Raw genomic sequence first — 225819 nt, 5'->3', positions numbered from 1 at the left:
ACACCCGCACACCGCTGGGCTGCCTCATGCTGACCGAGCCGCGGCTCGCACCGCAGCGAGAGGCTCTGCGCGACCGGCTCGCGCGGCGCATCGCCCGCGGGGTCGCCGAGGGCGACCTGCCGTCCAGCGTCCGGCCCGACGAGCTGGCCGCCTTCCTCGTGGCCGTCATGCGCGGCATGTCCGGATGCGCTCGCGACGGAGGCACCACCGCCGAGGTGCTCGCCATCGCCGACACCGCGCTGGCAGCCGTCCCGCGCCCATGACCCAGGGCGACCTGCGAACGCATCGAGATAGTGTGATGTGACCGGCGACCGAGGAGAGCACCACGTGACGACCGAGCGAGACCTGTCGGAGGTGCTCAAGGCGCTCGCCAACCCCGCGCGGCTGCAGCTCATGCAGTGGCTGCGCGAGCCGGTGACGAGCTTCGCCGAGTTCGAGCCCATCGCGGACCGGGAGACGGTCGGGGTGTGCGTGACCCACCTCCAGGCCAAGTCGGGCCTCGCCCAGTCCACGGTCTCGAGCTACATGACCACCCTCGAGCGGGCCGGGCTCGTCACCTCGACGCGCGTGGGCAAGTGGACCCACTACCGCCGCGACGAGGCGCGCATCGCCGAGGCGATGGACCTGCTCCACGCGACCATCTGATCGACATATCGCGATAGTTCGATATGATTTGGCCGTGACCACGACCGTCCTCCTCGTCCACGCCCACCCCGAGACCGACTCGTTCAGCACCGCGCAGTCCGCCGCCGCAGCGCGAGCGCTCGCCGCGGCGGGTCACGAGGTCGACGTCATCGACCTGTACGCCGATGCCTGGCAGCCCGTGCTGCGGCGCGACGACTTTCCCGGCATCGACGGAGCCTTCAAGCCGCAGGCCGAGCAGATGCGGGCCGTCGCGGACGGGACGGTCGACGACGTCGTGCAGGACCAGCTCGATCGCCTGCTCGCGGCCGACCTGCTGGTGCTGTCGTTCCCGATGTGGTGGTTCTCGGTGCCGGCCATCCTGAAGGGATGGATCGACCGGGTCTTCGTGATGGGCGCGACGTTCGGCGGCGAGCACGGGCTGTTCGACGAAGCCGCCCTGGCGGGCAAGGACGCCGTGCTGCTGATGACCACCGGCGGACCCCAGGACGCCTTCGGCCCGGACGGGGCGTTCGGCCCCATGGACGACTTCGTCTTCCACATCCGCCGAGGGATGCTCGAGTTCGTCGGCTACCGCGTCCTCGACCCCGTCGTCACGTACGGGCCGGCTCGTCTCGACCCGGACGAGCGCGAGGCCGCCCTGCGATCGGTGCACGACACGTTCGTCGAGATCGGCGAGGGCCTCACGAGCGGGAGTCGTCGCCGGTCCCGACGGCCTGAGCCGCACGGTGGGCGCGGAGCATCGCCAGCACGAGCAGGCCAGTGAACGCCACGTAGCCGACGACCACCAGCACGACCGCGCCGCGGAGGCCGACGACGGCGAGGATGCTGCCGGCCAGACCCGCGAACCCGCACGCCCACGCCGCGACGCGGAGAACCGGTGCCGCCGAGCGGTGCCCAGCACGCCACGCCTCGTCGGAGGCCATGGTCGCCTTGATGCGGATGCCGATGAGGCCGTTGCGCGCGAGCTCGTCGTGCGCTGCGACGTGGGCCGTCCACCCCAGCAGGAGGCTGAGCCCGACGAGCGAGGCGGCCGGGAGGATCGACGCGTCCATGCCCCGAGGCTATCGACGCGAGCAACCGGTCACGGGGCCCCGACGGCGTTCCTGGAGTCACCCCTGAAGCGTCAGGGCGATCAGCCTGTCCTCGAGGCGCTGCCGGTGCGCCTGGTCGGTGCCGGCCCACCACAGCGGCTGCATCGATGCGCCGTCGGCGGCCGCCACGACCAGCTCGACCACCTCGGCAGGCAGCCCGTCGTCACGCAGGCGGGCGTCGAGGTCGACGGTGAACCTCTCGACGATTGCGGCGACGCGCTCGTCGTCGACCACGATCGCCATGACGATCGGGCTCACGGCGTCGAGGTCGTCGGGTGTCCACGGGACGAACGACGCACGGACGTAGGCGCGGCAGAGGCGTCCGGGCTCGTGGTCGTCCGGCTCGACCATCGACAGCAGCAGCTCGTCGAACGAGCGCAGGAGGTCGTCGGCCAGCGCCGCGAAGAGATCTTCCTTGGTGCCGAAGTGGTACAGCAGGCCGCCCTTGGTGACCTGCGCCTGGCGGGCGATGTCGGCCAGGCTCGCCGAGCGTCCCTTCTGCACCAGCGCCGCGCGCGCCGCGTCGAGGATGTCGCGTCGGGTGTCGTCCGGCGACCGTCCGGCCTTGCGCCCCATCCGCCAGACCCTACTCGCCGGCCGCGTCGTGAGCGCCGACGACGGACACGTCGCGGCCGTGCGGGATCATCCGCCACGCCACGACCGCGGCGACCACGGCGGCGACGGCGGCCACGAGGGCGGTCGTCTGCACCGCCCCGACGAAGGCCTCGCGGGCGGCCGCGAAGACGGGCGACCCCGGGTCGAGCACCGTCACGGCGGACGCGAACGAGTCCTCGACGGCCGACCTCTCGGTGCCGCCGAGCGAGTCGGGCAGCGACAGCGACCCGCGGTACGTCAACGACAGCAGCGAGCCGAGCACCGAGATGCCGAGGACGACCCCGAGCTCGTTGGCGGTCTCGGTGATCGCCGACGCGGCACCGGCCTTGGTCGGCGGGACGGCGGCGAGGACGACGTCGGCCGACAGCGTCATCGCGATGCCGACGCCCAGGCCGATCAGCACCATGGCGATCGCGAGCCAGGCGTAGTGGGCGTTGCCGGCCGCGAGCGAGACGCCGGCGAGCCCCGCGGCGGCCATCCCCAGCCCGGTCGCGACCGAGCGACCGTATCCGAGCCGCCGCACCATCGCCGCGATCACCACGACCACGACGACCGAGGCGAGCGTGGCCGGCAGCTCGGCGACGCCGGCCTGCAGCGGGCTCATGCCGCGGCCGAGCTGCAGGTACTGCGAGAAGAAGAACATGAGCCCCACGAGCGCGAAGATCGCGATGACGCTCGACAGCACCGCCCCCGAGAACGACCGGTAGCCGAAGAGCGTCAGGTCGAGCAGCGGGTCGTCGAGCCGGCGCTGACGACGGGCGAAGACGGTCGACGCGACGACGGCGACCACGATCGTCACGGCGGTCTGCGCGTCGAGGCCCGCGGCGACGACGTGCTTGATCGCGTACACCGCCCCGGTCAGGGCGACGATCGACAGCACCGCCGACGGCACGTCGAACCGTCCCGGCTCGGGGTTCTTCGACTCGGGCAGCAGCAGGGCTCCGCCGATCAGCACGACGACCATCACCGGGACGTTGATCAAGAACACCGAGCCCCACCAGAAGTGCTCGAGGAGGGCCCCGCCGACCAGGGGACCGATGGCCGACCCGGCACCGAACGACGTCGCCCATAGCGCGATGGCCCGGGTGCGCTCGGCGTCGTCGGTGAAGATGTTGCGGATCAGCGACAGCGTCGACGGCATCAGGGTCGCCCCGGCCACGCCCAGCATCAGCCGGGCCGCGATGAGCATCTCGGGCGACGTCGAGAACGCGGCGAGCACCGACGCCGCTCCGAACGCCGCGCTGCCCAGCAGGAGCACCCGCCGGCGACCGAAGCGGTCGGACAGGTTGCCCATCAGCACGAGCAGCCCGGCCAGCGCCAGCGAGTAGACGTCGCCGATCCAGAGCACCTGCTCGGCGGTCGGCGACAGGCTCGTGGTCAGGGCGGGGACGGCCAGCGCCAGCACCGTCCCGTCGATCGCCAGCAGCAGCGAGGCGAGCATCAGGATGCCGAGCGCCACCCAGCGTCGACGGGACGACATCGTGACCTCGGTGGTGACCATGCGTCAAACTGTACCAGTCGGTCAGTAGCGCTGGTTGCTCAGATCGTGCCGCGGGCGCGCGGCGCCGACCACCCGCGGAACATCGCCGCGAGCCGCCACGCCAGGCACGTGCCGGAGGCGACGACGAACAGGAAAGACGGCCACTCCTGCGTCGCGACGACGGCCGCCCCGACCGAGCCCACCAGCGCCGGGACGGCGTAGAGATCGCCCTCGAAGATGATCGGCACCCGGTTCGACAGCACGTCGCGCATGATGCCGCCGCCGACCGCCGTCACCAGCCCCAGCAGCGACGACGGCAGGACGCCGAGGCCCGCGTCGACCCCGATGATCGCGCCGGTCACGCAGAACAGCGACAGACCGATGGCATCGAGCACGAGGATCGGTCGCTCGCGGCGTCCGATGCGCCCCGACGACGTGAACACCACGGCCGCGGCGGCGAGCGCCGACAGCAGGTACCCCCAGCTCTCGAACGCGACCGGCGGGTTGTCGCCGATGAGGACGTCCCGCGCCACGCCCCCGCCCAGGCCCGTGATGAGCGCCAGCACCGCGATGCCGAAGACGTCCAGCCCCAGCCGGACGGCGACGAGCGCGCCCGACATGGCGAAGATGAAGATCCCGACGTGCTCGAGCGTCGAGATCGCGGCCTGCGTCATCGGATCGTCAGCACACGGACGAAGGGGACGGACATGACGCCATCATGTCCGCCCCCCGCCCGCCGCGTCATCCCGGGATCGCGGCCCGCTCCCGCAGACGTGTCGCGACCTCGGCAGCCACCGCGCGCCCGAACGACTCGGGATCGTCGTCGTCGGGCTCGGCCACGAGGTGGTGCACCGAGCCGGCCTCGAACATGTCGATCGCGCTGACCTTCTGACGCTCGGCCATCTCGGCCGCGTGGTCGACGTCGCCGTGCACGATCGCGCTGGCACCCTCGGGAGGCAGCGGCGACAACCACGAGTTCTCCGTCGCGACCACGACGTCGGCCGGCAGCAGCGCCAACGCGCCGCCACCGCACCCCTGACCGAGCAGCACCGAGACCGTCGGCACCTTCATGGTCGACATCAGGCTGATGCAACGGGCGATCTCGCCGGCGATCGCGCCCTCCTCGGCCTTGGCCGACAGCTCCGCGCCGGGGGTGTCGATGAACGACACGAGCGGCAGGCCGAGCTCGTTGGCCAGGCGCATGCCGCGCCGCGCCTCTCGCAGCGCGGCCGGGCCCATGGGCGACGCAGGCGTCTGCTTGGTGCGGTCCTGCCCGATCACGATGCACGGCTGGCCGTCGAGCCGGGCGAGCGCGACGATCATCGCCGAGTCGCGCTCGCCCTTCTCGGTGCCCTGCAGACGGACCGTGACGTCGCTGCCGTGCCGCAGCACGTCCCTCACGCCGCCGCGACCCGGCTGGCGCGTCAGCTCGATCGACTCCCACGTCGACCGGCGCCGCACCACGGGGTCGGTGCGCCGCTCGCGCGTCGACCCGGTCGCCGGGTCGACCAGGATGCTCAGCGCCTGGTCGACCAGCTCGGGCAGCAGGCCCGGCTCGACCACGGCGTCGATGATGCCGCGCTGCGCCAGGTTGTCGGACGTCTGCACGCCCGGCGGGAACGGCCGACCCTCGAGCATCTCGTAGACCTTCGGCCCGAGGAAGCCGATGAGGGCGTCGGGCTCGGCGATCGTGATGTGCGCGAGCGATCCCCACGACGCGAAGACGCCGCCGGTGGTGGGGTGCCGCAGGTAGATCAGGTACGGCAGGCCGGCGGCCCGGTGGTCCATGATCGCCCGCGAGATGTCGATCATGTGGACGAAGGCCGGCGTCCCCTCCTGCATGCGGGTGCCGCCCGACGCCGTGCTGGCCAGGATCGGCAGGCCCTCGGCCGTCGCGCGGCGGACCGCCTCGACGATGCGGCGGGCCGCCGCCTGGCCGATCGACCCGGCGAGGAAGCGGAACTCGTTGACCAGCACCGCGACCGGACGGCCGCGCATGAGCCCGCGGCCCGTGAGCACCGACTCGTCGGTACCCGCGCGCTCGGCCGCCGACTCGAGGTCGCGCTGGTACCGCTCGTCCTCGCCCGTGTGGTCGACGGGCCCGTCCCACGACGTGAACGAGCCCTCGTCGAGCACGAGGTCGAGCAGCTCCTGACCCGTCAGGCGCTTCGCGCTCACGCCTCGTCCGCCAGCCACGTGCGGATCGAGTCGCCGTGCTCGCCGAGCGTCGGCGGCGCGAGGTGCTCGGTGACCGTGTGCTCGCCGCCGGCGCTGTCGAAGAACCGCAGCGGCGGCCCGGGCAGGGTCAGCGCGCCCAAGGTGCTGTGCTCGACGTCGATCAGCAGGCCCTGGCTCTTGGTCTGGTCCCAGTCGTAGACCTCGTCGATCGAGCGCACCTTGCCGGCAGGGATGCCGACCTCGGCCAGCCGGGCCAGCAGCGGCTCGGCCTGCCAGTCGGCGAACACCTCCTCGACCAGCGCGATGACCCGCTCGCGGTCACCGGCCCGCTCGGGGTTGGTGGCGATGCCCTCGGTGTCGGGGTCGAGCCCGAAGCCCTCGCAGAAGTCGTGCCACAGGCCCTCGCTGCCCACCGCGATCTGCACCGCGCCGTCGGCGCAGCGGAACAGGCCGTACGGCGAGATGGACGGGTGGTGGTTGCCGATGGCCTTGCCGACCTGGCCGGCGATCGTCCACTTGGTGCCCTGGAAGCCGTGGACGCCGACCGTCGCGGCCAGCAGCGACGTGCGGACGACCGTGCCGACGCCCGTCGACTCCCGCTCGTGCAGCGCGGCCAGCACGCCGTACGCGCCGTACATGCCGGCGAGGATGTCGGAGATCGGCGTGCCGACCTTCTGCGGGTCGTCGGGGCCGGAGCCCGTGATCGACATCAGCCCCGCCTCGCCCTGCGCGATCTGGTCGTAGCCGGCGCGCCCACCCTCGGGCCCGTCGTGGCCGAAGCCCGTGATCGACAGGACGACGAGGCGCGGGTTGAGCTCGTGCAGCGTCTCGATGCCGAGACCCAGCCGCTCGAGCACCCCGGTGCGGAAGTTCTCGACGAGCACGTCCGCCCGGGCCACGAGGTCCAGGAAGGTCGCCCGGTCGTCGTCGCCGCGCAGGTCGAGGGCGATCGACTCCTTGTTGCGGTTGGCCGACAGGAAGTACGTCGACTCACGCCCCTCGTCGGCCGGCTCGCCGGTGTGCCCGTCGTCTGCCGGCCAGCGGAACGGCGGCCCCCACCCGCGGGTGTCGTCGCCTCCCCGCGGCGTCTCGACCTTGACGATGCGAGCACCGAGGTCACCCATCATCATCGTGGCGTGCGGGCCCGCGAGGGCGCGGGACAGGTCGACCACGAGGACGTCGTGCAGCGGTCCGTTGCGTGTCATGCCGATCACCAGCCCGGGAGGATGAAGGCGGCCCAGACGAGCAGCGGGCCGACGGCGACGACGATCATGCTGTACGTCAGGATCTGCTTGTAGAACGTCTGCTCGCTGACGGTGTCGGGACGGTTGGCCAGCATCAGCGCGCCGTTGGTCGAGAACGGGCTGACGTCCACGATCGTCGAGGCGATTGCCAGGGCGGCCACCAGCGCGATGGCGCTGATGCCGTGCTCGGCGATGATCGGCAGCGCGATCGGGATGATGATCGGCAGCAGCGCGGTCGACGACGCGAACGCCGAGACGACGCCTCCGACGTAGCAGAGGATCAGCGCGCCGATGGCGGCCGCGCCGAGGCCCGCGGCCCACCTGCCGACGAACTCGGGCGATCCGGCCTGCGTCAGGATCGCGGCATAGGTGCTGACGCCGGCGACCAGCAGGACCGTCGGCCACGCGATGGCGCGGACGGCGTCGGTGTGCGCCTTGGGCGCCAGCATGTTGAGGATCACCGCGGCGGTGATCGACACGAAGCCGATGTTCTTGTCGAACGCGAGCGCCACGACGGCGACGCCGACGAAGGCGATGAGCGTCAGGACCTGGTCCATGCGGACGCCGGTGGCCTGCGTGCCGGTGGGGGCGTTGGTGCCGTACCCGCGGGCGGGCACCTGGGCTCCGCCGGCGTGGAGGTTGTCGACGAGGTCGTCGTTGTCGGGCTCGATGCGCTGCGACATCAGCTGACGTCCGCCCAGCAGCATGAACAGGATCGCGGCCATGACCAGGTTGACGCCGAGGCTCGCGAGGAACAGCGTCATCTCGCCGACCGGGAGGCCGTTGTCGCGCATGACCGAGTTGGTGATCGTGCCGTAGATGCTGATCGGCGAGAAGCCGCCGCCCTGTGCGCCGTGCACGACGAACATGCCCATCATCAGCGGGTTGATCTTGTACTTGCCGGCGAAGCCGAGGGCGACGGGGCCAATGATTGCGCAGGCGGCCGGGCTGGCCGCGCCGATGCCGGTCAGCAGCGCCGTGACGCCGAACATGACCCAGGGGATCAGCGCGACACGGCCGCCGACCATCTGCACGGCCTTGGTCACGATCAGGTCGACCGTCCCGTTGTTCTTGGCGATCGCGAAGAGGTACGTGACGCCGATCAACGTCAGGATCAGGTCGCCGCTCACCCCCGCGAGGATCTCCTTTTCGTCGAGCTTCAGCGAGTACATGCCGACGAGCCACGCGGCGACGTACGCCAGAGCGCCCATGTTGATCGGCAACGCCGTCCCGATGGCGAACAACGCCACCAGGGCGATGATGGCCACCCATTCCGGTCCCATGAGGACTCCTTCTCGTGCGGACGCCGCGGCCCGGGCGGGCTCGTGTGATCGGCATCACGTTGTCTGGACTAGTGGCCTAGCCAATAGGTCTGTGAGCCTTTTGTCAATACGCTGACCTCATGAGCGATCCCCGCCCGGGCCTCAAGCCGCTGGCCCGCACCCGCCTGTACGAGCAGGTGGCGCAGCAGATCATGGAATGGGTCCGCGAGAACGGCCTCACCACCGGCGACCGGCTGCTGCCCGAGCGCGAGCTGGCGACGCGCCTCGGCGTCAGCCGTGCGACCGTCAGCCAGGCGCTCGTGGCGCTCGAGGTGATCGGCGTGGTGGCCGTGCGTCACGGCGACGGCGCGGTGCTGACCGATGCGAGCGGCGCGGCCAAGGTGCTCGAGGCGCTGCGCGCGCACGCCAAGCGCCTGCCCGACATCATCGACGCCCGCGACGCGCTCGAGACCAAGATCGCCGCCCTCGCCGCCACGCGGCGCACCGACGACGACCTCGCCGCGATCGACGGTGCGCTCGACGTCATGGAGGCCGACATCGACGCCGGTGGTCGCGGCGTCGCCGGCGACGAGCAGTTCCACGCGGCCATCACGGAGGCGGCGCACTCCTCGCTGCTCGAGAAGATGATGCAGCAGATCAGCGAGCTGATCCTCGAGACCCGCATCGAGTCGCTCTCACAGCCCGGCCGTCCCCGCGACTCCCTCGCCGCTCACCGCCGCATCGCCGACGCCGTCCGGCTCGGCGACCCCGAGCTGGCCGCCGCGGCGATGCACCACCACGTCGCCCAGGTCAGCGACGTCGCGATCCTGCGCGACTGACGGGCCCTCCCGTGGACCTGTCGACCCTCGACCATCTCGTCGTCATCGCCGCCGGCTTCGGAGCCGGCGTCGTCGCGGCGTCCGTCGGCGTGGCCTCGCTCGTGAGCTTCCCGGTGCTCGTCGCCCTGGGCCTCCCGCCCGTCACCGCCAACGCCTCCAACACCGTCGGCCTGGTACCGGGAGGGCTCAGCGGATCGTTCGGCTACCGCCACGAGCTACGACGGCACCCGAAGGTGACGGCTGCGGTCGTCGCCACCAGCGCGTTCGGGGCGATCGCGGGGGCCGTGCTGCTGCTGGCGCTCTCGCCGGACGTCTTCGAGGCGCTCGTGCCGTGGCTGATCCTGTTCGCCTGCGTGCTCGTCGGGTTCCAGCCGATGGTCGCGCGGTGGCTGCGCGAGCGGCGCACCGACGACCAGGCCGACCGCCTGCTCCCCTCGCCGCCGACGACCGCAGCCCTCGGCGCGGCCGGCATCTACGGCGGCTACTTCGGCGCTGGGCAGGGCGTCATGGTCGTCGCCGTGCTGGGGCTCGGGCTCGACATCGACCTCAAGGTCGTCAACGGCCTGAAGACCGTCGCCTGCTTCGCGGCCAACGTCGTCGCCACCGTCGTGTTCGTGGTCGCCGCCGACCTCGACTGGGTCGTCATCGGCCTGCTCGGCATCGGATCGGTCGTCGGCGGCTACGTCGGCTCGCGCATCGGCCGACGCCTGCCCGACGCGCTGTTCCGCGGCCTGGTCGTCGTGGGCGGCTCGACCGCCGCGATCGTCCTGATGCTGGGCTGAGCCGCGCGACCGAGCTGCTCGCCAGGGAGCGGAGCGACCGTGAGGGCGAAGCCCGAGGCGAGCCCACCGAGTCCTCCTCGCTCCGCTCACGGTCGGCCGCAGGCGGCCTCCCTGGGGGACGAACGTGCCGACCCCGTCGGCCGCAAGCGGCCTCCCTGGGGGACGAAGGGGCCCACCCGCCGGCCGCAAGCGGCCTCCCTGGGGGACGAAGGGGCCGACCCCGCCGGCCGCAAGCGGCCTCCCTGGGGGACGAACGGACAACCCCACCGGCCGCAAGCGGCCTCCCCGGCGAGCAAGCCGGAGAGTCACTGCGCGTGCGGGTCACCCTCGACGACGTCGACGACCTCGACCGTGATGTCGCGCTCGGCGTCGAAGGCGAGATCGGCGCCCAGCACCTCGCGCACGACGGCCGCGACAGCGGCGCGCGCGTCGCGTCCCTCGGCGTTGAGGTCCACCCCGTAGCGGCACACCAGCGAGAGGTGGATCGACGAGCAGCGCTCGTCGGCGACCTCGATGTCGATCGAGTCGGCCGCCCTGTCCGGGGTGTCGACGGCGGCACGCAGCAGAGGCGTCAGCACGCGCCCCGAGACCCGGACGACCGAGCCGCGCTCGCCTCGCTGCGAGCTGCCGGTGGCGTCGAACGTGACGACCGCGGACGCGGGCGTGACGAGCGTCCGGACGCGGCTCATGACCGACTGCGAGACCTCGACCCATCCGGCCTCGGGCTCGTCGCGCAGCGCGGTGGTGGCCCGCTCGAGCGGGTCGGTGGTGCGCTCTACCGCCATTGCGCCATCCTCTCCGCCAGGTTCTTGCGACCTCGGTGCAGCTGGCCCCTGACGCTGTCGGGCGTCATGACCAGGGTAGTCGCGATGTCGTCATAGCTCATCTGCTCCACCTCGCGCAGCAGCCAGACGGCACGCTGCTGGTGCGGCAGCTCGGCCAGCGCCGCTTGGAGCGCCGCGACCAGCTCCTTGTCCATGACCTCCTGCAGGGGGTCGTGGCGGGCCGCCGGGGCGATGACCGTCAGCAGGTCGTCGGAGACCGGCGTCGGGCGCCGCTTGCGCTGCAGGTCGGCGGCCCGGCGCGACACCAGGCTGAACAGCCACGTGCGCAACGTCGAGCGCGCCTCGAAGGTCGTGATGTTCTTCCAGGCCGAGATGAAGGCCTCCTGCACGACCTCGCCCGCGTCGGTGCGGTCGCCGCCGACCATCCGCAGCGCGAAGCGGTACATGCCCGGACCATGACGCTCGATGATCGCGTCGAAGGCCGAGCGCTCGCCCAGGCGCACCCGCCGCACCAGCACGTGGTCCGGCGGAGCGGTGTCCGACACGTCGTCGGCTGCATCGTCCAGCACGCACACATCGTGGAGCCGGCTCGCGCGCCCCGCCACTCGAAACGACCACGTCGCAACGCCGCGTCGCACTGTGACCCACCTCACGACATCGGTGCGTGACGATCCGCGACGTCGCGACGACCAACAGATGTTCGTACACACCGAAAGGCACAGACATGGCCGACAGCACCACCGCCTCGAAGACCACCTCCTCGACCGCGGTTTCCCCCACGCCCTCCACCGAGGTCGTCAAGGCCGCCGGCAACGGCCCCCTCGTCACCACGCAGGGTCGCACCTCGATCGCCGACGCCGTCGTCTCGAAGATCGCCGGCATCGCGACCCGCGAGGTCAGCGGGGTCCACGACCTCGGCGGCAACACCGCCCGCGCCGTCGGCGCCCTGCGCGAGCGCATCCCCGGGTCGCGCACCAACCTGAGCCAGGGCGTCAACGTCGAGGTGGGCGAGCGTCAGGCCGCCGTCGACGTCGACCTGATCGCGGAGTACGGCGTCGCGATCGCCGATCTCGCCTCCGGCGTCCGGCGCAACGTCATCGACTCGGTCGAGCGGATGACGGGCCTGGAGGTCACCGAGGTCAACATCACCGTGCTCGACGTGCACCTCGACGGCGACGACACCGAGAACGGCGAGTCGCGTGTCGAGTGATGCCCCCACCGATGCGGCCGAGGCCGTCGCGGCGGCTGCACTCGCCGTGCCGGGCGTCAACGCGCTCCACGCGGGCGTCCTCGGCGAGGTCGCCACGTACCTGCCAGGGCGCCGCATCAACGGCGTGCGGCTGCGCGACGACTCCTGCGAGGTGCACATCGTCCTCGACTGGGGCAGCCCCGTGGTGGCGACGGCCGACGACGTCCGTGCCGCGATCGAGACGCTCGTAGACGGCCCGGTCGACGTGACCGTCGAGGACGTCGCGGGGCCCGCGTGACCACCCCCCGTCAGGCCCCCGAAGGACTCGACGCCCTGCGGGCGGCCCGACGGGAGGCCGTGAAGCGGCACCACCCCGACCGAGGCGGCAGCAGCGACGACCTGCGCGAGGCGCTGGACCACGTCGAGCACGAGCACCGCGCTGCGCGCCACGTCACACCCATCCCACCGCCCATCCACCCCGAAGTACCAGCGACTTTCCGAGCCGCCACCACACCGAACGGGGTGCTGATCACCGCGATCCGCCGCCTGCAGCGCCACCTCCCGAGGCGCGTGCCCGGCTCCCGCCGCTACATCCGACTCTGACCACTAGGACTCCCGCATGAAGCTCTCCACCATCGGCCTGTTCGTCGGCCTGCTCCTGGCCATCGCCATCGCGATCGGGGGGTTCAGCGCCTTCCTCGGTGCCGTCGTCCTCGGCGCGATCGGCCTGGCGGCCGGCGCCCACCTCGACGGCGACATCGACCTCACGACCGTCCTGCGAGGCCGACGTGACTGACACCCTCGCCCCCGCCGACGACCGCGGCTCCCTCGACGTCCGCACCAAGGCCGTCGAGCACATCGTCGCGAACGCCAGCCTCGAGGTGCCTGGGTGCGTGGCACGCCCCGCCGGCATCCAGAAGCTCGCCCGCAGCCTGCCCTCCGCGTCGGTCACGTTCCGCGGGTCCGTCGCGATCGCCGAGCTGCACGCCGCCGCCACCTGGCCGTGCCGCGCGCAGGAGCTGGCGTCCACGATCCGCGACACGGTCCGCGCCGAGGCCTCGCGCCAGTCGGGCATCGAGATCAGTCGCCTCGACGTGACGCTGCACGTCGTGTCCGCCGACGAGGCCGACGGTCCGGGCCACGGCACGAGGAGGGTCCTGTGACCACCACCGTCTCGCCCCCGAAGGGCAGGCCCGCCGCCTCCGGCGTGGCTCTCGTGCTCGGCGTGGCCCTCGTCGGCGTCGCCGTCGTGGCGGTCCACGACCTCGCGGTCGACCAGGACTGGGCCACCGGCTCGTCCTGGACCGGCTCGCTCGTCGACCGCCTCGACGGGCTCACCGCGGGTGCCGGCGTCGTCGCCGTGGGAGTCGTGCTGACGCTGGTCGGTCTGCTCGTGCTCGTCGCGGCCGTCAAGCCGGCGCCCCGCACCCACCAGGCCACCCCTGGCGAGGCCGACCTCTGGGTCACACCCGGCGCGGTCCGCGCCGTCGCGGTCGGTGCCGCCGAGGACACCGCCGGCGTCGAGTCGGCCCGGGCCCGCCTGCGCCGAGGACGTCTCAGCGTCACGGCACAGTCGGACGATCCCGGCGCCGACCGCCTCGTCGAGGCCGCCGTGCGCGAGTCGCTCGCCGGTCTGACCGCCCACGACATCGTCGTCACGACCGAGAAGGTGAAGCATGACTCGTAGGCTCGCAGCGATCGACCGGATCGCCTCGATCGTCGTCGGCCTCGGCCTGGTCGCAGCCGGCGCCGCCCTGCTCGACTGGCGCTACCGATGGGTCGGCACGTGGGACGACACGCTGACGACCGTACGCCTCGACGACGTCGAGTCGAGCGCCTGGTGGCCATGGGCCTTCGCCGCCGCGGCCATCCTGCTCGGCGCGATCGGCCTGCTCTGGATCCTGTCGCACGCACCCCGTCGTGGCGAGCGCGCCGTGCGTCAGGCGGCCGCATCCGACCGGACGGGCACCGTCCACGTCGACCTGCACGACGTCGCCAAGGCCGTGGCCGCCGACTTCGAGGCCCGCACCGCCGTGACCCACGTCAGGGGCACCGCCCACCGGCAGGGTCGCACCCACGTCATCGAGCTGCGCGGACAGCTCGACCCCCACGTCACCGGCGGCGACATCGCGTCCGTCGCCAGCCGGTGCGCCCAAGACGTCTCGGACGCCTTCCCCGACGGCCACACGGTCTGCCGAGTCCTTCTCGGCCACGACCGTCGCCGACCCGGACGGATCCGGGCGAGCGCGCTCCGCGCGCGCTGAACCACCCCACCCCCACCACAGAGAGGCACCATCATGGGCATCGCAGACAAGGCCAAGAACGCCGCCGAGGACCTGGCCGGAAAGGCCAAGGAGGTCGTCGGAGACGTCACCAACAACGACGAGCTCAAGGCCGAGGGCAAGAAGGACCAGGCCACGTCGTCCGTCAAGGACGCCGGCGAGAACGTCAAGGACGCCTTCAAGAAGTAGGCGCGGCTTGCACCACTCAGCCGCACCAGCACGACCACGTGGCGGGGACGGAGCACCGTCCCCGCCACGTCTGTCCCAGCACCCACCCACGCAGCACTCATCCACGCAGCACCGACAGATCGCGAGCAGACCATGGCACACCCCAAGCGCAACCTCTTCACCGTCCTCGGCTGGGTCGTCTGGAAGGCGCTCTCGCTGGTCGGGCTCCCCCTGGCCAACAAGAAGCTCGACGAGCGTCGCAGCACCCGGCGCAGCCTGCGCTGACCCTCCCTGACGAGACGAGACGTGCGGCCCGCCGCCGGCCACGGGCCGTCGTGCGGGCCACGTCACGCCCCTTTCCTAGCGTGTCCTCAGGTTCTGCTCGTATTCTGGAAGTTCTGCCGACACCAGGAGACCAGCACGTGACGACTGCCGACACCGCGCCGAAGCGCCGACGCGAGCCTTCGCGACGACGCACCATCGCGCGTCGCGCCGCACTGAGCATCGGCGTGCTCGTCCTCGTGCTGGGCGTCGGCGCCGCCGCCGCGATCTGGAAGCTGCAGGGCAACATCGACACCGCGGGCCTCGGTCCGTCGGTGGTCAAGGACGACACCCCCAAGGGCGCCATGAACATCCTGTTCATCGGCTCGGACTCCCGCGACCTCAAGACCAAGCAGTACGGCAAGGGCACCGGGTCGCAGCGCAGCGACGCCCTCATGCTCGTGCACTTCTCGCGCGGCAACTCGCGCATCGACGCCGTGCAGATCCCCCGCGACACGCTGCTCGACCTGCCGGCCTGCAAGGACACCGGCAGCGGGGCCTTCGCCGGGGGCGCCGACCAGATGATCAACTCGGCCCTCGACGGCGGGCCGTCGTGCTCGGTCAAGGCGGTCGAGACCCTGAGCGACGTCCGCATCGACCACTTCGTGCAGCTCGACTTCGACGGCTTCGCCTCGATGGTCAACGCCCTCGGCGGCGTCAACGTCTGCCTCGACAAGCCCCTCGTCGATCCGCTGGCCAAGCTCGACCTGCCGGCCGGCAAGCAGAAGATCAAGGGCCGCGACGCGCTCGCGCTGGCGCGCACCCGTCACGCCGTCGGCGACGGCAGCGACATCGGGCGCCTCGGCCACCAGCAGGTCGTGATGTCGTCGATCATCGACCAGGCACGCAGCACCAACGTGCTCACCCAGCCGGTCAAGCTGCTCAAGTTCGTCAACGCGCTCACCAGCTCGATCACCGTCGACGAGGGCATCTCCTCGATCCCCGATCTGACGGGCCTGGCCAAGCGGGCCCGTGCCGTCCCCGACTCCGGCATCACCTTCGTGACGATGCCCAACGGCGCAGCACCGCCGCCCAACGACCAGCGGGTCGTCAAGACCGCCGACGCCGACACCATCTTCAAGGCCATCAAGAAGGACCAGGAGATGCCCGTCGAGGGCGACGAGTCGAGCGAGCAGACGCCGGCGAGCGGTGGCGGCACCCCGGCCAGCAACCCCCGCGCGACGCCGGTCAAGGTGCTCAACGCGGCGCAGACCCCGGGTCTCGGCACCGCGATGCGTGCCTCGATGGTCGGCCTCGGCTACACCGTCAGCGGCGTCGAGACCGCGCAGAAGCCGGCCACCGCGACGCGCATCTTCGTCGACGGCACCCCCGAGGCCAAGGCTGCGGCCGAGTCCCTGAACGCCGACTTCGGTCTCGACGCGCAGATCGTCGAGCAGAAGATCTCGGGCGTCTGGCTGATCATCGGCTCCGATCGCGTCAAGGCCGGCACCGATCCGGTCAAGCCCAAGCCCGTCAAGGCCACGACCCGCAAGGCCGACGCCTCGATCTGCGCCTGAGCGCGACGCGGGGTTGCGTCGCCGCAGAGCGGGTACGGCCTCGCCATGACCGAGACTCCCGTGAACCCGACCGAGCCCGACACCGTCCCCGAGCCCGACGAGGCACCCGCGCCGCCCCTCGAGCCCAGCGTCACCAACCCGGACGCCGACGGGACGGACGCTGTCCCGTCGTGACCGCGATCGCCACGATCCGCTCGATCGTCCTCGAGTGCGCCGATCCCGCGCCCCTGGCCCGGTTCTGGTCCGAGGTGCTCGACCGGACGATCACGCAGCGTGACGACGACTGGTGGGCGCTCGAGCGCCACGGCCGCGAGGCGCGGATGTGCTTCCAGGTCGTGGCCGACCACGTGCCGCCCCCGTGGCCGGGCGAGCGCGGCGAGCAGCAGGTGCACCTCGATCTCGAGGTCGACGACCTCGAGACCGCCCGCGCCACCGTGCTCGGCCTCGGAGCGCGTCAGCTGAGCGACGTCATCGACGAGGACGACGACATGGGCGCGTGGCAGGTCTTCGCCGATCCGGCCGGTCACCCGTTCTGCCTCGTCACCTGAGGCCGGTCACCTGCGGCTCACCGGATGTCGTGGTCCGGGTGCGTCTGGTCGTAGAGGTGGCGTGACGCGGCGATCGCCTCGCGGTGCCGCAGCGACCAGTCGGCGAGCGCCTTGACCAGGTGGGTGAGGCTCGCCCCCGTGTCGGTCAGGCGGTAGTCGACCTGAGCGGGGACCGTCGGGTAGACCGTGCGGGTGACGAGACCGTCGCGCTCCAGGCGGCGCACCGTCAGGGTCAGCATCCGCTGCGAGATGCCGTCGACCGCCCGCTGCAGCTCGCCGAAGCGGCGTGGTCCGCTCGCGAGCTCGACGACCACCAGCACCGACCACTTGTCGCCCACGCGGTCGAGCACGTCGCGGATGCCGCAGTCGGGGTGGTCCGGCATGCCGCACGGGTCGAGCTCGGCCGGGGCCATGGGCACATCGGTGTGCGTGGGTGACATCGAAGTGCCTCCTTGTGGACGTCGTCAGGGCCGTGAAGACTCCCAGGGTAGTTACTGATCAGAACCGCCTGATCAGAACCACCCCTCAGGAGACCACCCCATGATCCTCGTGACCGGAGCCAGCGGACACCTCGCCTCTCGCGTCCTCGACCAGCTGCTCGACCAGGGCGTGCCCGCCGCCGGTGCCAGCCGCTCGCCGTCCGAGGGCGAGCGGAGGCTCGACTTCGATTACCCCGACAGCATCGACCTGCGTGGCATCTCGACGCTCCTGCTGGTCTCCGCCGGGTACGCCGAGGACGACGTCGTCGTCGCCCGTCACGAGCGCGTGATAGAGGCCGCCGTGCGCGACGGCGTGGGCCACGTCGTCTACACGAGCCTCGCCGGCGCCGGCGACCACCTGGCGTTCGCCCTGGCACACCGCGTCACCGAGCGCATGATCCGCGCCAGCGGGCTGCCCTGGACGATCCTGCGCAACGGGCTCTACGCCGAGCTCGTCGGATCGCTGCTGACCTGGGACGACGACCACCTGTCGTCGGCCTTCGGCGACGGCGCGGTGGCGGCGGTCGCGCGCGACGACCTCGCCGCGGTCGCGGCAACCGTGGCGGCCGACCCCGCGCAGCACCGCGGCCGCACGTACGAGCTGGTCGGAGCGCCCTTCACCGCTGCCGACGTCGCGGCACGCCTCGGCGTCGAGCACCGCTCCGTCTCGCTGTCCACCGACCGGCAGCGACTGCTCGCCGCGCCCGGCCTGTTCCCGTTCCAGCCGCCCATGCTGTCGTCGATCGCGTCCTCGATCCGGCACGGCCTCCTGGACGGGAGGCACCCCGATCTCGAGTCGCTGCTGGGCCGACCCACGACCGATCCGGTCGGCGCAGCAGCGACGAGCGCGCCGGTGCCGGCCGCACCGGCGACCACGAAGGCCTGACCTGAGGGTTCGGCGGCGCGGCTGTGAACACCCAGGCACACTGGGACTGTGAGCACGCCGGAGATCGAGGACGGAGCGGACACCTTCAGCAGGTCCGCGGAGCGGGTCATCGCCTACCTGAAGAGTCATACGCCGATCCCGGAGTGGTCGGTGTCGCGCGTGGCCGGGGGCGAGCAGGTGCACGTGCACACCGGCGACAACGAGATGTTGACCCTCGGGCGGCGGGTGCCGTGGGACGACACGTTCTGCATCCGCATGTCCAACGGCGCCGACCGGGTCGTGGCCGATGCCAGCCGGCACCCCGACTACCGCGATCTTCCTGACGCCGGGGTCGTGCGCGCCTACGCCGGCATCCCGATCACCGACGACGACGGCCGGACGTTCGGCACCCTGTGCGGCGTCGGCACCCAGCCGCTGTCGACGCCCGACGACGTCGACACCGACCTCATCGCGCTGATGGCCGACCTGCTGTCGTCGCAGCTGCACCTGGCCCGCGTCGCCGACCGTGCGCGCCGCTCCGCCGACCTGGCGAGCGCCCTGGCGCAGACCGATGCCCTCACCGGTCTGGTCAACCGTCGCGGTTGGGACCTGCTCGTCGATGACGCCGACCGCCGCATCTCCGCCTACGGCGACCCCGTGGCGATCGCCGTCATCGACCTTGACGGGCTCAAGTCGCTCAACGACCAGCAGGGCCACGACGCCGGCGACGAGCTGCTGCGACGGGCCGGCTCGGCCCTCGCCGCGGCGGCCGGGCCGAGCGATCGCGTGGCTCGCTACGGCGGCGACGAGTTCGCGATCCTGTCGAACAACGTCGCGGTCAAGAACCTGTCGGCGCACTTCGCGACCTTCGCCGACGCCTTGGCCGAGCAGGGCATCGCGGCCTCGATCGGGTACGCACCCACGGCTGCCGGCGTCGTCGACGTGGCGGCCGCCTTCGCGCAGGCCGATGCCGACATGTACGCGACCAAGCAGACCCGCCGCTCGATCGACCGCGGCGCGACCGCCTGACGCGTTCGGGTCCAGCGGGCCCGCCGACCGGTACGGTGACGGGCATGACCGCCACCAGGAGCCCCTGGCTCATCGCCTTCGGGGCGGTCTCGGTCGTGCACCTCGTGCTCAACGGCACCGGCGCCGAGCCGTGGGACAGCGTGACGAAGTGCCTGATCGCGCCCCTGCTCGCGGGCTGGGCCGTCCAGGCCGGCGCACCCCGTCTGCTGGTGGTGGCCCTGGCGCTGTGCTTCCTGGGTGACCTGTTCCTCGAGATCGATGGCCTGTTCATCGCCGGCATGGCGGCGTTCGCCGGAGCCCACATCGCGTTCATCACCCTGTTCGCCCGGGGCGGAGCCGTCGCCCGGCTGAGGGCCCGGCCGCTGATCGGCGTGGTCTACGTCGTCGCTGCCATCGCCATGGTCGCGTGGTGCTGGGGCGGGCTCGAGCCCGGGCTCAAGCCCGCGATCCCGGTCTACGCCGCCCTGCTGGTGTCCACCGCGTCGCTGTCGCTGGCCGCCGACGCGCGCGCCGGTCTCGGTGGCGCGCTGTTCCTGGTCTCCGACGGCATCATCGCCCTGTCGGAGGCCGGACGCGTCGACGGCGACGCCGCCGTCACGGGTCTGGCGATCATGACGCTGTACATCCTCGCCATCCTGCTGCTCGCCACGGCGGTCGTGCGCCTCGAGCACCGGCCAGGCCCCGGCGACGTCTCGACGTAGGCTGGTCGACGTGCCCGGCCGCGACAGGACGTACCGCTTCGTCATCTCCGTCTTCGGCCTCCTGTTCCGGCTCATGGGCTACCGGTTCGACGTCCGCGGCGTCGAGCACCTCCCGCAGGACGGACGCACCGTGGTCGCGGGCAACCACATCGGCTTCCTCGACTTCACGTTCATCGGCTACGCCGCGCGGGTGCGTGGCCGCCGCATCCGGTTCATGGCCAAGACGTCGGTGTTCGCGCTGCCGGTCGTCGGACGCCTGATGCGCGCGATGCACCACGTACCGGTCGACCGGTCGCACGGTGCCAGCGCGTACCGGCGCGGTCTCGACCTGCTCGACGCCGACCAGGTCGTCGGTGTCTTCCCCGAGGCGACGATCAGCCGCGCCTGGCTGCTGAAGCCGTTCAAGCCCGGGGCCGCAGGGCTCGCGATCGCCCGGCGTGCACCGCTCGTCCCCGTGGTCGTCTGGGGCGGCCACCGCATCTACACCGTCGACGGGCACCGGTCGCTGCGGCGACGCGTGCCGATCACGATCATCGTCGGCCAGCCCCTGCACGCGCAGGCCGGCGAGACGGTCGACGGCCTCACGGCACGACTGCACGCCAGCATGGGGCTGCTGCTGGCCGAGGCGATCGACACCTACCCCGAGGCACCCCGCGACGACACCGACCGGTGGTGGCTCCCGCACGACCGCGGGGGCACCGCGCCCGATCCCGAGACGGCTGCGGTGCTCGACCGCCAGGCCGTCGCCCGCATCGGCGAGACCTTCGAATGACCCCTGCCGGACGACACCAGGAGACCGCATGACCTTCGACACCACCACCCCCGTGACCGTCGGCGACCTGACCTTCGACGTCCGGTTCGCCGGCCCCGACGACGGCGCCCCGGTCTTCTTGCTGCACGGATTCCCCGAGACGTCGCTGTCGTGGACGCAGGTCGCTGCGCAGCTGGCCGAGGCCGGCCTGCGGGTCGTCGCGCCCGACCAGCGGGGCTACTCCCCCGGCGCCCGGCCCGAGGGCGTCGCCGCCTACACGACCGACCTGCTGGTCGCCGACGTCATCGGCCTGGCCGACGCGCTCGGCATCGGGTCGTTCGACGTCGTCGGCCACGACTGGGGATCGGTCGTCGCCTGGCTCGTCGCCGCCGCGCACCCCGAGCGGGTCCGATCGCTGACCGCGGTGTCGGTGCCCCACCTGCGCGCCTACAACGACGCCCTGCGCAACGACCCCGACCAGCGCGAGAAGGGCGCCTACATGCAGGTGTTCCGCCAGGAGGGCACGGCCGAGGAGCTGCTGCTCGCCGACAGCGCCCGGCGGCTGGTCGCGATCTACGGCGACGCGGTGCCCACCGCGCTCGCGGTGCGCTACGTCGCCCACCTCGCCGAGCCGGGAGCGCTCACCGCGGCCCTGAGCTGGTACCGGGCCATGACGGCCGAGCTGGCGTCCGCCCCGCGTACCGTCGTGCCGACGACCTTCGTGTGGGGCGCGCACGACCAGGCCATCGGACGCGTGCCGGCCGAGGCGTGCGGCGACTTCGTCGACGCCGACTACCGCTTCGTCGAGCTGTCCGACATCGGTCACTGGGTGCCCGAGCAGGCCCCGGACGCGCTGGCCGAGGCCGTCCTCGACCGCATCCGGGCGTGACCACCGGCGGCCACGCGGCCCAGCGCTGGCAGTCCTGGATCCTCGAGGGCGTCGCGGCCTGTGGCGGGTCCGCCTCGCCCATCGACGTGTCCCGGCAGGTCTGGTCGCGCCATCGCGCCGAGATCGAGGCGCTGGGCGACCTGCTCTATGTCTGGCAGCTCGAGCTGCGCGACGCGGCCGACGCCATGATCGCCACGGGGCTGCTCGCGTCCGACGACGACGGGTGGACGGTCGCCGACGGCGAGGCGGCGCGAGCCGTCGCCGCGCGACCCGCCGGCTGGAGCGACGACGAGATCGCGGTGGCGGTCGAGGCCTACGTCTCGCTGCTGCGCGACCGCGACGCGGCCCGCCCGCTGCGACGTCAGGAGGCCGCAGCCCGGGTGCGCGAGCACACCGGGCGAACGAGCGTCGCGGTCGACGCGATGTTCGCCAACATCTCTGCGGTCGTGCAGGAGATGGGCGTCGAGTTCTTGACCGCGTACGCGCCGCGCTCGAACGTGCCCCGTGGCGTGCGGCCCGCCGTCGAGGACGCGCTCAGGCCATGACGGCCGGCGCCGCGACAGCGGCCAGGGGCCAGCCGGCCGGGTCGTCGAGGGTTCGCCCGACCCGGCGGGCGTAGGCGTTCCAGTCGTCGGCGCGGTCGGCGAACCAGCTGCGCTGACGGATCATCAGGTCGGCGAGCGTGCCGGCGGCGACGGCGGGGTGCCGCATGCCGATCTCGTCGGCGATGTCGCGCGCCGCCCGGGCGTCGGCCGACGCGTCGTGGGCGTTGTCGAGCGCGACGCCGTAGTAGGCCGCCACGTCGGTGAGCCGGCGCGGGCCGAGCTCGCCCCGCTGGATGCCCCAGTCGATGACGAACGGGTCGACGACGAGCAGCCGGTTCCAGTCGGGCTGCTCGACGCCCCACCGCTCGGCCTCGGCGCGCAGCATCGTCAGGTCGTAGGCGGCGTTGTAGACGACCAGGCCGATCTCGCGGTCGATCAGGTCCTGCACCCACGCGACGATGCCGGCGATGGCCTCGGGCGGCTTCGGGGCGCCCACCAGCGCCTCGGCGGTCAGGCCGTGGACGGCCGCCGAGGCCGCGGGGATCTCGACACCGGCGTCGATCAGCCCGCACAGGTCGGTGCCGCGGTCGCCCAGCAGCGCGTAGCTGAGCACACGGTCGGTCGCGGGGTCGATGCCGGTGGTCTCGAAGTCGAGCGAGGCCAGCGGGGCCACGTGCCAGCCCGGGTGGTCGCCACGCGGCGGCGGGGTGGGCGTGCAGCCCGCGCAGACCGTCTGCCACCGGCCCGGGAGGCCGATGAGACGGCCGGCAGCGATCGCGACCGCGATGCCGCACGCCGCGCAGAGTCCTGGGTACTTGTTGAGCCTCACGCGTACCTCCTGCCGACCACGCTAGCCGCGCACCCCGACACGTCCGGCCCGCGACACGCGACCGGCACGACGGACCCGCGGCGTCCGAGGTGACGCATGTACGGTCACGAGATGCGCCGCGTCCTCGTCCTCCTCGTGACCTGTGTGGTGCTGGCAGGGTGCGCCAACGAGGGTAAGCCGACGATCGGCGCCGCGGAGCTGTCGCAGCAGCGCGATCGCGTCGACTCCGTCGCGCAGCGCGTGGTCGCCGCGCTCGCCACCGGGGTCGGCGCCCAGCCGCCGAGCCCCGACAGCCTCGGGCGCGGCCTCTACACGGGCTGCGACAACGGCGACCCCGACGAGGCCGCGTACTTCATCGACACCTTCGTGACGTACGACGTCCGGCCGCCCGCGCAGGCGGCCGACGACGTGGCGCGGGCACTCGACAACGGCGAGCTGAGCAGGAGCGGCCTGGAGACGACGGGTGGCGGCATGTTCACGGTCGACGGATTCCAGGTCGTCCTCTCGTCGCAGGAGAAGCGCGGCGGATCAGCCGGACAGAACATCTTCGTCAGCACCGACTGCCTCCGGATCGGCAAGAAGGTCATCGCCGCCTTCAACGCCCGCAACGGCCGCGACGTCGCCGTCAGCCCCTGACTCGGGCGGTGACCTGGCGACCCATCAAGGGCCCGGACAGGTCGCTAGGTCACCGCCTCCAGCCGGGACAGGTCGCTCAGTCACCGCCCTCGGAGGCCGCCGCCGCGACCAGCGCCCGGAACAGCCCCGCGTCGTCGCGTGTCTCGGGGTGCCACTGCACCGCGAGCCGGAACCGGTGGCCCGGGTGCTCGATGGCCTCGAGCGTCCCGTCGGCGGCGCAGGCCGCAGCGACGAAGCCCGGGTGGTCGCGCACCGCCTGGTGGTGGTGGCAGCGCACGGAGCCCTTGTCACCGATCGCCGCGGCCAGCCGCGTGCCCGGCAGCACGTCGACGTCGACGTCGCCGAACTCGGCGCCGCCCGGCGAGTGACGCTCGGAGCCGACGACGTCGGGCACGTGCTGCACGAGCGTCCCGCCGGCGTGGACGGCCATGACCTGCATGCCGCGGCAGATGCCGAGCACCGGCAGGTCAACCGGGGCCGCGTCGAGCAGGGCGAGCTCCCACGCGTCGCGGTCCTCGCGCCACGACGCCGTCCGGGCGTGGGGCTCGGCGTCGTAGCGGGACGGGTCGACGTCCGCTCCACCCGCGATCAGCAGCCCGTCGAGTCGTGCGACCACGGCGGACGCCGCATCGTCCGCGCCCGGCGGGAGCAGCACCGGCACCCCGCCGGCCCGCTCGACCGACTGCGCGTAGGCAGCCGGCAGGACGTCCGCGAGCTGGTCCCACACCCCCCACCGGGCCTGCTCCCGGTAGGTGGAGACGCCGATCAGCGGCTTCACGTCACGCTCCTCACGGCACCGTCGCTCACAGCGGGGTGACGTAGGCTCCGGAAATGCCGCCGTCGACCAGGAACGTCGACGCCGTGATGAACGACGACTCGTCCGAGGCGAGGAACAGCACGGCGTTGGCCATCTCGACGGGCTCGGCGAAGCGTCCGACCGGCACGTGCACGAGCCGGCGGGCCGCCCGTTCGGGATCGGATGCGAACAGCTCCTGCAGCAGCGGCGTGTTGACCGGGCCGGGGCACAACGCGTTGACGCGGACGCCCTCGCGCGCGAACTGCACCCCCAGCTCGCGCGACATCGACAGCACCCCGCCCTTCGATGCCGAGTACGAGATCTGCGACGTGGCAGCACCCATCACCGCGACGAACGAGGCGGTGTTGATGATCGACCCCGACTTCTGCTCGAGCATGTAGGGCAGCGCGGCCTTGCAGCACAGGTAGACGCTGGTCAGGTTGACGTCCTGCACGCGCTTCCAGGCCTCGAGGTCGGTGTCGAGGATCGAGTCGTCCTCGGGCGGGCTGATGCCGGCGTTGTTGAACGCGATGTCGACCGAGCCGTAGGTGTCCTTCGCGGTCTGGAACAGCGCGTCGACCTGCTCCTTGTCGGTGACGTCGACGTGCACGTAGGTGCCGCCGACCTCCTTCGCGATCTCGGTGCCCTTGGCGTCGTCGAGGTCGCCGATGACGACCTTGCCGCCCTCCTCGGCGAACCGGCGCACGGTCGCCAGACCGATGCCCGATGCGCCGCCCGTGACGACGGCGGTCTTGCCTGCGATGCGTCCTGCCATGTGTGGTCGTTCCGTTCTGCTGGGTGGTGGGGGGATCAGTCGTGGGAGAAGAAGACGTTCTTGACGTCGGTGAAGGACTGCGGGGCGTCGGGACCCAGCTCGCGACCCAGACCCGACTGCTTGAAGCCGCCGAACGGCGTCCAGTACCGCACGGACGAGTGCGAGTTGACGCTCAGCGCCCCCGCCTCGACGGCCCGTGAGACCCGCAGCGCGCGACCGAGGTCGCGCGTGAAGATCGACCCCGAGAGCCCGAGGTCGGAGTCGTTGGCGAGCTCGACGGCGTGCGCCTCGTCGTCGAACGGCATGACGGCGACGACGGGTCCGAAGACCTCCTCGCGCCAGATGCGCTCGCCGGGGTCGTCGGACAGGACGACCGTCGGCGGGCACCAGTAGCCGGGGCCGTCGGGCGCCGAGCCGGTGAACGCAACCTCGGCCTCGTCGACGTAGCCGCGGACGGTCGACAGCTGACGTGCCGAGATCAGCGGCCCCATCTCGCTCGAGCGGTCGGTGGGGTCGAGCACGCGGACGGCCTTCACGGCGGGCTCGAGCAGCGAGACGAACTCGTCGTACGCCGACCGCTCGACCAGGATGCGCGACCGGGCGCAGCAGTCCTGGCCCGCGTTGTCGAACACCGCGGACGGCGCGGAGGCCGCGGCCCTGGCCAGGTCGGAGTCGGCGAAGACGATGTTGGCGCTCTTGCCGCCGAGCTCGAGCGTCACCCGCTTCACCTGGTCGGCGGCGCCGCGCATGATCTGCTGGCCGACCTTGGTCGACCCCGTGAAGCACACCTTGCGCACCGCGGGGTGGGTCACGAACCGCTCGCCCACGACGGGCCCTCGCCCTGGGATGATCGTCAGGACGCCTTCGGGCAGCCCCGCCTCGCGCCCGAGCTCGCCGAGCCGGATCGCGGTCAGCGGCGTCAGCTCGGCGGGCTTCAGGACGACGGTGTTGCCGGCGGCCAGTGCGGGCGCGAAGCCCCAGCCCGCGATCGGCATCGGGAAGTTCCAGGGCACGATGATGCCGACGACGCCGAGCGGCTCGTGGAACGTGACGTCGATGCCTCCCGCGACGGGGATCTGGTGGCCCGTCAGCCGCTCGGGCGCGGCGGAGTAGTAGTTGAGCACGTCGCGGACGTTGCCCGCCTCCCACGTCGCGTTGCCCCACGTGTGACCAGCGTTGCGGACCTCGAGGGCCGCGAGCTCGTCGACGTGCTCGTCGACCAGGGCCGCGAACCGGCGCAGGATCCGGGCCTTCTCGCCCGGCGCGACGTCGCGCCACGCCGGGAAGGCCGCGGCGGCGCGCTCGATCGCCGCATCGGTGGCCGCGAGGTCGGCCATCTCGACCTCCGCCACGACCTCCTCGGTCGCCGGATTCACCACGGAGTACATGTCAGTCACTAGTTCCCTTTCATCGATACGTCAGCCCGTGTCCCGACCACGGGACCGGAGCCCGCCCGCGGGCGGAGGTCAGGCGCCCACGCGGAGCGTGGTGGCGACGGAGTCGCCTGCGGGCGAAGCCCGTGCGCCTCAAAGCCGCTCGAACCCGCGCTTCAGCTCCCAGTCGGTCACGGCGGCGTCGAAGGCCTTGAGCTCGACGTCGGCCATGTTGGTGTAGTGGTCGACGACCTCGTCGCCGAGGACGGCGCGGGCGATCGCCGAGCCGTGGAAGGCCTCGCGGGCCTCGCGCAGCGTGGTCGGCACCTTGGGCTTGCCCGAGGTGTACGCGTTGCCGGTCTGCTCGGGCTCGAGCTCCAGACCGTGCTCGATGCCGTACAACCCGCCGCCGAGCATCGCGGCGAGCGCGAGGTACGGGTTGGCGTCGCCGCCGGGCACCCGGTTCTCGAGCCGGGCGCTCGGGCCGTGCCCCACGAGGCGGACGGCGCACGTGCGGTTGTCGAGCCCCCACGCGATCGCCGTCGGGGCGAACGAGCCGTCGGCGAAGCGCTTGTACGAGTTGATGTTGGGCGCGTAGAGCAGCGTGAAGTCGCGCATCGTCGCGAGGATGCCGGCGATGAAGTGGTCGTACACGGCGCTGCGTCCGTCGCCGTCCCAGAACGCGAGCCCACCGTCGGTCGCGCGCAGCGACAGGTGGATGTGGCACGAGTTGCCCTCGCGCTCGTCGTACTTGGCCATGAACGTCAGCGCCTTGCCGTGCTGCGAGGCGATCTCCTTGGCGACGGTCTTGTAGACCGCGTGGTTGTCGGCGGTCACCACGACGTCGTCGTAGAGGAAGCCGATCTCGTGCTGACCGAAGTTGCACTCGCCCTTCGCGCCCTCGACGTTCATGCCGGCGGCGTACATCGTGTTGCGGATGTCGCGCAGCAGCGGCTCGACCCGAGTCGTCCCAACGATCGAGTAGTCGACGTTGTACTGGTTGGCGGCGGGCAGGCCGCGGTACTCGTCGCGCCACGCCTGCTCGTACGTCGTGTCGAACAGGATGAACTCGAGCTCGGTGCCGGCCAGGGCGACGTAGCCGGCCTCGGCGGCCTTGGCGACCTGTGCCTGCAGGATCGTCCGCGGCGACTGCACGACCGGGCTGTGGTCGAGCCACACCAGGTCGCACTGGATCATCACGGTCGACGGCAGGTGCTCAAGACGGCGGATCGTGTCGAAGTCCATCGCGAACTCCATGTCGCCGTAGCCCTTCTCCCACGAGCTCATGGCGTAGCCGTCGACCGTGTTCATGTCGACGTCGACGCTGAGCAGGTAGTTGCAGCCCTCGGTGCCCTGCTCGACCACGACGTCGAGGAAGTACGCGGCGTGCAGCCGCTTGCCCTGCAGACGTCCCTGCATGTCGGTGAAGGCCACCACGACGGTGTCGACGTGCCCCTCGGTGATCTGCACGCGGAGCTGCTCGAGGGTGAGGAGGTTCTTGTGCCTGGTCATGCCACGTCCTTGGTCAGCTGGGTCTTGGTGGGCTGGGTCCTGAGGGGATGGGTGGTGAGGGAAGCGGTCACAGCAGGCCTCGCAGCAGCGCAGCGGTGTCGTCGCAGTGGCGCTCCATCGTCAGGCGCGCCTCGTCGCCGTCGCCGCCGAGGATCGCCCGGACGATCGCGCCGTGCTGCTCGCGGGAGTGCTCGATGTTGCGGTCGAGCACCGGGATCGCGTCGAGCATGTCGTGCAGGCACATCTGCACGGTCGTGACGGCGTCGAGCAGCATCGGCGAGCCGGTGAGCGACGCGATCGCGAGGTGCAGCTGCGAGTCGGCCTGACGGTGCAGCGCCTTGCTGGTGGCGTGGTCGACCTTGGCCAGGGCACTCCGCAGCATCGCCACCTGCTCGTCGCCGAGGTCGATCGCCGCGGCCGCCTGCGCCGCGCCGGGCTCGACGATGCGCCGGAACTCGAGGGCGTCGAGCAGCTCGGCCAGCGGCCGCTGCAGCGAGCGCGAGCCGGGCTCTCCGGGGTGGTAGTCGACGACCGTGCCCCCTCCGCGTCCGCGGCGGGTCACGACCAGACCTGCCTCACGCAGAGCTGCGATCGCCTCGCGCAGGGTCGCCCGCGAGACGCCCATGTGCTCGGCGAGCTCACGCTCGGGCGGCAACGTGCTGCCCTGCTCGTAGACCCCGAGACGGATGGACGTCGCGAGCCGCTCGACGCAGGCCTCGAAGGCGTGGTGCCCGCGCACGGGGCGTAGCACGGCCGCCGCGAGGTGCTCGTCCAGCAGGATGTCGCTCACGACGTCCTCCCTCTCGAGTGAAAGATATGGTCTGTTATCGAACCTTATCTCAGTCCTTGAAGGCGTCGGTGACGGCCGTGTCGATCGTCATCTTGGGCCCGGTGAACCACTTCTTGGCCGACAGCTGCCACCAGATCGCCAGGACGATCAGCGTGCCGCCGGTCAGGATCGGCGCGTAGTTGACCGCGCTCCACGTGAAGTCGTCCGAGAAGATCCAGCCGGCCGGGACGAACGGCAGGATGAAGTAGACCGAGATGATCGCGATCTCGGCGACCGCCAGCAGGTTCATCCACTTGTACTTCTGGCCGTTGTTCCAGCTGCCGGGCACGAAGTCGTCGCCCATCTTCCAGCGCAGGAAGATCGGGATCGCGAACGCCAGGTACAGGCCGATGACGGCGACCGACGTCACGGCGTAGAACGCGATCGGGACGCCGCCGATGCTCTTGAGCGCCGGCAGCGTGATGATGACGCCCACGACCGCCACGAACGTCACGGCGTTGGCCGGCACCTTGGTGCGGGGGTTGACCTTGGCCCACAGCTTCGAACCGGGGATCGCGCCGTCGCGGCTGAACGCGAAGGTCATCCGCGAGGCGCTCGTCAGGCAGGCGACGGCGCAGAAGAACTGCCCGGCCGTCGAGATCGCGAGGATGGCGAAGTGCCAGCCCTCGGGCAGCGCCTGGCCGAAGATGACGTCGACCGCGCCGAAGCCGTCCGTGACGCCCTGCGGGTCCTGCACCGCGAACACGAAGGCGAGCAGCAGCAGGTAGCCGCCGATCGCGGAGTACGCGATCGAGCGCCAGATGCCCTTGGCGGCTCCCTCGGCAGCACCCTGCGTCTCCTCGGCGAGGTGGGCGGACGCGTCGAAGCCCGTGATCGTGTACTGCGTCAGCAGGAAGCCGAGCGGCAGCACGAGGAACCAGTACTTGCCGTCGAGGTAGCCCGAGTTGTTGATGCGCTCGGTGAAGACGAAGTCGATGCTCTGGTGCGAGTCGGGGATGACGACGAGGATCAGGATGACCGCGGCGGCACCTGCGACGTGCCACCAGACCGAGATGTTGTTGAGCACCGCCAGCAGGTGGCCTCCGTAGATGTTGAGCAGGGCGCCCAGGGCGAAGATCACGATGAAGGTGATGAACACACGGGTCAGCGAGTAGCCGTCGGCGTAGCTGCTGCTGATCGTGCTGAGCGTCAGGTCGAAGAACGTCGCGCACCCGTAGGCCACGGATGCCGTGACGGCCAGCAGGCCGATCAGGTTGAGCCAGCCCGTGAAGAAGCCCGTGGCAGGTCCGCCCATCTTGGCGGCCCACCAGTAGATGCCGCCGGAGGTCGGGTAGGCCGACACCAGCTCGGACATCGTGAAGCCGATGATGAGGATGAAGATCGAGATGATCGGCCAGCCCCAGGAGATGGCGACGGGACCGCCGTTGTTCCACGCCTGGCCGAAGGTCGTGAAGCAGCCCGCGAGGATCGAGATGATCGAGAACGAGATCGCGAAGTTCGAGAAGCTCGACCAGCTGCGGTTGAGCTCCTGCTTGTAGCCGAGCGATGCGAGCAGCTGCTCGTCGTCGTTGAGTTGATCCGCCATGAGTGCACCCAGCTCTCTGAAGAAGTTGGTGCACGCTACTGCGGTACGACTTCAGACCACAAGGCCTGAAAGGTGCGGATCGGGTCCTGAATCAGCATTTAACGCCACGGAAACCGCGGTCGTCGAGGTGCTGGGCGACCGATCGACGACTCAGTGGTCGTCGTCGCGGGCGCGACGCAGGTCGTCGCGCTCGTGCTTGAGACGCTTGACCTCGTTGCGCCGGTTCTTGAGGCGCATCGTGACGACGGTGAAGCCGATCACCAGCACCGCACCCACGAGCGCTCCGACGAGGGTGGCGGCGCGGAAGCCCGGCGCGTCGACGTCCATGATGCGCTCGCCCGCGTGGGCGGCGTTGCTGTTGCCCGCGACGACCGACAGCGTCAACCAGTTCGGGGCGGCCAGGGCGATCGCGACGAGCGCCACGATGCCCCGCCAGGCCCAGCTGAAGAAGCCGCGTCGCACCTGCGCCAGCAGCAGCAGGGGCACCGCGGTGAAGACGACGCCGTAGAAGAGGCCCCACGTGGTGCCGCGCGTGACGCTGCCGTCGACCTGGTCGGCGACCCGCTGCGCCCACCACCGCGGGAAGAAGGCGGCCGACATCAGGTAGACGACGTAGGCGACGCCGATCAGGACGATGATCAGCACGATGCGCCTGACCCACCGGTTCGGGGTGACGTCGGGCTGCTCACGGATGCGTCGCTCGAGGTGGTCGTCCTCGCGCTCGGGGTTGTACGCCGCCGAGTTCTGGTCGTTCATGGATTCATGATGGCAGTCCGCGGCGGTTCCGCCCGGTCAAACGAGTGACGACCGGATCGCCCGCCACTCCTCGCCCGCGACGGCGCCGTCCGCTGCGATCCCGGCCTTCTTCTGCAGACTGACGACGGCCGCCCGCGTGCGGGGCCCGAAGTAGCCGTTGCGGTCGACGAGCGACATCCCCAGCGCCTTCTGGAGGATCGCCACCGCACGCCCGGCCGCACCCTCCGACAGCCTCGTCGACGAGTACCGGTCCACGCCGTACGTCGCGGCCCTCGCACGGCTGAAGCCCGTCACGGTGCGTCGCCTGACGCTCGACCGGTCGAGCGAGGCCCACGTGGGGTGGTCGAGCGCGCCGGTGACCGGCAGGTCGTGGGCCCGCTGGTACGCCCGCACGGCGTCCCAGGTCGTCCGGTCGAACCGGGACGTCGCCGGCACGCGCAGCAGACTCTGGGCCCGCCGGACCGTGCTGCCGCTGCTGCCATACGCGCGGCTTCCGCGCGACGTCCGCACCAGGGCGGCGCTCGGCGTGCCGCACGGGACGGTCCGGGGCGCGGCGGTCGGAGGGGCGTACGAGCCCGTGAACCGCACGCACGGGCCCAGGTCGAGGGCGCCCACCCGGCCCGTCCAGAACGACGTGCTGGCCCGCGCCCCGTTCCAGCTGAACGAGACGTGCAGGTGGTCGACGTGTCCCCGACTCGCCCGCCAGCCCGCGCGGACGTTGTAGACCGACCAGATCCGCTCGTCGTAGATGACGTACATGACGCCCAGCCGCCGCGCGTTCAGCCCGTCGTCGCGGGTCAGCCAGGCGAGGAAGTCGGCCGCGGCGGCGCGCTCCGCCGGCTTGCGGGAGTCGACCATCCAGTCCATCGCCCGGCCCTCGCTGTGCTCGGAAAGCCCCTCGGTGCAGCCGCGCGAGATCGATCCCGGACGTCCGATGCCGTACGTCCGCAGCAGCAGCTCGCGCAGCATCAGCGGGCCCGGCATGTCGACGGGGTGGCACGTGACCTGCGGCAGGTACGGAGAGACCGGGTCGACGTCCGCGGGCAGCGTCACCGGAGACGTCAGACCGGTCGGGGCGGACGGCAGCGTCACGGGCGGCGGGCCCGCGGCCTCGGCCGGTGCGGCCGTCAGACCCGCAGCGACCAGCAGCACGACGACGGTCCAGACGATGCGCACGAGGTCTCCCCTCCCGAGAACGAGCGGACTCCATGGTGTGCCCCACGGGCCCCGCCTGTCTCGCCAACGGGGGAACTGACGACACGTCAGCACCCTCCGTTAGGATGGGACGACGCCATGATCGCCCTCTTGACGCTCCACTTTCTTGCTGCAGCGGGGGCGCCTGTCCTCGTCCGGGCCGTCGGACGACGAGCCTTCCTCGTCCTCGCCCTCGCGCCGGCCGCGTCGTTCGCCTGGCTGCTGCCTCACGTCGGGCGCATCACCGACGGTGGCGCGCCGCACGAGCAGCACGTCGCGTGGATCCCGACGATCGGGCTCGACCTCGACTTCGTCATCACCCCGCTCAGCGGCGTGCTGGCCCTGGTCGTCACGGGCGTCGGAGCCCTCGTCCTGGTCTACTGCACGTGGTACTTCCGACCCGGAGACACCGAGATCTGGCGCTTCTCGGGCGTGCTGACCGCCTTCGCCGGCTCGATGCTCGGGCTGGTGCTGTCCGACAACGTCTACGTGCTCTACATCTTCTGGGAGCTCACGACGGTGCTCTCGTTCCTGCTGATCGGGCACAACCCCGAGCGCCGCGCCAACCGACGGGCCGCGCTCAACGCCCTGCTGGTCACGACCTTCGGCGGTCTGGCGATGCTCGTCGGGCTCGTGATGCTCGCCGACGCGGCCGGCAGCCCCCGCCTGCAGGAGATCGTCGCCGCCCGCCCGTCCGGCACCACGGTCACGGTCGCGATCATGCTGATCCTCGTCGGCGCGATCTCCAAGTCGGCCCTCGCCCCGTTCCACTTCTGGCTGCCGGGGGCGATGGCCGCGCCCACCCCGGTCAGCGCCTACCTGCACGCCGCCGCGATGGTCAAGGCCGGCATCTTCCTCGTCGCCCTGCTGGCGCCGGCCTTCGCCGACGTGCCGGGGTGGCGGGCGATGCTGGTCGTCCTCGGCATCGTCACGATGATCCTGGGTGGCCTGCGGGCGCTGCGGCAGTACGACGTCAAGCTGCTGCTGGCGTACGGCACGGTCAGCCAGCTCGGCTTCCTCATCGCGATGGTCGGCGCGGGCACGCGATCGGCCGCGTTCGCCGGCCTCGCCCTGGTCTGCGCCCACGGGCTCTTCAAGTCGACGCTGTTCCTCGTCGTGGGCATCGTCGACCGCTCGGTCGGCACCCGCGACCTGCGCGAGCTGTCGGGCATGCGGCAGGCCATGCCGGTCCTCTTCGTCGTCACGGTCGTCGCGGCCGGCTCGATGGCCGGCCTCCCGCCGCTGTTCGGGTTCACGGCCAAGGAGAGCGGCTTCGCGGCGTTCGCCGACCTCGGGGACGACCTGGGGTGGGGCGGCTGGTCCGTGCTCGCCCTCGCCGGCATCGTCGTCGGCAGCATCCTCACCGTCGCCTACAGCGCCCGGTTCGTGTGGGGCATCTTCGCGGTCAAGCCCGGCGCCGCGATCTGCATGCCCAAGCAGTTCTCCCCCGGCTTCCAGGCGTCTCCGGTCGTCCTGGCCGTCCTGACGGTCGCGGCCGGCCTGGCCGGCCCGTGGCTCACGCCGCGCCTGATGTCGTACGCCGAGGCGATGCCCGGCGGCGCGCACGAGCCCGAGCTGACCCTGTGGCACGGCTTCAGCCTGGCGTTGGCGCTGTCGGTCGTGTGCGTCGTCGTCGGTCTGGCCCTCTTCTGGTGGCGCAAGCCCGTCGCCTCGTTCCAGCACTCCGTCGCCGACCGCGTGCGGGTGCCCGACGCCGAGCGCATCTACTACGTCCTCATGCGCGGCATCGACCGGCTGTCGGTCGAGGTCACCGGCCTGACCCAGCGAGGATCGCTGCCGATCTACCTCGGCGTCATCCTGGTCGTCCTCATCCTGGTGCCCGGAACGGCCCTGATCACGGCCTGGGACGACGTCACGGTGCGCGGCGCCGACAGCCGCATCCAGCTGGCCGCGGCGGTGCTCATGGGCGGTGCGGCGATCCTGACGGTCCGGTCGCGCCGGCGCCTGCGGGCCGTGCTGCTGGTCGGTATCACGGGCTACGGCACCGCGCTGCTGTTCGTCGCGCACGGCGCACCCGACCTCGCGCTGACGCAGATCCTGGTCGAGACCTTCCTGCTGGTCACGTTCGTGCTGGTGCTGCGGCGCCTGCCCCCGTTCTTCTCCGACCGGCCGTTCAACATCGCCCGGTGGGTGCGGGTGGCCATCGGCGTCGCCACCGGCACGGCCGTGGCGGGCTTCGCGCTGGTCGCGGCCAACGCTCGCACCGCACGTCCGGTCTCCGACGGCTTCGCCGAACCGGCCGTCGAGTACGGCGGCGGCGACAACATCGTCAACGTGACGCTCGTCGACATCCGCGCCTGGGACACCCTCGGCGAGCTGTCGGTGCTGGTCGTGGCGGCCACCGGCGTCGCGAGCCTGATCTTCCTCATCACCGACCGCTCCGGGCGTCCTCGCCGCGCCGAGCCCACCATCGGGTCCGATCCCGGCGGCAACGGGCGCTGGCTGCGCTCGGGCCGTCCGTCCACCGATGCGCGCCGGTCCGTCGTGTTCGAGGTCGTCACCCGGCTGATCTTCCACACCGTGATGCTGTTCTCGATCTACCTGATGCTGGTGGGCCACAACCTGCCCGGCGGCGGGTTCGCCGGTGGGCTCGTGGCGGGCCTCGCCCTGATGATCCGCTACCTCGCCGGAGGCCGCGCCGAGCTCGACGAGGCCGCGCCCATCGACGCCGGCATGGTGCTCGGCACCGGGCTCGCGACCGCGGCGCTCTCCGGGCTCATCCCGACCCTGCTCGGCGGCGGCGTGCTGCAGAGCGCGATCGTCGACGTCCACGTCCCCGTGCTCGGCACTCTGCACCTGGTCACGTCGGTGTTCTTCGACATCGGCGTCTACCTCGTGGTCATCGGCCTGGCGCTCGACGTGCTGCGCAGCCTCGGCGGCGGCATCGACCACCAGATCGAGGACGAGTCCGATCGCGCGACGGTCGAGGGGGCCACCGCATGACCCCGAACCTGCCCTTGGTGATCCTGGTCGGCGTGATGGTCGCCGCCGGCGTCACGCTGGTGCTCGAGCGCAGCCTCACCCGCATCCTGATCGGCTTCGTTCTCATCGGCAACGGCGTCAGCGTGCTGTTCCTCGTCGTCTCCGGGCCGGCCGGCACCGCGCCCATCGTGGGCCTGTCCGACGAGCCCATGAGCGACCCCCTGCCGCAGGCCATGGTGCTGACGGCGATCGTCATCACGCTGGGCGTCACGGCGTTCGGCCTCGCGCTGGCCTACCGGGCCTGGCAGCTCACGGGCCACGACGACGTCCAGGACGACGTCGAGGACGACCTCATCCGGCGCCGCGCCGAGCAGGACGAGACGTCCGTGACGTTCGACGAGGCCGATGCCGCCCTGCCCGACGAAGAAGGGTCCGACGCTCCGATCGAGCACCGTGAGGTCCACGAGGTTCCTGCCACGACGGTGCCCGAGGCTCTCGACGCCGACCACGAGGATGAGCTGCCGTGAACCAGATCGTGCTGCTGCCCGTCATCCTGCCGCTGCTGGGTGCCGGGCTGTGCCTGGCCTTCGGGCGCTCGGCGCGCGCCCAGCGCATCATCAGCGTGGCGATCCTGGCGCTCGTCGTCACGGTGTCGGCGGTGCTGCTCTACCGCGCCGACCACTACGGACCGCAGACCGTCAACGTCGGCGGCTGGCCGGCCGACATCGGCATTAGTCTGGTCGCCGACCGCCTGTCGGCTCTCATGCTGCTGGTGTCGACCATCGTGACGCTGTGCGTGCTGCTGTACTCCTTCGGCCAGGGCATCGTCGAGTTCGGCCGCGACGCTCCCCTGTCGGTGTTCCACCCGACGTTCCTGGTGCTGAGCGCCGGCGTCTCCAACGCCTTCCTGTCCGCCGACCTGTTCAACCTCTTCGTCGGCTTCGAGATCCTGCTCGTGTCGTCGTACGTGCTCATCACGCTGGGCGGCACCGGTGCCCGCGTGCGGTCGGGCACGATCTACATCGTCGTCAGCATGATCTCGTCGGTCGTGTTCCTCGTGGCGATCGCCTGCGTCTACGCGGCCACCGGCACGGTCAACTTCGCGGCGCTGTCGGGGCGCATCGCCGACCTGCCGCCCCAGGTGTCCAACCTGCTGCAGCTTCTGCTGCTCACGACGTTCTGCATCAAGGCGGCCGTGTTCCCGCTGTCGGCGTGGCTTCCCGACTCGTACCCCACGGCCCCCGCACCGGTCACCGCGGTGTTCGCGGGCCTGCTCACCAAGGTCGGCATCTACGCGATCATCCGCACCCAGACGCTGCTGTTCCCCGACAACGACCTGCGCACGCTGCTGCTGTGGGCCGCCGCGTTCACGATGGTCGTGGGCATCCTCGGCGCCGTCGCCCAGTCCGACATCAAGCGCATCTTGTCGTTCACCCTGGTCAGCCACATCGGCTACATGCTCTTCGGCGTGGCCCTCGGCAGCACGGCAGGGCTGTCGGGCGCGATCTTCTACATCGCCCACCACATCACCGTGCAGACGACGCTGTTCCTCGTCGCGGGCCTCGTCGAGTACCGCAGCAGCACCACCAACCTCGACAAGCTCGGCGGCCTGGCCCGCGCCGCGCCGATGCTGTCGGTGATGTTCTTCATCCCCGCCATGAACCTGGCCGGCATCCCACCCTTCTCGGGCTTCCTCGGCAAGCTCGCCCTGGTGCAGGCCGGCGTCGATGACCACCGCTGGCTCTCGTACGTCACGGTCGCGGCGGCGATCGTCACGAGCCTGCTGACGCTCTACGCGATCGCCAAGGTCTGGAACCGCGCCTTCTGGCAGCCCGCCGAGGCAGAGCACGAGGCGGGCGACGACCTCGGGGCCGACTCGCACGGCGGCTCGATGCACGGACGGTCGGGCGTGTCGACCAAGACCGAGCGCACCAGCACCTGGAAGGTCGACGACGAGCAGCAGCAGCGGCTGCCGCTCGGCATGGTCGTGCCGACGCTCATGCTCGTCGGCTGCTCGATCGCGCTCACCGTCGTGGCGGGCCCGCTGCTCGACTTCACGACCCGCGCCGCCGACGAGCTGCAGGGTCGCAGCAGCTACATCGTCGCCGTGCTGGGCGGTGGTGGCTGATGACTGAGCGCCAGCGAAGGAACGTCGAGCACATCATGGCGACGCCCCGGTACCGTCACTTCTTCTCCGGGGGGACGTCATGATGACTCGTCTCGGCCGCGGGGTCCTCACCCGCCTGCCCGTCGTCGTCGCCCTCACGATCGTGTGGGTGCTGCTGTGGGGCAACGTCGGACCGATCACCGTGCTCGGCGGCGCACTGGCCGCCCTGCTGGTCATGATCGTGTTCCCGTTCCCGTCCGTCTCCTGGGATGGCCGCTTCAGGCCCGTCGCGGCCGCGCGGCTGGTCGCGACGTTCTTCGCCGACCTGGTCGTCGCCAGCGTGCAGGTCGCCTGGATCGCCGTCCGGCCGACCGCTCCCCCGCGCAGCGCCGTCATCCGTGTGCAGCTGGCCACCCGCAGCGAGCTGCTGCTCACCATCACCGCCGAGCTGATCTCGCTCGTCCCCGGCTCGCTGCTGATCGAGCTCGACAGCCGCCGCGGCATCATCTGGCTGCACCTGCTCGACGGCAGCACGGCCGCCAAGGTCGAGCGCGGCCGCGCCAAGGCACTCGCGCAGGAGGCACGCGTCATCGCCGCGCTGGGCTCCGACTCCGAGATGACGGCCTGCCGCCAGAGCGTGGGAGGACGTCCATGACCGTCGTCGGCACCATCTGCGTCATCCTGCTGTCCATCACCGGCGTGCTGTGCATCGTGCGCATCGTCCGGGGCCCCACGATGCTCGACCGCACCGTGGCCGCCGACGTCTTCGTCGCCGCCAGTGCCGGTGCCATCGGCATCGAGGCGGCGGTCGAGCGGCACGCGACGACCCTGGCGATCCTGGTGGTCCTGTCGCTGGTCGGCTTCCTCAGCTCGGTCAGCATCGCGCGGTTCGCGGCGCCCGACACCGACCGGCGCGCCTACGACGCCGAGCCCACCGACCCCGACGACTCGACCGACACCACGCAGCGGAGGGACGCCTCATGATCGACGTCGTCGCCGGCACCCTGCTGGTCTCCGGCTCGCTGATGGCCACGATCGCCGCGATCGGCATCGTCCGGTTCCCCGACGTGCTCAGCCGCATGCACGCCGCGACCAAGCCGCAGACCGTCGGCCTGCTGCTGATCCTCACGGGCCTGGCCCTGCGCCTGCGCGACCTGTCCGACGTCACGATCATCGTGCTGATCGGGCTGTTCCAGCTGCTCACCGCGCCCGTGTCGGCCCACATGGTCGGGCGGGCCGCCTTCCGCACGGGCTTCGCCCGCCGCGACCGTCTCACGGTCTGCGAGTTCGACGCCGACGGCACCTGGGACACCGAGGACGATGGCGCCCCCGAGGGGCCGACGCGATAGGTTCGTGACGTGCGCATCGCGACCTGGAACGTCAACTCCGTCCGCAGCCGCATCGACCGCGTGACCGCGTTCCTCGAGCGTCACGACATCGATGTCCTGGCCATCCAGGAGACCAAGTGCCGCGAGGACCAGTTCCCCGGGCTCGAGCTCTCGGCGATGGGCTACGAGTTCGCCCACCGCGGCCTCAGCCAGTGGAACGGCGTCGCGATCATCTCGCGCGTGGGCCTCGACGACGTCGCGACGCAGTTCGCCGACGACCAGCCGATGTTCGGCGACCCCGAGATCGTCGAGGCGCGCTCGATCGGCGCGACGTGCGGCGGCGTGCGGGTCTGGAGCCTCTACGTGCCCAACGGCCGCGAGCTCGGCCACCCGCACTACGACTACAAGCTGCAGTGGCTCGAGCGGCTGCGCCAGGCCTCGGCGCAGTGGCTCGCCGACGACCCCACGGCGCAGATCGCGCTGACGGGCGACTGGAACGTCATCCCCACCGACGACGACGTCTGGGACGTGACGGCGTTCGAGGGCAAGACCCACGTCTCGCAGCCGGAGCGCGACGCGTTCCACGCCGTGGTCGACGCGGGCTACGCCGACGTGGTGCGGCCGTTCACGCCGGGGCCGGGCGTCTACACGTACTGGGACTACCAGCAGCTCGCGTTCCCGAAGAAGCGCGGCCTCCGCATCGACTTCGTCCTGGCGTCGCAGGCGCTCGCCTCCCGCGTCGAGACCGCCTGGATCGACCGCGAGGAGCGCAAGGGCAAGGGCGCCAGCGATCACGCTCCCGTCATCGTCGAGCTCTCCGAGATGTGACGCCCACGGCGTCTTGAGCCGCCCGTGACGCCGTGGGCGTCACGGATCGCGGGGAGAGGCCGCGTATCCTGACCACGTCGTCGACCCGGAAGCGAGCAGTCCCACCGGTGAACACCCCGATCCACGGCCTGCCCCCGCACCTCGCCGACCTCGCCGACTCCAGCGCGATGTCGAGCGCACGGCTCGCCGCGACGCTGCTGCGCTACGAGTACGAGGGCGGCGAGGAGATGCTGGCGCGCAAGGCGTCGCGCGGCCACTACGGCGTCGACGAGCTCGCCGGCATGGCGGCCGAGGCGACCGCCGGACGCCCGCCCAGCGCCGAGACGCTGGCGCCGCTGCACAGCCCGTCGCTGTACGGCTTCGCCTACCTGATGCTGGGCCGCGCCTTCGGCACCGACGGCAACTTCCGCACGGCGGCCGACCTGTTCGCCCTCGCGCGCACGATCGCCGACCGCGACGGCAACCCGCACGAGTACGACCGCCAGGACGTCCAGGCCCACCTGGCCGTCGGCCGGGCCGACTACGTGCGCCGGCACACCTCGCAGGCGACCCCCGACGTCACCACCAACAGCGCCGAGTCGTGGTACCACTGGGCCGTCAACCTCGACCTGGTCAGCCCGTTCCGCGGCGTCGAGCCGGCCTCGCTCGAGACGTGGCAGGAGCGGTTCAACGCCCCGTTCGTCGAGCGCGGCCTCGACCCCATGCGCTTCGAGGCCACCGACAGCCCCTTCGACACCGTCCGCACCGACGCCCCCGCCGGCTCGGTCGACGGACCGCTCATCAGCATCGTGATGCCGGTCTGGTCGCCCACCGAGAGCCTGCTCACCGCGACCCGGTCGATCCTCGAGCAGACGTGGGCCAACCTCGAGGTCATCCTCGTCGACGACCACAGCCCCGCCGGCTTCGAGGACGTCTTCGCGCGGGCCACGGCCCTCGACGACCGCGTCAGCTATCACCGCATGCCGGTCAACGGCGGGGCCTACCGCGCGCGCAACCACGGGCTCTCGATCGCCCGCGGCGAGTACCTCGGCATCCAGGACGGCGACGACTGGTCGCACCCCCGCCGGCTCGAGCGCCAGATGGCCGAGTTCGCCGACCCCAAGGTCGTGGCGACGCTGTCGAAGGCCATCCGCCTGCACACCGATCTCTACATCACGCGGGTCGGCTCGCTGGCGTTCGCGCACAGCGCTCCGTCGCTGCTGATGAAGCGCGACGTCTTCGACGCGCTGGGGCCGTTCGACCTGATGCGCAAGGGCGCCGACACCGAGTACATCGAGCGCATCGCGACGGTCTACGGCCTGAGGAGCATCGTCAACCTCAAGGTGCCGCTGTCGCTGTACCAGCTCACCGGCGGCTCGCTGTCGCGCGAGGACTTCCGGCCCAGCTGGCACCGGCCGGCCCGCGCGACCTACCACTCCGCGTTCCGCCACTGGCACGCCAAGATCGCGGCGGGTCTCACCCCGCCGCGCTCGTCGTTGCCCGACGGCAGCCGCGCCTTCCCGGCCCCGCCCGACATGGAGGGCACCGAGTACGCCGATCTCGCCCCCGACGTCGTGGTGCTCACCGACCCGCGTCCGGGTCCCTTGGCCCACGCGGGTGCCGCCGACGAGGTCGCCGCGCTGGCCGGTGCCGGTCTCACGGTGGGGGTCGCCCGTATGGACGCGCTGCGCTTCTCGTCGCGCCAGCGCCACTATCCGCGCGCCGACCTCCTCGAGCTGATGTACCGCCGTGTCACCGACTGGGCGCTCTTGGGTGCACCGATGACACCGCGGGTGCTCCTCGTCCGCGACGTCGACCTGCTGGCCCTGCCCCGCTCGGCCGACGCGGTCGCGATGCGTCCAGCATCGGTGGCGGTGGTCGCCGACCGCCTGCCCGTCGGGTGGGACCCGGTGCACGTCGAGTCGGTCGTGCGCACGATGTTCGCCGTCGATGTCCAGTGGCTGCCCGCGACCGCCGACGTCGCCGAGGCGATCACGGCGTCGGGGGCCACCGGCACCGTCCACGCCCCACGTCCCATGCAGGTCGTGCGACCCGCCCGCTTCCCGCGGCGCCTGCTGCCGGGCGCCCCCGTCGTCGGCGTCGTCGATGCCGCCACCGAGGCGATCGAGGTCGCCGACCGCCGAGGCCTCGCCGACGCGCTGCCCGTCGGCGCCGACGTCCGCGTGCTCGAGGCCGAGCCGCGGGGCCTGCCCCGGCCGGACGCCCTGCGACTCGCCGCCGGCACGATCGACACCACCGCCTTCTACGACATGTGCGACGTCGTGGTCGTGCCGCGCACCAAGACCGCGGGGGCCACCCTGCTGCGTCCGGCGCTCGAGGCCATGGCGCGCGGGTGCGTCGTGGTGGTCGAGCCGGCGCTGCGACCCCTGCTGGGCGACGCCGCCCTCTACCTCGACGACCCGGACGTCGCGGGCGCCGTGCAGCGCCTGACCGCCGACCCCGCGCTGCACGCCGAGCAGCAGCAGCGCTCGCTGCAATTCTGCGAGACTGAGCTGGCCCCGGCGGCCTTCGCCGACTCCGTCGCGGCCCTCGCGACCACCACGCCCACCAGCACCCGAGGAGTCCGATGAGCACCTGGCAGCGCACCGCACGATCGCTCGTGCGTCGACTGATCGCCGAGCGCACCCTCGTGCTGGTGATCGCCACGGCGGTGCTCGTCGTGATCGGCGTCATCGCCACGATCGCCGACGAGTACGACCTCAGCCTGCTGTGCATCCTGGCCCTGCAGGCGACGATCGTCGGCTACCTGCTGACGTCGCCCGGCGAGGAGGCCGGCGCGGCCGGCACCAAGACCGGCACCGTCGACGAGCTGCGCGACGCCGTCGACCGCTCGTCGGCCCGCACGCTCACCGATCTCGCGCACGCCCGGCAGTCGATCCTCGACGCGATCGCCGAGCTGGAGGCCAAGCGCCAGTGATCGACGAGCCGGTCCAGCTCATCGCGGCCAGCCTGCACGGCGTCGACGTCGTCGACGCGGGTCGCACCCTCCGCCTGGTCGGAACGTGCCGCAGGCCCGGCACCGACGGCGAGCAGCCCCCCGACCAGACCCTGCTGCTGCACTGGCTGCGTCCCGACGGCACCCGTGAGCTCAGCGTCGTCACCGAGCCGCGCCTGCGCCACGAGGACGGAGCCGACCGCTGGACGGGCTTCGTCGCCGACGTGCCGATCGAGCAGGTGCCGATCGGCACCACCGGCATGGAGATCTCGCTCGACGCGTCCGTCGTGCCGGTCGGCGCGGCACCGGGCTCGCTGGCCTCGTCGCGGCCCCTCGCGGTCGACGGCCGGCGGGTGCAGCTGTTCCCCTCGCCCTCCGAGCACGCGGAGTTCGTGGCGCAGGCGTACCCGCGTCCGTTCGCCGGACTGCGCTGGAAGGCCGCCCTGGCGCTCCGCACCGTCAAGGACGTGCTGCGCCGCCGCCCCTTCGCCTTCGTGCAGCCGCTGCGCGTCGCGACGTGGCCCCTGTTCGCGGGTCGCGAGATCTGGCTGGTCGGCGAGCGGGCCGACACCGCGCGCGACAACGGCTACCACCTGTTCACCTACCTGCGCCGCGAGCGGCCCGACGTCCGCGCCTACTACGTGCTCGACCGCTCGAGCGACCGGTTCGACGAGCTGAGCGAGCTCGGCAACGTCGTGGCCCACTCGTCGCTGCGGCACCGGCTGCTGATGGTGCACGCCACGGTGCTGGCCAACGCCTACTCGATCAAGCACATGGTGCCGTCGCAGTGGCCCAAGCAGCACTACATGCGCCAGCTCGGGTGGCGCACCGGCGCCTACCGCGTCTACCTCAAGCACGGCATCAACGACAAGGCCACCGACGTGCGACGCCGCACCGGTGGCTACGACCTCTACCTCACGGCGAGCAGCCGCGAGACCGCCGCGATCAGGCACACGTCCGGCTACGACCGGCAGGTCGTCGAGACCGGTCTGCCGCGCTTCGACGCCCTCGTGCCCACGCCGCCGAGCCGCACGATCCTGTTCATGCCCACGTGGCGGCGCTACCTGGCCCCCGAGCTCTACACCTCCGAGCTGCTGACGAAGGGCGCGACGGGCGAGGTGCCGTTCGAGGGCTCGACCTACCAGCGGTTCGTCGACGGCCTGCTGCGAAGCCCCCGCCTGCACGCCCTCCTCGAGCAGCACGACCACCGGTTCGAGCTCATGCCGCACTACAACCTGGTGGCCCAGTACGCCGGTGCCGCACCGGTCGGCGACCGCGTCGAGATCCTCGACGCCGCCGCGTCCGACATCCAGGACGTCATGCGCCGCTGCGACCTGTTCCTGACCGACTACTCGTCGGTGCACTTCGACCTGGCCTACCTCGGCACACCGTTGATCTACACGCACTTCGACCGCGAGGAGTTCGCCGCCGGTCACGCCGAGCCGTCGTGGTTCGACCACGAGCGCGACGGCTTCGGCCCGGTGACGCACGACGTCGAGGCCACGATCGACGCCATCGAGGCGTACCTGCTCGGCGACCGGCGCCGCGCCCCCGTCTACGACCAGCGCGCCCACGAGGCCTTCACGTTCCACGACCGCGACAACTCGCGCCGGGCGGTCGAGGCCATCGAGACCCTCGTGGCGCAGGGCACCCGGAAGACGGTCTAGGGCGTCACGAGCCTCGTGCCGAAGGAGCCGTCGGACGCCTCGTAGAGCGCGGCCGCCACCTGCCGCTCGGCGCTGGCCACGAAGGTCTTGGTCAGGTGCGTGCGCTGGCGGTAGACCAGCACGTTGCCGATCACGGCGGCGCAGCGGTCACCGTCGGGGCAGATCGTCGACGTCATGTCCATGATGCCCACGCCCGGCACCTCGGCAGCGGCCTTGCGCTGCGCGGGGGCGGCGGACTTCGCGACGGCCGGCTCGAGCGGGAACGCGCATTGCGAGAGGTCCTTGGGGTGCTGGGCGACGCACTCGTACACGGCCTTGACCGGCGGCGACGGGTTGTCGAGCAGCGTCACGAGCGGGATGCCCGCATCGGTGATGGTGCGCCAGTAGCTGGCCAGGCCGTCGACCATCGCGTCCTGGGTGGCGTCCTCGTCGTCGGTGCGGCCCGGCGGCAGCGCATCGATGAAGCGGTGCGACTCGATGACCAGGTCGGGCTTGAGCTCGAGCACCTGCCGCAGCACGGCCCGCCCCCAGGCCCGGCAGTCGGTCTTGTTGGGACGGTCGAACGACACGTCGGCGAACGTGCAGGCCGACTTGGTGATCTGGACGAGCTTGAAGTCCTCGCTCTCGGCCATCGCGGCGAAGGTCGGCTGCCACTGCGCCATCTTGGAGTCGCCGATGATCACGACCGTCCGGCTCGACGACGCGTCGCCGTAGGTGCAGAGCTTGGGCTCGGCCACGCCGTTGTCGACCTGGCAGCCCGAGCCGTCGTCGTAGAAGGCGGGACGGTCGTCGACGGCGCGCGTCGCCAAGGGCCGCATCTTCTCGACCGACCGGATCGCGGACCAGTCGACGTCCTTGTTGGCCGGGTCGAGCAGCGCGGCCGCGCCGGGGCTGGCCGACCTCGTCGCCTGCCCCACGCCCGCGTCGGCCGTCGACCCCAGCCCGTAGCCCACGCCGACGCCGATGGCCGTGAGCGCCAGGCCCATGCCGATCGCGCGACCGTTGGGCTTGAAGAACCGGCCGAAGCGGATCGGGTTCTCGATGAGCCGGAAGCTCAGGTAGGCCGGGACGATCGAGCCGGCGGCCAGCAGCACCATCCACCGCAGCTGCAGGTCGGGGTACTTCGCCTGGGCGGCGACCAGGATCGGCCAGTGCCACAGGTAGATCGAGTACGACAGGCCACCGATGAAGACCATGGGACGCAGGCTCAGCAGCCGTTGCGGCGAGCCGGGGGTCTCGCGCAGACCGCTGGCGATCATCAGCGCCGCGCCGATCGTCGGCACCAGGGCGACCGCTCCCGGGAAGGCCGGGGTGGACTTCTCGAAGACGAGCACGCCGTACGCGATCAGCGCGATGCCGGCCCACCCGCCGACAGCGCGCAGCACGCCCGGCAACCGGGCCACCCGCTCGGCCGACAGGGCCAGCAGCGCGCCGATGCCGAGCTCCCAGACACGCGTGGTCGAGATGAAGTACGCCGTCTGGGGGCTGCTGTCGGTGTGGGCGACGGACCACACGAACGACGCGGTCGTGACGAGCCCGAGGACGACGAACGACACCTGCTTCCAGCGGCGCGCAGCGAGCACCGCGACGACCAGCATCAGGATGGGCCAGACCAGGTAGAACTGCTCCTCGACCGCCAGCGACCAGTAGTGCTGCACGGGCGACTCGCCGATGTCCTCGGCCTGGTAGTCGACGCCACGCGCCGCCAGGCGCCAGTTGACGACGTACAGCGCCGCCGAGACGATGTCGCCGCCGAAGTCCTTGCGCTGCGTGATCGGCAGGTACAGGTACGTGACGAGCGCCGAGAACACCAGCACCGTCGCGCTGGCCGGCAGCAGACGCTTGGCCCGCCGGGCCCAGAACGTGGCCAGGCTGACACGTCCCGACCGGGCGATCTCGCGCGCGAGCAGCCCCGTGATCAAGAATCCCGACAGCACGAAGAACACGTCGACGCCGATGAAGCCGCCGGCGAGGAACGGGATGCCGGCGTGCGCGGCCAGCACCGAGCCCACGGCGATCGTGCGCATGCCCTCGATGTCGAGCCGGATCGTGCGGCCGTGGTCGGGTTTGGTCAGCTCGGCCATGCGAGGCTCCGGACGTACGCGGCGAAGGCGGCCGGGTCGAGCTGCGAGCGCACGAAGGCGTCGCCGCGCTCGCGCTGGGCCGCGAACGAGGCGGGGTCGGACGTCAGCGCGTCGAGCGTCGCGCGGGCCTCGTCGGGCGTCGCGTACACCGCGGCATCGCCGAGCACGGGGCGGTGGCGCGGGTCGACGATCAGCACCGCACCGGCGGCCAGGGCGCTCGCCATGGGCCACGTGACGCCGTCGCCCCAGGCGTCGGGCGCGTAGCCGGCGAACACGTCGGCATCCGCAGCGAACACGTCGAGCGGGACGCCGGTGACGATCGTCCAGCTGGGCGGCACGGGGTTCTTGCGGAACAGCTTGGGGACGACCTCGTCGTCGTCGAGCACCCGCACCGCGTAGGCCCCGTCGACCGGCAGGTACCGCACCAGCTGGGCGCCGGGCAGCCGGTTCTTGCCGATCTTCTCGAGGCGCGCCGCCCCGACCACGGGCGGACGCGAGACGACCGACGGCCGGGCCAGACCGTGGTCGGCGACCGCGACCGACCGGGGCGGCAGCACGGTCGTCGTCGCACCCGCCGCCCGCAGGGCATCGGCCACCCCGGCGTGGGCCGGCCACCACTCGACGTCGACGCCGAACAGCTCGCGGCCGTTGCGCTCGACCGTCGCCGGGTCGTAGAGCGTCCAGCCCCGCGCGGGGACCCGCGGCGAGCTGCCCGCGACCACCACGAGCCGCTCGGTCGTGAGCCGCACGTCGGCGGCGCTGCGCGGGAACATCAGCAGCTCGGCGGAGTCGACCACCGTCAGTCGCGCGTGCACCGGCTCGGTCCAGACCAGCCAACCGAGCCCCCGATCGGCCCGGAGGTCACGGATCTCCGGCACCGTCTCGCGCCGGGTGCGGTAGGCGTGGCGCAGGTTGACCGCCTGCCCGGCGTGGACGTCGAGACCGGCGTCGAGCAGCGCCCGCACGCGGCGGGGTGCCGCGTCGTAGCGGTTGATGCCGACCCGCCAGTCGGACAGGTAGGCGACGTCGCACGTGACGGGCTCGGGCACCCGGTCGACGAACGTCGCCGGAGCCGGGAACGGCCGGGCCGCGGAAGGGTCGAGCACCGGCGACGCCACGCCGCGGCGGATGCGGTCGTGCCAGTGGCCGTAGGCGGCGCCGTAGGCCTCGCGGGTGGGAGCCCACCAGCCGAAGGCGAAGTCGTCGCGCGACAGCGAGTCGGCGGTGAGCTGGGCGACGGCCAGCACGTCGGGCAGCACGACGAGCGCCTCCTCGCCGTACGTCGCGGCCAGGCGGTCGCGGAACTCGGAGTCGGCGTCCTTGCGGACGGTGTCGAAGCCGCCCAGCCGGGCCACGACCGGCTCGCGGCGGAACATCATCGACGAGGCGTTGACGCGGGTCGCGGCGTAGCCCACGCGGTTGAGCACGAGGTCGGGCGTCATGCGCACCCACGAGCTGAGCGACGCGACGGCACCGGGTCGCGCCTGCAGCGCCGCGACCTGGCGGGCGAGGCGTTCGGGGTGCGACCAGTCGTCGGAGTCCTGGAACGTCACGAGCTCGCCGCGCGCCTGGGCGAGCGCGTGGTTGCGCACGCGGTAGGTGCCGCCGTTCTCGGGCATCCGCAGCACCCTGATGCGCGGGTCGAGGTCGGCGACGGCATCGATCGCGGCGGTGTGCTCGGCGGGCGAGCAGTCGTCGACGACCAGCAGCTCGAGGTGGGGGTACGTCTGCTCGACGATCGAGCGCACCGCGGTCAGCAGGCTCTCGTCGGCCCCGTACACCGACATCACGACGGTGACGAGGGGGTCGTGCACCCCCGAGGAGAGCCTCACGGCTTCCGTGGCCTCGAGCCGGTCGAACGGACGACCCTCGCCGGCACCGATCCGCACCGGCGCCTGGCCCTCCGCGAAGATCTCGCCGAACGAGGCGCTCCACGCCTCTAGGTCGTCCCGCAGCCGGTCGGTGCGGACGATCCAGGCGAGGTGCTCGTCGACGAGCCCCGGCGTGGCGACCAGCAGGGCGTCGAGCTCGGCGTGCGCGCCGGCCGCGAGCTGCGTCTGCACGAGCAGCTTCGCGAAGCCCGTCGGCTGGTCGTCGAGCGAGCCGATCGCGTGGGCGAGGCGATGCATGCGTGCCGAGGCGTCGTACGACCCGCCGGGCCGGTGGTGCTTGCCGATGAGGGCCTGCGCCAGGGCACCCACGGCGCGTGCGTCGAGACCGGACGGCAGCGCGCCCGTGGTCGCGAACGCGTCGGCCGCCGCCTGCACGGGCGCGTAGCCGTCGCGCCCGTCCGTGGCCATCAGCGCCAGCAGGTCGAGCGCTCCCGGCGTCCCGTACCGCAGGGCGTGCGCCGCCACCGCGTACGGATCGACGTCGATGTATCCGACCTGCTCACGCAGGACGTCGAGGTCGAAGGTCACGCACCGAGCCTAGCCGGGGGTCAGCTGCCCCAGGTCGGACGCAGGGGCCAGCTGGCGTCGCCGTGCGGATCGGGCTTGACCGCCAGGACGTGGTGCAGCTCGATCTCGTTGCGCTCGAAGGCCAGGCGCGACCCGGCCATGTAGATGCCCCACACCTTGGCGCGACCGATCGTGACCTCGCCCAGCGCCTCGTCCCAGTGCTCGACGAGGTTGTCGCACCAGCCCTTGAGCGTCATGGCGTAGTGCTCGCGCAGGTTCTCGACGTGCCGCACCTCGAGGCCGACGTCCTGGGCCGCGACCTGGATGCGTCCGACGCCCGTGAGCTCGCCGTCGGGGAAGACGTAGCGGTCGATGAACGCACCGGTGGTCGTGGTCTTGTTGTTCGGCCGGGTGATGCAGTGGTTGAGCAGGCGCCCGCCGACCCGCAGCTTGCTGCGCAGGAAGCCGAAGTAGTCGCCGTACTGCTTGACGCCGATGTGCTCGGTCAGGCCGATCGAGCTGATCGCGTCGAACTCGCCCTCCGGCACGTCGCGGTAGTCCGAGAACCGCACCTCGGCGAGGTCGTCCAGGCCTTGGCGCTTGATCTCGTCCTGGGCCCAGGTGGCCTGCTCGCGCGACAACGTCACACCCAGCACCGTGACGCCGTAGTGCTTGGCGGCGTGGCGCACCATGCCGCCCCAGCCGCAGCCGATGTCGAGCAGGCGGTCGCCGGGCTTGAGGTCGAGCTTGCGGCAGATGAGGTCGTACTTCTCGTACTGCGCTTGCTCGAGCGTCGAGTCGAGCGTCGGGTAGACCGCACAGGTGTACGTCATCGACGGGCCGAGGACGAGCTCGTAGAAGCGGTTGGAGACGTCGTAGTGGTGGTGGATCGCCTCGGCGTCGCGCTTCTTGTTGTGCCGCATGCCCTCGAGCGCACGGCGCCACTTGGGCAGGTGCTCCTCGGCGGGCGGCGGCGGGGGCTTGAGGTTGCCGAAGCCGAGGCTGCGGACGATCTGCACCATCTCGGCGGCCGAGGGCACCTTGAAGCGCAGCTGGCTCATGATGAGCACCATCGCGTCGTACGGATTGCCCGGGTGGATGCCCTCGAGCTCGAGGTCGCCCGCGACGTACGCCCGCGCGAAGCCGAGGTCGCCGGGGGCCGTCATCAGGTACGAGAGGCCGCGCTCGTTGAGCAGGCGCAGCGTGAACGGGGCGTCGGTCGGTCCGGCCGAGCTGCCGTCGAAGGCCTCGAACCGGAACGGCAGGCCCTCCTTCATCAGCTTGCCCAGCGCGTCGGCGATCGACAGCTTTACTGCGGCGTCGGTGGTCATGAGTTCCTCACTGCCTTCTCGTACAGGGTGCTCAGCCTGCTGTCGGGGTCGTACCTGCGGCGAACGGCGGCGAGCACCTCTCCGCCGTACATCTGGTCGAACATCGCCTGGTCGTAGAAAGCTTCCGAGTAGAGCGACTTGTGGCCGCCCATCGCGTGCACGGCGTCCTCGATGCGCCGGTTGACCATGCCGGCCGGCGCGTCGGCGGGCACCTCGACGGTGCCCCAGAAGCCCGCGTTGACGTAGATCGCGCCGGGCTCGAGGGGGTAGACCGGCCACGCCCGCGTGGTGCGCAGCGGGCACAGCCACACCGGACGCATGCCGACCTCGGCGTCGAACCACTCGAGGAACTCGGGCACCTTGTCGAGCGGCACCTCGATGTCCTGGATGACGCGCTCGCGTCCCGGGATCTTCTTGAGGCGGTCGAGCGTCTTGATGATGCCGAAGCGCTCGTCGAGCCCCACGATCTTGTGGAAGACGTCGCTGCGCCGGTAGCGGGCCGGCCACAGCCGGCGGATCCACGGCGTCTGCGCGCCGAAGGCTCCCGAGCACCAGAACCAGTCGGTGTCCCAGCGCCAGATGTAGTCGTTCATCGTCAGGGTGTCGGTCTCGCGCTGCTGGATCGAGCGGTAGTAGACCTGCATGCCCGTGTAGTCGCTGACCGCGTCTCGTCCGCCGGACGGCAGGTCGTCGGTGAAGGTCGCGAGCGTCAGGTAGATCTCGTCGGGCGTGAACGCGGTGCCGTCGAGCCCGTCGACCCGCTCGCCGTGCCACTGACCGGTCTCGCTGATCGACGCGATCGCCTCGACGGCCTGCTGCCCGCCGTGCATGCGGACGTGGCGCAACGAGACGTAGCGGGGGACGCGCTCGAGCTTGATCTTGAGCCGCGTGGCGTAGCCGAGGCTGCCGTACGAGTTGGGGAAGGCGTCGAACAGCTCGGCGTGCTCGTTGTCGGGCGTCGCGGTGACCAGCTCGCCGGAGCCCGTGAGGATGTCCATCTCGAGCACCGACTCGTGCGGCAGGCCGTTGCGGAACGACGTCGACTCGATGCCGAGGCCCGTCACGGCGCCGCCCAGCGTGATGGTGCGCAGCTGCGGCACGACGAAGGGGATGAAGCCGAACGTCAGCGTCGCCTCGACGAGGTCCTCGTAGGTGCAGACGCCCTGGACGTCGGCGGTGGCCGCCTCGGGATCGATCGCGATGACGCCGTCGAGGTCGCTGACGTCGAGACCCGGGGCGTCGCTGGCCGACCGGGGCCTGAACAGGTTGGACGTCTTCTTCGCGAGACGGATCCTGGAGCCCTGCGGGATCGCCGCGTAGGACGTCAGGAGCTGTTCGACCGCCTGGGCGTGCGCATGCCAACCTTTCACCGGCCCAGCCTAGGCCTACCGGATCACGACCCGGATGCTGGGTTCGGTTGCATCGTGCAACGAGACCCGTTCAGCGTCCGAGCTGCCAGACCAGGGCGCTCGCCGGGACGTCGGCCGCCAGCTCGTAGCCTGCGGCCCCGGTGAACCTGGCCTCGTCGCCGAGGTCGAGCCGCTCGCCCGCCACCTCCACTGCTCCGCCCGTGACGATCACGAGGCTGCGGGGCGATGGCGGCACGGCGACCCGCTGCCCCGCCTCGAGGCGGACGGCGAGCAGCTCGGCCGGCGCGTGCACCGTCACCGTGGGCACGAGCACGCCGGGCGCCTGCTCGACCTCGGTCTGCGCATACTCGGGCGGCCCGTCGTGGTCGGACCTCAGCATCATCTGCACGAACACCAGCGGCTCGTCGGCCGAGCCGTTCCTCTCGGAGTGCCGCACCCCCGTGCCGGCGCTGAGCCGCTGCGCCGAGCCGGGGCGGATGTCGCCCGACTGCCCGGTCGAGTCCTCGTGCCGCAGGACGCCCTCGAGCACCCACGTGACGATCTCGACGTCGGCGTGGTCGTGCACGTCGTAGCCGCCACCCGGCTCGACGTGCTCGGTGTTGATCGCCATGACCGGGCCGAAACCGATCTGGTCGGGGTCGTAGTGCGCGCCGTAGGAGAAGCTGTGCCACGTCTGCACGCCGTCGCCGACGGTGTGGAAGCGCTGGCCCGCCCGCCGGATCTCAGGCATAGCCCAGCTCGTGCAGCCGGTCGTCCTCGATGCCGAAGTGGTGGGCGATCTCGTGCACCACGGTGATGCCGACCTCCTCGACGACGTCGTCCTCGGTGTCGCAGATCGCGAGCGTCGGGTTGCGGAAGACGAAGATGCGGTCGGGCATCACGCCGGCGTACGTCCCGTCGCGCTCGGTCAGCGGGATGCCGTCGTAGAGCCCCAGCAGGGTGGGGTCGTCGGCCGGCGCGTCGTCCTCGACGAACAGCACCACGTTGTCGAGCAGCGCGGCCAGCTCGGACGGCACCGCGGCGAAGGCGGCCTCGACCAGCTCGGCGAACCGCTCCTCGCTGACGTCGATCATGACTCCATCCTGCCCGATGCGGTGTCGCACCGGCCCCCGTCACCCTCTATGCTGAACGGGTTTCAGGCCCCCATCGTCTAGCGGCCTAGGACGCCGCCCTTTCACGGCGGTAGCACGGGTTCGAATCCCGTTGGGGGTGCTTCTCGGTCCGGGTGCCGTCCTCTCCGGCCGAAGGCCGCTCCGTGCGGCACTCGGAGCGAGAATCGTGTGCTCCGCGATTCGAGGAGGAGCGAGGCACGAGCGACGGAGTCCCGTTGGGGGTGCTTCTCGGTCCGGGTGTCGTCCTCTCCGGCCGAAGGCCGGCCAGGCGTGTCGTCGAGGGCGGCACCTGTCCGTCTCAGATGTGCGGCCAATCCGTCGTCAGGTACGCCTCGATCGCGCGGTGACGGAACGAGTACGGCTTGCCGCGGTTGATGATGCCCCGCATCGTGTCGAGACGGGACGCGAACGGCCCGATCTGCGTTGCCGAGTCGAACCCCATGTGCGCTGCGATGGCCGACGCGGTGCGCTCTTGCGGGTCGAGAGCCGACATGGCCTGGATCAGCTGGTGCTCCCGCTCGGGAAGACGCCCGAGGATGCGCTCCACGTGGGTCACAGCCTCAGGCGTGGCTTCCCGCCATCCTTGCTGCACATCCTCGAGGGTGATCAGCGGCGAGCCCGGCGAGGCGTACCAGGCTTCCTGTCCTGCCAGCTGGAAGAGGAACGGCTCCCCGCAGCAGCACGCCACGATCGCGTCCCGCGCCTCCTGCGTCATCCGAACCGCCGCCGGCAGCCCGTCGACCTCGACCGGCCACCCAGGGTCCAGGAACGGGGCCAACGCCAGCTTGAAGTCGTCGTCGGAGATCGGTGCCAGCGTGATGGTCTTGAACCGCCGCGTGAAAGTGGCGCCCTTGCGCGCCCCGGCCATGTCGTCGAAGTCCGGCAGGCCTGTCAGGTAGACCACGATGGGCAGCACCCGGTCGATCTGCGCCCCGCCCGGAACGACGACGGTGTGCTCGAACGTCAGTGCGTCACCGAGGCAGACCAGCAGCTGCGACAACGCTGCCTGGTCGGTGATGTTCTGCACCTCGTCGACGTGGACCATCACCAGCCTGCCCTGCTCGTGCGCGGCCAGCCCGATCTCGATCAGCAGGTCCGTCAGCGCGACGAACGGTTGGGGCCCGGCGTCGGGCTCGAGCGTGAGCCCCCACCCGGCGACCGAGACCGCCTTGACGCGGTCGATCAGCGTGCGCAGGCGCTTCTCCGTCGCCGCCGCCAGTCCGGCGTCCGCGGCCAGGCCCAGCAGCGCCGTCGCGACGATCTGCAGCGGATCGGCACCGAGAGGCATCCGCAGCTGCGCGGTCGTCCAGTCGTCGTGGTGGCGGCGAGCACGCTCGGCCAACCGGCGGACCAACGTCGACTTGCCCAGTCCCGGTTCTCCCAGGATCGTGCGTCCCCGCTCGGACAGACCCGCCATCCGCCGTGGCCGGACGACGCTCTCGAAGTCGCTGACCTGGCTCGTGCGTCCGGCCCACACCTCGGGGATCGTGTCCGACCCGGGCACGAAGGGGTTCTCGACAGCCGTACGCACGTTGTTAAATTTAACACGACACGTCGGAAGCGGGTAAAACTTAACAACGCCTGTCACACCTCGACGTGCGACCCCAGCAGGACGACGCGGTCGCGCGGCAGGTGGAAGTGGTCGGCGGCATCGGCCGTCACGTGCGAGGTCGCGACGAACAGGCGCTTGCGCCAGGTGGCCATCGTGGGGCGCGAGCCGACCCGCAGCTCGATGCGCGACAAGAAGTAGGTCGCGTCGTCGAGGTCGATCTGACCCTCGGTCTGCTCGGGCGTCAGCAGGGCCAGGGCGGCCGGGACGTCCGTGGTCTCGGCGTAGCCGAAGCGGACCGTCACGTACGTGATGCCGTCCTCGGGGCGGCCCAGCGAGTCGACCTGCACGCGCTCGTCGTGCGACACCCGCGGCGACGACTCGATCTGGACGGTCACGATGACGACGCACGCGTGCCGCACCCGGTTGCGCTCGACGTTGGCCCGCAGCGCGAGCGGGGTCGTGGTGCCGCGGTTGAGGAAGATCGCCGTGCCCGGGACGACGGCCGGCACGTGGTCGCCGGTGTCGAGCTCGTCGACGAACTCCTGCAGCGATCCCTCCATCTCCTCGCGGCGCGCGGTGACGACCTCGCGTCCCCGCTGCCACGTCATCATCACCGTGAAGAACGTGATGGCGATCGCCAGCGGCAGCCACGCACCGTGCACGAGCTTGGTCAGGTTCGCGCCGATCAACAGCAGGTCGAGCGCCAGCAGGGGCGCGGCCATCAGCACCAGCACCCACGTCGGCGTGGTCCAGCGACGGTGGGCGACGTAGAAGAACAGGATCGTCGTGATCGTGATCGTGCCGGTGACGGCCATGCCGAAGGCGAACGCGAGCGATGCCGACGACCGGAACGCGAACACCAGGGTCAGCACCGACACGAGCAGCAGCCAGTTGACCCACGGCACGTAGATCTGGCCACGCTCGTGCTGCGAGGTGTGCACGATGCGCAGGCGCGGCAGGTAGCCCAGCTGGGCGGCCTGCGACGCCACCGAGAACGCGCCGGTGATGACGGCCTGCGAGGCGATGACCGTCGCGGCGCAGGCGAGCACGATGAGGGGGATGCGCGCCCAGTGCGGCGCGAGCAGGAAGAACGGTGCACTGATGTTGGCCTTGTCCTCCAGCACGAGCGCGCCTTGACCGAGGTAGCTCAGCGCGCAGGCCGGGAAGACCAGGAAGATCCAGCCGACCGCGATCGGCTTGCGCCCGAAGTGCCCCATGTCGGCGTAGAGGGCCTCCGCACCGGTGACCGCCAGCACGATCGCCGCCAGCGCGAAGAAGGCGTAGTGGAAGTTGCCGGCCAGGAAGTCGATCGCGTACGTCGGCGACACGGCCTTCAGGATCGCGGCGTCCTTCGTCACACCCCAGGCCCCGCACGCACCGATCGTCACGAACCACGTGATCATCACGGGTCCGAAGAACCGTCCGACCACGGCCGTGCCGTGCCGCTGCACCGAGAACAGCGTCACGATGATGACCGCCGTCACGGGCACGACCCACGGCGCGAAGCCCGAGTCGATGGTCTTGAAGCCCTCGACCGCCGACAGCACCGAGATCGCGGGGGTGATCATGCTGTCGCCGAGGAACAGCGCGGCGCCGAACAGACCCAGACCGGCCAGCACGGCTGCCGCCCCGGCGCGCTTGTCGCCGGCCCATCGACGCAGCAGCGAGATGAGCGCCATGATGCCGCCCTCGCCGTCGTGGTCGATCCGCATCGCGAGCGACACGTACGTGATGGTCACGATCGCGGTGACGGACCACAGGATCAGCGACACCACCCCGAGCACGTGGGCGTCCGTGACCGGCACGGGGTGCGGGTCGCCCGGGTCGAACACCGTCTGGATCGTGTAGATCGGGCTCGTGCCGATGTCGCCGAACACGACGCCGAGGGCTCCGACGACGACGGCCAGGCGCAGGACGTCGCCGTGGGCGGGGCGCGGGGAGTTCACCCGGCCAACCTAGGCCGACTCCACGTCCGATGCCGGGATCTTGACGCGTCCTTGACGCCTTCTCAGGTCGGCTCGCGACGGATCACGAGCAGCGCGACGTCGTCGACCGTGCCGTGCTCGGGGATGAGATCGGCCAGCACCGCGACACAGCTCGCCTCGGCCGTCCTGCTCGCTGCGAGGCTCGCGGCCACAGCGGCAAGACCCGCGTCGGGGTCGACCGCCTGCTCGGCGCCGAAGCGCTGCTCGATCAAGCCGTCCGTGAACAGGCACAGCGAGCCGCCCTCAGGCACCGGCACCACGGTGTCGGTGCGCGTCCTGTCGGGCAGGAGCCCGAGCATCGTGTCGGTCCGCAGAGCGACCGCGGTCGCGGGGGAACGACCGTCGGCCACCAGCGGCGGCCAGTGCCCGGCGCTGCTGACGACGAAGGAGTCGAACGGGGGTCGCGCCACGGCGAACAGCACCGTCGCGAGCGTCCCTGCCTCGAAGTGGCTGATCTTGCGGTCGAGCATCTGCAGCACGCGGGCCGGGCTCGGCTCGATCAGCGCGTACGAGCGCAGGGCGCTGCGGATGCGTCCCATCACGACCGCCGGCTGCAGGCCGTGGCCCAGGACGTCGCCCATGACGAAGCCGACGCGGCCGTCGGGGAGGGCGAAGACGTCGTACCAGTCGCCACCCAGGTCGCCCTCGGCCGGCACGTAGCGTCCTGCGACGTCGAGCCCCGGGATCGACGGTGGCAGCGTGGGGATCAGGCTGCGCTGCAGCACCCGCGCGGCCGTGTGGTGCTCGGCGAGCGACTGGTCGGCGAACCACGACGCGACCTCGTCGGCGAGGTCCGTCAGCCGCTGCACGTCGTCGGCCGTGAAGTGTCGCTGCGACAGCGTGCCGACGTGCAGGACGCCGAACACCGCTCCGTCGCGCACCAGCGGCACGCCGAGCAGCGACCGGATGCCGCGCCGCCGCAGCACGGGGTTGACCACCTCGCCGGCGTCGATGTCGTCCAGCACCACCGGGCGCCCCGTCCCGGCGACCGCTCCCGCGAATCCTCGGCCGATCGGCACCCGCGCACCCGTCCGCAGCGTCACGTCGAGCCCCGACGACGCGAACGGCTCGAGCACGGCGCCGGTCGCGTCGACCAGCAGCATGACGGCGGTGTCGGCCGCGAGCGTCTCGCGGACGCTCGTCAGCAGCTGTCGCAGGTCCGCACCCGGATCGAGGGTCAGCGGCGTGGGTGAGGGCATCGGCGTCCGTCTGGATGGGTCGGCACGACACCCTCGTGGCTGAAGGCGGTCTCGCCAGTGTGGCACGACCTGACGGTTGGGCGACTTCGTGGGACGCTAACGGGGTGACCGTCATCCGCGCAGAGCTGGCCGACGTCCTCGAGGCAGCCCAGCTGTTCGCGGCGTACCGCGAGTTCTACGGAGCGCCCTACGACGTCTCGGCGGCCGGCGCCTTCCTGGCCTCGCGCATCGTGCGCGACGAGTCGATCGTGCTGCTCGGGCTGGACGACGACGAGGTGGTCGGCTTCGCGCAGATCTACCCCTCGTTCTCGTCCACCCGGTTGAGCCGCATCTGGGTGCTCAACGACCTGTACGTCGTCGAGCACGCGCGCGGCACCGGCGCCGTCGACGAGCTGCTCAACACCGTCGCCAGCATGGCCGCGGCCGCCGGGGCCGACGCGGTCGAGCTCAGCACGGCTCACACCAACACCCGGGCCCAAGCCGTCTACGAGCGGCACGGCTACCGCCTCGACGAGGAGTACCGGTCGTACGAGAAGTCGGTCGCCACGCTGCGGTTCGTCTGGGAGGGCCAGGTCGACGAGCGCTCCCGCCGCGGCATCGAGTGACGTCGTGAGCTCGGGCCGCTTCGCCCCGTCGCCGTCGGGCGACCTGCACGTGGGCAACCTCCGCACCGCCCTGCTGGCGTGGCTGTGCGCGCGCACCACCGGACGCGACGTCGTCCTGCGGATCGAGGACCTCGACCGCGTCCGCGAGGGCGCCGAGCAGCGACAGCTCGCCGATCTCGCCGCCCTGGGCCTCGACTGGGACGGTCCGGTCGTCCACCAGTCGCAGCGCGCCAGGTTCTACGACGCGGCGCTCGCCTCGCTGGCCGGTCGAGGCCTGGTGTTCGAGTGCTTCTGCACCCGCCGCGAGGTGCTGGAGGCACCGTCCGCGCCGCACGGCCCGCCAGGCTCCTACCCCGGCACGTGCCGCGACCTGACTGCGTCCGAGCGCGACGAGCGGCGGCGCGAACGTCCCGTGGCGCTGCGGCTGCGAGCAGCCGTGGCCGACTTCACCGTCGAGGACGTCCTGCACGGCACGGTCACCGGGGTGGTCGACGACGTCGTGCTGCGCCGCGGAGACGGGGCCGTGGCGTACAACCTCGCGGTGGTCGTCGACGACGCACAGCAGGGTGTCGACCAGGTCGTCCGCGGCGACGACCTGCTCAGCTCGGCACCGCGACAGGCCTATCTCGCGACGCTGCTGGGAGCCACCCCGCCGACGTACGTCCACGTGCCGCTCGCGCTCAACGTCGACGGGCGCCGTCTCGCCAAGCGCGACGGAGCCGTGACCCGGGCCGAGCTGGTCGACCGCGGCGTCGACGTGCTGGCGCTCATCGCCGACTCGCTCGGGCTCGAGGGTGCTACGCCCCACGACATGCTGCGGACGTTCGACGTCGCCGCGATCCCCCGCGAGCCCTGGATCGTCACGCCGCCCGCCTGAACGTCAGGTCTGCTGCGCGAGGTTGCCGAGCGAGCCCAGCACGACGAAGGCCAGCACGAGCGCTCCGAGCACGACCCTGACGGTGCCCTTGGCCCCGCCGGTGGCGCCCCGTCGGCGCAGGCCCGACACGAGCAGCCACGTGCCGAGGGCGATCATGCCCACCAGGGCGCTCACCCGGCCCAGGGCCTCGGCGACGCCGCCGCTCCCACCGGTGGTGTCGGTCATGAAGGTCCGCACGGCGATCTCCTCGAGTAGTAGTCGGCGATCAGGCTAGTGACCGCGGTCAAGCCAGGCCTGCTGCGGCTTCACGACTGCAGGTAGGCGATGACGGCCATGACACGCCGGTTGCTGCTGTCGTCGTCCGGGTCGAGGTCGAGCTTCATGAAGATGTTGCTGGTGTGCTTGCTGATGGCCTTCTCGGTCACGAACAGGGCCGCGGCGATCGCAGCGTTCGACCGTCCCTGCGCCATGAGGCCCAGCACCTCCCGCTCCCGCGAGGTCAGCCGCGAGACCGGTCCGTCGTCGGGGGCGCGGGCGATGAGCGCCGACACCACCTCGGGGTCGAGCACCGTCCCGCCGGCGGCCACGGTGCGCACCGCCTCGACGAAGGTCGCGACGTCGGCGACACGGTCCTTCAGCAGGTAGCCGATCGCGCCGTCGCCGCTGCCCAGCAGCTCGCGGGCGTACAGCTGCTCGACGTACTGCGACAGCACCAATACCGGCAGGCCCGGACGCCGCGTGCGTGCCGTGATCGCGGCGCGGAGCCCCTCGTCGGTGAACGTCGGCGGCATCCGCACGTCGACGACGGCGACGTCGGGCTCCAGCCGGGTCAGCGCCTCGGCGAGGGCCTCGGCATTCTCGACGGCGGCGACGACCTCGCAGCCGTACGCCTCGAGCAGGCGGGTCAGTCCGTCGCGGAGGAGGGCGAGGTCCTCGGCGATGACAACGCGCACGGGACCTCCAGGGTGATCGTCGTGGGTCCCCCGGCGGGGCTGACGACGTCCATCGTGCCGTCGAAGGCGGTCAGCCGGCGAGCCACCCCCGACAACCCCGTCCCGGACGGCGATGCGCCGCCGACTCCGTCGTCCTCGACGACGACCACGAGGGCGCGCCCGTCGTGGCTCACGTCGATCGAGACCCGGTCGGCCGCTGCGTGCTTGCCGACGTTGGCCAGCAGCTCGCTGACGGCGAAGTACACGGCCGACTCGACCGGCGCCGGTGCCCGTCCGGCCAGCACGATCGTGGTCGACACCGGCACCGCCATGTCGAGCGCCAACGCCTGGACCGCTCCCGCGAGTCCGCGATCGGCGAGCACCGGCGGGTGGATGCCGCGCACGACCGATCGCAGGTCGCCGAGGGCCGATGTCGTCACGTCCCGCGCCTCGGTGAGCAGACGGGCGGCGGCCTCCGGGTCGTTCTCGAGCAGCTCGGCCGCCAGCCCGAGGTTCATGCCCAGCGCGACGAGCCGCGCCTGCGCCCCGTCGTGCAGGTCGCGCTCGATGCGCCGCAGCTCGGCGGCCGAGTGGTCGATCGACTCGGCCCGCGACTGCGACACCTCGGCCACCCGCCGCTCGAGGGCCGCGCGGGACGGTGCCAGCATCGCGCGGTCGAGCTGCGCGATGCAGCGGACGAGGACGGGCTCGAGCCACCACCACAGCGCGAACACCACCGGCAGCAGCACCCAGTTGAGGTAGGCCTCCGGCTGGGTGTCGAGGTTGACGAAGCCGTAGTCGTTGGCGAGCGTCCCCTCGGGCACCAGCGCGTACACCCCCGGGAAGATCGCGTACCAGACCACGGCGAGCCCCAGGCCGACGCCGAGCCACGCCAGCGCCCATCCGAGCGTCACCGCCACGTACGTCCACGCGAGGTCGCGCCAGCGTGCTGGATCGGCGGCCCAGCCACGCAGGCGGGCCCACCACGATCCCCGTGCCGTGGGGGCGTACGGCGCATCGATCGTGACGCCCAGCAGGCGTCCGGCCAGGCGCCGGTGCAGGCCGGCCAGCTGCGCCGCCAGCGGCACCAGGACCAGGAGGAGCAGCAGACCGACACCAGTGACCGCGACGCCCAGGGACACCGTCAGGGTGCACAGCAGGACCAGGGCGAGCGGAGCCAGCAGGACGTACACGAGCGAGACGCCGGTGAGCGCGACGCGGCGGCGCATGCCGGCGACGAAGCGCTCGCTGCGCGGCACGGCGAGGGCAGTGGCGGCGGTCATGGCTCGAGCCTCCCAGATGCGCGGCGCGACCACAGGGGGCCTAGGCCCACCCCGGCCGCGGGTCCCAGCACCATCGTGCGTCACGCGCCGGATCACGAGGCTGGAGCCATCACCATCCACGCCTCGCAGAGGAGACCTCGATGTCTCGCAGAAACCCCACCGTCCGTGTCGCCCGTTGGAGCGCGATGCACCCCTGGCGCGCGATCGGCGCATGGTTCGCACTCGTCGCCATCGCCGTCGCGCTGTCGACACTCGTGCCCGGGCGCAGCCTCGCCGACGACAGCTTCCGCGTCGGCGAGTCGGGCCGTGCCGCCGCGATGCTCGACGACGCCGGGCTCGTCGCCAGCCCGGCCGAGTCCGTCCTCATCACGGCGCCGAAGGGGACGCTCGACCTCGACCGGGCCTCCGCCGTGGCCGCCCAGGTCAGCAAGGCCGCCAAGGACGTGAAGGGCGTCTCGGACGTCGGGCCGCCCGTCGTGTCGCCGAAGAAGGACGCCGTCCTCGTGCCGATCGAGATGACCGGTGACGCCGAGGAGGCCGCCGACCACGTCGGCGCGCTCATCCGCTCCACCGCGCGCGTGCAGCAGGACCACCCCGAGCTGGACGTCCAGCAGGCCGGTGAGGCATCGCTCGAGGACGGCATCAACGACAAGGTCGCCGGCGACCTGACGACGGCAGAGACGTCGAGCCTGCCGATCACGTTCCTGATCATGCTGGTCGCGTTCGGCGCCTTCGTCGCCGCCGGTATCCCCGTGCTGCTCGCGATCACCTCGGTCGTCACCGCGCTCGGGCTCTACGCCCCGCTGTCGTACCTGGCTCCCGACTCGGGATCGGTCGCCAACATCGTGCTGCTCATCGGCATGGCCGTCGGCGTCGACTACTCGCTGTTCTACCTCAAGCGCGAGCGCGAGGAACGTCGGCGAGGCCGCTCGACGATCGACGCGGTCGAGATCGCCGCGGCCACCGCAGGCCGGGCCGTCGTCGTGTCGGGCCTCGCCGTCACGGTGGCGATGTCGGGGCTGTTCCTGTCGGGCGAGCCCGTCTTCACCTCCATCGCCACCGGCGCGATCGTCGTCGTCCTCGTTGCGATCATCGGCTCGCTCACCGTGCTGCCCGCGATGCTCGTGGCATTCGGTCGCTTCGTCGACCGTCCCCGCATCCCCCTGCTCTGGCGGCTCAACCGGCGCATCGGCACCGGAGGCATCAGCACCCGCCTGGTCGGTCCGGTCGTCCGCAGGCCGTTGCTGTCCGCCGTGCTCGCCGTCGGTGCGCTGCTCGCGCTGGCCGTGCCCGCGCTGGGCATGTCGACCCACCAGTCGACCGTCGACTCGCTGCCGCAGGACATCCCCGCCGTGCAGGCCTTCCAGCGCGTCCAGCAGAGCTTCCCGTCCGAGCACCCGACGTTCGAGGTCGTGCTCACGACCACTCCGGCCGGCACGGACGCAGCCCGGTCGGCGCTGCGCGACATCGAGGCGGACGCCGTCTCGTCGGGCATCACCGAGGCCGGCGACCAGGACGTCCAGGTGTCGAAGGACGGGCAGACGCTGGCCCTCACGATGTCGGCCGCCCACCGCGAGGGCGACCCCCGCAACGACCGGGCCGTCGAGCGGCTGCGCGACACGACCGTCCCCGGGGCTGTCAGAGACCTGCCCGGCACCACCTCGGCGGTCGGTGGCGGCGTCGCCGAGACGTACGACTACGAGCACCAGACGTCGCGGCTGCCGCTCGTCATCGGTTTCGTGCTGCTGCTGACGGCCCTGATGATGGTGTGGACGTTCCGCAACCTGACGCTGGCGCTCATCACGACGGCGCTCAACCTGCTGTCGGTCGGCGCCGCGTTCGGCGTCCTGACCCTGGTGTTCCAACACTCGTGGGCCGACGGGCTGCTGGGCTACACCTCGTCGGGGTTCATCGTCGACTGGATCCCGCTGTTCTGCTTCGTGGTGCTGGTCGGGCTGTCGATGGACTACCACGTGTTCGTGCTGAGCCGGGTGCGCGAGGGCCTGCGGCGCGGGCTCCCGTACGAGACCGCGGTCGAGCACGGGGTCCGCGACACGGCGAGCGTCGTCACCAGCGCAGCGGCCGTGATGGTGTCGGTGTTCGCGGTGTTCGCGACGCTCGACCTGCTGGAGATGAAGCAGATGGGCGTCGGCCTGTCCGTCGCGATCCTGCTCGACGCCACCGTGGTGCGGCTCGTGCTGCTGCCGGCGCTGCTGCTGGGCTTCAAGGGACGGCTGCAGGGCCTGGCGGACGTCCGCAGCGCGGAGGACGACCACGCGCACGACCCCCGCGAGCTGCAGCCCGTCTGACGGGAGGATCGGGGTTCGTCCGCCCCGGTGCGGACGAACCCCGATCCCCCGATCCCCCGGGCCCCCGGGCCCGGCCGGCGCTAGGGCACCATGGCACCTGGCGCGGGGCCGTCCCGCGGTCTCGTCGCGAGTGGAGACACCATGATCGAGCTGGGTGCGATCTTCGCCGCAGGCATCTGGGCCGGCATGATCAACACCGTCGTCGGCTCCGGCACCCTCGTGACGTTCCCGGTCCTGCTGCTGTTCGGATACCCGCCGCTGACGGCCAACGTCTCGAACAACATCGGGCTGCTGGCCGGCAGCGCCTCGGGCGTCTACGGCTACCGCGCCGAGGCCCGCCAGCACCTCGGGCTCGTGCTCAGGCTGGTGCCGGCGTCCGCCGCCGGTGGGCTGGCCGGCGCGCTCCTGCTGTTCGTCCTGCCCGCCGAGGCGTTCGGGGCCATCGTGCCGGTGCTGATCGCGATCGGGCTGCTGATGGTCGTCGTGGGGCCGTCGCTGCAGCGCCGGGCGGCGGCGCGGCGCGACTCGGACGATGCCGGCACCGCACCCGCCACTCGACCCCGGGCATCGCTCGTGGCCCTGGTGTTCGTGCTCGGCGTCTACGGGGGCTACTTCGGTGCGGCCCAGGGGATCCTGCTCGTCGGGCTGTTCGGCGTGATGCTCACGATCGGCATGCAGGGCATCAACGCCCTCAAGAACGTCCTCGCGGGAGTCGTCAACGGTGTCGCCGCCATCGTCTTCGTGCTGGTGGCCCGCGACCACATCGACGGGAAGGTCGTCGGCCTCATCGCCGGCGGGAGCCTGATCGGCGGCTACCTGGGCGCCCGCATCGGCCGCCGGCTTCCGCCCAACGCGCTGCGCGCCGTCATCCTCGCGGTCGGCGTCGTCGCGCTCGTGCGCATTGTGTTCTTCGACTGACTGCGATCCACGGGGCCGCTCGAGACGCGCGACGCCCCTCGAGCTTGTCGAAAGGGCCTTTCGACAAGCTCAAGGGGCGAAGGCCAGGCTCGAGCGGCGAGCGCCGAGGCTAGATCAGGCCCTTGGACGTCAGCCACTCCTTGGCGAGGACGTCCGGGGCGGTCTTGTCGTCGCCCTGGTTCTTCGCGTTGAGGTCGAGCAGGTCCTCGGTGGTGAGCGCCGCCGAGATCTTGTCGAGGATGTCCTCGACCTTGTCGGACGCCTTCTTCTCGTTGATGATCGGGATGACGTTCTGGGCCGCGATCAGGTTCTCGGGGTCTTCCAGCGTCACCAGCTTGTTGGCCGTGATCGACGGGGTCGTCGAGTAGATGTCGGCCACGTTGATGTCGCCGTCGAGCAGCGACTTCAGCGTCTTGGGACCGCCGCCGTCGCTGATCGGGACGAAGTCGATGCCGGTGATGCCGTAGACCTTCTCGAGCCCGGGGATGCCGTAGTCGCGCTCCTTGAACTCGGGGTTGGCGCCCAGCTTGAGCCCCTTGACGTTCTTGAGATCGGCGATCGTCGTGAGCTTGTTCGCTGCGGCGAACTCGGCCGTCACGTTGAGCGAGTCCTTGTCCTCGGCCGGAGCGGCGTCCAGCACCTCGAGGTTCTTGGGCAGCGCGTCGTCCAGCGCCTCGTCGATCTGGTCGGCCGAGGTCGCCGTCGTGTTCTTGTCGAGGTACGACAGCAGGTTGCCGGAGTACTCGGGCAGCAGGTCGATCTCGCCCTTCTCGAGCGCAGGGATGTAGACCTCGCGGGCACCGATGTTGAGCTTCTTCTTGACCTTGACGCCGCCGGCCTCGAGACCTTGGGCGTAGATCTCGGCGATGATCTCGTTCTCGGGGAAGGCAGCCGAGCCGACCGTGATGGTGTCGGACGCGGAGGATGACGAGTCGTCCGAGGTGGGGTCGCCGCCGCAGGCAGCGAGGCTGACACTCAGGGCGACGGCCGCGAGGCCGCCGGTGAGCTTGGTGAGGGACATGGTTCTCCTAGGTGTGTGCGTTCAGGCGGTGGTGCGGACGGCGGCGGGACGGTTGCGAAGTGCCAACCGTTGGAGCAGGACGAACATTCCGTCGAGGGCGAGGGCGAGCACGATGACGACGACCGATCCGGCCACCACGCGCGGGTAGTCGCTGAGCGCGAGCCCGTCGATCAGGTAGCGGCCGAGGCCGCCGGGGCCGGGCACGTAGGCCGCGACCGTGGCCGTGGCGACCACCTGCAGGGTCGCCGAGCGGACGCCGCCGATGATCAGCGGCAGGGCGAGCGGTACTTCGACCTTGGTCAGGATCTGCCACTCGGTCATGCCGACCGCGCGGGCCGCGTCGATCGTCTGGCGGTCGACGGACTCGAGCCCTGCGTAGGCGCCCGCCAGCAGCGGCGGGATGGCCAGCAGGACGAGCGTGAAGATCGCGGCCTTGATGCCGATGCCGGTGAACAGCGAGGCGTACGTGAGCACGCCCAGCGTCGGCAGGGCTCTCAGCGCTCCGGAGCTGACGACCGCCAGCCCGCGGAGCCGGCCCGTGTGGCCGATCCACAGCCCGATCGGGATGGCGATCGCGGCGGCGATCAGCACCGTCAGCGACGTGTAGCCGAGGTGCTGGACGAGACGGTGGGGCACGCCGTCGTCGCCCGACCAGTGCGACGAGTCGGCGAACCAGTCGACGGTGTCGTTCACGACGCTCATACCCGACCACCCCGCAGGTGCTGCGCGAAGGACATGATCGGTGAGACCGGGCTGCGGGTGGTCGACCGCGATGACCTCGACCACGGCAGCAGGAGCCGTCCGGCCAGCACGATCAGGCCGTCGAAGACGAGGGCGAGCGCGACGATGCCGATGACACCGACCAGGATCTCCGCGTCGTTGTCGGTGCGGTAGCCCTCCGTGAACAGCGAGCCGAGGTTGTTCACACCCGTCAGCGCGCCGACGCTGACCAGGCTGACGGTGCTGACGGCCACGACGCGCAGCCCGGCGACGAGCACCGGTCCGGCCAGCGGCAGCTCGACCTGGAAGGCGCGGCCCGCCGGCGCGAAACCTGCCGCCGTGGCCGCATCGAGCACACCGGGCGACACCGACCCGAAGGCGTCGCTGGCCGAGCGGGCCATGATCGCAACGGCGTACATCGTCAGGGCGACGACCACGTTCAGCGGGTCGAGGAATCCCGTGCCGATGATGCTCGGCAGGATGAGGAACAACGCCAGCGACGGCACGGTGTAGAGCACGCCCGCCATGGTCAGCAGCACGCCGCGCACGCGGGGGTGCCGGTTGGCGTACCAGCCGATCGGCACCGCGATGACGAAGCCCAGCACGATCGGCACGACGCTGAGCCACACGTGGCTGAGCAGCAGGTCGACGACCTTGTCGGTGTTGTTCTCGAACCACCTCATGACGACTCGAGCACCCCGGTGGCCTTGCCGGTGCCGTCGACGACGACGCGCACGCCGTCGCGCTCCTCGACGTGCAACGTGCGGCTGCCCTTGTCGATGCCGACGAAGCTGCGCACGAAGTCGTCCGCCGGGGCGGCCAGGATGTCGGCGGGAGAGCCGACCTGCGCCACCTCGCCCCCCTTCTTGAGGATGACGACCTGGTCGCCGAGCAGGAAGGCCTCGTCGATGTCGTGGGTGACGAACACGATGGTCTTGTCGAGGTCGCGCTGCAGCCGCAGCAGCTCGGTCTGCAGCTCCTCGCGCACGATGGGGTCGACGGCGCCGAACGGCTCGTCCATCAGCAGGATGTTGGGGTCGGACACCAGGCCGCGCGCCACGCCGACCCGCTGCTGCTGGCCGCCCGAGAGCTGGCTGGGGTACTTCGTGGCCAGCGAGGTGTCGAGGCCCACGGTCTCGAGCACGGCGTACGAGCGGTCGCGCGCCTCCTTCTTGCCGACACCGTTGAGGCGCAGCACGGTCGCGACGTTGTCGATGACCTTGCGGTGCGGCAGCAGTCCGGCGTTCTGCATGACGTAGCCGATGCTGCGCCGCAGCTCGACCCGGTTGCGCGTCGCGATGTCGACGTCGTCGATCAGCACCTGGCCCCGGGACGGGTCGACCATGCGGTTGACCATGCGCAGCAGCGTGGTCTTGCCACATCCGGACGAGCCGACGAACACCGTCGTGGTGCGTGACGGCAGCACCAGGCTGAAGTCGCCGACGGCCTCCGTCCCGTCGGCGAAGGTCTTGCCGATGGAGCGGTACTCGATCATGCGGTCCTCCGCGCTCGACGCCAGCGCGTCGGGACAGTAGGTAGGCAAGGAAGGGTCGTGCGGGTGATGCGGGTGCACCAGTCTTGCGCGGTCACCGGCTCGCGGCAATCGGAAGCACGGTCCGTGTCGCTGGGGTCACGTCGCGCCGCCCACCCGGTGCTCGACCGGGGTGGGGCCGTCGACGACGGGCAGTCCCTCGGCGCGCCACGCGTGGATGCCGCCCACGACGTCGCTGGCGGGCAGCCCGAGCGAGACGAGCGCGGCTGCGGCGAGCGACGAGGTGTAGCCCTCGGTGCACACCACGATCCACTCCTGGCCCTCGGCCGCCCAGGGCAGGCTCGCGCCCGAGCGCGGGTGCAGGCGCCACTCGAGGTGGTTGCGCTCGACCACCACCGAGCCGGGGATCTCGCCGTCCAGCTCGCGCTGCCACGCCGGACGGATGTCGACGATGAGCGCACCCCTGGCGACCCGCGCGAAGGCCTCGCGCGGCGAGATGCGGTCGAGGCCCCCGCGCGCCGCGTCGAGCAGCTCGTCGACGGACGCGAACGTGGCCGTCACGACGCGGCCCGCAGGTCGGGGGCGGGCGCCTCGGGGTCGTCGGTCCACACCGAGGCCAGCCGGACGAGCTGGTGTCCGTCGACGTCGTAGTAGTTCATCTGCGACAGGGGCGGCGAGTAGGCGTGGACGCTGACGGCCGTCTCGGCGTGCACGTTGCGCACGTCGTGCACGTAGTGCTCGCCGAACAGCACCGAGTCGCCCTCGGCGCGGGCGGTCTCGGTCAGCGACTCGGCACCGGGGGCCCACACGGCCTCCGACAACGTCCCGCTGACGACCGTGAACGCGCCGGACGACCCGCCGTGGTCGTGCAGCTGCGTGCCCTGCTCCTGCGTCCAGCTGATGAGCCACACGTCGACCTCGTCGTCGCATCGCAGCCGCACGTGCCACCGGTTCTCGGCGTCGGCGTGCACCTCGTGCAGACCCGCGCGGACGTCGTCGGCGACGTCCCGGGTGAGTGCGGCGAGATCGGCCAACGACAGGGGTGCGACGGTGGTGGGGCGAGCGGTCATGACCCCATGCAAGCCGAGATCGCAGGCGTTCCGGCTGCTGTTCACCAGTCGGACACGCGCCGCGAGCTCGCCGGGATGCGGTAGGGCGGCGGCTTCGTCCGGACGGTCGGGAGACCCGTTTTGGTGACCGCCGGACGCATGCGATAGAGTCACGTTCGCGGTTCGCCGCACAGCATGGCCCCGTGGCGCAGTTGGTTAGCGCGCCGCCCTGTCACGGCGGAGGTCGCCGGTTCGAGTCCGGTCGGGGTCGCCATGTGAGAGAGCCCACGTCCCTCTTCGGAGGGGCGTGGGATTTTTCTTGCCTCCGAAATGATTGAATGTTCTATGACTTCTTCACTGACGACCGACCCGTTCGTGCTCGACGACGCCGCCCTCGACGTGCTCTTCCGCGAGGCCCGCTCGCTCAACACCTTCAGCGACGAGCCCGTCTCCGCCGCCCAGGTCCGCGAGGTGTTCGACCTGGTCAAGCTGGGCCCCACGATGATGAACATCCAGCCGATGCGCCTGCTGCTGGTCGAGCAGGGCGAGGGCCGCGACCGGCTCGTGCCCCACATGGCCGACGGCAACAAGGCGAAGGCCGAGTCGGCACCCTTGGTGGCCGTCATCGCGTCCGACGTCGACTTCCACACGTCGATGGACCAGCACTTCCCGCACAAGCCGGGCATCGGCGACATGTTCGCCGGCGACGAGGCCAAGCGTGCCGACATCGCGCGCTACAACACGGCCCTGCAGACGGGCTACTTCATCATCGGCCTGCGCGCGGCCGGCCTGCACGCCGGGCCCGTCGGCGGATTCGACGCAGCCGGCATCGACGAGGAGTTCTTCGCCGGCACCTCGTGGCGCACGCAGCTCGTCGTCAACATCGGCCACCCGGGCGAGAACGCGTGGTTCGACCGCCTGCCGCGCATCTCGGCCGACGACGCCGTCCGCACCGTCTGACGCCCGTCCGGGGCAGGTGACAGGCTGGGGGTCATGACCGACCTCACCGCGCGCGTCCACGACGTGCTCCTCTCCGTCCTGGACGATCTCGAGTCGCTCGTCCGCATCCCGTCCATCTGGGCCCAGCCCGAGCACCACGCCGACGTGCATCGCAGCGCCGCCGAGGTGCAGCGGCTGCTGACCGAGGCGGGGTTCGCCGACGCCCGCATCGTCGAGGCCGGCGGGGCGCCCGCCGTCATCGCGCACCATCCCGCGCCGGCCGGCGCCCCGACCGTGCTGCTGTACGCGCACCACGACGTCCAGCCCACGGGCGACCCGGCCCTGTGGACGTCACCGCCGTTCGAGCCGACCCGCCGGGGCGACCGGCTCTACGCCCGAGGCGCCGCCGACGACAAGGCCGGGCTGGCGGCTCACCTCGCGGCGTTCCGCGCCCACGGCGGCAACCCGCCGGTCGGCGTGACGGTGTTCGTCGAGGGCGAGGAGGAGTCGGGCTCGCCCAGCCTGGTGGCCCTGCTCGAGCAGCACCGCGACGAGCTGACCGCCGACGCCATCGTGATCGCCGACTCGGCCAACTGGGCCATCGGCGTGCCGGCCCTGACCGTCTCGCTGCGCGGCATGGTCGACTGCGTGGTGACGGTCGAGACGCTGGGCCACGCCGTGCACTCCGGCATCTGGGGCGGCGTCGTGCCCGATGCACTGACCACGCTGAGCCGCCTGCTCGCGACACTGCACGACGACGAGGGATCGGTCGCGATCGAGGGCCTGCACCACGGGGTCGCCGCCGATCTCGAGTACCCCGTGGACCGTTTCCGCGAGGAGTCGTCCGTCCTTCCCGGCGTCGAGCAGATCGGGCGCGGCTCGATCGTCCAGCGACTGTGGGCCGAGCCCGCCGTCAGCGTGCTGGGCATCGACGCCACCCCCGTCGCGACCGCCTCCAACACGCTGTCGCCCCGCGCCCGCGCCAAGATCGGCATGCGCGTCGCGCCGGGCGGAGACGCCGCGACCCACCTCGACGCCCTCGTCGCACACCTCGAGAAGCACGCACCGTTCGGAGCCCGGGTGACGGTCGAGCGCGGCGATCTCGGCGAGCCGTTCACCGTCGATGCCGACGGTCCTGCGTACGACGCGGCCCGCTCGGCGTTCCGCGACGCCTGGGACGGCACCGAGCCGGTCGACATGGGCATGGGCGGATCGATCCCGTTCATCGCCGAGTTCGCCCGCCTGTTCCCCCACGCGGCCGTGCTGGTGACGGGCGTCGAAGACCCCGACACGCGCGCCCACGGCATCGACGAAGGCCTGCACCTGGGCGAGTTCGCCCGCGTCTGCGTCGCCGAGGCCCTGCTGCTCCAGCGCCTGGCCGACCCGACCTGAGCAGCACTGTCGCAGGCGTCCGGCGCCGTGCGATATGGTGATCGTCGCTCGTTCGCGAGCGGTGGCCAGGTAGCTCAGTTGGTACGAGCATCCGCCTGAAAAGCGGAGGGTCGCCGGTTCGACCCCGGCCCTGGCCACAGCACGAGAAAGGCCCCCGCGCTCTTTGCGGGGGCCTTTCTCGTGCTGTGGCCAGGGTCAGCGGTCGGACCCAGGCTGCCTGGGCAGATTCGACCCCGGCCCTGGGACCGGGCGGTGGCTGGGTCGCCCGTCAGCACGTCCGATGGGCGACCGACACACCGCCAGGTGAGGGAGAGGCGAGCATGCCTCCATGCTGCCCAGCAGCCGTCCGTCTCCTGGGGCCGCGACCGCGGACGCCCCGACCACGAGGCCCTGACCTGCACCGTTCAGCTGCTGCGCCTAGCATCGGTCGGATGGTGACACTGCTGAACGGACGCTACGAGCTCGGCGACGCGATCGGCTCCGGGGGCATGGGCCGCGTGGTCCGCGCCACGGACACCCGCCTGGGCCGACCGGTCGCGATCAAGATCCTGCGCGTGGGTGGCGGCGAGGACGATGCCACGTCGCGCGCCCGCTTCAAGGCCGAGGCGACGCTGGCCGGTTCGCTGCACCATCCCGGCATCGCGCAGGTCTACGACGTGGGTGAGGACGAGTCGTCGCCCGAGCGCGAGCCGTTCATCGTCATGCAGCTCATCGAGGGCACGCCGCTCAGCCGCCTGCTGGCCGAGCGGGGCGCGATCCGCCCCGACGGCGTCGCCAAGATCGTCACGCAGGTCGCCGACGCGCTCGAGACCGCGCACCTGGCCGGCATCGTGCATCGCGACCTCAAGCCGTCCAACATCGTCGTGACGCCGGACGGTCGCGCCGTGCTGGTCGACTTCGGCATCGCGTGGTCGGCCGGCAGCGAACCGCTGACGGCGGCCGGCTCGATCATCGGCACCGCCGAGTACTGCAGCCCCGAGCAGGCCGCGGGCCGTCCGGCGACGGGCCGCTCCGACCTCTACTCGCTCGGCATCGTGGCCTACCACTGCCTGACCGGGGTCTCTCCGTTCCGGCGCGACACCGCTGTGGCCACCGCGATGGCACAGCTGCGCGAGGACCTTCCGCCGCTGCCCGACTCGGTGCCCCCCGCGTTGCGCACGCTCATCGCCTCGCTGACGCAGAAGGACCCCGACGACCGCCCGTCCAGCGCCGCCGTCGTGGCCTCGCTCGCGAGCAACGAGACGTCGCCGTCGACCGAGATCATCACGCCCGCCACGAGCGCCATGCCCATGACCGCGCCGGTGCCGCCTCCTGCGGCCCCCACGAGCGTCCAGCCGGCAGCGGCCGCCGCTCCTCCCCCGCCGCCCCCGGTGCTGCCGCCCCCGTCGTCGAGCGACGAGGACGAGCGACGCTCGTCGCGATGGCCCTGGATCATCGTGATCGCCGTGCTGGTGCTGCTGGTGGGCCTGCTCGCCGCCCAGGCGCTGAACAAGGACGACGAGCCTGCCGACCCCTCGTCGACGACGCAGACGAGCGATGCCCCCACCGACGACGAGACCCCGACGTCGGAGCCCACCCCGACGCCGTCGGAGACCGAGCCCTCAGAGGATGACAGCGACTCGGACGAGGTGACGGTCGATCGCGACGCCCTGCTGGGCCGGTCCTACGACGACGCTGCAGACAAGCTCGACGAGCTCGACCTGAAGGCGCGGCGCGTCGACCAGGTCTCGTCGCAGCCCGAGGGGACCGTCATCGGGGTGTCGCCCTCCGGCACCGTCGGCCGGGGCAGCACGATCACGCTGACCGTCGCCCGAGAGGCGCCCGAGACCAGCGCGCCGACGTCCGAGGAGCCCCCCGGGCCCGGCGACAAGCCGTCCGGCGGCCCGGGCAACGGCCCGAAGGACGACAAGACCCCCAACAAGCCCTAGCCGCGCGGCGGCACGTCGTTCTGACGCTTGAGGGCGGCGTTGCGCTGCCCCTGGGCGACGAACGACAGCACGATGCCGATGACGCCGGCCGCCATGAGGATGTAGCCGACCGTCACGAGGTCGACCTCGTTGATGTTGTCACGGACAGCGAACGACAGGATCGCGCCGATGGCGATGAGTGCGATGGATCCACCGAAGTACATGACAGAACCCCTTTCGAAGGTGTGCCCCGAAGGTAGTGGGCCGAGCAGGCACCCGCATGTTCTACGCATCTACGCTGGAGCCATGGACCTCGGCCTCGCAGATCGCACGTACATCGTCACCGGCGGCACCGGAGGCCTCGGCCTGGCCACGGCTCAGCAGCTGGTCGCCGACGGCGCGAACGTCGTCATCTCGTCGCGCAGCCAGGAGTCGGTCGACCGCGTCACGTCCGAGCTCGGCACCCGGGCCGTCGGCGTCGCGGTCGACAACGCCGACGCGACCGCTCCCGCCCAGCTGATCGCCGCGGCGCAGGAGGCCTTCGGCGGCGTCGACGGCGTGCTGATCAGCGTCGGCGGGCCCCCGGCGGGGGCGATCCTCGACCGCACCGAGGACGAGTGGCGCACCTCGTTCGAGTCGGTCTTCCTCGGAGCGATCCGGCTCGCGACCGAGGTCGCCGAGGTGCTCGACGACGGCGGCTCGATCGCCTTCGTGCTGTCGACGTCGGTCAAGGCGCCCATCGCGGGCCTCGGCATCTCCAACGCCCTGCGTCCCGGGCTCGCCATGGCGGCCAAGAACCTCGCGGACGAGCTCGGGCCCCGCGGCATCCGGGTCAACGCCCTGCTGCCGGGACGCATCTCGACCGACCGCGTCCGCTCGCTCGATGCCGCCACCGGCGACGCCGACCTGGCCCGGGCGGCCAACGAGCGCACGATCCCGCTCGGACGCTACGGCGAGCCGGCCGAGTTCGGTCGCGCCGCAGCCTTCGTGCTCTCGCCGGCGGCGAGCTTCGTGTCCGGCGTCATGCTGCCGGTCGACGGCGGCCTCACCCGCGCGCTCTGACCGCCGCCGGCTCACGCGGCTGCTCGGCCTCGGCGCGGTGCTCGCCCGGCTTCCAGCCCGGCGGCATCACGACGTAGCCGACCTTGTCGCGCCAGCGCCGGGCCGAGCGGACGTCACGCGCCAGCGCCACGAACGGGCCGTACTGCAGCTTCAGCACGTTGTACGTGCCGACGGGCACCGTGAGCCCGTACGTCGGCCGGTGCAGCTCGCGCTGGAAGGTGCCGAACATCCGGTCCCACACGATGAAGATGCCGGCGTAGTTCTTGTCGAGGTACTCGGGGTCGCTGCCGTGGTGGACGCGGTGGTGCGAGGGCGTGTTGAAGACCAGCTCGATCGGACGCCACATCGTCCCGATGCGCTCGGTGTGCTGGAAGAACTGGAAGACCAGGTTGAAGCCGAACGCGACGTAGAGCATCCACGGCTCGAAGCCGAGCAGTGGGAACGGCGCCCAGAAGATCGCCTCGGCCCAGGGGTTCCACTTCTGGCGCAGGGCCGTCGAGAAGTTGAAGTACTCGCTGGAGTGGTGCGCCTGGTGCGCGGCCCACCCGATGCGCACGCGGTGGACGAAGCGGTGCTGCAGGTAGAAGGCGAGGTCGAGCCCGACGACGAGCAGCGCCCACGACCACCAGGTGTCGGTCGGCAGGTGCCAGGGGGCGAGATAGACGCTCATCGCCACGAACACCACGAGCGTCGCGACCTTGAAGACCGCGCTCGACGCGATCGAGCCGATCCCCATGAGCAGGCTGGTGCGCGCATCCTTCGTCTCGTAGCCTCGCAGGTCGCCGTCCGACTCCAACCACTTGAAGGCGGCGAGCTCGATCAGCAGGGTCAGCACGAAGAACGGCGCCGCCGCGAGGGTGGGGTTCTTCAGCGGGTCGAGCAGCTCCATGACGCCTCCAGCGATGGTCCGAGTTATATGACTCTTGGGTAAGTTACCATCGGATCACATCACGTGACTAGACTTCCGGCATGGCCCGACCCAATGCCGGCACCAAGGGCGTCCCCCGCCTCGACCGGGAGACGCAGATCCTCGACATCGCGTCGGAGCACTTCGGCACCCACGGCTTCGCGGCCACGTCGGTGGCCGCCGTCGCCGCCGGCGCCGGCATCTCCAAGCCGCTGGTCTACAGCTACTTCGGCTCCAAGGAGGGTCTGTACGAGGCGTGCCTCGAGCGCGGAGGCGCCCTGCTCGCCGACGAGATGGAGCGCATCGCGGCGGGTGAAGCGGTCGGCATCGAGCGCGGCATGCAGACGCTCGCCGCGCTCTTCTCGCTGCTCGAGGAGCGGCGCTACCTGTGGCGGCTCTTCTTCGACACGACCGCCCCGACCGACGGCCCCGCCCGCGACTCGATCGCCCGGCACGCCGACCGCATCGGCCGGCTCGCCGACGAGGGCGTCACCGAGCTGATGGCCCTCGCCGGCAACACCGACGCCCTCGACGTCTCGGCCATGACGTCGGTGTGGCTGGGCATCGTCGACTCGCTCATGAACTGGTGGGTCGAGCACCCCGACCAGACCGCCGACCAGATGATGCAGCGGTGCCTGCGCCTGCTGGCCGCCCTGTTCGGCGACACCCCGTGAGGGCCTTCGTGCTCACCGGCCCGGGTCGCTGGACGGTCGCGGACGTCGAGCCACCCCGCGCCGAGCCCGGTCACGTCGTGGTCGACATCGCCCGGGTCGGCGTGTGCGGCACCGACAGCGAGCTGTTCTCCGGCGAGATGGAGTACCTGCGCGAGGGCCTGGCGTCCTACCCCCTGCGTCCCGGCCACGAGTGGTGCGGGACCGTCAGCGTCGTCGGTGAGGGCGTCGACCCCTCCTGGGTGGGACGCCGGACGACCGGCGACACCATGATCGGCTGCGGCCGCTGTCATCGCTGCCGGAACAGCCGGCAGCACGTGTGCGAGCACCGGCACGAGATCGGCCTGCGCCGCGGGTTCGACGGCGCCCTGGCCGAGCAGATGGCCGTGCCGGCGTCGGCGCTGCTCGCCCTGCCCGACTCCGTGGACGACACGGCGGGCGCGATGGTCGAGCCAGGTGGCAACGCCCTGCGGGCCGTCCTGGCGGCCGAACTGTCGCCCGGTGAGCGGCTGCTCGTCATCGGGCCCGGCACGATCGGGCTGCTCGCGACGCTGTTCGCCCTGGCCCGGGGGTGCGAGGTCCACGTGCTCGGCACGACGTCCGCCTCGCTCGAGGTCGCCAGCAGCCACGGCGCCCACGGGGCGTGGACCGCCGACGACCTGCCCGACCTGCGGTGGGACGCCGTCATCGACGCCTCCACCGGTGCGGGCTCACCCGCGCTGGCCGCCGAGCTGGTCGACGCCGGACGCCGCATCGTCCTGATCGGGCTGTCCGACACCGCCAGCCGCCTCGACACCCGCGCCCTGGTGATGAAGGACGTCCAGGCCGTCGGCGTCCTCAGCGCGTCACCCGGCCTGGCCGGCACGATCGAGCTGTACGCCTCGGGCGCGGTCGACCCCCGCGGGCTGGTGGCTGCGACGCTGACGCTCGACGACGTCGGCGACGTGCTGGGCGGGACCAGGCCGGCCGGCCCAGGCCCCGGACCCAAGATCCACGTCGACCCCGCGCGTCACTCGAAGTGACGGCGCGGGTTGCCCACCAGGATCGTGTCGATGTCACCCTCGGTCAGCCCGCCCTTCAGCAGGGCGGGGATGACGTCCTCGCTGATGTGGCGGAAGTGCCAGTTGGGCGCGGCCTGGTGCTTGGCCTCGGGGCTGAAGTAGTCGATGTAGCAGTTGGCGTCGTGCGCCAGCGTGATGCTCTCGACGTAGCCGCGACGCACCAGCTCGATGATCGTGCCGACGCGCTCCTCCAGCGGGTTGAACAGGTCGAGGCCGAACCGGTCCATGCCGAGCATCGAGCCCGCGTCGGCGACCTTGCACAGGTAGTCGATGTCGTTGGTGTCGCCCGAGTGGCCGATGATCACCTTCGACAGGTCGACGCCCTCCTCCTTGAGCACCTTCTGGGCCACGAGGCCCGACTCGGTCGCCGGGTTGGTGTGCACCGTGATGGGGGTGCCGGTCTGGACGTGCGCCTGACCGACGGCTCGCATGACGCGCTCGACGCCAGGCGTCAGGCCCTGGTGCTCGATCGCGCACTTCAGCAGTCCCGCCTTGACGCCGGTGTCGGCGATGCCCTCGGTGATGTCCTTGACGAACATCGCGGTGAGCGGCTCGGGGATGTCGACCAGCAGGCCGGGTCCTTGGTGCTCGAACTGGTGCGGCACCTCGTCGTACGTGTAGAGGCCCGTGCCGACCACGATGTTGACGTCGACCCGCGCGGCGATCTTCTGGATGCGCGGGATGTAGCGCCCGAGCCCGAGGACCGTGGGGTCCATGATCGAGTCGATCCCGACCTCCTTGAGATCGGTGAGCTTCTGCACCGCGTCGTCGATGCGCTCCTGCTCGTCCCACTCCGTCAGGTAGTTCTCCTTGTACTCGGTGTTGAGCACGAAGACGTGCTCGTGCACCAGCGTGCGGCCGAGCTCGCTCGAGTCGATCGGGCCGGTGACGGTCTGGACGGAGGCCATCGGGACCACCCTTCTGTTCGGTGTTGATATTGAGGTCGGATTCAAGTTCGGGATCAGTGTGGCTCAGGTCACAACTCGGGTCAAGAGAGCAATCACTTGAACTCGGGTTCAGGTTCAAGTAACGTCCGAGCATCGAACCCCGACCGGAGGACCCATGCCCGACACCACCGCCCCGATCCGTCCGACCTCCATCCAGGACCTCAAGCACCTCGTCGGCACGACGCTCGGGCCGACCGAGTGGCACGACATCACCCAGGAGCGCATCGACGCCTTCGCCGAGCTGACCGGCGACCACCAGTGGATCCACGTCGACCCCGAGCGCGCGGCCACCAGCGTGTTCGGCTCGACGATCGCGCACGGCCTCTACAGCCTCTCGATCGGCCCGCGGTTCATGGAGGACCTCATGGCCTTCGACGGATTCGCCCACAGCCTCAACTACGGCTACGAGAAGGTGCGCTTCCCCTCGCCCAACCCGGTCGGGTCGCGCATCCGCATGCACGCCGAGATCGTCTCGGTCGACGACGTCGGCGGTGGCTCGGCCCGCATCGTCACCAAGCAGACCTTCGAGCGCGAGGGCTCCGACAAGCCGATCTGCGTGGCCCAGTCGGTCGGCCAGTTCACCGAGCACCCCGCGCAGGCCTGACATGACGATCGCGCGACGGGTCCACCTGGCGGCCCGACCGTTCGGCCTGCCCGACACCTCGACCTGGGAGGTCCGCGACACCGAGCTGGCCGAGCCCGGCGACGGCGAGGTGCTGGTCCGGGTCACGCACCTGTCGCTCGACCCCGCGATGCGCGGCTGGCTCAACGACGTCCGGTCGTACGTGCCCCCCGTCGGCATCGGCGAGGTCATGCGCGCCTTCGGGGCCGCCGTCGTGGTCGAGTCGCGCGATCCTGCCTTCTCCCCCGGTGACGCCGTCGCCGGCATCCTCGGCGTCACCGACCACGCCGTCGTGCGGGGCGACCAGCTCACGCCCATCGACCTCGACGTCGCTCCGGCGACCACCTGGCTCGGCGCGCTCGGGATGCCCGGCATGACCGCCTGGTTCGGCCTGTTCGACGTGGCGAAGGCCCAGCCCGGCGACACCGTCGTCGTCTCCGGCGCCGCCGGTGCGGTCGGCAGCGTCGTCGGACAGCTCGCCAAGGCCCACGGCTGCCGCGTGATCGGCATCGCGGGCGGCGCCGAGAAGTGCGCCTGGCTGACCGACGAGCTCGGCTTCGACGCGGCGATCGACTACCGCGAGGGTCCCGTCCACCGGGCCCTGCGCGCCGTGGCGCCCGACGGGGTCGACGTCTACTTCGACAACGTGGGCGGCGAGATGCTCGACTCCGTCCTGCGCACGCTCCGGCTCCGCGCGCGCATCGCGATCTGCGGTGCCATCTCGACGTACAACGCGACCGAGCCGCCTCCAGGCCCGGCGCACTACATGTCGCTGCTCGTCAACCGGGCGTCGATGGCCGGCTTCCTGGTCTTCGACTTCGAGGACCGCTACCCCGAGGCCGTCGCGGACATCTCCGCGCGGATCGCCGACGGATCGCTCGTCGCGCGAGAGCACGTGGTCGACGGCGGCGTCGACGCGTTCGCCGACGCCCTGCTGATGCTGTTCTCGGGAGCGAACACCGGCAAGCTGGTGCTGGCGGTGTAGGGCTGGACGCTCAGGCGTCGTCGCGGTAGCGCAGGCCCAGGGCGTTGGCCCACAGCCGGGTGCTGGTCTCGACGAGGTCGTCGACCGACCACTGCATGCCCAGCGCGAAGCTCGAGTACGCGAGCCGCCCGACCATGCCCGACAGGGCACGCGAGGTCATGATCGGGTCGAGGGCGGCATCGACCAGGCCGTCGTCCTGCATGCGCGAGATGGCCTTGGCGTTGCGGCGCGCGAAGGCCTCGCCACGCTCGAGACGGCGCTGCCGGAAGTCGGCGTCGATCGTGGCCACCTGCTCCTGCAGCATCATGAGCTTGGCGTTGCGGGCGTAGGCCTCGAAGTAGCCGCGGTTGCTGGCCTCGATGACCGAGACGGGGTCGTCCGACGCCTCGACGTGCGGCACGCCGGGATGGAGCATCTCGTCCTTGGCCGCCTCCATGACGGCCAGGAAGATCTCTTCCTTGCTCACGAAGTAGGTGTAGAACGTGCCCGTGGAGCAGCTGGCCTCGGCCGTGATGTCCGTCAGGCGGGAGGCGAGGAATCCGTCACGCTCGAACACCGTGCGGGCGGCCGCGACCAGCGCTGCCCGGGTGCGCACGCCTCGTGCGGTGGTGGGTGCGCCCTTGGGCGACGGGGCGTCGGTCACCGCCACGTCGGGTCCTCGGTCGCCATCGGTCATCCATTCTTTCTACTGAAGTCGGTTTCAGGTTGCAAACCGAACGGCGGGCTCGAGCACCCTCACGACGGGCGCCGCCGCCAGCTCGCCGGCCAGCTGCGCCGACATCGCGCGGAAGTGGTCGGCCTCCCCGTGGGCCCGCAACGCATCCTTCGTGGCCCACTGCTCGACCATCACGAGGGTGTCGTCGTCGCGTCGGACACGGTAGAGGTCGTAGCGCAGGCACCCCTCCTCCGCACGGATGGTCTCGAGGTGCTGAGTCACGATCTCGACGACCGCGTCGGCACGTCCGGGCCTCACCTCAATCGTCGCGACGACGTCGAGCGGCGCGCTCACCGGCCCGCTCATCGGATGGCGACCGGGTTGACGGGGGCGCCCGTGCCGCCGACGACCTTCAGCGGCGCGGCCGTGTAGAGGAACGTCCACCGCCGGTCGGCCGCGCACGCGTCGGCGAGGTCCTCGAGCCAGGCGATCTCGGTGAACGTCACCCCGAGGTTGCGCATCAAGGCGTTGTGCAGCGGGAGGGTGACTCCGCTCCCGGGCTCGAAGGTCACCTCGTTGGCGATCGTGTCGGTCACGAGATTCGGGATCTCCATGTCCTGGAACCACTGCACCAGCTCGGGGCTGTACGTCAGGCCGGGCTCGAGGAAGCCGTCGTAGAACTGCTCGGGCGTGGTGCGGTAGTACGAGCCGATGAAGCCCGTGCGGATGATCAGGATGTCGTGCTTCTCGATCGTGACGCCCTGCGCCTCGGCCACCGCGAGGAGGTCGTCGTGCGTGAACGTCTCGCCCTTGCCGAGCACCTCCTTGCCACGATGGCGGGCCACGTCGAGCAGGACGCCACGTCCCACGACACCTCGCTCGGCGATCGGCAGCACCGAGGCCTTCGACATGTCGCCGGCCGTCGTGGAGGCGTCGAAGCCGTTCCAGATCTGCCCGTCGTACCAGACGTGCCCGAGCGCGTCGTACTGCGTGGACGCCTGCAGGAACAGGGTCGCGACGTCGTCGGCGTAGTGCGCGCCACCCGGCGTCTCGTCGCCCTCGCCCCGCTCGAAGAACGACTCGTCCATCACGTTCCTGCGTTGGATGCTCTCGCGTCCGGGCCACACGGGATCGCCGCCGGGGCTGCCCATCTTGACCTGGAGCGTGAAGACCTCGCCCGACCGGACGCTCGCGACGCCGCGCAGCACCTCGGCGGGCGTCAGGTAGTTCAGCGAGCCGACCTCGTCGTCCGGGCCCCACTTGCCCCAGTTCTTGGGCGAGTCCTTCAGGAAGTCGCCCACATACGGTGTCTCGGTCATGGTGCTCTCCTTCATCGGGTGGATCGGCAGCTCAGGTGTCGGGTGTCAGGTGTCGAGGCCTGCGGCGCGCGCCGTCGTCCAGGCGCGCTCGACGAGGCTGTCGACGAAGGCGGGCTCGGGCGGTCCGCCGTCCGCGGCGTTGCGCGGGTCGTCGAGGGCTCGCCGCAGCACGCCCTCGGAGATCACGGCGATCTTCCACAGCCCCAGCACGTGCCAGTACTCGAGGTCGGTGCTGCTGCGGCCCGACGCCGAGAGGTAGGTCTCGGCCATCGCTCGCCGGTCGGCGAAGCCCGGCAGGGTGGATGCCGCGAACAGTCCCGTCGGCGGGTCGCCGGGCTCGGGCCAGTACGCCAGCAGGCTGCCGATGTCGGCCAGCGGATCGCCCAGCGTGCTGAGCTCCCAGTCGAGGACGGCCCGCATCGCGCCGGTCTCCGGGTCGGCGATGACGTTGCGGATGTGGAAGTCACCGTGCACCAGCGTCAGCTCGTGCTGCTCGGGCATCGTGCTGCGCAGCAGGTCGGTCAGCCGGTCGAGGGCCGGCAGCTCCCTGGTGCGGCTGGCCTCCCACTGGCGCGACCAGCGCTTGAGCTGACGGGCGGCGTACGGCGCGTGGCTCGCGAGGTCGGACAGGCCGACGGCCTCGATGTCGACGTCGTGGACCGTCGCGAGCGTCGTCGCCAGCGCCGGTCCCAGCGCGGCCCGGAGCGCCACCCCCGTGCCCTCGGCCACCTTCGGGCGGTCGACGACGAGGCCGTCGACGTGCTCCATCACGACGACCGGCGTCTCGGCCAGAGCCGCGTCGACGTAGCGCGCGACGACCGCGGGCACCGGCACCCCCGTGCCCTGGAGTGCAGAGAGGATGCGGTGCTCGCGCAACACGTCGTGGGCGGAGTCGAGCAGGTGCCCGCGCGGCGGACGGCGGACGATCCAGCGCGAACCGGCGGCGTCCTCGACGAGGTAGGTCAGGTTCGACTGGCCCCGTCCGACCCGCACGGCCGAGAACGGCGCGACCGCCTCGACACCGTCGGCGCGCAGCAGCGCACCGAGGGCGTCGAGGTCGAGCGCCACGTCGTGGGTGCTCCCGGTGACGGCCACGGCTCAGCCGGCCCCGACGGCGATCGTGGCCGAGTCGGCAGCGGCGGTCGCACCGATCATCTGACCACCGTCGATCACGATGGTCTCCCCCGTGATCCACGACGAGTCGTCCGAGGCCAGGAAGGCGATCGCCGATCCGACGTCCGCCGGCTCGCCGATGCGCCCCAGCGGGGTGCGCTGGGCGACGGCCTCCTCGTGGTCCTTCCAGAGCGCCTCGGCCAGGCGCGTGCGGACGACCCCCGGCGCGACGGCGTTGACCCGGATGCCCGGGCCCACCTCGATCGCGAGCTGCTTCGTCAGGTGGATCAGGGCCGCCTTCGAGACGTGGTAGATGCCGAGGTCGGGGGCCACCACGATCCCGCCGAGCGAGGCGGTGTTGACGATCGACCCGCCGTGCTCGCCCATCCACGCCTCGACCGCGAGCTGCGTCCACAGCAGTGGCGCCCACAGGTTGACATCCATGGTCTTGGCGAACCGGCCGTGGTCCTGCGACAGCAACGGCCCGTAGGCCGGGTTGGTGCCGGCGTTGTTGACCAGGATGTCGACGCTGCCGAAGGTCTCCATCGTCCGTGCGACGCAGGCCCGCGCCGCGTCGTCGTCGGTCGCGTGCGCCTGCACGCCGAGGGCGCGCTCGCCCACCGAGGCTGCGGCCGAGGTGGCCGCCTCCTCGGTGCGCGAGGTCAGCACGACGTTGGCACCGGCGTCGTGCAGCGCCACGGCCGCCGCCAGGCCGATGCCGCGTGAGGCGCCCGTGACGATCGCGGTCCGCCCCGCGAGGCGTCCCTCCCGGCTCACTTCTTCTTGTTCCACTCGGGCGAGATGCGGCGCAGCTCGACCTGGGCGATGGTGCGCTTGTGCACCTCGTCCGGCCCGTCGGCCAGCCGCAACGTGCGCTGGTGGGCGTAGAAGCTCGCGAGCGGGAAGTCGTCCGTGATGCCGCCGCCGCCGTGCACCTGGATGGCACGGTCGATGATCTTCAGCGCCACCGACGGACCGGCGACCTTGATCGCGGCGATCTCGATGCGAGCCTTCTGGTTGCCCACGGTGTCCATGAGCCACGCGGTCTTGAACGTCAGCAGGCGGATCATCTCGATCTCGATGCGCGCCTCGGCGATCCAGTCCTGGATGTTCGAGCGGTTCGCGACCGGCTCGCCGAACGTCACGCGGTTCTGGGCCCGCCCGATCATGAGGTCGAGCGCACGCTCGGCCATGCCGATCGAGCGCATGCAGTGGTGGATGCGGCCGGGACCCAGGCGGGCCTGGCTGATCATGAAGCCGTCGCCCTCCTCGGCCAGCAGGGCCGTCTTGGGCACGCGGACGTCCTCGAACAGGATCTCGGCGTGGCCCTCGCGGTCCATGTAGCCGAAGACCGGCAGACCGCGGACGATCGTGACGCCGGGGGTGTCGATCGGGACGACCATCATCGACTGCTGACGGTGCTTGGCCGCGTCGACGTTGGTCTTGCCCATCACGATGAGCACCTTGCAGTTGGCGTGCAGCGCGTTGGACGCGAACCACTTGCGCCCGTTGAGCACGTACTCGTCACCGTCGGCGTCCATGCGCAGCTGGACGTTGGTGGCGTCCGAGCTCGCGACGTCGGGCTCGGTCATGCAGAACGCCGAGTTGATCTCGCCGGCCAGCAGCGGCTTGAGCCACTTCTCCTTGTGCTCGTCGGTGCCGAACAGCTGCAGCACCTCCATGTTGCCGGTGTCGGGGGCGTTGCAGTTCATGGCCTCGGGGGCGATGTAGGGGCTGCGGCCCATGATCTCGGCCAGCGGCGCGTAGTCGAGGTTGCTGAGTCCCGGCGAGCCCCAGGCCTCGTCCTCGTGCGGGTGGAAGAGGTTCCACAGACCGCGCTTCTTGGCCTCGGTCTTGAGCTCCTCGAGGATCGGCGGGTGGAAGTTCGGGTTGCCGGACTCGGCCATCTGCGCGGCGTAGATCGGCTCGGCGGGGTAGATGTAGCTGTCCATGAAGTCCAGGAGCTTCTCCTGGTACTCGAGGGCTCGGGGGCTGGGTGCGAACTCCATCAGATCTCCTTGTAAGACGTGCTTGGCATGGTCAGGGGTGCGAAAACAGGGGTGCGAACGCCGGGGGACGGCGCTGGGTGAAGCTGGCGACGCCCTCGGCGATGTCGACGCCGCGGAACGAGGCGCGCATCAGGGTGTCGGCGTCGGCCACGGAGGCGTCGAAGCCGCGCTCGCCGTCGAGGGCGACCTGGCGCTTGATCGTGGCCATCGACCACGGCGAGCAGCCCTCGGCGAGGTCAGCGGCGTAGGCGACCGCGTCGTCGACCAGGGTCTCGGCGGGGACGAGGTGGTCGACCAGGCCCATCCGATAGGCCTCCTCGCCCCCCACGCGGCGGCCCGACAGCAGCAGGTCGAGGGCGCGGCTGTGGCCGACGATGCGTGGCAGCAGCCACGAGACGCCGTACTCGGCGGCCAGCCCACGGCGGACGAACGCCGTGAGGAACACCGCCTCGGCCGACGCGAACCGGACGTCGCAGTAGAGCGCCTCGACGAAGCCCAGCCCGGCCGCCGCGCCGTTGACGGCCGCGATGAGGGGCTTGCGGACGGTCATCGGCAGGTGCCGCGGACGCGGTCGGTCGATCTCGGCGTCCGAGGCCGAGGAGGCGCCCGCGAGGTCGTCCATGTCGGCACCCGCGCAGAATCCGCGTCCCGCGCCGGTGACGACGATCGCGCGGACGTCGGCGTCGCGGTCGGCGGACTCGAGGACGTCGAAGTACTGGTCCTCCAGCGCGTCGGTCCAGGCGTTGAGCCTCGCGGGACGGTTCATCGTGAGGAGCAGGACGGCTCCGCGCCGCTCGGTGAGCACCAGCTGCTCGGCCTGGTCGGTCGTCATGGAACGACCCTACATGAATCTGAGTTCAAGTTCATGTAAATCATGCAGCAGCCGCGCGGCGACGGGCCAGCGAGCCGACGCCCACGCCGAGGATGAGCAGCAGCCCCTGGAACAGGTACTGGTAGTACGTCTCCAGGCCGATGAGGGCGATCGAGTTGAATCCGACCGAGACCGTGATGACACCGACGACCGTCCCGATGATGTGGAACTGGCCGTCGCGGAGCACGGCCGAGCCGAAGAACGCCGCAGCGAAGGCGCTGAGCAGATAGGAGTCACCCGCCGCCACCGCGGCGCTGCCCGTGCGGCTCGCCAGCAGGAAGCCCGTCAGCGCGGCACACGCGCTGCACACCGCGAAGGCGATGACGCGGATGCGGTCGACCCTGATGCCGGACAGCTCGGCCGCGACGGGATTGCCGCCGACCGCCTGCATGGCCTGACCGAGAACCGTCCGGTTGAGCAGGAGCCACAGCAAGATGCCGAGCGCGACCATGGCGTAGACCGGGTACGGGATGCCCAGGAAGCGGTTGAACGACAGGTTGATGAACGCGTCCGGGTCGTCGAGCGAGATCGGCGACCCGTCCGAGATCGCGTAGTTGAGGCCGATCACCACGGTGCCGACGCCGAGCGTCGCCACGAGCGCCTGCACGTTCAGGTACGTGACCACGAAGCCGTTGACCAGCCCGATCACGAAGCCCATGACCAGCACGGCCGCCAGCGCCATGGGGATGGAGAAGTCCGACTTGAGCATCAAGGTGCACGCGACGACGCCCGACAGGCTGGCCACGTTGCCGATGCTGAGGTCGAACTCGCCCGTCACCAGGGCGAAGGTCAGGCCCATCGCGATGATGGCCGCGAGCGCACTCTGGTTGAGGATGTTGATGGCGTTGTCGGTCGTGGCGAAGGTCTCCGGCTCCAGGATCGAGGTCACGGCGATGAGCAGGCCCAGCACCAGCAGTGCGCCGTAGCGACCCAGCCAGCGCATGGAGGAGCCGCTGCGCGTGACGGTCGGCTGGGCGGGCTCGGCGGGCGAGACGGGCGGCTCGATGGTTGCGGTCATGCGATCTGCTCCTGTTCGGTGGTGCCGAGGCACGGTGGGGTGAGGTGGTGCGGCAACGACGTCATGACTGCGCGTCGAGGAAGTCGAGGATCCGGGGGATCACGGTGTCCGGGGCCTCGAGCAGCGGGCTGTGGCCCACCCGGGGCAGCATCACGAGCTCGCCTCGCGGCAGGCCGTCGGCCAGCTCGTAGGCCCACTCCGGCGGGCGCACCGGACACTCCTCGCCCGAGATCACGAGCGCCGGGACGTCGATCTCGCCCAAGGCGTCGACGGCGCTGCGGCGACGCATCACGCCGATCATCGCCGGCCTGATCGACGTCGGCAGGGCCGCCATACGCCCGCGCCACCGATCCAGCACGTCCGCCTTCGCCGGATCGCTCCGGGTCGACGCGCCGAACATGATCTGCTCGACCATCGTGAGCCGGTCGCCCGTGAAGCCGTGCTCGCCGACGTCGTCGCTCCAGGCGACGTACTCGGCGACCTTGTCGGCGGGCTCGGGCCGCACCGACGAGCCGAGGAAGATCAGCGAGCCGACGAGATCGGGCCGGTACACCGCCAGCCGCGCGGCGACGTCCCCGCCCATCGACGAGGCGATCACCGGGGCACCGGCGATCTGCAGCTCGTCCAGCACCGCGGCGATGTCGCCCGCGCACTGCTCGATCGTGACGACCGCGCCGTCCGCCGGGCCGCTGCGCCCCTGACCGCGGTACTCGGGCCGGACGAACCGGTAGCGCCCGGCACCCGCCTCGACGAGGTCGTCGAACATCCGGTTGTCGAAGAACAGCGAGTGGAGGCACACCACCGGGGTCAGGTCGCTCTCGGCGGTGTCGTCGACGTGGAGCGCCGTGCCCGCGACGGACACGCTCGTGGACCGGGTCATGCGATCTGCTCCTGCTCCGACGTGCCGAAGCACAGCGAGGTGAGGTGGTCCTTGTGGGCCAGGTGGGCCGGGACGTCGTCGACCAGTCGGCCCGACCGCATCACGAGCACGCGGTCGCAGATGGCGAACTCCTCGAAGTCGCTGGAGATGACGAGCACGGACATGCCCTCGTCGGCGAGCGACCGGATCAGGCCGTAGATCTCGGCCCTGGCGCCGACGTCGACCCCCACCGTCGGCTCGTCGAGGATCAGCAGCTTGGGACCCGTGACCACGTACTTGCCGACCACGACCTTCTGCTGGTTGCCGCCGCTGAGGTCGATGACGTTCTGCTTCTCCGATCGCACCTTGATGCCGAAGCGCTCGATCATCCGCTGGGCGCTGACCGTCGAGGCCCGCGGACGGAACGGACGGAGCAGGCGACGCTCGGCGCCGATCGCCGCCATGTTCAGGTTGGCGACCACGGTGTCGGCGAGCACCAGTCCCTGCGAACGACGCTCCTCCGGGACGAGCGCGACGCCGTCGACCAGCGCCTCGTGCGGCGACGACGGGGCGAAGGGCTCGCCGTCCATCGTCATGGCTCCCGCCTGCGGTGCGTCGGCACCGACGATGAGCCGCGCGAGCTCGGTCCGCCCGGCACCCACCAGCCCGGCCAGTCCCACGATCTCGCCGCGGCCGATGTCGAAGCTCACGTCGAGCACCTTCGGCGCCCTCGTGAGTCCCTGCACCGACAGGCGGCCCTCCGTCGGTTCGGTCTCCTGGTCGGCGACGGCCGCCGTGAAGTCGGCCACCTCGCGGCCGACGATGTGCTGGGTGAGCACGCGTCGCGACGTGGAGGACGCCGGGACCGTCGTGACGAAGCGTCCGTTGCGCAGGACCGTGACGTCGTCGGACACCTGGAGCACCTCCTCCAGCCGGTGCGAGATGTACAGGATGCCGACGCCGTCGCGCTGGAGCTCGTCGATGACGCCGTACAGCCGCTGCGCCTCCTCGTCGGTGAAGGACGCCGTCGGCTCGTCCATCGCGACCACACGGCCCGACCGCATGAGCGACCGTCCCAGCGAGACCATCCACCGGTCGGACAGCGACAGGTCCTCGACCCGCGTGTCGAGCGGGACGCGGTAGCCCAGGCGCTCCTGCACCTCCATCGCCTGCCGCCGGACGCGGCGCGTCGTCAGCACGCCCCACGTGCCCTGCTCGTCCGACCCCATCGCCATGTTCTGCAGGGCGGTGAACTTCGGGACGAGGTTGAGCTCCTGGTGCACGAAGCTGAGCCGCAGGGCGGCGGAGTCGCGAGGCGAGGATATCTCGGCCCTCTCGCCGTCGACGAAGATCTCGCCCTCGTCGGCCGACTCGAGGCCGGCGAGGATCTTGACGAGCGTCGACTTGCCCGCCCCGTTCGCCCCGCAGAGCGCCAGGACCTGCCCCGCCCGCAGGGAGATCGAGACCTGATCCAGTGCGTGGCTCCCGCCGAAGCTCTTGGAGATGTTCTTCATCTCGAGCAGCGGTGCGGCAGAGGCTGCGCCTCGTGCGGTCCGGTGCTCCGGTGAGATGTCGTTCATGTCGTCGCTCCTGACATGTGTCGTCGTGGCGGTGTCCAGCACCGGATCAGGTCCCATGTCGATCAGCCCTGGTTCGCGCCGGGGTGGGACTTCAGGTAGTCCGCGACGTTGTCGGCCGTGACCATCTCGTACGGGACCGGCTTCATGCTCTGCTTCGCGTCCGGGCCGTCGGCGACGATCCGCGGGGTCTCCTCGAACAGGGTCTTCGCGGCAGCGACCGGCTGGGCAGCGGCCGTGGCGCGCAGCGTGCCGTCCTCGACCGCCTTGATGCCGGCGGGGGTGCCGTCGATGCCGTAGATCTTCACGTCGGTGCGGTTGGCCTGCTTGGTGGCCACGAGCGCGCCCATCGCCGGGTCGTCGAAGCAGGCCCAGATGGCCAGCGGGGTGTCACCCTTGGGGTGCTTGGCGAGCCAGGCCTGCGTGAATCGCGTGCCGGCGTCGAGCTGGCCGGGGATCGTCACCTCTTCGCGCGTGACCTTGGTGCTGCTGCCCTTGAGCGCCTCGTCGAGCGTCTTCTCGCGACCGACGCAGGGTGCACCGGCCTTGTACCCCAGCTTGAGCAGCTCTCCGCCACCGCCGAGGTCCTTCACGACGAGGTCGGCGATGTCCTTGCCCGACGTCTGGATGACGTCCAGGCCGAAGGGCACGCCGTCCGTGGTGCCGCCGGCGATCGACGCGACCGGGATGCCGGCAGCCTGTGCCGACTTGACGCCTGCGGTCAGCTGGTCGCTCGGGAAGACCGAGACGATGATGAGGTCGACCTTCTTCTGCACGAAGTCCTGCATCGCGCCGATGGCCTTGTCCACGGCACCGTCGGGGTTGGCGGTCGTGACCTCCCAGCCGGCTCCCTCGGCGAGCTTCTTGTAGCTGTTGATCGCGGTCTCGGTCGTGACCTCGCTGGGGGCGAAGCGCACGATGCCGACGCTGTACTTCTCGTCGCCGCCCGCGCCGCCTCCGCCGCCCTCGGAACCGCCCCCGCTGCCGCACGCTGCCGTGATCACCAGGGTCAGGCCGGCGATGATGCCGATCCCGATCTGTCGAACCTTCATGGTGTCTCCTGTTTCTGGCGCCGCCCCGGTGTGGGGCAGCCGTGTTCGGGACGCGACCGGACGGTCGTGCCGGTGGTGCAGATGGATCCCCCGATCACCGCGCGGCCGAGCCGGCGACACGGCCGAGCCCGAGGAGCTCGGCGAGCTCTCGAGCCGTGTCCGATGCTCTGCGGTGCACGACGCCACCCATCCCGAGACGTGCGGCGGCGACGATGTTCTGGGAGAGGTCGTCGACCATGACGACCTCGGACGGGGCGGCACCGAGGCGCTCGCACCCGATCTCGTAGAGGCGGCGCGACGGCTTGCGCACACCCTCCTGGCCGGAGATCGTGACGGCGTCGAACATGGCCGCGAGGTCGAAGCCTGCGTAGCAGTCACGGCCCAGCGAGTTCGACAGCAGGCCGACCGGCACACCGTCGGCGCGCAGCGACGCGACGAGCGCCACGGTCTCGTCGTCGCGGACGAGCCGCGACTGCATGCGGGCGATCAGCCCGACCGGCTCGACGTCGCAGCCGTGATCCCGCAGGCGCTGCGCGAAGCCCGCCTCGAAGCCCTCGTCGTCGAGCCGCCCCTCCTCGTGCTCGGTGAGCAGCCGCTGGGACTCCAAATCGGAGCCCAGCAGGCGCAGCGGCAGGTCGCGGTCGCCGCACTCGGCGGCACCGAAGCCGGCGAAGGCGTCCATGACGCTGGACGTCAGCACGCCGCCGAAGTCGAACAGCACGGCACGGCGCGTCATGCGAGTGAGTCCTGGTACCGGCGCATGCCCGCGAGCCAGCGGTCGTAGTCCGATCCCTTGCGCCGGTAGAACTCCAGCACCTCCTCGTGCGGGAGGATCAGGAACTGCTCGGTGCCGATCGCCTCGATGACGACGTCGGCCACCTCGAGCGGCTCGAGTACCCCGCCGGCGTCGGTGACGGCCCTGGCTCCCATGCGGGCCAGCTCGTCGTCGGACTCCGAGCCGCCGTTGAGCATCGCGGTGTTGACGCCCATGGGGCACAGGCAGCTCACGGCGATGCCGCGCGATCCGTACGTCACCGACATCCACTCGGCGAAGGCCACCGCGGCGTGCTTGGTCACCGAGTAGGTCGGCGAGCCGATCTGGGTCAGCAGCCCGGCGGCCGAGGCCGTGCTCAAGAAGTAGCCACGACCGCGCTCCAGCCACCCGGGGGTCAGCAGACGCGCGGCGCGCACGTGCGCGAGGACGTTGACGTCGATCGACGTCTCCCAGTCCTGCTCGGACGACTCGAGGCCTTGACCGAGACCCACGCCGGCATTGGCCGCGTAGAGGTCGACGGGCCCGAACCGGTCCTCGGCGAGATCGATGAGGGCCCGCACGTCGGCCTCGACGGAGCAGTCGGCCGCGAGCCCGACGACCCGGCCACGTCCGGCCAGCTCGAGGTCGGCCGTGGTCCGCGCCACGCGCTCGCCGTCGAGGTCGGTCACCACGACGCTGGCCCCGTGCTCGAGCAGGCGCTGGGCCAGGGCCGAGCCGATCCCTCCCGCGGCGCCGGTGACGATGGCCACGGATCCGTCGATGATCATGCACCGGCTCCGATCGAGGCGTGGCGGATCGCGTCGCGATCGATCTCGCGCTTGAGGATCTTGCCCGTCGCGCCCTTCGGCAGCGCCTCGACGAACTGGTAGAGCCGCGGCACCTTGTACGCCGACAGCTGGACCTTCGCCCACGTCCGCAGCTGCTCGCCGGTCAGCTCGGCATCGGGGCGCAGGGCCACCACGGCGGCGACCTCCTCGCCGAAGTGATCGTCGGGCACGCCGACGACGGCGACCTCGACGATGTCGGGGTGCTCGTAGAGCACTTCCTCGACCTCGCGCGGGTAGACGTTGTAGCCACCGCGGATGATGAGGTCCTTGGCGCGGTCGACGATGCTCAGGTAGCCGTCCTCGTCGAGCATGCCGAGGTCACCGGTCTTGAGCCAGCCGTCCCGCAGGTCCTCGGCCGTCGCCTCGGGACGGTTGCGGTAGCCCTTCATGATCGTGGGGCCCTTGATGAACACCTCGCCGACGACGCCGGCCTCGACGGGGTCGCCCATCGTGTCGCGCACCTCGATGAGGCTGCCGGGCAGGGCGGGACCCACCGTGCCGGCCTTCTGCTCGCGGTTGATGTCGTTGAACGTCGCGGCGCCGGTCGACTCGGTGAGGCCGTAGCCCTCGAGGATCGCGCAGTCGAACCGCTCGTTGAACGCTCGCATGACCTCGACGGGCAGCGAGGCGCCGCCGGACGTCGCAAGCCGCAGGTGCTCGAAGTCGCTGGGTCCGTAGTCGGCGGCGGCGTGCAGCATCGCGTTCCACATCGTCGGCACCCCCGCCATCGCGGTGAGGCGGTCGCGGCGCAGCATCTCGAGCATCGCGGCCGGCTCGAAGGGCGACAGCACCGACAGGGACGCGCCGGTGACGAGCACCGTGTTCATGACGACGGCCTGGCCGTAGACGTGGAAGAGCGGCAGCGCCGTGCCGAACCGGTCGTCCTCGGTCAGGGCGAGGACGGGCAGGAACGACGAGGTGGTGTCGAGCAGGTTGGCGGCCGTCAGCTCGACCCCCTTGGGCCGGCCGGTCGTTCCCGACGTGTAGAGGATGATCGCCGTGTCGTCCGGCGCGTGGTCGTGGGCGGACGCGAGCGGCTCGGCGTCGAGGTCGGCACCCTCGCCGATGATCCAGAGGTCGAGGCCCCGGTCGGCCGCGGCGGTGCGGGCGGCGTCGGCGTTCTCGTGCCAGACGAGCACGAGCGAGGCCTGCGAGTCGTCGAGGACGTAGCCGATCTCGGGCGCGGTGGCCATGGTGTTCATGGTGATGACGCTGACGCCGGCGGCGTGCAGCCCGAAGTAGACGACCGGGAACTCGATCACGCTGGGGGCGATGAACACGACCCGGTCGAGCGGCTGGAGCCCCGCGGCGACGACGGCGCCACCTGCTCGGGCGCTGAGCTCGCGCAGCCGGCCGTAGCTCAGGTCACCACGGGGCGAGCGAAGTGCCACCCGATCGGGATCGGCCTCGGCATGGGACCAGACGTTCGCCGCCACGTTCACCATCTGCAGTCGCTCTCTCTCGTTCGACGGAGTGTGACCTGTCTCACGTGACCGGCCTCACGTTGAGGACCGTAGTTGAATCCGGGTTCATGTTCAAGTAGGTTTCCGGAAAATCTTCCGAACCCCTCCTGAAGGAGCCGTCGTGCCCAGAGCCGCGATCGTCGCCACCGCCCGCACCCCTATCGGCAAGGCCTATCGAGGGGCGTTCAACACCACCTCGAGCCCCGAGCTGGCGGGCCACGCGATCGCCGCGGCCCTCGCGAAGGTCGGCATCGACCCCGCCACCGTCGAGGACGTCGTGATGGGCGCGGCAGCCCAGCAGGGCACGTCCGGCTTCAACGTCGCGCGCCAAGGCGCGTTGCGCGCCGGCCTGCCCGTCACGGTTCCCGGGCAGACCATCGACCGCCAGTGCTCGTCGGGACTGATGGCGGTCGCGATCGCCGCGAAGCAGATCCTGCACGACGGCATGGCCGTGGCGATCGGGGGCGGCGTCGAGTCGATCTCGCTGGTGCAGAACGAGCACATGAACGCCTACCGCGCCACCGACGCCTGGCTCGAGCAGCACCACCCCGGCCTCTACGCGCCGATGCTGCACACCGCCGAGAACGTCGCGGCCCGCTACGGCGTGAGCCGCGAGCGCCAGGACGCGATGGGGCTGCAGTCGGTCCAGCGCGCCGCCGCGGCCCAGGCCAGCGGCGTCCTCGACGACGAGATCGTGCCGATCACGGTCACGACGCTCGTGCACGACAAGGCCACCGGCGAGACGTCCGAGGTCGAGCAGACCGTCTCGGCCGACGAGGGCGTGCGTGCCGGCACGACCGCGGAGGGGCTCGCCGCGCTGCGGACCGTCCTGCAGCCGGGTGATGTGACCGCGCACCCCACCGTGACCGCAGGCAACGCGTCCCAGCTCAGCGACGGCGCATCGGCCAACGTCCTGATGAGCTCCGAGCACGCTGCCGCCCTCGGCATCGCGCCGCTGGGGTACTACGTCGGCATGACCGTCACGGGGTGCGAGCCCGACGAGATGGGCATCGGGCCCGTGGCCGCGATCCCGAAGCTCCTGGCCCTGCACGGGCTCGCGGTCGACGACATCGGCGTCTGGGAGCTCAACGAGGCCTTCGCCGCGCAGGCCGTCCACTGCCGCGACGTGCTGGGGATCGACCCCGAGCGGATGAACGTCAACGGCGGCGCCATCGCGATGGGCCACCCGTACGGGATGACGGGCTCCCGCGCCGTCGGGCACGCGCTGCTCGAGGCCCGCCGCCGCGACCAGCAGTTCGCCGTCGTCTCGATGTGCGTCGGTGGCGGCATGGGCGCCGCCGGCCTCTTCGAGGTGGCCCGATGAAGGCCTGGCAGGTCACCCGGCTCGGCGAGCCGCGTGACGTGCTGACGCTCGCCGACCTGCCCGATCCGTCACCAGGGCCCGCCCAGGTCACGGTGCGCGTGCTCGCGGCTGCGGCGAACTTCCCTGACGTGCTGATGTGCCGCGGGCTCTACCAGGTGCGGCCCGAGCTGCCGTTCACCCCGGGCGTCGAGCTGTGCGGCGAGGTGGTCGAGGTCGGCAGCGACGTGACCGGCATCGCGGTGGGCGATCGCGTCCTCGGCGCACCCGCCGGCCCCGGCGGTGCCTTCGCAGAGATGGCCGTGATGGACGCCGCCACGACGTTCCCCGCGCCGGACTCGCTCGACGACGCCCAGGCGGCCTCGCTGTTCGTGGGCTACCAGACCAGCTGGTTCGCCCTGCACCGACGCACGCAGATCGCGCCCGGCGACGTCCTGCTGGTGCACGCCGCCGCCGGAGGGGTCGGCAGCTCGGCGGTGCAGCTGGGCAAGGCTGCCGGCGCGACCGTCATCGGCGTCGTCGGCGGCGGTGTCGATGGGAGTGGCGCCAAGGCCGAGGTCGCCCGCGCCCTGGGGGCCGACGTCGTCGTCGACCGCCACGCGCAGGACTTCGTCGAGGTGGTCAAGCAGGTCACCGGCGGCCGCGGCGCCGACATTGTCTACGACCCCGTCGGCGGCGAGACCTATCAGCGCTCGACCAAGTGCATCGCCTTCGAGGGACGCATCCTCGTCATCGGCTTCGCCGGCGGCGAGATCCAGTCGGCCCCGCTCAACCACGCCCTGATCAAGAACTACTCGATCGTCGGCCTCCACTGGGGCCTGTACAACCAGCGCGACCCCGCGCTCGTCCGGCACTGCCACGACGAGCTGACCCGCCTCGCCGACACCGGCGCCGTCTCGCCGATCGTCAGCGAGCGGATCGCCCTCGACGACGTGCCGGCTGCGCTCCAGCGGCTCGCGGACGGCGTCACGACCGGACGCGTGGTGATGGTCGCATGAGCGCCGCCGACCTCGAGCACCTCGCAGCCCGCCTGCTCGCCGCGCATCCCCCGGCCTCGACGGACCGGCTCGACTTCCTGCGGGCCCAGTACGACGCCGGGCTCGCATGGGTCGGCAAGCCCGTGGGGCGTGGCGGGCTGGGGCTCACGGTCTCCGACCAGGTCGTCGTCGACGCGGCCCTTCGCGCCGCCGGCGCGCCCGACAACGACCCGGCCGCGAACAGCATCGGGCTCGGCATGGCCGCCCCCACGCTGCTGCGCTACGGCACGCCCGACCAGGTCGACCGCTTCCTGCCGCCGCTGTGGACGGGTGAGGAGATCTGGTGCCAGCTCTTCAGCGAGCCGGGCGCCGGCTCGGACCTCGCCAACGTCTCGACGTCCGCGACGCTCGACGGCGACACGTGGGTCGTCAACGGCCAGAAGGTCTGGACGTCGGGAGCGCAGAACGCCCGGTTCGCGATCCTGGTGGCGCGCACCGATCCGAGCGCGTTCAAGCACGCGGGGCTCACGTACTTCGTGTGCCCGATGGACGATCCCGGCGTCGACGTGCGACCCCTGCGGCAGATCACCGGCGAGGCCGAGTTCAACGAGGTCTTCCTGACCGACGTGCGCATCCCCGACAGCCTGCGCATCGGCGCGGTCGGCCAGGGCTGGGAGGTCGCGACCGCGACCCTCAACAACGAGCGGGTGGCGATCGGGGGCGGCGGCGCGCCTCGCGAGAGCGGGATGATCGGTGTCGTCGCCCAGGCCTGGCGCTCACACCCCGAGCGTCGTCGTCCCGTGCTGCACGACCGCCTGATGAGGTTGTGGATCGACGCCGAGGTCGCCCGCCTCGCGGCCGAGCGCGTGCGTCGACGTCCGGCGCACGTGACACCCGGGCCGGGCGACTCGGCGGCCAAGGTCACCTTCGCCCGCATCGCCCAGCAGCTGACGGCGCTCGAGGTCGAGCTGCTCGGCGACGACGGCATGCGCTACGACGACTGGACGATGCGCCGGCCCGAGCGCGTCTCGTTCACGGGCCGGGGCCCGGGCTACCGCTACCTGCGGGCCAAGGGCAACTCGATCGAGGGCGGCACCAGCGAGGTGCTGCTCAACCTGATCGCCGAGCGGGTCCTCGGGCTGCCCGCCGAGCACCGACCCGACAAGGGGATCCCATGGAACGAGAGCGCACGATGACCGCCACCGCCGAGTCCACCGCTCTCGCCGAGACCGTCCGCCGGATGCTCGAGCGCGTCGCGCCGGCCACGTCCCTCGTCCACGAGGACGGCCTCGACGCACTGCTGCGACGGGTCGACGCGGCCCTCGACGACGAGATCGGGCTCGCAGGCCTGCTCGTGCCCGAGTCGCAGGGGGGTCTGGGCGGCGAGCTGTCCGACGCCGCGACCGTCGCGACCGAGCTGGGACGCGCCTGCGCCCCCTCCCGCTTCGTCACCGCCACGGTGCTCGCGGGCCCGCTCCTCGCGGACGTGGGTCACGCGGGGCCCTTCGGCGCCGCCTGCCTGGTCGTCCCGTGGGGCACCGCGCCCGGTGAGCTGCTCCCCCGGCTCGTCGTCGTCGATGGACTCGTGAGCGGATCGGTCCGCTCGGTCGCCGGCGTCGGGGACGGCCCGCTGGTGCTGCCCGTGACGGTGGACGGGGAGACGGCCGTCGCGATCGTGTCCGCCGACGCTCCCGGTGTGGGGCTCGCCCCGGTCACGTCGCTCGACACGACCCGACCCCTGACCGACGTGACCCTCGACGGCGTCGCCGTGCAGGTCCTCGCGACCGGCCGACGGGCGGTCGACGCCCTGGACGCCGGCCTCGAGCGAGCCGCCGTCGCCCTGGCCGCAGAGCAGGTGGGACTGGCCTCGTGGTGCCTGTCCACCACGGTCGACCACGTGCAGCAGCGCCGCCAGTTCGGACGCCTCCTGGGCAGCTTCCAGGCCCTCAAGCACCGCCTCGCCACCCTCTGGATCGAGGTCGACTCGGCCTCGGTGGCCGCCGAGGCCGCCGCGACGACCACGTCCGACCGGGCCGTGCTGGCGTCCGCGGCGCAGTCGATGTGCTCGGAGGTGGCGTTGCACGCGGCCGAGGAGTGCATCCAGATGCTGGGTGGCATCGGGATGACGTGGGAGCACCCGGCGCACCTCTACCTCAAGCGCGCCCTCGTCGACCTGAACGCGCTCGGCACCCCCGAGCAGCATCGCCGGCGGCTCGCGACCCTCGTGGACCTGCCGCCCGCCGGGTGACAGCATGTGGATCGGCCGGCGTCCCGGCCGATCCACCGAGGCGAGGAGCACACCATGAGCGACCGCGAGCTGCTGGACGAGCTGGAGGCACAGGAGGCGCGCCTGGTGCTCGAGTCCTTCGACGAGACCGATGCGTGGGAGCTCGGGTCGGCCCTGCGCGAGGCCGCGCTCGCCGGCGACCTGCCCGTCGCCATCTCGGTGCGGCGCAACGGCCAGCGGCTGTTCCACACCGCCCTGCCGGGAGCCTCCGCCGACAACGACGGCTGGCTCGACCGCAAGTGCGCCGTCGTCGACCGCTACGGACGCTCGTCGTTGCGGGTCGGCGAGCAGTTCCGCGTCGCAGGCAGGACGTTCGAGTCCGACTCCCGCCTCGACCCGTCCCGGTACGCGGCGCACGGCGGGGCCTTCCCGCTGATCGTGCGCGGCACCGGGTGCGTCGGCACCGTCGCGGTGTCGGGTCTGCCCCAGCGCGACGACCACCGCCTCGTGGTCGAGACGCTGACCGCGTTCATCGCGCGACGCAGCTCACAGTAGTTGGTGCACCAATCATTGGTACACTCATAGCATGACCGACCGAGATCCCCTCGCCCTCGAAGAGCAGGTGTGCTTCGCGCTGGCCGTCGCGTCGCGCGAGGTCGTGGCGTCCTACCGGTCGGTGCTCGAGCCGCTGGGCCTGACCCACCCGCAGTACCTCGTCATGCTGGCCCTGTGGCAGCACGACGCCGCAGGCGCCGACGGTCTGTCGGTCAAGGCGCTCAGCGCGATGCTGCACCTCGACCCCGGCACCGCCTCGCCGCTGCTGAAGCGCCTCGAGGCCGCGGGACTGGTCTCGCGCCGACGCTCGCCCAGCGACGAGCGCGTCCTGGTCGTCGGCGTGACGCCCGAGGGTCGCGAGCTGCGACGGCGCGCGCTCGCCGTTCCGTCCACGATGCTCGCCCGGCTCGGCATGACCGAGTCCGACCTGGTCGCCACCAACGACGTCCTCCACCGCATCATCGATGCCGCGCACGAGAGCCAGGAATCATGAGCAGCCCCACCCCGAGCAGCCCCACCCCGAACCGTCCCGGCCCGGCCGCCGAGCTCGCGGCCCTGCGCCGCGTCCAGCGCCGCGTGGGCGCGATCGCGTTCTTCGCCGTCGCGATCCACGGCGTGCTGGGGCTCATCGTGGTCGCCCACGTCGTCAAGGGCGAGGACCGCGGCGCCGACGCCGTGCTGCTGCTCGTCATGTCCGGCGTCTTCGCCGTCGTCACCTACGTCGTGGTGCGGCTGATCCTGGCCGCGCGCCTCTGGGCGCCGGCCTGGATCGCCCTGTCACTCGTCCCGACCGCGATCGGCTTCGTCTGGGTGCTGTGACGTCGCACCGTCGGCGCGCTGCGCCGCATCGCGGACCGCGGCGGCGACCTTCTGGTGCACGTCGTGGTGGAAGACGCTGGGGATGATGTAGTTCGCGTTCAGCTCGTCGGGCGAGACCGAGCTCGCGACGGCGTCGGCCGCCGCCAGCAGCACCTCCATGCCGATGCCGTGGCTCTGCGCGTCGAGCAGACCGCGGAAGATGCCGGGGAACGCCAGGACGTTGTTGATCTGGTTGGGGTAGTCCGAGCGTCCTGTCGCGACCACGGCGGCGTGCTGACGGGCGATCGCCGGCTCGATCTCGGGGGTGGGGTTGGCGAGGGCGAACACGATCGATCCGGGCGCCATCTTCTCGACGTCGTCGGCGGTGATCAGGTTGGGCGCGCTGACACCGATGAAGACGTCGGCACCCGGCAGGGCGTCGCGCAACGAGCCGGTGTGCCCGGACGGGTTGGTGTTCTCGGCCGTCCACACCAGGGACGCGTCGAGGTCCTCGCGCCCGGCGTGGACGACGCCCTGCACGTCGCACACCGTGACGTCGACGGCTCCGGCGTGCAGCAGCACCTTGAGCACCGCGGTGCCGGCCGCTCCTGCGCCGACCAGGACGATGCGGGCCTTCGGCAGGTCCTTGCCGACGACTGTCAAGGCGTTGCGCAGCGCCGCGAGCACGACCACGGCGGTGCCGTGCTGGTCGTCGTGGAACACGGGGATGTCGAGCCGCTTGCGCAGGCGCGCCTCGACCTCGAAGCAGCGCGGCGCCGAGATGTCCTCGAGGTTGATGCCGGCGAAGCCGGGAGAGATCGCGGCGACGGTCTCGACGATCTGGTCGACGTCCTGCGTGTCGAGCACGATGGGCCAGGCGTCGATGTCGGCGAAGCTCTTGAACAGGGCGGCCTTGCCCTCCATCACCGGCAGCGCGGCGTGGGGGCCGATGTTGCCGAGGCCCAGCACCGCCGAGCCGTCGCTCACGACGGCGACGCTGTTGCGCTTGACCGTGAGGCGGCGAGCGTCCTCCTTGTCGGCCACGATCGCCTCGCAGATGCGGGCCACGCCGGGCGTGTAGATCATCGAGAGGTCGTCGCGGTTGCGCAGCGGGTGCTTGGTCGCGGTCTCGATGACGCCGCCGAGGTGCATCAGGAACGTGCGGTCGGACACCTTGAGCACCGACACGTCGCCGACGGCCTTCAGGGCGTCCACGATCACGGCGGCGTGGTCGGTGTCGGACGCCGCGCACGTGAGGTCGATGCGCAGCGCGTCGGCGCCGGACGCCGCGACGTCGAGGGCCGTCACGAGACCGCCGGCGGTCTCGACCGTGGTGGTCAGGTCGCTCACGGCGGAGCCGCCCGACGGCACCTCCAGGCGGATCGTGATCGAGTAGGAGATGCTGGGCGCGGTCGAAGGCTTCACGACATCATTCTAATGCGAGGCTTCCCTCATGTTTGTCCGGTCTCCCCGCGACCCCGCTCTCGCGAGTAGAGTCGGCCGCGAGCCGCCACACCCCGCGGCTCGACCGTTGGAGGAGCCCACCACCGCCCCTCCGCCACATCGAGAGAGAGCACCACCGTGACCGATCCCAGCACCCCACCCGCCCCGTCTGCCTTCGGCAGCCACCACGAGCAGGTCGTCTTCTGCCACGACGAGGCCACGGGCCTCAAGGCCATCATCGCGATCTACTCGACGGCGCTCGGTCCGGCGCTCGGCGGCACGCGGTTCTACCCGTACGCGTCCGAGGCCGCGGCGCTGACCGACGTCCTCAACCTGTCGCAGGGCATGGCCTACAAGAACGCCCTGGCCGGCCTCGACCTCGGCGGCGGCAAGGCCGTCATCATCGGCGATCCGCGCACCCTCAAGACCGAGGCGCTGCTGCGCGCGTACGGCCGTTTCGTGCAGTCCCTCAACGGTCGCTACTTCACGGCGTGCGACGTCGGCACGTTCTCGCCCGACATGGACCTCATCGCGCGCGAGTGCGAGTTCGTCACCGGCCGCACGGTCGAGCACGGCGGCGCCGGCGACTCGTCGGTCCTGACGGCGTTCGGCGTCTACCAGGGCATGCGCGCCTCGGCCCAGCACCTGTGGGGCGACACGTCGCTGGCCGGCAGGCGCATCGGCGTCGCCGGCGTGGGCAAGGTCGGACGCCACCTGGTCGGCCACCTCGTCGACGAGGGCGCCGACGTCGTCATCACCGATCCGTACGAGCCCGCCGTCGCCGCCCTGGCCGCGACGTACCCGAGCATCACCGCGGTCGCCGACACCGACGCGCTGATCCGCGAGCCGCTCGACGTCTACGCGCCGTGCGCTCTCGGAGGAGCCCTCAACGACGACTCCGTCGAGGTGCTGACGGCGCAGGTCGTGTGCGGCGCCGCCAACAACCAGCTCGCCCACGACGGCATCGAGAAGCGGCTGCAGGAGCGCGGCATCACCTACGCGCCCGACTACTGCGTCAACGCGGGCGGCGTCATCCAAGTCGCCGACGAGCTCGAGGGCTTCGACTTCGACCGGGCCAAGATGCGGGCCACGTCGATCTACGACACCACCCTCGGAGTGCTGGAGCACGCCCAGGCCGAGGGCATCTCGCCGTCGCTCGCCGCCGACCGCATGGCCGAGAAGCGCATGCGCGACGTCGGGCGCCTCCGTCAGGTCTACCTGCCCTAGCCCCGCCGCAGGGGCGGTGCTCACGCCACCTTTCCCGACTCAGCGGTGCATACGCCATCGAATACGTCTGTCATCGACGCTATTCGGTGGCGTGCGCACCGCCGTGGTCAGGGTGCGGTACGCGTCGTGCGTCTTAGGACGCGGCGGGGTCTTCTCGCGCGAGATCGCGGTACTGCTCGGGAATGGGCTCGCCCGATTCTCCGTGGAGCTCTCGCTGCAGGGTGTTGAAGTCTGTGTCCGGAGTCCGGTACTTCAAGTCGCGCGCAACTTTGGTCTGTTTGGCTTTCGCACGGCCGCGGCCCATAAGGCTCGACCCCCTCGCAGAGAAATAGTCAGTTTGTCGTGCTGACCACCCTACCGGGAGTACGCAACAGATGACGCACCGACCCCCGCATCGCGTGCGAAAAGATCGGCGGACCGCCGACGGCTCAGGCCTGCGCGCCCGTGAGGGTCACCGTTCCGCCGTCGCCGTGGACGCCCGCGGCCTGCACGTCTCCGGCGATCCAGGCGTCGACACCGTGCTCGGCCAGCAGGCGAAGCGCTGCGTCGGCGGCGTCGGGTGCGACGAGCGCGACCATGCCGACGCCCATGTTGAGGGCCAGGTCGAGGTCGGCCTGCGCGACCGAGCCCAGCTGGCCGACCAGCCCGAACACGGGCTGAGGTGTCCACGTGGACCGGTCGATGCGCACCGACACCGTCGGCGGGACGACGCGCTCGAGGTTGGCCGCCAGGCCGCCGCCGGTGATGTGCGACATCGCGTGCACCTCGACCTGCTTGACCAAGGCCAGGCACGGCAGCGTGTACAGCTTGGTCGGCGTGAGCAGCTGCTCGCCCAGCGTCGTGCCGAACTCGGGCACGTCGCGGTCGAGCTGCCAGCCGGCCTTCTCGAAGAAGACGTGGCGCACGAGCGAGAAGCCGTTGGAGTGCAGTCCGCTCGACCGCATCGCGATGACGACGTCGCCCGGCCGCACGAGCTCGGCACCGATCAGCTCGTCGGCCTCGACGACACCGGTGGTCGAGCCGGCGATGTCGTACTCGTCGACGCCCAGCAGGCCGGGGTGCTCGGCCGTCTCGCCGCCCAGCAGGGCCGTGCCGGACTCGGCGCACGCCTGCGCGATGCCCTTGACGATGTCGGCGATGCGCTCGGGGACGACCTTGCCGCAGGCGATGTAGTCGGTCATGAACAGCGGCTCAGCGCCGCACACGACGAGGTCGTCGACCAGCATGCCGACCAGGTCGAAGCCGATCGTGTCGTGCTGGTCCATGCGCTGGGCGATCTGCACCTTGGTGCCGACGCCGTCGGCGGACGTCGCCAGGTAGGGCTTGCGATAGCTCTTCAGCGCCGAGGCGTCGAACAGGCCGGCGAAGCCGCCGATGCCGCCGACGACCTCGGGACGGCGGGCCTTGTCGACCCACTCCTTCATCAGCTCGACGGCGCGGTCGCCCTCTTCGATCGAGACGCCGGCGGCGGCATACGACGTCACTTGGTGATCACCTCGAGGGGCAGCTGGTCCTGGACCTCGAGCAGGTGCTTGCCGATCACGTCGTCCTCGGGCAGCGCCACGGGGTAGATGCCGTCGAAGCAGGCCCGGCACAGGTTGTCCTTGGGCAGGTTGGTGGCCTCGACGAGCTGGTCGAGGGTGACGTACGCCAGCGAGTCGGCGCCGATCGACCGGCAGATCTCGTCGACCGAGATGCCGTTGGCGATCAGCTCGGCGCGCGAGGCGAAGTCGATGCCGTAGAAGCAGGGCCACTTGACCGGCGGCGACGAGATGCGCACGTGCACCTCGGCGGCGCCGAACTCGCGCAGCATGCGCACGAGGGCGCGCTGGGTGTTGCCGCGCACGATCGAGTCGTCGACCACCACGAGGCGCTTGCCGGCGATGACGTCGCGCAGCGGGTTGAGCTTGAGCCGGATGCCCAGCTGGCGCAGCGTCTGCGACGGCTGGATGAACGTGCGTCCGACGTAGGAGTTCTTGACCAGGCCGTGACCGAACGGGATGCCCGACTCCTCGGCGTAGCCGATCGCGGCGGGCGTGCCGGACTCGGGCACGGGGATGACCAGGTCGGCGTCGACGGGGAACTCGCGCGCCAGCCGGCGACCGATCTCGGCGCGCACCGAGAACACGCGCTGATCGGCGATCGTGGTGTCGGGACGGGCGAGGTAGACGTACTCGAAGATGCAGCCCTTGGGCTCGGCCTTCGCGAAGCGCTCGGTGCGCAGGCCGTTCTCGTCGATCGCGATGAACTCGCCCGGCTCGATCTCGCGGATGTAGGACGCGCCGACGATGTCGAGCGCCGCCGTCTCGCTGGCGACGACCCACCCGCGCTCGAGCCGTCCGAGCACGAGCGGCCGGATGCCCTGCGGGTCGCGAGCGGCGTAGAGCGTCCCCTCGTCCATGAAGACCAGCGAGAACGCGCCGCGCAGCTGCGGCAGCACCTCGAGCGCGGCCTCCTCGACCGAGCGGTCGGGGAACGAGGCCAGCAGCGACGCCATCACCGCGGTGTCGGACGTCGCCGTCTCACCCTTGGCGGCACCGCGTCCGGCCTCGGCGTCGCGCGAGGCCAGCAGGTCGGCGAGCTCGGCGGTGTTGGTCAGGTTGCCGTTGTGCCCCAGCGCGACGGAGCCGGCCGCCGTGGGACGGAAGGTCGGCTGGGCGTTGTGCCACACGCTCGACCCGGTGGTGGAGTAGCGCGCGTGGCCGATCGCGATCTCGCCCTTGAGGGACTCGAGCGTCGCCTCGTCGAAGACCTGCGAGACCAGCCCCATGTCCTTGTAGACCAGGATCTGCCGGCCGTTGCTGACCGCGATGCCGGCCGACTCCTGCCCGCGGTGCTGCAGCGCGTAGAGACCGAAGTAGGTCAGCTTGGCGACCTCTTCGCCCGGGGCCCAGACGCCGAAGACGCCACAGGCGTCTTGGGGTCCGGCGTCCTGGGGATCGAGATCGTGGGTGAGGCGTCCATCTCCGCGGGTCACCGCACCAGTGTAGGGGTGGGCGGCGCGTGACTCCCAATCTTTCTCCGGGCCCCGGACGCGGCGCAGGACGAGCGGCTCGCTCCACGCGACCCTAGAGTGACGGGATGGACTCCGACACGATCACCGTCGAGCGCACGATCGCCGCTCCCCCCGCCGAGGTCTTCTCCCTGCTGTCCGACGCCGCCAAGCACGTCGAGTTCGACGGCTCGGGCACGGTGCGCGGCACCCGTCAGGCGTCCAAGCCGCTGACGCTGGGCACCCGCTTCGGCATGGCGATGCACATGGGGCTGGGCTACCGGACGTCCAACACCGTGGTCGAGTTCGAGCAGGACCGGCGCATCGCCTGGAAGACGACGGGCCTCAAGGGCATCGTCGGCGGCCGCATCTGGCGCTACGAGCTGCAGCCCGTCGACGGCGGCACGCTCGTCAAGGAGACCTGGGACGTCTCGCAGGACCGCCAGAAGTTCTTCCTCAAGCGCAGCAAGATGCCCGCCGCGGCCAAGAACGGCATGCGCAGGACGCTCGAGCGCATCGCCGAGACCCTCGAGCGCTGACCCGAGCCGGGCTAGGGTGATGTGAGCCACGACACACCCCAGGAGTCCGCATGACGTCCGCGATCCCCGCCGCCACCTACCTGCCCGACTTCCTGGCCGCCCGCGCGACCGAGCGTCCCGACGCCCCGTGCTGGCTCTTCGACGGGCGCACCTGGAGCTGGGCCGAGGCCGATGCGTCGGTGCACCAGGCGGCGGGCGCCCTGCGCGCCGAGGGCGTCGGCGCGGGCGACCGCGTGGCGATCCTCGACAAGAACAGCCCGGCGATCCTGCAGGTGCTCCTCGGCGGTTGCCTCGTCGGCGCCGCCACCACCGTCGTCAACTGGCGTCTCGCGGGCGACGAGCTCGACTACGTCGTCAACGACTGCCGGGCCAAGGTGCTGTTCGTCGGCCACCAGCTCCTCGACCAGCTGGCCCTCGTGCGAGACCGGCTCGAGCACGTCGAGAAGGTCGTCGTGGTCGGCGGGGCGGACGACGAGCTGGAGGCCTGGCTGGCGTCGGCGACCCCGATCGACCGGCAGGACGACGTGACGCCCGACGACGTCTGCGTCGTGATGTACAGCTCGGGCACGACCGGACGTCCCAAGGGCGTCCAGCTCACCCAGGCCGCGATGGTCGAGCACAGCCTGAACGGCGGCGGCAGCATCACCTACGCCGACGGCGACATGATGCTCGTGGCGATGCCGATGTTCCACGTCGGCGGCACCTCGTACGCGCTGCTGGGGCCGGTCAACGGCGTACCGGGCTACATCGTCAGCGAGGTCGACGCGACGCTGATGGCCGGCGGCATCATGGCGGGCTGCACGCACGCCTTCCTCGTGCCGGCCGTGGTGGCCGCCCTCGTCGCTGCGGGACCGCAGGCGATGCAGCTCTTCGGACGGCTCAAGGCCGTCGGCTACGGAGCCGCGCCGATGCCACCGCCGGTGCTGCGAGCCGCCATGGCGGCGTGGCCCGACACCTCCTTCCAACAGGTGTACGGCATGACCGAGTTCGGCGGTGTCATCACGCTGCTCGAGGACGCCGCGCATCGCGACGCCGAGCACCCCGAGCGCCTGACGTCGGCCGGTCGGCCGGTCTGGCACGCCGAGATGCGCATCGTCGACCCGATCACCCTCCAGGACGTCCCGGCCGGCGCCTCGGGCGAGATCTGGTTCCGCACGCCCCAGGCCACGATCGGCTACATCGGGCGTCCCGATGACACCGCGGCACTCATCACCGACGACGGCTGGGTGCGCACCGGCGACCTCGGACGCGTCGACGACGGCGGCTTCCTGTTCATCGAGGACCGCCTGAAGGACATGATCATCACGGGCGGCGAGAACGTCTACTCCCCCGAGGTCGAGCGCGTGCTGGCCGAGCACCCCGCCGTCGCCGAGATCGCGATCATCGGCGTCCCCGACGACCGCTGGGGCGAGACGGTCAAGGCCGTCGTGGCCTTCAGGCCGGGGCTCTCAGCGACGTCCGACGAGCTGATCGCCTTCGCCCGGCAGCGACTGGCCGGCTACAAGGTGCCGACCTCGATCGACGTCGTGGAGGCACTGCCGCGCAATCCCTCGGGCAAGGTGTTGAAGCGCGACCTGCGCAAGCCCTACTGGGGGGACGCCGCGCGCCAGGTGTGAACGCGGCCCCGGTCATCCAGGGGTGGGACCGGGGCCGCGATGCCTCAGAGCGTAGCGGGCGACGTCACACGCGTCCCGCAGGCCACACGCGTTTCTATGACATCACCCGACCCAGGACGTACCCTCGGTCCATGCGTCTGGTGCCCGGTCTTCCCCCCACGGCCTCCCGTTCATCCCGTCCGTCCCGCGCCTCGCGGCTCACGATCGGCGGCCTCGTCGCCGGTCTGGCCGCATCGCTCCTGCTGGCCTCCCCGGCGCGCGCCGACGGGCCGGAGGCACCGGGCGACTTCACCGGCCACGGCTTCGACACGTGCATGGCGCCGAGCCAGTCGGTCATGGACACCTGGAACCTGACGTCGCCGTTCAGCGCGATCGGCATCTACGTGTCGGGCAACTCGCGCTACTGCGGCGACAAGTACCAGCCCAACCTCACGGCCGCCTGGGTCTCGCGCAACGCCGACCGCGGCTGGAAGTTCATGCCGATCCACGTGGGTCGTCAGGTGCCGTGCTTCAAGAACAACCCCAAGAGCCGCGTGCAGAAGAAGAAGATGTCGACCACCGTCGTCGCGGCACGGGCCGAGGCCGTCGCCGAGGCCAACGAGACCGTCGCCGCCCTGGTCAAGTACGGCTTCGGCCCCGGCAGCGTCTCGTACCTCGACATCGAGTGGTACGCCCGCAGCGCGGCGTGCGACAACCTGCTGCTCGAGTTCGTCGACGCGTGGACCGAGCAGCTGCACGCCCAGGGCTACCAGTCGGGGCTGTACTCGAGCGGCTCCGCGGCGATCAAGGTCGTCGACGAGGCACGGCTCGCCGGACGGCCGGGCATGTCGCTGCCCGACCAGATGTGGAACGCCTGGGTCAACAAGAAGGCCGACACCAAGGGCGGGCCGTACCTGTCCGACAGCGGCTGGGCCAACCACCAGCGCATCCACCAGTACCACAACGGCGTCAACGTGACCTACGGCAAGAAGACGCTCAACATCGACAAGAACTTCCTCGACGTCGGACGCGGCTCGGTCGCGTCGACGCGGTCGACCCCGTGCGGCGTCAACATCACCTTCGCGAAGTACCCGACGCTGAAGGTCGGCGCGAACCGCCCTGAGGTCGCCGCGCTCGAGTGCCTGCTGAAGAAGCAGGGCCTCATCACGCAGGTCGACACCCGTTACACCAGCGCCACCGCCAAGGCCGTCGACCGGTTCCGTGCCAAGAAGCACTGGGCCAGGAACGGCGTGACGACCCGCGCGACCTGGACCGCCCTGCTCGCGGCAGGGTCGCGACCGCGCGTGCTCAAGCAGGGCTCCGTCGGCGAGCCGGTGTGGCGCCTGCAGCGCGCCCTGACCGCCGCCGGCCTGGCCCCCGGCACGAGCGGCGTCTACGACGCCAGGACCGTCCGCGCCGTGCAGAAGTACCGCAAGGCACGCAAGCTCGCGGGCTGGACGACGACCGAGTCGACCGTCTGGGCCCAGCTGCGACGCGGCAAGACCGCCTGACCGCCGGCGCGCGGCGGGCAGGGTGACAGACACCCTGGCACGCCGTAGCCTCGAGCCCATGCGTCTGACGTCCCTGCCCTCGGCACGACTCCCGATCATGGCCCTGGCGGCCGGACTGGTGGCGTCGCTGCTGCTGTCGTCGCCGGCGAGTGCGGCCCGCCCAGCCGCGCCCGGCGGCTTCACCGGCCACGGCTTCGACACCTGCGTCGCGCCCGACCAGGCGACGATGGACCTCTGGAACCTCACATCGCCCTACAGCGTCGTGGGCATCTACGTGTCGGGGTCGTCCCGCTACTGCGGCGACGCCCAGCAGCCCAACCTCAGCAAGCAGTGGGTCGCTCAGAACGCCGCCAACGGCTGGCGGTTCCTGCCCATCCACGTCGGCCGCCAGGCGCCGTGCTTCGTCAACAACCCCTCGAGCCGCGTGCAGAAGCAGCTCATGTCGCGCAGCGCCAAGACGGCTCGCAGCCAGGCACGCAGCGAGGCCAAGGAGACCATCGCCGCTCTCAAGAAGTACGGCTTCGCCAAGCACAGCACCTCGTACCTCGACATCGAGAACTACCCGCGGTCGAGCTCGTGCGACCGCATCGTGCTCGAGTTCGTCGACGCGTGGACCGAGTACCTGCACGCCAAGGGCTACAGGTCCGGGCTGTACGGCAGCGGGTCGTCCGCGATCCAGGCCGTCGACCAGGCCCGCCGCTCGAACCGCCGCGGCTTCACCGAGCCCGACCAGATGTGGCTGGCGTGGGGCAACGGCCGCGCCGACACCAAGGGCGGGCCCTACCTGTCGAACAGCGGCTGGAAGCGTCAGCGCCTGCACCAGTACCAGCTCGACGTCACCGCGACCTACGGCGGCGTGCCCCTCACGATCGACAAGAACTACCTCGACGTCGGCCAGGGCTCCAGGGCGACGAAGGAGTCCAAGCCCTGTGGAGCCACGCAGACGTTCACGCGCTACCGCACGCTCAAGCCGGGCTCGAAGGGCCCGCAGATCAAGGCTCTCGAGTGCGTGCTGAAGCGCCGCGGCTTCCTGTCGTCGGTCGACTCGCACTACCGCACCGGCACGGCCCGCGCGGTCTCGGCGTTCCAGACGTCGATGGGCTGGGCGCCCACCGGCACCGTCACCCGATCGACGTGGACCGCCCTGCTCTCGAGCGGCCGCAGCCCTCGCGTCCTCAAGGTCGGCTCGGTCGGCTCGCCGGTCTGGCGCCTGCAGCGCTCGCTGCGCGCGGCCGGCGGACAGCTCAAGGTCTCGGGTGTCTACGACACCGCCACCGCCCGCACCGTGCGCAGCTACCGCGCCGCCCGCGGGCTGCCGGCCTACCCCACCGCCGACGCCGCCGTGTGGGCCGAGCTGCAGCGCGGACAGACCCTCTAGCCTGCGGCACGGCACGGCCATGGCGATGATCTCGGCCCACCGCGGTGGGGCGGGCCACCTCCGCAGCTCGGAGAACACGGTCGAGGCCTTCGAGGCCGCGATCGCCCTGGGCTGCGACTACGTCGAGCTCGACGTGCGGCTGACCGCCGACGGCACGGCACTCGTCGCCCACCGCGACGAGGTGGTGGTCGACAGCGACAGGTACTCGCTCTCGGCGCACCGCCTCGACGAGCTGAGCGGCAGCCCGGTGGTGACGCTCGACGCCGTGCTGGCACTCGTGCGCGGGCGCATCAAGGCGCACATCGACCTCAAGGTGCGCGGTCGCGAGACCGAGGTGGTGGCGCAGGTCGTCGGCGTCCTCGGCGTCGACGCCGTGGTGATCACCACGGCGGAGGACGCGGCGGTCAGGGAGATCATCACGTGGTCGCGCGAGCACGCGCCGGGCCTGCTGGTCGGCCTGTCGTCCAGCCCCCGCTCGTCGCACGGGCGGTGGGACCGACGGCTCGCTCTCCTGCAGGCGGCCTTCCCACGCACCCGCGTCCGCCGGAGCCGCGCCAACGTCGTGGTGTCGCACAAGACGTTGGCGCGCCTGACCCTGCGCCGCTATGCGCGCCGGCGCGGCCTGCCCCTGCTCGTCTGGACGGTCGATCGTCCGGACGAGCTCGCGCGGTGGATGAACGACCGCCACACCTGGATGGTGACGACCAACCATCCCGCCCGCGCCATCACCGCCCGCCGTCCCTAGCCCCGTCCCCCGGGGGTCAGGCCTCGTCGAGGGGAAGCAGCGGGGAGAGGTCGGACCGCTCGCCGGACGCCCGCACCGTGGCGTCGGCCCAGGCCAGACGCCCGCGGCCCAGCGCGATCCACGTCGGGGCGTCCATCTCGACGACGGCGGGCGGCGTGCCCCGCGTGTGCCGGGATCCCTGGATGACCTGCACCGCCGCGAACGGCGGGATGCGGACCTCGACGCTCGCCCCCGGCGCCTTGGCCACCAGCAGGGCCGCCAGGTGCTTCGTCGCGGCCTTCAGGTCGGCCCGCGTCGGATCACCGGCGTCGATCCGCTCGCAGATCTGCGCGAACTCGCCGGGCGGCAGGGCGGCGTAGCGCGCCATCGTGCCGGCCATGTCAGGCCAGGTGGGCGCCGAGCACGGCCGGCAGCGTGGCCTGCCAGGCGGCCTTGAGCTCGGCGACGGGGACGCTCAGCTGGCCGGCGACCTCGATCGCGTCGCCACCCGTGCGGCCGACCGACGCCAGCTCGACACCGTGCTTCTCGGCGAGGTCGACGAGCTCGTCGTGACGGTCCTCGGCGACGACGACCATCGCCCGCGCCGACGACTCGCTGAACAGCTCGACGAACGGCTGCTCGAGGTCGACCGTGACGCCGACGCCGTGGCGGAACGACGCCTCGGCGAGAGCCATCGCCAGACCGCCGTCGGACAGGTCGTGCGCCGACTCGACCACGCCGGCCTTGGCGGCCTCGACCATCAGGTCGGCGAGCGCGCACTCGGCCGCGAGGTCGACGACCGGCGGGCGACCGCCCAGGTGCCCGTGGACGACGTCGGCCCACGTCGAGCCCGAGAGCTCGTCGCGGGTCTCGCCCAGCACCAGCACGTGGCTGCCCTCGCGGGTGAAGCCCTGCGTGATGCGCTGGCGCACGTCGTCGATGACGCCGAGCACGCCGACGACGGGCGTCGGGAGGATCGGCGTGTCGCCCGTCTGGTTGTAGAACGAGACGTTGCCGCCCGTGACGGGGATGCCGAGCACGGCGCAGGCGTCCTTCAGACCGTGCGTGGCCTGCTCGAACTGCCACATCACGTCGGGGTTCTCGGGCGAGCCGAAGTTGAGGCAGTCGGTGACCGCCAGCGGCAGCGCACCCGTGACGGCGACGTTGCGGTACGACTCGGCCAGCGCGAGCTGCGCGCCGACGTACGGGTCGAGCTTGGCGAAGCGTCCGTTGCAGTCGGTCGAGACCGCGACGCCCAGGTTGGTCCGGTCGTCGATGCGGATGACGCCGGCGTCCTCGGGCTGGGCGAGCACCGTGTTGCCCTGCACGTAGCGGTCGTACTGGTCGGTGACCCACGACTTGTCGGCCATGTTGGGTGAGCTGACGACCGCGAGCAGCTGCTCGGCGAGCTCGTCGCCGGAGACCGGACGGGCGAGCGCCTCGGCGGGGTCGGCCTGCAGGGCGTCCTGCCACGACGGGCGCGCGTACGGACGGTCGTAGGTCGGGCCGTCGTGCGCGACGGAGCGCGGCGGGACGTCGACGACGGTCTCGCCGTGCCAGTCGATGACGAGGTGGTCGCCGTCGGTGACCTCGCCGACCACGACGGCCTCGACGTCCCACTTGTCGCAGATCGCCATGAACGCGTCGAGGTGCTGCGGCTCGACGACGGCCATCATGCGCTCCTGCGACTCGCTCATGAGGATCTCCTCGGGCGAGAGCGTCGAGTCGCGCAGGGGGACGGTGTCGAGCTCGACGTGCATGCCGCCGCTGCCCGCCGAGGCCAGCTCGCTCGTGGCGCACGAGAGACCCGCACCGCCGAGGTCCTGGATGCCGTTGACGACCTGCGCACGGAACAGCTCGAGCGTGCACTCGATCAGCAGCTTCTCCATGAACGGGTCGCCGACCTGGACGGCCGGACGCTTGGACGGGCCGGTCGACTCGAAGGTCTCGGACGCGAGGACCGACACGCCGCCGATGCCGTCGCCGCCGGTGCGCGCGCCGTAGAGCACGACCTTGTTGCCGACACCCGACGCGAACGCCAGGTGCAGGTCTTCGTGGCGCAGCACGCCGACGCACAGCGCGTTGACCAAGGGATTGCCGACGTAGGTCTCGTCGAAGACGACCTCGCCGCCGATGTTGGGCAGGCCGAGGCAGTTGCCGTAGCCGCCGACGCCGGCCACGATGCCGGGCAGGACGCGCGCGGTGTCGGGGGCGTCGAGCGGGCCGAAGCGCAGCGGGTCCATGACGGCGACCGGGCGGGCGCCCATCGCGAGGATGTCGCGGACGATGCCGCCGACGCCGGTCGCGGCCCCCTGGTAGGGCTCGACGTAGGACGGGTGGTTGTGCGACTCGACCTTGAACGTGACGGCGTAGCCCTGGCCGATGTCGATGACGCCGGCGTTCTCGCCGATGCCGGCGAGGGTCTTGCCGAGCGGCGTCTCCTGCGGCAGGTCGCCGAACTTCTTGAGGTGCACCTTCGACGACTTGTACGAGCAGTGCTCGCTCCACATCACGGAGTACATCGCCAGCTCGGCGCCCGTGGGACGACGTCCGAGGATCTGCCGGATCGTGTCGTACTCGTCGGGCTTCAACCCGAGCTCGGCCCACGGCTGGGCCTGGTCGGGGTTGCTGGTGGCGCGGGCCACCGTGTCGAGGGCCGGCCGGACGGGGCTGGGGGCGTCAGTCACGCCCCTGATCCTATCGGTCCGCGCGCGGCCCCAGACGCCAGCGAGGTGCGGCCGGTCACCGCCAGGCGCCGCGGGCGTGCTGGGGCGGGTACGGCGCGTCCTTGACCGGGACGCCGAGCTCGTGGGCGGCGCGCAACGGCCAGCCCGGCTCGCGGATGGCCGCCCGGGCCAGCATCACGGCGTCGGCCGCGCCGTCGGTCAGCACCTGCTCGGCCTGCTCGGGCTCGGTGATGAGCCCGACCGCGACGACCGGCAGCCCGCTCGCACGACGCACCGCCGCGGCGAAGGGCACCTGGTAGCCCGGGCCGACGTCGATCTGCTGGTGGGCGACCAGCCCTCCCGACGACACGTCGACCAGGTCGACGCCGTGATCCTTCAGCCGCTCGGCGAGCCGACCGGTCTGCTCGACGTCCCAGCCGCCGTCGGCCCAGTCGGTGGCCGAGAACCGGACGAACAGCGGCTTGTGGTCGGGCCACACCGCGCGGACGGCGTCGACCACCTCGACCACGAGGCGCGTGCGTCCGTCGAACGACCCGCCGTACTGGTCGGTGCGCCGGTTCGACAGCGGCGAGACGAACTGGTGCAGCAGGTAACCGTGCGCCGCGTGGATCTCGACGACCTCGAAGCCCGCCTCGTCGGCACGCCGGGCGGCCTCGGCGAAGGCCTGCGGCACCGCCTCGACCTCGGCGGTCGTCAGTTCGCGCGGGACGTCGTAGCCCTCGTAGGCCACCGCCGTCGGCCCGACCGGCTCCCACCCGCCGTCGTCGACCGGGACCGTCCCGGCCTGCCCGCTCAGGCCGTACGTCGACGCCTTGCGGCCGGCATGGGCGAGCTGCATCGCGGGCACCGCCCCCTGCTCGCGGACGAAGTCGGCGATGCGGCGCCACGACGCGACGTGATCGTCCGACCAGATGCCGACGTCCTCGGGGCTGATGCGACCTTCCGGCACCACTGCGGTCGCCTCGGTCATGACCAGGCCGAAGCCACCGGTCGCGTGCTGGCCGAGGTTGACCAGGTGCCAGTCGGTGGGCATCCCGTCGCGGGCGAAGGCGCTGTACTGGCACATCGCGGCGAGCCAGGCACGATTGCGCGCGGTCGTCCCGCGCAGGGTCAGGGGTTCGAAGAGCTGGGGCACGCAGGGGTGAACCTCCGGCGGGCCCCGAGCATTCCGGTGCCACCGCGCGACGAACCGTCACAGCATCGATGTCAGGGACAGCGCGCCTCCTTCCACCGCCCCCGTTGTTCGCACTATCGTGGGCACGCCAAGGGGTTATCAGAGGAGAGCTGAGCCGTGCTCGAGGCCGATCGACCGACGCATCCCCCGTGGCCTCCGCTGTTCTCGTCCGCCTTCGTCGAGCAGACGCGCTCGCGTCTGCACCGACGCCGGGTGCTGGTGATCACCGGCACGTCCACCGGCGCCCGCGAGCGGCTGGCCGCCGACGTCGCCGGCCTGATCGACCGCCCGTCGCCCCATCGCCACGTCGCCCGCGCCGGCGACGACGCTCGCCCCTACTTCGCGGTGGGCCAGCTGTGGCTCGGCGAGCACCCTGCCGCCGACGACGACCTCGACGACGTCGAGCACCTGATCCGTCAGCGGCTCGACCAGCGCGACCGACCCGCCTCGGTCGTGCTGATCGGAGCCGACCAGTGCGACGCCCAGAGCGTCGAGGTGCTGTTGCGCCTGGCCGAGTCCGACGACCTGCGCCTCGTGACGACCGCCGCGCCGGACGCCCGCGCGACGCTCGAGTGGCTGGGCCAGGTCGGTGACGTCGTGGAGGTCGGCCCGCTCGACGTCGACACGCTTGACGAGAAGCTGCAACAGAGGTTCGCCGCGCGCCCCGACGCAGCCGTGACCGAGCTCGTGCACCGCCGCAGCGGCGGGTCGTACGAGCTCGTCCAACGTTTCGTCGACGCATCGGTCGCGTCCGGGCTCATCGTCGTCCGCGACGATGCCCTGACGCTCGAGGCCACCGTCCCGGTGCCCGGCTCCGACGCGCAGACCGACGCGTCGCGCCGAGACGCCCTCGACGTCTCGGCGCTGCTCGGTCGGGTCGACGCCGACGAGGCGCGCGCGTCGTTCGGACGCGCGACCGTCGACGACGCCGTCGCCCGCGGGGTCCTCTCCGAGTCCGACGGCACCCTGCGCTTCGTCTTCGCGGTCGAGGGCACGGCGATCCGGCGCGCGATGACCCTCGATCGACAGCGTGAGCTCCACGACCGGTACTCGGCCGAGCTCACGCGCACGATCACGCTGCCCGGGGTCGCTCCCCGCGTCGCCGACTGGTGGCTGGCCACCGGTCACCTGCTGCCGGTCGAGCTCGCAGCGCGCGCCGCCCGCGAGGCCAATCTCGAGACCCGGTTCCGCAGGGCGCTGGTCTACTCCGACTCGGCGAGCAACCAGGAGCACCGCACCATCGCCCCGGTCGAGCGCGGCTACGCGCTGCTCGAGCTCGGAGACAGCGGCGACTTCCACGAGATGTTCGTCGGGGTCGACCCCGACGAGCTGACCGAGGACGAGCTCTTCGCCTACATCCGGGCCGCCCAGGTGCTCGACGACGAGAACGAGCGCGATCAGCTCGTCCGCCGGGCGATCGAGCACGACGATCCTGCTGTGCGCAGGCGGCGCGACGCCATCCGCACGCTCGCCGAGCTCGTGCACCAGACCTTCACCCGCGGCGGCGACCGGGTCGCCAGCCGCTTGCGCGCGCTCGCCTTCTCCGACCAGCTGTCCCCCGGCAACCGTGCGGTGACCTTCACCGCCCTGTCAGGTGCTCTGTTCAGCGTGGGGCGACCCGTCCAGGCCGTCGAGTCGTCCGAGTTCGCCCTCAGCAGCCTGCTCGGCAGCGGCGAGCCCATCAGCGCCTTCCACCTCGACGGCAGCCGCGAGATGCTGATCGCCGCGCACGTCGCGGCCCTCGACCTCGACGGTGCGGAGCGCGCGCTCGAGGCGTACTCGGCCGGGCCCTTCGGCACCGGCGGCGGACGTCTCACGCTGGCGCTGCAAGCCCGGGTCTGGATGCAGCACGGCCGCCTCGACGACGCCCTCGACAGCGCGCTGCAGGCCTTGAACGACATGGGGCCCAACGATCCGCGCCACCTGCGCGGGTGGGTCGAGGCGATGGCGGCCGAGTGCCTCGTCCACCTCGACCGCGCGCCCGAGGCACGGGCGGCCCTCGCGGCCGCGGCACGCCACCCGTCCCTCATGCCGGAGACCGATCTGGCGCGCCGCATCACGATGGCCGGCGCCCACGACGCCATGGCCGAGCCCGAGGTGGCCCTCGAGATCCTCAACGACGCGTTCGAGGAGGCCAGCTCCCGTGGGCTGCTCCAGGCCGCGATCGAGGCCGCAGGCGCCGGGGTGCTGATCGGCGGCCCCCCGCAGCTGGCACGGCTGCTCGAGGTCGTGGACGACCTGGTCGACCCGGCCGGCCGGCCTCTGGTCTGGCAGCGGTTCGCCCGAGCCACCCACGCCTACGACATCGACTCCATCGTGCGGATCGCGATCGAGCTCGAGGCGAAGGAGGCCCGCCTGATGGCCGCCGGGGTGGCACAGTTCGTGCTCGACATGGCACGCCGCGCCACCGACCTCGATGACGGCACGCGGGCCCACCTGGCTGACCTGGCCGACCTGTCGGGGCGTCTCGCGCGCTGAGGGCGTCGAGCGTCAGAGCGCGCCGGCGACCGTCCCGATCAGCGAGAACAGGGCGACCACGATCGACACCGGCACGAGCCACAGGGCCGCGACCGCGATCGTGATCGTCGTGCCGATCTTCGGCGGGCCGAAGTAGCGGGCTCGCGGCAGGTCGCCGATCTCGTCGATCCAGCGGCCGCTCAGCTGCGTGCCCTGCCACAGGCCGCGGAGCCGTCCCATCACGCGCCATCCGCCCGAGGTGCCGGCCACCTGCGTCAGCACGCCCCGGGCCTCGTCGACCTTGCCCGTCATCGTCAGCATCACGGCCAGCTCGGTCGCGAGCCGGTCGGGATCGTCGACGGCCCGCAGGATGCGGCCGCGCCGAGCCCAGAAGAACGCGTTGACGCCGGCCAGGACGATGCCGGCGACGAGCACCACGATGCCGACCGCACCGTCGGCCAGCAGGCCGAGCACCAGCGTCGCGGCGATGAACGGCACCGACAGGGCCCCGACGACCGCGGTGGGGATGCGCAGCACCCGCACCGCCACGGTGATCACCTGCGCCGCACGCCCGGCCACCTCGGTCGCGCGTCCGTCGACCCGTGACGCGAAGTCGTTGATGGCGGCATTGGCCTGCGAGCCAAGGGCTCCTGATCTGCGGAATCTCACGGACCCAGCCTAGCGACGACGCCGCAGCCCCTCGGCCCGTACGCTCGGCGGGTGGCCATCGTCCTGTCGCTCGTCTCGGCTCTCGCGTACGGCGTCTCGGACTTCCTCGGCGGCATCTTCGCCAAGCGGGTCTCGCCCTGGCAGGTGGCCGTCGTGGGGCAGACGTCGTCGGGCGTGCTGAGCCTGGTCGCCGCCGTGGTCGTGGGCGGATCCCCGACGACCCACGACCTCGTGTTCGGGGCCCTGGCCGGCCTCGGCGGCGGCTTCGGCGCCGCATTCCTCTACCGCGGCCTGTCGACCGCTCGGATGGGCGTGGTCGCGCCCATCTCGGCCATCGGCACGGCGCTGATCCCGGTCGCGGTGGGCGTCGCGACCGGCGACCGTCCGTCGACCACCGTCGTGGCCGGCATCGTGCTGGCCTTCCCCGCGATCGCCCTGATCTCCCGTGTCGTCGACGACGATCCCTCGCACCGCGGTGGGGTGCTGGACGGCGTGCTGGCGGGCGGCGGCTTCGGCCTGCTGTTCGTCTTCCTCGGCCAGATCGGCGACGACGCCGGCCTGATGCCGCTCGCGTTCTCGCAGATCACGTCGATCGCGAGCGTCGTCGTGACGGCGACGGTGCTGCGACAGGCCTGGCTCCCCCGCAGCCGCGCGGCCTGGTCAGCGGTCGTGATGGGGCCGCTCGGCGCCACCGCGCAGGGAGCCTTCCTGTACGCGTCGCAGCACGGCCTGCTGTCCGTCGTGTCGGTGATCTCGTCGCTCTACCCGGCCAGCACGGTGCTGCTGGCGGCCGTCGTGCTGCGCGAGAAGATCCTCCGCTGGCAAGCCGCAGGCCTCATCACCGCGGCGCTGGCCGTCGCCTTGGTAGCCGCCGGCTAGAACCCGACCCGGCGAACCCGGGCTAGCAACGCAGCCACTGGCCAAGCGAGCGCCAGCTGGGGGCACCTCCCGCGAGCGCTAGCGAGTGGGGGCGCGCAGGCAAGCGCCCGTGCGAAGCACGGCCGCTGCGAGGCACGAGCAGCGGGAGCGGCGACGAAGGAGCCGCGCGCTACTTGAGGAACTTGCTCGTCGTGCGGTCCTTGAGGGGCTTGCCGCCGGTCTGGCAGGTCGGGCAGTACTGCAGCGCCGACTGCGCGTAGGTCACCTCGAGCACCGTGTCCCCGCAGACCGGGCAGACCTCTCCGGCCCGCCCGTGCACGCGCATGCGGGTGCGCTTGTCGTCCTTGAGCTCGTCGGCCGGCTTGCCGCGCGCCTCGTCGACCGCCTCGCGCAGGATGTGCTGCACGGCCTCCTCGAGACGCGCGACCTCGTCGTCGTCGAGGGCCTCGGCGATCGCGAACGGCGACAGCTTGGCCGCGTGGAGGATCTCGTCGCTGTAGGCGTTGCCCACGCCGGCGATGATCTTCTGGTCGCGCAGCAGCCGCTTGACCTGCATGCGCCGGCCCAGCAGCGGGCGCAGCTCGAAGCCGTCCGCGAGGGGGTCGGGGCCGAGCGCGGCGATGCCGGGCACGTCGGTGGGCGTCGCGACGACGTACATCGCCAGGCCCTTGCGCGTGCCCGCCTCGGTGACGTCGAAGCCGACCGTCGGGCCGTCGCCGCGATCGAGCCGCACCCGCGCCGCGATGTTGCTGGCGCCCAGCTTGAGCCGGGTGTCGGGCAACGAGTCGGACCACCGCAGCCAGCCCGCCTTGGCCAGGTGCACCACGACGTGGAGGCCGCTGACGTCGATGTCGATGAACTTGCCGTGGCGCGTGACGCCCGAGACCTCGAGCCCCTCGAGGGCGGACGCCGGCGGGTCGAAGGTCTTGAGCACGGCGAACGACGCGAGCTCGACGGCGGCGACGACCGCGCCGGTCATCTGGTCGTCGAGGAACTCCACCAGCGCATTGACCTCGGGCAGCTCGGGCATGGGTCCATCATCCCCCAGCCGTCGCCGGGACGACAGGGTCGTGCTGCCGGAAGAAGACCTCCATCGCCGGCCAGGTCGTGCGGCGTGCCGCGCGTCCGGTCAGCACACCGAGGTGTCCGCCCGGCGCGCGCACGAGCCGTCCGTCGGGCGAGCCCGTGACGAGGTCGAGCAGGTGGTGCACGGCGGGCTCGGGAGCCAGGGTGTCGCCCGTGCCGGCGACCACCAGCACGGGGACGTCGATCCGCGCCAGCTCGACGGGACGCCCCGCGAGCTCCATGGTGCCGGTCGCGAACTCGTTGCTGCGCATCACGACGTGGTACAGCTGCCCGAACGTGCGCCCCGGGTAGGCGTACATCGACGCCATGAACCGGTCGACCGCCTCGAGCTGCGCCAGGAAGTCGCGATCGTCCGCGTGCACCACCATCGCGACCGGCTTGGTGAGGTACTTGTCGAGGCTCGACACCTGGAAGCCCAGGCGCGTCAGCGGCGCCGGGACGCCGCCCAGCGCACGGTAGGCCGGCCCGACGAGGGGCCCGGCCACGCGGTCGATCGGACGCGCGAGGGCCAGCAGCGGCACCTGGCGCAGGTCGAACGGGCTGGCCACGGCCGTCACCGAGGCCAGTGGCAGCTCGGGGTGGGCGGCGGCCGTGAAAACCGTGAAGATGCCGCCGAGGCTCCAGCCCGCCAGGTGCACCGAGGCGGCACCGGAGTGAGCGACGACCAGCTCGACGGCGGCGGGCACGACCGAGTCGACCCAGTGCTCGATGCCGAGGCCCCGGTGCGCGAAGCTGACCGGTCCGTAGTCGACCAGGTAGACCGGCCGACCCTGGTGCACGAAGTACTCGACCAGGCTGCACCCGCGGCGCAGGTCGAAGGCCAGGGCCGGCGCCGCCAGCGGCGGGACGAGCAGCACCGGGCGTCCCTGCTGCTCGATGCCGGCGACCGGGTCGTAGCGGTAGAGCGTGAACGACGCGCGCTGCTCGACGACCTCGCGGGGCATGCCGCGCAGGTCGGCGATCGGCCGGCGGCGCAGCTTGTCGGTCAGGTTGGTGCGGGCCGCCCCCAGCCGTCGAGGGAGCCCGGGTGTCGGGAGTGCCACCCCGCGAGTGTGGCAGAGGCGCCTGCGCGTCGCCCGGTCAGCGCGCCGCGGCGGCCGTGCGGTGGTCGTCGAGCCAGCGCATCACCGGCGTGGCCGTGATCCCGTGCAGCACGACCGAGACCGCGATGACGAACGCGACCGTCGACCACAGGGTGTCGGCACGCTCGAAGTGCTCGTGCCCCGTCGCGTAGGCGAGGTAGTAGATCGATCCGATCCCGCGGATGCCGAAGAACGCCGTCGCGAGCCGCTCGCGGGGGCCGAGCCCCTCGCCGTCCACCTCGTGCTTGCGTCGCGCCCCGACCCTCAGCGCGATCCAGGCCGTGACGGGACGCACCACCAGCAGCAGCACGACGCCCACCGCCGCGCCCCGCCAGCTGAGGGAGTCGAGCAGGCCGCCGGAGATCGCGACGCCCAGCAGCAGCAGCACCACCAGCGTCAGGAGCCGCTCGAGCCGTTCGATGACCTGGTGCATGAGTGCGTGGTACTCGGCGGTGCGCTCCATCGACCGCAGCGTCATGGCGCAGGCGAACACCGCGAGGAACCCGTACCCGTGCGCCACCTGCGCGAGGCCGTACGACAGCAGCACGGCGGCGATCGCCAGCAACGGCTCGCCCGTCTCGGCCGTCCGGATCGAGGGTCGTCGAGAGCGGAACGCGACCCTGGCCAACGCCCAGCCGGACGCCATCCCGATGGCGACGCCGACGACGACCTTGCCGAGCAGGTCCCACGCCACCCACTGGACGCCCCAGTCGGCCAGCGAGCCCGCGCCGACGACGAGGATCGCGAGGTGCACGAACGGGAAGGCCAGCCCGTCGTTCATCCCGGCCTCCGACGTGAGGGCGAACCGCACCTCGTCGTGCTCGTCGATCTCGGTCTCGTCGTCCTCGTCGGTCGTCGGTCCCTCCACCTGGACGTCGGAGGCCAGCACGGGGTCGGTCGGCGCCAGCGCGGCACCGAGCAGGATCGCCGATGCCGGGGCCAGGCCCATGACCCACCAGCCGAGCCATGCCGTGGCGGCGATCGACAGCGGCATCGCGACGAGCAGCAGCCGCCACGTCGTGCCCCAGCGTCGCCACGATCCCCAGGCGCGGATGTTGAGCGGACGGTCGAGTGCCAGCCCGACGCCCATCAGCGAGATGATGACCGTGAACTCGGTGAGGTGCTCGATGACCTCGCGATCGTCCCCGGGGGTGAGCCGCACCGCCTCGGGCAGCGGCAGCAGGCCCATCAGCGCACCCAGGCCGAGCAGCACGACGGGCGCCGAGAGCGCGGCCGAGCGCAGGGCCACCGGCAGCACCACCGCGAGCAGCAGGGCGATGCCGGCCAGCAGGTAGACGAAGTCAGCATCGATCAGGTGGGCCACCTGCCACCAGTACCCGTTGGTTGAAGTCTCAACCCATGAAGGTCAGCCACAGCAGCGAGACGTTGAGCGCGATCACGATCGCGGCGACGACGCCCGCGGCGGCCGTCGTCGCACGGGAGTTGACGTGCTCACCCATCACGTCGCGCCGAGCGGTCAGCACCATCAGCGGCACCAGCGCGAACGGGATGCCGATCGACAGGACGACCTGCGACACGACCAGGGCCCGACTGGGCTCGGCACCGAGGGCCAGCACCACGAGGGCCGGGATCAGCGTGACGACCCGGCGCAGCAGCACGGGCAGCCGGATGCCCAGCAGCCCGTGCATGACCTCGGCCCCGGCCGCGCTGCCGACCGACGTCGACGCCAGGCCCGAGCCCAGCAGGGCCACCGCGAACAGCAGCGCGACCCCCGCCCCGAGCTCGGAGCCCACGACGCGGTGGACGCCCTCGAGCGTGTCGGTGTCGCTCAGGCCGTCGAGGCTCGTGGCCGCCACGACGAGCAGCGACAGGTTGAGGACGCCGGCCAGCACCAAGGCCAGCACCACGTCGGTGCGCGTGGCCGACAACAGCTCGCGGACGCTGTGGCCGTCCCCGCGCGCACCCAGGCGGGTGGTCGTCAGGCTCGAGTGCAGGTAGATGACGTGCGGCATGACCGTCGCGCCGATGATCCCCGAGGCGAGCAGCACGCTCTCGGACCCCTCGAAGGTCGGGACGAGTCCGTGGGCCAAGGGGCCCGCCGCCGGTGGGTCGATGAACAGCCCGGCCATGAAGCCGACCGCGATCAGCGCGAGGAATCCCATGATGACCCGCTCGAGCGCGCTCTGGCCCCGCAGGTCGCCGATGCGCAGGATCAGCATCGCGACGCCGGCGGTGATGATCGCGCCGGCCACGAGCGGCAGGTCGAACAGCAGGTTGAGCGCGATCGCGCCGCCCACGACCTCGGCGAGGTCGGTCGCCACGGCGATCGACTCGGCCTGCAGCCAGAAGGCGATGCGCGGACCTCGCGGCAGCCGCTCGCCCACGTGGGTCGCCAACGACCTGCCCGTCACCATGCCGAGCTTGGCCGAGAGGTACTGCACCAGGACGGCCATCACGTTGGCCATCACGACGACCCACACCAGCGTGTATCCGAATCGCGATCCCGCCGTCACGTTGGTCGCGACGTTGCCGGGGTCGACGTACGCGACGGCCGCGACGAAGGCCGGACCGAGCAGGCCTAGCCGGGGTCGGCCGACACGGGTGAGCATGGCCCTCAGCATCCACCATAACGGGGGCAGGGCTGGGCCGAGGTCACCTGGAGGACGTCGATGTCATACGGTCCCGTCATGGCCATCATGATCCGCGACAAGATCACCGAGAACTCCCAGAAGTACCTCCACCCCGGCGAGACCGTCTCGGCCGTCCTGGTGGGGCAGCGCATCAGCGGGTGGTGGGGGGCACTGACCTACCTGTGGGTGTTCTGGAACCGCTTCGAGGCCGTCGTCGTCACCCCGCAGCGCATCCTCGTGCTCGACTGCGGCAAGTGGACGATGGGCACTCCCCGCAAGGTGCTGCGCGAGCTGCCGCGCGCCACGCGCATCGGACCGGCCCACGGCCTCTGGTGGAAGTGCACGACGCTCGGCGAGAAGCTGTACATCCACAAGCGCTTCCACAAGGACGTCGCGCTGGCCGACGCCATGCTGGCTCCCGCGCCTCCTGCACCGCCCGCGCCTCCCGCTCCCCCGGCCCCGCCCGCTCCCCCGGCCTGACCGACCACGAACGACGAAACGGCACCACTCCCGGGCGTACCGGGGTGGTGCCGTTCGTCGGTCCATGACCTCGGGCGAGACCTACGAGGACGAGTAGACGGTGCGCGATCCGCCGGATCCGCCGCTGCCGCCGGTGCGACGACGTCCGCCGCCTCCGCCACGGTTGCCGCCGCCCTGGGGACGTCCGCCGCCGTTGCCGCGGAACCCACCCTGGGGGCGGCCTCCGCCACGGTTGCCGCCGCCGTTGCCGCCACCTGAGCGTGCACCCTGGCGGACGCTCGAGGCGTGCGGCGCCTCGGTGCCGGCGCCCGACAGCGCGTCGACCGTCATGGGCGACGGTGCCGTGCGGGCGTCGTGGTGACGTGCCGTGACGCCGGCCTTGTTCTGCAGCTGGATGACGTCGCGCAGCGCCTCGGGCGTCGTCATCGTGACGACGGCTCCCGACTCGCCGGCGCGAGCCGTGCGGCCCGAGCGGTGCTGGTAGGCCTTGTGCTCGGCCGGGGCGTCGTAGTGCACGACCAGGCCGATGCCGTCGACGTGGATGCCGCGCGCAGCGACGTCCGTGGCGACGATGACGCTGGCGCGGCCGCTGCTGAACGCCTCGAGGTTGCGCTCACGGTGACGCTGCGAGAGGTCGCCGTGCATGTCGACGGCCTCGATGCCGTTCTGCGTCAGCTGCTTGGCCAGACGCATGGCGCCGCGACGCGTGCGGGTGAACACGATGCTGCGCGGGTTGGCGCGCAGCAGGTCGAACGCGGCCTTCGACTTCTCGGTGGCGGCGCTGACCAGCACGTGGTGCTCCATGGTCTCGACCGTGCTCTCGCCGGAGTCGACCTCGTGCAGCACGTGCTGCGGCAGGTGGCGCTTGACGAGCTTGTTGACGTCGCCGTCGAGCGTCGCCGACAGCAGCAGCCGCTGGCTGCGCTCGGGCGTCTTGGCGAGGATCGCGTCGATCGGCTTGTAGAAGCCGAGGTCGCACAGGTGGTCGGCCTCGTCGAGGACCGTGATCTCGATGTCGTCGAGCGTCATGCAGCGACGATCGAGCAGATCGGTCAGGCGACCGGGGGTCGCGATGACCACGTCGACGCCGTTCTTGAGCGTGTTGATCTGCTTGTTGATCGGCACGCCGCCGTAGACCGTCGTGAGGCGCAGGCCCATCTTCTGGGCGAGCGGCTCCATCGCGGCGCGGACCTGCGTGGCCAGCTCGCGCGTGGGCAGCAGGATCAGCGCGCGGGGAGCGCGCGGACGGCTGGTGCGTCCGGCCAGGCGGGCCAGGACCGGCAGGCCGAAGGCCAAGGTCTTGCCCGAACCCGTGCGGGCGCGGCCGAGGACGTTCTTGCCGGCCAGGGCGTCGGGGATGACGGCCATCTGGACGGGGCTCGGGTTGACGATCTCCTGGCGCGCGAGCGCCGTGACGATCGGCTGGGGAAGGGAAAGGGTGGAGAAGGTGGGCAGCACAGCGCTGCCGTCAGGCTGATTCAAGGAACTCACAGACGTTCGGGACGATGCCCGCTAAACCATTTCACGCGGGATCGCGCTACTTCGTCGGGCCGGAACAGCGCAGAATTGCGCGTTCACGTGTTCTCAGACTACCAGTCGGGTGCCCAGCCGGACGATTCGTCGGGCTGTGACCCGGGACTCAGGCGACCGGCTCGCTCAGGCGAGCAGGTCGGCGTACTCGGGGTGCTTGACCACGAACTGCGCCACGTAGGGGCACTCGGCCACGATCTTCTTGCCACGGGAGCGGATGTCGTCGAGCGCCCCGGTGACGAGCTGGCTCGCCAGGCCCTGGCCCTCGAACTCGTCGAAGATCTTGGTGTGCGGCATCGTGACGACCTCGCCGTCCTCGAGCGCCTGGGTGAGGCCGGCGAAGACACCGTCGACGTGGATCTCATAGCGCTGCTTCTCGACGTGGTGGGTCACGGTGTTGGTCATGCCGGGTGCAACGCTCAGAGCAGGGCGGCGATTCCCACGACGCCGGTCGCCAGGCCCAGCGTCAGCGAGACGGCCACCAGCACGACGTGCACCGTCAGGAACGCCGTGGCCTTGCCGGCCTCGTCGCGCGCCCGCGGGTCCTTGACCACCCGGCGCAGGAACTGGGGCCACACGACGAAGTTCCAGACTCCGGCGACGATCAGCAGGACGGAGACGGCGACGGGAAGATCCATGCCCCCATCCTCCCAGCCATCCCCGAGAGCGGTGCGCAGGCGTCCACCTCAGGCGTCGCGCTGGACGCTGGCGCACCGCCCCGAGGTGCCGCCGAACGGCTCAGGACCTCGCGAGCAGGGAGGTCAGGGCCGACGTGAAGAGGCCGAGGCCGTCGGTGCCAGGACCGGTGAGGTCCTCGACGGCGTGCTCGGGGTGGGGCATGAGGCCCACGACGTTGCCGCGCTCGTTGGTGATGCCCGCGATGTCGCGCAGCGAGCCGTTGGGGTTGACGTCGACGTAGCGGAAGACGACCTGCCCCTCGCCCTCGATGCGGTCGAGCGTGGCGGCGTCGGCGACGAAGCCGCCCTCGCCGTTCTTGAGCGGCACCGTGATCTGCTGGCCCTCGGCGTAGTCCGACGTCCACGCCGTCGACGTGTTCTCGACCTGGAGCACCTGGTCGCGGCAGATGAAGGTGCGGTGGTCGTTGCGGATCAGCGCGCCGGGCAGCAGGTGCGACTCGCACAGGATCTGGAAGCCGTTGCAGATGCCCAGCACCGGCATGCCGCCGTGGGCCGCGGCCACGACCTCGGTCATGACCGGGGCGAAGCGGGCGATCGCGCCGCAGCGCAGGTAGTCGCCGTACGAGAAGCCACCCGGCAGGACGACGGCGTCGACGCCCTTGAGGTCGTGGTCGCCGTGCCACAGCGCGACCGGCTCACCCCCGGCGATGCGGACCGCCCGCTGCGCGTCGACGTCGTCGAGCGAACCCGGGAACGTGACGACGCCGATCTTCATCAGGCGTCCACCCGCACGGAGTAGTCCTCGATCACAGGGTTCGACAGCAGCGTCTCGGCCAGCTGGTGCACCTCGGCGAGCGTCGCCTCGTCGGCCGAATCGACCTCGAGCTCGAACCGCTTGCCCTGACGGACGTCGGTGACGGCGTTGAAGCCGAGGCGCGGCAGGGCGCCGTGGACGGCCTTGCCCTGCGGGTCGAGGATCTCGGGCTTCGGCATGACATCGACGATGACGCGGGGCATGCCGCAAGCCTACTGGACCGCCGACGAGAGACTTACCGTCCCTCGGCGAGAGAGTCGCGAACGCTGACGAGAGGGTTATGGCCCCTCGACGAGGCTGGCGACTCGTGAGTCGCCAGCCTCTCGAACGCTCCTCGAGGGGCCATGACCCGCTCCTCAGCCGCTCTCGTGGCCTTCGGCCTAGGAGAGCTCGCGCTTGAGGATCTTGCCGGTCGAGGTCATGGGCAGCTCGTCCATGAACTGGATCATGCGGGGGTACTTGTAGGCCGCGAGCTGCTCCTTGCCCCAGGCGACGAGGTCGGCCTCGGTGACGTCGTCGTGGCCGGCGTTCTTGACCACGACGGCCTTGATCTCCTCGCCGTGCTGGTCGTTGGGGACGCCGATGACCGCGACCAGCGAGACCGCCGGGTGCGTCATGAGAACTTCCTCGATCTCGCGCGGGTAGACGTTGTAGCCGCCGCGGATGATCATGTCCTTGCTGCGGTCGACGATGTAGTAGAAGCCGTCGTCGTCGATCTTGGCCAGGTCGCCCGAGCGGAACCAGCCGTCGTGGATCGCCTCGGCCGTGGCCTCGGGGCGGTCGTAGTAGCCCTTCATGACGTTGTGGCCCTTGATCGCGATCTCGCCGACGGCATCGGGGCCGGGCTCGACGTCGCTCCAGTCGTCGTTGATGAGCTTCATCTCGACGCCGGGGATCGGCTTGCCGATCGAGCCGACGCGCGGCTCCTGCCCGAACACGCTGAACGAGGCGACCGGGGAGGTCTCCGAGAGGCCGTAGCCCTCGAGGATCGTGACGCCGAACCGCTCCTTGAACTGCTTGTGGATCTCGCCCGGCAGCGCCGAGCCGCCCGCCGCGGCCACGCGGAGGTTGGCCGCCAGGGTCTTGACGTCGACGCTCTCGTCGAGGGCCGCGAGCAGTCCCCAGTACATCGTCGGGACGCCGGCGAAGTACGACACCTCGTTGGCGATCATCAGGTCGAGCGCGGCCTTGGCCTCGAAGCGCGGCAGCATCACGATCGTTCCGCCGAACGCGAAGGCGCCGTTCTGGATGCAGGTCTGGCCGAACGAGTGGAACAGGGGCAGCACGCACAGGTACGTGTCGGGGTTGGTCTCGTCGGCGCCGAACAGGTCGGTGCCGGCCAGCGCGTTGTCGCGCATGTTGCGGTGGCGAAGCTCGGCACCCTTGGGCTGGCCCGTCGTGCCGGACGTGTAGAGGATGACCGCGGTGTCGTCGTCGTCGACCTCGACCGTCTCGAACGTCGTGGGCTGCTCGGCGACCAGCGGTGCGAAGTACTCCGGCGGGCTGATCGGCGCGGGCCACTTGGCATCCATGCGGATCAGGAAGAACTCGGAGCAGGTGTCGGTGGCCTCGAAGCCCTCCCACGCGTTCTCGCCGATCGGCAGGTCGGGCGTGCCCTCGAAGGCGAAGTAGGCCTTCGCGTCGGAGTCGGCCAGGTGGTAGGCCACCTCGCGCGGCTTGAGCAGGACGTTGAGGGGCACGACGGTGCCGCCGGCCTTGAGGATGCCGTAGTAGACGATCGTGAAGTAGGGCAGGTTCGGGCACGACAGCGCGACCTTGTCGCCGGGCTGGATGCCGCGGGCGACCAGCAGGTTGGCCACCTGGTTCGCGGCAGCGTCGACCTGGGCGTAGGTCAGCCGCGTGTCGCCGAAGACGATCGCGGTGCGGTCGGCGAACTTCTCGACCGAGTTCTCCAGCAGGGCGGCAAGATTGGCCACTTCGACTCCTCAGGTGTGACGACGGTCTCTCCAGACTACTGGTGAGTCACATCGGGGCTCGGCCCAGTGTCAGAAGATCTCGCCGGTCAGGCGCTCGTAGGCCTGGACGTAGCGCTCGCGGGTGCTGGCGACGATCTCGGCGGGCAGCGCCGGCGGCTGCGTGTTGCTCGCGCGGTCCCAGCCACTCTCGGCCGAGAGCAGCCAGTTGCGCACGAACTGCTTGTCGAACGACGGCGGGGTGGGACGCCCCGGGGCGTAGTCGTCGGCCGGCCAGAAGCGGGACGAGTCGGGGGTCAGCACCTCGTCGGCCAGCACGATCGTCCCGTCGGCGCGGGCGCCGAACTCGAGCTTGGTGTCGGCCAGGATGATGCCCCGCTCGCGGGCTACCTGCTCGGCGCGCGAGTAGATGCGCAGCGTCAGGTCGCGCAGGGCCTCGGCGGACTCGGTGCCGATCGCCTCGACGACGTGGTCGAACGAGACGTTCTCGTCGTGCTCGCCGAGCTCGGCCTTGGTGGCGGGCGTGAAGATCGGCGCGGGCAGTCGGTCGCCGTCGACCAGACCGGCCGGCAGCGGGACGCCGCAGACCTCACCGGTCGCCTGGTAGTCGAGCAGCCCCGACCCCGTGAGGTAGCCGCGGGCGACGCACTCGACGGGGAACATCTCGAGCTTCTCGACCACGAGCGCGCGGCCGCGCACGGCGTCGGGCACGGTCGTCGAGACGACGTGGTTGGGCACGAGGTCGGCCAGCTGGTCGAACCACCACAGCGACATGCGCGTCAGGATCTCGCCCTTGTCGGGGATGCCCGGCTCGAGGATGAAGTCGAAGGCGGAGATGCGGTCGGACGCCACCATCAGCAGGTGCTCGCCCCCTGAGCCTGTCGCCTCGCCCCCTGAGCCTGTCGAAGGGGCAAGCTCGTAGAGGTCGCGGACCTTGCCCGAGTGCAGGTGGGTGGCTCCGGGGATGTCGAGTGGCACGCCGACAGCCTAGAGCAGGACCACCGCGAGGACGGCACCCATGACCAGCAGCACCGCACCGGTGGCGACGAGGATCGCGACCAGGCGGACGGCCTCCTGCTCGGTCACGTCGAGACGCGCGCGGCGGGGGTCGGCCGGGTCGAGCAGTACCGTCACCTCGTCGCCGACGGCGAACGGCGTCGCGAGCGGGCCGGGCACGCGCAGCCGCCGGCCGTCCGGGATGCGGTACTCGATGCGCGGGGGCACCGCCACGCCGTCGCCGGCGTCGATGACGGTGCCCTGCACGCGGCGCCAGTCGGTCGGGACCTGACCGAGCGACCTGCGCCGTCGCAGGCCCCACCACACGAGCCAGCCGCCGACCAGCAGCAGCCCGAACGGGAACAGGGAGATCGACACGCCTCGAGCCTAGGCCCGGCGCGACGCCGCCGCAGACCGGACGATGGCGCTAGAGGATCGAGCCCGGCGCGTAGGCCGCGGCCTCGGGGCTCTCGGCCACCACCTGCTCGATGCGAGCGACGACCGCGTGCACCTGGCTGACCGCAGCACCCGTGAACTCGATCGGCGACGCGACCAGGCTCGCGAGATCGTCCTCGGACAGGCCCAGGCGGTCATCGGCCGCGAGACGCGCGAACAAATCGTTCTCGGCCGCACCCTTCTCGCGCATCTCGAGCGCCACCGCGACGGCGTGCTGCTTGACCGCGTCGTAGGCCGTCTCGCGCCCCTTGCCCTGACGCACCGCGGCCATCAGCACCTTGGTCGTCGCCAGGAACGGCAGGTAGCGATCGAGCTCGCGCTGGATGACCGCCGGGAAGGTGCCGAACTCGTCGAGCACGGTCAGGAACGTCTCGAACAGGCCGTCGGCGGCGTAGAACGCGTCGGGCAGGGCCACGCGGCGCACCACCGAGCACGACACGTCGCCCTCGTTCCACTGGTCGCCGGCCAGCTCGCCGACCATCGACACGTACCCGCGCAGGATGACCGCGAGCCCGTTGACGCGCTCGCAGGACCGGGTGTTCATCTTGTGCGGCATCGCGCTCGAGCCGACCTGGCCGGCCTTGAAGCCCTCGGTGACGATCTCGTTGCCCGCCATCAGCCGGATCGTCGTGGCCAGGTTGGAGGGCGCCGCCGCGAGCTGAACGAGCGAGGTGACGACGTCGTAGTCGAGCGAGCGGGGATAGACCTGGCCGACGCTCGTGAGCACGGTGTCGAAGCCCAGGTGGTGGGCGACCCGCTGCTCGAGCTCGGCGAGGCGCTGCTGGTCGCCGCCCAGCAGGTCGAGCTGGTCCTGCGCCGTGCCGACGGGCCCCTTGATGCCCCTGAGCGGATAGCGGGCGACGAGGTCGTCGATGCGGGCCACCGCGACGAGCAGCTCGTCGGCGACCGTGGCGAACCGCTTGCCGAGGGTCGTGGCCTGGGCCGCGACGTTGTGGCTGCGCCCCGCCATGACCAGCTCGGCGTGCTCGGTGGCCAGCCGTCCGAGGCGCGCGAGCGTGGCGACGGCACGGTCGCGCATGACCTGCAGGGACGCCTTGATCTGCAGCTGCTCGACGTTCTCGGTCAGGTCGCGTGACGTCATCCCCTTGTGGATGTGCTCGGTGCCCGCGAGCGCCGCGAACTCCTCGATGCGCGCCTTGACGTCGTGGCGGGTGACCTTCTCGCGGTCGGCGATCGAGGCCAGGTCGACCTGGTCGACGACGGCCTCGTACGCCTCGATGACGCCGTCGGGGGTCTCGACGCCGAGGTCCTTCTGGGCCCGCAGCACGGCGATCCACAGCTGCCGCTCGAGGACGATCTTGTGCTCGGGCGACCAGATGCGCGTGATCTCGGGCGAGGCGTAGCGGCTGGCGAGGACGTTGGGGGTGGTCACAGGGCGGTCCCGTTCTGTAGCGCCGCGAGGGCGATGTCGGTGCGGTGGTGCCCACCGCGGATCGAGATGAGGTCGATGCCGGCGTACGCGCGCTCGCGCGCCTCGGCCAGGTCGGCGCCCGTGCCGGTGACCGACAGCACCCGGCCGCCGGCGGTGACCAGGCGTCCGTCCACCATCGCGGTGCCGGCGTGGATGACGTCGACGCCCTCGAGCGCGTCGGCGTCGTCGACGCCGTCGATCGGATCGCCCGTGACGGGCGCCTCGGGGTAGCCCTCGGACGCGACGACGACCGTGACCGACGACGCCTGCTGCCACTGCGGCAGCCCGACCTCGGCGAGCGTGCCGGTGGCCGCGCCGTGCAGCAGCGCCGACAGCGGGGTGCGCAGCATCGCGAGCAGCGACTGGGTCTCGGGATCGCCGAAGCGCGCATTGAACTCGATGACCCGGACACCGCGGCTGGTGAGGGCCAGGCCCGCGTAGAGCAGCCCCTGGAAGGGCGTGCCGCGCTTGTCCATCTCCTCGACCGTCGGCACCAGCACGCGGCGGCACACCTCGGCCACCAGGTCGTCCGGTGCCCACGGGAGCGGGGTGTACGCCCCCATGCCGCCGGTGTTGGGGCCCTCGTCGCCGTCGCGGGCCCGCTTGAAGTCCTGGGCGGGCTGCAGCGGCAGCACCGTCTGCCCGTCGGTGATCGCGAACAGCGACACCTCGGGCCCGTCGAGGAACTCCTCGATCACGACCCGGTCACAGGCGGCGGCGTGGTCGATCGCCGCCTGCCGGTCGTCGGTCACGACGACGCCCTTGCCCGCGGCCAGCGCATCGTCCTTGACGACGTAGGGCGGCCCGAAGGCGTCGAGGGCGTCGGCGACCTGCTCGGGCGTCTCGCAGACGTGCGCCATCGCGGTGGGCACCTCGGCGGCGGCCATGACCTGCTTGGCGAACGCCTTGGAGCCCTCGATCTGCGCGGCCTCCTTGGAGGGGCCGAAGCAGGCGATGCCCACGGCCCGCACGGCGTCGGCGACGCCCGCGACCAGGGGCGCCTCCGGGCCGACCACCACGAGGTCGACGGCCAGTGACGTGGCCAGCGCCGCGACGGCGTCACCGTCGAGCGGCTCGACGTCGTGCAGCGTGGCGACGGCGGCGATGCCGGGATTGCCCGGGGCCGCGTGGACCTCGGTGACCTGCGGATCGCGGGACAGGGCGAGGGCCAGGGCGTGCTCGCGGCCGCCGGTGCCGATGACGAGGGTCTTCACGGGATGCCACTCTAGTCGTCGCCCGCACCGCGCCCGGACGCGACGAGGGCCCCGTCCGGCTGGACGGGGCCCTCGCTCGGGGTGCTGCGGGTGCTACTTGCGGACGCGGACGACGACCGAGTCGGTGCCGCCGCTGCGGATCGACGAGCCGGCCTGCGTGACCTTGAGCGTCGACTTGCCCTTGGGCAGCTTGTTGGGGAGCTTGAGCTTGACCTTGCCCGAGCCGTTGACCTTGCCGGTCACAACCTTCTTGCTCTTGGCGTAGCCGTACACCGTCGTGCCCTTGGCGGCCTTCACGCCGTCGACGCTGACCGAGGCGTAGACGTAGACGGTGCTGCGGGTCGAGGGACGCGTCGGGTGGACGCGGTAGATGTCGACCTTGCCCTTCTGCTTCTCGACCTTGATCGCGGTGACGGCCGAGGCCGAGCCGCCGCGACCGTCGGTCACGGTGAAGGCGACCTTGGCGTCGCCCTTGAAGTTCTTGGCCGGGGTGAAGCGCTGCGTCGCGCCCGTGCCGGTGACCGAGCCGCCGGTGACCGAGTCGACCTTGTAGGTCAGCGCGTTGCCGTCGACGTCGCCGGCGCTGAGCGTGATGTCGACCGCGGTGTTGATCTTGGTCTTGGCCGAGCCGTTGGTGGCCGTCGGTGCGTTGTTCTTGAACTGGTAGGTCGTCTCGTCGAAGGCGAGCGACTTGACGGCGCCAGCGGCGGACACGCTCTCGACGCCGAACGCCGTGACCTTGGTGCCGTCGGCGCCAAGAGCGTCCTTGATGGCCTGCGCCGAGACGTCGGCGTCGGCGGCGACCTCGTTGGAGGTGCCTGCGGCGATCTTCTTGCTCGACCGCCACGTGTCGGCGGCGGTCCCGCGCGTCAGGTCGGCGGTGCCCCCGTCGATGTCGGTGTCGGAGATAACGGCCACGAAGGTGCCCGTGCCGTCGACGGCCGCCTTGGCGACGTCGTCGAGCGTGGCGTCAGCGGCGGGGCTGCCGTTGAGCACGCGCGAGCCGGCGCTCAGCTGCAGTCCGTCGGTCGTGATCTGGTTGGTGGCGCCCTGCGTGGCCTGGTACCAGCCGGTGGTGCTGCCGCCGAATGCGGCGATCTGCGACTCGCGGACGTCTGCGGTGGTCGCGGCCTGCGCGAACGGCGCGAACAGCAGCGTGGAGGTGACGAGCGCGCCGGTGGCGAGACCCGCCCCTGCGCGGCGGCGCGTGATGGTGAGTGACATGGAGTTCTGTCCCTTGCTGGTGAGCTTCCCTCCGGACCCCCCGGAGACGCCGGAGAACCCCCCGACGCCACCCATCACAACATGCCGGGCCTAATGGGACAAACTGTCCCTCGCCCAGCCGGGGCCCCTACAGCAGGTCGTGGCGGACGATCGACTGCTCACGATCGGGCCCCACGCCGATCGTCGAGATGCGTGCGCCCGAGATCTTCTCGAGCGCCAGCACGTAGTCCTGGGCGGCCTGCGGCAGGTCGTCGAAGGTCCGTGCGCCGGAGATGTCCTCGGTCCAGCCGGGGAACAGCTCGTAGATGGGCCTGGCGTGGTGGAAGCCCGTCTGCGTCATCGGCATCTCGTCGACCCGCTCGCCGTCGACCTCGTACGCGACGCACACGGGGATCTGCTCCCATCCCGTCAGCACGTCGAGCTTGGTGAGCACGAAGTCGGTGACGCCGTTGATGCGTGCCGCGTAGCGGGCGATCGGGGCGTCGTACCAGCCGCAGCGGCGCGGACGCCCGGTCGTGGTGCCGAACTCGGCGCCATTGGTGCGCAGGCGCTCGCCGTCGTCGTCGAACAGCTCGGTCGGGAACGGTCCCTCGCCGACGCGGGTCGCGTACGCCTTGACGATGCCCACCACGCGGGTGATCTCGGTGGGGGCGATGCCCGAGCCGGTGCAGGCGCCACCGGTGGTGGCTGATGACGAGGTCACGAACGGGTAGGTGCCGTGGTCGACGTCGAGCAGCGTGGCCTGGCCCGCCTCGAGCAGCACGGTCTTGCCGTCGCGCAGCGCGTCGTGCAGCAGCAGCGGCGTGTCGGAGACCATCGGACGCAGCCGATCGACGTACGACAGCAGCTCGTCGACGATCTCGTCGACCTCGACGGCGCGGCGGTTGTAGATCTTGGTCAGGATCTGGTTCTTGAGCTCGAGCGCGCCCTCGACCTTCTGCCGCAGGATCTTCTCGTCGAAGAGGTCCTGCACGCGGATGCCCAGACGGTTCATCTTGTCGGCGTAGGTGGGGCCGATGCCGCGGCCCGTGGTGCCGATCTTGCGGCTGCCCAGGAAGCGCTCGGCGACCTTGTCCATCGTCCGGTTGTAGTCGGCGATCACGTGCGCGTTGGCGCTGACCACCAGCTTGGAGGTGTCGATGCCGCGCTCGTTGAGGCCGTCGATCTCCTCGAACAGCACCTTGAGGTCGACGACGACGCCGTTGCCGATGACGGGAACGCACCCGGGGCTGAGGATGCCGCTCGGCAGCAGGTGGAGGGCGTACTTCTGGTCGCCGATCACCACCGTGTGACCGGCGTTGTTGCCGCCGTTGAACTTCACCACGTAGTCGACCCGGCTACCCAGGATGTCCGTGGCCTTGCCCTTGCCTTCGTCGCCCCACTGGGCTCCGACGATGACGACTGCGGGCATGGGATGCACCACCCTCACACATGCGACAAGCCCCGTTCTCGCGGGGCTCTTACCGGCCCAGCCTATCGGAGATCGCGCCTCGGCGTCCCTCCTACGAGCTCCGGCGGGCGCGGTAGGCGGCGACGGCGGCCCGATTGCCGCAGGCCGTGCTGCAGAACCGGCGCGAGCGGTTGCGCGACAGGTCGAGCACCAGGCCGCGACAGTCGTCGTCGGCGCACACCCCGAGCCGCGACATCTCGTCGGCGCGGATGACGTCGATCATGGCCATCGCCGTCTCGACCACGATGCGCGTGGCGAACGGCCGCTCGTCCTCGACGGCGTGCAGGTGCCAGTCCATGTCGCCGTGGCGGACGAGCTGGGGCAGGGCGCGGGCGTCGCGCAGCAGGGAGTTGACGAGCTCGACGGCGTCGTCGCGACTGGCCGTGAGCAGCTGGCGCAGGACGGGACGCAGCTCGCGCAGCTCGTCGAGCTCGGCCTGGTCGGCGTCGAAGCGTCCCGTGTAGCCCTGCTCGGCGATGAACTCGGCGACCTGATCGGTCGAGACGAGGGTGTCGGGCTGCTCGGCCGAGTTCGCGAGCGCCACGGCGGCCACGAGCGCCGCTTCGGTGTCATGAGCGAAGACCATGTTGACACCTTACAGCGCGCACTCTAGTGTCACATGCCATGAGCGCTTTGACCCATGACATCGAGCACGCCAGCCCGTCCCGCACCTCGTCCGGGATCGCCTTCGCGGTGGCAGGAGCGGCGTCGTTCGCCATGTCGGGGCCGATCGCCAAGGGCCTCATCTCGTCGGGCTGGTCGCCCGGCTCGGCCGTGACCATCCGGGTGCTGCTCGCCGCCGCGATCCTCGCCGGACCGGCGGGCATCTCGCTGCGCGGCCGATGGCACCTGCTGCGCACCAACCTGTGGCTCGTCGCCGCCTACGGCCTGGTGGCGGTGGCGGGCGTCCAGCTCGCCTACTTCAATGCGGTCGACCACCTGCAGGTCGGCGTCGCCCTGCTCATCGAGTTCACGTGCCCCGTGGCAGTGCTGGCATGGATGTGGTGGCGGCACCACCAGCGTCCGTCACCCCTCACCGCGATCGGTGCGGTGCTCGCGATCGCTGGCCTGTTCCTGGTGCTCGACCTGACGTCGGGAGCCGAGATCGACCTGGTCGGGCTGGCCTGGGCGTTCGGCGCGATGATCTGCGCGGCCGTCTACTGGATCATGTCGGCCGACGAGGACAACGGGCTGCCCGGCATCGCGCTGGCCGCCGGCGGCCTGACGTTCGGCGGGCTCGCCCTGCTCGCCGGCGGCCTCGTCGGGATCATCCCGCTGGCCGCTTCGACCGGCGACGTCGAGCTCGCGGGCGCGATGTGGCCGTGGTGGGGTGCGGTGCTGCTGCTCGGCACCGTCACCGCCGGGCTCTCGTACGTCCTCAGCATCGAGGGCAGCCGCCGGCTCGGATCACGCCTCGGATCGTTCGTCGGGCTGGCCGAGGCGGTCTTCGGCGTCGCGTTCGCGTGGCTGCTGCTCGCCGAGACGCCCCGGGTCGTCCAGCTGATGGGTGGCGCGCTGATCCTGCTCGGCGTCGTCGGGGTCAAGCTCGGAGAGCCCCGCGTCGACGCGGCTGCGCCGGCGGGCACTGCCCCGTAGGGTTCGAGGGTGCCCTCCCTCCTCGCCATCGCCAATGCCGACGCCGGCAGCTCGGACGACGCCGCGGTGGACGAGGTCGTCAGCGCGCTGCAGGCCGAGGTCGACGTCGAGCTCGTCCGCACGTCCAGTCCCGACGACCTCGCCGAAGCGCTGGCGGCGCGTCCCGATCTCGACGGTGTCGTCGTGCTCGGGGGCGACGGCAGCCTGCACGCGATCGTCCAGGCCCTGCGCGACGCCGGCCGGCTGGACGTCGTCGTCGGCCTGGTGCCGCTGGGCACCGGCAACGACTTCGCGGCCACCCTCGCGCTGCCGCTCACGCCGACCGAGGCGGCCCTGGTGATCGCACACGGCCGTACCCAGGCCATCGACCTGGTCGTCGACGGCGACGGCGGCGTCGTCGTCAACGCCGCCCACATCGGCATCGGCGCGGAGGCCGCGGCCGCGGCTCGGCCCTGGAAGAAGGCGCTCGGCCCGGTCGGCTACGCCGTGGGCGCGGCGCTCACGGGCCTCAAGGGCCTCACGACGCCCGGCGCCCGGCTGCGCATCACGGTCGACGGCGAGACCCTCACCCGCAAGGAGCCCGTCATCCAGGTGGCCGTCGGCAACGGCCGCTACGTCGGCGGAGGCGCACCCCTGCTGCCGCGAGCCGATCCGTCCGACGGCCTGATCGACGTCTCGGTGTCGTACACCGAGTCGCCGCGGCGCCGCATCGCGTACGCGTTCAGCGTGCGGCGCGGCGAGCACCACCGGCGCGACGACGTCGTCTACCTGCGCGGCACCTCCGTCGAGGTGCGGGGCGACGCGCTGCGGTGCACCAGCGACGGCGAGCTCAGCGAGGCGTCCCCGCACCACACGTGGCGCATCGAGCCCGGCGCGCTCACGATGTACGTCCCCTGACCCACCCCGCTGCGGTTGACCACGCCGGCAGGGCAGGCTGCATCCTGACGCGGCATGCTTGCTGCGCCGGGACGAGGTTCACCACGCCGGCAGGGCAAACCCCGACCGGTGTCAGGCCGTGCGGGTGACGAGCTCGGCGTAGGCCTCGGGGCTCGACTCGTGCAGGAACTCGCGGCAGCGGTGCGCCTCGCCCTCGTCGCCGAGACGTTCGGACGCGTCGGCGAGCGCGGCCAGCGAGCGCAGGAACGCGCGGTTGGGCTCGTGCTCCCACGGCAACGGACCGTGCCCCTTCCAGCCGTTGCGGCGCAGCAGGTCGAGCGAGCGGTGGTAGCCGGTGCGGACGAAGGCGTAGCCCTCGAGGTCGCGGCCCTCGGCCAGGGCAAGCTCGGCCAGCGTGACCCACGCCAGCGCGGAGTCGGGGTGCAGCGAGGCGACGGTCTGCGGGCTGTCGCCGGCGGCCAGCTCGGCGGCACCGGGGTCCTCGGGCAGGAGCGTCGCGGGCGGTTCACCGAAGAGATTCGTCATGCTCCGACCCTACGGGGGCCGGAGAACCTGGGTTCGTCCGCCTCCGCGCGGACGAACCCAGATTCTCTCGTCGCCCTGCGGGTCAGATCGTCGTGCCGGCGCTGCGCAGCGCGGCGCAGGCCTCGGCGACCCGGGTCGACATGCCGGCCTCGGCCACCTTGCCCCACGCACGGGGGTCGTACTGCTTCTTGTTGCCGACCTCGCCGTCGACCTTCAGGACGCCGTCGTAGTTCGACAGCATCCAGCCGGCGATCGGACGGGTGAAGGCGTACTGCGTGTCGGTGTCGACGTTCATCTTGACGACGCCGTAGTCGACTGCCGCCGAGATCTCCTCGGGCAGCGAGCCCGATCCGCCGTGGAACACCAGGTCGAACGGCGAGTCCTTGCCGTACTTGGCGGCGACGGCCTCCTGGGCGGCCTTGAGGATCTCGGGCTTCAGCGTGACGTTGCCGGGCTTGTAGACGCCGTGGACGTTGCCGAACGTCAGCGCCGTCAGGTAGCGGCCCTTCTCGCCCAGGCCCAGCGCCTCGGCCGTGGCCAGCGCGTCCTCGGGCGTCGTGTAGAGGTGCTCGCCCATGCCGCCCTCGACGCCGTCCTCCTCGCCGCCGACGATGCCGATCTCGACCTCGAGGATGATGCGCGCGGCCGCGGCGGCCGTGAGCAGCTCCTGCGCGATCTGCAGGTTCTCGTCGAGCGGCACGGCCGATCCGTCCCACATGTGCGACTGGAAGTACGGCAGCCCGCCGGCGTCGACGCGCTCCTTGGAGGCCGCGATCAGCGGACGGACGAAGTCGTCGAGCTTGTCCTTGGGGCAGTGGTCGGTGTGCAGCGCGACGTTGACGGGGTACTTCTTGGCGACCTCCTGCGCGAACGCGGCGAACGCCAGCGAGCCGGAGACCATGTTCTTGACGGTCGGGCCCGAGAAGTAGTCGGCGCCACCGGTCGAGACCTGGATGATGCCGTCGCTCTCGGCCTCGGCGAAGCCGGCCAGGGCGGCGTTGAGCGTCTGGGACGACGAGACGTTGATGGCCGGGTAGGCGAACGACTCGGCCTTGGCCTTGTCGAGCATCTCGGCGTAGACCTCGGGTGTGGCGACGGGCATGCGGACTCCAGTGGGTAGAGGGACGGCCCCGCCAGTATCTCAGTTGGGCCGCTCCAGGGGCGGACTACCCTGCGAGCGCCTTGACGGCGGCACGCGCGGCCACCTGGATCGGGCTCCACACCGACGAGAACGGCGGTGCGTACGCGAGGTCGAGCATGACGACGTCGTCGACGGTCATGCCTGCCGCGAGCGCCGTGCTGGCGACGTCGATGCGCAGGGCGGCGTCCTCGGCGCCGACGATCTGGGCACCGAGCAGCCGGCGCGATCGACGGTCGGCGACCATCAGCACCGTCATGGTGCCGGCTCCCGGCATGTAGCCGGCCCAGTTCGACGTCTCCTTCGAGACCACGACGGGGTCAAAGCCCGCATCGCGTGCCTGCTTCTCGCCCAGGCCGGTGCGCGAGATCTCGAGCGAGCAGAACTTCGTGATGGCGGTCTGCACGACCCCCGGGAACGAGAGCCGCGGCTCCTCGCCCAGCAGGTCGGCGACGATGCTGTCGGCCGCCACCAGGCCCTGCTTGTTGGCGTGGGTGCCCAGCGGGATGTGGATCAGCTCGTCGGTCAGCCGGTCGCGGGTGACGACGCAGTCGCCCGCGGCCCAGATGCCGTCGAAGCCCTCGACCCGCTGGCGGTCGTCCACGACGATGCCGCCCTTGGCGCCGAGCGGCAGCCCCGCGGCGTCCGCGAGCGACGACCGCGCCGTCACGCCGAGGCCCAGGATGACGGTGTCGGCGGGGTACGAGCCGTCCGACGTCTCGACCGCCGTGACGTGCCCGGCCTCGTCGAGCGCGAATCCCGTGACGTCCGTGCCGGTGCGCAGGTGGATGCCGCGGCCCTTCATGGCCTCGGCGACCGACGCGCCCAGCTCGGCCTCGATGATCGGCATGACCTGGGGTGCCCGCTCGAGCACCGTGGTGTCGAAGCCGCGGGCGACGCACGCCTCGGCCATCTCGAGGCCGATGTAGCCGCTCCCCACGACGACGACGTGCCGCGGTCCGCGCGCCAGCTCGTCGAGCACGGCCTGGCCGTCGTCGAGCGACTGCACACCGTGGATGCCGTCGCCCTCGATGCCCTGCAGGTCGGGTCGGACGGGCGCGGCACCCGTGGCGATGACGAGCCGGTCGTACGACACGGGGTCACCGCCGCGCACCGAGACCGTCCGAGCGGCGGTGTCGATCGCGGTGACCTCGGTGTCGAGGCGGACGTCGATGCCGTTCTTGCGGTGGTCGTCCGGCGTCCGGGCCACGAGGTCGTCGGGCGACTCGACCTCGCCGGCGACCCAGTAGGGGATGCCGCAGGCGGAGTAGGACGTCCAGGTGCCGCGCTCGAGCACCACCACCTCGTCGTCGTCGCCCAGCCGGCGCCGCACGCCCGATGCCACCGTCATGCCTGCGGCGTCCCCGCCGATCACCACCACTCGAGAGCTCACACCTCGAGCCTAGGTCCGGGGGCGCCGGGGCGCCGCGCGAGTGGCGCCAGCCGATCCGCGAGTGGCGCAGTCTCGCGCGACGCGCCGTCTCAGAATCGCGAGAGTGCGCCACTCGCGGTCAGGGGGTGGCGTGCTGGCGGATCCAGGCGTGCATCGCGATCGCGGCGGCCGCTCCGGCGTTGATCGACCGTGTCGATCCGAACTGCGCGATCGACAGCGTCCGCTCGCAGGCCGCCCGCGCCTCGTCGGACAGGCCCGGGCCCTCCTGGCCGAAGACGAGCACGCAGGCGGCCGGCAGCGTGGCCGACTCGATCGGCACCGACCCCTCGACGTTGTCGATGCCGAGCACCGGCAGTCCCTGCTCGGCCGCCCACGCGGCGAAGGTCGCGACCGTGTCGTGGTGGCGGACGTGCTGGTAACGGTCGGTCACCATCGCGCCCCGCCGGTTCCAGCGCCGCTTGCCGACGATGTGCACCTCGGCCACCGCGAAGGCGTTGGCCGTGCGCACGATGGAGCCGATGTTGAAGTCGTGCTGCCAGTTCTCGATCGCGACGTGCAGCGGGTGCCGCCTGCGGTCGAGGTCGGCGACGATCGCCTCGAGCGTCCAGTAGCGGTAGCCGTCGACGACGTTGCGCCGATCGCCGTCGCGCAGCAGCTCGGGGTCGTAGTGGTCACCGGTCGGCCACTCCCCCGGCCACGGCCCGACGCCGACCGGCTCGGCGGGCGCAGCGGGCCCCGCGGGCGGCTCGCTCATGCCGAGACGCCGAACTCCTCGCGGTAGGCCCGGACGGCCCCGAGGTGCTCGGCGTGCAGCCCCGTCTGCTCGAGGTACTCGACGACCTGGTCGAAGCCGATGATCGAGACCACCGGCACGTCGAAGTCGCGGGCCACCTCCTGGATGGCCGACAGCTCGCCGGCGCCGCGCTCCTGGCGGTCGACCGCCACCACGATGCCGGCGAGGGACGCACCCTCGCCGTCGACGATCTGCTTGACCTCGCGGATCGCGGTGCCGGCCGTGATCACGTCGTCGACGACCAGCGCGCGTCCGCGCAGCGGCGAGCCCACGATCGTCCCGCCCTCGCCGTGCGCCTTGGCCTCCTTGCGGTTGAAGCACCACGCGACGTCGCGATCGTGGAGCGCCGAGAGCTGGACGGCGGCGGCCGAGGCGATCGGGATGCCCTTGTAGGCCGGTCCCATCAGGACGTCGAAGTCGAGGCCGCTCTGGACGATCGCGTCGGCGTAGAACCGGCCCAGCGCGGCGAGTCTCGCGCCGGTGTTGAACAGCCCCGCGTTGAAGAAGTAGGGCGAGGTGCGTCCCGACTTGAGGGTGAACTCGCCGAAGCGCAGCACCTCGAGGTCGAGGGCCAGCTCGATGAACTCCCGCTGGTACTGATGCATGGTCACAACCCTAGGGGCAGGCCCCGTCGGTCATCGGACGGTCGTCGTCTTGCCCGTGCGCTTGTCCTTCTGCGAGACGAGGTCGCCGATCACCACGTTGCGGTTGCGGGTGTGGAACAGCTCGGAGCAGGTCAGCATCGTGATGACGGACTTCGTCGGACGCTCGCCGGCCGCGTCGGGATCGGGCACCCGCTGCAGGGGCCAGCCGACCGAGAAGTCGACCGTGATGGACGTGCCGGAGTTGCGCAGCCGGTACGTGAAGATCTTCGTGCGCGTCTCGACGACCACCTCGTCGCCCTTGCGGAGCTTCGGGAACTTCGCGAACGGCTCCCCGTGGGTGACCCGGTGGGCCGCGATGGCGAAGTTGCCGATCTTGCCGGGTCGCGCGCTCTTGGGGTCCCAGCCGACTCCCTCGGCGAGGGACTTGTCGTCGAAGCCCTTGACGATCGGCGCCTCGTAGTCGGCGCCGAAGCGCTTGACGCGCAGCAGGCCGACCTCGTCGCCGTCGATGCCGTTGGACCAGTCGGTCGAGATGCTCTGCTTGATCTCGGCCTGCTTCTGCTTGGACACGATGTTGGTGCCGAAGTACTGCCACCCGCAGTAGAGCAGGAAGCCCAGGCCGGCCAGGATCATCAGCACCCCGAGCGCGAAGACGATGCGCCGCACGGGCCCGGAGCGGGGCCGCGGCGGTCGCCCGACGGGCGCGACGGTGGCGGTCATGACCCGATCATGACATCCGAGGCACTCCCCCGGGCCCCTCGCAAAAAAGTTCACACCGGATTTCGTCATTTCCCTGCACGGCCTTGCGGCGGTCGTCTAGAGTTGATCTCGCAGGGCCGGTGCGCTTCACGCCGTCGGCGCCTGTTGTAGGCCCCACCGTTTCACCCCCCGAGAACGGTGGGGCCTACTTATGTCCTCAGCCGCTCAGAGCCTCTGGCGCGCAGCCCCGAACGAGCGGGCCGTCAGCAGCACCACCGGCACCGTCACGAGCGGGATGACGAAGGCCCAGCGCAGGTGGTCGGCCGAGGCCGCTGCGCCGATCAGGCCGCCGCCCATGATCGCGCCGAGGTAGTTGGCGATGTTCATCCGCGCGATCGCCACGTCGCGGGCGCCCGGTGGCACCGCCGCCGCCAGTGCGGCGAACGACAGCGGCGCCAGGATCGCGAGTCCCAGCCCGGTCACGAAGAAGCCGATGATCGCGACGGCCGGGGCGGGCGAGACGACGACGGTCAGCAGCCCGACGAGGCCCACCGTCGTCCCGATCAGGACGACCGGGGCCGCCCCCAGACGCCTGACCACCAGGTCGCCGCCGAAGCGCGAGACCAGCGCGCCGCCCTGGTAGGCGCCGTAGGCCAGCGGCGCGATCGACGTCGAGGCGTCGAGAGCGTCCTCGAGGTACACCGTGCTCCACGTGAGGATGCCGGTGTCGGCGGCGTAGAACACCAGCACGACCAGGCCGAAGACCAGCACCGGACGCCACGGCAGGTCGAGGCCGGCACCGGACAGCCCCGGGTCGTGCTCCCGCACGTCGACGAACCGGGTCGCGGCAGCGGTGGAGGCCGCACCCGTGACGAGCGCGACCACCGCGAGCGACGCGGCGAACGGCAGGTCGACCTCGGCGACGCCGGCGGCGTACAGGGCACCGAGGATGCCGCCGACCGACCACAGGCCGTGGAAGCTGGCCATGATGCTGCGCCCGTACGCCTCCTGGACGCGGACGCCCTGCATGTTCATGCCGGCGTCGACGGCGCCCACGCCGAGCCCGTAGACGACGAACGCACCCACCAGCAGCGGCACGGTCGGGGCGATCCCGACCAGCAGCGCTCCCGCGCCGATCGTCAGCAGCGCGACGCGCAGGGCGACCGCGCTCGAGCGCCGCTCGGCCACGAGGCCCGCCAGGACGCTGCCCACGCCCGACAGCACCGCGACGAGCACGAGGATCAGCGTGAGCCCGCCGTCGTCGATGCCGAAGCGGTCCTTGATGCGCGGCGCCTGGGTCACGATCGCCGCGAACACGAGCCCCTGCAGGAAGAAGCCGGTCGCCACCGCCCACCTGGTCCGCTGAAGGTCGCTCACCCGCGTCATCGTAGGGGCGCAGCGGTGCACGGGGGTCGGCTCAGCGCATGAAGCCCAACGGCTTGGCGGTCACGCCCGGAAACACCGTCGAGAGGTCGAGCGACGGGAAGCGGGCCCGCAGGATCTCCATGAGCACGCTGCGGTAGTCGGTCGTGACGGCCAGGTCGCCGTCGACCTGTGTGCCCGTGCCGAGCGTCGGCCAGCGTGAGTAGTACTTCCCGCCCACTACTCCCGCACCAAGGGCCAGCACCGCGTTGCCGTAGCCGTGGTCGACGCCGCGCGAGCCGTTCTCGGTGAGGCGGCGACCGAACTCGCTGAGCGTCACGACCGTGACACGTCCGGCCTCCGGGCCCAGGTCGGTGAAGAACGCCGCGAGGCACGAGGCGAGGTCCTTGATGGTGCTCTCGACCCGCCAGCCGAGGTCGACGTGGTGGTCCCAGCCGCCGGCGTCGACCGCGACGGCCTTGACGCCGACCTTGGCGCGGATCAGGCCCGCGGTCGTGCCGAGCGCCTCGCCGAGCGCCGAGTACTTCGGATAGGTCACGCCCGACGGCGGACCGGCCGGCACGGCCCCCGCGACGTCACCGGCACGGGCCGCCAGGGCGAGGGCGTTGATGCCGGCGGCGCCGAGCGGCCCGTCGTGCGCGGTGTACTGCGAGCGCAGCGTCGCCGAGACCTTCGGCCCGAGCTTCGGGTCCTGGTTGAACGGCATCAGCAGGTCGTCGAACCCGCCGGTCGCGAGGCTCGGCGCCGGACCCACCAGCGACGTCGGGGTGACGGTCGAGCCGATCTGGATGCCGTCGAAGACGTCGGGGGACGAGGCGAGGCCTGCGATCATCCGGTTGATCCAGCCGATGCGGGCCGAGCTGCCGGGGTCGGCGTCCTCCAGCAGCTCCATCGCCTCGAAGTGGCTGCGGTTGGGCACCGGCAGGCCCACGGCGTGCAGGCCTGCGACCTGGCCCGCCGCCCACATGTCCTCGAGCGGCGCGAAGGCCGGGTGCAGGCCGAAGGTGCTGTCGGCGCGCAGCAGCCGGTCGCGCGCGATCGCCGTGGTCGGCCTGGCCGCGTAGTAGGCGCTCTCGGCGTGGGGCACGATCATCGACAGGCCATCGGCGCCGCCGCGCAGCGACACCACCACCAGGATGTTGCCCTCGGTGGCGCCGTAGACCGTCGACGTCAGCACGTCGCCGAACATCGACGTCGTCACGCCCGCCATCGCCGCCAGACCCGCGGCCTTCAGGATCGAGCGCCGGCTGACGCCGTAGTCGTCGCAGCCGCAGTCGTCGGCGGGCGTGCTGGCCGGTGGCGCGCTCATCGCAGCATCCCCTCGGGCGAGTTGAGGACCGCGCCGCGCAGCACGGTCCACGTCCAGTCGGACACCGCCGACGCCGTGTCGAACTTCTGCGTGTCGGCCCGGTTGAGGGCCTCGGCGACCCCCTGGCGCAGCGTGGCGGTCGCGGGACGTCCGAGCAGCATGCGCGACTGGTGGTCGACCAGCTGACCGAGCGTCACGGGCCACGTCGTGGGCATCACGTCGGCCCGCGCGGGGATCGCGATGTCCTTCGCGCCCCACCAGTTGCCGGCGAGCGCGTAGTGGATGTTCCAGCTGCGCACCATCCGAGCCGGCGACGTCCAGGTCGACGACGTCTCGGGAAAGCCGTCGGGGCGCGGCCAGTCGAACTGCATCTGGCCCACCGAGCTGCTCATCCAGACCACGTGCCGCGCGAAGGCGGCGTCGTCGGTGGCCCCGACCGGACGCATGTCGAGCACGCGAGCGCAGTTGACGACGTCCTCGATCGGGGTGCGGACCTTCTGCCCGGCGGACGCGACGAACTCGGGGTGGCGCACCATCGCCCGGAGGGTGGCGCGGATGTCGGTGTCGGAGGCGCGGTAGGCCGCGGCGACCGCCGTCACGATGTCGTCGGACGGCTCGTCGGACACGAACCGCAGGCACAGCCGCCGGGCGAGGCGCTGGGCGGTGGCGGGGTGCCGGGCCAGGTGGTCGAGGTAGGCGTCGACCACGGGGCGTCCGTCGGCGGCGGAGTTGGGGTGCGTGAAGTCCATCACCGAGACCGCGCCGACGTAGTGGTCGTTCGGCTCGTACGAGGCGGCGTAGCCGTCGAAGACCTTGACCTTGAAGCCCGTCAGGATGCGGGCCGAGCTCTTGACGTCCGCCTCGTCGTAGCCGGCGGGACGGCCCACGGTGTAGAGCTCGAGCAGCTCGCGCCCGAGGTTCTCGTTGATGCCCCGCTTGGTGTTGGACGAGTTGTTGAGCCAGCCCGACATCGCCGGGTGCACGATCGCCTCGCGCAGCATCATCCGGAAGCGGCCCAGCGAGTGCCGGCGGATCACGTCGTCGTACGACCGGCGCCACGGGAACGAACGGTCCTCGCCGGCGGGGATGTAGAGCAGGTTGGACCAGAAGTCGGCCATGACCTCCTGCACCTGGCGACGGGCCACGAGCTTGCGCGCGAGCGTGTAGCTCGAGAAGTCGTAGCCGAAGTCCCAGGCGCTCTTCTCCTCCCGCTTCACGCGGCCCCACGCGGCGGCGGGATCGTCGGCGAGCATCGGGAACCACGACGACACCCGGGCGCCGGCGGTGTCGACCAGCCGCGACGGGGCCAGCTGCCGCTCGAACCACTGCTGCCAGCCGCCGACCGAGCGCATGTCGGCGACGACGTCCTCGTCGACCCCGAAGCTGAACCGGTTCGCGACCAGCTGCTGCCGGGCCGACAGGGTCGCCGGGGTGACGGCAGCCGAGCGTCGTGTGGTGCCCACGGTCTCCCCTCCGCGCCGTCCTGCGTGGTCACGGGCCTCCCTGCCCGTCGCACCGCTCGTGCGCGACCTGCGCCCAGCCTAGGGCGCGGCGGCGCGGTTCGGGAGACCTTCGACGAACATCCGCGCGGCTACAGTCGGTCGGGTGAAGACCTCCAGCGCCCGGATCGCCGGGCTCGGCACCACGATCTTCGCCGAGATGAGTGCCCTCGCCGCTCGCACCGGATCGATCAACCTGGGTCAGGGCTTCCCCGACACCGACGGGCCGGACGAGGTGGTCGACCGCGCCGTCGACGCCCTGCGCTCGGGCCGCAACCAGTACGCGCCGGGCACCGGGGTGCCCGAGCTGCGCGCCGCGATCGCCGCCCACCAGCAGCGGCTCTACGGCCTCGCCGTCGACCCGGGCGAGGAGGTCGCCGTCACGACCGGCGCGACGGAGGCGATCGCCGCGGCCCTGCTCGGGCTGGTCGACCCCGGCGACGAGGTCGTGGTGCTCGAGCCCTACTACGACTCGTACGTCGCCGTCATCCAGATGGCCGGCGCGGTGCGGCGGCCCGTCACGCTGCGCGCACCCGACTTCCGGTTGCCGCTCGACGAGCTGCGCGCCGCCGTCACGCCACGCACCACCGCGATCCTGCTCAACTCGCCCCACAACCCGACCGGCACGGTGCTGCGGCGCGACGAGCTCGAGGCCGTCGCGGCGCTCGCCGTCGAGCACGACCTCGTCGTCATCAGCGACGAGGTCTACGAGCACCTGACGTTCGACGGCCTGCCGCACATCCCCATCGCGACCTTGCCGGGCATGGCCGAGCGCACCCTGACGATCTCGAGCGGCGGCAAGACCTTCTCGTTCACCGGCTGGAAGGTCGGCTGGGCGACCGGGCCGGCGACCCTCGTGCGGGCGATGCTCGGCGCCAAGCAGTTCCTCACCTACACCTCGGGCTCGCCGCTGCAGCCGGCCATCGCGCACGCGCTCGGCGCCGACGACGCCTTCTTCGACGACCTCACCGCCCGCATGCAGGCCCAGCGCGACCTGTTGTGCGAGGGGCTCGCCGAACTCGGTCTCGACGTGTTCGTGCCGGAGGGCACCTACTTCGCCACGACCGACATCCGTCCGCTGGGCTTCGACGACGGGCTCGAGTTCTGCCGGATGCTGCCTGAGCGTGCCGGCGTCGTCGCGATCCCGCACCAGGTGTTCCACGACTCCGAGGCGGGACGCCCCCTCGTGCGGTGGGCGTTCTGCAAGCGTCCCGAGGTCATCGCGGACGCGCTCGAGCGCCTGCAGGCCCTGCGCCGCTGACGGAGCCGGTGCCGCCCTCTGCCTGAGCGGTGGATGCTCCACCGAATACGGGCGATTCCGCGATCATTCGGTGGCAGACCCACCGCCCGGGGAGGGGGACGTCGGCCGGTCAGCGGTCGTAGACGTCGGGCACGCCGTCGCCGTCGGCGTCGACCGCCTCGCGCGCGGCGATGTCGGCGTAGACCCGGTCGCGTCGCTTGAGCACGACCGTCGCCAGCAACGCAGCCAGCAGGGAGCCCGTCAGCACGCCGACCTTGACGTGGTCGTCGCGGTCGGACCCCAGGCCGTAGGCCAGGTCGCCGATCAGCAGCGAGACCGTGAAGCCGATGCCGGCCAGCACGGCGACACCGAAGACGTCGGTCCACGCGAGGTCGTCGTCGAGGCGGGCGCGGGTGAAGCGGGCGAAGAGCGCCGTGGTGCCGAAGACCCCCACCGTCTTGCCGACGACGAGGCCGGCGACGATGCCGAGCGCGATCGGGTCGCGCAGGGCGTCCGACAGCCCTGACAGGCCGCCGACCGCGACGCCCGCCGCGAAGAAGGCGAACACCGGGACGGCGACGATCGTCGAGATCGGACGCACGCGGTGCTCGAAGTGCTCGGCCAGGCCGATGCCCTCCCCGCCGTCACGGCGGAGCACCGGCACGGCGAAGCCCAGCAGCACGCCGGCGACCGTGGCGTGCACGCCCGACTCGTGCATGAGCACCCACGTGACCGCCGCCAGCGGCAGCAGCAGCCACCACGAACGGATGCGTCGCTGCACCGCGACCGCGAACAGCGCCAGCGGCACCAGCGCGGCCGCGAGGTAGCCGACCTGCAGGTCGGAGGTGTAGAACACCGCGATGATCGTGACGGCCAGCAGGTCGTCGACGACGGCGAGCGTCAGCAGGAACGTCCGCAGTGCCGTCGGCAGGTGCGAGCTGACGACCGCGAGCACGGCCAGCGCGAAGGCGATGTCGGTCGCGGTCGGGATGGCCCAGCCTCGCAGGGCGGACCCGCCCCCGGCGTTGACCGCCACGAAGACGAGCGCCGGGACGACCATGCCTCCCATCGCCGCGACCACGGGCAGCGCCGCGCGGCGGGGATCGCGCAGGTCACCGGCGACGAACTCACGCTTGAGCTCGAGGCCCACCACGAAGAAGAAGATCGCGAGCAGCCCGTCGGCCGCCCACGTGGCCAGCGTCAGGTCGAGGTGCAGGGCCGATGGGCCGACGCGCGTCTCGCTGAGCCGTTGGTACGAGTCGCCGACCGGCGAGTTGGCCCACACCAGGGCGATCACCGTGGCCGCCAGCAGCAGCGCACCACCGACGGTCTCCTTGCGCAGGACGACGCCGATGCGCTGGGCCTCGGGCCAGCTGCTGCGAGACAGCAGCGAGCGGGAGTGGCGGGGACGATTCATGAGGGGCAGCTCCGAAGTGGGTCGACGACGTCTTGCCGACCAGACTTCCCGGCGCACCTAGGTCCAGTCTAACGGTCGGACAGCTCTACGCTGACTCGCATGCGCGCGGTGAGGTTCGACCAGTTCCGGCAGCTGCCCCAGGTGGTGGACGTCCTCGACCCGACGTGCCCCGACGACGGCGTGGTCGTGCAGGTCGCCGCCACGGGCCTGTGCCGCAGCGACTGGCACGGCTGGCGCGGGCACGACTCCGGCATCGCGCTGCCGCACGTGCCCGGGCACGAGCTCGCCGGCACGATCACGCAGGTCGGCTCCGGCGTGACGTCGTGGCACGTCGGCGACCGCGTCACGACGCCGTTCGTTCTCGCGTGCGGGTCGTGCGCGTCGTGCCGGCGCGGCGACCACCAGGTGTGCGACGACCAGCGGCAGCCCGGCTTCACCGGCTGGGGGTCCTTCGCCGAGCTCGTGTCGATCGAGCGCGCCGAGGTCAACCTGGTGCGGGTGCCGGACGCGATGTCGTTCGACGTCGCAGCGAGCCTCGGGTGCCGGTTCGCCACGGCGTACCGCGCCGTCGTCCACGTGGGCGAGGTGACCGAGGGCGACCAGGTCGTGGTGCACGGGTGCGGCGGCGTGGGGCTCGCTGCCGTGATGGTCGCGGCCTCGCGCGGCGCCACCGTGGTGGCCGTCGACGTCTCGCCCGCCTCGCTCGAGCTGGCCGCCTCGCTCGGGGCGGCGACCACGCTCGACGCCCGCGAGGTCGACGTGCCCACTGCCGTCCGAGAGGTCACCGGCGGAGGCGCGGACGTCTCGATCGACGCGATCGGGCACGAGTCCGTCGTGCTCCAGGCACTGCGGGGCCTGCGCACCCGCGGACGCCACGTGCAGATCGGGCTGCTCGCCGCGGGCGACGCTCCCCTGTCCGAGCTGATGGCCGCCGTCATCGCCGGCGAGCTGCAGGTGCTGGGCAGCCACGGCATGGCCGCGCACGAGTACCCGCCGATGATGGACGAGATCGCCGCCGGCCGGCTGCACCCCGAGCGGCTCATCCTCGACGCGATCGGCCTCGACGACGTCCCGGCCCGGCTCGCCGGACTCGACCAGGTGGGCTCGGGCGCGGGAGGCGTCACCGTCATCCGCCCGTGAACGCACCCTCGGCCGTGACCAGGCGGTGACGCTGCTCGACCGAGCGACCCCAGGCCGTGCCGACGAGGATGAGCACGATGCCGCAGAGGCCGGCGGCGGAGACCTCGTCGCGCGCGATCGCGATGCCGCACACCGCGGCCCACACGGGTTCGGTGCCGAGCAGCAGGCTGACGCGCGACGGCGACGTGCGTCGCACGGCCCAGGTCTGCACGAGGAAGGCGAAGACCGTGCAGACGAGCACGAGGTACAGCAGGAGTGCGACCCCGGTGACGTCCAGCCCGGCCAGCAGGTGCGGCACCGAGTCGCCGTGCAGCAGCGAGGCCAGGCTGAACAACACCGCGCAGGTCGTCAGCTGAACCGTGGTGAGGTGCAGCGAGTCGAGGGACCTGCCGCCGGTGAGCCGGGCCATCGACGTGACGTGGACGGCCCGGGCCACCGCGGCCAGCAGGATGAGCAGGTCGCCCGCGGTCGGGGCGGTGAGCGCGCCGTTGCCGGCCAGCAGGGCGACGCCCACCACGGCGGTGACGGCCGCCGCGAAGAAACCGCCCGGCAGACGGCGCCCTGACACCGCCGCATCGAGGACGGGGGTCATCACCATCGTCAGGCTGATGATGAGGCCGGCGTTCGTGGCCGTCGTGTGGGCGATGCCGAAGGTCTCGAGGACGAAGACGACCGCCAGCGCCAGCCCCAGCAGGCCGCCGACACGCACCTCGGCGGACGACACGCGTCCCCGGCGAACGCGGACGACTGCGGCCATCGCCGCGGCGGCCAGCACCATCCGCACCGCGAGCAGGGCCAGCACGGACGTCGTCGAGACCAGCTCCTTGGCCACGAGGTAGGTGGAGCCCCACGACGCGGCCACGAGGAACAGGAGCAGGTCGACGCGTATTCGGGCGGCGGGAGCGGTCACCCGTCCATGCTCGACGTGCGCGAAGCATCGGACAAGACGCGAGTTTCGCGCCCAACCCATTAGCCTGAGCTAATGGAAGTGACCCAGCTGCGAGCGCTGCGCGAGCTCGGCGAGCGCGGCAGCATCGCTGCGGTCGCTGCCGCCATGCACGTCACACCCTCGTCCGTCTCGCAGCAGATCAGCGCCCTGCAGCGGCGATCGCCCGTCCCGCTGACCTTCAAGGACGGACGCCGCACGGCGCTCACCGATGCGGGCCGCGCCCTGGCCGCGGCGGCGGTCGACGTCGAGGTCGCGCTGCAGCGCGCCGAGCAGGCCGTGGCGAGCTTCCAGGACCAGCCGTCGGGGAACGTGTCGGTGGCCGCGTTCCACAGCGCGGGCCTGGCGGTCTTCGGCCCGCTCGTCGCGGCACTGGCCGGCCCCGGCGACCCCGACCTGCGGTTGAGCGACTTCGACGTGGCGCAGGAGGCCTTCGCCGGGCTGACGTCCGAGCACGACCTCGTCCTGGCGCACCGGCTGGTCGGCAGCCCGCCGTGGTCGCGGTCTGTCCGTGTCGAGCCGCTCGTGCTGGAGCCGCTCGACGTCGTGGTGCGCCGCGACCACCGCCTGGCCGCCGCGGCGTCCGTCGAGCCCGCCGACCTGCACGACGAGGAGTGGGTCGCGGTGCACGAGGGGTTCCCGCTGAACCAGGCTCTGGCCGTGATCGCGGGCGTCGGCGGCAGCGAGGCCCGCGTGCGTCACCGCATCAACGAGTTCCGCGTCGCCGCCTCCGTCGTCTCGGCGAGCGGCTGCATCGCCCTGATGCCTCGCTTCACGACCGACCTGCACGACCACCCCGAGCTGGTGCTGCGTCCCCTCGCCGGTCCGGGGATCGGCCGCTACATCGACTGCCTGGCGCGACCCGAGACGCTCGAGCGCGCCACCGTCCAGACCGTCCTGGCGCACGTCCGGGGCATCGTGTCGGGGCTCGCGGCTCCTCTGTCGACCCGCTGATCGTCGCGCGGGTCGAGCAGATCAGGCGATCGCCTCGCCCATCGCCGCCTCGACGCGACGGAGCGTCGACTGCAGCTGTCGCAGCTCGTCGGCCGTCATGCCGAGGTCGTCGCGGATGGTGCACCGCACCTCGTCGGCGCCCGCGTGCACCTGGCTCCCCCGTGCCGTCAGCGTCAGACGGACGGAGCGGCGATCGCTCGCATCGACCTCGCGCGCGAGCAGGCCCTGGGCCTCCATGCGCCGCAGCATCGGCGTGAGCGTGGCGTGGTCGAGCCGCAGCGCCTCGGCGACCTCCTTGATCGTGCTGGGGCCGGCCGAGCCGAGGTAGAGCACCACGAGGTACTGCGGGTACGTGATGCCGTGGCGCTCGAGCACGGGGCGGTAGCGACGCGTCATCGCCCGCGAGGCGACGTAGAGGTCGAAGCACACGAGCTCGTCGAGGATGCCGCCGTCGCGGACGGGCGGTGTGCTGGTCATGGATCCTCCTCGTGCGTCCCGGCTTCGGATGGTGTCACGCGCCGTCCTGTGCCAGATTATCTAGTACACAAGATATCTCATCGAAGGAGCATCATGGCTGACATCGACGTCAACGACATCTCGCTGCACCTCACCGACACGGGCGGCGACGGACGCCCCGTCGTGCTGATCCACGGCTGGCCGCTCTCGGGCGCCTCGTGGTCCGAGCAGGTGCCGGCCCTGACCGAGGCGGGCTACCGCGTCGTCACGTACGACCGCCGCGGCTTCGGCGAGTCCGACAAGCCCGGGGCGGGCTATGACTACGACACCTTCGCCGCCGACCTCGCCGGCCTGCTGACGTCGCTCGACCTCACCGACGTCACGCTCGTCGGCTTCTCGATGGGCGGCGGAGAGATCGCGCGCTACGTCGGCAACCACGGCACCGACCGCCTGCACTCGGTCGTCTTCGCCGGCGCCGTCCCGCCCTACCTGCTGAAGACCGACGACAACCCCGACGGCGGCCTCGCCGAGTCCGACGTCCAGGACATGGAGAACGGTGCCCGCACCGACCGCGAGAACTTCCTCGACGGGTTCGCGACGAACTTCTTCTCGGCGGACGGCGAGCTGAAGGTGACCGAGGAGCAGCGTCAGGACGCTCTCGCGCTGGCGGCGCTCGCGCGGGACGAGGCGCTGGTCGGCTGCATCGGCGCGTTCGGTCGCACCGACTTCCGCGACGACCTGACCAAGGTCGACGTGCCGACGCTCGTCATCCACGGCGACTCCGACGCGATCGTGCCGTTCGAGGTGTCGGGCCAGCGCACCGCCGAGACCATCGCCGACAGCACGCTCGTCGTGGTCGAGGGCGCGCCGCACGGCTTCAACGTCAGCCACGCCGGCGAGTTCAACGCCGCACTGCTCGACTTCCTCGCGAAGTAGGTCACCCAGAACCCCGCGACGTGTGACGGACTGCACCGGTCCCGACCGGCTAATCGGTGCAGAACGTCACGCTTCGCGGTGGCCGGGTCGTTCAGCGCCGTCGTGCGGGGGCGAGGTCAACGCGGGACGTGTGCGCGGCGGTCGACGATGTGCTTCAGGTTCCATCCGCAGCAGAACAGCGCGAACGCCGACAGCCCGAGACGGATCCATCCTCCATCGACGGTGGCCTGAACGATCGAGGCGGTGGCGAGCGGGGCAGCCACGACGTTCACGACGAGTTCAAGCCGAGTCGCGCGAGAAGAGGACACCCGGCAAGTGTGCACCACCTGGCCGAGGTTGCGTCCCGACGGGCTGTGACCCGGGAAGATGGTGGAGCCGCCTGTCGGAATCGAACCGACGACCTTTTCATTACGAGTGAAACGCTCTACCGACTGAGCTAAGGCGGCCAAGGTCCGCCGGGGATCGCCCGCCGAACCGAGAACAGACTCTACCCGGTGATCGCCGGGGATTCACACCGGGCCGGTCACCGTAGACTCGCACCCGTGACTGACACGACGCGCGCCGAGCTCGAGGAGATCCGCTCCAGCATCGACAACATCGACGCGGCGCTGATCCACATCCTGGCCGAGCGGTTCAAGTACACGCAGCGAGTCGGGCGGTTGAAGGCCGAGCACGACCTGCCGCCGTCCGATCCGGCGCGCGAGGAGCGGCAGATCACCCGGCTGAAGGGCCTGGCCCTCGAGGCCGATCTCGACCCCGCCTTCGCCGAGAAGCTGCTCAACTTCATCATCGCCGAGGTCATCCGGCACCACGAGGACATCCGCGGCTGATCGAGACGCGATAATCGGGTCCTGTCAGCACCGTCGCGGACAGAACCCGATTCTCCGGTCACTCCGTCAGCAGGTGGTGCCGGCCTTGGGCACCGCACCCCTTGCGAGGTAGCCGTCGACCGCCTTCTTGATGCACGTGTTGCCTGACGCGTAGGCCGTGTGGCCGTCGCCGTCGCGGGTCAGCAGTACGCCCGAGTCGAGCTGCTGAGCCAGCGCCTCGGCCGACTCGTAGGGTGTCGCCGGGTCGCGGGTGGTGCCGACGACGACGATGGGCGGCGCGCCCTTGGCCTCGATCGTCGGGAGCGGGTTGGCGGACTTGATGGGCCAGTCGGAGCACCCGAGCGCGCCGAAGGCGAGGGCCCGGCCGAACACGGGGGACGTCTTGACGAAGCGCGGGGTCTGCTTCTCGACGTCGGCGAGCGTCAGACCACCGGGGCTGTCGAGGCAGTTGATGGCGCTGATGACCTGGCCGCTGTTGGACCCGTACGAGCCGTCGGGCTTGCGGTCGAAGTAGACGTCGGAGAACTGCACCAGCACGGAGCCGTCGCCCTTGAAGGCCGCGTCGAGCGCCTGGCTGAGGTAGGGCCACGACTGCTTGTCATAGAGCGTCACGGCGATGCCGAAGAAGGCGAGCCCCTCGGTGAGCTTGCGGTCGCCCACACCGGGCAGCGGCTCGGCGTCGAGCTGGTCCATGAGGGTCGAGATCTTGGCGATGCCCGCCTCGGCGTCGGTGCCGATGGGGCACTTCTCGGACGTGACGCAGTCGGCCGCGTAGGCGGCGAGCGCCCGCTGGAAGCCCTCGGCCTGCGCGTAGCTCGACTCGACGGCGTCGAGCGACGGGTCGACCGCACCGTCGAGCACCATGCGACCGACCTTGTCGGGGAACAGCTCGGCGTAGACGGCACCCAGCTCGGTGCCGTAGGAGGCGCCGAACCAGTCGAGCTTCGTGCGACCGACCAGCGCACGGACGACGTCCATGTCGCGGGCCGCCTCGACCGTCGACACGTGGGCGGCGAGTGCGCCCGAGTTGGCCTCGCAGGCCGTGCCGATCGAGGCGAACGCCGCCCGTGAGGCTTCGACCTCGGCGGGGTCGTCGGGATCGGGGTCGCTGGCCGCGTAGGCGTCGAACTTCTTGGCCGGCAGGCACGTCAGCGGCGAGCTGAGCCCCACGCCGCGCGGGTCGACGCCGATGACGTCGGCCGACTCGCGCACGTCGTCGCCGAGGTCGTTCTTCATCTCGCCGGCGTAGTCGATCGCCGAACCGCCCGGCCCGCCCGGGTTGACGAAGATGCTGCGGGTGCTCTCGCCGGTGGCCGGGTAGAGCACCAGGCGCAGCTTGGTGGTCTCGCCGCTCGGATCGGCGTAGTCGACCGGCACCGTGACGGTGGCGCAGTGGCCGCCCGTCTTGCAGTCGGACCAGGCGAGGTCTTGCGTGTAGAACGAGGACAGCCCCTTCGGGGCTCCCGCCTTGAGCGGGGTCGGCTCGTCGAAGCCCGGCGAGCGGGTGGCATAGGCCGCGTAGACGGTGACGCCCACCAGGAGGGCGAGGACGGTGGCGATCAGCAGGGTCGTACGGGCACGGGTCACCGGCGGAGTCCAATCATCATGCGCTCGAGAGCGAGAAGGGGGGCGGCGTTGGCCGTGAGGGCCGCCCGGCAGTCGACGATGGCATCGATAGCGCCGATGGTCGACTCGGGCGTCCACATGCGGGCGATCTCGTGGATGTCGCCGGCCACGTCGGCGTTGACCAGCGCGGCACCGTTGGTGCACTGGACGGTGAGGACGTCACGGCAGAACGACAGCAGGTCGAGCAGCACGCCGTCGATGGCGTCGCGGGTGAGCCGGGTACGGCGCCGCTTCTGCTCCTTCTCGAGGGTCGCGACGGCACCCGCGTAACCCGCCGGACGACGTCCGCGCTCCTCGACGCCCCAGGCCTGCCGAATGTCGGCGAGCTCGCGCTCGTCGGCGGCGTCGCAGAACGCGGCGGCCCGCGCCGTGGCCTCGTCGCTGACCCGCTGGGCCGCCGACATGCAGTGGCCGAGCCCGCGGATCGACAGCGGGATGGACAAGATGGCCCGGCGGCGCTCGCGGGCGTCGGCATCGCGGGCCAGGCCCCGCGCACGACCGATGTGGCCCTGCGAGGCCGCCGCGACGGCCTGCGCCATGGCCGGCTCGATGCCGTCGCGCTCGACCAGCAGACGGGCGATCGCCTCGGTGCCGGGGGTGCGCAGGACGACCGACCGGGACCGCGACCGCAGCGTGATCATGACGTCGTCGGCGGCAGGCGCGCACAGCATCCAGACCGTGTGGCGCGACGGCTCCTCGATGGCCTTGAGCAGCGCCGCGGCGGCAGGGTCGGTGAGGCGGTCGGCGTCCTCGACGATCAGCACCTGCCAGCGTCCGAGGGCCGGCCGCAGCGACGACGCGCGGACGTACTCGCGGATGCCGTCGACCCCGATGGTGAGGCCCTCGGTGGTGATGACGGTGATGTCGGGGTGGCTGCCGGCCCGCGCCGTGGTGCACGAGTGGCACTGCCCGCACCCGCCGAGCTCGCACTGCAGGGCCGCCGCGAACGCCAGGGCCGCGTTGGACCGACCCGAGCCGGGCGGGCCCGTGAACAGCCAGGCGTGCGTCATCGAGCGACCCTCGCCCGAGGCCGACGCCACGGCGCTGCGCAGCGTCTCGACGACCGGCTCCTGCCCCACCAGGTCGGTCCAGACCGATGTCGACGTGGTGGTCACGGCGCGCCGATCTGGCTGAGCCACGGCTCGACCGCGGCGCGGATGTCGTGCTGGATGTCGTCGGGCGTGCGGCCCGCGTCGACGACCAGGTAGTGGGCCGGGTCGACGGCCGCGAGGTCGAGGAAGTGCTGACGGACCCGTTGGTGGAACTCGAGGGGCTCGGCCTCGATGCGGTCGGCACCCTCGAAGCGGCTCAGCCCGACGGCCGGGTCGACGTCGAGCACGATCGTGAGGTTGGGCCGCAGGTCGGACGTCGCCCAGCGCGCGACGGCCTCGAGCTCGGCGATGCCGATCTCGCGGCCGGCGCCCTGATAGGCCAGCGTCGAGTCGACATATCGATCTGTCAGCACCACGTGCCCGTCGGCGAGTGCCGGGAGGACGACACGATCGACGTGCTCGGCCTTGTCGGCGGCGTAGATCAGCGCCTCGGTGCGCGGCGACAGCTCGCCGGTGTCGTTGTCGAGCACGATGCGGCGCAGGACCTGCCCGACCTCGGTGCCACCGGGCTCGCGCGTGAGGAGGACGGGATGCCCGAGGCTCTCGAGCCACTCGACCAGCAGGCCGGCCTGCGTCGACTTGCCCGCCCCCTCGCCGCCTTCGAGACAGAGGAACAGCCCGGTCTCGGTGAAGAGGGGATCCATGGAGGCGAGCCTAGTCGGCGGCACCGTCAGGGCCAGCGTGGGTGAGACGCCGGCGTGCGCGGCGGAGGGCTCAGCCGGGCACGGCATCGTCGGCGTCACGTGACGTCAGCCGCACCTCGATCGCCAGCAGCGCCGCGCAGATCAGCCCGACCCACAGCTCGGAGACCGGCACGAAGGTCACCGCGACGCAGCCAGCGATCGCGGCACCGAACGGTCCGGCCGTCCGGATGCTCGCGTCGTGCAACCGCACGTTGACGATCCACAGCGCCGCGAGCGCCGCGGCGACCGGACCGGTCACGAACGCGCTGCTCACGACGTCGCCGACCTCGGCGTGGTGCCCGTAGAAGGCGATGCGCGCCGACAGCCCCGCGCCGACGGCCGCGGTCGCCCCGAAGATCACGTAGTGCCCGAAGCCCCAGACGTAGCCGACGTCGTTGCCCGTGAGGATGTCGCCGTTCTCGCGCGCGAAGTAGAGCCACCACGCCGAGAACGTCACCAGCACGCCGCCGATCACGACGTACCAGAGCTCGAACGGCGGGTCCTCCTCGGCGAACGCGTTCTGCAGCGCGATCGTGACCGACAGGATCGTCTCGCCCAGCACGATGATGAAGAACAACCCGTACCGCTCGGCGATGTGGTGCGGGTGCCACGGCGTGGTGCCGGCCGCCTCGGCCCACACCGGCACCGCGAAGTCGAGCACCACGAGGACGACGAACAGACCGATCGGTATGTCGCCGGAGGTCGCCAGGAGCGCCACGACCCAGCCGATCTGCACCGCGACCAGCCCGCGGGCGTAGCGCAGCGCGGTGGCACGGCGCTCGGGATGCCCTGCCGCAGCGCGCAACCACATCAGCACCAGCCCGACGCGCATGATGACGTACCCGACCACGCCGAGCGTGAAGTCGTGCTCGAACATCGGCGGCACGCCGGCTGCCAGCACGAGAGAGCCGAAGATCTGCAGGAGCGTGAGGACCCGGTGGATCGTGTCGTCGGGGTCGTAGGCCGAGTTGAACCAGACGAAGTTGAGCCAGGCCCAGAAGATCGCGAAGAACGACGCCGCGAACCAGATCAGGCCGTTGGCGACGTGGCCGTGCGCGATCTCGTGCTCGAGCGTCAGCGCCCCCTGCGCGATCGCCACGACGTAGCAGAGGTCGGTGAACAGCTCGAGGGGCGAGGCGACGCGGTGCTGCTCGTGCGGGTCGCGGGGACCGAGGGGCCGCACCAGCGAAGCGATCATCGCTCGATCCTAGGGCCTGGGCCGGACGTCCAGGGCCGGATGCTCAGGGCCGGGCGGAGCCGTCGGTCGCGGCCGACGGCGACGGCCGTGGCGTCGTCGGAGGAGGCTTCCGCGACACCTCGACGTCGACGGCGCCGGCGGGTGCCAGCTCCTGCAGCGCGGCGATGCTCTCGTCGGACGCCGTCGTCGCGAGGCTGATGCCCAGCATCGGGGGGCGCTCGCCCGGCGAGCTGGACGACCGCGCCCACAGGCCGGCGTAGTCGGGCGAGCGCCGCGCCTGCTCTACGACGTCGCGCACACCGCCCAGCCAGGCCAGGTCGTCGCCGCCGGCTCCCGCGACCCGCTCCTCGCCGCGCGCGAGCTCGAGGTCGGGGGCGAGCACGGTGCCGTCGGGCTTGCGCCGTCCCACCCCCGCAGCCACCACGGCCTGCACCGCGGGTGCCGTGACGAGCGGGTCGGACGTGGTCTCGACGCGCACGGCGTCCGCCTCGGCCATGACCGAGACCAGACCGGGGTCGGCCGGGACGTACGACTGCGCGTGCTCGACCAGCGACGTGATGCGCGCCCGCGTCGCGGCCGTGTCGGGCAGCGGGGACGCCAGGTCGAGGTAGAACGAGGTGGTCGCCGCGGGATCGTCGGCACCGTCTGCCGCGATGCTGACGGTCAGGTCGTTGCTGTCGACCTCGCGCTCGGTGGTGTGCGTGACGATCGCGGTGGTCGCCTCGACCACGCCGTCGGTGTCGAGGGCCGGGTCGAGCGTCACCGACGTCGTGGCCGAGCCCGAGTAGGGCAGGTCGTTGGCGCCGTCGACCTGGTGCGCGACGACGGCGTCCTGCGTGTCGAGGAAGGCGTCGAGCTCGACGGCGTAGGCGTCGCCGGCGTTGACGTCGCCGCACCCGGCGAGGGTCGCCGCCACGGCCATCGACGCCGCCGCGACCGCGGCCCTCAGCGCCCCGACCCTCATGGCTCAGCCCTGGTCGGCTGCGGCCCGGGTCGTCGCCTTCTTGGCTGCGGTCTTCTTGGTCGTCGCCTTCTTGGCCGTGGTCTTCTTGGCAGCCGCCTTCTTCGCGGGCGCCTTCTTGGCCGTGGTCTTCTTCGCCGCCGTCTTCTTCGTGGCCTTCTTGGCGGTGGTCTTCTTGCCGCCCTTCTTGGCCGGGCCCTTGGCACGGCGCTCGGCCAGCAGCTCGAAGGCGCGCTCGGGCGTCAACGTCTCGAGCGAGTCGTCCTTGCGCAGCGTGGCGTTGTACTCGCCGTCGGTGACGTACATGCCGAACCGGCCGTCCTTGGCGACGACGGGGCTGCCGCTGACGGGATCGTCGCCGAGCTCCTTGAGCGGAGCGGCAGCAGCCTTGCGACCGTACGTCTTGGGCTGGGCGTAGATCGCCTTGACCTCGTCCTCGGTGATCGTCAGCAGCTGGTCCTCGCGCTCGAGCGATCGCGAGTCGGTGCCCTTCTTGAGGTACGGCCCGTAGCGTCCGTTCTGCGCCGTGACCTCGGTGCCGTCGTCGTCGACGTAGACGACGCGCGGCAGCGTCAGCAGCTGCACGGCCTGCTCGAGCGTGATGGTGTCGAGGTCCATGTCCTTGAACAGGCTCGCGGTGCGCGGCTTGTCGGCCTTCTTGGCACCCTCGGGCAGCGCCTCGGTGACGTACGGACCGAAGCGGCCGTTCTTGGCCGTGATCGCCAGACCGGTCTCGGGGTGGTTGCCGAGCTCCTTCTCCATGCCGGACGGCGTGGCGAGCAGCTCCTTGGCCTTGTCGAGCGTCAGCTCGTCGGGCGGCAGGTCGTCGGGGACGTTGGCGCGCGTGGGCACGTCCTTGCCGTCCTCGCCCTTCGTGAACGGGGGACCCTCGACGTACGGTCCGTAGCGGCCGACGCGCAGCGCGATGTCGTCGCCGAGCGGGAACGTCGCGAGGCCGCGGGCGTCGATGTCGGGCAGGTTCTCGACCAGGCGCTTGAGGCCGGTGTCGCCGTCCTCCTCGCCCGTCCAGAAGCCCTGCAGCACGTGCAGGCGCTCCTCGCGTCCGTTGGCGACCTCGTCGAGGACGTCCTCGAGCTGCGCCGTGAACGTGTACTCGATGAGGCGACCGAAGTGCTGCTCCATCAGGCGGATGACGCTGAAGGCGATCCAGGCCGGGACGAGCGCCGTGCCCTTCTTGTAGACGTAGCCGCGGTTCTGGATCGTGCCGACGATCGAGGCGTAGGTCGAGGGGCGGCCGATCTCGCGGGTCTCGAGCTCGCTGATCAGCGAAGCCTCGGTGAAGCGCGACGGCGGCTTGGTCTCGTGGCCGGCCTTGCCCAGCTCGGCGGCCGTGACGGTCTGGCCCTCCGACAGGTTCGGCAGCTTGGTCTGCTGGTCGTCGCCCTCGGCGTCGGCGTCGTCGTTGGACTCGACGTACGCCTTGAGGAATCCATAGAACGTGATGGTGCGGCCCGAGCTGCTGAACACGACGTCCTCGCCCGTGCTCGCCTGCGTGCCGATGCGGATCGAGACCGAGTTGCCCTTGGCGTCGTTCATCTGGCTGGCGATCGTGCGCTTCCAGATGAGCTCGTACAGGCGCAGCTCGTCGCCGACCAGGCCGGTCTGCTTCGGGGTCTTGAACTTCTCGCCCGCCGGGCGGATGGCCTCGTGCGCCTCTTGGGCGTTCTTGACCTTGCTGGCGTAGGTGCGCGGCTTCTCGGGCAGGTAGGCGTCGCCGTAGAGCTCGAGCACCTGGGCGCGCGCCCCGTTGAGCGCCGTCTGCGACAGCGTCGTGGAGTCGGTGCGCATGTAGGTGATGTGCCCGCCCTCGTACAGGCGCTGCGCGACCTGCATCGTGCGGGCGGCGCCGAAGCCGAACTTGCGCGAGGCCTCCTGCTGCATCGTCGTGGTGCGGAACGGCGCGTACGGACGACGCGTGTAGGGCTTCTCCTCGACCGAGCGCACCGTGAACGGCTGGTCGGCCAGCGCCTCGGCCAGCGCGCCGGCCTGGGCCTCGTCGAGGTGGGCGACCTTGTCGGACGTCAGCGCGCCGGTGTTGTCGAAGCTGCTGCCCGAGGCGATGCGCTTGCCGTCGAGGCTGAACAGCTTGGCCGGGAACTGCTGCGGGTCGTAGCCCTCGCCGGCGTCGAACGTGGCCTCGAGGTCCCAGTACGACGCGACGTGGAACGCCATGCGCTCGCGCTCGCGCTCGACCACCAGGCGCGTCGCGACGGACTGCACGCGGCCGGCGGACAGGCCGCTCATGACCTTCTTCCAGAGCACCGGGCTGACCTCGTAGCCGTACAGGCGGTCGAGGATGCGGCGAGCCTCCTGGGCGTCGACGAGGTCCATGTCGATGTCGCGAGGGTGGGCGATCGCGTACTGGATCGCGTCCTTGGTGATCTCGTTGAAGACGATGCGCTTGACCGGCACCTTGGGCTTGAGCTCGTCGAACAGGTGCCACGCGATGGCCTCGCCCTCGCGGTCCTCATCTGTCGCGAGGACCAGCTCGTCGGCGTCCTTGAGCAGCTTCTTGAGCTTGGTCATCTGCGACTTCTTGTCGGCGGAGACGACGTAGATGGGCTCGAACTCGGAGTCGATGTTGACGCCCAGGCGGGCCCACGACTCGCCCTTGAACGCGGCGGGCACCTCGTCGGCGCCCCGCGGGAGGTCGCGGATGTGGCCGACGGAGGAGTCCACGACGTAGCCGTCCCCGAGGTAGCCCGCGATGCTGCGGACCTTGTTGGGGGACTCGACGATGACGAGCGTGGTCACGGGAACTCCTGAGGTGGTCGGACGCGCATACGCTAACGCGTCCTGTCAAGGAACACCGAACCGCACTACTACAGAGCGTCGTTGACGAGGGTGCGCACCGTGACACCGGATCGGGCTGTCGGTGGACGGTGAGAACATGTCCTGTGGCTTTCTCGGGGTATGCGCAGCTGTGGGCGGACCGCCGCGTCCGCGCGCTGCTGATCGCGGCCTTCTTCGCCCGCATCCCGGCGATGACCGCTCCCCTGGTGCTGACCCTGTTCGTGGTGCGCGAGCTCGACGCGAAGTTCGTCATGGCGGGCGTCGTGGCGGCCGCGTCCACCGTGGGTGCAGGCATCGGGGCGCCGTGGCGCGGACGCCTGATCGACCGCCTCGGCATGCGCCGGGCCATCATCCCGTCGATCGTCGCGGTCGCGGTGCTCTACCCGCTCGCGGCGATGACCACCTCACCGCTGGTGCTGGCGCCGATCGCCTTCGGCATGGGGCTGTTCCTCATCCCGATCTTCTCGATCGTGCGGCTGTCGCTCAGCGTCATGGTCCCCCAGGAGCAGCACCGCACGGCGTTCGCCGCCGACAGCGTCATCGCCGAGGCGGGCTTCATCATCGGCCCGGCCGTCGGAGGCCTGCTGGTCATCCAGGCGGGCGCCGACGTCTCGCTGGCGCTGATCGGCGCGTGCGAGGTCGTGGCCGGGCTGATCTTCTGGCGCCTCGACCCGCCGACGAAGTCCGTGCCCTCCCCCGACGCCCCCCAGGTCGACGACACCGTGCCGTCCGCGCGGGTCACGTGGGTGTCGAGCCAGGTGCTGTTCCTGTTCCTCATCTCGGCGGGCACCATGATCGCGTTGATCTCGACCGACCTCGGCATCGTCGCCGAGCTCGACGACCTCGACCACGTCGGCTCGGTCGGCATCGTCTTCGGCGCCTGGGGCCTGGCGTCGCTCGTCGGCGGGCTGCTCTACGGCGCCCTCGACTTCTCCGTCCGGCCCACCTGGCTGCTGCTCGCGCTGGGGGTCACGCTGATGCCGGTCGGCCTGGCCGACAGCGTCTGGGTGCTGGCGCTGTGCGTCGTCCCCACCGGCTTCCTGTGCGCTCCCACGATGTCGGCAGCGAGCGAGTGGATCGCCAAGCTCGTGCCCGAGCAGCGTCGCGGCGAGGCGATGGGCTGGCAGGGCACGGCCTTCACGATGGGCGGCGCCGCGAGCTCGCCGGTCGTCGGCGCCGCGATCGACGGTGTCGGCCCGTGGGGCGGCTTCCTGGTCGGCGGCTCGATCGCGACGGCCATCGCGCTCGTGGCGTTCGGCGGCCAGCTCGTGCCGCGGTGGCGTCCCGACGAGGTCGACCGGTCCGTCTCGGCGGAGACGTCACGATGACGGGCGTGATCGTCCGCGACGCCGTGGTCTCCGACGCCGCCGACCTGCTGGCGATCCACAACGAGGCCGTCCGCACCACCACCGCGATCTGGGACGAGGACGAGGTCGACCTCGCCGACCGGACGGCCTGGCTCGACGGACGCCTGACGGCCGGCCTGCCCGTCCTGGTCGCCGAGGTCGGCGGTCGCGTCGTCGGCTACGCCTCGTACGGTCCGTGGCGTCCGCGGTCGGGCTACCGGCACACCGTCGAGAACGCCCTGTACGTCCTGGCGTCCCACCACGGCCGTGGTCTCGCCTCCCTGCTGATGGACGCCCTCGTGGCCCGGGCCCGGCGCGACGGCCCGCACCGCATGGTCGCGATGATCGAGTCGGGCAACACCGTCTCGATCGACCTGCACGTCCGCCGGGGCTACCGGACGGTCGGGCACCTGCCCGAGGTCGGACGCAAGTTCGACCGCTGGCTCGACCTCACGATCCTGCAGCTCGACCTACACTGACGCGCGTGACGTCCGCGCCCCCTCCTGATCCGGTCGTGCCGCTCGACGGCGTCGACCGGTGGGCCGAGCTCGCGCTCGACGAGCTGACGGACCTGCCCGGTGTCAGCCGCGTCGGCGTGGCCGTCGTCGAGGGCGGCGGGCGGCGACTGCTGTTCACCGCGAGCGACCGGCAGCGCGGCGACACCCACGAGTGGTGCCACCTCGATGCGTTCGCGACGGCGCCGCTCAACGACGCGATCGCGTCCGGCGGGCTGGTGGCCGACGCGCTCTCGGGCCTCGACGCGCGCTACCCCGACTTCGTGGCTGCCCAGCGCGACACCCCGCACGTCGCCCTCGCCGTCGTGCCCCTGGCCGCCGAGGTGCCCGCCATGGGCGGTCTGGTGCTCTACTACTCGTGCCCGCAGCCCTTCGACGGCTCGCAGCGGGACGACCTCCGCCAGACCGGCGTCCGGCTCGAGCAGGCCCTGCGCACGGCGCTGCAGCCGTCGGGCACGCCGCCGCGGGCGCTCTCCCGCCCGGCGCCCGGCACGCTCGTCGCCGAGCACGACATGCCTCCCGACCCCTCCGCCGTCGGCGAGGCCCGCCGCTTCCTGCGGTCGACGCTCGACGGCTGGAGCATCGCGCCCGGCACCACCGACCAGGCCGTGCTGTGCCTGTCCGAGCTGGCCACCAACGCGCTCATCCACACCGGTGGCGGCTGCCACGTGCGGGTCGAGCTGCACGACGGCGTGCTCACCACGCGGGTGCACGACAACGGCGGCACGGTCGAGCCGCGCGTCCGTGCCGCCGACGACTCCTTGCACGGCAACGGCCACGGCCTGCGCCTCGTCGATGCCCTCGTCGACAGCTGGGGACGCGAGACGCATGCGCACAGCGCCGCGGTCTGGTTCGCCCTGGCCGTCGGCTGACGTCAGCGCTCGAGCAGGTCAGTGGCTGAAGAGGCCGCCGAGCGTCTTCGCGGCGGCCTTCAGCCCGCGCCCTCCGGGCAGCCCGGGCACCTGGTCGATGATCGGCGTGAGCGCCAGGAGGCCGCCGAGGTGCTTGACCTTGAGATGGCGCAGCGTCACCAGCCGGACCGGGTCGGCTCGACCGGCCGAGGCCTCGAGCACGTCCTCGGCGCGGCCCGACACGCGCGGTCCGTGAGCAGAGCCCTCGATGCGGTCGACCGTCCACCCGCCGTCGGACCGCGACGTGAACGACCACGGCGCCTCGTCGGCGTTGATGCCGATCGTGGCGTCGATGCCCTCACGGGCCGCCAGGCATCCCGTCGTGTCGGTCAAGGCCGCGACGCCTGATCGCAGCAGCACCGGGTCGACCGTCGCGTCCACCGCGTCGGCGAGGTCGAGCGCGTGCACCGCCAGCTCGTAGCACCCCGCGTGCACCAGCGTCAGCAGCGGGATGGGCCCGAGCTGGCTCGCGACCGGCGCGAGGCCGACCTCGGGGTCGCCTGCGGAGGCCAGCACCTCGACCACCGCGTCACGGGACGCGCGCAGGGCGGCGAGGATCTCGTCGGCCGTCGCGTCGCCGTGGGCCTGGATCATGGCCGCGTTGACGGTGTCGGGAGCGAGCGGGACGTCGGCGGCAGGCGTGCCCCGCGTGGCGAGGGCCGCGCTCAGCGACGACTCCTCGTCCCACGTGCCGAGGTGCAGCAGCACGTCACGCACCGTCCAGCCGTCCAACCGCGTGCGCGCCGCCAGGTCGACGCCCTCGGCGAGATCGATGAAGGCGTCCCAGGCGCTGGTCACCGCCCCCGGGAGGTCGTAGGAGGTGCTGGTGGCCAGTCCTGAGTCACTCACCCCACGAGCATCCCGTGCCCGCGGTGCCGACGCATCCGCAGCGCGGGCATCGGCGGCTCAGACGAGGAATCCGTCCTCCACCAGCTCGCGGACGACGGGGGCGTAGCGCTGGCGCAGCTCGACGGGGTCACGGTCGAGCAGCGACGCCAGGGCGTCCAGGATCTGTGCCGAGGTGAGGTCGCCGTCGCTGGCACCGATGAGACCGGCCTCGACGGTGTCGACCTGCCGCGTCCGCCTCACGCCGTGCTGCAGCCGGACGACGATGCTCTCCGGATCCTCCGCGCCCGCCGCGCCTCGCGTCTCCTGGACGAGGTCGATCGCCTGACGGTAGGTACGGTCGAGCAGCTCGGCGTCGTCCGCGCCGCGCAGGGCGTCGACCCGTTGCCCCCACGCGGCGACCCCGGGGCCGACGGGCTGCGCGATCTCGCCGGTCCACTCCTCGAGGCGATGGACCGGTGTGCCCGTCGTCTTGCGCAGGCTCAGCCAGCCGAAGCCGATGGCATCGATGCGCTCGCTCGCGAACCAGTCGAGCCAGGCGTCGTAGCGCTGGACGTAGTCGGGGGCTCCGGCCAGACCGGCGTCGGCCAGCCACATCTCGACGTAGGCGGCCGGGTCGACGAGCTCGCGCTGCAGGATCCAGGCGTCGAGCGGGCGTCCGGCCAGCCACTGCCCGAGGTCGGCCTGCCAGTCGACGTCGTCGTGGTGGGCCCAGTTGGCCAGGATCTGGCACCAGCCACCGTCGTTGAGGTGCGTCTCGGCGTTCTCGACCAGGTGCCGCACGACGCTGTCGCCGGGCATGCCGGAGTCGCGGTAGACCAGCACCTCGCTGCCGGGCGGGGAGATCACGAAGGGCGGGTTGGTCGCGATGAGGTCGAAGGTCTCCCCCGCGACCGGGGCGAACAGGCTGCCGTCGCGCACGTCGACCTCGACGTCGTTGAGCGCGGCGGTGAGGCGGGCCATCGCGAGCGCCCGTGGGTTGACGTCCGTCGCCACCACGTCGCTCGCGTGCTGGGCGAGGTGCAGGGCCTGCACGCCGCAGCCCGTGCCCAGGTCGAGCGCACGACCGACGGGCTCGCGGATCGTCAGCTGCGCGAGCGACGACGACGCCTCGCTGATGCCGAGCACGTACGACGGGTCCATCGGTGCCTGGCGACCGTCGAGGCCCGACGTCGGGTCGCAGACGATCCACCAGTCGTGGGCCTCGTCGCCGTAGGGACGGATGTCGACCAGCGCGCGCACCTCCGAGCCCGACGACACGAGCATCCCGGCCGCGACGAGGGGGTCGACCAGGCCCGGCAGGACTGCGTCGGCCCGCTCGCGGTCGACCGGCACCTGCAGGGCGAACAGCCGCACCAGCGTCGCGAGGTCACCCCCGCCCCGGGTCGCCCTGAGGGCGGGGACGGTCTGGTTGCGGCCCAGCGCGCGGTGGGCGTCGTCGCCCAGCAGGGCGTACACCGCGTCGACGGTGAAGGTGGCTCGATCGAGAGCGGCCCGGAGGGCGGGGACGTGCGCGGCATCCAGCATGACTCCACCCTGTCAGACCGCCGAGTGGCGCACTCTGGGCCCCGAGTGGCGCAATCCGCAGGGACTCGCCGTCTCAGAACCTCCAGAATGCGCCACTCGCGGCTACTGGACCGGCTGGGCCTCGACCTCCGACTCCCCGGGGTCGAGGGCGATCGGACGCGAGCGGGCGATGCCCACCGCGATCACGATGATGACGACGGCGACGCCCGCGATCGTGTAGCGGATCGGGTCGCTGGCATCGGTGCCGTACGAGTACTTGATGATCAACGGCGTCGCCAGGAGAGCCACCAGGTTCATGACCTTCAGCAGCGGGTTGATGGCCGGTCCGGCGGTGTCCTTGAAGGGGTCGCCGACGGTGTCGCCGATGATGGTCGCCTCGTGCGCCGCCGAGCCCTTGCCGCCGTGGTTGCCGTCCTCGACGAGCTTCTTGGCGTTGTCCCAGGCACCGCCGGAGTTGGCCAGGAACACCGCCATCAGCAGTCCCGTGCCGATCGCTCCGGCGAGGTAGGCGCCCAACGGGCCGATGCCGAGGCCGAAGCCCACCGCGATCGGCGCGAAGATCGCGAGGATGCCGGGCGTGGCCAGCTCGCGCAACGAGTCGCGGGTGCAGATGTCGACGACCTTGCCGTACTCGGGGCGACCCGTGCCCTCCATGATGCCGGGGATCTCGCGGAACTGGCGGCGGACCTCGTAGACCACGGCACCGGCCGCGCGTCCGACCGCGTTGATGGCCAGGCCCGAGAACAGGAACACGACGGCCGCCCCGAGGATCAGCCCCACCAGGATGCTCGGGTCGCCGACGTTGATGACGCCCTCGAACACGTACGTCTCGATGACCTTGAGCCCGCCCGCGTTCTCGGCCGTCAGTCCGGCCGACCCGATGGCCTCCCTGATCGAGCTGCTCAGCGAGCCGAACAGCGCCGTGGCGGCCAGCACGGCCGTCGCGATCGCGATGCCCTTCGTGATGGCCTTGGTCGTGTTGCCGACGGCGTCGAGCTCGGTGAGGATCTGGGCGCCGTCCTCGTCGACGTCGCCCGACATCTCGGCGATGCCCTGCGCGTTGTCGCTGACCGGGCCGAAGGTGTCCATCGCGACGATGACGCCGACCGTCGTCAGCAGGCCGCAGCCGGCGAGCGCCACGGCGAACAGCGCCACGACGAGCGAGCCGCTGCCCAGCAGGAACGCTCCGAAGACCGCCGCACCGATGACGATCGCGGTGTAGACGGCCGACTCGAAGCCGACCGAGAGGCCGGACAGGATGACGGTGGCCGCCCCCGTGAGCGACGTCTTGCCGACGTCCTGCACCGGACGCGTCTCGGTGCCGGTGAAGTAGCCCGTCAGCGCCAGGATCACCGCGGCGAGCACGATGCCGATGAGCACCGCGATGATCGCGATGAGGCGCGGGTTCGCGTCGAGCCCGGGGGCCTCCTGGCCCGCCTGCTGGCTGAGCGTCACCAGCAGCGAGCTGGTGTCGATGCCGGGCAGCTTGGCGTCGGTGAACGACGTCGGCAGCAGCAGGAACGCAGCACCGATCGACCCGAGGCCCGAGACGACGGCCGTGATGTAGAACGACCGGTTGATCGTCGTCAGGCCGCTCTCGCCCGCGCGGGGCTTGGTGATGAACACGCCCAGGATCGCGGTGAGCGCGCCGATGGCGGGGATGACCAGCGGGAAGACCAGGCCCACCTCGCCGAACGCGACCGAGCCGAGGATCAGCGCGGCGACGAGCGTCACGGCGTACGACTCGAACAGGTCGGCGGCCATGCCGGCGCAGTCGCCGACGTTGTCGCCCACGTTGTCGGCGATCGTCGCGGCGTTGCGCGGATCGTCCTCGGGGATGTTCTGCTCGACCTTGCCGACGAGGTCGGCGCCGACGTCGGCGGCCTTGGTGAAGATGCCACCGCCGACGCGCATGAACATCGCGAGCAGCGCCGCACCGAAGCCGAAGCCCTCGAGGACCACGGGCGCGTCGCCGGTGTAGATCAGCACGATGGCGCCGGCCCCGAGCAGCCCGAGCCCGACGGTCAGCATGCCGACGGTGCCGCCGGTGCGGAACGCGATGCGCATCGCGACCTCGCGCCCCTCGTCCTGCGCCGCGGCGGCGACCCGGATGTTGGCGCGCGTGGCCAGCCACATCCCCAGGTAGCCGATGAGCGCCGAGAAGCCCGCCCCGAGCAGCAGCGCCACGTAGCGGCCGATCTTGATCTTCCAGTCGTTGTCGAAGCCGAGCACGGCGGCATCGAGCGCGAACAGCATCGCGAGGGCGATCAGCGCGAAGACGGCGAGGGTGCGGAACTGCCGGCTGAGATAGGCGGACGCGCCCTCCTGCACCGCCAGCCCGATCTCGCGCATCTTCTCGGTGCCCTCGGCGGCGCGCAGCACCTGCGACCGGAACACGACCGCCATGACCAGCGCCAGCAGGCCCACCGCGACGACCGCGTAGAGGTAGTACGTGTTCTTGTCGGAGAAGTCGAGGTCCCCGCCCACTGCCGCAACGAAGGTCGCGTCCGCCATGTCATCCTCCAGAGATCAGCCAGAGACGTGCAGCGGCCCCGGGAGGACCGTGTGACGCACGTTACATGCCGGAGGATGTGTCAGGTGTGACCTGCGTCACTCGTGCGCGGCGCGCGCCTCGTCGGTCGTCGCGTGCAGGCCGAACACCTTGTCGAGACCGGTGATCTCGAAGATCTTGAGGATGCGCTCCTGCGTGCACACGATGTCGAGCGAGCCGCCGTCGGCGCGGACGCGCTTGAGCGCCCCGACGAGCACGCCGAGGCCCGTGGAGTCGAGGAAGTCGACCTTGCGGACGTCGATGATCAGGCGGGTGTGGCCGGCGTCGACAGCCGTGACGATCGACTCGCGCAGCCGGGGCGCGGTGTAGACGTCGATCTCACCGCCGACCTCGATGACCTCGAAGTCACCCTCCGTGCGGGCGGTCAGTGCCAGCTCCATCGCCGATCTCCCTTGGTCTAGCCGCTGCGGACAACGGGTGAATTGAATCATGATCCCCGCCTGCGTGCGGACTGGAGACCCTGCGCGGACACCTGAGGCGGATCGCTCTGGAAGACTTGACCGGTGGACCCCGCCGATCTCGTGCTGCGCTACGGCGACCGAGTGACGCACGTCGAGCGCGTGCCGGCCCGCGAGGCGGTGGTCGAGCCGTGGCCCGACTGGGTCGATCCCGACGTGCGCGCGATGTACGAGGCCGAGGGCATCGGCGCCCTCTGGGGGCACCAGGCCGAGGCCCTCCACCACGTGCACGCCGGACGTCACACGGTCGTCGCGACGGGCACGGCGTCGGGCAAGTCGCTGGTGTTCCAGGCGCCCGCCCTCACGGGGCTCGCCGCCGGACGCACCGGCAGCGCGCTGCGCGGCAACCGGATGCCCACCGTGCTCTACCTCGCCCCCACCAAGGCCCTCGCCGCCGACCAGCTGCGCCGGTTGCGGGGCGCGTCGGCGTTCGCGCGCCCTGCCACCGTCGACGGCGACAACTCGCGGGAGGAGCGCGCCTGGGCTCGCGACCACGCCAACTACCTGCTGACCAATCCCGACACGCTGCACCACACGATCCTGCCGGGGCACGCGCGGTGGGCGCGGGTGCTCGGCGGCCTGACCCACGTGGTGGTCGACGAGTGCCACCACTACCGCGGGGTGTTCGGCGCACACGTCGCCCACGTGCTGCGACGCCTGCAGCGGATCTGCGAGCACTACGGCGCCGCGCCGGTCTTCGTGCTGTCGTCGGCGACCGTGGCCGAGCCCGAGGTGTTCGCCGGCCGGTTGACGGGCCTCGACGTCGTGCCCGTCACCGACGACGCGTCGCCCCACGCAGCTCGCACGATCGCCCTGTGGGAGCCGCCGATCATCCCGGGGGTGACCGCTGCGGACGGCACCCCGGGTGCGGAGACGGTCGTGCGGCGGTCGGCGACGTCCGAGGCCGGCGAGCTGCTGACCGACCTGGTGATCGGCAGGATCCGCACGCTGGCCTTCGTCCGCTCGCGTCGGGGCGCCGAGGCGGTGGCCGCGACGGCCCAGCGCCGGTTGGCCGAGGTGGACGCCGAGCTGGTCGGTCGGGTCGCGACGTACCGCGGCGGCTACCTGCCGGAGGAGCGCCGCGAGCTGGAGCAGCGGTTGCGCAGTGGCGACCTGTTGGGGCTCGCCAGCACCAACGCGCTCGAGCTCGGCATCGACGTGGCGGGGCTGGATGCCGTCATCACGGTGGGCTTCCCGGGCACGCGTGCCGCCCTGCAGCAGCAGTTCGGGCGGGCCGGCCGGTCGGGTCGCGACTCGATCGGCATCCTGGTGGCCCGCGACGAGCCCATCGACACCTATCTGGTGCACCACCCCGAGGCGCTGCTGGGCCGGGCCGTCGAGGCCTCGGTGTTCGACCCCGACAACCCGTACGTGCTCGGGCCGCACCTCGCCGCCGCAGCGCAGGAGCTGCCGCTGACCGAGGGCGACTTCGACCGGTTCGGACCGCGCGCGGCCGAGGGCGTGGCCGCCCTCGAGGCCGCCGGGTGGTTGCGCAAGCGTCCGGCCGGCTGGTTCTGGACCAAGCGCGAGCGTGCCAGCGACCTGGCCGACATCAGGTCCAGCGGAGGCGCACCGGTGCAGATCGTCGACGGCACCACCGGCCGCCTGATCGGCACGGTCGACGCGTCGTCGGCCGACTCGACGGTGCACGAGGGCGCGGTCTACGTGCACCAGGGCGACGTGCACGTGGTCGACGACTACGACGTGGCGCACGGTGTGGCGATGGTGCACCGCGACGACCCCGACTACTCGACCTCGGCCCGATCGGTCACCGAGATCGCGGTGCTCGACACCGAGCGGACCACGCCGTGGGGGGCCGCGGCGATGTCGTTCGGATCGGTCGAGGTGGTCAACCAGGTCGTGTCGTACCTGAAGCGCAGCACGACCGGGGGCGGCGTGCTGGGCGAGGAGCTGCTCGAGCTGCCGGCTCGGTCGCTGCAGACCAAGGCGGTCTGGTGGACCCTCGACGCCGCCACGGTCGCCGCGACGATGGAGCACGACGACGTGCCGGGCTCTGCGCACGCAGCCGAGCACGCCGCGATCGGGCTGCTGCCCCTGCTGGCGACCTGCGACCGGTGGGACATCGGTGGCGTGTCGACCGCGCTGCACCCCGACACCGGCACCCTGACCGTGTTCGTCTACGACGGCTACCCGGGCGGCGCAGGCTTCGCCGAGCGTGGCTACGAGGTGGCCGCCACCTGGCTGCGGGTGACCCGCGACGCGATCGCGGCCTGCGCCTGCCGCGACGGGTGCCCGTCGTGCGTCTACTCGCCCAAGTGCGGCAACGGCAACGAGCCGCTCGACAAGGCCGGCGCCATCCGGCTGCTCGACGCCTTCCTGGCCGGTGCGCCGGCCGAGACCGCTCACGACCCCGTCACGTAGGACTCGGGCGCGGCGCGGGCCTTCTGCTCGCTGGCCCACCGGCCGCCCCACCACGCCGGGCTGGACGCCCGCGCCGTGACGGTGGCGACGTCGAAGTCCATGCGGCACGCGACCAGCCGCGCGCCGTTGCGCCGGGCGACGGCCGCGCCGGTACGGCACCCGTCGTCGCCCGCGGCGCTGGCTCGCGACGCCGCAAGCGCTGCCAGGTCGGCCGCGGCCGCCACGCGGTGTCGCATCTGCACCAGGCTGACCGCCTGCACCAGCACCAGCGTCACCACGACCAGCAGCAGCGAGACCGAGACGGCGTGCACCGTGGAGGCACCTCGCTCGCCGTCCGACCGGTGGGTGGACGCCCGACTCACGGATCCTCCTGCGCGGCGACCGAGGTCGACTCGAGGGAGCGCGACCCGATGCCGGAGAAGAACGGGATGGGCATGCGGGAGCGCGTGCCGACCGTGACGCTGACCGTGCCGTCGGCCGTCGTGACCTCGACCGTCGCCCGTCCGGGCGCGTGGTGCCGCGCCATCGCCGTGGCCGCCGCAGTGGACTCCCCACGGGCGATCATGCGGGCCGACTCTCGCGAGGCGTCGGCCAGCCGCACCTGCGTGAGACCCAGCGAGACGATCCACAGCAGCAGGAAGGCGAGCGCCACCCCGAAGGGCGCGATCGTCATCAGCTCGGCGGTGACCATGCCGCGCTCGCGCCTCACCGGATGCGCAGGTTCGGGACGGGGAAGCCGTCGAGGAAGGCGAACCAGCGCGTCAGCCAGTCGAACCAGGTGCCGTCGGTGGCCAGCGTCTGCAGGACGAGCGCGATCGTGCAGGCGCCGAGCGTGCCGACCGCGTACTCGGCGGTCGACATGCCGTCGTCGGGGGACGTTCTCGTGATCATGTGGCTCCTCGGGAGTGGCCCGGGGCGGCGCCAGCACGCCGCCCCGGAGCGGGTCAGAACGGCAGGATGCTGGGGATCTTGTCGAACAGGTCGCGGACCAGCTCGCCGAACCACTCGGACTGGCCGATCTTGACCAGCACGCCGCCGATCGTGCAGGCGCCGAGCGTGCCGACCGCGTACTCCGAGGTCGACATGCCCTGCTCGTCGCGGGAGAACAGCTTCTTCATGGGAGGTCCCTTCGTGGGTGGTTGTGTCACCGAGAAGATGGGCTCGTCACGACTGCTTCTGCGATGCCGGCGCCCGGCCTGGGGACGACCGGACGTCGCGCGTCTGCCTGTGGACTCACCACGAGAAGCTGCGGAAGGTCGCCACGATCGTCGGCACGATGCCGATGAGGAAGAACGCCGGCAGGAAGCACAGGCCCAGCGGGGCCGCCGTGCGGACGCCCACCCGCTGGCTCCGCTCGCGCAGCCTCGCTGCTCGATCGCGCCGCAGCTCGTCGGCGACGCCCCGGACGATGTCGGAGACCGGCATGCCCGACGCCGAGGCCCGCCGGAACGCCCGGCCCACGGCGGCCAGCCCTGGGTCGTCGGCGACGCCGATCCACACGCCGTCGGGATCGGCGGCGACCGCCAGCCGGGCGGCGACCGCGGCGAGGTCGTGGCCGAGTGGCCCGTCGGTCGCGTCGGCAGCCAGCGCGAACGCCGTGACGGGTGGCCGACCCACGACCAGTGCGGCGACGACCAGGTCGAGGGCGCCGGGCAGGTCGGCCTCGACCCGCGCCGCACGGCGCCTGGCGGCCGACGACTCCATGCGTCCGACCGCGCGCCGCACGACCGGGACCAGCGCGCCACCGACCACCAGCCCCGGCACGGGCCCGAGGACGACCACGGCGGCGACCGGCACCAGCAACGACGCCACGAGGGCCGGGTCGGGGCCTCGGGTGCGGACGGTCGTGGGCGGCGACAGCACGCGACGGGCACGCACCCGCGGCGACGGCCGGACCCACAGCCAGACCGCGCCCGCGGCGAGCAGCGCCGCCGTCATCGGGTCTCGCTCGCCGATGCGGCGATGCGCTCGATCCACGCGACGCCCGCGCAGGCGAGGCCGCACCCGAGGGCCAAACACCCGGCCCCCACCCACGTGCCGGTGAGCACCGCGATTGGATCACCGCCCATGCCCGAGCCCAGCAGCAGGCCGACCGCCGGCAGCGCCGCCATGAGACGCGCGGTGGCCCGTGCCGGCGCGACGCCCGCCTCGACCTCGCGGGCGATCTCCCGATCGGCCCGCGCCGACTGCTCGAGCCGCTCGACCACCGCGGCGAGAGGCGCGCCCGACCGGTCGGAGACCCACCACGCGCCCGCCACGTCGCGCAGCACCTCGCGACCGGGTGCCGTCGACGCCTCGCGCAGCGCAGCCACCACGTCACCACCGAGGTCGGCAGCGCGCGCCGCGGGGTCGAGGACGGGGAAGTCGCCGGCCAGACCCGCCACCACGCGCTGCGGCAGCACCCCCGCCCGCAGCTCGGCCGCCATGAGACCCACCAGCTCGGCGACCTCGGCGCGACGTCGCACGACCGCCGAGCGGGCGCGCGCACCGCGCACCTGGAGGCTGGCGAAGCCGGCCACGGCCACCGCCGTCAGCACCAGGACGACACCCGGACCGGACGGTCGTGGCACCCACGGCCGGACGACGGCACCGGCCGCCAGAACGACGGCCGCGAACCAGGCCGGTGGCACGGACGGCGGAACCCCGCCCAGCCGCGACCTCACCCACGAGCGGCCGTCGGGCCACCGGAGGCGGATCGCCATCGCGACGAGCACGGCGGACGCCAGGCTCATCCGACGACCCCGACGACCCCGACGAGTCGCGACCAGCCCGGTCCGCGGATCGCCCGGCCGCCCACGAAGGTCACCGCCGGCGTGCAGACCACGGCCGCTCCGCCGTCGGCCCGTCGGACGACGGCGATCTGCTCGACCGCACGTCGCCCGGCCGCCGGCCGCCCGACGTGGACGACGACCTCGATGCCCGCTGCGAGCTGGCTGTGCACCGCGTCGCGCGGCAGCCCCGCCGCGACCCCCAGCGCCTCGAAGCGCGCGGGCACGTCGGCCGGCGAGTTGGCGTGCACCGTGCCGCACCCGCCCTCGTGGCCGGTGTTGAGGGCAGCCAGCAGGTCGACGACCTCGGCGCCTCGCACCTCGCCCACCACCAGTCGGTCAGGACGCATGCGCAGCGCCTGCCGCACGAGGTCGCGCACCGTGACCCGGCCGGCACCCTCGACGTTGGCGGGCCGCGCCTCGAGACCCACGACGTGCGGGTGGTCGGGACGCAGCTCGGTGGCGTCCTCGACGACGACGATGCGCTCGGCGGGCGGGACCTCGGACAGCAGCGCCGACAGCAGCGTGGTCTTGCCCGAGCCGGTGCCGCCCGTCACGACGAACGCGGCACGCGACGCGACGACCCCGGTGAGCAGCTCGAGGCCCTCGTCGGTGATCGACCCCGCGTCGCGCAGGCCGGCCAGCGTGTACGACCGCCGCGGCGGCACGCGCAGGGAGATGACGGTGCCGGGCCGCGCGATCGGCGAGAGCACCGCGTGGAGGCGGGTGCCGTCGCGCAGACGCGCGTCGACCCACGGGCTGGCGTCGTCGAGGCGGCGGCCCGCCTGCGCCGCGAGGCGCTGGGCGAGGCGCCGCACGGCATCGTCGTCGTCGAAGCGCAGCGGGACGCGCTCGAGGCCGCGGCCGCAGTCGACGTGCACCTGCTCGGCACCGTTGACCAGGACGTCGGTGACGTCGGGCAGCGCGAGCAACGGGTCGAGCGGTCCGGCTCCCCTCGTCTCGCTGCGCAGCTGGTCGACGATCTGCAGGACCGTGCCACTGCCGGCCACCTGCTGCTCGGCGCGCAGCGCGTCGGCGACCGTGAGCGCGGTCGGCTCGGCGGCGTCGGCGGACAGACGCCGGCGCACCCGCTCGACGACGGACCCCTCCGGCGTGGACGAGTGGGCAGTCACGGGCTCTCCAGCCCCACCGCGTCGAGCACCGTGCCTGCGGCACGGCGCAGCGACCGCGACCGGCCGGGGCCGCGCCCCTGGTCGACCGCGGGTCGAACCCGGCGGTCGGGCCGGACGCGAGTCAGCGCCGGCATGCCGAGTGCCTCCTCGACCGCGCCTACCCCGATGCCCGCCGGACGGGCGACGCTGACCAGCGCCACCGCCGGTGCCCGCGGCGACACCGCGGCCAGCACCTGGCGGGCCGCCGCCACGGCGGCGATCTCCTCGGGGACCATCACCAGCGTCAGCACCGACCGCCCGACGAGCTCGGCCCCGGTGTCGCCGAGATGGCGGGGGACGTCGACCACCACGAGATCGAACCCTCGCACCGCGGCCGACACGACCTCGCTCCACGAGCCGGGCACCTGCCGCGAGGAGTCGCGCGACCACACCAGCTGGCTCACGCCACCGCGCGCGGGCAGGACGTCGGCCAGCGAAGCCGCGTCGAGCCGTCCCTTCGTCGACCCGAAGTCGTCCCACCGCACCCCGCCGGCTCGCTCGGTGCCCGTCAGCAGCTCGAGGCCGCCGCCGAGCGGATCGGCGTCGACGACCAGAGGCTGCAGGCTCCTGCGGGCGGCCTGCAGCCCGAGCGCGACCGCGAACGTCGACGCCCCCGCACCGCCGACCCCGCCGATCACCGACACGACGCACGCCTCGCCCGATCCGTCGAGCGCGGACGAGAGCAGCTCGACGACCCGCTGCTCGTCGGCCGGCGTGCACACCGCCACCGCGCCGACGTCGATGGCCGACGGCCACGAGCGCTCGGGGTCGCGCGCGACCACCACCACGTGCTCGCGTCGGGGCAGTGCCGCACGGGCCAGCGGCGCCACCAGGTCGTCGCCGACCAGCACCGCCGCGGCCGTGCGCCACGAGCGGCGCACGGCCGCGACGTCGTCCGCGCGCTCGGGCACGGACCCCACCGCGGCACACCAGCGCAGGGCGTCGTCGACGAGCTGCTCGTCGCCCGAGGCGATCAGGGTCGGGCCGCCCGGGGACGTCACGGGCGTGGAAGAACGGGTCATGCCCTCGACCCTCGCCGCCCGCTCGACGCGCCGAAAGATCGAATCGATGACCTGTGGACGGCGAAGCCTGACCCATCCGCCTGTGGACCGCCCTATCCTGGAGGGGTGAGCCCTTCGCGGACTGCGGCATTCTTCGACCTGGACAAGACGATCATCGCCAAGTCGAGCACGCTTGCCTTCGGCAAGCCCTTCTACGACGGCGGCCTGCTCAACCGCCGGGCCGTGCTGCGCAGCGCGTACGCCAACTTCATGTTCTCGATCAGCGGCGCCGACCACGACCAGCTCGAGAAGATGCGCGCCTACCTGACGCAGATGGTCACGGGCTGGGACGTCGAGGTCGTGCGCCAGGCCGTCGCCGAGACCCTGCACACGATCATCGACCCCATCGTGTTCGAGGAGGCCGTGACGCTGATCGAGCAGCACCAGGCCTCGGGGCGCGACGTCATCATCGTGTCGGCGTCGGGCATCGAGGTCGTCGAGCCCATCGGGGCGATGCTGGGCGTCGACCACGTCATCGCCACGACGCTGGTGGCCGAGGACGGCCGCTACACCGGCGAGGTCGACTTCTACGCCTACGGCCCGCACAAGGCCGACGCGATGCGGCAGCTCGCGGCCGAGCGCGGCTACGACCTCGACGAGTCGTACGCCTACTCCGACTCCGAGACCGACGTGCCGATGCTCGAGGCCGTGGGTCACCCCTTCGCGGTCAACCCCGACAAGGCGCTGCGCCGGCTGGCCGACGAGAACGGCTGGCCCGTGCTCGTGTTCGCCCGTCCCGTGGCCCTGCGTCGCCGCCTGGGCCTCGACACCAAGGCCGGCAAGGCGGCCGCCACGGCCGTCGTGGCGGGAGCGGTCAGCGCCGTCGCGGTGGCCGTGGTCTCGCACCGCCGCAACCGCTCGGCCTGACGCAGCCGCCTCAGCGCCGTCCGAGCTGGTCGGCGACGGCCCTCATGCCCGCCGCGGTGGGGTGCAGGAACGCGCCGCCGCCCGTCGCCGTGTTGTCGCTCAGGCCGTTGACCCACGCCTGGTCGCCCGCACAGGCATCGTGGCCCACGGACGCCCGGTGCATGTCGACGTACGGCACGCCGGCGCGCTGGGCGGCCTTGGCCAGCGTCGAGGCCAGCCTCTGCTCGTAGCCGGCGACCATCGCGCGCCGCGTCTCGCTGAGCGGCAGCACGGCGCACTGTCCCTGCTCGGGCGCGATGCGCAGGTAGCCGACCAGCCGGACGTCGGCGTCGGGAGCCCGCTGCGCCACCTCGTCGAGCACCGACACGACGCTGTCCAGCGTCTTCGGGAACACCGTCGGCATGTACGTCGAGGTGAAGCTCGAGCACAGCGCGTCGGTGGCGCTGGTCGGCAGCAGGCAGTTCGTGTAGAGGCCGGCCGTGGCGCCCGAGTCGTTGGCGCCGATGCCGACCGTCACCCGGGTCGTCTCGCGCCCGATCGATGCCAGCTGGGGCTCGACCTCGGTGCCGCCGTCGAGGGTGCGGCCGTCGCGCAGCATCTCGGTGGTCTCGCCGCCGCAGCTGACGTCCGTGAGCCGTGACGCCGATCCCTCGGACGCCAGCAGGTGCGGATAGTTCGACAGCGACCTCAGGCACCCGGGCTGGTCGGGATCGGCCGGGGCGATGCCCGGGCCCGAGGTGAAGGAGTCGCCGATCGCGACGTAGCCCGCCGCCCCGGCCGGACCCTCGTCGTCCGACCCGCCGGAGCACCCTGCGGCCCCGAGGGCTACCACTGCGGCAGCCAGCGCCCGGGCGAGGGATCGGCGGCGCATGCCAGCATCCTAGACATCCGGACGGCTCCGTGCCCACGCTCTGCCGCCCGCTTGTGAAGCAATGCGCACAACGTTACGGACGAGTAGGGCTTCACTCCGCGACCGTCACGGCGTACACATGGAGAACAACAACACAACGGACGACACACCGGTACCCACGCGGCGATCACCCGTCTCAATGGGAAAGTCGCTCGCTCGGACTCTCGACCGCTCAGGGATCGCGGAGCCTCGACGACTCAGATCCAGCACGCTTGGTAACCGGGACCGTGTCGACCGGACGGCGCCGGCCCCTCGAGGTCCGGCGCCGTCGTGCGTGCTGGCTGCGGCGGGCTGCCCACCGCTTGGAGTCACGCCACGCAGTCGACCAAGGTCGTCAGGTCCGCGGCGGCGGTGAAGATCAGCTCAGCGGCACCGGCCGGCGGGAACACGATCGCCGCCGTCCCGCCCAGCGCGAGCCCGATGATGCAGTACCCGTCGAGCTGGCCGTCGGGGTCGACGGGCGTGCCCGATCCGTCCAGTGGGATCGACTCGATCTGCTTGCCGTTGATGTACTTCTGGAGGTACGAGCCCTTGCAGTTGCCGAGCTTCTCCCCGGCGGCCATCGAGTAGCTGGAGCCGGTCGTCGAGACGCAGATGTATTCGTAGGTGCCCGAGGGCTCGGCACTCGCGCTCCCTGTGGCGGCGGTCGTGACGCCTACACCGAGGGCGAGTGCCGCGGCGGCGCTCATGAGTCGATTGCGCATGATGTCTCCCTTTCGTCCACCCGCTGCGAGCGGAGTGTGATTGGTCCATCGATCTCTTCGAACGTAGGACGGGCACGACGCCACGTCTGTGGCGTGGCTCACATCCGAGGCGGCGAGTCGGGGGTGGCGGCGCGAGCCACCGAGGGCCTCAGCGCGCGAGCGGGGACGCCTCGGCGGCCCGGGTGAAAGCCTGCGACGCATACATCAGCCACTGGTGGACGCCGGTGGGCTGCCCGCCGGCATAGGCCTCGAGCGCCGAGCGGTAGCCGGCGGGCTCGGCCGCGTGCCCGGCCTCCGGCACCAGCACCGATGCGGGGTCGACGCCCTTGGCGAGCAGGACGAGCCGCTCGGCGGCCCGGCCGATGACCCCGTTGTGCGACGAGAAGGCGCCCGCGGCGGTGATCTCGGCGTTGACGAGGGCCGCGACGACGAGGCCCGGGGCCTCGGTGGGCTGGCCCAGCATCCAGGCCAGCTCAGTGAGGCGCGCGACGCCGTCGGGGTTGACCGGACGTCCGAGGTCGGCGTCATCGGCCGAGCCGGACGCGGCGAGCGCGTGGATGCGGGCCAGCGCCTGGACGGGCGAGCGGTTCCACGTCGGGAGCAGGCCCAGCAGCTCGGTCGACAGGCGGACGGCACCCCGCGCCACGGCGTCGCCGCCGCCGGCGGCCAGGGTGTCCGCGTCGTACTCGCTGCCCTCGAGCGATGCCGTCGCCGCGGCGCCGAGCAGGAGCGAGCGAGCGGTGTCCTCGGGCGTGCTGCGCCGCAGACCACGGTCGCGCAGGATCGAGTCGATGCCGTCGCGGGTGCCCGCGTACGTCGACGGGATGCCCTCCAGGAGGGCGGCCGAGATGAAGGGATCGGACACGACCGAAGCGTACCGGCCGGTCATGGGGCGAACGAGTAGCCTCAGGACGTGACCGAATCGCCGGAGGACCGCACTGCCAAGTGGCTGGTCGGCGATCGTCTGTCGTGCGTGCTGCACCTCGGCGACGGCTCGTTGGCCTACCGCCTCGTCGAGCAGGGCCACGAGGTCGTGGTCGCCGGCGACGACGTCGTCGCGAGCCGCCACCCCGACATCCAGTACGTCCGCAGCGCGGGCGAGCGCCTGCCCTTCGTCGGCGACGCCTTCGACGCGGTCGTCGTGCCCGAGCTGCGGGAGGCGCCGACGGCGCTGGCCGAGTACGCCCGCGTGCTGCGCCCCGACGGGCTGCTGTCGACCATCTCGCGCCAGCACGACGACTCGATCCCGTGGATGCGCAAGCTGCGCGAGATCACCGGCGCCCGCGACTCGGCCCCGCCGCTCGCCGACACCTTCAGTGCGTCCGGGCTGTTCCACGAGCCCGAGGTGCAGGAGGTCGGCAGCTGGGAGAAGCTCGACCTGCCGGGCCTGATGAGGTTCGCCGAGGCCACCAAGCACCCGTCGGTCGGCGAGTCCGCACTCGCGCAGGTGCGCGAGCTGTTCCTCAGCTACGGCGGGCAGACCGGGTTCCTGCGCCTGCGGCACGAGACGACGTGCGTGCGCGCCCGGGTCGACAAGTCGGCCATGCCGCAGGAGGCCGCGCCGCCCGACACCATGCTGCTCGACTTCCGCTGAGCCCCGGCCGGACGTAAGTCAGTCGACGGGCGGCAGCTCGTCGCGCGAGAACCAGGCCAGGCCCAGGCCGTCGGCGTACCGGTCGCGCCTGACCAGCGGCAGTCCCACGTCGGCCAGGTACGTCTCGAGCTCGTCGAAGGAGTGGCCCGGCAGGGGGTGGTACTCCATGACGAGTCGCCGCACCCCCGCCCAGCGCTCGGGCGGCGAGTTGAGGATGACGTCGTACTCGGCGCCCTCGGCGTCCATCTTCATGATGTCGACGCGGTCGCCGGCCGACGCGAGCACCGAGGCGAGGCCGACGCACGGGACCTCGATGCTGACTGCTCCGGCCTCGCCCAGGTGCAGGACGCCGTTGTGCCCGCTGCCCGCCCCGTTGTCCGCCATCACCAGCACGCCGGCCGACGCCGACACGGCCTCGCGGTGCACCCGGACGCGGTCGGCCAATCCGTTGTCGTCGACGTTGCGCTGCAGGAACGAGCCGGTGGAGGGGGTCGGCTCGAAGGCGTCGACCGTCGCGCCGCTGAACCGGGTGGCGAAGGCGATCGAGAAGCAGCCGATGTGGGCGCCGATGTCGACCAGCGACGGAGCCTCGCCGAGCCCTTGGGCGAACCAGTCCATGCCGTACTCGTCCTCGGCGAACACCTCGTAGACCGGCACCCGGGCGCCCGGGGCGTTGGGACCGGTGATCTGGACGGGGCCGACCCGGTAGACCAGCTCGTCGCCGCCCACGGCGATGCGCCGCAGGACGTCCCACCCGTTGTCGAAGACCGAGAGTGTCTGGCGGGTGCGGAGCAGGGCGAACCGGCCGCGGCGGACGATACTCATGCGGTCTCCTGGAGGGCGTCGTTGCGAGAGGGAGCGGAGTCGTCCGCCTCGCCTCGCACCGACATCAGGAAGGGCAGGGCCAGCAGACACCAGATGTAACGATCCCAGAGCAGAGGAGTGATGAATCCGACGAGGACGTATCCGAAGGCCGGCAGCGCCAGCAGCCGGTAGCGCGACGGGAGCCGCAGGGGCTGCCGCACCACCGAGGCCAGCAGGACGAGGTAGAACGCCAGCCCCGCGACGCCGCCGGAGGCCGCGACCTGCAGGTAGATGTTGTGCGCCTCGAGCGCGTCCGCGAAGCCGACGCCCAGCACGGGGCTGCTCAGGAACCGCTCGACGGCCTCGCGCACGAGCTGCTCGCGCGCCAGGTCGGACGCGCTGGCACTACCACCGCCGACGAACCGGTTGAGGATGTTGTTGCCGACGTCGCCCGAGCTGAGCGTGCGGCCCACGAGGTAGACCGGGACGATGCTCGCGCCGAACAGCAGCAGCCCGCGCTCGACCGAGCGCGAGAGCACCAGGTAGACCGCGACCATCGCCACGGCGACCAGCAGGGCCGCGCGGCTGCCGCTGATCCAGACCCCGTAACCGCACACCCCGGCCGCGGCGAGCACGATCCAACCACTCCACCGCGGCAGCTCCTGCAGCAGGAACGGGATGAGCGTGAGCGCCAGCATCGAGCAGAGCCCGAGGATGTTGGGGTGCCGGGTCAGCCCGATCGCACGCCCCTCGTACGACACCAGACCGCTCGCGACGGCCTGCAGCACGCTGATCGAGTTGCCCAGCACGTAGGCCGCGGCCAGGAGCGTCACGATGTTGCGCCGCGGCCGCCACAGCATGAAGGTCACCGGCAGCATCAGCGCGCCGACCAGCAGCCGCAGCAGGCCGTTGAGGCTCGCCAGCGCGTGGTCGCCGGCGACCGACGTGACCAGGCCGAGGCCCACCACCCCGGCCGCCCCGACCAGGAACAGGGCCTGGCGCTCGAACCGGCCCGTGACCAGGATCGGCAGCAGCAGGCCGATGCTGAGCACCAGGAAGACGTCGGACATCGTCACGAACGTCAGGGCCGCGACGGGGCGGACGTCGTTCATCGGCGCCAGGACGAAGCCCAGCGCCAGCAGGCCGATCGCGGTGCTCTCGATGCCGAACGTCACCAGCGCGAGCATCAGGACGGCGGCACCCAGCGCGACGACGGCCCCGAAGACCGAGCCGAGCGCCAACGGCAGCAGCAGGGCCAGCACGAGCACCACGACGGCCGGCGCGACCAGCGTCCGTCCGACGCGCGGGACGACCCGCGCAGCGCGTCCGTCAGGACGCTGCAGGGTGCGGGCCGCCGGGAGCACGAGGCGTCCGCTCAGCGGTTGGCGCGACGACCGGACGCGGGACGTCCCTCGCCGCGGACCAGTCGCCCGATCGACAGCTTGGACGGGTCGCCGCCGGTGTCGCCGTACCCGTACCCGTATCCGTAGCCGTATCCGTAGGCGTCGCCGGCCCGACGAGGCGTCCGGTTGAGGATCGTGCCGAACAGGCGTCCGCCGACCGTCTCGATGCGGGCCACCGCCAGGCGCAGCTGCTCGCGCGTGGTCTCGCCGTACCGGACGAGCATCAGCGCACCGTCGACCTCGCGCATCAGGATCGACGCGTCGGCGACCGGCAGCATCGGCGGGGCGTCGATGATGACGACGTCGTACTCGCTGCGCAGCCCGAACAGAAGGTCGCGCATGGCCTGGGTGTCGAGCACCTCGGCGGGGTTGGGCGGGCGCGGCCCGGTGCCGAGGAAGCTGATGCCACTGGTGTGGGTCTGCGTGGCCTCCTCGAGCGTCGTGCGGCCGATCAGCACCGTCATCAGGCCGACGGAGTTCTCGAGCCCCAGCAGCTCGGCGACGTTGGGGTTGCGCATGTCGGCGTCGACCAGCAGCACCGACCGGCCCGACTGCGCCATCGACATCGCCAGGTTGGTCGCGACGAGGGTCTTGCCCTCGTTGGGGACGGCGCTCGAGACCAGGATCGACTCGACCTTGGCGTCGAGGTTGGCGAACTGCAGGTTGGTGCGCAGCACCCTGAACGCCTCGGCGAGGGCGCCGTGCCCCTCGCTGGTGAGGGCCTGCTTCTTGAGCTGGCGGTCGAAGGGCAGCGTGGCCAGCACCGCGCCACCGCTGAGATCCTCGGCCTCTTGGCGCGTCTTGACCGTCCGGTCGAGGAGGTCGCGCAGCACGGCCCCGGCGATGCCGACGAACAGGCTCAGCAGCAGGCCCACCGCCAGGTTGAGCGGCACGTTGGGTGCGACCGGGGTCTGGCTGACGGTGGGCGGCCCGACGATGCGGGCGACGAAGGCCGGCGCCCCGTTGCCCGACGTCGGCTTCTCGAGCCGCGCCACCAGCGAGACGATGCCCTCGGCCTCGGCCTCGGCGATGCGCTGCGCGAGCTCGGGGGTGTCGGCCGTGACGTCGACCTGCAGCGTCTGCGTCGTCGCGATGATCTGGGCCTTGACCTGCCCGGCGAGCTCGTCGCGCGAGACGTCGGTCAGGTTGAGGCGGTCGATGACGTCCTGCAGCAGCGACGGCTCGCGCGCGAGGTCGGCGTACGACGCGAGCCGCTGCGACGCGAAGTAGGCGGCGGTCGGGTCGGCGGACTGCTGACCGATCGGCGAGGTGATGAACAGCTTGGCGCTCGAGCCGTAGACGGGCGACATGCTGAGCACCAGCAGGATCGTGGCCACCGTGCCTGCGACGATCGTGGAGACGCTGAAGACCCAGCGGGTGCGCAGGATGCCCAGGAATTGACGCAGGTCCACGGAGTCCCCATTCAGGAAGAGAAGCTCGAGCTCGGGTGGGTGGCAGGAGTCTATGCGAGCGCGGCGGGGCTGTCCGCCGTCTCGAGCTGATCAACGAGGCACGGCCGCTTTCGTAACCATCGACCTCGACCGACGTTGTTCAGCACACACGTCACGGCCCGTCGGAGGCGCCGTGAGACACGGACCGCGAGGCAACCGCGAGACAAGGTGGGCTCCATGACGACACTCGTGACGGGCGGCGGTGGGTTCATCGGCGGACACCTCGTGGCCGACCTCCTCCGGCAGGGGCACGACGTCCGCTCGGTCGACGTCAAGCCGCTCGACGAGTGGTACCAGGTGCACGACGGTGCCGAGAACGTCGTCGCCGACTGCGCCGACGCGAGCGATGCGCACAAGGCCGCGGTGGGCACCCAGACGATCTACAACCTCGCCGCCGACATGGGCGGCATGGGCTTCATCGAGAACAACAAGGCCGAGTGCATGCTCTCGGTGCTGACCAGCACCAACATGCTCGTCGCGGCGCGCGACGCGGGCACCCAGAACTTCTTCTACAGCAGCTCGGCCTGCGTCTACGCCGGCGACAAGCAGACCGATCCCGACGTCACCGCCCTCAAGGAGTCCGACGCCTACCCGGCCGACCCCGAGGACGGCTACGGCTGGGAGAAGCTGTTCAGCGAGCGCATGGCCCGCCACTTCCGCGAGGACTTCGGCCTGCAGACCCGTGTCGCCCGCTACCACAACGTCTACGGCCCCGAGGGGACGTTCGAGGGCGGACGCGAGAAGGCCCCCGCGGCGCTCTCGCGCAAGATCGCCGAGGCCAAGCTCAGCGGCCACCACACGATCGACGTCTGGGGCGACGGCGAGCAGAGCCGCAGCTTCATGTACATCGACGACTGCGTGCGCGGCACGCAGGAGATCCTCGCCGGCGACAACGTCGAGCCCGTCAACCTGGGCTCGTCCGAGCTGGTCACGATCAACCAGATGATCGGCATCCTCGAGCAGATCGCCGGCATCACGGTCAGCAAGAAGCACGACCTGACCGCGCCGCAGGGAGTCCGCGGGCGCAACAGCGACAACACCTTCTTCCACGACACCTACGGCTGGGAGCCGTCGATCTCGTTGCGCGACGGCCTGGAGAAGACGTACGCCTGGATCTACGACATCCTCGCGGCGCGTGCCTAGCAGCGTGGACTGGGACTGATGGGGCTGCGCGGGGTCGCGTACGCGTCGCGACGCATCCGGCAGTCGTTCACGCACTTCGACAACGGGCCCCAGCTCATCTGGGACACGCTGCGGTCGCGCGAGATGACGTTCCGCACCCGGTCGGGGTTGACGATCCACGCGCCGAACGTCGACGGGGCGCGCTTCCCGGTGTACGAGATCAACGCCGACGACGTCTACCGGCTGGGCGAGCTGCTGAGCGGCCTGCGGCCAGACCTGGTCGCGGTCGACATCGGCGCGCACATCGGCAGCTTCTCGACGGCGGTGTGCGCGGCTGCGCCGGGAGCGACGGTGCACGCCTACGAGGCCTCACCGTCGACGGCCGACTGGCTCGAGCGCAACGTCGCGGCCAACCACCTCGGCGACCGCCTCGTCGTGCACCGCAGGGCCGTCGCCGACCACGACGGCGAGCTCGAGATCGTCGACAACGGGCAGGCCAGCGCCCACAACGGGCTGACCGCGCCCGATGGCTCGGGATCGGTCGTGACGGTGCCGTGCGTGACGTTCGCCGACCTGCACGCCGACGCGGGCGGCGCGATCGACCTGGTCAAGTGCGATGCCGAGGGCGCCGAGTACGGCGTCATCCTGACCAGCGACCCCGCCCACTGGGCGTCGGTGCAGCGGGTCGTCATGGAGTACCACCCCGTCGACGGCCACAGCCTCGACGAGCTGGTGCGCTTCCTCGCCGACGTCGGCCTCGCCCTGGTGCGCCACGAGCCGGCCGACCGGCCCGGCCTCGGCAACGCCTGGTTCGCCCGTCCTCCGGCGCCGGCGGCGTGAGGCCCGGCCGATGACCAGGTTGCCCCCCGCCCTGCAGCCCCTGTGGCCGGCCGCGAAGATCGCCCACCGCGCGGCCAGCCGGACGATGGGGCGCGTGACCCGCGCGCTGCCGGTCGACGCCGCCCACGCCGTGCCGCACGCGGCCACCACCACGTCGCGCGAGACCGCCCGCGTCGAGCCCGAGCACGTCCGGGTGCACCGGTCGGGCGACGGTGAGAGCGTCGTGCGAGACCTGCCGGTGGGCAGCCCGCGAGCCATGCGGTTCTGGGGCGAGGTGCGCCGGCTCGAGGTGCCGGAGCGCTTCGTGCTCGACGTCGACGACGGACGCCTCGTCGGCGACTACGCCGCGACGATCACCCCCGGGGGACGTCTCGACCTGCAGACCAGCCCGTACTTCCGCATCCGCGGGTGGCAGGAGCATCCCGTCTACCTGCGCACGCGGCTGCCCGAGCCCGTGGCGCTGGACGGCACCACCGTCTCGCTGGCCTCGCAGGCGTCCGGACGCAACTACTACCACTCGATCATGGACACGCTCCCGCGCTGGGGCGTGCTGCAGGAGGCCATGCCGGGCGTGCGGCCCGACCACGTCGTCGTCAGCCACCTGACGACGTGGGACCGCCAGCTGATGGCCATGACGGGCCTCGACGAGCTGCCCCTCGTCGAGCCGGTCAAGCACCTGAGCGTCCGCGCCGAGCGGCTGCTCGTGCCGTGCCTCAACAACCAGAGCACCCTGGCGCCCCGGTGGATCACGCAGTGGCTGCGCACCTCGTTGCCACCGAAGGACGTCCGCGGACGGCCGCGCCGGCTCTACGTCACCCGAGGCGCCGCGCCGCGCACGCGCCGGTTCGTGCGCGAGGCCGAGCTGATGCGGCTGCTGGCCCCGCTGGGCTTCGAGCGTCTCGACCCCGGCGCCGTGTCGGTGCAGGAGCAGATCGACCACTTCGCCGCCGCCGAGGTCGTGGTCGCCCCGCACGGCGCTGGGCTGGTCAACCTCACCTTCGCGCCCGAGGGCGTGCGGGTGCTCGAGCTGTTCGCCCCGCGCTACCTCAACCCCGGCTACTGGGCGATCACCGACAACATCGCCGACTCGGTCTACCGCTACCTCGTCGCCGACCCCGTCGAGCCCGACCGTCCCGAGTCCCGCATGCTCAACGTGCAGGACGACATCGACCTCGACCCGCGGGCGGTGCTCGCCGCCGTCGAGGAGCTGCTCGCCGCATGATCACGGAGACCGCCCATGAGTGACCAGACCCGCGCCAACCGGGCGCGCGAGACCGCCAAGCTGCTGATCCGCCGCACCCTGCAGCGCGCCGACCTCGAGATCGGCCGCGGCTCGTACGCCGGACGCCTGGTGCGCACGCTCGAGTCGCGCGGCATCGACACCGTGCTCGACGTCGGCGCCAACGTCGGCCAGTACGCGACCCTGACCCGCAGCGCGGGCTTCACCGGCCGCATCATCAGCTGCGAGCCGCTCAGCGGAGCGTTCGGCGAGCTGACCCGGCGAGCCTCCCGCGACGACGCCTGGACGGCTTTCAACGTCGCGGTCGGTGCCCAGCCCGGCGAGGCCATGATCAACGTCGCCGCCAACTCGTTCTCGTCGTCGATCCGCGGCATGACCGACGCCCACCTGCGCACGGCCCCTGGCTCGCGCTTCGTGGCGTCCGAGACCGTCCCGGTCACGACCGTCGCCGAGATCGCTGCGGCGCACGGCGTCGACCCGGCCCGCACCCTGCTGAAGATCGACACGCAGGGCTTCGAGGGCGAGGTGCTGCAAGGTGCCGGCGCGCTGGTCGGCGAGCTCGCCGCCGTCCAGCTCGAGCTGTCGTTCGTCGAGCTCTACGACGGCCAGCTCCTGTTCGACGAGCTGGTCGGCGCGATGGCCCGCGACGGCTACCGCATCCAGCAGCTCGAGCCCGGCATCTCCGACCCGGACGGGCGGATGCTGCAGGTCGACGGCCTGTTCGTGCGCCTCGCCGACGACTGAGGACGGCTCAGAGCGTCAGCACCAACGGGGCAGCCAGCTCGTGACGACGGGCCCAGCGGTCGGATGCGACCAGCTCGGCGACGCGAGCGAAGACCAGCGTGTGCACGAGGTCGTCGTCCGCTTCGTCGACGGACGCGAGATCGATCTGCACCGCCACCGACTCGTTGCCGTCGCGAGGACGAAGGGCGAGGTTCAGCAGCTGGCCCTCCGCCCACACCGAGACGACGTCGGCCCGACCAGCCGTCGCCGCCGCGCCGGGGGCGGCGTCGCCAAGGGGCCAGTAGGCGCCGACCGAACCGTCACCCGAGCCGACGGCCGGGGACTCGTCCCATTGGAGCGCCTGCGCCCTCGCGATCCGCTCCACGTGCCGCTCGTCCATCAGGGAAGGCTCTCGTTGACCCCGGGAGGGCACTGGTCGTAGCCCTTGCAGTATGCGGTGACGACCCCAAGCTTGTAGTTGTCCGGTGAGGCCGACGACGGCTTGCGGTCCTCGATCACCTCGACGGCCAGGATGCCGACGTCGTTGACCTCGTATCGCAGGCCGTACAGGAAGCAACTGTTTCCTTGCGAGACGCCTGCCGCGTTGTTCACGATGACGGTTCCGATGGACTGTTCGTCCAGTCCGTGGTCCTGCAGCGCATGGAGGTACCCGAACGCGCTGCTGCCGGTCCGTCCTTGGCGAAGGCCCACGGAATGACCACGGTTCCCGTTGTCGTGATACGTCGACAGGCAGTTGAACGCACGCTTGGCGGCCGGGTAGCTGGTCGTGCCGGAGGGGCACGCGTGCTCCACCGGACGTACGAGACCTGCTGCCGCGGCTACCTTGGACGAGGTCCCAGGGTCGGGTTCGTAAGGGACCCACGTTCCTCCCGGGGGCAGCGTCGCGACACTCTGCGCGCTGGTCGACCCGGTAGAACCGGGGTCAGGCGAGACGGCACCTGCGCTGGTGGCGGGCGCCGACGCGAGCACGGCCGCTGCTGCAGCCGAGACCAGCCATCCGCGCTTCTTGCTGAGAACTGACATGTTCGACCTCTCTCGACGAGAACGCCTTCATCTTCAGTCGAACACTCCGGTCGCCACGTGTCCAGAACCTGACGAGCGGGCTGCGCGACGTCGAACAAGTACGCGCCTCGAGAGGTGGCTCCGCCGCAGCGCTGCGTCAGCATCCCGGGGCGGTGCGGCAGCGTCCACCTGGCGCAGAATCCTGGACGCCAGCGCACCGCCCGGGCGGGTTGAGGCTCAGACGCGCCGCAGCCACAGGGACGACGGCGGGTTGGGGTCGTCGGCGACGGGAACGTAGTCGGCGAACAGGCCGGTCAGCACCGACTCGTCGGTGTGCCGGATCATCGGCGTCGACAGCAGCACGCGGTACGCCGAGCTGTGGGCGAGGAAGATCTGCACGACCATGGCCTCGTTCCAGTAGACCGGCCAGCGCTCGCCGAACAGCCACGTGTCGGCCGGGTAGGGGCCGTTGAACGGGAAGTGCACGTCGTGGATGTGCACGATCACACCGGGCTTGAGCCGCGGCAGCACCTCGAGGAACAAGAACGCGACGTCGCTGTCGATCTTGAGCGCGTGCGAGGAGTCGATGAACAGCACGTCGCCGGCCTCGAGCGCCTCGAACGTCGACAGCGGCACGTCCTGAACGAAGCCCTCGACCAGCTCGAAGTTGTCGAGCGTCCGCAGGGCGTCGAACGGGTACGGCTCGACGCACGTGATCTGCAGGAGCGAGCCGTCGGCGGCGTTGCGCGCGGCCGCGAGCGAGGCGTAGTAGGTCGAGAGGCCGGAGCCGATCTCGAGGTAGCGGGCCGGCTTGTGCTCGCGCAGCATGAAGTAGAGCGTGCGGGCGTCGAGGTGCGGGTACCCAGGCCCGAAGCCCTGGCGGGTGTTGGCCAGGTAGTCGCCGGTCGCCGCGACGAACTCGGCGTCCCAGCGACCCGCCAGCTCGCGCAGCGTCGAGGTCATCGCCGGGACGTCGAGGTCGATGCCGACCAAGGCGCTCGGGCGGTCCCAGCGCGCTCGGGTCTGCTCGATCTCGGCGAGCACGGGCAGCGTCGAGTAGTAGTCGTCCTTCTTGACGATGTTGAAGCCGAGGCGTCCGAAGAGGCGTTGGATCGCTCGGATGCGTGCCCGACGCAGGCGGAAGACCGCGCTGTCCAGCGCCTCGACGACGGGTCGGGGAAGGATCCGGGCGGCACGCTGCTTCGCCGAGGCGGGAGCAGGGGAGGTCGTGGCCGGGGCGTCGACGGTCGGGATGCGCGGTGACGAGTTCATGCGATGGTCCTCAGGTGCGTCTGCGTGGCTGCCCACGACTGGATGTCCGCGGCGAGCGCGGTGCCGATGTGGCGGTGCATCTCGGGCGAGTAGTGGAAGCCGTCGGGGATCGCGACGTCGACCTCACCGCCGGCGTGGCGGTCGACCAGGTCGGCCACGCGGAAGTAGCGGACGTGGTCGAGGCCGATGTCGGCGACCATGCGCTCGAGCGTCCGGTTCATGACCTCGATGCGCCGCGTCATCCCCGGGAACCAGCTCTGGAAGCGGGTGCCGGGCGGCAGCAGCTCGAACACGTAGACCAGCGGGCTGCCGACCTTCTGGACGTGGTCGATGTACGTGCGCAGGTCGGCCGCGACCTGCCGGGGGCGTCCGCGGCGCAGCGTCGGGTCGAGCACCGTGTCGAGCCGGGCCTGTGCCTGCGCGAGCGCCTTCCACACCGGACGCAGCACCAGCCTGCGGTACAGCGCCGACGACCGGGTCGGCCGCGCCTTGAGGCTGTTGGCGTGCACCTCCAGCCAGCGCGGCAGGAACAGGTGGATGGTCTCGTAGTGCCCGTAGACCAGCACGATGACGTCGGGCGAGAAGCCCAGCACCTCGGCCTGCCACGTGCGCAGGATCGTCGACGACCGCTCGGACGTCATGGTGCTGGTGCGCAGGTCGACCGGGCGACCGCTCGCGAGCAGCTGCTCCTCGACGACCCGCGCGAAGATGAAGTCGTCGCGGGGACCACCCATGAACGACACCCAGTTGACGGTGGACGCCCCCTTGACGAGCACCCGCAGCGGGAGCGGAAGGGCAGGGGCTGGATCGGGTGACATCTACGTTCTCCTGACGGCGATGACGCGGTTTCGCGGCGTTCGGAGGATGGCTGACAGTATGCTCCAAAGGTGACGGAGGAGGTCGACGAATCCGCGGCGCGTGGACGTCCGATGCGCGACCGGTTCACCTTCCTGCTCATCGTCGGCGCGACCTTCGGCCTGCAGCTGCTGACGCTCGTCACGGGCATCGTGATGGCGCGCCTGCTGGGCGTCGACGGTCGCGGACTCATCGCGCTGGTCATCGCGGTGGCCCTGTTCGCCTCGCAGCTCACCCTCGGCGGCAGCCTCCCCGCGGCGCTGACCAAGCTCGTGGCCGAGCGCCGCACCACCGCCCGCGACGGCCTGGCTCCGCTCGCGCGGCGGCGCGGCTGGATCGTCGTCGTGCCGTGCCTCGTGGCCGGAGCGCTGACGCCGGTGCTGCACGACTCCACGGGCGCGTCCGACGCCGTGGCCGCCGCGGTCGTCGTCGCGGTCGTGACGTTCCAGACCATCGCGTTCCAGCTGATCGCCGGCTGCCTGCAGGGCGAGGGACGACTCGTGCGGATGGCGTGGGTCGCGCTCGCCCCGCAGGGCATGTTCGCCATCGTGCTGGTCGTCGTCGCGAGCGCCGGTTGGACGTGGAGCGCGTACGACGTGCTGGCGGCGTACGTCGTGACCGGGCTGCTGAGCACGTGGTTCGCCTACCTGTCGCTGCTGCCGGCTCGCGGCGGTGACGAGGTCGCGATCCCCGAGTCGCAGGTGTGGTCGGAGGCCCGCGCCAACTACGTCGGCAGCGTGCGTCCCCTCGACGGGCTCGGCCTCGACCGCATCCTGGTCGGCGCCCTGCTCGGCACGGTGTCGCTGGGCCTGTTCGCGACGGCGTTGGCGGTGTCGAACCTGTGCCGCCTGGTCAGCAACGCGGTGCGGGTCATCGTGCTGCCGCGCGTCGCGATGCACCAGGACGACCCGAGCGCCCAGCGGGCTGTCGTGCGGCGCTGGGTCGGCATCACGGTCGTGCTGGCGGCGGTGATCGTGGCCGTGCTCGAGATCGTCGTCGAGCCCGTGATCCGGCACGCGTTCGGCCGGGAGTTCGTGGCAGCCGTCGACTGCGCCCGCTGGCTCATCGTGGCCGACGGGCTGCTGGCCGTCCGCAGCGTCATGATCGCCGCGATGCAGGGCCAGGGCCGCGGCGGCACCGCGTCGTGGGTCGAGCTGGCCCTGCTGCCGGTGCTGCTGGTCGGCATCGTCGTGGCGGCGCAGGCCGACAGCCTCGTGGGCGTGGGTGTCACGCTGGCGGCCGTCGGCCTGCTCAGCTGCGTGGCGCTGGGGTGGTGCGTGGCGCGGGGCCCGCGGACGTCGGGACGTCACGTCAGCTCGTGAGCCCTCCGTCGACCACGATGACCTGCCCCGTCAGGTAGTCGTTGCGCGGATCGGTCAGGAACTGGCAGACGCGGGCGATGTCGCCCGGGTCGCCGAGCCGGCCCGCGGGGGTGCGACGGACGATCTGGTCCATCTGCCCCTCGTCGAGCCCGTGGCTCATCTCGGTGCGCAAATAGCCGGGCGCGATGCCGTTGACCGTGATGCCGCGCGAGCCCAGCTCGCGAGCCATCGAGCGGGTCAAGCCGTCGAGGGCCGCCTTCGTCGCGCTGTAGACGCCGAGCCCGCGGTAGCCCGAGCGGCCGACGATCGACGAGATGTTGACGATGCTGCCAGAGCGCCGGGCGAGCATGCGCCGGCTCACGAGCCGCGACACGTAGAGGGTTCCCTTGATGTTGAGGTCGACGACGACGTCGATGTCGTCGTCGGACGCCATGGCCAGGATGCCGTCGCGGGCGACGCCGGCGTTGTTGATCAGCACGTCGACGTGGTCCCACCGCTCGATCACCGCGTCGACGAAGGTCTTGGCGTCGTCCGAGCGCGACAGGTCGGCCGGGACGAACAGGAAGTGGTCAGGGTGCGAGGCGAGCCAGCCCTCGACCTCGGTCGTCGACGACCGTGCGCAGCCGGCGACCCGGTCGCCCGACGCGAGGTACGACTCGACGATGCCGGCACCCAGCCCGCGGCTGCCTCCCGTCACGACGACGACACGGGGCTCAGCAGGAGCGACGGCGGCAGGCTCGGCACGGACGGTCTCGGTGGTCACTGGGTCTGTCTCCTGACGATCTTGCCGCCCAGGGTGTCGAGGGTCTCGACGAAGCGGATGCTGCGGGGACGCGCGGCCGACGGGAGGTCGGCGCACGCGGCGCGGAGGGCGAGCTTGAGCGCGTCGAGGTCGGCGCCCGGCGTCGGGACGACCTCGAGCGCCACGATCGCGCCCGTCATCGCGTTGGGACGTCCGTGGACGCGCGCCAGGTCGACGCCCGGCACCGCCGCGACCCGCTCCTCGACCGGCAACGGGTGCACCTTGACGCCGCCGACGTTGATGACGTCGCTCGACCGCCCGCGGAACAGCACGCGGTCGCCGACGACCTCGACGAGGTCGCCCGTCGGCCGCCAGCCGTCGGCGTCGACGGGCGGCTCGCCGTGGTAGCCGAGCATGCCGGTGCGCGACCGCACCCACAGCTCGCCGTCGACGACGCGCAGGTCGACCGGTGCCTGCTCGCCCCGATCGAGCACGTCGACCGACAGGCCGGGACGCCCGTCGCGCACCGAGCCCGTCGACCCGAACTCCGAGGCCGCGTAGACCTGCGAGACGGCGGCGCCGGCGAAGGTCTCGCGCAGCACGCCGAGCAACGGGCCGGGGATCGCCTCGCCCCCGAGGGTCACCTGCTGCAGGGGCGGGACGGGCCCGCCGTCGGCGCGCAGCTCGGCCACCACGAACCGCCAGTACGTGGGGGTGGCGCTGGCGTGCGTCACCCCGAGCCGCCGCATGGCTTCCAAGCCCTCGGCCGGGCGTCGTGGCGCCGGCGCGACCAGCGTCGCACCCGCCGCGAACACGTGCAGCAGCACCTGCAGACCCGCGAACTGGTGCAGGCCGTAGGCCAGCAGCCACCGCTGCCCCTCCCCTGTCGAGACGTGCGACGCGCCGCCGGCCAGGCGGGTCCAGTCGTGGCGCACGCCCCGGGGCGCGCCCGTCGTGCCGGTGGTCAGCACCAGGTGCGGCCGCACGTCGGCGACCGGCGGGCGCCGGCACGGCACGTCGCCGTCGAGCATCTCGGACGTCCGCACGATGCGGGCGCCGAGCCCGGCGAGATCGTCGCGGTCGGTCACGAGCACGTCGTGGTCGAACGACGCCAGCAGGCGACCGATCTCGTCGGGCTCGGCCGGTGGGTACTGCGTCACCTCGACGCCCGCGACCGAGGCCCCTGCGAGCAGCGGGACGATGACGGGTGCCTCGTGATCGACGACGGCCAGCCGCGTGACGCCGGCCCGGGTGAGCGCCGCGGCCACGCGCCACGCGTCGTCCACCACGTCGCGGTACGAGCGGGAGACCGCGTGCGTGACGACCGCCGGCCGGTCGGGATCCTCGTCCGCGACCCGCTCGAGCAGCTCGATCACGGCTGGCTCAGGCGCCCGACGCCGCGTAGAACGCCTGGATCTCGCCGAGCGTCTGCGGCATCTCGCCGGTCGAGTAGGGATCGCTGCCGTGGACGTCCTCGAGCGTCGCCGACAGCTCGGCGGTCTCGAGCGAGTCGAGCCCGGCCCCGCCGGCGTACAGCGGGGTGTCGGCGGAGAAGCCCTCGGGCAGCTTGGCGGTCAGGGTGAGGAAGTCCACCACGGTGCGCTGGACGTCTTCGGGGGCGGTGCTCATGACGCGGTGATCTCCTCGTGGTCGGTGGGGCTGGCCGCCCCTGCGGTGGTCAACGAGGCAGCACCTCGCTGGTCACGAGACGGATGAACGCGCCGGAGCCTTGGTGGCCGAGACGAGCCCGTAGCCGAACGTGCCGTCGCGCCAGAACGCCTCGAGCAGGTCGCACGACCGGACGAACGCGTCGTGACCGGCGGCGCCGATCAGCGCGACCACCTCGTCGCGGTGGGCGTCGGCGTTGGCGCGCCAGCGGTCGAACGTCGGCAGCGTGGCGGACGTCAGGTCGTCGCTGCGGTCGACGTCGAGCCCGTGGGCGGACGCGAGCGCGGCGAAGCCCTCGAGCGATGCGAAGTGCGCGTCGCCGAAGGCCTCGCGCAGCACCGCGAAGTCGGCGCGGCGCTCGCGCACCTCGGCAAAGCCGATCTCGCGGTGCCCGACCAGGTCGCACAGCACCATGCGTCCGCCGGGTCGCAGCACCCGCGCGCACTCCGCCACCAGGGCGTCCTTGTCGCGCATCAGGTGGGCCGACTCCATGACCCAGACGCGGTCGAACGAGGCGTCGTCGAAGCCGTTGTCGGTGCCGTCGCGCTGCTCGAACGTGACGGCGCCGACGGCTGCCTCGGCCGTACGGGCCCTCGCCGTGTCGACGCCCACCGCGCTCGTCGTGATGCCGACGACCTCGACGCCGAAGCCGGCCGCGATCGTGCGGGCGGGGGCACCCGAGCCGCAACCGACGTCGAGCACGCGCAGGCCGGGCCGCAGGTCGGCGGCGTCGATCATGCGGCTCGTCAGCGCAGCGGTCCCGACGTCCAGCGGCTCGTCGCCGTGCTCGAACACCCCGTAGTGCAGCTCGTCGCCGAGCAGCAGCTGCCACGCGGCCATGACGCGGTCGTAGTGCGCGGCCGGCTCGTGCGTGTCGGTGCTCATCGGGCATCCTCCCGGGTGCCGACCCTGCGCGCCGGCGACCCCATCACGACGGCGTTCTCGGGCACGTCCGACAGCACGACGGAGTTGGCGCCGACCATCGCGCCACGGCCGATCGTGACGCCGCCGACGAGGACGGCGTTGGCACCGATCAGCACCCCGTCGCCGATCGTGGCGAACTCCTGCTCGCGTCCGGGCACGGCGTCGTAGTGGCGGGCCGCGCACGTCACGCCGCCGGCGAACGTCACGTCGTCGCCGATCACCAGACCGAAGCCGATCGTCACGCCCACGGGGTGGGCCAGCATGAACCCGCGACCGACCTGCATGCCGGCACCGAAGTCGGCGCCGACGAGCACGTTGCCGAGGGTGCGCAACGAGTGCGCCGCCGTGACGTGACCCGCCCTGAACAGGCACTGCTGCGACCGCAGCACGAGCGAGGCCAGCAGCCCCGGCACGCTCGGGATGCGCAGCAGCACGTGCAGCCAGCTCTGCCGGCCGCCGGGGCGGTAGCGGGCATAGTCGGAGAACACCAGGTCGCGGAAGCTCGGCTCGTCGGCGGCCACGTCAGACCTCCGCCGCGGGGCGGACGAACACGCCGTCGATCTGCAGGATCTCGCCGGTCGGCGCCGCATAGCCCTGCTCGAGGCCGACCATCTGGAAGCCGTAGTCGTACGCCCAGCCGATCGCCTCGTCGATCAGCATCCCGCCGTCGTAGAGTGGGACGAGCGAGAGCTCGAGCTGCACCCCCACGCACGCCTCGACCGTCTGCGCAGCGCCGGCGAGCACCTCGCGCTCGAAGCCCTGCGTGTCGATCTTGAGGAACGGCCGCCGGTGTGCCGCCACGACGTCGGCGACCTCGTCGTCGAGGCGCGCCACCGTCACCGTCTCGGTGCCGACGTAGCGCACCGAGGGCGCCGCTGCGACGTGCGTGTCGAGCATCGGCAGCAGCGAGCTGCTGGTGCTGTTGGACGCGATGTTCATCGTGAGCCTTCCGGTGTCGGGCCCCAGGGCCAGGTGGCGGGCCGACCACGCGACGTCGTCGGCGATCGTGGCCTGCAGCCGCGCGAACGCGGCCGTCTGCGGCTCGAACGAGAGGATGTCGCCGCGGTAGCCGAACGAGCGCAACGACGTCCCGTAGCCGCCGTCGGCCGCCCCGACGTCGAGCACGAGGTCGACCCCGTGCCGTGCCAGCACGTGCTGACGGCGCCTGGCGGGATGCCGGCGCAGCTCGAACCCGCGCCGGCCGAGCGCCGAGGCGACGGCCGTCATGCCCCGATCGCGGACGCTCATCGCCGGCCCCCCGCCATGGCGCGGCGGCGGTCGAACGGACGTCCGTCGGCGTCGACGCCGAGCAGGGTCATCGCGAACTCGTCGGCGGTCACCTCGCCCAGGGGGGTGCCGACCGGCCCCACCTCGCCGCCGATCGCGCGGCGCATCGCGTCGCCGATCGAGGCGGCCGTGAAGTCGCAGGCGATGCCGGTGCCCGTGGCCTCGACCTCGCGGGCCCGCACCCGCGAGCCCGCCGTGACGACCGGGACGGCGGCGGCCTGGGCCTTGCCCATGATGCCGCTGGGCCCGTTGTTGGTGAGCGCGAGCGGGACGACGTCGACCGAGGCCACGAAGCGGTCGAGCACGTCGTTGTCGAGGAACTCGTCGCGCAGGAACACGCGCTCGCGGTCGGCCTGGTCGAGGCCGGCCGCCCAGGCGCGCACCTCGTCGTCGAACCCGCCCGCCACGACCAGCGTCGCGTCGAGCCCGGCCGCGTCGATCGCTTCGAGCACCAGCTGCGGGTTCTTGCGGGCGTCGACGGCGCCGAAGATGCCGACGAGGGGTCGGTCGGCGGGCAGTCCCAGCGCGGCCCGGTGCTGCGCACGGTCGCGGGAGTGCGCCGAGCAGTAGTGCGGGTCGCGGACCCGCTTGACGATCCAGCCCGTCGCGGCGTCGTCACGCCCGCTGAACCCGACGGTGCGGTGCAGGCTGCCGGTGGCCATGCCGAGCACCGCCAGCACCGCCTTGGGGCCGCGCAGGCGCCAGCCCGTCAGGTCGGTCAGCGCGAGGCGGGCCGGGTAGCGCGTCAGCATGAACACGATGCGCGGACGCACCTCGAGCCCTCGCATCAGGCGTGGCGCGACGGCCCACCAGCGCTTGAGCGCCTGGTCGGCGTCCATCACGACCGCCCGGCCGACCGGCACGCCCTCGACACCGGACCGGCAGCGGCTCGCGACCTCGGTGGCCATCTGTCGCGTCGGCGGGTGGATGTGGTCGAACGCGTCGACGACGGTGAGGTCGCCGCGGCGCACCTGTTCGCCGAGGAACACCTCGAGCGCTGGGCTGACCCGGCCCTCGGCACTCGTCAGCAGCACCACCGGGCCGAACGACCGCGCCAGGTCGGCGACCGCCGCGACCGCCTGGAAACGGTGCCCGCCCGGGTCGGGCTCGACGACGAGCGTTGCGGTCGGGGCGTCGCTCATGCAGGCCTCCAGACCATCGGACGTCGCGCCCGAGAGCGGGCGCACTGCCCCGATCAACGACGGCCCACCCTCGGTGGTTACTGGTGGTCGAGACTGCATGACCGGTTCGATCGCAGGCTCAGTCTGGACCTCCCCTGACCGTCCACCAGGTCCTCCTGGTGGCCACCCAGGAGCGCTCAGGGGTCACCTGGGCGTACGTGGCCTTCATCGCCACCGAGGAGTCCGACCCCCACCTGGTGTTCCGCTGGGGTGAACCTTCGCCTGATGACGTACGCGCCGTCCGAGCCCGGCGACTTGCCTTACTCACCAACGAGCGAAACACCACATGTCATTCGCGCCGCCTCATGCGATGGGTATCTCCGTTCGCTACTTCATAAACGAGCTGGTTCTTGTCTAGCTTCATTGATGTGAAAGAAGCTTCTCGGTCTGGCGTGCATGCCGTGCCAACGACAGCATCCTTCTCGGCGGTGACCGTCTTTCCGTCCACATCCGAAACCCACGGACCAGCTACCCGACTGCATCCGTCAAACCCGTCGAATGATCCATCAGCCTTGAACCGAATCCACGGCTTCGTGTCGCCGTCTCGGAGCCGAGGTTCAGCGCCCCAATCGCCGATGAATGTGTCGCTGGGTGAGGCAGAGGCAGACGAAGCTGATCGCTGGGCGAATGAGCGATCAGATGAGTCATCGTGACTACCCGTACAGGCCGAAAGCGCAACCACAAGTGAGCACGCAAGCAAACCATTCCGCGGCGACAGAGGTGGCAGATTCATCAAATGATCCTTTCGACCGTTACCAACATATGTCCGACAGATGCGAAAGGTTTCGCAGCGAGCCACAGCGAGGTCCGCAGCCGCTTCAACGACAGCGACTGCGGACCTCACAAAACCCGCGCGACACCACCCAGCTCGTGGTTATTCGCCGATGAGTTTCACATCCAACCGAGCACGCACGTATGAGATCGACCCGACCACTCCGAGCGAGCCGTAGTGCCCCTTGACCAGCCCAATCGCCGAGTCCACGAAGTAAGCCGGCCCTCCGCTATCGCCCCCAGATGTGGGGACGTTCGTCGCGATCCAAACGTTGTCGCACGGCCCGTCGTTGCAGAGAAGATTTCCACCGAAAGTTGAGTGAGTGCTAACCACCTGGCCGCAGTTCTGACCCGACGACATTCCAAAGCGGCAAATGAAATCGTTAGTAGCAAGATTCGACCGCAAGGTCACCGACGTGACGGTCCGATAGGACGACCCGGTCCAGAACTGTCCCGTACCAGCCCCCGCCGTCAGATGCGTTTGAGCATCGACATCGCTCCCATCGGCAGCGACCTGGAACGTCACGTTCGTCCAGGAAGCCCCCGATGCCCAACTGATGTATCGCAACGCGTTGGGGCAGTGAGCAGCAGTGATGAGAACCTTCGTACCCGAGGAGTTCTTCGTGCCCATGAACCCGGACGTGCACTGCAGTCCCCCACCTTGCTCCGCGAGACGCAGGCCACCGCGGCTGTCCAATACGCCCTTATTGTCGATGGATTCCTCAACGCTGGCGACGGTGACGTACTTCGGGATCGAGGGCGCCAATTCTCGGCGGATCGAGGTCGACGAGGGCCTTGCACCGGGTGCGAAGACCGACGGGGTCGAGGAAAATCTTCACCTCAAGCGTCAGGTCGCGGAGCTCCGCAGGGCCAACGAGGTCCTTAAAGCCGCGAGCGTATCTTTCGCCAAGGCGCTCGACCAGCCCACGACGAGATGATCCGGTTCATCGACGAATATCGTGCTCAGTTCGGGGTCGAGCTCATATGCCGGACATTGCGCCCGGCCCTGGCTGGCTTCATCACATCCCGCGGCTATCGGGCGGTGGAGACTCGGCCGCCGTCAGCGCGTCGGTTGTCCGATGACCTACTGGTGCCGGAGGTCGCCCGGCTGCATGCGGAGAACTACGGCGTCTGTGACCGCCGCAAGACGCACGCGCTGATGCGTCGCCAGAGCTGGGACGTCGGCCGCTATCAGACCGAACGCCTGACGGGGTTGACCAGGGTTCGAGGCGTCAGACGTTCGAAACGGGCCTTCACCACCCGACGCGACCCGAACGCACCCTTGCCGGCTGATCTGGTGCAACGCCGGTTCACCGCCGAAGCCCCCAGGCGTCTGTGGGTTGCTGACGGACCTACGTCGCGACCTGGTCGGGGTTCGCCTACGTCGCATTCGTGGTCAATGTCTTAAGCGGACGGGTCGTGGGCTGGGACGTCACGGCGACGCTGCGCGCCGACATCCTGCCCCTGCAGGCGCTAAACATGGCCGCCTGGACCGCTGACGGTGACCTCGATCAGCTGGGTCCATCACGCCGATCACGGCTCGAACTATCTGGCGATGGTCTATCCCGACCGGATCGCCGAGCTCGGCGCCACACCCTCGACCAGGACCGCGGGCGACAGCTACGACAACGCCTCGCCGAGGCCGTCAACGGCCGCTACAAGACCGAGCTCATCCGCCAACGCGGGCCGTGACGGACCGTCGAACAGGTCGAGCTCGCGACCCTGGAATACGTCTGGCGGCGGAACAACGCCCGCCTCCACGGAGAGCTCGCAATGCGCACCCCGATCGAGGTCGAGACCGAGTACTACGCTGCCACGGAATCAGCCCACCCGGTGACCGCCTGACAGGAGATTACCTAGGAACTGAACCCAGGCCGGATCATCCGAACCGTCGGACGTCGCGCCCGAGAGCGGGCGCACTGCCCCGATCAACGACGGCGCACCCCCGCTGGTTACTGGTCGATCGGCAGACGACGAACACACGGAAATGCCGCGGCGGGAGCAGTATGGTTCGTCGCGTGAACTCCCGACTGCACGCCGTCCTGCGGCCGCCCGTGCTGGCCCTCAACACGCCCCTGGCCCGGCGCCGGACGACCCGCGCGCTCGCCGACGCGCCTCGCCCGCTCAAGCTCGAGATCGGCGGGCTGGCCCCGCGCGAGGGCTGGATCGTCACCAACGTCAACGCCGTCACCCGGCACTTCCTCGACGCCACCCGCACGTGGCCGATCGAGGACGCCGCGGTCTCCCACGTCTACTCCGACAACGTCATCGAGCACGTGCCGCTCGAGGCCGCCCGCGTGCTGTTCGCCGAGGCGTTCCGCTGCCTGCGCCCCGGCGGCGTCATCCGCTTCGTGACGCCCGACCTGCGCGGCCACGTCGACCGCTACCTCGCCGGGGTCTCGCCGAAGGGCGACCCCGAGGCCGCCGTCTACGAGCAGTTCGGCCTCACCGTCGACCACCCGCTCGACTGGGTGCGCATCCCCATCGCGTCGTTCGGCCACCACACGGGCTACGTCTACGACTTCGAGACGCTGGCCGCCGAGCTCGAGCGCGCCGGGTTCACCGACGTCACGCGGTCCACGCCCGGCACCAGCACCCACCCCGAGCTCGACGGCCTCGACCAGCGCGCCGACGAGGGCGGCGCGCAGATGGCCGTCGAGGCGGTGCGCGGGACGGCAGCGCGGTGAGCGGCGCCAACCTCACGAGCCGGCTGGCCACCGCGCTGTGGAACAGGCGGCACCCGCAGTGGGCGGCCGGACGCCCCGGTGAGCTGTCGCCGCGGCTGCAGGTCACGCCCCGCGTGGTGCCGCGCTACGTGCGCGACTCGCTGACCGTCCGGGCGGAGGCGCTGCGCCCCGACCGCCGGCCGTGGATCACGCGGGACGCCCTCGAGGTGCTCGCCTCGCTGCTGCGACCGTCCGACCGTGGCATCGAGTGGGGGTCGGGCGGCACCACGAGGTGGTTCGCCGAGCGCATCGAGCACCTCACGTCGGTCGAGGGATCGCCGCAGTGGCACGCCGGTCTGCGCGCCGAGCTCGACGCCCGGCGCGTCGACAACGTCGACCTGCGACTCGTCCCGTTCGACGACCTCGGCCACGACTCCGCTGAGCACCGGTCGGCCTACGTCGGCGCGGCTCCCGAGATCGAGCCGGGCTCGCTCGACCTGGCCTTCGTCGACGGCGAGTACCGCGACGAGTGCGCCCTGCGCGCCCTCGACCTGCTGCGCCCCGGGGGCCTGCTCGTCCTCGACAACGCCGAGACGTACCTGCCCAGCACGACCCGGTCGCCGTGGAGCGTCCCCGCGCCCGCGACGCCCCGGTGGCAGCAGGTCGTCGAGCGCACCGCAGGGTGGCGCCACATCTGGACGACCAACGGCGTCTGGGACACCGCGATCTGGCTGGTGCCCTGACCGGCGTCAGGACGGGCGACGGCGACCGATCTGCTCGGCGAGGTTGAGCGCCCAGATCTGCGGTGTCACCCGGGTCGCCAGCGCCCGGCTGACCCGCGACATCCCCTCGAGCGTCTCGGCCGAGCACGACGACATCCGCGCCATCGCGACCGCCCACGCCTCGACGTCGCCGGCCGGGACGATCCAGCCGTTGGCATGGTCCTGCACCATCCCGGCCGCGACCCCCGCGAAGTCGGTGCACAGCACCGGCAGGCCCGACGCGGCCGCCTCGTGGACGACCACGCCGTACGGCTCGATGTGCGACGGAACGACGCAGCACGAGACGGCGCGCATCAGCTCGGCCACGCCGCCGGGCTGGACGAAGCCGTGCATCGTCACCCCGGGACGTCCGCGCAGCAGCCCGTCGAGCGGGCCGAGCCCCACGACGTCCAGCTGCCAGGGGTCGTCGACGAGCTCGCGGTAACGCTCGTAGGCGGCGGCCAGCACGTCGGCACCCTTGTGGTCGACGAGCCGTCCGACGAACAGGAACCGGCGCCGGCCCGCGAGCTCGTCGCCGCTGCGCTCGTCGCTGCCGAACACCGACAGGTCGGCCGACAGCGAGCCGCGGATGACGTCGGCCGGGCCGAAGCCGAGCATCCGCGCGTACCGCTCGGTGCGCTCGCTCGGCACCATCGCGACGTCGGCGACCGAGTGGACGTACCAGCGGCTGAGCGCCCGCCCCAGCCACTGACGGGGAGCCGCGCGCCACAGGTTGTCCATCACGAGGATCCGCACCACACCGGCAGGCAGCGACTTCATGACGGCGCGGTACGAGGCCGCGAAGTTCCAGGCCGTCATGACGACGGCGTCGGGCGCGAACCGGCGCACCCGCTCGACGAGCTCGTCGGCCGGCGGCTCGACCTGCCACGACACGAGCTCGGCGAACGACGCGACGCCCAGGTCGTCGAAGGCCGTGTCGCGCATCGCGCCCACCGCCACGTCCGGGCTGCCGGGCTGGACGACGAGCAGCTCGTGGCCGAGCGCGGCCAGCTCGCGGTACTGGGCGGCGAGATATCCCGTCATGCCGTTGCCGAGGAAGGCGATGCGCATGCGCGGGACCGTAGCATCTGCCCACCTAGACTCGGGGGGTGAAGTTCCTCAACGACCTGCTGCCCTCGCACGACCTGACCTACAACGACGTGTTCATGGTGCCGAGCCGCTCCGACGTCACGAGCCGCTTCGACGTCGACCTGACCACGCCCGACGGCATCGGCACGACGCTGCCGCTCGTGGTCGCCAACATGACCGCGATCTCGGGCAAGCGCATGGCCGAGACGATCGCCCGCCGCGGCGGCGTCGCGGTCATCCCCCAAGACATCCCCCTCGACATCGTCGCGGCCACCGTCGCCCGGGTGAAGGCCGCGCACACCGTCTACGACACCCCCGTCACGGTCTCGCCCGGCACGACGGTCGGCGAGGCGATGAGCCTGATCCCCAAGCGCGCCCACGGTGCCGTCGTGGTCGTCGAGGACGACCGCGTGCTCGGCGTCGTCACCGAGCGCGACGGTGCCGAGATCGACCGGTTCGCGCAGGTGCGCGAGGTCATGACCACCGACGTCCTGACGTTCCCGGCCGGAGTCGATCCGACCACGTGCTTCAACGAGATGTCGGCCCGCCACGTCGACTTCGCGCCCGTCGTCGACGACGGCCGGCTCGTGGGCGTCCTCACCCGCAAGGCGGCGCTGCGCTCGACGATCTACCAGCCCGCGGTCGACCCCGACGGACGCCTGGTCATCGGCGCCGCGGTCGGCATCAACGGCGACGTCGAGGGCAAGGCCGCCGCGCTGCTGGCGATGGGCATCGACGTGCTCGTCGTCGACACCGCGCACGGCCACCAGGACAAGATGCTCGACGCTCTCCCGCTGGTCGCCGTCGCCCGCAACGCGCACGCGGCGTCGAGCGGACGCCGAGTGCCGATCGCCGCCGGCAACGTGGTGTCGGCCGCCGGTGTCCGCGACCTCGTCGCGGCCGGGGCCGACATCGTCAAGGTCGGGGTCGGCCCGGGCGCGATGTGCACCACCCGCATGATGACCGGCGTCGGACGTCCGCAGTTCTCGGCGGTGCTCGAGTGCGCCGCGGCCGCCCGCGAGCTCGGTGCCCACGTGTGGGCCGACGGCGGTGTCCGCTACCCGCGCGACGTCGCGCTGGCGCTGGCGGCTGGAGCGGCCAGCGTCATGATCGGCTCGTGGTTCGCCGGCACGCTCGAGAGCCCCGGCGACCTCAAGGTCGGGCCCGACGGACGTCCGTACAAGGAGTCGTTCGGCATGGCCTCGGCCCGCGCCGTCTCCAACCGCACCCGCGACGCCGCGGGCTTCGAGCGTGCCCGCATGGCGCTGTTCGAGGAGGGCATCTCGTCGTCGCGGATGTTCCTCGACCCCGACCGTCCGGGCGTCGAGGACCTCGTCGACCAGATCATCGCCGGAGTGCGATCGAGCGCGACGTACGCCGGAGCCCGCTCGATCGACGAGTTCCGCGAGCGGGCCGTCGTGGGGCTGCAGAGCTCGGCCGGCTACGACGAGGGCCGTCCGCTGCACGCCAGCTGGTAGGCGGCGCGTCAGCTCGTCCCTCGCCGACTCACCCCTGCTCGCCAGGGCTCGCAGGGACCGCCTGCTCGCTTCGCTCGCCTGTGGTGGCGCTCAGTGCTCGCTGGGGGCGGGGCGGTGCTGGCGGACGCCGTCGAGGATGAGCGACAGGCCGAGGTCGAACGAGGCCGCGTCGGCCCCTACCGGCGCGTCGTCGCCGATCGCGCCGACGCTGCTGGCCTGCAGGTGCGCCTGCTCCTCCGAGACGTGGCCGAAGACGAAGTGCAGGATCGTCGTGGCGGCAGCTCGGGCGAGCTCGGGGGCGAAGCCGCCGCGGTCGACGGCACGCACCAACGGGGCGAGGGGCGAGACCCGTCCGAGCCCGAAGGCCTGCACCGTCGCGATCAGCTCGGCGCCGTCGCGGTAGGCCAGCATCGCGTCGCGCAGCTCGTGCCCGGCCGCGACGACCGCGTCGTCCCACGGCACGTCGTCGCCGGCGGGACGTCGGCCGCGCTCGAGCAGCTCGTCGGCCACCGCCGCCAGCAGCTCCTGCTTGCTGGCGAAGTGGTGGTAGAGCGCCGACGGCTGCAGGCCCAGCTCGGAGGCCAGGCGCCGCATCGACAGGTCGGCGAGGCCGTACTGGTCGAGCACCGCGATGGCCCGCTCGACGATGTCGCCCTTGCGATAGCGCACGACCACTCCTCGTCCCGTTGACAGTCGACCCTGATCCTACGCTAACCTGAACGCCGTTCACCTGAGCACCGTTCAGGTACGTCCCGAGGAGCCCGTCGATGTCCAGCACCACCACCCGCCGTCGTCCCGCACGGGGTCTCAGCACCACCGACCTCGCGCTCGTCGCGACGTTCGCCGCCCTCATCGCGGTGTGCTCGATCCTGCCGGCCATCAGCACCGCCTCGGGCACCCCGTTCACGCTGCAGATGTTCGCGATCTTCCTGGCTGGCGCGACGCTCGGGGCGACCCGCAGCTTCCTGGCCGTGGTGCTGTACCTGGCCGTCGGCACCGCCGGCCTCCCGATCTTCTCCCAAGGCGCGGCCGGTCCGGCGACGTGGGCCGGGGCCACGGGCGGCTACCTGCTGGCGTTCCCGCTCGCCGCCCTGCTGGTCGGCCTCGCCGCCGCGCGCGTGGCGCGGGGCAACCCGACGCGGTTCGTGCTCGTCGTGTCGGTCGTCGCGGCCGTCGTGACGATCGTCGTCGTGGGCGCCTTGGGCACGCTCGGCATGGCATGGCGGCTCGACGTCAGCCTCAAGGTCGCGTGGGGCTACGCGACGCCCTTCTTCGTGTACGACATCATCAAGGGCGTGCTTGCCGCCGTCGTCGCCGCCTCGGTCCACCGGGCGTTCCCCCAGCTCAGCGCGCGGCGATAGCCATGGTCCTGCGCCTCGACGAGGTATCGGTCTCCGTCGAGACGCCCGATGGCGACCTGACCCTGCTGCACCCGACCACGCTGACGCTCTCCGAGCGCCGCATCGCGCTGATCGGCGGCAACGGCTCGGGCAAGTCGACCTTCGCCCGCCTGCTCAACGGCCTCGTCGAGCCCACGACCGGACGCGTGACGGTCGACGAGCTCGACACCGTCGACGACGGCGCGGCCGTGCGCCGGGCCGTCGGCTTCGTCTTCACCGATCCGGGTGCCCAGCTCGTCATGCCGACGTGCCTCGAGGACGTCGCCCTCTCGCTGCGGCGCTCGGTCAAGGACCGAGCGCGACGACGGCGCGAGGCGCTCGACGTGCTGGAGTCCATCGGGCTGGCCGACAAGGCCGATGTCAGCGTCCACGCCCTGTCGGGCGGACAGAAGCAGATGCTGGCCCTGGCCGGCGTGCTGGCGACACGACCGAAGGTGGTGGTCGCCGACGAGCCCACGACGCTGCTCGACCTGCGCAACACCCGCGCGGTCGCCGACCGGCTGTTCTCCCTCACGCAGCAGCTCGTGCTCGTGACCCACGACCTCGAGCTGGTGGCCCGGTGCGACCGCGTCCTGGTGATCGACGACGCGAGGGTGACCTTCGACGGGGCGCCGGCGGACGCGGTCGCGCACTACCGGGCCAGCGTCGACGGAGCACCGTCAGGACCGTCTGCATGAGCGACGTGCTGGTCAGCACCTACCGACCCGGCTCGACCCTGCTGCATCGCCTGCCGGCCGGGCCCAAGCTCGGCCTGCTCGCGCTCTACGGCGTCGTCACGGTCGTGGCGACCGGACCGTGGTCGGCCGCAGGCTTCCTCGCGTTCTCCCTCGTCCTCGTGGCCTGGGTCCGCATCCCGTGGCGCGTCGCGCTGCGTCCGCTGCGTCCCTTGCTGCTCGTCGTCGTGCTGGTGACGGCCTTCCAGGTGTGGCAGAAGGGCTGGCCCACGGCGGTCCACGTCGTCGGCGACCTGCTGGCGTTGTTCGTGGCCGCGATGGTCTTCACCGCCACGACCCGCATCGACGCGATGCTCGACGCGATCGTCCGCGGACTCGGTCCGTTCCGCCGCGTCGGCGTCAAGCCGGAGAAGATCGCCCTGGCCTTCTCGCTGATGATCGGTGCGATCCCGGGCGTGATGACCATCGCCCGGGAGACCCGCGAGGCCGCCAAGGCGCGCGGTCTCGAACGCAGCCCCCGCGCCCTGCTGGTGCGGATGGCCATCCGCACCGTCGCTCACGCGTACGACACCGGCGCCGCCCTGCACGCCCGCGGCATCGGCGACGACTGACACCCGCGCCGGATCCCCACGGTCTCGTGGGAATCCGGCACCGCGGGTCCGGGTACCGTCCACGGATGGACAACCTGGTCACCGCGATCGTCGCGGCCGTCGCGCTGGTGGCCGCGGCCACCTTCGCCCGGTGGTGGCTGCTGTCCCGCCGGCCCAGCCTCGGGACGGCCGAGGACCGTGCCACGTACGAGACCCTCCACACCACGGCCCTGGCCGCGCCGGCCCTGCGCCGCGGCCTCGACGCCGAGAGCGCGGCCAGCGCGCTCCCCCACGTCCGGACGCTGCTGGGCGCGCGCACCGTCGCCATCACCGACACGCTCCGGCCCCTCGCCTGGGACGGGCCCGGCGACCCCGACGAGGTCGCCGACCTGCTGCGGGCCGCGATCGACAGCGGCACGACGCAGGCGTCCGGACGCGCGATCGTCGCACCGCTGGCCGTCGAGGAGCGCGTCGTCGGCAGCGTCGTCATCCTGACCGACGAGGCCTCCGCCGGCCTGGCCCGGGCGACGACCGAGGTCGCGCGGTGGATGTCGAGCCAGCTCGAGCTGGCCGAGCTCGCGACGTCCCGAACAGCCTTGATGGAGGCCGAGCTGCGGGCGCTCCGCGCCCAGATCTCGCCGCACTTCATCTACAACTCGCTCGGCGCGATCGCCTCCTTCGTCCGCACCGATCCCGAGCGGGCCCGCGAGCTGCTGCTCGAGTTCGCCGACTTCACCCGCTACTCGTTCCGCCAGCACGGTGAGTTCACGACCCTCGCCGAGGAGCTGCGATCGATCGAGCGCTACCTCGTGCTCGAGAAGGCTCGCTTCGGCGACCGGCTGCGCGTCGTCACGCTGGTCGCGCCGGAGGTGCTGAGCGTGACCCTGCCGTTCCTGTCGGTGCAGCCCTTGGTCGAGAACGCCGTCCGCCACGGGCTCGAGCGCAGCGAGGGCGACGGCACCGTGACCATCACCGCTCTCGACGCCGGCCACGAGTGCCTCATCACGATCGAGGACGACGGCGCCGGCGTCGACCCCGAGGTCGTCCGGGCGGCACTGTCGGGACGCAACCCCAGCGCGTCCGTCGGGCTCGCGAACGTCGACGAGCGGATGCGGACGGTCTACGGCAACGCCTACGGCATCGTCGTCGAGACCGCGCCGGGCCTCGGCACCAAGGTGTCGCTGCGGGTGCCCAAGTTCTCGCCCGCGGTCGACGCGGCTCCATGAGCACGGCGACATGACCCCGGCGACTTGTGGCCTGCGTCACCCGCGGGGCAGGATCAGGCCATGCCGGTAGCGCTGCACGCCCTCGTGGTCGACGACGAGCAGCCCGTCCTCGACGAGCTGGTCTGGCTGCTCGAGCGCGACGACCGCATCGCCTCGGTGCGCGGCACCCGCAGCGGGGCCGACGCGCTGCGCCTGCTCGAGCAGGGCGGCATCGACCTGGTCTTCCTCGACGTCGCGATGCCGGGGCTCAGCGGACTCGACATCGCGCGGCTGCTCGGACGATTCCGCGCCGCGCCCCGGATCGTCTTCGTGACGGCCCACGAGGCGCACGCCGTCGAGGCCTTCGAGATGAACGCGGCCGACTACCTGCTCAAGCCCATCCGCGAGGAGCGGCTGCGCGAGAGCGTGCGGCGGGTCAGCGCCGACGGCGACCGCGGCCCGTCCGCGGGCGACGAGCAGATCGCGGTCGAGCTCGGGGGCGTCACCCGCTTCGTCTCGCGCGCGTCCGTGGCCCACGCCGAGGCGCAGGGCGACTACGTGCGGCTGCACGTCGCCGACGGCACGAGCCACCTGGTGCGCACGCCGCTGGGCGTGCTGGCCGACGAGTGGGCCGAGGCCGGCTTCGTCCGCGTCCACCGCAGCATCGTGGTCAACCTCGCGCACGTGCGAGAGGTGCGGATGCAGGCCGGGCGCTGCAGCGTCGTCGTCCCGTCGGGCACCGAGCTCGTCGAGCTGCAGGTCGCCCGGCGACACACGCGGACGTTGCGCGACCTGATCCACGAGCGCGCCCTGTGAGCGACGGCCCTGACGACACCCCGGACGGACCGCCGGCCACCTACACGGCCCGCGTGCGGGTGACGAGCCCGCTCACGTCGGCCCCGACCCGCGTCCGGCGCAGCGTGCCGCAGGAGATCGACGAGTCCACCGCCATCGGCGAGATCTACATGCAGTCGCTCATCCGGTCGCAGCTGCGCGCGGCCCTCACCGTCGCCCTGACCCTGGTGCTGTCGGTCGGCGCGCTCCCGCTCACGTTCATGGCGTTCGACACCGTCACCGAGTTCCGCGTCCTCGGCGTGCCGGCCCCGTGGCTCATCCTGGGCGTGGCGGTCTACCCGGGCCTGTTCGCGCTCGGCTGGGTCTACATCCGCCAGGCCGAGAAGGCCGAGCGCGACTTCGCCGAGCTGGTGCAACCGGGCCGCGACGACGGATGACGCCGTGAACACGACCTACGGCATCGTGGCGGTCGCGCTGGTGTCGCTGGCGACGCTCGGCATCGGCGCCTTCGGGCTGAGGTTCAGCCGCACGACCAGCGACTTCTACGTGGCCTCGCGCTCGGTCAGCCCGATCTGGAACAGCTCGGCGATCGGCGGCGAGTACCTGTCGGCGGCGTCGTTCCTCGGCGTCGCCGGGCTCGTGCTGGCCTACGGCGCCGACATGCTCTGGTACCCGATCGGCTGGACGACGGGCTACCTGATGCTGCTGGTGTTCGTCGCCGCGCCGCTGCGTCGCTCGGGCGCCTACACGATCCCCGACTTCGCGCAGGTGCGCCTGCAGTCGGTGCGGGTGCGGCAGGTCGCGAGCATCCTCGTCGTCGCGGTCGGCTGGCTCTACCTGATGCCGCAGTTCCAGGGGGCCGGTCTGACGCTGCGTACCGTCACGGGTGCGCCCACCTGGGTCGGCACGGTGCTCGTCGCGGCCATCGTGGTCGTCAACGTCGTCTCGGGCGGCATGCGCAGCATCACGTTCGTGCAGGCCTTCCAGTACTGGCTCAAGCTCACGGCGCTGCTGGTGCCCGTGTTCTTCCTCGTGCACGCGTGGACCGAGGACGGCCGGCCGTCCCCCGTGGCCCCCGACGCCTGGTTCACCCCGTTCGGCGACACCGACGGCCCCGGCCTCTACCTGACGTACTCGGTGCTCGTGGCGACGTTCCTCGGCACCATGGGGCTCCCCCACGTGGTGGTGCGGTTCTACACCAACCCGGACGGCCGCGCGGCCCGCCGCACGACGCTCATCGTCCTGGCCCTGCTCGGCACGTTCTACCTGCTGCCCACGATCTACGGCGTGCTTGGACGCATCTACGCCGGCGACCTGCTGGGGTCGTCGCGCGCCGACACCGTCGTGCTCGAGCTGCCCTCGAGGATGCTCGGCGGCAGTCTGGGCGAGGTGCTGGCCGCGTTGCTGACGGCCGGCGCGTTCGCGGCCTTCCTCTCGACGTCGTCGGGCATCACGATGTCGATCGCGGGCGTCATCGGGCAGGGCCTCTCCCGCGAGAGCACCGGGCCGCGCCGCATCAGCACCATCACGGCGCTGCGGCTCGCCGCCGGCGGGGGCACGCTGGTGCCCCTGGTGCTGGCCCTCTCGGCCGAGCGCATCGCCGTCGCCAACTCGGTCACGTTCGCCTTCGCCCTGGCTGCCTCGACGTTCTGCCCGTTGCTCGTGCTGGGCATCTGGTGGCGGGGGCTGACGGCTCGCGGCGCCGTCGCCGGCATGATCGGCGGGGGGCTGTGCGCCGGCATCGCGCCCGTCATGACGATCGCCTGGCGGCCCGACGGCTGGCTCGGCGTGCTGATGAGCCAGCCCGCCGCCTGGTCGGTGCCGGTCGGCTTCGGGCTGATGGTCGGCATCTCGTTGCTCACCCGCGCCGACGTGCCGGGCAACGTCTCGCGGACGATGGTGCGGCTGCACACGCCCGAGCACATCGCCGTCGACCGCCGCCCCTGACCGTTCGTCGCGCCAGGACGACCGCTCGGCGCGCGGGGACGACCGCACGCCGCACCGCACCCCCTGCTCCGCCGCACAGGGGCGCTCGTGACCTGGCTCACATGCTCGCGCGGTCCTAGCGTCGGGGACGGCCGCGTCCCCTGCGCTGCCGCTTTCACGGAAGAGGTGAACCATCGTGGCGGAGAGAGCGACTCCCCAGGCCCAAGCGGCCTACGACCGCATCCACGCGTCGGACGAGTTCAAGCAGCTGAAGAAGACCTACATGGGCTTCGTCGTGCCCATGACCGTCGGCTTCATGGTCTGGTACCTGCTGTACGTGCTGTGCTCGAACTACGCGCCCGGGCTGATGAACACCAAGGTCTTCGGCAACGTCAACATCGCGCTGCTGTGGGGCCTGCTGCAGTTCATCACGACCTTCGGCATCGCGTTCTGGTACGCGCGCTTCTCCGCGAAGAACATGGACCCGATCGCCGACGCCCTCAACGAGGCCTACGAGAAGGAGGCCAACGCATGAGCACCTCGCTGGCAGGCATCTCCTTCGCCCAGGCGTCGTCGTCGAACGACCACCAGGCCCTCACGGCCACCCTCTTCCTGCTCGTCGTGCTGCTGACGGTCGGCATCACGTTCTGGGCCAGCCGCAACACCAAGACCGCCGCCGACTACTACGCCGGCGGACGCAGCTTCAGCGGCGTGCAGAACGGCTTCGCGATCGGCGGCGACTACATGTCGGCCGCCTCGTTCCTCGGCATCTCCGGCGCCATCGCGCTGTCGGGCTACGACGGCTTCCTGTACTCGATCGGCTTCCTCGTGGCATGGCTCGTGGCCCTGCTGCTCGTGGCCGAGCTGCTGCGCAACTCCGGACGCTTCACGATGGCCGACCAGCTCGCCTACCGGATGCGGCAGACGCCGGTGCGCACCGCCGCGGCGACGTCGACGATCGTCGTGTCGATCTTCTACCTGCTCGCCCAGATGGTCGGCGCCGGCGCGCTCGTGTCGCTGCTGCTCGGCGTCGACAGCCAGACCGCCAAGAACCTGACGATCGTCGCCGTCGGCATCCTGATGATCTTCTACGTCGTCATCGGCGGCATGAAGGGCACCACCTGGGTGCAGATCGTCAAGGCCGTGCTGCTGATGGGCGGCACGATCCTGATCAGCGTCCTGGTGCTCGCCAAGTTCGGCTTCAACGTGTCCGACCTGCTGGGCCAGGCCGCTCAGAACAGCGGCAAGGGCTCGGCCTTCCTCGAGCCGGGCCTCAAGTACGGCGCGACGACGACCAGCAAGATCGACTTCATCTCGCTCGGCATCGCGCTCGTGCTCGGCACCGCGGGTCTGCCGCACATCCTCGTGCGGTTCTACACCGTCCCGACAGCACGCCAAGCACGCCAGTCGGTGCTGTGGGCCATCGGCATCATCGGCTCGTTCTACCTGCTGACCCTGATCCTGGGATTCGGCGCGGCGGCTCTCGTCACCGGGGACGCCAAGCAGCGCATCATCGACTCGGGCGGCAACCTCGCCTCGCCCCTGCTGGCCGAGGCCGTGGGCGGTGGACCCGGCTCGACCGGTGGCGCGATCCTGCTGGCGCTCATCTCGGCCGTGGCGTTCGCGACGATCCTCGCTGTCGTCGCCGGCCTGACGCTGACCTCGGCCTCCTCGGTGGCGCACGACCTGTACGCCAGCGTCTGGAAGAAGGGCAAGGCGTCCGGTGCCGACGAGATCAAGGTCGCCCGCATCTCGGCGTTCATCATCGGCGGCATCGCGATCGCACTGGCCATCCCCGGCCAGAGCCTCAACGTGGCCTTCCTGGTGGCGCTGGCCTTCGCGGTCGCCGCCTCGGCCAACCTGCCGGCGCTGCTGTTCAACCTGTTCTGGAAGCGCTTCAACACCCGCGGCGTGCTCTGGAGCATCTACGGCGGCCTGATCTCGTCGGTCGGCCTGGTGATCTTCTCGCCGATCGTCTCGGGCAAGGGCGTCGACGCCACCGGCAAGAACCTGTCGCTCCTGCCGACCAGCATCGACATCAGCTGGTTCCCGCTCGAGAACCCCGGCATCGTGTCGATCCCGCTGGGCTTCCTGCTCGGCTACCTCGGCACCATCACCTCGAAGGAGCGCTCGAGCGAAGACCGCTTCGCCGAGCTCGAGGTGCGGTCGCTGACGGGGGCGGGCTCGGAGAAATGATGCGCGGCTCGTCCCTCGCCGCTCCAGCGCTTCGTCCCTCCCCCACTCGCTAGCGCTCGCGGGAGGTGCCCCCAACCGCTGCCGGGCTTCGCCCGGGCATCCGCCTTCGCTCGCTGGCGCTCGCTCGGCCCATGGTCGGTTCCATGGGTCGGGCGGGCCCTCAGCCCTCGTCCGGCAACCTGTGCGCAACCCCTGCTGCGTCACCTTGTGGGCTGCGACACAATCGACCTACGACCTTCCCCTCCCTCAGGAGACCCCCGTGACCGAGCAGAACATCAGCAACCTGTCCCAGGAGAACCGCACGTTCGAGCCGCCTGCCGAGCTCGCCGCATCGGCCAACGTCACGGCCGACGTCTACGACACCGCGGCAGCCGACCGTCCCGCGTTCTGGGGCGAGCAGGCCAAGCGGCTCGACTGGGGGACGCCGTTCACCGAGGTGCTCGACTGGTCCAACCCGCCGTTCGCCAAGTGGTTCGTCGGCGGCAAGCTCAACGCCGCCTACAACTGCGTCGACCGCCACGTCGAGGCCGGCCACGGCGACCGCGTCGCGCTGCACTTCGTCGGCGAGCCCGCCGACGACACCCGCGACATCACCTACGCCCAGCTCAAGGACGAGGTCAGCCGCGCCGCCAACGCGATCGAGGAGCTCGGCGTCGAGGCCGGCGACCGCGTCGCGATCTACCTGCCGATGATCCCCGAGGCCGTCATCACGATGCTCGCCTGCGCCCGCATCGGTGCGGTGCACACCGTCGTGTTCGGTGGCTTCTCGTCCGACGCGCTGGCCAGCCGCATCGTCGACTGCGGCGCCAAGCTCATCGTCACCGCCGACGGCGGCTACCGTCGCGGCGCCGCGAGCGCCCTCAAGCCGGCTGTCGACGAGGCGCTGGTCAAGATCGACAACGAGAGCACCGCGATCGTCGAGAACGTGCTGGTCGTGCGCCGCACGGGCCAGGACGTCGACTTCGACAACGACATCGACAGCTGGTGGCACGAGGTCGTCGACGAGGCGTCCGAGATCCACGAGCCGCAGATGTTCGACTCCGAGCACCCGCTCTACGTCATGTACACGTCCGGCACGACCGGCTCGCCCAAGGGCATCCTGCACACCACGGCCGGCTACCTCGTGCAGTCCGCCTGGACGTTCTGGGCCGTCTTCGACCACAAGCCCGACGACGTCTACTGGTGCACCGCCGACGTCGGCTGGGTCACCGGCCACTCGTACATCGTCTACGGACCGCTGGCCAACGGCGCGACGCAGGTGCTCTACGAGGGCACCCCCGACACCCCCCACAAGGGCCGTTGGTGGGAGATCATCGAGAAGTACCAGGTCTCGCTGTTCTACACCGCGCCGACGGCGATCCGCACGTGCATGAAGTGGGGCGAGGAGATCCCGGCGACGTTCGACCTCTCGAGCCTGCGCATCCTCGGCTCGGTCGGTGAGTCGATCAACCCCGAGGCCTACGTCTGGTACCGCGACAACATCGGCGGCGGACGCACGCCGATCGTCGACACGTGGTGGCAGACCGAGACCGGCGCGCACATGATCAGCCCGCTGCCCGGCGTCACGTCCGGCAAGCCCGGCTCGGCCATGACCGCGATCCCCGGCATCGCCGCCGAGGTCGTCGACGACGCCGGCAACCCCGTCGACAACGGCGAGGGCGGCTACCTCGTCATCACCGAGCCGTGGCCGTCGATGCTGCGCACGATCTGGGGCGACGACGACCGCTACCAGGACACCTACTGGTCGCGCTGGCCGAACGTGTACTTCGCCGGCGACGGCGCACGCAAGGACGAGGACGGCGCGATCTGGCTGCTCGGCCGCGTCGACGACGTCATGAACGTCTCGGGCCACCGCCTGTCGACCACCGAGATCGAGTCGGCTCTCGTGTCGCACCCCAAGGTCGCCGAGGCCGCCGTCGTCGGCGCCGCCGACGAGACCACGGGCCAGGCCGTCGTCGCATTCGTCATCCTGCGGGAGTCTGCCGGCGACGGCGGCACCGAGGTCATCCAGGAGCTGCGGGCCCACGTCGGCAAGGAGATCGGCCCGATCGCCAAGCCGCGCACCATCATGGTCGTCCCCGAGCTGCCCAAGACGCGGTCGGGCAAGATCATGCGACGGCTGCTGCGCGACGTCGCCGAGAACCGCGAGGTCGGCAACACCACGACCCTGGCCGACTCCGGCGTCATGGACCTCATCACGAGCGGCATGAAGACCGCCAAGGACGACGACTGAGCCGGGGCGGTCGGGCGAGCGACGCTGACCTGCGCGCTCGCCCCGATCGCTTGTAGGCTCGCAGGTATGAGCACCCAGGACGAACCGACGATCGGCCGGTTGATCGGCGACGCCCTTCGAGACATCACGCTGCTGCTCCAGAAGGTCATCACGCTGGCCAAGAGCGAGCTGCGGGTCAGCGTCAAGGCCGGCGGCATCGGGGCCGCGCTGTTCCTGGTGTCGGCGTTCTTCGGGCTGCTCATCATCGTGATGCTGTCGATCTCGGTGGCGTACTTCATCGTGATGGCCGGTCTCGACCCCGCCTGGGCGTTCCTGATCGTCGCGGGCATCTACCTGCTGCTCGCGGTGGTGCTGATCCTGGTCGGCGTCAGGCTGATCAAGAAGGTCAGCGCACCCGAGAAGACGATCGCCGCGGCCAAGGAGATCCCCTCGGCGCTCAAGGGCGAGACGGGCACGCCCGCCACGCCGGTCGTGCCCGCGCCGAGCCACCGGCGCTGACGGCTACCGGCTCCTGAGCGCGGCCGCGCCCCGGCCCAGCAGACCGGCCAGCAGGGCCACGGCTCCGACCAGCGCGATCCAGCCGAGCCAGGCCGCCAGCGATGCGGAGGCGCGGTCGAGCAGCAGCTTCTGCACCTGGCGCGCGAACGGGTTGAGCGTCTCGGCCCGGTCGATTAGCTGGGGCGTGACGATCTCCGTCGCGACCCGCAGCACGCCGGCCGTGACGAGAGCCCCCAGCCCGAGGCCCGCCACCGCCATCGTCCGACGCCGGGCCGACACGAGGCAGAGGGCCGCCGACGCCAGGACGACCATCAGGCCGAGCAGCGCGTAGGTCTGCGAGCGCTCGACCTGGCGCAACCGCGACCGGTCGGCGGACGTCCCGACCGGCGCCTGGATGTCGGTCGTGACGTCGAGCGAGATCGGCAGGCGCGAGCCGACCCGCGCCGCGATGAACTGCATCATCGGCTGCAGGCTGACCGTCAGCGTGCCGCTGCCGTCGCCGAAGGCGGACGTGTGGAGACTGCGCTGGGTCTGCTCCCACGCTCGGACGAACCCGGGCTGGTCGACCGTGCCTTGGGCGACGCTCGTCAGCACCGAGGCAGCCGTCTGCTGCAGCGACGCCGGGAGCAGGCCCCGCTGCACGTAGTCGTCGGCGATGTAGGCCGCGACGGCGGCCTGCAGCTCGCGGTCGGTGGCCAGCGAGCTGCTGAACGCCACGTAGCCGTCCTCGTCGACGACGTTCGTCGACACCCAGAACAACGGCACCGACACGATCGCCGCGACGGTCGCCACGAGCCCCGCCACCAACGACGTGAACGTCCTCATGCGCACTCCCCCGTCGAGACCGCCGCCGTCGCCGAGGCACCCTTGCGGGCATCGGCCGCGACCTGGTCGGCGGTCAGCGCGTATCCCGTGGACTTGTCGGAGACCGATGCCGCGAAGATGACGCCGAGCACGTCGCCCTTCTCGGAGACCAGCGGCCCGCCGGAGTTGCCCGACCGCACCAGGCTGCGCACCGAGAAGGTCTGCCGGACGACCTGCCCGCGGTCGTAGATGTCGGGGCTGCGCAGGCGCATCTGGTTGCGGATGCGCGCGGCCCGAGCATCGAACGGCCCGTTCTCGGGGTAGCCCAGCACGGCGGCGGGCTGGCCGGCCTCGCCGGACCGGTCGAAGTCGAGCGGCTCGAGATCGACGCCGTCGACGGCCAGCACCGCGATGTCGAGCTCCTTGTCGAACAGCACGACCCGTGTGGGCACCTGCCGGCCGTCCACCACGATCGACGGGGACCTGACGCCCGCCACGACGTGGGCGTTGGTCATGACGCGACCGTCGGCGTAGGCGAAGCCCGATCCCTCGATGCCCCGGTCGCACCTGGCCTGGCCGAGGACCTTCACGACGCTGCCCCTGGCCCGCCGCACCCCGGCGCTGCGCAGGGTCGCCTCGTCGGGCGCCTGCACCTGGGCGATGTCCTCGGACTCGAACGGGTCGATGTACCGCGGGAACAGGTTGGAGTCGAGGACCTCGTTGAACGACCTCAGCACCGAGGTCGCACGAGCCGGCATGACGCTGTCGACCTTCTCGAGGATCGACGAGTCGCGCGAAGCCGTCGACAGGTACGGGATCGACGTTCCGCTGACCGAGTAGCCCAGCGCCCACCCGGCGCACAGCACCGCCACGATGCTCAGCACGCTGCCGCCCACGGCGTCGAGCGAGCGGAGCGGCTGCCACGTCAGTCGGCGCCTCAGCGACGAGCCGACGAGCGTGCCGACGGCCTGCCCGACGGCACCCGCGCCGATGACCAGACCCAGGGCCAGCAGCGAGCTCGACAGCGTCGGCATGTCGCGCGTGAGCAGCCGGGGGACGACGGCCAGCGCGACCAGTCCGCCGATCAGCAGGCCGACCGTGGCCACGAGGTTGACGACGAATCCCTGGAAGTAGCCCGACACGGCGTAGGCGACCAGCACCACCACGATGATGACGTCGAGGGAGTTCATCTGGGCAGCTCGGGCAGCGGACGCGTGACGGACTCGTCCCAGGGTCGGTCCCAGCCGAGCACCTCGAAGAGGCGGGCGATGATGCCGGCGGTGAACCCCCACAGCGGCATCGGCGTGCCGACCTCGAAGGCCGGGCCGCGCCAGCCGGACGGGTGCGCCACGCTGAAGCGCCTGCTCGGGTCGAGCAGGTCGCCGATGGGCTGGTGCAGCACCGTCACGACCTCTTGGTCGCTCACCGGACGCAGGGGGATCGGCGTGCGCCAGTAGCCGAGCACCGGGGTGACCGCGAAGTTGCTCGGCGGCAGCCACAGCGTCGGCAGGGTGCCGAAGACCTCGACCGTGGACGGGTCGACGCCGACCTCCTCCTCGGCCTCGCGCAGGGCCGTGGCGACGGCGTCGGCGTCCTCGGGATCGGACTTGCCCCCCGGGAAGGCGATCTGGCCCGCGTGGTTGCGCATCGTGGTCGCGCGCTCGGTCAGCAGCAGCTCGCCGCCGTCCGGGCCCTCCGAGAACAGCAGCAGCACGGCGGCCGGACGCGCATCGGACGGGACGTCCGGGAACCGCGGCGACAGCTGGGACGCCTCGACCGAGCCGGCGAGCTCGGCGAGGGGCCGGAGCCACGGTGGCAGGGTCTCGGCCGTCATCGCGTCGCTCCCAGGAGTCGGTCGGTCAGGTGTCGTCGGACGACGACCATGGTCGCCCACGCACCGGCCATCGGCGTCATGCCGGGCCCTGGGTCGTGACGAGCGACTCGGCCTCGACCGGGTCGGTCGGGCCGGTGCCGAACGCCGGGCACCAGCGGGCGACCGGGCACGCCCCGCACGCGGGCTTCTTGGCGTGGCAGCGACGACGTCCGTGCCAGATCAGGCGGTGGCTCAGCATCGTCCAGTCGCTGCGCGGGAAGATCGCCGCGATCGCGTGCTCGGTCTTGACCGCGTCCTTCGCGATCTCGGGGGGCACCCACTCGAAGCGCCGGACGAGCCGCGCGAAGTGGGTGTCGACGGTCAGGCCGGGGACGTCGAAGGCGTTGCCCAGCACCACGTTGGCGGTCTTGCGTCCCACGCCGGGCAACGTCACGAGCTCGTCCAGGCGCCCGGGGACCTGCCCGTCGTGGCGCTCGACGAGCGCGGCGGACAGACCGAGGAGGCTGTCGGTCTTGGCCCGGAAGAAGCCCGTGGGACGCAGCACCTGCTCGAGCTCGGCGCGCGGGGCGGACGCCATCGCGGACGGGTCGGGCCACCGGGCGAACAGCCCGGGGGTGACGGCATTGACACGGCGGTCGGTCGTCTGCGCCGACAGCACCGTCGCGACGAGCAGCTCGAACGGCGTCGTGAAGTCGAGCTCGCAGCCGGCGTCGGGATAGGTCTCGGCCAGCACCCGGTGGACCTTGCGTGCGCGGCGGACCAGGGCCGTGTCCGGTCTGCTCACGGTCGTCGGCACAGGCTCAAGCGTACGTGGCTCGGCGCGTATAGCGGCGTTGACCGCCTCGGTGTGGGAAACTTCGCAAGGGTGCACGTACTGTGACCCCTGATACACGACCGTTAGGGAAGACCGTGACCGACGACGTTCTCCGCCAGGCACCGCTGTTCTCCGGCCTCGACGACGAGGTGGCCAGCGCGCTCGAGTCCTCGATGTCCTCGTCGAGCCTGCGCCGTGGCGAGATCCTGTTCAACGAGGGCGACGACGGCAACCAGCTGTACGTCGTCACCGAGGGCAAGGTCAAGCTCGGCCGCACCTCGCCCGACGGTCGCGAGAACCTGCTCGCGATCCTCGGCCCCGGGCAGATGTTCGGCGAGCTGTCGTTCTTCGATCCCGGCCCCCGGTCGGCGACGGCCACGGCCGTCACCGACGTCGAGCTCAAGAGCCTGGGCCACGAGGCGCTCAGCCCGGTGCTCAACGCGCACCCCGACGTGGCGCACGCGCTGCTCAACCAGCTGGCCGGCCGCCTGCGCCGCACCAACGAGGTCGTCGGCGACCTCGTGTTCAGCGACGTCCCCGGCCGCGTCGCCAAGGCGCTGCTCGACCTGGCGTCGCGCTTCGGCCGTCGCGCCGACGACGGCATCCACGTCAACCACGACCTGACGCAGGAAGAGCTGGCCCAGCTCGTCGGCGCCTCGCGCGAGACCGTCAACAAGGCTCTGGCCGACTTCGCCAGCCGCGGCTGGCTGCGTCTCGAGCCGCGCAGCGTCGTCATCCTCGACCTCGAGCGCCTCCAGCGCCGCGCCCGCTAGCCCCCTCCGTCCCCACGATGTGGCGGATGTAGCCCGCCGATTCTCGCCGTCCGTGAGTTCGGGGGGTCCTGCCAGCCGCATCTCGGGCGGGCGCCGCGGTAGCCACGCTCGACGAGCGCCTGGTGGACACGCCAGGCGATGGACCGCTCGTCGTCGAAGTCCTTCACCGTGACGACGATGACGCGCCAGCCGAAAGCTTCCAGCCGTTCGCGACGCAGGTGGTCGCGCTGGCGCTGGTCGGCGTCGCGCTCGTGGTGCCAGCCGCCGTGCTCGACCACGACGTTCCACCGGACGTAGACCAGGTCTCCGCGGGCGACCCGCACCCCGTGCTCGTCGACGATCGGCAGGTCGGGCTCAGGGACCGGCAGCCCGGACGACCAGAGGATCCAGCGCACGTCGGACTCCTTGGCCGAGTCGACGTTCTCGCGCACGAGCGGTGCGACGCGCCGTGCACGCTGCACCCCGTCGAGGTGCTGCTCCAGCACGAAGCCGCGCAGCTCGAGCAGGTCGACGTGATCCCTCCGCACGAGCCAGTCGCCGATGCGCAGCAGCTCGCGGTCGTCGGCCTCCGCGGCCTGCGAGGCGGTGAAGGGACGACCGTGCAGCTCGGACGGGACGGTGAGCATGCCCGAGCGTCACCCGATCGGGCCGCACCGCGCACGCTCGCGTCAGCTGCCTGTGGACGACGCCGGGTCGGCACGGCCCCTGTGGACGCGCGATCTGGCGGGAACAGCCCGCCGCATCTGGTTCGGAGCGCGATGTGGCGGGCTAAAAGCGCCCATTCTTGGGGACGGGTCTAGGCGCGGAGGTGGTCGAGCTGGGCAGCGACGCTCATCTCGGCTGCGGGCCACAGCGACGGGTCGACGTCCTGGTAGACGGTCTCGACGACCTCGCGGGCCGTCGTCGCGCCGGCCTCGACGGCCGCCCGCACCTGGTCGAGGCGCTCGGCCCGGTGCTCGAGGTAGAAGTCGACGACCGCCGCCGGGTCGTCGACGACGGGGCCGTGGCCCGGCAGGATGCGCTCGACCAGCCCCTCGGCGACGAGCTCGCGGACGTGGGCCAGCGAGTCGAGATAGGGCCCCAGCACGCCGTCGGGGTGGGCGATCACGGTGGTGCCGCGCCCCAGGACCGTGTCGCCGCTCAGCAGCGAGGCCTCGGCACCGACCAGGAAGCACGTGGAATCGGTCGTGTGCCCCGGGGTGGCGACGACCTCGATCGTCAGCCCGTCGAGCTCGACCGTCTCGCCGTCGGCGAGCGGCTCGGCACCGCGGGTGACGTCGGGGTCGAGCGCGCGGGCCGGCGCACCGGTCAGCTCGACGATGCGGTCGAGCGCGTCGGTGTGGTCGTGGTGCCGGTGGGTGAACAGCACGAGCCCCACCTCGCCGGCGGCCTCGACGACCGAGCGCAGGTGGTCGTCGTCGTCCGGGCCGGGATCGACGACGATCGATCGCCGGGCGCCCGGCTCGCGCAGGATCCAGGTGTTGGTGCCGTCGAGCGTCATGAGGCCGGGGTTGGCGGCCAGGACGAAGGAGGCGCGGTCGGTGACGGTGGTGCTGCGGACGCTCATGGGCTCTCTCCCAGGTCGGTCTCGAGATAGGGCCGGTCGTCGACCAGCACCAGGCGCGGAAGGACGGTCGGGAACTCGCGCCCCTGCGAGGCCGCCACGACCGTGGCTGCCGTGTGCGCGGCGACCTCGCGGCACGCCGTGACCGTCGGCGGCATCATCGCCGCCTCGCCCGCCTCGACGGCCGCCAGCACCCGCGACAGCGGCACCCACGCGGCATGGTCGGACTCGCGGCTCATCTCGCCGACGCGCTGCCCGGCGGGGAGGGCCGCCACGAAGAAGCGGGTGTCGTAGCGGCGCGGCTCGAACTCGGGCGTGATCCAGTGCGCCCACGCACCCAGCAGGTCGGCGCGCAGCACCAGGCCACGTGACGACAGGAACTCGGCGAAGCTCACCTCACCCGTGTCGAGGGCCAGGCGCGCCGCCTGTATCTCGCCGTCGCTGGTGTCGGACACCACCGTGTCGGCGTCGGGGCCGGCCAGCAGGATGCCGGTCTCCTCGAACGTCTCGCGCACCGCGGCCACGACCAGGCCCTTGGCCAGGGCGGGGTCGCAGCGGAACCGCGCCCCCCACTGCTCGGCGTCCGGGCCCACCCACGGCACCCGGTGCTCGACGTCGGACGTCGTGAGGCCTCCGCCCGGGAACACGTACATGCCGGCCGCGAACGCCATGCTGGTCTGGCGACGCATGAGGTAGGCCTCGACGCCCTGGTCGCCGTCGCGGACGACCACGATCGTCGCCGCGTCGCGGGCCGGCACCGGAGGCTGCGGCGGATCGACGGCCGCAGCCCGCAGGGCGTCGGGCAGCGGGACCAGGCTCATGCGACCTCGACGACGAGCTCGACCTCCACCGGGGCGTCGAGGGGCAGGACCGGGACACCCACCGCGCTGCGCGCGTGCTGACCCGCGTCGCCGAACGCCACGCCGAACAGCTCGCTGGCACCGTTGGCGACGCCCGGCTGCCCCGTGAAGTCGGGCGTGCTCGCGACGAAGACCGTCGCCTTGACGACCCGCACCACGATGTCGAGGTCGCCGATGACCGACTTGACCGCCGCGATGGCGTTGAGGGCGCTCTGGCGGGCGCAGTCGTAGGCCACCTGCGGCGTCACCTCTGCGCCCACCTTGCCGGTGGCCACCAGCTCGCCGGCGCTGAGCGGCAGCTGGCCGGACGTGTAGACGTACGAACCCGTGCGCACGGCCGGGACGTAGACCGCGACGGGTGCCGGGACGGTGGGGACCTCGAGCCCCGCGTCGGCCAGCCGACGCTCGACCGCGGAGGTCATGCGACCGGTCGCTTGAAGTAGGCGACCAGGTTCTCGGGATTCATGCCCGGGACGATCTGGACGAGCTCCCAGCCGTCCTGACCGAAGTTGTCGAGGATCTGCTTCGTGGCGTGCACGAGGACCGGCGCGGTGAGGTACTCCCATTTCGTCATGGGCCGACTGTATCGGGACGGACGGACGCGGGTCGCGAGGCGATGAGGGTCACGGTCGTCCGAGCC

The 225819-nt window shown here is 71.5% G+C and carries 234 protein-coding genes, 4 tRNA genes and 1 other annotated feature (1 of these 239 cut by a window edge); of the genes, 99 read left to right on the top strand and 139 right to left on the bottom strand.

Annotation, left to right across the window (positions count from 1 at the left end):
- From DX116_RS08715 to DX116_RS08705, 3 genes are all read left to right on the top strand, one after another.
- Positions 1–263, top strand: the 3' portion of a protein-coding gene (locus DX116_RS08715) for a TetR/AcrR family transcriptional regulator (protein ID WP_119703710.1). Its footprint begins 289 nt before the window's first position; only the last 263 of its 552 coding nucleotides appear in the window; its start codon lies beyond the left edge, outside the window; the stop codon is at positions 261–263.
- A gap of 64 nt (positions 264–327) precedes the next feature.
- Positions 328–645 carry an ArsR/SmtB family transcription factor gene (locus DX116_RS08710; RefSeq protein WP_199715965.1) on the top strand — a complete coding sequence of 106 codons (318 nt, stop codon included), beginning with the start codon at positions 328–330 and terminating at the stop codon, positions 643–645.
- Positions 646–679: 34 nt separating this feature from the next.
- A complete protein-coding gene (locus DX116_RS08705; RefSeq protein WP_199715964.1) occupies positions 680–1408 on the top strand; it encodes an NAD(P)H-dependent oxidoreductase in 729 nt (242 codons plus the stop codon).
- Here DX116_RS08705 and DX116_RS08700 read toward each other — a convergent pair.
- From DX116_RS08700 to DX116_RS08670, 7 genes are all read right to left on the bottom strand, one after another.
- Positions 1326–1697: an SdpI family protein gene (locus tag DX116_RS08700; protein ID WP_119703708.1), complete on the bottom strand. Its 372-nt coding sequence runs from the start codon at positions 1695–1697 to the stop codon at positions 1326–1328. The two genes, DX116_RS08705 and DX116_RS08700, sit on opposite strands and share 83 nt — an antisense overlap.
- Before the next feature lie 57 nt (positions 1698–1754).
- A complete protein-coding gene (locus DX116_RS08695; RefSeq protein WP_119703707.1) occupies positions 1755–2312 on the bottom strand; it encodes a TetR/AcrR family transcriptional regulator in 558 nt (185 codons plus the stop codon).
- A gap of 10 nt (positions 2313–2322) precedes the next feature.
- Positions 2323–3852, bottom strand: a complete 1530-nt coding sequence (locus DX116_RS08690; protein WP_119703706.1) for an MFS transporter — start codon at positions 3850–3852, stop codon at positions 2323–2325.
- Between the two features lie 38 nt (positions 3853–3890).
- Positions 3891–4505, bottom strand: coding sequence for a trimeric intracellular cation channel family protein (locus DX116_RS08685; protein ID WP_119703705.1), 615 nt, complete (start codon positions 4503–4505; stop codon positions 3891–3893).
- A gap of 67 nt (positions 4506–4572) precedes the next feature.
- Positions 4573–6009 (bottom strand): acetyl-CoA carboxylase carboxyltransferase subunit alpha/beta, encoded by a 1437-nt coding sequence (locus tag DX116_RS08680; RefSeq protein ID WP_233556609.1) that lies wholly within the window; start codon positions 6007–6009, stop codon positions 4573–4575.
- Positions 6006–7214, bottom strand: coding sequence for a CaiB/BaiF CoA transferase family protein (locus tag DX116_RS08675; RefSeq protein ID WP_119704201.1), 1209 nt, complete (start codon positions 7212–7214; stop codon positions 6006–6008). The genes DX116_RS08680 and DX116_RS08675 overlap by 4 nt, the downstream gene beginning before the upstream one ends.
- 5 nt (positions 7215–7219) lie before the next feature.
- Positions 7220–8536 carry an SLC13 family permease gene (locus DX116_RS08670; RefSeq protein ID WP_119703704.1) on the bottom strand — a complete coding sequence of 439 codons (1317 nt, stop codon included), beginning with the start codon at positions 8534–8536 and terminating at the stop codon, positions 7220–7222.
- Between the two features lie 119 nt (positions 8537–8655).
- Between DX116_RS08670 and DX116_RS08665 the strand changes: the two genes are divergently transcribed.
- Both DX116_RS08665 and DX116_RS08660 read left to right on the top strand, forming a co-directional pair.
- A complete protein-coding gene (locus tag DX116_RS08665; protein WP_119703703.1) occupies positions 8656–9354 on the top strand; it encodes a FadR/GntR family transcriptional regulator in 699 nt (232 codons plus the stop codon).
- 11 nt (positions 9355–9365) lie between these two features.
- A complete protein-coding gene (locus DX116_RS08660) occupies positions 9366–10136 on the top strand; it encodes a sulfite exporter TauE/SafE family protein (protein WP_233556607.1) in 771 nt (256 codons plus the stop codon).
- Positions 10137–10441: 305 nt separating this feature from the next.
- Here DX116_RS08660 and DX116_RS19905 read toward each other — a convergent pair whose 3' ends face one another.
- Together DX116_RS19905 and DX116_RS08650 are read right to left on the bottom strand one after the other, a co-directional pair.
- The gene (locus tag DX116_RS19905; RefSeq protein ID WP_158591943.1) at positions 10442–10921 is read right to left on the bottom strand and encodes a hypothetical protein; all 480 of its coding nucleotides are present in this window, start codon (positions 10919–10921) and stop codon (positions 10442–10444) included.
- Positions 10912–11490, bottom strand: a complete 579-nt coding sequence (locus DX116_RS08650) for an RNA polymerase sigma factor (protein ID WP_233556606.1) — start codon at positions 11488–11490, stop codon at positions 10912–10914. Before DX116_RS08650 ends, DX116_RS19905 begins: the two co-directional genes overlap by 10 nt.
- A gap of 155 nt (positions 11491–11645) precedes the next feature.
- Here DX116_RS08650 and DX116_RS08645 point away from each other — a divergent pair, with 155 nt between their 5' ends.
- From DX116_RS08645 to DX116_RS08605, 12 genes are all read left to right on the top strand, one after another.
- Entirely contained in the window at positions 11646–12131 is a 486-nt protein-coding gene (locus DX116_RS08645) for an Asp23/Gls24 family envelope stress response protein (protein ID WP_119703702.1), read from the top strand.
- Positions 12121–12408 carry a hypothetical protein gene (locus DX116_RS08640; RefSeq protein WP_119703701.1) on the top strand — a complete coding sequence of 96 codons (288 nt, stop codon included), beginning with the start codon at positions 12121–12123 and terminating at the stop codon, positions 12406–12408. Before DX116_RS08645 ends, DX116_RS08640 begins: the two co-directional genes overlap by 11 nt.
- The gene (locus DX116_RS08635) at positions 12405–12713 is read left to right on the top strand and encodes a hypothetical protein (RefSeq protein WP_119703700.1); all 309 of its coding nucleotides are present in this window, start codon (positions 12405–12407) and stop codon (positions 12711–12713) included. Before DX116_RS08640 ends, DX116_RS08635 begins: the two co-directional genes overlap by 4 nt.
- A 16-nt stretch (positions 12714–12729) precedes the next feature.
- Positions 12730–12906, top strand: a complete 177-nt coding sequence (locus tag DX116_RS20090) for a DUF2273 domain-containing protein (protein ID WP_199715963.1) — start codon at positions 12730–12732, stop codon at positions 12904–12906.
- Positions 12899–13273: an Asp23/Gls24 family envelope stress response protein gene (locus tag DX116_RS08630; RefSeq protein ID WP_119703699.1), complete on the top strand. Its 375-nt coding sequence runs from the start codon at positions 12899–12901 to the stop codon at positions 13271–13273. The genes DX116_RS20090 and DX116_RS08630 overlap by 8 nt, the downstream gene beginning before the upstream one ends.
- Positions 13270–13797, top strand: coding sequence for a DUF6286 domain-containing protein (locus DX116_RS08625; RefSeq protein WP_119703698.1), 528 nt, complete (start codon positions 13270–13272; stop codon positions 13795–13797). The genes DX116_RS08630 and DX116_RS08625 overlap by 4 nt, the downstream gene beginning before the upstream one ends.
- Positions 13787–14374 (top strand): hypothetical protein, encoded by a 588-nt coding sequence (locus DX116_RS08620; RefSeq protein ID WP_119703697.1) that lies wholly within the window; start codon positions 13787–13789, stop codon positions 14372–14374. The genes DX116_RS08625 and DX116_RS08620 overlap by 11 nt, the downstream gene beginning before the upstream one ends.
- A gap of 33 nt (positions 14375–14407) precedes the next feature.
- Positions 14408–14581, top strand: coding sequence for a CsbD family protein (locus tag DX116_RS08615; RefSeq protein WP_082555918.1), 174 nt, complete (start codon positions 14408–14410; stop codon positions 14579–14581).
- A gap of 132 nt (positions 14582–14713) precedes the next feature.
- Positions 14714–14845 carry a hypothetical protein gene (locus DX116_RS20420; protein WP_267897686.1) on the top strand — a complete coding sequence of 44 codons (132 nt, stop codon included), beginning with the start codon at positions 14714–14716 and terminating at the stop codon, positions 14843–14845.
- A gap of 137 nt (positions 14846–14982) precedes the next feature.
- Positions 14983–16398 carry an LCP family protein gene (locus DX116_RS08610; protein ID WP_119703696.1) on the top strand — a complete coding sequence of 472 codons (1416 nt, stop codon included), beginning with the start codon at positions 14983–14985 and terminating at the stop codon, positions 16396–16398.
- Between the two features lie 45 nt (positions 16399–16443).
- Positions 16444–16572 (top strand): hypothetical protein, encoded by a 129-nt coding sequence (locus tag DX116_RS20415; protein ID WP_267897685.1) that lies wholly within the window; start codon positions 16444–16446, stop codon positions 16570–16572.
- On the top strand, positions 16569–16946 hold the full coding sequence (locus tag DX116_RS08605) for a VOC family protein (protein WP_119703695.1): 378 nt from the start codon (positions 16569–16571) through the stop codon (positions 16944–16946). Before DX116_RS20415 ends, DX116_RS08605 begins: the two co-directional genes overlap by 4 nt.
- A gap of 17 nt (positions 16947–16963) precedes the next feature.
- On the opposite strand, the gene DX116_RS08600 is transcribed toward DX116_RS08605, so the two are convergent.
- Positions 16964–17386, bottom strand: coding sequence for a winged helix-turn-helix transcriptional regulator (locus tag DX116_RS08600; RefSeq protein WP_119703694.1), 423 nt, complete (start codon positions 17384–17386; stop codon positions 16964–16966).
- Positions 17387–17486: 100 nt separating this feature from the next.
- Between DX116_RS08600 and DX116_RS08595 the strand changes: the two genes are divergently transcribed.
- The 6 genes from DX116_RS08595 to DX116_RS08570 are packed head-to-tail and all read left to right on the top strand — an operon-like array spanning position 17487 to position 22205.
- Positions 17487–18311 (top strand): NAD(P)H-binding protein, encoded by an 825-nt coding sequence (locus tag DX116_RS08595; RefSeq protein WP_119703693.1) that lies wholly within the window; start codon positions 17487–17489, stop codon positions 18309–18311.
- Between the two features lie 48 nt (positions 18312–18359).
- Complete coding sequence (locus DX116_RS08590) at positions 18360–19319, top strand: sensor domain-containing diguanylate cyclase (protein ID WP_119703692.1); 960 nt, start codon at positions 18360–18362, stop codon at positions 19317–19319.
- Positions 19320–19363: 44 nt separating this feature from the next.
- Entirely contained in the window at positions 19364–20020 is a 657-nt protein-coding gene (locus DX116_RS08585) for a lysoplasmalogenase (RefSeq protein WP_119704197.1), read from the top strand.
- Positions 20021–20030: 10 nt separating this feature from the next.
- The gene (locus DX116_RS08580; RefSeq protein WP_233556605.1) at positions 20031–20792 is read left to right on the top strand and encodes a lysophospholipid acyltransferase family protein; all 762 of its coding nucleotides are present in this window, start codon (positions 20031–20033) and stop codon (positions 20790–20792) included.
- Positions 20793–20820: 28 nt separating this feature from the next.
- Positions 20821–21660, top strand: coding sequence for an alpha/beta fold hydrolase (locus tag DX116_RS08575; RefSeq protein ID WP_119703691.1), 840 nt, complete (start codon positions 20821–20823; stop codon positions 21658–21660).
- Positions 21657–22205 (top strand): hypothetical protein, encoded by a 549-nt coding sequence (locus DX116_RS08570; protein WP_119703690.1) that lies wholly within the window; start codon positions 21657–21659, stop codon positions 22203–22205. Before DX116_RS08575 ends, DX116_RS08570 begins: the two co-directional genes overlap by 4 nt.
- Here the strand turns inward: DX116_RS08570 and DX116_RS08565 are convergent.
- Positions 22195–23034 (bottom strand): exonuclease domain-containing protein, encoded by an 840-nt coding sequence (locus tag DX116_RS08565; protein WP_119703689.1) that lies wholly within the window; start codon positions 23032–23034, stop codon positions 22195–22197. The two genes, DX116_RS08570 and DX116_RS08565, sit on opposite strands and share 11 nt — an antisense overlap.
- Positions 23035–23145: 111 nt before the next feature.
- Here DX116_RS08565 and DX116_RS08560 point away from each other — a divergent pair, with 111 nt between their 5' ends.
- Positions 23146–23670, top strand: coding sequence for a hypothetical protein (locus DX116_RS08560; protein WP_147393626.1), 525 nt, complete (start codon positions 23146–23148; stop codon positions 23668–23670).
- A gap of 76 nt (positions 23671–23746) precedes the next feature.
- Here DX116_RS08560 and DX116_RS08555 read toward each other — a convergent pair whose 3' ends face one another.
- The 8 genes from DX116_RS08555 to DX116_RS08520 all read right to left on the bottom strand — a co-directional run bounded on the left by DX116_RS08555 (position 23747) and on the right by DX116_RS08520 (position 32433).
- Positions 23747–24448, bottom strand: coding sequence for a gamma-glutamyl-gamma-aminobutyrate hydrolase family protein (locus tag DX116_RS08555; protein WP_119703687.1), 702 nt, complete (start codon positions 24446–24448; stop codon positions 23747–23749).
- 25 nt (positions 24449–24473) lie between these two features.
- Positions 24474–25241 carry a 3-oxoacyl-ACP reductase gene (locus DX116_RS08550; RefSeq protein ID WP_119703686.1) on the bottom strand — a complete coding sequence of 256 codons (768 nt, stop codon included), beginning with the start codon at positions 25239–25241 and terminating at the stop codon, positions 24474–24476.
- Between the two features lie 35 nt (positions 25242–25276).
- On the bottom strand, positions 25277–26629 hold the full coding sequence (locus DX116_RS08545) for an aldehyde dehydrogenase family protein (RefSeq protein WP_119703685.1): 1353 nt from the start codon (positions 26627–26629) through the stop codon (positions 25277–25279).
- 138 nt (positions 26630–26767) lie between these two features.
- Positions 26768–28126 (bottom strand): glutamine synthetase family protein, encoded by a 1359-nt coding sequence (locus DX116_RS08540; protein ID WP_119703684.1) that lies wholly within the window; start codon positions 28124–28126, stop codon positions 26768–26770.
- 67 nt (positions 28127–28193) lie between these two features.
- Positions 28194–28916: a FadR/GntR family transcriptional regulator gene (locus DX116_RS08535; protein WP_233556604.1), complete on the bottom strand. Its 723-nt coding sequence runs from the start codon at positions 28914–28916 to the stop codon at positions 28194–28196.
- A 49-nt stretch (positions 28917–28965) separates the two neighbouring features.
- Positions 28966–30501 carry an amino acid permease gene (locus tag DX116_RS08530; protein ID WP_119703683.1) on the bottom strand — a complete coding sequence of 512 codons (1536 nt, stop codon included), beginning with the start codon at positions 30499–30501 and terminating at the stop codon, positions 28966–28968.
- Between the two features lie 150 nt (positions 30502–30651).
- Entirely contained in the window at positions 30652–31257 is a 606-nt protein-coding gene (locus DX116_RS08525) for a hypothetical protein (protein WP_119703682.1), read from the bottom strand.
- 36 nt (positions 31258–31293) lie between these two features.
- Positions 31294–32433: a peptidoglycan-binding domain-containing protein gene (locus DX116_RS08520; protein WP_119703681.1), complete on the bottom strand. Its 1140-nt coding sequence runs from the start codon at positions 32431–32433 to the stop codon at positions 31294–31296.
- 117 nt (positions 32434–32550) lie between these two features.
- Between DX116_RS08520 and DX116_RS08515 the strand changes: the two genes are divergently transcribed.
- From DX116_RS08515 to DX116_RS08470, 10 genes are all read left to right on the top strand, one after another.
- Positions 32551–35415, top strand: a complete 2865-nt coding sequence (locus DX116_RS08515) for a Na+/H+ antiporter subunit A (protein WP_119703680.1) — start codon at positions 32551–32553, stop codon at positions 35413–35415.
- Complete coding sequence (locus tag DX116_RS08510; RefSeq protein ID WP_119703679.1) at positions 35412–35921, top strand: Na(+)/H(+) antiporter subunit C; 510 nt, start codon at positions 35412–35414, stop codon at positions 35919–35921. The genes DX116_RS08515 and DX116_RS08510 overlap by 4 nt, the downstream gene beginning before the upstream one ends.
- The gene (locus DX116_RS08505; protein WP_119703678.1) at positions 35918–37522 is read left to right on the top strand and encodes a Na+/H+ antiporter subunit D; all 1605 of its coding nucleotides are present in this window, start codon (positions 35918–35920) and stop codon (positions 37520–37522) included. The genes DX116_RS08510 and DX116_RS08505 overlap by 4 nt, the downstream gene beginning before the upstream one ends.
- 79 nt (positions 37523–37601) lie before the next feature.
- A complete protein-coding gene (locus tag DX116_RS08500; protein WP_119703677.1) occupies positions 37602–38156 on the top strand; it encodes a Na+/H+ antiporter subunit E in 555 nt (184 codons plus the stop codon).
- Positions 38153–38485, top strand: coding sequence for a monovalent cation/H+ antiporter complex subunit F (locus tag DX116_RS08495; protein WP_119703676.1), 333 nt, complete (start codon positions 38153–38155; stop codon positions 38483–38485). The genes DX116_RS08500 and DX116_RS08495 overlap by 4 nt, the downstream gene beginning before the upstream one ends.
- Positions 38482–38850, top strand: coding sequence for a monovalent cation/H(+) antiporter subunit G (gene mnhG, locus DX116_RS08490; protein ID WP_119703675.1), 369 nt, complete (start codon positions 38482–38484; stop codon positions 38848–38850). The genes DX116_RS08495 and mnhG overlap by 4 nt, the downstream gene beginning before the upstream one ends.
- A 9-nt stretch (positions 38851–38859) precedes the next feature.
- Entirely contained in the window at positions 38860–39657 is a 798-nt protein-coding gene (locus DX116_RS08485; protein WP_119703674.1) for an exodeoxyribonuclease III, read from the top strand.
- A gap of 107 nt (positions 39658–39764) precedes the next feature.
- Positions 39765–42227 carry a glycosyltransferase family 2 protein gene (locus tag DX116_RS08480; protein ID WP_119703673.1) on the top strand — a complete coding sequence of 821 codons (2463 nt, stop codon included), beginning with the start codon at positions 39765–39767 and terminating at the stop codon, positions 42225–42227.
- Positions 42224–42574 carry a hypothetical protein gene (locus DX116_RS08475; protein ID WP_119703672.1) on the top strand — a complete coding sequence of 117 codons (351 nt, stop codon included), beginning with the start codon at positions 42224–42226 and terminating at the stop codon, positions 42572–42574. The genes DX116_RS08480 and DX116_RS08475 overlap by 4 nt, the downstream gene beginning before the upstream one ends.
- Positions 42571–44259 (top strand): CDP-glycerol glycerophosphotransferase family protein, encoded by a 1689-nt coding sequence (locus DX116_RS08470; protein WP_119703671.1) that lies wholly within the window; start codon positions 42571–42573, stop codon positions 44257–44259. The genes DX116_RS08475 and DX116_RS08470 overlap by 4 nt, the downstream gene beginning before the upstream one ends.
- Here DX116_RS08470 and DX116_RS08465 read toward each other — a convergent pair.
- The 6 genes from DX116_RS08465 to DX116_RS08440 form a co-directional block, all read right to left on the bottom strand.
- Complete coding sequence (locus DX116_RS08465; protein ID WP_119703670.1) at positions 44256–46343, bottom strand: acyltransferase family protein; 2088 nt, start codon at positions 46341–46343, stop codon at positions 44256–44258. The two genes, DX116_RS08470 and DX116_RS08465, sit on opposite strands and share 4 nt — an antisense overlap.
- Positions 46331–48763 (bottom strand): glycosyltransferase family 2 protein, encoded by a 2433-nt coding sequence (locus DX116_RS08460; protein ID WP_119703669.1) that lies wholly within the window; start codon positions 48761–48763, stop codon positions 46331–46333. The genes DX116_RS08465 and DX116_RS08460 overlap by 13 nt, the downstream gene beginning before the upstream one ends.
- 20 nt (positions 48764–48783) lie before the next feature.
- A complete protein-coding gene (locus DX116_RS08455) occupies positions 48784–50073 on the bottom strand; it encodes a class I SAM-dependent methyltransferase (protein ID WP_119703668.1) in 1290 nt (429 codons plus the stop codon).
- Positions 50070–51443 carry an FAD-binding oxidoreductase gene (locus tag DX116_RS08450; protein WP_119703667.1) on the bottom strand — a complete coding sequence of 458 codons (1374 nt, stop codon included), beginning with the start codon at positions 51441–51443 and terminating at the stop codon, positions 50070–50072. Before DX116_RS08450 ends, DX116_RS08455 begins: the two co-directional genes overlap by 4 nt.
- A 70-nt stretch (positions 51444–51513) precedes the next feature.
- A complete protein-coding gene (locus DX116_RS08445; RefSeq protein WP_119703666.1) occupies positions 51514–52173 on the bottom strand; it encodes a pirin family protein in 660 nt (219 codons plus the stop codon).
- Entirely contained in the window at positions 52166–52516 is a 351-nt protein-coding gene (locus DX116_RS08440) for a metallopeptidase family protein (RefSeq protein ID WP_119703665.1), read from the bottom strand. Before DX116_RS08440 ends, DX116_RS08445 begins: the two co-directional genes overlap by 8 nt.
- A gap of 66 nt (positions 52517–52582) precedes the next feature.
- Between DX116_RS08440 and DX116_RS08435 the strand changes: the two genes are divergently transcribed.
- Positions 52583–52655, top strand: a tRNA-Glu gene (locus tag DX116_RS08435).
- Positions 52656–52853: 198 nt separating this feature from the next.
- Here DX116_RS08435 and DX116_RS08430 read toward each other — a convergent pair.
- The 3 genes from DX116_RS08430 to DX116_RS08420 form a co-directional block, all read right to left on the bottom strand.
- Positions 52854–54086 (bottom strand): ATP-binding protein, encoded by a 1233-nt coding sequence (locus DX116_RS08430; RefSeq protein ID WP_119703664.1) that lies wholly within the window; start codon positions 54084–54086, stop codon positions 52854–52856.
- Between the two features lie 53 nt (positions 54087–54139).
- On the bottom strand, positions 54140–56053 hold the full coding sequence (locus DX116_RS08425; protein ID WP_119703663.1) for a potassium transporter Kup: 1914 nt from the start codon (positions 56051–56053) through the stop codon (positions 54140–54142).
- 62 nt (positions 56054–56115) lie between these two features.
- Positions 56116–57291 carry a PP2C family protein-serine/threonine phosphatase gene (locus DX116_RS08420; protein WP_119703662.1) on the bottom strand — a complete coding sequence of 392 codons (1176 nt, stop codon included), beginning with the start codon at positions 57289–57291 and terminating at the stop codon, positions 56116–56118.
- A gap of 104 nt (positions 57292–57395) precedes the next feature.
- On the opposite strand from DX116_RS08420, the gene DX116_RS08415 reads away from it, so the two are divergent.
- Positions 57396–57896: a GNAT family N-acetyltransferase gene (locus DX116_RS08415; RefSeq protein WP_158591942.1), complete on the top strand. Its 501-nt coding sequence runs from the start codon at positions 57396–57398 to the stop codon at positions 57894–57896.
- A 4-nt stretch (positions 57897–57900) separates the two neighbouring features.
- Positions 57901–58773, top strand: coding sequence for a tRNA glutamyl-Q(34) synthetase GluQRS (gene gluQRS, locus DX116_RS08410; RefSeq protein WP_119703660.1), 873 nt, complete (start codon positions 57901–57903; stop codon positions 58771–58773).
- 3 nt (positions 58774–58776) lie between these two features.
- Here gluQRS and DX116_RS08405 read toward each other — a convergent pair whose 3' ends face one another.
- The 3 genes from DX116_RS08405 to DX116_RS19755 all read right to left on the bottom strand — a co-directional run bounded on the left by DX116_RS08405 (position 58777) and on the right by DX116_RS19755 (position 60988).
- Positions 58777–59010: a hypothetical protein gene (locus tag DX116_RS08405; protein WP_119703659.1), complete on the bottom strand. Its 234-nt coding sequence runs from the start codon at positions 59008–59010 to the stop codon at positions 58777–58779.
- 68 nt (positions 59011–59078) lie between these two features.
- Positions 59079–59726 (bottom strand): response regulator, encoded by a 648-nt coding sequence (locus tag DX116_RS08400; RefSeq protein ID WP_119703658.1) that lies wholly within the window; start codon positions 59724–59726, stop codon positions 59079–59081.
- Positions 59678–60988 carry a sensor histidine kinase gene (locus tag DX116_RS19755; RefSeq protein ID WP_158591941.1) on the bottom strand — a complete coding sequence of 437 codons (1311 nt, stop codon included), beginning with the start codon at positions 60986–60988 and terminating at the stop codon, positions 59678–59680. The genes DX116_RS08400 and DX116_RS19755 overlap by 49 nt, the downstream gene beginning before the upstream one ends.
- A 140-nt stretch (positions 60989–61128) precedes the next feature.
- Here DX116_RS19755 and DX116_RS08385 point away from each other — a divergent pair, with 140 nt between their 5' ends.
- Both DX116_RS08385 and DX116_RS08380 read left to right on the top strand, forming a co-directional pair.
- Positions 61129–63297: an MMPL family transporter gene (locus tag DX116_RS08385; protein ID WP_119703656.1), complete on the top strand. Its 2169-nt coding sequence runs from the start codon at positions 61129–61131 to the stop codon at positions 63295–63297.
- A 141-nt stretch (positions 63298–63438) separates the two neighbouring features.
- The gene (locus DX116_RS08380; protein ID WP_119703655.1) at positions 63439–64215 is read left to right on the top strand and encodes a sulfite exporter TauE/SafE family protein; all 777 of its coding nucleotides are present in this window, start codon (positions 63439–63441) and stop codon (positions 64213–64215) included.
- 109 nt (positions 64216–64324) lie between these two features.
- Here DX116_RS08380 and DX116_RS08375 read toward each other — a convergent pair whose 3' ends face one another.
- From DX116_RS08375 to DX116_RS08350, 6 genes are all read right to left on the bottom strand, one after another.
- On the bottom strand, positions 64325–65236 hold the full coding sequence (locus DX116_RS08375) for an ABC transporter substrate-binding protein (RefSeq protein ID WP_119703654.1): 912 nt from the start codon (positions 65234–65236) through the stop codon (positions 64325–64327).
- Positions 65237–65257: 21 nt separating this feature from the next.
- Positions 65258–65938: an ABC transporter permease gene (locus DX116_RS08370; RefSeq protein WP_119703653.1), complete on the bottom strand. Its 681-nt coding sequence runs from the start codon at positions 65936–65938 to the stop codon at positions 65258–65260.
- Complete coding sequence (locus DX116_RS08365; RefSeq protein ID WP_119703652.1) at positions 65935–66639, bottom strand: ABC transporter permease; 705 nt, start codon at positions 66637–66639, stop codon at positions 65935–65937. Before DX116_RS08365 ends, DX116_RS08370 begins: the two co-directional genes overlap by 4 nt.
- A complete protein-coding gene (locus DX116_RS08360) occupies positions 66636–67451 on the bottom strand; it encodes an ABC transporter ATP-binding protein (protein WP_119703651.1) in 816 nt (271 codons plus the stop codon). Before DX116_RS08360 ends, DX116_RS08365 begins: the two co-directional genes overlap by 4 nt.
- 135 nt (positions 67452–67586) lie before the next feature.
- Positions 67587–68009, bottom strand: a complete 423-nt coding sequence (locus tag DX116_RS08355) for a rhodanese-like domain-containing protein (RefSeq protein WP_119703650.1) — start codon at positions 68007–68009, stop codon at positions 67587–67589.
- The gene (locus tag DX116_RS08350) at positions 68006–68518 is read right to left on the bottom strand and encodes a cysteine dioxygenase (RefSeq protein ID WP_119703649.1); all 513 of its coding nucleotides are present in this window, start codon (positions 68516–68518) and stop codon (positions 68006–68008) included. The genes DX116_RS08355 and DX116_RS08350 overlap by 4 nt, the downstream gene beginning before the upstream one ends.
- A 176-nt stretch (positions 68519–68694) precedes the next feature.
- Between DX116_RS08350 and DX116_RS08345 the strand changes: the two genes are divergently transcribed.
- The 5 genes from DX116_RS08345 to DX116_RS08325 all read left to right on the top strand — a co-directional run bounded on the left by DX116_RS08345 (position 68695) and on the right by DX116_RS08325 (position 72756).
- Positions 68695–68771, top strand: a tRNA-Asp gene (locus DX116_RS08345).
- Positions 68772–68842: 71 nt separating this feature from the next.
- Positions 68843–69457 (top strand): malonic semialdehyde reductase, encoded by a 615-nt coding sequence (locus DX116_RS08340; protein ID WP_119703648.1) that lies wholly within the window; start codon positions 68843–68845, stop codon positions 69455–69457.
- Positions 69458–69490: 33 nt separating this feature from the next.
- Positions 69491–70828: a dipeptidase gene (locus tag DX116_RS08335; RefSeq protein ID WP_119703647.1), complete on the top strand. Its 1338-nt coding sequence runs from the start codon at positions 69491–69493 to the stop codon at positions 70826–70828.
- A gap of 63 nt (positions 70829–70891) precedes the next feature.
- Positions 70892–70965: transfer RNA gene (locus DX116_RS08330), tRNA-Phe, on the top strand.
- Positions 70966–71259: 294 nt separating this feature from the next.
- Positions 71260–72756, top strand: a complete 1497-nt coding sequence (locus DX116_RS08325; RefSeq protein ID WP_158591940.1) for a serine/threonine protein kinase — start codon at positions 71260–71262, stop codon at positions 72754–72756.
- Here DX116_RS08325 and DX116_RS08320 read toward each other — a convergent pair.
- Positions 72753–72959 carry a DUF6458 family protein gene (locus DX116_RS08320; protein WP_119703645.1) on the bottom strand — a complete coding sequence of 69 codons (207 nt, stop codon included), beginning with the start codon at positions 72957–72959 and terminating at the stop codon, positions 72753–72755. The two genes, DX116_RS08325 and DX116_RS08320, sit on opposite strands and share 4 nt — an antisense overlap.
- A gap of 82 nt (positions 72960–73041) precedes the next feature.
- Here DX116_RS08320 and DX116_RS08315 point away from each other — a divergent pair, with 82 nt between their 5' ends.
- The gene (locus DX116_RS08315) at positions 73042–73797 is read left to right on the top strand and encodes an SDR family oxidoreductase (protein WP_119703644.1); all 756 of its coding nucleotides are present in this window, start codon (positions 73042–73044) and stop codon (positions 73795–73797) included.
- On the opposite strand, the gene DX116_RS08310 is transcribed toward DX116_RS08315, so the two are convergent.
- Complete coding sequence (locus DX116_RS08310; RefSeq protein WP_119703643.1) at positions 73781–74686, bottom strand: sterol desaturase family protein; 906 nt, start codon at positions 74684–74686, stop codon at positions 73781–73783. The two genes, DX116_RS08315 and DX116_RS08310, sit on opposite strands and share 17 nt — an antisense overlap.
- Positions 74687–74766: 80 nt before the next feature.
- Between DX116_RS08310 and DX116_RS08305 the strand changes: the two genes are divergently transcribed.
- Complete coding sequence (locus tag DX116_RS08305; RefSeq protein WP_119703642.1) at positions 74767–75378, top strand: TetR/AcrR family transcriptional regulator; 612 nt, start codon at positions 74767–74769, stop codon at positions 75376–75378.
- Positions 75375–76397 carry a zinc-dependent alcohol dehydrogenase gene (locus DX116_RS08300; RefSeq protein WP_119703641.1) on the top strand — a complete coding sequence of 341 codons (1023 nt, stop codon included), beginning with the start codon at positions 75375–75377 and terminating at the stop codon, positions 76395–76397. The genes DX116_RS08305 and DX116_RS08300 overlap by 4 nt, the downstream gene beginning before the upstream one ends.
- Here DX116_RS08300 and DX116_RS08295 read toward each other — a convergent pair.
- The gene (locus DX116_RS08295; protein ID WP_119703640.1) at positions 76385–77344 is read right to left on the bottom strand and encodes a phosphotriesterase family protein; all 960 of its coding nucleotides are present in this window, start codon (positions 77342–77344) and stop codon (positions 76385–76387) included. The two genes, DX116_RS08300 and DX116_RS08295, sit on opposite strands and share 13 nt — an antisense overlap.
- 154 nt (positions 77345–77498) lie before the next feature.
- Here DX116_RS08295 and DX116_RS08290 point away from each other — a divergent pair, with 154 nt between their 5' ends.
- Both DX116_RS08290 and DX116_RS08285 read left to right on the top strand, forming a co-directional pair.
- On the top strand, positions 77499–77987 hold the full coding sequence (locus tag DX116_RS08290) for a MaoC family dehydratase (protein WP_119703639.1): 489 nt from the start codon (positions 77499–77501) through the stop codon (positions 77985–77987).
- Between the two features lies 1 nt (position 77988).
- Positions 77989–78990 carry an NADP-dependent oxidoreductase gene (locus DX116_RS08285; RefSeq protein WP_119703638.1) on the top strand — a complete coding sequence of 334 codons (1002 nt, stop codon included), beginning with the start codon at positions 77989–77991 and terminating at the stop codon, positions 78988–78990.
- Between the two features lie 10 nt (positions 78991–79000).
- Here DX116_RS08285 and DX116_RS08280 read toward each other — a convergent pair whose 3' ends face one another.
- The 14 genes from DX116_RS08280 to DX116_RS08215 all read right to left on the bottom strand — a co-directional run bounded on the left by DX116_RS08280 (position 79001) and on the right by DX116_RS08215 (position 92501).
- Positions 79001–79666: a TetR/AcrR family transcriptional regulator gene (locus DX116_RS08280; RefSeq protein ID WP_119703637.1), complete on the bottom strand. Its 666-nt coding sequence runs from the start codon at positions 79664–79666 to the stop codon at positions 79001–79003.
- A gap of 24 nt (positions 79667–79690) precedes the next feature.
- Positions 79691–79999, bottom strand: a complete 309-nt coding sequence (locus tag DX116_RS08275; RefSeq protein WP_199715962.1) for a putative quinol monooxygenase — start codon at positions 79997–79999, stop codon at positions 79691–79693.
- An 8-nt stretch (positions 80000–80007) separates the two neighbouring features.
- Positions 80008–80964: a cyclase family protein gene (locus DX116_RS08270; protein ID WP_119704194.1), complete on the bottom strand. Its 957-nt coding sequence runs from the start codon at positions 80962–80964 to the stop codon at positions 80008–80010.
- A 45-nt stretch (positions 80965–81009) separates the two neighbouring features.
- Positions 81010–82059, bottom strand: a complete 1050-nt coding sequence (locus DX116_RS08265; RefSeq protein ID WP_199715961.1) for a phosphotransferase family protein — start codon at positions 82057–82059, stop codon at positions 81010–81012.
- A gap of 3 nt (positions 82060–82062) precedes the next feature.
- Entirely contained in the window at positions 82063–82854 is a 792-nt protein-coding gene (locus DX116_RS08260) for an SDR family oxidoreductase (RefSeq protein ID WP_119703635.1), read from the bottom strand.
- Positions 82851–84086: an acyl-CoA dehydrogenase family protein gene (locus tag DX116_RS08255; RefSeq protein WP_119703634.1), complete on the bottom strand. Its 1236-nt coding sequence runs from the start codon at positions 84084–84086 to the stop codon at positions 82851–82853. The genes DX116_RS08260 and DX116_RS08255 overlap by 4 nt, the downstream gene beginning before the upstream one ends.
- A 31-nt stretch (positions 84087–84117) precedes the next feature.
- Positions 84118–84918 (bottom strand): enoyl-CoA hydratase-related protein, encoded by an 801-nt coding sequence (locus DX116_RS08250; RefSeq protein ID WP_119703633.1) that lies wholly within the window; start codon positions 84916–84918, stop codon positions 84118–84120.
- A gap of 40 nt (positions 84919–84958) precedes the next feature.
- Entirely contained in the window at positions 84959–85975 is a 1017-nt protein-coding gene (locus DX116_RS08245) for an ABC transporter permease (RefSeq protein WP_119703632.1), read from the bottom strand.
- A 61-nt stretch (positions 85976–86036) separates the two neighbouring features.
- Positions 86037–86855, bottom strand: coding sequence for an alpha/beta fold hydrolase (locus tag DX116_RS08240; protein WP_119703631.1), 819 nt, complete (start codon positions 86853–86855; stop codon positions 86037–86039).
- On the bottom strand, positions 86852–88414 hold the full coding sequence (locus DX116_RS08235; RefSeq protein ID WP_158591939.1) for a sugar ABC transporter ATP-binding protein: 1563 nt from the start codon (positions 88412–88414) through the stop codon (positions 86852–86854). The genes DX116_RS08240 and DX116_RS08235 overlap by 4 nt, the downstream gene beginning before the upstream one ends.
- Before the next feature lie 62 nt (positions 88415–88476).
- Positions 88477–89463 (bottom strand): sugar ABC transporter substrate-binding protein, encoded by a 987-nt coding sequence (locus DX116_RS08230; RefSeq protein ID WP_119703629.1) that lies wholly within the window; start codon positions 89461–89463, stop codon positions 88477–88479.
- 94 nt (positions 89464–89557) lie between these two features.
- Positions 89558–90199 (bottom strand): HAD family hydrolase, encoded by a 642-nt coding sequence (locus DX116_RS08225; protein ID WP_119703628.1) that lies wholly within the window; start codon positions 90197–90199, stop codon positions 89558–89560.
- Complete coding sequence (locus DX116_RS08220) at positions 90196–91005, bottom strand: SDR family oxidoreductase (RefSeq protein ID WP_119703627.1); 810 nt, start codon at positions 91003–91005, stop codon at positions 90196–90198. The genes DX116_RS08225 and DX116_RS08220 overlap by 4 nt, the downstream gene beginning before the upstream one ends.
- Positions 91002–92501: an AMP-binding protein gene (locus DX116_RS08215; protein WP_199715960.1), complete on the bottom strand. Its 1500-nt coding sequence runs from the start codon at positions 92499–92501 to the stop codon at positions 91002–91004. The genes DX116_RS08220 and DX116_RS08215 overlap by 4 nt, the downstream gene beginning before the upstream one ends.
- 148 nt (positions 92502–92649) lie before the next feature.
- On the opposite strand from DX116_RS08215, the gene DX116_RS08210 reads away from it, so the two are divergent.
- From DX116_RS08210 to DX116_RS08180, 7 genes are read left to right on the top strand one after another with little or no spacing between them, the layout of a single operon-like run.
- Positions 92650–93852 (top strand): acetyl-CoA C-acyltransferase, encoded by a 1203-nt coding sequence (locus tag DX116_RS08210; RefSeq protein ID WP_119703625.1) that lies wholly within the window; start codon positions 92650–92652, stop codon positions 93850–93852.
- Positions 93849–94847 carry an NADPH:quinone oxidoreductase family protein gene (locus tag DX116_RS08205; RefSeq protein WP_119703624.1) on the top strand — a complete coding sequence of 333 codons (999 nt, stop codon included), beginning with the start codon at positions 93849–93851 and terminating at the stop codon, positions 94845–94847. Before DX116_RS08210 ends, DX116_RS08205 begins: the two co-directional genes overlap by 4 nt.
- Positions 94844–96022: an acyl-CoA dehydrogenase family protein gene (locus DX116_RS08200; RefSeq protein WP_119703623.1), complete on the top strand. Its 1179-nt coding sequence runs from the start codon at positions 94844–94846 to the stop codon at positions 96020–96022. Before DX116_RS08205 ends, DX116_RS08200 begins: the two co-directional genes overlap by 4 nt.
- Positions 96001–97074, top strand: coding sequence for an acyl-CoA dehydrogenase family protein (locus tag DX116_RS08195; protein ID WP_119703622.1), 1074 nt, complete (start codon positions 96001–96003; stop codon positions 97072–97074). Before DX116_RS08200 ends, DX116_RS08195 begins: the two co-directional genes overlap by 22 nt.
- A 54-nt stretch (positions 97075–97128) precedes the next feature.
- On the top strand, positions 97129–97608 hold the full coding sequence (locus DX116_RS08190; protein ID WP_119703621.1) for a heme-degrading domain-containing protein: 480 nt from the start codon (positions 97129–97131) through the stop codon (positions 97606–97608).
- A 31-nt stretch (positions 97609–97639) separates the two neighbouring features.
- On the top strand, positions 97640–98101 hold the full coding sequence (locus tag DX116_RS08185; RefSeq protein WP_119703620.1) for a MarR family winged helix-turn-helix transcriptional regulator: 462 nt from the start codon (positions 97640–97642) through the stop codon (positions 98099–98101).
- Positions 98098–98427 carry a hypothetical protein gene (locus DX116_RS08180; RefSeq protein WP_119703619.1) on the top strand — a complete coding sequence of 110 codons (330 nt, stop codon included), beginning with the start codon at positions 98098–98100 and terminating at the stop codon, positions 98425–98427. Before DX116_RS08185 ends, DX116_RS08180 begins: the two co-directional genes overlap by 4 nt.
- Here the strand turns inward: DX116_RS08180 and DX116_RS08175 are convergent.
- On the bottom strand, positions 98386–99831 hold the full coding sequence (locus DX116_RS08175) for an NAD-dependent malic enzyme (RefSeq protein ID WP_119703618.1): 1446 nt from the start codon (positions 99829–99831) through the stop codon (positions 98386–98388). The genes DX116_RS08180 and DX116_RS08175 overlap by 42 nt on opposite strands.
- 156 nt (positions 99832–99987) lie before the next feature.
- Between DX116_RS08175 and DX116_RS08170 the strand changes: the two genes are divergently transcribed.
- Complete coding sequence (locus DX116_RS08170) at positions 99988–101076, top strand: Glu/Leu/Phe/Val dehydrogenase dimerization domain-containing protein (protein ID WP_119703617.1); 1089 nt, start codon at positions 99988–99990, stop codon at positions 101074–101076.
- 133 nt (positions 101077–101209) lie between these two features.
- Here DX116_RS08170 and DX116_RS08165 read toward each other — a convergent pair whose 3' ends face one another.
- The 3 genes from DX116_RS08165 to purF form a co-directional block, all read right to left on the bottom strand.
- Positions 101210–101380 (bottom strand): DUF3073 domain-containing protein, encoded by a 171-nt coding sequence (locus DX116_RS08165; protein ID WP_082555933.1) that lies wholly within the window; start codon positions 101378–101380, stop codon positions 101210–101212.
- 124 nt (positions 101381–101504) lie between these two features.
- Complete coding sequence (gene purM, locus DX116_RS08160; RefSeq protein ID WP_119703616.1) at positions 101505–102560, bottom strand: phosphoribosylformylglycinamidine cyclo-ligase; 1056 nt, start codon at positions 102558–102560, stop codon at positions 101505–101507.
- Complete coding sequence (gene purF / locus DX116_RS08155; RefSeq protein WP_119703615.1) at positions 102557–104053, bottom strand: amidophosphoribosyltransferase; 1497 nt, start codon at positions 104051–104053, stop codon at positions 102557–102559. Before purF ends, purM begins: the two co-directional genes overlap by 4 nt.
- A gap of 104 nt (positions 104054–104157) precedes the next feature.
- Here purF and DX116_RS08150 point away from each other — a divergent pair, with 104 nt between their 5' ends.
- From DX116_RS08150 to DX116_RS08130, 5 genes are all read left to right on the top strand, one after another.
- A complete protein-coding gene (locus DX116_RS08150; RefSeq protein WP_119703614.1) occupies positions 104158–104607 on the top strand; it encodes an SRPBCC family protein in 450 nt (149 codons plus the stop codon).
- Between the two features lie 50 nt (positions 104608–104657).
- Positions 104658–106223 carry a long-chain-fatty-acid--CoA ligase gene (locus tag DX116_RS08145; RefSeq protein ID WP_119703613.1) on the top strand — a complete coding sequence of 522 codons (1566 nt, stop codon included), beginning with the start codon at positions 104658–104660 and terminating at the stop codon, positions 106221–106223.
- Positions 106224–106354: 131 nt separating this feature from the next.
- Positions 106355–107713, top strand: a complete 1359-nt coding sequence (locus DX116_RS08140) for a glycoside hydrolase domain-containing protein (protein ID WP_119703612.1) — start codon at positions 106355–106357, stop codon at positions 107711–107713.
- Between the two features lie 58 nt (positions 107714–107771).
- The gene (locus tag DX116_RS08135; RefSeq protein WP_119703611.1) at positions 107772–109091 is read left to right on the top strand and encodes a glycoside hydrolase domain-containing protein; all 1320 of its coding nucleotides are present in this window, start codon (positions 107772–107774) and stop codon (positions 109089–109091) included.
- Between the two features lie 19 nt (positions 109092–109110).
- Positions 109111–109836 (top strand): glycerophosphodiester phosphodiesterase, encoded by a 726-nt coding sequence (locus DX116_RS08130; protein WP_119703610.1) that lies wholly within the window; start codon positions 109111–109113, stop codon positions 109834–109836.
- Positions 109837–109852: 16 nt separating this feature from the next.
- Here the strand turns inward: DX116_RS08130 and DX116_RS08125 are convergent, their stop codons facing one another.
- Genes DX116_RS08125 through DX116_RS08115 form a run of 3 tightly spaced genes read right to left on the bottom strand, consistent with a single transcriptional unit; the run spans position 109853 to position 113637 of the window.
- Positions 109853–110215, bottom strand: coding sequence for a sterol carrier family protein (locus DX116_RS08125; RefSeq protein WP_233556603.1), 363 nt, complete (start codon positions 110213–110215; stop codon positions 109853–109855).
- Between the two features lies 1 nt (position 110216).
- Positions 110217–112502 carry a phosphoribosylformylglycinamidine synthase subunit PurL gene (gene purL, locus DX116_RS08120; RefSeq protein WP_199715959.1) on the bottom strand — a complete coding sequence of 762 codons (2286 nt, stop codon included), beginning with the start codon at positions 112500–112502 and terminating at the stop codon, positions 110217–110219.
- A gap of 55 nt (positions 112503–112557) precedes the next feature.
- On the bottom strand, positions 112558–113637 hold the full coding sequence (locus DX116_RS08115; RefSeq protein ID WP_119703608.1) for an NADH:flavin oxidoreductase/NADH oxidase: 1080 nt from the start codon (positions 113635–113637) through the stop codon (positions 112558–112560).
- Positions 113638–113793: 156 nt separating this feature from the next.
- Between DX116_RS08115 and DX116_RS08110 the strand changes: the two genes are divergently transcribed.
- Positions 113794–116154, top strand: a complete 2361-nt coding sequence (locus tag DX116_RS08110) for a hypothetical protein (RefSeq protein ID WP_119703607.1) — start codon at positions 113794–113796, stop codon at positions 116152–116154.
- A 12-nt stretch (positions 116155–116166) separates the two neighbouring features.
- Here DX116_RS08110 and DX116_RS08105 read toward each other — a convergent pair whose 3' ends face one another.
- Complete coding sequence (locus DX116_RS08105; protein WP_147393623.1) at positions 116167–116802, bottom strand: hypothetical protein; 636 nt, start codon at positions 116800–116802, stop codon at positions 116167–116169.
- Positions 116803–116853: 51 nt separating this feature from the next.
- Between DX116_RS08105 and DX116_RS08100 the strand changes: the two genes are divergently transcribed.
- Positions 116854–117681 (top strand): DMT family transporter, encoded by an 828-nt coding sequence (locus tag DX116_RS08100; RefSeq protein ID WP_119703605.1) that lies wholly within the window; start codon positions 116854–116856, stop codon positions 117679–117681.
- A gap of 169 nt (positions 117682–117850) precedes the next feature.
- Here the strand turns inward: DX116_RS08100 and DX116_RS08095 are convergent, their stop codons facing one another.
- The 4 genes from DX116_RS08095 to DX116_RS08080 are packed head-to-tail and all read right to left on the bottom strand — an operon-like array spanning position 117851 to position 122419.
- Positions 117851–118711 carry an Fpg/Nei family DNA glycosylase gene (locus DX116_RS08095; protein ID WP_119703604.1) on the bottom strand — a complete coding sequence of 287 codons (861 nt, stop codon included), beginning with the start codon at positions 118709–118711 and terminating at the stop codon, positions 117851–117853.
- A gap of 7 nt (positions 118712–118718) precedes the next feature.
- Positions 118719–119810, bottom strand: coding sequence for an alpha/beta fold hydrolase (locus DX116_RS08090; RefSeq protein WP_119703603.1), 1092 nt, complete (start codon positions 119808–119810; stop codon positions 118719–118721).
- Positions 119811–119847: 37 nt separating this feature from the next.
- The gene (locus DX116_RS08085) at positions 119848–121173 is read right to left on the bottom strand and encodes a cation:proton antiporter (protein WP_233556602.1); all 1326 of its coding nucleotides are present in this window, start codon (positions 121171–121173) and stop codon (positions 119848–119850) included.
- 28 nt (positions 121174–121201) lie between these two features.
- Entirely contained in the window at positions 121202–122419 is a 1218-nt protein-coding gene (locus tag DX116_RS08080; protein WP_199715958.1) for an Nramp family divalent metal transporter, read from the bottom strand.
- A 78-nt stretch (positions 122420–122497) separates the two neighbouring features.
- Between DX116_RS08080 and DX116_RS08075 the strand changes: the two genes are divergently transcribed.
- Positions 122498–122920, top strand: a complete 423-nt coding sequence (locus DX116_RS08075) for a hypothetical protein (protein ID WP_147393622.1) — start codon at positions 122498–122500, stop codon at positions 122918–122920.
- An 81-nt stretch (positions 122921–123001) separates the two neighbouring features.
- On the opposite strand, the gene DX116_RS08070 is transcribed toward DX116_RS08075, so the two are convergent.
- The 13 genes from DX116_RS08070 to DX116_RS08010 all read right to left on the bottom strand — a co-directional run bounded on the left by DX116_RS08070 (position 123002) and on the right by DX116_RS08010 (position 135194).
- The gene (locus DX116_RS08070) at positions 123002–124378 is read right to left on the bottom strand and encodes a DEAD/DEAH box helicase (protein ID WP_199715957.1); all 1377 of its coding nucleotides are present in this window, start codon (positions 124376–124378) and stop codon (positions 123002–123004) included.
- 198 nt (positions 124379–124576) lie between these two features.
- Complete coding sequence (locus DX116_RS08065) at positions 124577–124855, bottom strand: GNAT family N-acetyltransferase (protein WP_119703600.1); 279 nt, start codon at positions 124853–124855, stop codon at positions 124577–124579.
- A gap of 14 nt (positions 124856–124869) precedes the next feature.
- Positions 124870–125088 (bottom strand): SCO4848 family membrane protein, encoded by a 219-nt coding sequence (locus DX116_RS08060; protein ID WP_119703599.1) that lies wholly within the window; start codon positions 125086–125088, stop codon positions 124870–124872.
- 100 nt (positions 125089–125188) lie between these two features.
- Positions 125189–125863 carry a phosphoribosylformylglycinamidine synthase subunit PurQ gene (gene purQ / locus DX116_RS08055; protein WP_119703598.1) on the bottom strand — a complete coding sequence of 225 codons (675 nt, stop codon included), beginning with the start codon at positions 125861–125863 and terminating at the stop codon, positions 125189–125191.
- A complete protein-coding gene (gene purS / locus DX116_RS08050; protein ID WP_119703597.1) occupies positions 125863–126105 on the bottom strand; it encodes a phosphoribosylformylglycinamidine synthase subunit PurS in 243 nt (80 codons plus the stop codon). Before purS ends, purQ begins: the two co-directional genes overlap by 1 nt.
- Positions 126106–126282: 177 nt before the next feature.
- Positions 126283–127839 carry a long-chain-fatty-acid--CoA ligase gene (locus DX116_RS08045; protein WP_119703596.1) on the bottom strand — a complete coding sequence of 519 codons (1557 nt, stop codon included), beginning with the start codon at positions 127837–127839 and terminating at the stop codon, positions 126283–126285.
- A gap of 69 nt (positions 127840–127908) precedes the next feature.
- On the bottom strand, positions 127909–128814 hold the full coding sequence (locus DX116_RS08040) for a phosphoribosylaminoimidazolesuccinocarboxamide synthase (RefSeq protein WP_119703595.1): 906 nt from the start codon (positions 128812–128814) through the stop codon (positions 127909–127911).
- A gap of 9 nt (positions 128815–128823) precedes the next feature.
- Positions 128824–129210 (bottom strand): DUF3592 domain-containing protein, encoded by a 387-nt coding sequence (locus DX116_RS08035; protein ID WP_119703594.1) that lies wholly within the window; start codon positions 129208–129210, stop codon positions 128824–128826.
- A gap of 49 nt (positions 129211–129259) precedes the next feature.
- On the bottom strand, positions 129260–130681 hold the full coding sequence (purB, locus tag DX116_RS08030) for an adenylosuccinate lyase (RefSeq protein ID WP_119703593.1): 1422 nt from the start codon (positions 130679–130681) through the stop codon (positions 129260–129262).
- A complete protein-coding gene (gene purD, locus DX116_RS08025) occupies positions 130678–131934 on the bottom strand; it encodes a phosphoribosylamine--glycine ligase (protein ID WP_119703592.1) in 1257 nt (418 codons plus the stop codon). The genes purB and purD overlap by 4 nt, the downstream gene beginning before the upstream one ends.
- A 93-nt stretch (positions 131935–132027) precedes the next feature.
- Positions 132028–133158 carry an Ig-like domain-containing protein gene (locus DX116_RS08020; RefSeq protein ID WP_147393621.1) on the bottom strand — a complete coding sequence of 377 codons (1131 nt, stop codon included), beginning with the start codon at positions 133156–133158 and terminating at the stop codon, positions 132028–132030.
- A 127-nt stretch (positions 133159–133285) separates the two neighbouring features.
- Positions 133286–134569 (bottom strand): adenylosuccinate synthase, encoded by a 1284-nt coding sequence (locus DX116_RS08015; protein WP_119703590.1) that lies wholly within the window; start codon positions 134567–134569, stop codon positions 133286–133288.
- Between the two features lie 91 nt (positions 134570–134660).
- Positions 134661–135194, bottom strand: a complete 534-nt coding sequence (locus tag DX116_RS08010; protein ID WP_119703589.1) for a CGNR zinc finger domain-containing protein — start codon at positions 135192–135194, stop codon at positions 134661–134663.
- 38 nt (positions 135195–135232) lie between these two features.
- Between DX116_RS08010 and DX116_RS08005 the strand changes: the two genes are divergently transcribed.
- Positions 135233–136204, top strand: a complete 972-nt coding sequence (locus tag DX116_RS08005; protein ID WP_119703588.1) for an EamA family transporter — start codon at positions 135233–135235, stop codon at positions 136202–136204.
- Positions 136205–136213: 9 nt separating this feature from the next.
- Positions 136214–137101, top strand: a complete 888-nt coding sequence (locus DX116_RS08000) for a diacylglycerol/lipid kinase family protein (RefSeq protein WP_119703587.1) — start codon at positions 136214–136216, stop codon at positions 137099–137101.
- A 111-nt stretch (positions 137102–137212) separates the two neighbouring features.
- On the opposite strand, the gene DX116_RS07995 is transcribed toward DX116_RS08000, so the two are convergent.
- From DX116_RS07995 to DX116_RS07955, 9 genes are all read right to left on the bottom strand, one after another.
- Positions 137213–137626: a DUF3151 domain-containing protein gene (locus DX116_RS07995; RefSeq protein WP_056603268.1), complete on the bottom strand. Its 414-nt coding sequence runs from the start codon at positions 137624–137626 to the stop codon at positions 137213–137215.
- 82 nt (positions 137627–137708) lie between these two features.
- Positions 137709–138728, bottom strand: coding sequence for a class II fructose-bisphosphate aldolase (fbaA, locus tag DX116_RS07990; RefSeq protein WP_119703586.1), 1020 nt, complete (start codon positions 138726–138728; stop codon positions 137709–137711).
- Between the two features lie 64 nt (positions 138729–138792).
- Positions 138793–140157: an FAD-dependent oxidoreductase gene (locus DX116_RS07985; protein WP_119703585.1), complete on the bottom strand. Its 1365-nt coding sequence runs from the start codon at positions 140155–140157 to the stop codon at positions 138793–138795.
- Positions 140158–140275: 118 nt separating this feature from the next.
- A complete protein-coding gene (locus DX116_RS07980) occupies positions 140276–140911 on the bottom strand; it encodes a TrmH family RNA methyltransferase (RefSeq protein WP_119703584.1) in 636 nt (211 codons plus the stop codon).
- Positions 140908–141555 (bottom strand): orotate phosphoribosyltransferase, encoded by a 648-nt coding sequence (pyrE, locus tag DX116_RS07975; protein ID WP_119704189.1) that lies wholly within the window; start codon positions 141553–141555, stop codon positions 140908–140910. The genes DX116_RS07980 and pyrE overlap by 4 nt, the downstream gene beginning before the upstream one ends.
- A 30-nt stretch (positions 141556–141585) precedes the next feature.
- A complete protein-coding gene (locus DX116_RS07970) occupies positions 141586–142275 on the bottom strand; it encodes a class E sortase (protein WP_158591938.1) in 690 nt (229 codons plus the stop codon).
- Positions 142276–142479: 204 nt separating this feature from the next.
- Positions 142480–143631 carry an MFS transporter gene (locus DX116_RS07965; RefSeq protein ID WP_158591937.1) on the bottom strand — a complete coding sequence of 384 codons (1152 nt, stop codon included), beginning with the start codon at positions 143629–143631 and terminating at the stop codon, positions 142480–142482.
- A 40-nt stretch (positions 143632–143671) separates the two neighbouring features.
- Positions 143672–144946 carry a DUF1501 domain-containing protein gene (locus tag DX116_RS07960; protein ID WP_119703581.1) on the bottom strand — a complete coding sequence of 425 codons (1275 nt, stop codon included), beginning with the start codon at positions 144944–144946 and terminating at the stop codon, positions 143672–143674.
- Positions 144943–146409, bottom strand: coding sequence for a DUF1800 domain-containing protein (locus DX116_RS07955; RefSeq protein ID WP_119703580.1), 1467 nt, complete (start codon positions 146407–146409; stop codon positions 144943–144945). Before DX116_RS07955 ends, DX116_RS07960 begins: the two co-directional genes overlap by 4 nt.
- A gap of 142 nt (positions 146410–146551) precedes the next feature.
- Between DX116_RS07955 and DX116_RS07950 the strand changes: the two genes are divergently transcribed.
- Complete coding sequence (locus DX116_RS07950; RefSeq protein ID WP_119703579.1) at positions 146552–147706, top strand: pyridoxal phosphate-dependent aminotransferase; 1155 nt, start codon at positions 146552–146554, stop codon at positions 147704–147706.
- Positions 147707–147815: 109 nt separating this feature from the next.
- Here the strand turns inward: DX116_RS07950 and nhaA are convergent, their stop codons facing one another.
- Positions 147816–149102, bottom strand: coding sequence for a Na+/H+ antiporter NhaA (gene nhaA / locus DX116_RS07945; protein ID WP_119703578.1), 1287 nt, complete (start codon positions 149100–149102; stop codon positions 147816–147818).
- Between the two features lie 99 nt (positions 149103–149201).
- On the opposite strand from nhaA, the gene DX116_RS07940 reads away from it, so the two are divergent.
- The gene (locus DX116_RS07940) at positions 149202–150242 is read left to right on the top strand and encodes an alcohol dehydrogenase catalytic domain-containing protein (RefSeq protein ID WP_119703577.1); all 1041 of its coding nucleotides are present in this window, start codon (positions 149202–149204) and stop codon (positions 150240–150242) included.
- Here DX116_RS07940 and DX116_RS07935 read toward each other — a convergent pair.
- On the bottom strand, positions 150229–151152 hold the full coding sequence (locus DX116_RS07935) for a DMT family transporter (RefSeq protein ID WP_199715956.1): 924 nt from the start codon (positions 151150–151152) through the stop codon (positions 150229–150231). The two genes, DX116_RS07940 and DX116_RS07935, sit on opposite strands and share 14 nt — an antisense overlap.
- A 72-nt stretch (positions 151153–151224) precedes the next feature.
- Here DX116_RS07935 and DX116_RS07930 point away from each other — a divergent pair, with 72 nt between their 5' ends.
- On the top strand, positions 151225–152142 hold the full coding sequence (locus DX116_RS07930; protein ID WP_119703575.1) for a LysR family transcriptional regulator: 918 nt from the start codon (positions 151225–151227) through the stop codon (positions 152140–152142).
- A gap of 21 nt (positions 152143–152163) precedes the next feature.
- On the opposite strand, the gene DX116_RS07925 is transcribed toward DX116_RS07930, so the two are convergent.
- Complete coding sequence (locus tag DX116_RS07925) at positions 152164–152619, bottom strand: MarR family winged helix-turn-helix transcriptional regulator (protein WP_119703574.1); 456 nt, start codon at positions 152617–152619, stop codon at positions 152164–152166.
- 93 nt (positions 152620–152712) lie between these two features.
- Between DX116_RS07925 and DX116_RS07920 the strand changes: the two genes are divergently transcribed.
- Positions 152713–153534 (top strand): alpha/beta fold hydrolase, encoded by an 822-nt coding sequence (locus tag DX116_RS07920; RefSeq protein WP_119703573.1) that lies wholly within the window; start codon positions 152713–152715, stop codon positions 153532–153534.
- A 116-nt stretch (positions 153535–153650) separates the two neighbouring features.
- Here DX116_RS07920 and DX116_RS19750 read toward each other — a convergent pair whose 3' ends face one another.
- Positions 153651–153842, bottom strand: a complete 192-nt coding sequence (locus tag DX116_RS19750) for a hypothetical protein (RefSeq protein WP_147393620.1) — start codon at positions 153840–153842, stop codon at positions 153651–153653.
- 62 nt (positions 153843–153904) lie between these two features.
- A tRNA-Thr gene (locus DX116_RS07915) sits at positions 153905–153980 on the bottom strand.
- 96 nt (positions 153981–154076) lie between these two features.
- Between DX116_RS07915 and DX116_RS07910 the strand changes: the two genes are divergently transcribed.
- Positions 154077–154364, top strand: coding sequence for a chorismate mutase (locus DX116_RS07910; protein WP_119703572.1), 288 nt, complete (start codon positions 154077–154079; stop codon positions 154362–154364).
- A gap of 66 nt (positions 154365–154430) precedes the next feature.
- Here the strand turns inward: DX116_RS07910 and DX116_RS07905 are convergent, their stop codons facing one another.
- From DX116_RS07905 to topA, 6 genes are all read right to left on the bottom strand, one after another.
- Positions 154431–155951 carry an alpha/beta hydrolase gene (locus tag DX116_RS07905; protein ID WP_158591936.1) on the bottom strand — a complete coding sequence of 507 codons (1521 nt, stop codon included), beginning with the start codon at positions 155949–155951 and terminating at the stop codon, positions 154431–154433.
- The gene (locus DX116_RS07900; RefSeq protein WP_119703570.1) at positions 155948–157105 is read right to left on the bottom strand and encodes a DNA polymerase III subunit delta'; all 1158 of its coding nucleotides are present in this window, start codon (positions 157103–157105) and stop codon (positions 155948–155950) included. Before DX116_RS07900 ends, DX116_RS07905 begins: the two co-directional genes overlap by 4 nt.
- Positions 157102–157746, bottom strand: coding sequence for a dTMP kinase (gene tmk, locus DX116_RS07895; RefSeq protein ID WP_119704188.1), 645 nt, complete (start codon positions 157744–157746; stop codon positions 157102–157104). Before tmk ends, DX116_RS07900 begins: the two co-directional genes overlap by 4 nt.
- A gap of 70 nt (positions 157747–157816) precedes the next feature.
- Positions 157817–158983, bottom strand: a complete 1167-nt coding sequence (locus DX116_RS07890) for a low temperature requirement protein A (protein ID WP_119703569.1) — start codon at positions 158981–158983, stop codon at positions 157817–157819.
- A gap of 43 nt (positions 158984–159026) precedes the next feature.
- The gene (locus tag DX116_RS07885) at positions 159027–159947 is read right to left on the bottom strand and encodes a hypothetical protein (protein WP_119703568.1); all 921 of its coding nucleotides are present in this window, start codon (positions 159945–159947) and stop codon (positions 159027–159029) included.
- Positions 159948–159950: 3 nt separating this feature from the next.
- Positions 159951–162719, bottom strand: a complete 2769-nt coding sequence (gene topA / locus DX116_RS07880) for a type I DNA topoisomerase (RefSeq protein ID WP_119703567.1) — start codon at positions 162717–162719, stop codon at positions 159951–159953.
- Positions 162720–162862: 143 nt separating this feature from the next.
- On the opposite strand from topA, the gene DX116_RS07875 reads away from it, so the two are divergent.
- Genes DX116_RS07875 through DX116_RS07865 form a run of 3 tightly spaced genes read left to right on the top strand, consistent with a single transcriptional unit; the run spans position 162863 to position 165491 of the window.
- Positions 162863–164086, top strand: coding sequence for an MFS transporter (locus tag DX116_RS07875; protein ID WP_119703566.1), 1224 nt, complete (start codon positions 162863–162865; stop codon positions 164084–164086).
- Between the two features lie 5 nt (positions 164087–164091).
- Entirely contained in the window at positions 164092–164583 is a 492-nt protein-coding gene (locus tag DX116_RS07870) for a GNAT family N-acetyltransferase (RefSeq protein WP_119704187.1), read from the top strand.
- Positions 164584–164588: 5 nt separating this feature from the next.
- Positions 164589–165491 (top strand): ATP-binding protein, encoded by a 903-nt coding sequence (locus DX116_RS07865; RefSeq protein ID WP_147393618.1) that lies wholly within the window; start codon positions 164589–164591, stop codon positions 165489–165491.
- Between the two features lie 18 nt (positions 165492–165509).
- On the opposite strand, the gene DX116_RS07860 is transcribed toward DX116_RS07865, so the two are convergent.
- The 4 genes from DX116_RS07860 to DX116_RS07845 all read right to left on the bottom strand — a co-directional run bounded on the left by DX116_RS07860 (position 165510) and on the right by DX116_RS07845 (position 170855).
- Complete coding sequence (locus DX116_RS07860) at positions 165510–166379, bottom strand: maleylpyruvate isomerase N-terminal domain-containing protein (RefSeq protein ID WP_119703564.1); 870 nt, start codon at positions 166377–166379, stop codon at positions 165510–165512.
- Positions 166380–166436: 57 nt separating this feature from the next.
- Complete coding sequence (locus DX116_RS07855) at positions 166437–167903, bottom strand: DUF7059 domain-containing protein (protein ID WP_119703563.1); 1467 nt, start codon at positions 167901–167903, stop codon at positions 166437–166439.
- Between the two features lie 102 nt (positions 167904–168005).
- Positions 168006–170417, bottom strand: coding sequence for a sodium-translocating pyrophosphatase (locus DX116_RS07850; RefSeq protein WP_119703562.1), 2412 nt, complete (start codon positions 170415–170417; stop codon positions 168006–168008).
- A gap of 96 nt (positions 170418–170513) precedes the next feature.
- Complete coding sequence (locus tag DX116_RS07845) at positions 170514–170855, bottom strand: STAS domain-containing protein (protein ID WP_119703561.1); 342 nt, start codon at positions 170853–170855, stop codon at positions 170514–170516.
- 123 nt (positions 170856–170978) lie between these two features.
- Between DX116_RS07845 and DX116_RS07840 the strand changes: the two genes are divergently transcribed.
- Positions 170979–173315 carry a DEAD/DEAH box helicase gene (locus tag DX116_RS07840; protein ID WP_119703560.1) on the top strand — a complete coding sequence of 779 codons (2337 nt, stop codon included), beginning with the start codon at positions 170979–170981 and terminating at the stop codon, positions 173313–173315.
- Here the strand turns inward: DX116_RS07840 and DX116_RS19900 are convergent.
- The 8 genes from DX116_RS19900 to ssd all read right to left on the bottom strand — a co-directional run bounded on the left by DX116_RS19900 (position 173297) and on the right by ssd (position 178277).
- Complete coding sequence (locus DX116_RS19900; RefSeq protein WP_158591935.1) at positions 173297–173677, bottom strand: Rv3654c family TadE-like protein; 381 nt, start codon at positions 173675–173677, stop codon at positions 173297–173299. The two genes, DX116_RS07840 and DX116_RS19900, sit on opposite strands and share 19 nt — an antisense overlap.
- Positions 173674–174024, bottom strand: a complete 351-nt coding sequence (locus tag DX116_RS19895) for a TadE family type IV pilus minor pilin (RefSeq protein ID WP_158591934.1) — start codon at positions 174022–174024, stop codon at positions 173674–173676. The genes DX116_RS19900 and DX116_RS19895 overlap by 4 nt, the downstream gene beginning before the upstream one ends.
- On the bottom strand, positions 174021–174206 hold the full coding sequence (locus tag DX116_RS07830; protein WP_119703558.1) for a DUF4244 domain-containing protein: 186 nt from the start codon (positions 174204–174206) through the stop codon (positions 174021–174023). The genes DX116_RS19895 and DX116_RS07830 overlap by 4 nt, the downstream gene beginning before the upstream one ends.
- A 53-nt stretch (positions 174207–174259) precedes the next feature.
- Positions 174260–174433: a DUF4244 domain-containing protein gene (locus tag DX116_RS07825; protein WP_119703557.1), complete on the bottom strand. Its 174-nt coding sequence runs from the start codon at positions 174431–174433 to the stop codon at positions 174260–174262.
- A gap of 115 nt (positions 174434–174548) precedes the next feature.
- On the bottom strand, positions 174549–175253 hold the full coding sequence (locus DX116_RS07820) for a type II secretion system F family protein (RefSeq protein ID WP_119703556.1): 705 nt from the start codon (positions 175251–175253) through the stop codon (positions 174549–174551).
- Positions 175250–176047: a type II secretion system F family protein gene (locus DX116_RS07815; protein WP_119703555.1), complete on the bottom strand. Its 798-nt coding sequence runs from the start codon at positions 176045–176047 to the stop codon at positions 175250–175252. Before DX116_RS07815 ends, DX116_RS07820 begins: the two co-directional genes overlap by 4 nt.
- Entirely contained in the window at positions 176044–177216 is a 1173-nt protein-coding gene (locus tag DX116_RS07810) for a TadA family conjugal transfer-associated ATPase (protein ID WP_119703554.1), read from the bottom strand. Before DX116_RS07810 ends, DX116_RS07815 begins: the two co-directional genes overlap by 4 nt.
- The gene (ssd, locus tag DX116_RS07805; protein WP_119703553.1) at positions 177213–178277 is read right to left on the bottom strand and encodes a septum site-determining protein Ssd; all 1065 of its coding nucleotides are present in this window, start codon (positions 178275–178277) and stop codon (positions 177213–177215) included. Before ssd ends, DX116_RS07810 begins: the two co-directional genes overlap by 4 nt.
- Positions 178278–178382: 105 nt before the next feature.
- Here ssd and DX116_RS07800 point away from each other — a divergent pair, with 105 nt between their 5' ends.
- Positions 178383–179183, top strand: coding sequence for an HAD family hydrolase (locus DX116_RS07800; RefSeq protein ID WP_119703552.1), 801 nt, complete (start codon positions 178383–178385; stop codon positions 179181–179183).
- Positions 179184–179193: 10 nt separating this feature from the next.
- On the opposite strand, the gene DX116_RS07795 is transcribed toward DX116_RS07800, so the two are convergent.
- From DX116_RS07795 to DX116_RS07785, 3 genes are all read right to left on the bottom strand, one after another.
- Positions 179194–180054 carry an SGNH/GDSL hydrolase family protein gene (locus tag DX116_RS07795; RefSeq protein ID WP_119703551.1) on the bottom strand — a complete coding sequence of 287 codons (861 nt, stop codon included), beginning with the start codon at positions 180052–180054 and terminating at the stop codon, positions 179194–179196.
- Between the two features lie 347 nt (positions 180055–180401).
- Positions 180402–180797 (bottom strand): hypothetical protein, encoded by a 396-nt coding sequence (locus DX116_RS07790; protein WP_147393617.1) that lies wholly within the window; start codon positions 180795–180797, stop codon positions 180402–180404.
- Between the two features lie 148 nt (positions 180798–180945).
- A complete protein-coding gene (locus tag DX116_RS07785) occupies positions 180946–181662 on the bottom strand; it encodes an oxidoreductase (protein WP_233556601.1) in 717 nt (238 codons plus the stop codon).
- Positions 181663–181710: 48 nt separating this feature from the next.
- On the opposite strand from DX116_RS07785, the gene DX116_RS07780 reads away from it, so the two are divergent.
- On the top strand, positions 181711–182391 hold the full coding sequence (locus DX116_RS07780) for a class I SAM-dependent methyltransferase (RefSeq protein WP_119703548.1): 681 nt from the start codon (positions 181711–181713) through the stop codon (positions 182389–182391).
- A gap of 18 nt (positions 182392–182409) precedes the next feature.
- Here DX116_RS07780 and DX116_RS07775 read toward each other — a convergent pair whose 3' ends face one another.
- The 3 genes from DX116_RS07775 to DX116_RS07765 are packed head-to-tail and all read right to left on the bottom strand — an operon-like array spanning position 182410 to position 186010.
- Positions 182410–183216 carry an FkbM family methyltransferase gene (locus DX116_RS07775; RefSeq protein ID WP_119703547.1) on the bottom strand — a complete coding sequence of 269 codons (807 nt, stop codon included), beginning with the start codon at positions 183214–183216 and terminating at the stop codon, positions 182410–182412.
- Entirely contained in the window at positions 183213–184559 is a 1347-nt protein-coding gene (locus tag DX116_RS07770) for an O-antigen ligase family protein (RefSeq protein WP_119703546.1), read from the bottom strand. The genes DX116_RS07775 and DX116_RS07770 overlap by 4 nt, the downstream gene beginning before the upstream one ends.
- A gap of 11 nt (positions 184560–184570) precedes the next feature.
- Positions 184571–186010 (bottom strand): polysaccharide biosynthesis tyrosine autokinase, encoded by a 1440-nt coding sequence (locus DX116_RS07765; RefSeq protein WP_119703545.1) that lies wholly within the window; start codon positions 186008–186010, stop codon positions 184571–184573.
- Positions 186011–186226: 216 nt separating this feature from the next.
- On the opposite strand from DX116_RS07765, the gene DX116_RS07760 reads away from it, so the two are divergent.
- The 4 genes from DX116_RS07760 to DX116_RS07745 are packed head-to-tail and all read left to right on the top strand — an operon-like array spanning position 186227 to position 189995.
- Positions 186227–187192 carry an NAD-dependent epimerase/dehydratase family protein gene (locus DX116_RS07760; RefSeq protein WP_119703544.1) on the top strand — a complete coding sequence of 322 codons (966 nt, stop codon included), beginning with the start codon at positions 186227–186229 and terminating at the stop codon, positions 187190–187192.
- Between the two features lie 18 nt (positions 187193–187210).
- On the top strand, positions 187211–188011 hold the full coding sequence (locus tag DX116_RS07755) for an FkbM family methyltransferase (RefSeq protein ID WP_119703543.1): 801 nt from the start codon (positions 187211–187213) through the stop codon (positions 188009–188011).
- Positions 188012–188021: 10 nt separating this feature from the next.
- Positions 188022–189233, top strand: coding sequence for a glycosyltransferase family 61 protein (locus tag DX116_RS07750; protein WP_119703542.1), 1212 nt, complete (start codon positions 188022–188024; stop codon positions 189231–189233).
- A gap of 15 nt (positions 189234–189248) precedes the next feature.
- Positions 189249–189995, top strand: coding sequence for an FkbM family methyltransferase (locus tag DX116_RS07745; RefSeq protein WP_119703541.1), 747 nt, complete (start codon positions 189249–189251; stop codon positions 189993–189995).
- 7 nt (positions 189996–190002) lie between these two features.
- Here DX116_RS07745 and DX116_RS07740 read toward each other — a convergent pair whose 3' ends face one another.
- From DX116_RS07740 to DX116_RS07725, 4 genes are all read right to left on the bottom strand, one after another.
- Entirely contained in the window at positions 190003–190374 is a 372-nt protein-coding gene (locus tag DX116_RS07740) for a hypothetical protein (protein ID WP_119703540.1), read from the bottom strand.
- Complete coding sequence (locus tag DX116_RS07735; protein WP_119703539.1) at positions 190374–190787, bottom strand: hypothetical protein; 414 nt, start codon at positions 190785–190787, stop codon at positions 190374–190376. Before DX116_RS07735 ends, DX116_RS07740 begins: the two co-directional genes overlap by 1 nt.
- 447 nt (positions 190788–191234) lie before the next feature.
- Positions 191235–192269, bottom strand: coding sequence for a class I SAM-dependent methyltransferase (locus tag DX116_RS07730; protein ID WP_119703538.1), 1035 nt, complete (start codon positions 192267–192269; stop codon positions 191235–191237).
- Complete coding sequence (locus DX116_RS07725) at positions 192266–193087, bottom strand: SGNH/GDSL hydrolase family protein (protein ID WP_147393616.1); 822 nt, start codon at positions 193085–193087, stop codon at positions 192266–192268. The genes DX116_RS07730 and DX116_RS07725 overlap by 4 nt, the downstream gene beginning before the upstream one ends.
- 69 nt (positions 193088–193156) lie before the next feature.
- Here DX116_RS07725 and DX116_RS07720 point away from each other — a divergent pair, with 69 nt between their 5' ends.
- Positions 193157–194446 carry a lipopolysaccharide biosynthesis protein gene (locus DX116_RS07720; protein WP_119703536.1) on the top strand — a complete coding sequence of 430 codons (1290 nt, stop codon included), beginning with the start codon at positions 193157–193159 and terminating at the stop codon, positions 194444–194446.
- Here DX116_RS07720 and DX116_RS07715 read toward each other — a convergent pair.
- From DX116_RS07715 to DX116_RS07685, 7 genes are all read right to left on the bottom strand, one after another.
- Positions 194436–195209, bottom strand: coding sequence for an SDR family NAD(P)-dependent oxidoreductase (locus DX116_RS07715; protein WP_119703535.1), 774 nt, complete (start codon positions 195207–195209; stop codon positions 194436–194438). The two genes, DX116_RS07720 and DX116_RS07715, sit on opposite strands and share 11 nt — an antisense overlap.
- Positions 195206–196564 carry a class I adenylate-forming enzyme family protein gene (locus tag DX116_RS07710; protein WP_119703534.1) on the bottom strand — a complete coding sequence of 453 codons (1359 nt, stop codon included), beginning with the start codon at positions 196562–196564 and terminating at the stop codon, positions 195206–195208. The genes DX116_RS07715 and DX116_RS07710 overlap by 4 nt, the downstream gene beginning before the upstream one ends.
- Positions 196565–196571: 7 nt before the next feature.
- Positions 196572–196817, bottom strand: a complete 246-nt coding sequence (locus tag DX116_RS07705; protein WP_119703533.1) for an acyl carrier protein — start codon at positions 196815–196817, stop codon at positions 196572–196574.
- A gap of 72 nt (positions 196818–196889) precedes the next feature.
- Entirely contained in the window at positions 196890–197741 is an 852-nt protein-coding gene (locus DX116_RS07700) for an SAM-dependent methyltransferase (RefSeq protein WP_119703532.1), read from the bottom strand.
- Positions 197738–198301, bottom strand: coding sequence for a serine O-acetyltransferase (locus DX116_RS20480; RefSeq protein WP_325048609.1), 564 nt, complete (start codon positions 198299–198301; stop codon positions 197738–197740). The genes DX116_RS07700 and DX116_RS20480 overlap by 4 nt, the downstream gene beginning before the upstream one ends.
- 1 nt (position 198302) lies before the next feature.
- Positions 198303–199028 (bottom strand): FkbM family methyltransferase, encoded by a 726-nt coding sequence (locus DX116_RS07690; protein WP_119703530.1) that lies wholly within the window; start codon positions 199026–199028, stop codon positions 198303–198305.
- Positions 199025–200209 (bottom strand): glycosyltransferase, encoded by a 1185-nt coding sequence (locus DX116_RS07685; protein WP_147393615.1) that lies wholly within the window; start codon positions 200207–200209, stop codon positions 199025–199027. The genes DX116_RS07690 and DX116_RS07685 overlap by 4 nt, the downstream gene beginning before the upstream one ends.
- A 1547-nt stretch (positions 200210–201756) precedes the next feature.
- On the opposite strand from DX116_RS07685, the gene DX116_RS07680 reads away from it, so the two are divergent.
- The 3 genes from DX116_RS07680 to DX116_RS07670 all read left to right on the top strand — a co-directional run bounded on the left by DX116_RS07680 (position 201757) and on the right by DX116_RS07670 (position 204428).
- Entirely contained in the window at positions 201757–201957 is a 201-nt protein-coding gene (locus DX116_RS07680) for a hypothetical protein (protein ID WP_147393614.1), read from the top strand.
- Positions 201915–202028, top strand: a sequence feature (AL1L pseudoknot). Its footprint overlaps the gene before it by 43 nt.
- Positions 202029–203037: 1009 nt before the next feature.
- Positions 203038–203706, top strand: coding sequence for a class I SAM-dependent methyltransferase (locus DX116_RS07675; RefSeq protein ID WP_158591933.1), 669 nt, complete (start codon positions 203038–203040; stop codon positions 203704–203706).
- A complete protein-coding gene (locus DX116_RS07670) occupies positions 203703–204428 on the top strand; it encodes an O-methyltransferase (RefSeq protein ID WP_119703526.1) in 726 nt (241 codons plus the stop codon). Before DX116_RS07675 ends, DX116_RS07670 begins: the two co-directional genes overlap by 4 nt.
- 6 nt (positions 204429–204434) lie before the next feature.
- Here the strand turns inward: DX116_RS07670 and DX116_RS07665 are convergent, their stop codons facing one another.
- Positions 204435–205517 (bottom strand): glycosyltransferase family 4 protein, encoded by a 1083-nt coding sequence (locus DX116_RS07665; protein ID WP_119703525.1) that lies wholly within the window; start codon positions 205515–205517, stop codon positions 204435–204437.
- Between the two features lie 38 nt (positions 205518–205555).
- Between DX116_RS07665 and DX116_RS07660 the strand changes: the two genes are divergently transcribed.
- Positions 205556–207013, top strand: a complete 1458-nt coding sequence (locus DX116_RS07660) for a GuaB1 family IMP dehydrogenase-related protein (protein ID WP_119703524.1) — start codon at positions 205556–205558, stop codon at positions 207011–207013.
- Between the two features lie 90 nt (positions 207014–207103).
- On the opposite strand, the gene DX116_RS07655 is transcribed toward DX116_RS07660, so the two are convergent.
- Positions 207104–207682: a TetR/AcrR family transcriptional regulator C-terminal domain-containing protein gene (locus tag DX116_RS07655; RefSeq protein WP_119704186.1), complete on the bottom strand. Its 579-nt coding sequence runs from the start codon at positions 207680–207682 to the stop codon at positions 207104–207106.
- Positions 207683–207780: 98 nt separating this feature from the next.
- Between DX116_RS07655 and DX116_RS07650 the strand changes: the two genes are divergently transcribed.
- From DX116_RS07650 to DX116_RS07600, 11 genes are all read left to right on the top strand, one after another.
- Positions 207781–208374 carry a biotin transporter BioY gene (locus DX116_RS07650; protein ID WP_119703523.1) on the top strand — a complete coding sequence of 198 codons (594 nt, stop codon included), beginning with the start codon at positions 207781–207783 and terminating at the stop codon, positions 208372–208374.
- Positions 208375–208376: 2 nt separating this feature from the next.
- Complete coding sequence (locus tag DX116_RS07645; protein WP_119703522.1) at positions 208377–209090, top strand: energy-coupling factor ABC transporter ATP-binding protein; 714 nt, start codon at positions 208377–208379, stop codon at positions 209088–209090.
- Positions 209087–209698 carry an energy-coupling factor transporter transmembrane component T family protein gene (locus tag DX116_RS07640; protein WP_119703521.1) on the top strand — a complete coding sequence of 204 codons (612 nt, stop codon included), beginning with the start codon at positions 209087–209089 and terminating at the stop codon, positions 209696–209698. The genes DX116_RS07645 and DX116_RS07640 overlap by 4 nt, the downstream gene beginning before the upstream one ends.
- Positions 209699–209763: 65 nt before the next feature.
- Positions 209764–210903 carry a sensor histidine kinase gene (locus DX116_RS07635; RefSeq protein ID WP_119703520.1) on the top strand — a complete coding sequence of 380 codons (1140 nt, stop codon included), beginning with the start codon at positions 209764–209766 and terminating at the stop codon, positions 210901–210903.
- A 60-nt stretch (positions 210904–210963) separates the two neighbouring features.
- Positions 210964–211698 carry a LytR/AlgR family response regulator transcription factor gene (locus DX116_RS07630; RefSeq protein WP_119703519.1) on the top strand — a complete coding sequence of 245 codons (735 nt, stop codon included), beginning with the start codon at positions 210964–210966 and terminating at the stop codon, positions 211696–211698.
- Entirely contained in the window at positions 211695–212114 is a 420-nt protein-coding gene (locus DX116_RS07625; protein WP_199715954.1) for a hypothetical protein, read from the top strand. Before DX116_RS07630 ends, DX116_RS07625 begins: the two co-directional genes overlap by 4 nt.
- A gap of 4 nt (positions 212115–212118) precedes the next feature.
- Positions 212119–213624, top strand: a complete 1506-nt coding sequence (locus tag DX116_RS07620) for a sodium/solute symporter (RefSeq protein ID WP_119703518.1) — start codon at positions 212119–212121, stop codon at positions 213622–213624.
- A gap of 175 nt (positions 213625–213799) precedes the next feature.
- Complete coding sequence (locus DX116_RS07615; RefSeq protein WP_233556600.1) at positions 213800–214138, top strand: DUF485 domain-containing protein; 339 nt, start codon at positions 213800–213802, stop codon at positions 214136–214138.
- The gene (locus tag DX116_RS07610) at positions 214135–215799 is read left to right on the top strand and encodes a solute symporter family protein (protein ID WP_119703517.1); all 1665 of its coding nucleotides are present in this window, start codon (positions 214135–214137) and stop codon (positions 215797–215799) included. The genes DX116_RS07615 and DX116_RS07610 overlap by 4 nt, the downstream gene beginning before the upstream one ends.
- A gap of 259 nt (positions 215800–216058) precedes the next feature.
- Complete coding sequence (gene acs, locus DX116_RS07605) at positions 216059–218032, top strand: acetate--CoA ligase (protein ID WP_119703516.1); 1974 nt, start codon at positions 216059–216061, stop codon at positions 218030–218032.
- Between the two features lie 66 nt (positions 218033–218098).
- The gene (locus DX116_RS07600; RefSeq protein WP_119703515.1) at positions 218099–218530 is read left to right on the top strand and encodes a phage holin family protein; all 432 of its coding nucleotides are present in this window, start codon (positions 218099–218101) and stop codon (positions 218528–218530) included.
- 3 nt (positions 218531–218533) lie between these two features.
- Here DX116_RS07600 and DX116_RS07595 read toward each other — a convergent pair whose 3' ends face one another.
- The 4 genes from DX116_RS07595 to nth all read right to left on the bottom strand — a co-directional run bounded on the left by DX116_RS07595 (position 218534) and on the right by nth (position 221952).
- Positions 218534–219355 (bottom strand): hypothetical protein, encoded by an 822-nt coding sequence (locus tag DX116_RS07595; RefSeq protein WP_147393612.1) that lies wholly within the window; start codon positions 219353–219355, stop codon positions 218534–218536.
- Positions 219352–220524 carry a MarP family serine protease gene (locus DX116_RS07590; protein WP_119703513.1) on the bottom strand — a complete coding sequence of 391 codons (1173 nt, stop codon included), beginning with the start codon at positions 220522–220524 and terminating at the stop codon, positions 219352–219354. The genes DX116_RS07595 and DX116_RS07590 overlap by 4 nt, the downstream gene beginning before the upstream one ends.
- On the bottom strand, positions 220521–221168 hold the full coding sequence (locus tag DX116_RS07585; RefSeq protein ID WP_119703512.1) for an NUDIX hydrolase: 648 nt from the start codon (positions 221166–221168) through the stop codon (positions 220521–220523). Before DX116_RS07585 ends, DX116_RS07590 begins: the two co-directional genes overlap by 4 nt.
- A 76-nt stretch (positions 221169–221244) precedes the next feature.
- Positions 221245–221952, bottom strand: a complete 708-nt coding sequence (gene nth / locus DX116_RS07580; RefSeq protein WP_199715953.1) for an endonuclease III — start codon at positions 221950–221952, stop codon at positions 221245–221247.
- Positions 221953–222077: 125 nt separating this feature from the next.
- Between nth and DX116_RS07575 the strand changes: the two genes are divergently transcribed.
- Positions 222078–222755, top strand: coding sequence for a Crp/Fnr family transcriptional regulator (locus tag DX116_RS07575; protein WP_119703511.1), 678 nt, complete (start codon positions 222078–222080; stop codon positions 222753–222755).
- Here DX116_RS07575 and DX116_RS07570 read toward each other — a convergent pair.
- From DX116_RS07570 to DX116_RS07550, 5 genes are all read right to left on the bottom strand, one after another.
- Complete coding sequence (locus DX116_RS07570) at positions 222752–223381, bottom strand: hypothetical protein (protein WP_119703510.1); 630 nt, start codon at positions 223379–223381, stop codon at positions 222752–222754. The genes DX116_RS07575 and DX116_RS07570 overlap by 4 nt on opposite strands.
- Before the next feature lie 170 nt (positions 223382–223551).
- A complete protein-coding gene (locus tag DX116_RS07565) occupies positions 223552–224322 on the bottom strand; it encodes an MBL fold metallo-hydrolase (RefSeq protein WP_119703509.1) in 771 nt (256 codons plus the stop codon).
- Positions 224319–225140 carry an NUDIX hydrolase gene (locus tag DX116_RS07560; RefSeq protein WP_119703508.1) on the bottom strand — a complete coding sequence of 274 codons (822 nt, stop codon included), beginning with the start codon at positions 225138–225140 and terminating at the stop codon, positions 224319–224321. Before DX116_RS07560 ends, DX116_RS07565 begins: the two co-directional genes overlap by 4 nt.
- Entirely contained in the window at positions 225137–225601 is a 465-nt protein-coding gene (locus DX116_RS07555; RefSeq protein WP_119703507.1) for a RidA family protein, read from the bottom strand. The genes DX116_RS07560 and DX116_RS07555 overlap by 4 nt, the downstream gene beginning before the upstream one ends.
- Positions 225598–225753, bottom strand: a complete 156-nt coding sequence (locus tag DX116_RS07550) for a DUF4177 domain-containing protein (RefSeq protein WP_118397113.1) — start codon at positions 225751–225753, stop codon at positions 225598–225600. Before DX116_RS07550 ends, DX116_RS07555 begins: the two co-directional genes overlap by 4 nt.
- Positions 225754–225819: the final 66 nt, after the last annotated feature.

It is taken from the genome of Aeromicrobium endophyticum (genome assembly GCF_003586285.1).
Classification (GTDB): domain Bacteria; phylum Actinomycetota; class Actinomycetes; order Propionibacteriales; family Nocardioidaceae; genus Aeromicrobium; species Aeromicrobium endophyticum.
The sequence above is the reverse complement of the archived record's forward strand: the minus strand, read 5'-3'. Positions and strand labels throughout refer to the sequence as shown.

Bases quoted from the DNA above. Each gene is read 5' to 3' on its own strand.
- DX116_RS08360 (WP_119703651.1), bottom strand. From the start codon at position 67,451: ATGATCGAGTACCGCTCCATCGGCAAGACCTTCGCCGACGGGACGGAG.
- DX116_RS08315 (WP_119703644.1), top strand. From the start codon at position 73,042: ATGGACCTCGGCCTCGCAGATCGCACGTACATCGTCACCGGCGGCACC.
- DX116_RS07685 (WP_147393615.1), bottom strand. From the start codon at position 200,209: ATGAGCGACGCCCCGACCGCAACGCTCGTCGTCGAGCCCGACCCGGGC.
- DX116_RS07610 (WP_119703517.1), top strand. From the start codon at position 214,135: ATGAGCACCTCGCTGGCAGGCATCTCCTTCGCCCAGGCGTCGTCGTCG.
- DX116_RS07995 (WP_056603268.1), bottom strand. From the start codon at position 137,626: ATGACGAATCTCTTCGGTGAACCGCCCGCGACGCTCCTGCCCGAGGAC.
- DX116_RS08340 (WP_119703648.1), top strand. From the start codon at position 68,843: ATGACTTCTTCACTGACGACCGACCCGTTCGTGCTCGACGACGCCGCC.
- DX116_RS08700 (WP_119703708.1), bottom strand. From the start codon at position 1,697: ATGGACGCGTCGATCCTCCCGGCCGCCTCGCTCGTCGGGCTCAGCCTC.
- DX116_RS07775 (WP_119703547.1), bottom strand. From the start codon at position 183,216: ATGAGTATCGTCCGCCGCGGCCGGTTCGCCCTGCTCCGCACCCGCCAG.
- DX116_RS07750 (WP_119703542.1), top strand. From the start codon at position 188,022: ATGACCAGGTTGCCCCCCGCCCTGCAGCCCCTGTGGCCGGCCGCGAAG.
- DX116_RS07920 (WP_119703573.1), top strand. From the start codon at position 152,713: ATGGCTGACATCGACGTCAACGACATCTCGCTGCACCTCACCGACACG.
- DX116_RS19755 (WP_158591941.1), bottom strand. From the start codon at position 60,988: ATGACCGCCGCCACTGCCCTCGCCGTGCCGCGCAGCGAGCGCTTCGTC.
- DX116_RS08585 (WP_119704197.1), top strand. From the start codon at position 19,364: ATGACCGCCACCAGGAGCCCCTGGCTCATCGCCTTCGGGGCGGTCTCG.
- DX116_RS08665 (WP_119703703.1), top strand. From the start codon at position 8,656: ATGAGCGATCCCCGCCCGGGCCTCAAGCCGCTGGCCCGCACCCGCCTG.
- DX116_RS07730 (WP_119703538.1), bottom strand. From the start codon at position 192,269: ATGAACTCGTCACCGCGCATCCCGACCGTCGACGCCCCGGCCACGACC.
- DX116_RS08310 (WP_119703643.1), bottom strand. From the start codon at position 74,686: ATGGAGCTGCTCGACCCGCTGAAGAACCCCACCCTCGCGGCGGCGCCG.
- DX116_RS07690 (WP_119703530.1), bottom strand. From the start codon at position 199,028: ATGAGCGTCCGCGATCGGGGCATGACGGCCGTCGCCTCGGCGCTCGGC.
- DX116_RS08255 (WP_119703634.1), bottom strand. From the start codon at position 84,086: ATGGAGTTCGCACCCAGCCCCCGAGCCCTCGAGTACCAGGAGAAGCTC.
- DX116_RS08375 (WP_119703654.1), bottom strand. From the start codon at position 65,236: ATGTCCCTCACCAAGCTCACCGGCGGCCTCGCGGCCGTCGCCCTGAGT.
- DX116_RS07850 (WP_119703562.1), bottom strand. From the start codon at position 170,417: ATGGCGGACGCGACCTTCGTTGCGGCAGTGGGCGGGGACCTCGACTTC.
- DX116_RS08195 (WP_119703622.1), top strand. From the start codon at position 96,001: ATGGAACGAGAGCGCACGATGACCGCCACCGCCGAGTCCACCGCTCTC.
- DX116_RS08135 (WP_119703611.1), top strand. From the start codon at position 107,772: ATGCGTCTGACGTCCCTGCCCTCGGCACGACTCCCGATCATGGCCCTG.
- DX116_RS07940 (WP_119703577.1), top strand. From the start codon at position 149,202: ATGCGCGCGGTGAGGTTCGACCAGTTCCGGCAGCTGCCCCAGGTGGTG.
- DX116_RS07650 (WP_119703523.1), top strand. From the start codon at position 207,781: ATGTCCAGCACCACCACCCGCCGTCGTCCCGCACGGGGTCTCAGCACC.
- DX116_RS07645 (WP_119703522.1), top strand. From the start codon at position 208,377: ATGGTCCTGCGCCTCGACGAGGTATCGGTCTCCGTCGAGACGCCCGAT.
- DX116_RS07640 (WP_119703521.1), top strand. From the start codon at position 209,087: ATGAGCGACGTGCTGGTCAGCACCTACCGACCCGGCTCGACCCTGCTG.
- purS (WP_119703597.1), bottom strand. From the start codon at position 126,105: ATGCCCCGCGTCATCGTCGATGTCATGCCGAAGCCCGAGATCCTCGAC.
- DX116_RS08305 (WP_119703642.1), top strand. From the start codon at position 74,767: ATGGCCCGACCCAATGCCGGCACCAAGGGCGTCCCCCGCCTCGACCGG.
- DX116_RS07980 (WP_119703584.1), bottom strand. From the start codon at position 140,911: ATGAGCGAGCCGCCCGCGGGGCCCGCTGCGCCCGCCGAGCCGGTCGGC.
- DX116_RS07855 (WP_119703563.1), bottom strand. From the start codon at position 167,903: ATGCTGGATGCCGCGCACGTCCCCGCCCTCCGGGCCGCTCTCGATCGA.
- DX116_RS07820 (WP_119703556.1), bottom strand. From the start codon at position 175,253: ATGACGGCGGCGCTGCTCGCCGCGGGCGCGGTCTGGCTGTGGGTCCGG.
- DX116_RS08020 (WP_147393621.1), bottom strand. From the start codon at position 133,158: ATGTCACTCACCATCACGCGCCGCCGCGCAGGGGCGGGTCTCGCCACC.
- DX116_RS08445 (WP_119703666.1), bottom strand. From the start codon at position 52,173: ATGCCTGAGATCCGGCGGGCGGGCCAGCGCTTCCACACCGTCGGCGAC.
- DX116_RS07755 (WP_119703543.1), top strand. From the start codon at position 187,211: ATGGGGCTGCGCGGGGTCGCGTACGCGTCGCGACGCATCCGGCAGTCG.
- DX116_RS08575 (WP_119703691.1), top strand. From the start codon at position 20,821: ATGACCTTCGACACCACCACCCCCGTGACCGTCGGCGACCTGACCTTC.
- DX116_RS07590 (WP_119703513.1), bottom strand. From the start codon at position 220,524: ATGAACTCCCTCGACGTCATCATCGTGGTGGTGCTGGTCGCCTACGCC.
- DX116_RS08285 (WP_119703638.1), top strand. From the start codon at position 77,989: ATGACGATCGCGCGACGGGTCCACCTGGCGGCCCGACCGTTCGGCCTG.
- DX116_RS07700 (WP_119703532.1), bottom strand. From the start codon at position 197,741: ATGAGCACCGACACGCACGAGCCGGCCGCGCACTACGACCGCGTCATG.
- DX116_RS08350 (WP_119703649.1), bottom strand. From the start codon at position 68,518: ATGACCGCTCGCCCCACCACCGTCGCACCCCTGTCGTTGGCCGATCTC.
- DX116_RS07925 (WP_119703574.1), bottom strand. From the start codon at position 152,619: ATGACCAGCACACCGCCCGTCCGCGACGGCGGCATCCTCGACGAGCTC.
- DX116_RS07970 (WP_158591938.1), bottom strand. From the start codon at position 142,275: ATGACCGCCACCGTCGCGCCCGTCGGGCGACCGCCGCGGCCCCGCTCC.
- DX116_RS08560 (WP_147393626.1), top strand. From the start codon at position 23,146: ATGCGCCGCGTCCTCGTCCTCCTCGTGACCTGTGTGGTGCTGGCAGGG.
- DX116_RS08455 (WP_119703668.1), bottom strand. From the start codon at position 50,073: ATGACCACCGACGCCGCAGTAAAGCTGTCGATCGCCGACGCGCTGGGC.
- DX116_RS08440 (WP_119703665.1), bottom strand. From the start codon at position 52,516: ATGATCGACGTCAGCGAGGAGCGGTTCGCCGAGCTGGTCGAGGCCGCC.
- DX116_RS08685 (WP_119703705.1), bottom strand. From the start codon at position 4,505: ATGACGCAGGCCGCGATCTCGACGCTCGAGCACGTCGGGATCTTCATC.
- DX116_RS07760 (WP_119703544.1), top strand. From the start codon at position 186,227: ATGACGACACTCGTGACGGGCGGCGGTGGGTTCATCGGCGGACACCTC.
- DX116_RS08615 (WP_082555918.1), top strand. From the start codon at position 14,408: ATGGGCATCGCAGACAAGGCCAAGAACGCCGCCGAGGACCTGGCCGGA.
- DX116_RS08620 (WP_119703697.1), top strand. From the start codon at position 13,787: ATGACTCGTAGGCTCGCAGCGATCGACCGGATCGCCTCGATCGTCGTC.
- DX116_RS08420 (WP_119703662.1), bottom strand. From the start codon at position 57,291: ATGCCCTCACCCACGCCGCTGACCCTCGATCCGGGTGCGGACCTGCGA.
- DX116_RS19905 (WP_158591943.1), bottom strand. From the start codon at position 10,921: ATGGCGGTAGAGCGCACCACCGACCCGCTCGAGCGGGCCACCACCGCG.
- DX116_RS08500 (WP_119703677.1), top strand. From the start codon at position 37,602: ATGATGACTCGTCTCGGCCGCGGGGTCCTCACCCGCCTGCCCGTCGTC.
- DX116_RS08385 (WP_119703656.1), top strand. From the start codon at position 61,129: ATGTCTCGCAGAAACCCCACCGTCCGTGTCGCCCGTTGGAGCGCGATG.
- DX116_RS08325 (WP_158591940.1), top strand. From the start codon at position 71,260: ATGGTGACACTGCTGAACGGACGCTACGAGCTCGGCGACGCGATCGGC.
- DX116_RS07635 (WP_119703520.1), top strand. From the start codon at position 209,764: ATGGACAACCTGGTCACCGCGATCGTCGCGGCCGTCGCGCTGGTGGCC.
- DX116_RS08130 (WP_119703610.1), top strand. From the start codon at position 109,111: ATGGCGATGATCTCGGCCCACCGCGGTGGGGCGGGCCACCTCCGCAGC.
- pyrE (WP_119704189.1), bottom strand. From the start codon at position 141,555: ATGCATCAGTACCAGCGGGAGTTCATCGAGCTGGCCCTCGACCTCGAG.
- DX116_RS07885 (WP_119703568.1), bottom strand. From the start codon at position 159,947: ATGAGGGTCGGGGCGCTGAGGGCCGCGGTCGCGGCGGCGTCGATGGCC.
- DX116_RS08645 (WP_119703702.1), top strand. From the start codon at position 11,646: ATGGCCGACAGCACCACCGCCTCGAAGACCACCTCCTCGACCGCGGTT.
- DX116_RS07665 (WP_119703525.1), bottom strand. From the start codon at position 205,517: ATGCGCATCGCCTTCCTCGGCAACGGCATGACGGGATATCTCGCCGCC.
- DX116_RS08690 (WP_119703706.1), bottom strand. From the start codon at position 3,852: ATGGTCACCACCGAGGTCACGATGTCGTCCCGTCGACGCTGGGTGGCG.
- DX116_RS08075 (WP_147393622.1), top strand. From the start codon at position 122,498: ATGGCCATCATGATCCGCGACAAGATCACCGAGAACTCCCAGAAGTAC.
- DX116_RS20090 (WP_199715963.1), top strand. From the start codon at position 12,730: ATGAAGCTCTCCACCATCGGCCTGTTCGTCGGCCTGCTCCTGGCCATC.
- DX116_RS08295 (WP_119703640.1), bottom strand. From the start codon at position 77,344: ATGGCCTCCGTCCAGACCGTCACCGGCCCGATCGACTCGAGCGAGCTC.
- DX116_RS07560 (WP_119703508.1), bottom strand. From the start codon at position 225,140: ATGAGCCTGGTCCCGCTGCCCGACGCCCTGCGGGCTGCGGCCGTCGAT.
- DX116_RS08370 (WP_119703653.1), bottom strand. From the start codon at position 65,938: ATGAGCGTCGTGAACGACACCGTCGACTGGTTCGCCGACTCGTCGCAC.
- DX116_RS08245 (WP_119703632.1), bottom strand. From the start codon at position 85,975: ATGACCGCAACCATCGAGCCGCCCGTCTCGCCCGCCGAGCCCGCCCAG.
- DX116_RS07825 (WP_119703557.1), bottom strand. From the start codon at position 174,433: ATGAAGAAGCTGTTCTCCCGCGACGAGCAGGGCATGTCGACCTCGGAG.
- DX116_RS08475 (WP_119703672.1), top strand. From the start codon at position 42,224: ATGAGCACCTGGCAGCGCACCGCACGATCGCTCGTGCGTCGACTGATC.
- DX116_RS08180 (WP_119703619.1), top strand. From the start codon at position 98,098: ATGAGCAGCCCCACCCCGAGCAGCCCCACCCCGAACCGTCCCGGCCCG.
- DX116_RS08205 (WP_119703624.1), top strand. From the start codon at position 93,849: ATGAAGGCCTGGCAGGTCACCCGGCTCGGCGAGCCGCGTGACGTGCTG.
- DX116_RS08010 (WP_119703589.1), bottom strand. From the start codon at position 135,194: ATGGTCTTCGCTCATGACACCGAAGCGGCGCTCGTGGCCGCCGTGGCG.
- DX116_RS07930 (WP_119703575.1), top strand. From the start codon at position 151,225: ATGGAAGTGACCCAGCTGCGAGCGCTGCGCGAGCTCGGCGAGCGCGGC.
- DX116_RS08005 (WP_119703588.1), top strand. From the start codon at position 135,233: ATGAGCGCTTTGACCCATGACATCGAGCACGCCAGCCCGTCCCGCACC.
- DX116_RS08335 (WP_119703647.1), top strand. From the start codon at position 69,491: ATGACCGACCTCACCGCGCGCGTCCACGACGTGCTCCTCTCCGTCCTG.
- fbaA (WP_119703586.1), bottom strand. From the start codon at position 138,728: ATGCCCGTCGCCACACCCGAGGTCTACGCCGAGATGCTCGACAAGGCC.
- DX116_RS08695 (WP_119703707.1), bottom strand. From the start codon at position 2,312: ATGGGGCGCAAGGCCGGACGGTCGCCGGACGACACCCGACGCGACATC.
- DX116_RS08060 (WP_119703599.1), bottom strand. From the start codon at position 125,088: ATGGATCTTCCCGTCGCCGTCTCCGTCCTGCTGATCGTCGCCGGAGTC.
- DX116_RS08145 (WP_119703613.1), top strand. From the start codon at position 104,658: ATGACGTCCGCGATCCCCGCCGCCACCTACCTGCCCGACTTCCTGGCC.
- DX116_RS08240 (WP_119703631.1), bottom strand. From the start codon at position 86,855: ATGACCCGGTCCACGAGCGTGTCCGTCGCGGGCACGGCGCTCCACGTC.
- DX116_RS08080 (WP_199715958.1), bottom strand. From the start codon at position 122,419: ATGCTCACCCGTGTCGGCCGACCCCGGCTAGGCCTGCTCGGTCCGGCC.
- DX116_RS07600 (WP_119703515.1), top strand. From the start codon at position 218,099: ATGAGCACCCAGGACGAACCGACGATCGGCCGGTTGATCGGCGACGCC.
- DX116_RS07790 (WP_147393617.1), bottom strand. From the start codon at position 180,797: ATGCGCAATCGACTCATGAGCGCCGCCGCGGCACTCGCCCTCGGTGTA.
- DX116_RS07815 (WP_119703555.1), bottom strand. From the start codon at position 176,047: ATGAGCCTGGCGTCCGCCGTGCTCGTCGCGATGGCGATCCGCCTCCGG.
- DX116_RS08015 (WP_119703590.1), bottom strand. From the start codon at position 134,569: ATGCCCGCAGTCGTCATCGTCGGAGCCCAGTGGGGCGACGAAGGCAAG.
- DX116_RS07960 (WP_119703581.1), bottom strand. From the start codon at position 144,946: ATGAGCGCGCCACCGGCCAGCACGCCCGCCGACGACTGCGGCTGCGAC.
- DX116_RS08495 (WP_119703676.1), top strand. From the start codon at position 38,153: ATGACCGTCGTCGGCACCATCTGCGTCATCCTGCTGTCCATCACCGGC.
- DX116_RS08365 (WP_119703652.1), bottom strand. From the start codon at position 66,639: ATGAGGTGGTTCGAGAACAACACCGACAAGGTCGTCGACCTGCTGCTC.
- mnhG (WP_119703675.1), top strand. From the start codon at position 38,482: ATGATCGACGTCGTCGCCGGCACCCTGCTGGTCTCCGGCTCGCTGATG.
- DX116_RS08250 (WP_119703633.1), bottom strand. From the start codon at position 84,918: ATGACGACCGACCAGGCCGAGCAGCTGGTGCTCACCGAGCGGCGCGGA.
- DX116_RS08675 (WP_119704201.1), bottom strand. From the start codon at position 7,214: ATGACACGCAACGGACCGCTGCACGACGTCCTCGTGGTCGACCTGTCC.
- DX116_RS08595 (WP_119703693.1), top strand. From the start codon at position 17,487: ATGATCCTCGTGACCGGAGCCAGCGGACACCTCGCCTCTCGCGTCCTC.
- DX116_RS08225 (WP_119703628.1), bottom strand. From the start codon at position 90,199: ATGACGCGCCGTGCCGTGCTGTTCGACTTCGGCGGCGTGCTGACGTCC.
- DX116_RS08530 (WP_119703683.1), bottom strand. From the start codon at position 30,501: ATGGCGGATCAACTCAACGACGACGAGCAGCTGCTCGCATCGCTCGGC.
- DX116_RS08320 (WP_119703645.1), bottom strand. From the start codon at position 72,959: ATGTACTTCGGTGGATCCATCGCACTCATCGCCATCGGCGCGATCCTG.
- DX116_RS20415 (WP_267897685.1), top strand. From the start codon at position 16,444: ATGACCGAGACTCCCGTGAACCCGACCGAGCCCGACACCGTCCCCGAG.
- DX116_RS07725 (WP_147393616.1), bottom strand. From the start codon at position 193,087: ATGTCACCCGATCCAGCCCCTGCCCTTCCGCTCCCGCTGCGGGTGCTC.
- DX116_RS08235 (WP_158591939.1), bottom strand. From the start codon at position 88,414: ATGAACGACATCTCACCGGAGCACCGGACCGCACGAGGCGCAGCCTCT.
- DX116_RS08545 (WP_119703685.1), bottom strand. From the start codon at position 26,629: ATGTACTCCGTGGTGAATCCGGCGACCGAGGAGGTCGTGGCGGAGGTC.
- nhaA (WP_119703578.1), bottom strand. From the start codon at position 149,102: ATGAATCGTCCCCGCCACTCCCGCTCGCTGCTGTCTCGCAGCAGCTGG.
- DX116_RS07740 (WP_119703540.1), bottom strand. From the start codon at position 190,374: ATGGACGAGCGGCACGTGGAGCGGATCGCGAGGGCGCAGGCGCTCCAA.
- DX116_RS08290 (WP_119703639.1), top strand. From the start codon at position 77,499: ATGCCCGACACCACCGCCCCGATCCGTCCGACCTCCATCCAGGACCTC.
- DX116_RS07745 (WP_119703541.1), top strand. From the start codon at position 189,249: ATGAGTGACCAGACCCGCGCCAACCGGGCGCGCGAGACCGCCAAGCTG.
- DX116_RS08540 (WP_119703684.1), bottom strand. From the start codon at position 28,126: ATGACCAGGCACAAGAACCTCCTCACCCTCGAGCAGCTCCGCGTGCAG.
- DX116_RS07570 (WP_119703510.1), bottom strand. From the start codon at position 223,381: ATGCTCACCGTCCCGTCCGAGCTGCACGGTCGTCCCTTCACCGCCTCG.
- DX116_RS08165 (WP_082555933.1), bottom strand. From the start codon at position 101,380: ATGGGCCGCGGCCGTGCGAAAGCCAAACAGACCAAAGTTGCGCGCGAC.
- DX116_RS20420 (WP_267897686.1), top strand. From the start codon at position 14,714: ATGGCACACCCCAAGCGCAACCTCTTCACCGTCCTCGGCTGGGTCGTC.
- ssd (WP_119703553.1), bottom strand. From the start codon at position 178,277: ATGACCCGTTCTTCCACGCCCGTGACGTCCCCGGGCGGCCCGACCCTG.
- DX116_RS08190 (WP_119703621.1), top strand. From the start codon at position 97,129: ATGAGCGACCGCGAGCTGCTGGACGAGCTGGAGGCACAGGAGGCGCGC.
- DX116_RS07550 (WP_118397113.1), bottom strand. From the start codon at position 225,753: ATGACGAAATGGGAGTACCTCACCGCGCCGGTCCTCGTGCACGCCACG.
- DX116_RS08600 (WP_119703694.1), bottom strand. From the start codon at position 17,386: ATGTCACCCACGCACACCGATGTGCCCATGGCCCCGGCCGAGCTCGAC.
- DX116_RS08125 (WP_233556603.1), bottom strand. From the start codon at position 110,215: ATGGCCGGCACGATGGCGCGCTACGCCGCCCTGCCGCCCGGCGAGTTC.
- DX116_RS07585 (WP_119703512.1), bottom strand. From the start codon at position 221,168: ATGACGGCCGAGACCCTGCCACCGTGGCTCCGGCCCCTCGCCGAGCTC.
- DX116_RS07890 (WP_119703569.1), bottom strand. From the start codon at position 158,983: ATGATCGCTTCGCTGGTGCGGCCCCTCGGTCCCCGCGACCCGCACGAG.
- DX116_RS08670 (WP_119703704.1), bottom strand. From the start codon at position 8,536: ATGGGACCGGAATGGGTGGCCATCATCGCCCTGGTGGCGTTGTTCGCC.
- DX116_RS08140 (WP_119703612.1), top strand. From the start codon at position 106,355: ATGCGTCTGGTGCCCGGTCTTCCCCCCACGGCCTCCCGTTCATCCCGT.
- DX116_RS08230 (WP_119703629.1), bottom strand. From the start codon at position 89,463: ATGAAGGTTCGACAGATCGGGATCGGCATCATCGCCGGCCTGACCCTG.
- DX116_RS08095 (WP_119703604.1), bottom strand. From the start codon at position 118,711: ATGCCCGAGCTGCCCGAGGTCAATGCGCTGGTGGAGTTCCTCGACGAC.
- DX116_RS08280 (WP_119703637.1), bottom strand. From the start codon at position 79,666: ATGACCGATGGCGACCGAGGACCCGACGTGGCGGTGACCGACGCCCCG.
- DX116_RS08065 (WP_119703600.1), bottom strand. From the start codon at position 124,855: ATGACCAACACCGTGACCCACCACGTCGAGAAGCAGCGCTATGAGATC.
- DX116_RS07795 (WP_119703551.1), bottom strand. From the start codon at position 180,054: ATGCGCCGCCGATCCCTCGCCCGGGCGCTGGCTGCCGCAGTGGTAGCC.
- DX116_RS08380 (WP_119703655.1), top strand. From the start codon at position 63,439: ATGATCGAGCTGGGTGCGATCTTCGCCGCAGGCATCTGGGCCGGCATG.
- DX116_RS08270 (WP_119704194.1), bottom strand. From the start codon at position 80,964: ATGACCGAGACACCGTATGTGGGCGACTTCCTGAAGGACTCGCCCAAG.
- DX116_RS08515 (WP_119703680.1), top strand. From the start codon at position 32,551: ATGATCGCCCTCTTGACGCTCCACTTTCTTGCTGCAGCGGGGGCGCCT.
- DX116_RS07845 (WP_119703561.1), bottom strand. From the start codon at position 170,855: ATGGAGCTGGCACTGACCGCCCGCACGGAGGGTGACTTCGAGGTCATC.
- DX116_RS08200 (WP_119703623.1), top strand. From the start codon at position 94,844: ATGAGCGCCGCCGACCTCGAGCACCTCGCAGCCCGCCTGCTCGCCGCG.
- DX116_RS07630 (WP_119703519.1), top strand. From the start codon at position 210,964: ATGCCGGTAGCGCTGCACGCCCTCGTGGTCGACGACGAGCAGCCCGTC.
- DX116_RS08525 (WP_119703682.1), bottom strand. From the start codon at position 31,257: ATGAACGACCAGAACTCGGCGGCGTACAACCCCGAGCGCGAGGACGAC.
- purQ (WP_119703598.1), bottom strand. From the start codon at position 125,863: ATGAAGATCGGCGTCGTCACGTTCCCGGGTTCGCTCGACGACGTCGAC.
- DX116_RS07705 (WP_119703533.1), bottom strand. From the start codon at position 196,817: ATGAGCACCGCCCCCGAAGACGTCCAGCGCACCGTGGTGGACTTCCTC.
- DX116_RS07555 (WP_119703507.1), bottom strand. From the start codon at position 225,601: ATGACCTCCGCGGTCGAGCGTCGGCTGGCCGACGCGGGGCTCGAGGTC.
- DX116_RS08185 (WP_119703620.1), top strand. From the start codon at position 97,640: ATGACCGACCGAGATCCCCTCGCCCTCGAAGAGCAGGTGTGCTTCGCG.
- DX116_RS08150 (WP_119703614.1), top strand. From the start codon at position 104,158: ATGGACTCCGACACGATCACCGTCGAGCGCACGATCGCCGCTCCCCCC.
- DX116_RS08550 (WP_119703686.1), bottom strand. From the start codon at position 25,241: ATGGCAGGACGCATCGCAGGCAAGACCGCCGTCGTCACGGGCGGCGCA.
- DX116_RS07565 (WP_119703509.1), bottom strand. From the start codon at position 224,322: ATGAGCGTCCGCAGCACCACCGTCACCGACCGCGCCTCCTTCGTCCTG.
- tmk (WP_119704188.1), bottom strand. From the start codon at position 157,746: ATGGATCCCCTCTTCACCGAGACCGGGCTGTTCCTCTGTCTCGAAGGC.
- DX116_RS07830 (WP_119703558.1), bottom strand. From the start codon at position 174,206: ATGATCACGAGAACGTCCCCCGACGACGGCATGTCGACCGCCGAGTAC.
- DX116_RS08510 (WP_119703679.1), top strand. From the start codon at position 35,412: ATGACCCCGAACCTGCCCTTGGTGATCCTGGTCGGCGTGATGGTCGCC.
- DX116_RS07595 (WP_147393612.1), bottom strand. From the start codon at position 219,355: ATGAGGACGTTCACGTCGTTGGTGGCGGGGCTCGTGGCGACCGTCGCG.
- DX116_RS08465 (WP_119703670.1), bottom strand. From the start codon at position 46,343: ATGGCCGAGCTGACCAAACCCGACCACGGCCGCACGATCCGGCTCGAC.
- DX116_RS08220 (WP_119703627.1), bottom strand. From the start codon at position 91,005: ATGATCATCGACGGATCCGTGGCCATCGTCACCGGCGCCGCGGGAGGG.